We start from the raw sequence: 169065 nt of genomic DNA on the forward strand, positions 1-169065 counted from the left end.
AAGGAAGGCTCTTTCTATTTTCATTGCAGTAATCCTTTGGCTTCTGGTCGGCTTTTTATTTCTAAGACACGCTTTTAATGCACCAATGGTTAAAGAAGGATATTACATTAAGGTGGATGCTGCCTACACGTTAGAGCAAAAGTACACCAAGCTTGGGGAATACGAGACTAGGGCTACCGAAATAAAAAGCGGCGAAACATTATTTGATACGTATAAAGTATGGTATCCATCTGCACTGGAGCAAAATAATAATGAGAAATTCCCAATAGTAGTTATGGCGAATGGTACAGGTGTGCCTTTTTCGAAATTCAGTCCAATATTTGAACATTTGGCTTCTTGGGGCTTTGTCGTCATTGGAAATAATGATTCCAGTTCCTGGACGGGAGTATCGTCTTCCGATGCTCTAAAATTTATCATCGCCTTAAATGAGAATAGTAAGAGCGTTTTTTATAACAAATTAGATACGAAGAACATTGGGATATCCGGGCATTCACAAGGCGGAGTAGGTGCGATTAATGCAGTAACTCAATTCACCAATAGCAATATGTTTACCTCAATCTATACGGCTAGCGCTACATCTATGGAACTTTCTGATGCTCTGAAATGGAGTTATGATGCAACAAAAATTAAGATACCTTATTTTATGGTGGCAGGTACGGGTAAGTTTGATTCAGAAACGATTGCACCGCTTGCTTCTCTAAATGAAAACTTTGGAAATTTGAACGACGGTATACCTGCTGTTATGGCAAGAAGAAGAAATGTTGATCACGGTGAGATGTTGGCCTATGCGGATGGATACATGACGGCATGGTTCCGTTACACCCTGATGAACGATGAAGAAGCAAGTAAGGTATTTCGTGGAGATTCACCTGAAATTAAGGAGAATACAACCAATTGGCAAGATGTCCATATTAAAAATATAAAATAAGCAGGGAGGAGGGGCAGCTTGCCCCGTCCTCTCAACATACGGGTTCGCATGCGGCGCTTTCAAATGGAATGGTTAACGAAGTTCCACAACGGCTAACCCCTACGCTCATCTTGAATACAGTGCCAAGATTACAGCTGTCAATGTTATGGCAAGTGCTTGCAGTTCTAAAGCAAAAAAACGCCGTACAGGCCTTCTTTTCAAAAGAAGATGTACGGTGTTTTTGTTGAAAGGATGCCGAGGACCGGGATCGAACCGGTAGAAGTTAATACAAAAAACAAGTATAGGAACAACGAAATCTTAACAAGATCCTGACAAAACTCGTCCGTTATTTGTGATCTAACGAGAAATATCATTAATCTATCTATTAAATTCAAAGTAAAATCTTTAGAATTTGGTGTCTTACAAGTTATTTTATCTTGGTTCNTTCATCCTCAAAATATAATCATCTTCAATCGTTAATTTCAACCAAGGCTTTTATAACCTTGGCTTCTGGCTTCAGCCAGTAATCGAAATGATTAATCATTTCCTTAAATGCTGCACGATGTGTAACGTAACGGTCGATATCTACGTAACCCGCAGAGATTGCCTGCAATACGAAGTCAAAGTCATCCATCGTTGCATTACGACTGCCCATGAGCGTCATTTCGTGACTATGGAAATTTGGGTCATTAAAGGTAATATCGCTTTTTACTAGCCCTACGTATATCAGCGACCCACCATGCGCAACCAGATCAAATGCTCCAGTCATCGAAGCCACATTCCCGGTAGCATCGATAACAATCGGTGCGGATTCGCTGCCTGTGATTTGTGCAAGTTGCTCCTTTGGCTGTTGAAGCGCATGAATCGTATGCTCTACCAAGGCCCAAGATCGGCAGAAGGCAAGACGTTCTTCATTGACGTCCATGGCGATTACTTTAGCCCCGGCAAAGCGAGCAAGAGCCATAACACCAAGTCCTATGGGGCCTGCCCCGATAACCAGTACAGTATCTCCGGCAGCCACTCTGGCTCGGCGGAGCGCATGAGCTCCAATGGCCAGCGGCTCAAGCATGGCGGATTGATCCAAAGTCAGATCATTGGTCTTAATCAAATGATTAACCGGAATTGCGACGCGTTCACGCATACCGCCGTCGATATGAACTCCAAACACTTTCATATTTTCACAGCAGTTCGTCTTCCCACTGAGGCAAGCAGTACACTCTCCACAGTGCATATAAGGAATAATGCTGACCTGATCTCCTACTCGAAGCCCGGCTTCGTGGTCTCCAATAGCCTCAATCACTCCTGCCAGCTCGTGGCCCAATACACGTGGATAGACAAAATAAGGTTGGTTTCCTTGATAGGCATGCAGATCCGTGCCGCAAATGCCAATACGACGGATACGTACCAATGCCTTTCCTTCCTCAAGGGCCGGCTCTGGTAGATCCTCTCGCCATTCAAATTTACCGATTTCCTTGCAGACAATCCCCTTCATTATGCAATGTCGCTCCCTTCACGCTGTGCCAGACGTTCATTATATTCTGGACGACCACTGACCCAAGATTCATTATGGATTGGCATAAGAATCTCCTGAACTTTCATAAGCAGTTCTCTGTCTATTGGCTCATCAGTCCAGCCTGCATTCTTGAGAATATTACCAGGGCTGGCCGTACTGACAAGTGTCGTTGGAATCTGTTCGTTATCGGTTGAATACTGCACAGCGAGCTTAGCAATATCAGCGCCTTCGGAAGCGCAAAACTCAGCAGCTTGTCTGCAAATCTTCTTGAGTTCAGAGCTTGCCGGATGCCAATCCGCTGTTTCACGAGTGCTCAAGAGACCCATTGCGAGCGGCGAAGCGTTAACTAACCCAACTCCTCTCTCTTGTAACAACGGCAACACTTTCAGCAAGGAAGTATCATTCAGCGAATAATGGCAATATGAAAGAATGGCATCCACATCGATCTGCGGCAGTAAAGTTTCAAAAAGCTGCAAAGGGAGACCACTGATGCCAGAAAAACGAATTTTACCTTGCTCCTTTAGCTTCTGCATAGCCGGAACCGCTTCTTCCAGAATGATGTCTGCCGGTACGAATTCGATATCATGCAGGAATAAAATATCAAGATAATCGGTATGAAGCCGATCTAAGCTTTCTTCTACACTGCTGAGGATGCGTTTTGCTGTAAAATCGAATGTGGATTCACCGTAACGGCCTGCTTTTGAAGACAACAGAAACTTGTCGCGTGGCAATTGTTGAATAGCTTTGCCAAGAACGCTCTCCGCTTTGGTCAAGCCGTAATATGGAGATACGTCGATATAGTTAATACCTGTTTCAATGGCGGTATGAACCGTTCGTATACTCTCACTGTCATCCGTCTGGCGAAAAACAGAGCCAAGTGAGGAAGCTCCAAAGCTAAGCACAGATACATCCAATCCGGTATTACCGAGTTTACGAAATTTCATTACAAAATCACCCCGTCCTTAAATATGGCTATTTCTTTGAAGCCGTTGGTTTCATTTAATGTTCTGATATCGCCTGAAGCGAGCACAATCAATTTCTCCCATAGCTCATCGGTCAGTTCTAACATTGATTTGCCTTCAAGCAGTTGTCCGGCATTGAAATCAATCCAGTTTCGCTTGCGCTCTGCAAGCTCGCTGTTAGAAGATATCTTGACTGTAGGCACTGGCCCTCCGAATGGAGTGCCTCGCCCAGTTGTAAACAAGACCATATGTGCACCCGAGGCTGCCAAAGCTGTTACCGACACCAGATCATTCCCCGGGGCCTGCACCAGGTTTAGGCCAGGCTTCGAGACATGATTACCGTACAATAACACATCACTTACGATGGCATGACCGCCCTTTTGCGTGCAGCCCAGCGATTTCTCTTCCAGCGTGCTAATCCCACCCGCTTTATTTCCAGGTGAAGGATTCTCATAAATGACTTGATTGTGCCTTACAAAATACTCCTTGAAGTCATTGATGAGTGAAACAATCTGCCCAAATACCTCTACATTTTCAGCGCGGTTCATCAGAATCGTCTCCGCGCCAAACATTTCCGGCACTTCGGTCAGAATAGCCGTTCCTCCGAAGGAGGTCACACGGTCAGCAATCGTCCCCACAAGCGGATTGGCTGTGATGCCGGATAAACCATCCGAACCACCACATTTCAAACCAATTTTGAGTCTGTTAACGGATACAGGCTCACGTTCGAACGTTGCCGCATAATCGGCAAGTTCCTCAAGAAGTAGCATACCTTTTTCTAGTTCATCTGCTTCATCTTGTGTACGCATAAACCGAACCTTCTGCGAATCGACTTCACCTACAGCTTTGCGAATAGAATCCAGTTGATTATTTTCGCAGCCGAGGCCGATTACCAACACCCCTGCAGCATTTGGATGATTTACAAGTGAAGCCAGGAGTTTTTCTGTATACTCTAGATCATCACCGAGTTGCGAACAACCGTATGGATGAGCAAAATGGTACACTCCCTCGACTATTCCAGCGAATTGTTCGGCACCTTTACGTGCCAGAATTTCGCAGGTTTTATTAATACAGCCTACCGTGTTAATGATCCAAATTTCATTACGGATACCTACATCACCATTTGGACGGATATAGCCCTGAAAAGTTGGAGAACCAACTGGTTCCGCTTTAGCAAATGATGCTAATTGCGGATTATAGTCATAACACAGTTTTGCACCGAGGCCTGTCCTAAGGTTATGAGTATGTACCCAGATACCAGGCACCAACTCTTCTTTAGCTTTGCCAATTGAATATCCAAATTTAAGTACATCCATTCCTTCATCAACTGGTGAGGTCAATATTTTATGACTTTTAGGAATATCCTCTTTGAGTGCAAGCGACACCCCATTCTCCAATGTTATCGTTTCACCTGCCGAGAATGGTCTCAATGCAATGACCACGTGATCTTTTTCTGACAACCGTACCCAATCGTTCATTGTTGTCTCCCCCTCTCCCAGCGGTCTATGCAGGCTGCAACCGCACTTGTTAGTCCGGTCCATTCAGCAAGCGATTGACCCCAGAGCAATTCTTCGGACAATAATCGATAAATAATTTGCTCTGTCGATTCACCTGCAGTTTTCCCAGAAGACCAGATCCCTGCAATGATGTTTAGCATTTCAATGTTATCTCTTACTGTATAAATTTCTCCTGAGAGTTTAGCTCCTGTATACAAACCGTCTTCTGTTTTCTCTACGTGATAATAGCGCAAGAGGCCAGCCAAGCCATGCACCAGTTGCTCAGGAAGAGCCTTGCCTTGTTTGCCATAGTAAGCCAGAGTCGGTAGCAATCGCACGCAGAATTTACTCAAGCTGTTCATAGCGATGTCCTCAAGACGGTGGCGGATATACGGATTCGCAAATCTTTCAAAAACATTGGCGGCATACGCCTTGATCTCATCCTCCGAATAAGGAAGTGTTGGTAAAATCTCATGCATGACCACCTCACGAACACGTTGGCCAAGCATGGGATGTTCTAATAATTCACGGACATGCTCAATGCCGTGTATAAGCCCGAGCGGAGCCATCCAAGTATGCACTCCGTTAAGAATGCGGACTTTACGTTCCTGAAAAGGCTTCAGATCACTTGTAAAATGTACATTTAAGCCAGCTTGGCGGAATGGCAGCAGCTTATCAAGCTCCGGTCCCGTTTCGATAGCCCATAAATGATAAGGCTCTGCTGTACAGAGCATTGTATCTTTCGTCCCCCATCCACGAAACCAATCCTCTGCTTCTTCTGTTGAAGGATAACCCGTCACAATACGATCTACCAACGAATTCAGAAATTTGTTATGCTCCCGTACCCATAATTTAAAATCAGATGGCAAATCCCAGTCTTCGGCGTACTTTAGCACAACATCCCGCAGTTTATCTCCGTTATGCTCCAGCAGCTCACAGGGGAGAAATGTTAGTCCGTGATCATGAGACCCTTCAAAAGCCTGAAAACGCAGAAACAATAAATAGGTTATTTTTCCCGGAAAGGATTGAATGGAACCACTACCAAGGGGTTCTGGTTGATAAGCAAGCCCCGCTTCTGTCGTGTTGGAAACGACCAACGAGAGATGCGGGTTAACGGCCAAGGCAGCAAATTTTCCCCATTCCGTGTATGGATCAAACACTTCAGAAAACACTGAAATGATTTCATTTCGGCTCATAGGCACGCCATTCTCTACGCCACGAATCACCAAAGTATATAGTCCATCCTGGGCAGCTAACCTTTGTATGTTCTTTTGTCCTGAGAGACGCGGTTGCACCACTGCGATGCTTCCAGTAAACAGCTCCTGTTTGCGGCATTCGTGAATCATCCAGTCGAAAAATCCTCGCAGGAAATTACCTTCACCAATTTGCAACACTGTTACAGGTGCTTCTTTCAGATTTTCATACCTGCGCTTGGCTTCTCCCACTAAAAGTGAACTTGTCAGTAAATTCATAGTCTGTAAAACTCCTTTGCATTGGCCCCGAATAAACGTTCACGTTCCCGCTCATTCCAAGTTTCCGGAAGGGCACTTTCCAGAATATCTACAACCTCTTCATATTCTGCCGCCAGTAAGCATACTGGCCAATCACTGCCATAAATCACTCGTTCTGGGCCGAAGAGCTCCAAAACATTCCGGATATATGGTTTGAATTCTTCCTTAGTCCACCCATGATGATCAGCTTCGGTAACCATTCCGGATATTTTGCAATAAATTCCGGGATACTTCGCAAACTCACCCATATAACTCAGCCACGGTTCTAAAGACTTATCCTTGATCAGTGGTTTAGCAATATGATCAATTACCCCACGCAGATTCGAAACCTTCTTCAGCAGCTCTAATACATGCTCCATTTGATGCGACACCAGTAATAGATCTACAGGCACCTCCTCGTCCGCGTAGCCTTGGAGCGCCTCGATAAACGATGGTTCCAGAATGCTGGAAGCATCTGGCATATCCTGAATCATAATCCGAAAACCTTTAAACTTGGGGTTCAGCTGAAACTCTTCATAATTCTTCCGGTGATTAGGGTCGAATAGATCAAGCCAACCAACAACACCGAGAGTTGACGAGGCTTGGTCTGCAAGCGAAAGAATGTATTTCGTCTCTTCGATAGTTGGGGCAGCTTGAACAATAACGCTCCCTGCAAAATTCTGCTTGTTCAACAATGGCTCCAGATCCACCGGCGTAAAGTCACGGTACAAAACCGGCAGTTCCGGTGTGATCCAACCATAATCTCCACGTTCGATTTTCCAGTAATGCTGATGAGCGTCGATACGCATCTTGCTGCACACCTCATTTTACTTTCATAATGTCATGCCCCTGCTCACTGAACATTGTATATCAAGTAAATCAGTTAAATAATCTCTCCAGCTTGCATTTTTATAACATATTTTGATATCTTGAAAGCATATCCCAAACATATTTAAAAGGAATGATATCGTTGAAACCAATCCGAAAACCCTTCTTCGGGGACCCGCTGTTTCCATTCGAATTCGCTTACAAAACAATAAAAAAACAGAGTAATGAGCTTCCAGACCATCTTCATGATCGCTATGAACTCGTTTATATCCATCAGGGTAAAGGCGTTTTTTTTATTGATAATACATGGTACGAGAAAAAAGAAGGGGACTTATTTATCATCCCAGGGAACACAATTCATCACTCATTACCTCATAACGAAAATCCTATTGTATCCTCTGCGCTCTATTTCGCACCTACGCTGCTATCCTTAGAATCAATCGATGATTCCTACAACAGCCTACTCTGCTTTGATTTTGCACGAAAAAAGAAGATATACCGGATTGAGTTACCAGAGGCTCTTCTTTCCGTCACAGAGTCATCACTGGAGCAAATTCAACAAGAACTTGCAGAGCAAAAGTCAGGTTACCATGATGCGGTAAGATTAATTTCTTGCCAGTTGCTGCTGGGAATCAACCGGCATATTCAGTCAATACGCGGACGAAATGCTATAGGTGAGCCTGGCGTCGGCCCATCCTGGATGAAAGAAATGCTGCACGAAATCGACCAACATCCCGAAGGGGAGGTCACCCTCGCACGGCTTGCAGAAAAAGCCAATGTATCTGCTCCCCACTTTTCACGTGTTTTCCGGCAACTGACAACGATGAACGTTACGCAATATGTAAATGCCAAGCGAATTATCCGTGCCAAGGAACTTTTAATCCGAACGAATAAAAACATTACTGAAATTGCTGAGTTATGCGGTTATGAAACGCCAACGCATTTCTATCGAGTATTTAAAGCTTTAACAGGTTTCACACCAAACAAATATCGACAAAACCAATCAAGCCAATAGTAAATCCGGGGAGCGTGAAAGCGGAAAGCTGTTCTTACATTTACCGCATGCCGTTCCAGTGGTTACAATTAGTGTAAGCGCTTAATGATTTTCACTTCCGAAAGATCGCATCATCCGAATGGCCAAATTGAGGGGAGACTAAAACATGAGTAAAAAAGAGCGGCAACCACATTGGCAGCCCTCATGCTGCTAGCTGGACTGGTTTCAGGCAATGGCGGAAACACAGGAATCAAGGTTGATGTTCAAATTATTCCTACAGATCAGGATATTTCGGCAAGGCTGCACTCTCTAATACGTATGACAAGCATATGGTGGCAATGGAAAGTGGCAAGTATGTTATGACGATGGTACCAGCTTATGAAGACGTCCAATCGAAAGCTAAACCCTCGCAGTATATGATGGCAGTTTGACCCAAGTAATCAATAAGAACAGAAAAAATATCGCAGCGGCCAAGGAATATCTCAGCTATATTTCCAGATCTGACGTACTCAAGAAATTTTAAATAAGCTTCCCGAACTTGCACCTCTTCACTTAATTCTTTAATAATCCCACTTAACAGCCGTAAAAGCAGTCTGTCCCCCGTGTGCAAAAAAACGAATGATATTGCTATCAATACTCGGAAAAACTCTGGATGTAAATACCACTTCCCCATCATTCACGAATACTTCAACAGAGGAATGATCTACAAATATATGGAACTTTATGTTTTCGTCGATTAACACACAAGCTCTTTCAGACCCGTATTCGGAAGCTATTGCTTCACCCGAGTGAGAACGGTCCAGAGTAACTTTCTTTAGAGTTGAATTGTATTTAATCACGGTTTTTTCTGTTGAACTCGCAAGAATTTCAATACCAAATTCATCAGAAGTTGAAGTGTTAAACTCGCAAGTCAGTTCGTATGATCTACCCTGAAACCCATTATATGTCTTCACCTCATTATTCAAGGTATCCGATACTGTATACTCTTTCTTCCGGAGGCTTTGGAGTTCTGGAACAGGCTGTTGAATTAACTTCCCGCCTCTAACGCTTAATTCTCTGGGAAGGGTGAGGCAGTGTGCCCAACCATTACGGTCTGTCGGAGTTTCGATATCAGGCAAGCCCATCCAACCAACTATTATACGTCTGCCATCAGGTGTGACCATCGTTTGAGGTGCATAGAAATCAAACCCCCGATCCAACTCAATAAATCCCCCATGGGTCATTGATCTTTGTTCGAGATTCAACTGTTCACCTAATACATACCCGGACTGATATATATTCCGATAATTCTCCCCTTCTGGTTCTATGCCTTGAGGACAGAATAACATGATCCCTTGGTTATCTAATTCAAAGTAATCAGGACATTCCCACATATAACCGAAAGAGTTCAGATCTATATTAAGCTCACCCTCAAATGTCCAATCGATCAAATTAGAGGAACTGTACAATACACTACAGCCTGTCAAATCCACCCTTTGAGCTCCAATCACAGAGTAGAAACGCTCATCTTTCTTCCAAACTTTCGGATCTCGGAAATGCTCCGTATATCCTTCTGGAACAGTATCAATCACAGGCCTCTTAAGCTTGGTTATTTTCCCGTTGTTGTCCATAATGGCCATACATTGATAGGGGTGTCTTACCTTTTGACTATCCCGAGTGTTCCCTGTATAAAACAAATATAATTGTTGATCGTGCTCTATAGCACTACCTGAGTAAGCCCCAAGATAGTCATAAAAACAATCCGGAGATAAACCAATTCCCATGTTGCCCCAATTTACCAAGTCATGGGATTTAATATGATACCAATACTTTAAACCATGAACTGGTCCTAAAGGATGCCATTGATAAAATAAGTGGTATTCGCCATTAAAATAGGAAAATCCATTGGGATCATTGAGAAGTCCCGTAATCGGCTGAACATGAAAGCTCTGCCTCCAAGGACAAGCTTTAACTTTATTTCGAAGATGATCCATTTCTTCCTGGCTTGTTTCTTCAATTCGCTTGTACTTATTTTCGTTGGAAATATCCATTTGGGTTGCTCCTTTTAGAACTGAAGTGAGTAAAATCATCCCTCAACGAATAGGAACCGGTTCCATTTCGAAATAAAAAAAGAAAACCGATGAATAGAACCGGTTCCACGGTTAGTATTTTATCTTTCAATTGTTTTACTGTCAACGCTTTCTCTTTCAATTAACTCATGTTCGGAAGAAGTAATCATTGGGAACATCTCACCATTTACCAATTTGATAATTCCATTTGCCGCATCACGTCCAGCGTTTGTATAATTGAACTTTATTGTGGTTAAAGCAGGATGAATAATTTCAGTAACTTCATACCCGCCGAAACCAGTAATGGATAAATCAGTGGGAATGTTTAAGCCTCTGACGTGGGCAGCTTTTAATGCTCCAAGGGCTATATTATCAGTTGCACATGCCAAAATGCTTGGATGAAAGCTATCTATAATTTCACCTGCTCTAATAACCGCCTCACTGATTGCGAATTGAGTTTCATAATACCTGACCTCACATCCATCCTTCTCATTTAGAGCCCTTCTGAAACCTTCTTTTCTCTTTACTCCAACCGCAATATCAGCTTCAGAAACACCAAGATAAGCAACTTTCCTATGACCTTTTTTCAGGATATATTCCCCAATTTCAAAGCCAGCTAATTCATTGTCATGGACTACACTATACACGTTGTCATGTTGTTGTCCCACTAATATGACGGGGATTTTTATAGTTTCAAATGCCTCTAAATGGATGTCCGTAANAGACGTGGAACAATGGTTCCAATGATATTGGTCTTTTTAGCTTTGAGGCTTTGTGCAAAGGTATTGGGCACATACCCTGTATTGTTTACGACACGTTCTATTTTCATTTTGGTTGATTCACTAATCGATCCGCCATTTAAATACCTCGAAACTGTACTTTTGGCTACGCCCGCCAAATTAGCAATATCAGCTATCGTCTTCATATTTACAACTCCATAATCAATCTTTTTCTCATAGCTTTGTTTTTTCATTATAGCGGGAATAATTAAAAAAAATCCAGCAACTGAGAATGGAATATGACAGAATTCTCGAATGCAGAGTCTGAACAAGAATCGCTCATCTTGAAGTCAGCACAACATCATTATGAGCGTACCCGAAAGCCTCGAATCTACACGAAAAAGAAGCGGCGTTAGCAAAATGTTAGCAAACTGCTCCATGAACGAACAAAGGGTTCCAGCTCAAATGAGCTGAAACCCTTGTTGTTCTAGTGCCGAGGACCGGGATCGAACCGGTACGGTAGTCACCTACCGCAGGATTTTAAGTCATGCCGGAGCGACCGAACACATTTATGTACATTATAAAACTCGTTGATATACAAGGGTGAACTATATAGTAACACGGGTCAATTTTAGCGAATATATGGGGATGATGAAGGATTCCGCCCCCAATTCGTCCCCGGAAATAAGGGGATATTATAATGAACCTGAAAGACATCACTCCGGGCCTTCGCGTCCGGATCGCTACTGACCACCCCAGCGGCCACGGCAGCCGCACCGGCAGAGTCGTCGCTGTCGGTACCTTCGAAGGCAGCTACACGATCGGCGCCCTGATCGATATCGGAGAGCCGTTATTGACCATCATCGAGCCGGAAGCTTTGGAGCCAGCACCGGACGAGCCGTTACCGCCAGGCTGGGAAGAGTTTGATATCTGAATCGCAAAGAGCCGCCCAGGTTATTCCTGTGGCGGCTCTCCCTTTTCGCGCTGAATCTTTTCTTTAATTGCCTCCATGATGTACGCGTTTCGGCTCATACCCGCGCTGTCCGCGGCAGCATCTATTTCCTCCCGGTACCCTTTAGGTGTCCAGAATTTCACCTGATCATAATTCGCTGCGTTGTACTTGTCTTTTGCCCGTGTCGAAGCCTTTCCTTTTGTCTCCATCTCGCGTACCTCCTTTCCTACAGAATACCACAACAAATATACTGTTACCAGTATAAAAAGACTTGCAAATATAGTGGTACCAGTATATAATAGAGATAAGAAAGGGGGTGAACACAGTGGATAAAACGAGAAAAGAAAGGCGACAAGAGCACCGGGTCGAAACAATCAAGATGGTGACTGCAATCATCGTCCTGATAAACTCGGTACTCACCCTCATCCTCCTGCTGACCAAGTAGGAAAACCCGAAACCTCGGCCCCGAAAGGGGCCGAGGCTAGGGGATGAAATACAAGGGTCGCCTTTCATCTCGATTATATCATAAGGAGCGATGAAGCATGAACCTGAAGGAGAGAACCACTATTTGGGCCACTTACGCCGCCTTGATAATCAGCATCGCCAATACGATTATCCTGCTGGCAAAGTGGTGATGTCCTTGTAGAGAAAGAACCGATTGTACAATCACAGAGCCTCGCTGGCGTCCTGCCGGCAGGGCTCTTGCCTTATGACGTCGCCGCAATAATTTCGTCCATCGCAATCCAATCCCAATCGTCCTCGCTCCAGCGCAATTTGATACGCTTGAGCCTCCGATCCACCTGCATGACAATTCCCTTTGCTTTCCGATCCACGAACGGGTCGTACAATGTCAAGGTAACTGGCGCGTGGTCTTCCATCGAATGATAAAGCGCTATGTCAATCAGCTCCCACTCCTGGGCGTCTAAGGTCGGCTTTTCTCTCCGTAGCTCCTCGTGATTGTCGTTCATGATACGCCGTTTATGTTCAGGCAGCACCATACGGCTGCTTTCCCATAAACCGTTACCTTCGAGTTTCTTACGTTCCACATAGGTCGCCTCCAACTAAATAAGAACATTTGTTTGTATTATATGCGAACGAATATTCCTTATGCAAACTGTAGTTTATTTCTCAGTTGGGATTTTAAAGTATATTTTNNNTCTTATTTCTGCAAATACATTTTAAAGGAGAATACATATGAAAAAAATTATATTGCCTGTCTTGATGTCATTGTTATTATTATTGAACTTTGCCCCAAACACATTTGCTGCGACAATGGGTGAGCCTTTGCTTACTCAAGAAGAAGGGTGGCAACGAATAGACGATAACGCTGATAACATTCAATATATTGGGACTGGATGGGGCATCCTTACAAGATCAGGGAACTATTATCAGGGGACCAGACACAACTCTTCCAGTTCAAAACTGGATGATAAAATAAGAATCGTCTTTAAGGGAACAAAATTAAGAATCATTAGCTCGGCATACCCTGAATACTCAAACGATCTTCGAATTTCTATCGATGGAGTTGAGGAACATTACTCACAGACTGCTCCCTCAGATAGAAACATAACACTTACTTACGAAAAAACAGGGCTAGAAAATAAAATTCATATCGTTGAAATAAGAAAAGTCACACAAGGTACCTATCAGGTTGATTTAACATTAGATGCAATTGANNNNAGATGCAATTGATATTGATTCAGATGGAGAACTTCTTGATCCTGGTTACACTGAACCTTCCCCAGAACCAACAATTGAACCAACAGAATCGCCATCAATAACTTCATCACCAACTACTACACCTGAACCAACTGCGACACCGACCACAACTCCATCCCCTACACCAGAACAGCCGACTGGTGATCGTGCGATCCTTGTCGTGACCATGAATACTGGGCTTGAAAAGGAATTCGATCTTCCTATGTCTGAGATCAATGCATTCCTCAACTGGTACGACTCTGCTTCTGGATCGTCCCGTTATGGAATTGATAAGCACGATAACAATAAAGGACCTTTCAGCAAACGAACTGATTATGTAATCTTCGATAAGATACTCACCTTTGAAGTGAGCGAATATACAGCAGATTAAATAACTAAACCCCGCTGGGCACAATGCCTGACGGGGTTTAGTTATTTATTGATCTGGGCCCGGAACTCAAAGCGTTCCCGAAAGTATCTCGATCCGGCAATCTTAATACTAACCGGGCTGTATGCTTCTATGCGGCCACCGTTGTCCATGAGGTGGCCGATTGGATCGGAGTCGAGACGGAACCAGACGGAAACGCGAGCGCCAGTTAAGGAGGCGGCTAGAAAGTCTGTGTCTGTGGTGAGGACTTTGTATGCAGTGCTCAAATAATCACCACCTATGTAAATACCCCGCCAGTGTTGGCAGGGCATGGTACTTCTTTTATGCAATCGGAGGATCGCACTAAATGAATAGTGGGGCAAGGGCATTAGCAAGCGTCGCACCAGCTGCAGATATTTGAATTCCTTTACCCAATCTACCAAAAAACTTAGTAACCCGTTCCTTATTCTTATTAGCAACTGCTTCTTTAAGCTTTTTGGCATCGTCAAGATTATCTTCACGTTCACTAGGATCAGCAATATTATTAATCTCTTCAAATAGCTTTTCAAACAACCCTTCCAGTTCACTATCTAGTTTTGTTTGATGGTAAGTCTGCTCATTATCATCGCCTTGGAAGATGGTATTACCAGAAAAGGAAGCACCAGAAAAATTGATTCCTTCCATTTTTCTCGATTTATCATTAATCTCCATAGAAAGGCCTCCATTGAATGACAAATTATTTATTGTAATTCCCATTTTCAAAACATCTGCAAGTGATGTTCCCATGACCGGAATATCTTTTAGTTCGGAAAAGTAATTGCCCTTATGGACTTTTTTTTTACATGTTCTAAATATGGCGGTAGAAAATCGAAAGCAACCCAAACTCTATCTGGGTCAGGAATGTAGTGAGTTCCACAAATACTGCAAATTCTCCAATCATTAGGAACTAAATCTGGAGACACAACTGCAAAATCACTATCTCCTTCAGGACACTCNAGATATTCAGTAACTGCCTTAAGATCAGCCACGCCACTTTGTGCACAAACAAAATGAGGGGAGAAGTGCTTCTTATTGTTTTGAGCCATGATTTCTAGAGTGTCATCCAGCAAAAATTCATGCTCCAACATTTCTCCCCCTCCCATTTTATAATTATAAATTAACCGAAGGTGGATCTAATTCCTCTTCCAGGCCAATTTCTTCATCAGTGGACTCAACTGTAGCAAATTTAATTTTTAAAATCAAATCAAAAACGTGTTGAATAACTTCTTCACCGACATTCGATCTAAACCAAAGTCCTTCATCGGTTATTACATATGAAATTTCATCTTCAAAACCAAAAGAGTAGGTATAATTAAATGACAGCGTTTTTTTCTTCATTGNTGGTACTGTTCCTCAACTTCTAAATCTACTACTTGAGTACTCGCAGTAACTTCTTTTGTAGCATATGCACCTTCAATCATTTTATGCTTAGCAGCCCTTAATTTTGCCTTAAGCTGAATCGCAAGCTCTCGCGCTTGTATTTCTGTAAGCTTTGTTATCTTATCCCAAACCGGCGTATCCTTTATCTCCATGATATCCAACAACGCTGATTTAAAAACCCGATTTTGCGACTGGCTCGCTCTTACTTCAATAGCGAATGGAGAAAAATGAATCACAACATAATCCACAACTTGTGCATTTCGTATTACAATTTCATAATTTTCAAGATACCGTCTAGGTGAACCCAGATACGAAAAAGCAAGAATAATTCTGTCTCCTACCTCGGTAGCTTTTATCAGTTTAGGTTCTGAATCCAATTCAGGGCGAAGTCCCCTCCCAAAAAGAGCTCCACTATATTTCTTTATAAGAAAATCCTTGAAAAACTCTTTGTTTTGCCAATCTGGTGACAAGTCGCTCATAATCATGTGGACGTTCACTGCTGTAGCACCAGCATATTGGAACTGATCCGCTATTTCCTGTCCAACAACAGGTTTCTTTTCGGCTATTGTTTTAGCCATCTCTTCGATAACTGATAATTTTGTTTCCTTATCTAGGTTTTCATTTTTCAAAATCTGTTTAAGCACACCGGATGGAACCTGCATTGCTAAAACATCGTTTAGTGCCATCTTAATCTCTCCTCTGTTCCGAAGAGATATGAGCAAGTCCAAAAAAGCCTCGAAATACTGGACAAAAAAGCATTATTTCGATAATATTATAATGATATCTGAAATTGAGTGTCGCACACACTCACGCCTTTATGGACATGTTAGCTCATATCGCTTCATGTCTATTTTTCTGTATTCTAACCTATATTCTGGAATATTGATAGTCTTATCTTGTGACTATTTTACTAAGAGCAATGGGAGATACTTCCAGTAAACATAATCCAAATGCTTGGGAATTTTACTTTGAAGTCGTATTGAACAGCCCCAAATTATAGAGCATCTGAATCACGTTCAGTTCCGGCTTCGACTTGTCCGTGCTCGTCTTGATCGCTCCGGCCGCCTTCGCTGCCTGAATTGCTTCCGTGTAGTAACTGGCATAGGTCTGTTTGCCATCAATGTTCAGGCGGGCTTCAAGGGCCGTTGTTCGATTAGTCAAATCAAGAATCAATCCCGCCTGTGCCTTAATAAGCTGCTTCGCCGCTTCAAACTCCTTCTTCTCATCAGCCGTCATGGCTTCATCCTCCTCTAATTGTGCAATTTTTTCCGTCACAGCATTGAGCTGCGCCTGCGTCGGACGCTTGCCGGCGCGGTAGTCAGCGGTACTCAGACCGAAATCCATTTGAAAATGAGGCAGGTCCTTAAAACTCGTCCAATCCCCGCCCCACTCCCAGCCGATCCGTTTGGCGTCCGCTACAACCTCCGACCAGTCTGCTACACCGTCTCCGTCTCCGTCGCGCTTCGTATCCCAGGACACTGATCCGTCCGGAAGCAACAGCGCGAAGTCGATGGCCACGCCAAAATTATGATAGCTGTATCCGCCTTTAGCGTTGGTCACGATCTGCCCGGGCTTTGTCCGGCCCTGCGCATATAAAGCATCCTGTTCTGCGATGGTCCGGAGTCCCTGCGTAATTACGATCGGCACGCCGTGGGCATAGGCAAATTCAATTAGCGCCGTAGCGGCATCTTTATTAACCGGCTGCAGCCCGGACAGACGAGCTGCAGACTTTGCCTTTACTTGCTCCAACGTCAACATTACTCCTCAGCTCCTTGTCTGCCTGCAGCCCGCTTAATCTTTTTGTCCAGTTCGCTGCCTACCCACTTAAGCACAACCTCCATTACAGATAAGGGTAACCAATCACCCCATCCAGCCCGGATTGAATTGGCCGTCATACTTTGTAAAACATGATATAAGGTGCCAACTGCCAGCGCACCGAAGATTGCCCCTGGAAACCCGAATACCGTATCTAGCAAATGTCCACCTGCTGGCAGAAGGAGCATGAAGAACGTTCGGAAAATTCCGTCAATTCCGTATTTGCTGGCATAGGTGTTATCTTTCTTCGCCGCCCGAATGCCGGACAGCCAGTCCATTACAATGAAAAATACAAGAGCGGCCATTACTGCAGAAACAGCATCCGTCTCCCCATACAAGAAATCGAATACTGGTACAGCTACCGCTCCAACTGCAGATGCTGCGATCTGTGATTTAGTCACAAGGTTCCCTCCCTCAAATAAATAGCCCCCAGGAATCCTCCCGAGGGCAACTTAAAAATCTGATGAACAGCACCGATCTAATGAGATTGCGTGCTTTAAAGTCAACCAGTAATGATAGGTGAAGACATTGCTCCAGAAGCATCTTTTCGAATATTCATTAATGAGCTAATGGTGCGATTTTGTTAATGAAATCCAAGCAATTCATATTACACCTCCTGTTAGGTTAACAAAATAGAGCGGAAGTAATATGTTCCGGCTACTAAGGATGTGAATGTTTTGTAATTGATGTCAAAGGCCGTGATACGGCTCATCTTTTCGAAAATAACAGATAAATATAGTGTACCGGAAGAGTCTTTACCAATACCATATATACAAACATCCCCCGCGTTTGTATCGGTAGACAATTTGAATATCACATAACCGAAGGAATTATTAGGCATATTTCCAAACCAATTATAAAGAACGGTTGGTGATGCTATTGTAACTCCGCCGGAAGTGGAAAAAGAACCCGATGAGGTAACCGGAACAACTAAAGTACCTGTCCGCTTAACCCCATTTACATAAGCTGTTTTACCAGATGCTATATCCGTAGCGGAGGCGTTAGAGTCTGATGTAGCTGAACCAGATATTTGCATAATAGATTTTCCCGCCATAATATTCGCAGGGTTAATATAAGAATTCATATCCGTTATTAATCCACTAGCCGCATTAACAACCTGAGAACCGATAGCAATATCAGGAGCCACTAGCATAACTCCGGGAGCAGTATTAACCGCAGCATATCCCGGAAAGTTTGTGGCTCGGTAGTCGGTGATTGTGCCCGTAAGTTTCGCACCATTTTTGTAAGCTGTCTTATTAGCCACAATGTCATCGGCTGTCGCCGTTGCGTTTGCAGTTAACAACGCTAGATCAGTATCCCACCATCCTCCATATTTTTTCACCATTTCATCTACTTCACTCAAGGAAGGCTCATTACCCGCACCATAAGCATCGGTCAGATCAATGAGCATAAATCCATCGTAATAAATGGTTGTGTTTGGAGTGTTATTATCTAATCTAGGGTAACTGGTTGACGAAGATGCAAAAGATAATATGCCGCTGATAAACGTCCAAGTGTTAGCCGTATCTAAAGTGGCTGTCACACTCGGTTCTGCCATACGTGCGTATGCCTGAACGGAGACCCCAGCTGTTGCGCTATACGCCCATACGCTGATGTAGTATTGATGTGCCGCCGTTATGGTAACAAGATCACCCATAGTTACAGTGGATTCTAACTGACCTGTCGGGCATGCTATAGCCAGAGAGTAACTTCCAAATTTCGCTTGCTCATTAGAATAAACTGCACCTGAAGCGGCTCCGGTATTTTCAAAGCTTCCATACTTTATTAAATTAGGGAGTTTAGGAACTACACCACCTCCTTCACCCTGTAATATAAAAGCCGATCCATTATATCTAATTGTATAAATAACCCCAGCTTTCAATTTACCAGGCGATAACGCCGAACCTTTGGAATCGAGAAGTTGGACGTTCCCAACTCCGCTAACATTGACTGTCACCGCGCCAGTATTTTCAACTGCATTTACAAAAACAAATCCCATTCCACCAACATAGGACGTTATGGCAGGCGTTAGAGTTAGTGTCTTAGCATTTGCCGTGCCAGAATCAATGCCAAATCCAGGTGAGCGCACATAATCGATCAGTGGGACCGAAGCCGCTGCTGCCGCATTGGCCTTTGCCTGCGCGCCGGCTGTAGTCTCCTTGTCGTTCCAAGTGGTACGCTCGGCAGCTGTAACGTGCTTGACAGTATCTCCTGCGTGCTGGTCAACCCTGTCCCAGTTCGCGTTCAGCATGGTATCGATGTTAAATGTATCGTTACCGTCTGTTGCCGGATTAACCTTGTACAAATTCAGATTTGGGGTATTCTCGGGCATAGTATCCCTCCTTTACAGGTTGTCCAGGAATGGAGCAAAATTCGACATCTTAGTAGCCTGCAGATCGCTGATCTTCATCACATTGACCTCGCGTACGAGCAGATAGCGGTACGTATAAGATAGGGTCATGTGGGCCGGCTTAATCTCTTCCAGTGATGATTTCAGATCATCCAAGTTCGGCGGGATACCGAGGTTGTCGATAAATTTAATGTTGATGCGGTATTCTCCTGGCACAACCGACACATCAATTGTTCCACCGGCATAGGCCTGCGCCACATTCCTCAACATCGATCCGGATACTTTCCCATAACCCCGCCGCTTTGAAATGACAACGGATCGGCGCTGACTGATCGGCTTGCTCAGATCGATTGTGATATTCAATTCCTTCTCGTAGCGTCCCAGCGCCCAGGTTGCCGACTCTGGATAAGCCTGATCCAGAAGCAGCCCCACCCGCGAAGCCAGCAGATCAAACTCGTCGCCCTCTGTCTCCAAGAGCTCATTCATATCTCGAACATCCCGGTAATATCCCGGCAGATATTCCTTCAGCCGATCACTCATGAGACGGTCACCGTCCCGACCACCGGCACAGCATCTTCAGCTGTCTCGATATTGGCCGCTCCTCCGTTGACTAACAGATTGGCATAATCGATCACCGGCGGAATGCCAAGAATGATGCCTTGGATTCGCGTATACCGGATAATCGTATCCGTAAAGGCCAAATCAGCCAGGTAATCCTTCAACCCTGTTATGATCTGTTCCTGCACCTGCGCCGTCGTCGCGCCGCTGGCCAGCGTCACGTCAACGGAGATATTAATCGGCAGCTCTGTCGCTCCGACTACAGTCACAACCGCGCCGATCGGCGCCACTCCCTCACCCATACCGTCCTGTGTCGGATCGATGTACGCCTGGACCGCTGCCACAACGGCTGGCTCTGGTGGCGTCATATCTTCGTCCAGTAGGACGACCTTTACCGTTCCTGCGCCATTCCAGAGTGGGAATGCCTTGACCCGACCAACTCCGCTTATCTCGCGAGCCCAGGCTTCATACTGATTCCGATTCCCGCTCGTGATCGGCTTCGTCACCAGCTCCTGGTATCGCTCATAAAGCGCGGCGTCCGTCTCTACATCCGTGCCCGGCGATAGCAGACTGGTGATAGAGGCGCTGGCCAAGCCATTAATAAAGGTGATCGGCAACAGTGTTCCAAAGGACTGGCCGCCCGCTGCGCCCGCCGTCTCTGCTTGCAGTCGATAGTTGCCGGTAGAAAGCTTGGCTATCACTATATAGTTCTGATCGCCGAGCGAGAAGCGGCTACCCAACGGGATATCCAGCAAGCCTCCGGCTGAGTCGCGGAATACTCCAAGCGTGACTGCCCGCGTCGCGGTCTTGCGCGTTACACCTGACCAGGCAACCGCTTTGTCCAGATAGTCTCCGCTTGCCGTGCTGGCGAACATCAGATTCGCATTCAGGTTCAACTCGACATACATCTGCGCCAGCTCGAGTGCAGCAGGTGCCGTGGCGTCATAAATGATGCTCCCTTCCCTTTTATCCAGATCATCCGGCACACGGTCCAGCATGCGCTGCAGAATTGCCTCAAAGGTTTGATCCTCATATGCCACCGCCACTCACCTCCAGCTCATTTGTATAGTTACCGTAGTCGCTCTCCACCAGGAAAGTAACTAAGGCGTTGTCTTGATCATACGAAAAGGCAAACTGCGTAACGGATACGATTCGATCATCCTGCATGAGCGCCTCTTTTACCCATCGTTCAAGCTCACTCTCAAATACCGCTCTTCCACGGACAGCTCCAACATCGGCCTCGCTGCCATAAGCATCGCTATAGATCAGATACTCAAAACGAGACGTGGACAGAATTTTAATCACAGATTGCTTGACCGCCTCCAGCCCATCCACTGTCGCCGCACCGATACGTCCCTTGACCAGATCGAGCTTATAGGTTCGACTGGGTTGTGGAGTTTCTTCCATATCCTCGTTCAGCAGCAACTCATCAGTTTGTGGAATCATGGCGACACCAGCCTATCGATTACGACGTAACGCTGACCACCTTGCATCCGGATCAAAAGCAGCTTATCGCCAGCGGACAGACCATTACGCAGGATGATCGGCTCCACCATCGCCTCTCCGGTCATCCCGCCGCCCGTTGAGTGGGCGTGGCTCAGATCCAGCTTCAACTCGGTCAGTGATTCAGGCAACAACAAAACATCCTTTGTCAGCTCCAATCGATTATCAACGATCACTTTAAGAGGATTCACGCTAGTTACTATGCCCATCTGGATGATGACCGGCCCAGCTGCAGCAACGGCTTCCTGAGCAGCTCTCTTGATGGCTTCAAGCATTATTTACACCAACCTCAATTCCAGATCCATGGTATGCACCCCTCCAGATTTATGGCTGCATTCCTCGACCAGAAAAAATTTATTGATATTCATCGCCTTAACGTATAAATTGACATAACAGCCGGCCCTCAGCCGATAGTCGCCCAGCGCTTCTACGGACAGGGTTCGCTTCTCCCGGTTTCGAAGAAGTAACAGATTGGTCAACCGCTCATTAATCTGTGCTTGGTTCAGATTCTCGTCCACCGATTCATACAGCTGCAGGAGCCCCCAGTTGGCGATGCTGGCGCTATCCCGGGTGACAAATAGATCCCGCTTACCCGTCTCTTTGTTGTCACGGTACAGGACAATCTGGTTGTACGTTTCATCGTCAATGCTTTGACTGTATGAATAGTCGGTCATCAGACTATCATCACCAATAACCAGCGGAAAACGCATAGAGGTGATATTTTGCAGGGTCAAGTAGCCGAATTTGTCATAGAACACAAAATTGGTACCATAATTGGTCAGGGTCTCATCCAATGCAGCCCAGATCATATCCAGGTACGTTTCGTTATCGCGGATCTGCGAGGGTATGACATACCCGGTATTGGCGAGTGTCCCGGTGCGTAACTGCATATCCTTGGCGATTTTCTGAACGACCTGTGTTGCGGTCATCTTCGAAAAGACGTAAGAGCCGGAGTTGGTCAGATAGCGAAGCTGATCGTAAGCCAAAATCTCAAGCTCCTCGGATTTTCCCGAATCGATCTTGAACACGAAGCCATAAAAGACCTTCTCCCCTTCATCTGTGAAACGAACTACGTCTCCGGTTTTCACTGTAAAGGTCCGGTCCTGATAGATCCCGCGGTTTACTAGCTTGAATTCAAGGGAGGATGGTTTACCGATCCGGTAAGTATGCCAGTTTACCTCGGCGACGATGCCAGACACATCCCAGACACTTCCATTTTTATTATCGATCAACAATTCCATAATCTGTCACCCCGGGAGTTTTAAGACGCTGCCGATCTTTAGAGCCTTGACCTGGGCGTCCGTGAGGCCATTCAGTTTTTGGATTTCTTTCCACCGCTCTCCGGAACCCAGATACTGCTTGGCGATCTTGTAGAGCGAGTCGCCGGATTTTACGGTCACGGTTCGCGGCTTAGCCCGGTCGTCCGCCCGTTTGGCCGGCTCCTTTTGCGTTGTCGTCTTCGTGGAACCAGTTGCGGTGGTTGTCGTTTTGAGGACGACCTTTTTTGCGCCGTAAAAGACATATTCTTGTAAACTCAGCTCGTATTCAAAGTCCCCAGGACGTCCTGCGACCTCCTTGTAATTAAACTCTTCGATGCTCGCAGCCATGTTGATCTGTAGGCCTTTAGACGTGAAAATAAAACGGATCGGCTTGCGCTTGTTCATCCAATCTTCGATGTACCGGATGTAATCGGCCGGCTGCCCCCAATTCGTGGAGGATACGTATCGCGGCACCGTTCCTCCGTGATCAATCGACGGGAAGAAACTCTGCCAACCAACGGTTTTGAGTCCCGGGGCTTTAATGACATTAATCGCCCCAAGGTCGAGGATATTATATTTCTCTCCATCGCCCTCTCCGCTGATCTCAATCTCCTCTGGGAGAACAGGCAATTCGAACCAAACCGCACGGTTGTTAAAACTGAGTTCGATGCTGTAACCACCAGCCATCAGCTATACACCCCCTTTGCAGACGCTGCAATATCTTCATTCAGTTTAGTTGTGATCTTCTTAACGATCGAATCCACATTCGCCGAGTTGGTAACCGGACCCGTCTTGACTTGAACAGTCGGCGTCAGCGTTACAAAGTTCTGGATGTTCTTGATTTCCGCAATGTCACGAAGGATTTTCAGATCCTCTTTGCTGATATCAACCGGCTTTTCGATCTCGCCCACTGCTTTTAATTTTTTGTCCTTATCCTTCTTGTCATCAGCAGCCGCTGCGGCTAAAGCTGCGGCTCGATCAGCATCAGCCTTCTTGTTCCAATCGCTGAAATCATACCCTTTGGACTGATCTTCTTCCTTTTTCTTCTTCTCCGCTTCCTTTGCTGCCTTTTCTGCCGCTTCTTGCTCCCGTTTACTCTCTCGGTCATCAAGCATTTTTTGAACCTTCGCTTCGCGTTCGGCAGCTTTGTTAGCTGCGTCAGCTTGCATAGCAGCGATTTTGGCAGCGCGGGACTGCCTGGCTGCTTCGGCTTCTGCAGCGGCTGATGCGGTAAATTCGACATGGTCGATCAAATCAAGAGAAACTCCAGGGATTTCTTTAAGTTTTTCAATCAAGCTGTTAATCCGATCGACAGCTCCATTCGCCAAGTCTTCTAGAATCTTGAGAGACTCAACCTTGGCCGTGTCGAAGGCATCGGCAATACCGTAACCGACCTTGACGAAGAAGATAGGAACCTGATCGAAGAAATTCAAAATGGTGTTCCAGACTCGCATAAGCCCGGCGGCAAATTGATCATTTGTCTGCCAAAGTTTCACTAGCCAGATGATTAATCCGATAATTAGAGAGACAACGAGTATGATAATATTGGCTTTCATCGCTGTATTGAGGGTTCCCCATGCTGCGGCTAACCCTGATGTTGCCAGCGTCTGCAAGAAGATCGCTGCGGTACTTGTACCCGTTGCTAAGGCGGCAATACCCTGCGCCGCTGCAACTGCCAGCGTCCCCAGCTCCCAAACAGCGAACGCCGTTACCAAACCGTAGATTATGGGCTCTATACTGGCCCAATTGGTGGTAAAGTAGCTATAGATACTCGTGATAGTGTCGAGCAAGTCCATTCCCTTCTGCACCACCCAATCCAATCCCGAGGAAAGCGCATCGAAAAAAGGCTCAAACGTCCCGGCTTGAAACGCCGTGTTTAGCCTGGTAATCAAAGGCGTGAGGCTCTGGACGGCTGCTCCTCCGGCATCGGCCAGCGTAGATCTGAGGTTATTCCCCAGCGTCTCCAGCTGCTTCGTTGGACTTGCCATCATCTTATCGAAGGCCGCTTGCCCCATCTTCTGCCGCTCCAGTAATTGATCGAAGGCTTTGATGAATCCGTCCATATCCCCGGACTTCCCGAGCTCATCGATCTTAAGTGCCCGGATATCTGATTTGGACATGTTGAAACGCTCAGCGAGCGATACGATATCGCCAGACATGGCCTCCTTCAATGCAAAAGCAGCACCCTCAATGCCATTTCCGGCAGAGTCGAACGCATTGAGACGTTGAGCGAAATTGTTAAGCTTGGTCAACTGGTCTGTATTCTGGGTAGTTGAAAAGAAGGACAGCGTGCTCTGTAACGACTTCGTCACGTCCTGCCCTGCCGCCAGTGCTTCTTTCTTGAATTTATCAAACATCGCTGCGCCGACTTCATCATTTCCAGTACGCGCTTTAAACATATCCTTCATCTGCAACTGCTCCATCGCACCGCCAACAGTACTTTCAAACAGCGATTTTGCGCCAGCTATGGATAGATAAGTAGCCGCGATACTCTTCAGTGAACTCAACCATCCAGCAGATCCTTTTCCTGCCTCACGTATTCGATTGTTAACGCGCCCTTGCAGATCCGCAATCTGCCGCTCAAGAGTTGCAATGCGTGCCAAGGCTTGTCTCAACTGCTGAGCATCCCCACTGCGTGTCCGCAGCTGCCTTGTAACACGGATAAGCTGGAGTACTAATCGCTGCAGGTTGGCAAACATCGTATGAAGAGACTGCGGTAATTCGATGCGTATTCGAGCAACAATGTGATTTAACTCTGAATTGATTCTTCGACGTATATCTGCCGCTTGTGCCGAAATATCTCCTGCATTCAACTGGATGCGTAATATAGCTGCCGTCGTCAGATTAGTTACCCGCTGCTGTAAGCGAGACAACTGGGCAAGGACATCAGCATCGTTCAGACTAATACGGACCTCTGTACTAGATAGGGCCTGAATCTGCTGTCTGATCCTTCCCAATTGATTCGTTACGTCCCCTGAATTGATCAAGAGTTGGATTGCGCTTGTCGTGCTGATTGTCTCAATTTGCTGACGGATGCGGTTAGCTTCTGCAGCAACGTCTGAAGCCTGTATCCTCACTTCAATAATGGAGCCTGCGAGTTCTCCGCCAAGCTGCTGCTTGATGGTTCGGATCTGCTGCAACACCTCGCCGGAATTGACACTGATCTGGATCTCACGTTTCGATCCAAGGGCGGTGATTTGCTGCTTGATCATTTCCAAATTGCTGACTGCATTAACCGTATTAATATGCAGCATCATGGACATGCGCATCTGTGCTTCAAGGCGCTCCATCAGCTCGATTGTCGCCGTCAAAGCCGAGTTGATCTGAGACAGCCGTTGGCTGAAGGCATCACTTAAGGCCAGGCTTGCGGATACCGTCGGCATATAGATCCTCCTTTCTGAAGCAATAAAAATAGCACTCCGACGCGGAGTGCCTTATGTTTATTTTATCGATTTGAAAATCTCTTTAGCTCGCTCATTGTTAGTTTCAAGAAGAAATCTACCTTTAATAGAATCTCCTTCAAAAATATCACCGTACTTATCCATAGCTTTTTTCAAATCGTCCGAAGACTTATACTCATATATTTTGACGCTACTAAGTCCTAGGTTGAACATTATTCCATCTTTCGCTTTGATTGCTGCATATTGTGGCTTTTTATTTATATCAACCCCCTCCTTCTTTTCCGAAGGAATTCCGGTGTAAACATCCTCACCGGAATTATTAAAGGCTTGTATAATCTTATCCATGGTAAGATCACTCGCCTCATTACCCGAAGATGAACATCCCGCAATAGCTAGCATCGATACGGCAATCAGACACATAATAAATTTCTTCAATCCCCACAACTCCCCCTATAGGTAATATTTACTAATATACCAAATGGAGAGTATGAGGGTCTATCCCTATTTCTTCGCGCGCTCCTTCTCCACCCGAACCATAATCATGGCATAAATTGCTGCTCTCTCCCGCTTGTCCATTGACATCAGTTCATGCGGGAGAATATGCAGTTCATGCAGGGCGTAGTATGCCAGATTGGCATCGCTATCGCCCTGCTCGATTAGTTTTTTACCTCTTCAACCAGTTCGTTGATGTCCTGATCAAAACCGTTCAGCGATTGCACCCGATCCACGAGCGCGGCGAATTCGCCAGGCAGCAGCATCTTCCGAAGCAATACCTCTGCACCCAACACGCCATAAGACTTCTGAAGCTCCGCACTCTTCAGGTCCGGGTAGACAACGCTGGCCACAACCAGCTTGGCCACGTAATCATCGGAGTCCGTTTCGGTCGTGTATTGACCGTACTTGCCCTTGTTCCGCTTCGTAGCCGACTTACGTATCGCCTTGTTATCTTCTTCGGAAATGCTCTGAAGCTTCCAAGGGATCGGCTTGCCGTCTTTGTCCTTGAAGCGTGTCGATACGACGAAATCTTCTGTTGTCGGCCCAGCGGCGTTTTGCGCAAAGAAAAAACTCAAATCGCTCATATATTCTTAATCCTCCTCGTGATTTATCCCAGTGTCGGGGCTGTGAACGCTTGACCCATGTCGACATCTTCAAACGTAAAATCGATGTCTTCTTCCAGCGCCTCGGACTCCGTATCCAACGATGCCATGACGACGCTGTCGAGATTAACGCCGAGCAGCGTGATCGTCTGAAGACCGATGCTCGTATTCGGGTCCTCATTCGTTATGGTGATGTCAAAATTCGTGTCTTTACCCGTTTTAATGTAATCCAGCATCAATTGCCGGAATCGGCTCGTCACGTAGTAAATCGTCATGCTACCCGTCCCGTTCCAGCCGGTTGTCTTATGCTGTGTTCCCCGACGGCCGAGCGTTTTAACATCGGCCTTCTCCTTCTCTACCTTAGCCTCAAGCGTTTTGATGTAGAACATCTCCTCGACCTGGCCATTAATCGTGGCGTAAGCCCGGCCCTCCTGACCCGAAATCGTATCGCTCGCTTTCAAAAACGCCATATTAACCCACCTTCACTTTCATGTAGACTTTTTCAACACTGTCCACCGGCTGGATGTTGGCTTCCACGTAGATTGCATCTGACTCCGCGCCAGGCAAGACGGTAACGTCCGTCTGGGCATCAAAGTTTTGAATGGCGTCAATCTCCTGTAGCGCAGTCATATAGACCACGATCTCCTTCCGGAACAGGGCACGTCCATCGGAATTATTGGAGACCTTTCCGATGTATGACGCTTCGAAGATTCGCTTCATGTCGTTTGCGATGCCATCCAGAACCCGGATCACCCGGTTTTTATGCAGCGCCTTGCCCTTAGCCGGCGTGTAGGAAAGGAAGGTATTGATGTCCTGCTCTACGACCGCTCGATTGTCCCCCGGTGTAAACACAAACTCACCGGCATTCAGCGCAGCCACAATCTGACTGTTGGTGTAGCGCGGAGACACGTCAACCGCACCGTCGTATGCCGAATACGTCAGCGATTCATTCATCTCGGCGCCCGCTGTCGCTCCGGCCACCCAGGCGGTCGCCTGCGCCGCGGTAAGTGTCGTCCCATCGGAGAGAACCACACCATTCCGGACACTAACCACACCCTCGTAATCAGCTGTTGGGTAGTTTTCCAGCACAACCTGAATTTTCTTCCCTTCGTCTTCGCGCAGACGCCGGATAAATGCCGCGTATACAGACTTCAGCGTGTTATCGGTTGACGGCAGAGCGACTGTCTGAAAATCGTACAGCTCCAGCACTCCCAAAAATGCCGTGTGATCGGCATTGGTTACCGTGCCGTCAGCGCCGTCGATCAGCGGAGCACCAGCCGTCGCAGTAAGCGGACCGGAACCGCTGAAAACAACCCAATCATTAGCGATCAGATCAGCGACGCCAGCTACAACCTGTGTATCTACGACATCTCCAACCAGCAGCGTCTTAACATCCCATTTGCTGCTGTCGTCAATATTGGCTTGGATAACGACGGCCAGGTCGTTCCCGCGGCTGCCGCCGTTTCTTGCAGTCACTGTAAGACTACCGGCAGTCGCTGTTGCCTTCGTGCCGGTATTGAGTCGGTACAGCAGAACCGTCTGGGCCCGCTTCAGGGCTTCGCGGACCAGCAGAAGCTCCGGCGCGCTCAGGTCATACCCCAGCGTCGTCATGGTATCTTCGCCAGCCACGATTGGAGTAATCACCTTGCTCGGTCCCCAAGGCAAAGCCAGCGCAAGGCTTGTTATCCCACGGCTTCCGGCCGCTCCCAACGCTCCGCCAGTAGTTTCAACGTTAATGTAGACACCCGGTCTGGCCTTGTTTTGCAGTGTCCATGTTCCTCCTGCCATTTATTCCGCCTCCTTGTTCTTAAAATCCTCAATCAATCGCTGCGCTTCGGTCGTTGTGTACCGCTTCTCAGGCTCCAGCAGCGCCGCCAGCACGTCCTTATCTTGGTATGAATATTTAGCGGAAGCCAAAAACTGCTCCCGCGTAAACGATCCTTCCTGTACAACAGGTTGACTCTTTACGTTCGACGTCTGTTCCGTTGACTGCTTTTCAGCCGTAATCTTCGTTTCTTCTTTCACTTCAATCCGCCCCTTTCGGTCATTCTTTGCATTTTCACTTCTGCGGTGAGCTCGCGGAACACATGGAAGTTGTACTGCACAAAGAAATGCAACACGCCATCCTGGGTCTCATGTCGCATCCCTGTTCCACGACAGCCACCGGCGGCAGAGGAGACATATTCCATCACGTCATACAGGCGTTCGGCTATCGTTTGCATCTCCTCATTCATCGCAGGGCTATCCGTCGGGAAATAGTGAATGTCGAACGAATGGACCCGTCGGTATCGCAGATTGACTTCCCGGGATTGCTCTGCTTCCAGCAGACGTACAAAGAAGCATGGGGTGATCAGATTCTGCTTAATCTCCTCGCCGCGAATGGGTATAGCCGGGAAAGCCGTATCCAGTGCGGTCGTCACCGCATTGCGGACGTCCATAAAGCTCACTTGTTCAGCCATCCCTCAACCTCCCATAAAGCGGTCCAGCAGCCGCTTCATCTTCCGGTCCAATATAGCCGGCATTTCGCGATCTAGTTCCTGCTCGCTGATCGTCATCATGAATCGACCCTCAACCCAGTCCCAGCCTTCCTTGCGCTTCAGGCGATGTCCGAACTCGACGTAAGCTGCATAGTCAGTTGGATTGTAAAGCTCGACTTCATATCCGTTACCTTCTCGCCGGATCGGCCCGATTGTCCAATTCCGTCGGAGTTGACCCGTATCCACGGGCGTCCGCTTTACTGTCTTTCGTAAGAGGATAAGGGCCAGTTCTCGGACGCACTCCTCGAAAAAGGATGGAAGGGCCTGCTCCAGCTCCTTCAGATCCTGAGCCAGCTTCTTGATTTCAGAAAAATCGAAACTGCCCATGGCAGCCATCAGGCCCACTCCTTACGCGTCAACCCGATCTCCTGGTGAGTCGGATACGACGGGAACGGTTCACCGGCAACAAAGCGCACGGGCTCGTCCGGTTGAGCTTTCCGGATCACCAGAATCAGATCGCCGGCGCGAATAGCGATGTCCGGGAAGATGAACAGCTTGGCATCATACTGGATATCATTCTGCGCTTCTGTCTGCCCATCCTTAGCCAGACCGCTCTGCGAGAGTCGGCACGCCTGCGAGTCGTATACTGCAACCGGAATCTGCTTCGTGACCTTGCTCACCGGGTCCTTGTTGTCTTGGTACCGGTAAACCGTGCAGGTGTCCTCATAAGTCAGCTCGAGCGCGGCGCGGTATCTGTTGTAGTTGATCATCCTTGCCACCCCATACGCCGGTACCGCCGAAGATCCGCTGCATACCCGGTAACGATCACGTCAGCCGTAAAGCTCGGAGACGCGCCAAGCTTAACTGACGTATCCCCGATTTTGACCTCTACAGCTTCAGCCCCCAGCAGCGCCGCTACCTCCGGCCGGTTATATTCCCGCACCTTCAGCAGATCCAGCGTCATGTTCATCCAGGTGTATTTCAGCCCGGTTGGAACTACCTGCTGCCGCGTGTAGTTGAGGATGCGCTGTCGGATTTCGTCCATGTAAGACTTAATCAGGCCGTCCAGCACAGGCTCTTGCAGCCCCATCCGCTGTTTGATCAAGTCCAGCACTTCGTCTTCAAGCGGCACGGCGATCCCTCCTTACTCGCTGGCGGCTTTGGTCTTAGATTTGCTTACTACCGACTGCGCGTCGGTCTCTTCCAGCACGGTGACATGATCCTTGATTCGCTCATATTGCGCATCGGGCAAAGAAAAGGACTCGCCTTTTTCGTAGCGAGTCCCGTCGTGCCGGATGGGGATTTCATTCACTTGTACCTTCATGGTAGAAAACCCTCCTTATAGAACCTGAGCCTGGAAGACGTTATCCGCCTCCGGGAAGCTCGGCAGTGCCGTTGCCACGGCTTTTGTCCAAGTCGATACCGGATCAGCGCCTTCTTCGTAGACCATGGCCAGGACGTTGCCGATTGTCTGCGTCTGGATGGATGGATCACGGGTCAGACGGATCTCTTCGGCCGTTGGGCCGTAGATGGTTTCGCCCAGCGCGTCCGGACCGAACAGGGTAATTTTGTTCTCCGGGAAGTACCGCTCAGTGGTGTACGAACCGTTTGCCGCCTGCTTTTTGTATTTGCCATCGTAGACAGCGATAGCCGGCAGGTCGAGCTGCTGCAGGTAGGCATTGAGCTCCGTACGGGAGGCCATACGGTTGCTGCCATTGACCCCATAGAGCGCTCCGACCACCTTCGGATGCTTAACCAACGTACCGAGCAATTTGGTCGATGCGAGTGCCCGGGTCGGTTTGACGTCAAGCGCTGCGGCCCATTCCATCAGATCAGCGATCGGGTCAGCGTCCGGATCGGACCAGAGATCGGTTCCGCTCAGTACGACCTTATGCGCTGCCGGCACACCGTAATCGATCGTGGCGGAAAGGTTGTTTTCGGCCAGCGTCACGATACCGTTAGCCAGAACCTCCATACGCATGGCTTCAGCACGGGCCCGTACACCGGCTACCAGGACATCGATGTCGTTGTAGACCTGGCTCATCAGATACTGCTGCTCCGCATCGTTACGGGGAGACTCCAGCGCGATGATCTCGCGTTCCCCCATACGCAGCTTGCGCTTAATCAACGCAAGCTCCAGCGCCATTTTGCTTGCCTCGCGGCTGCCGATCTCCGACTCTGTGTCAAAGCCGTGAACCGATGCGATGACTGGGATGCGGCTCGCACCCACAATCGCATCAAACTCCAGCGACTGCCGCTTCACTTCAGGAAACAGCGTCTCTCCAAGCAGAGCCGGATATTGACGATTGCCAAGGTAATTCAGAATCTCTTTCTGTTCAAACAGTTCCAATACAGTAGGCATTGGTTATCCTCCTTCTCGGCTGCTTACACAACCGTCTTAAATTTGATCTTGCCAGCCAGGGCTGTCTTGGCCGCAGCGACCGGAGCTACCGGCAGGCGAGCTTCCAAAACCCATGCTTCGACGAGCACCGCGCCAGGCTGCGGACCGTTCGTCACATCGACATCACTGAGCAAGATGCCGATTGCTGTGGCGTCATTGGCCGGGTACACCGTGCCGGCCGGAACGATCTTACGTCCTTTGGCGTCCGCCGTTACACCCGTATTACTGATTTGATACGTAAAGCTCACGAAGTCTGCGCTGGCCAGAAAATTCGGCTGCGAGACGCTTTCCTTTTTCACATAAACCATGATTTATTCTCCTTCCTTAACCCCAAGGATTCGGCGTGCCTGCGGCGGGCTTTCCGCTCTCATTGGCTGCCTTTGCAAAATTGGCTCCTACACTGGCCTCCCCGGCTCCTCCGCCGTTCGGATCGCCACCCTCCGGCGGTTTGGCCCCTCTGAACTGCGGCTTCTTGTCCTCTTTCGGAGCAAACAAAAAGCCCTTGCTATCCCGCAGGGCCTTTACCTGATCATCCAGACCGCCCTTCACAGAGCCGCTGTCATCCAGTTCAATCTTCGATTTGTCCAACAGCCCCGCGACGATATCCGGGTCATGGGCCTGGCCAGACAGCGCCAGCTTAATCGCCGTCGTCAGCTGCAGGTCCTTAACCTTTGCATCGTACTGCTCTTTGGTCGTCTTGTTCTCACCTTGTAGCGTTTCGATCTGCTTCTTCAGCGCCTCATTGTCGCCGGCGGACTTCTTCAGCTCCTCAAGTTGACCGGATACCTTATCCCGATCCTGCTCCGCCTGCTTCTTCGCATCGTTCACTTCGTCAAAACGCGCCTTGGGCACGAAGCTTTTCAGTTCATCCGTCGAAGCGGCTGCGGCCTTTGTAGCCAGATCATCAGTCAAACCCAATGCAACAAATTGCTCTTTATTCATTCAGGATTCCTCCATTCATCTTCGCTTTTTACCCGGTCGCGTCCGGTGATGTCCTGTTCTTTTACGCCGACAGTACCGAAACGGCGAATAGGGCTCCGGCAGTCTCAGCCGCAGCCCACGAAAAAAGCACCCTCGCCTATGCGTGAGTGCTTCAGTCTTGTTTCAATTCATTCTGTAGTCGTTCAATTTCTTCCGGCGCCAGACCGCATTGCTTCATGATGTCAGCAAGTTCAGTCTTTTTCGGATCAAAACTTATAGGCGTATCGTCATATTCGCGGATCACGTTTTGCCGCTGAGAAGTCTTCGCCATACATCCACCCCAGTTCCTGAACAAGTCGGATCAGCACCCTGTAATCAAAATATTCAGCTTGTGCTGTCTTTGACAGTGTAGCATATTTTTTGTCTTTTTGTAACAGTTCATAGACCTCTAAGCGAACAGCCTCCAAGGTTTTGAAAAACATGACATCATCAGCAGCAGTATCGGCAATTACATAGCTGATACCGCCGTTATGGCCTGCGGCAACAATGCTATGTAACGATGGATAAACGGCCAGATTCAGAGCGTCCTTTATATTCACCCGTGTTCCGCGCGGATGATTATGGGTCAAGATCACGGATTGGGGCGGGGCCTCTCTCAATTTCTGATCGAGCTCGGCTGTAAATGTTACCTTGTTGATCGATCCGGAAAGGCGATGGAGCTCGTCGCCAGTATCCTTGTTCATGAGGACCAGCGTTTCCCGAGCTTCTTTGTATCCAGTTCGAACAATCTCCCGGTTCACTCCTGCCAGTTTATCCAGAGCCTCCTCCGTAACGCCGGAGAGCTCCGAGTAATAGCTGGCGCGAGGATTGTACTTCCGGTTCACACCTGAATTCGGTTCATCTACACCCGGCTGCTCCCAGACTTCAGGCTCAATCACATCAGAAGGAGGTTCCACCGTTGTCACCTTCGGAGGATCTACAGCTTTAGGCGGCTCCGGTGAATCTATCGGCTTGGCAGCTTCCGGTGCATGCTTGGCGGCCCAATCCGGATAGGTTGTATCCTCGGGAACGGTATGGTAGCTGCCATCCTTCTTCCTGGCGGCCCGCTCACCACCTGGTTCGGCATCTTCAACTACCGGAACCGTCGTACTGCGGCAGTGTGCATGCAGCGGCGGGTAATTGACGCCTGGCTGGGCATCGCTGACCTTAATCCGCTCGCCGTCCATGTCCCGGCAGATGACGCTTGTCCGGCTATCCAGAGTAGCCACAAACTCGTACTCCTTGACGCCTGTTTCCCGGTAGGCATCCATACGAGACTGACCGGCAAAGTAAGCTGCCTCCGTCAGAATAAGCCGGCGGGCGCTGCTCTCAGCCACACCCATTCGCTCGGCAAAGTCTTTTATGACCTTATCGGAGGTTGAGCCGTTAATCAGGGACTGTGTCAGCGTCGTCTGCAGCTCGCTGTTCAGCTTGGTCCGGTCAGCCCATATCCGACTGCTAAAATTGCGGCCATCAGGTGCCCAAGGCTTTGCCAGCGTCTTATCGATCTGGCCGGCATCGAGCTTGGCAAAGCCGGTACCGAAGCCCTTGCCCTTTTCGAGCTCGTACACAGAATGGTAATAGCCGTCCTTGTACGTCTCGCCAAGCAGCCCCGTAACGCCTTTCTGCTGCCGGCCCGCTAATTGCTCGACCTCGTTCTGGACCTGCATCTGAATTTGCTCGAGCCGGGTAATATGAGCCTTGGCGCTGGCGTTCTCGAGCTGCTTGGCCCAACGCTGGTCAATCGCATTCTCTCGGCCTCGCTCGATGTATTCCTCGACAGTCCACTTAAATTCCTTCAGTTCGCCTCTTGTCAGCAACTTCTTGGCGTCGGCCAGGCTGACCTCGTTATTGGCCGCCAGCCGGCCGTACCATCGCTCCGTGTCCGCCGTGATGCGGGCGAGAGCTTTCTGATACTCCTTCTTCATGTCGGCGGCGTAGGCGTCGCCCTTGGACAGTAGCGCCTCGTTCAACTCCTCCATGCGCTTCGCCCAGTAATCAGCGGATCTCATTCGTCATCCTCCAGTTCCCTCGAATGAACGATGAAGCCGATAACCGGGCTATTGTCATCCGGCGGATCTCCCCGCGCGGCCGTGATGAGGCTGGCCAGAGCTTCGAGTGCTGCCGGATCACTGCCACCGGCCTCATAGACCTTAAGCGCTCTGTTCGCGACCGCCTGAACCAGCTTGTCCACCCGCTGCGCCGTCTCCTCGCTGAGCATCGTCTCCGCCTCCTTCCGCTGGCAGACCACCGTATTCCTCTGCCTCGGCCTTCTCCTCGTCCATCTGCTTCAGCTCTTCATCCGTATCTGTCACCCACGGGTGATTCGCAACAATGGTTCGGGTGGAAATCACGCCTACGCTGTTCTTAGCGTTGGTGACGGCTTCCGTTTCGTTGATCAGGATGTCGCGGTTGAAGATGAACTCAACATCCGTATCCGCGTAGTCGGTGCCGCCTGAGTTGGCGATATGCGTATCCACGAACCAGAGAAGCTGCTCGAGCGCCGCCTGGAACTCGGCCTCCATGTCTGACATGTCCATGTCGAGATCAGCATACAGAAATTTCAGTGCGATCCCGGAGGCGTTGCCGACCTCCTGCCGCTGCGTATCAACTCCGCGGCCGAACTCATAGATGTTCTTCCGGAGCTCCTCCATGTGGTTCGTGTAAGCCTCGGTATCGATGGTCAAGCTGATTGTCTCGACGCCACCTTCGCCGTCCACAAAGGCCACCCGGTACGTGGCGATGTTCTTCCGGAATTCGCCGCCGCTCGTACCGTTGTAGTTTTTGACCACGTAAATGCTGTTCGGCAGATCCTCCAGATTGTTCGAATTGTCCGACTTCCGGCGATCGTAATCATCCACCTGCTGCTTAATCAGATCGATGAGAGGCTGCTCCTCGTCGTTATACTTGAAGCAGATGAACGGCAGCCGTTCCCAGTTCATGGGCTTGACCGCTTCACCGTCGATATACGAGAAATGACTATTCTCCTCAATCAGCTTTAGCTGTCCGTCATCCTCGTAGAGCTTCATGCCGGCATCATCCCACCACTGGATACGCCGAACCACGCGCTTCGTTTTGGCGACATAGGTTTCGACGTCGTACATCCGGATGAACGCTGCCAGCTCCGTATGAGCAGCATTCTGCCAGATCGGCAGGCACTCTTCCGGCGGCAGGCGCATGAAGGACAGCTTCCCAGCTTCGTTGTAATAGACCTGCAGCCAGGCCTTGCCGCAGTTAATGGCATCCTTGCCGATGTTCTTCAGCATGCGACGAAAGCTCTTATCAAAATAGCTGTCCAGCAAGCCCTGATAGGTCTTGTCTTCTGTCTTGGCCACAAACGGCCGGGACAACAGATAGCCGGTCTTCTGATCGACCAGCTTCCTGACAAAGCCATGCGGAATCCGATTATCAGCCAGATTGTGTGCCTCAACAAGACGGCCATCATCACCGATTGTCCGCCGCCGGCGATCCAGCACGTCATTCTTGACCCGGTAGTACCGCTTCCCGGTCAGCATCAGCTTCCGCTCTTCAGACGTCTGCCAGGCGCTGCTCTCGATGCGGATAATCTCCGGCAGGGTCAGCGGGGCATTGGCGTCCAGATTGGCCAGAATCTCAGGCATGGTACTCATAGGCTTATCCCTCCTCTCATCATTTTTTGAACGATACGCCGCCGCGCGGCATGTCATCCTCCAGCGCGTAGCGACACTGGTCGATGCTGTGATTTTCCTTCTCCTCCAGCTTGGCCCGTGGGTTACCATCAGCATCAGTCTGATAGTCAATATCCTCGAACTCCTTGGCGGTATGCGGCGTCCTTTTCGGATCGATCACGATTTCCTCCAGATCATCCAGCCATTTCTCGCCGAACTCAACGCTACCGGGGCCTTTCTTGGCACCGCGTATCCGCACGCCTGCCGAGCGCATCTCATCAATGGACTTGGGTTCAGCGGAATCGGCTGTCGTCATCACGTCATGATACTTCCGCTCCTTGATCCATTCAGCCAGCTCTCTGTTGCTGATCTTCACGCCGTACCGCTCGTCCAAGGCATATAGCCTGCGGCGGGTCTTGTCATAATGCCAGCGCCCGAAAGACACCGGATCGACCCCGTAGCCCCAGTCAATGCCCTGCCGAATGTTATCGAAGGCCTTGACCTCGTCATCGGTGATCCGGCGGAACGTGAGATTGTCGAACGGCACGACGCCGCTGCCGATTGCCTCACCGAGATATTCCCACTTGTACCGCAGGGACAGTCCGTCCTTGTCGATCTTGCCTTTGGTCTTGGCCTCCTCAGCTTCCTGAAGGAACGCCTTGGAAAGATGCGGATTGTCCAGATAAGTCGAATGGTGGACGTAGGTATTGGCCGGCAGGAACTGAGACTCATATTTCTTGTTGGCCCAGTTCTGTTTCCGCTTCGGCGGGTTGTACGAGTAATAAAACGCATAAAAAAGACCATTCGGTAACTCCGCACGAAGGACGGAATTCTCGATGGTCGTGATTTCTTCTTCAGTTTTGAACTCGGCCAGCTCCTCGATCCACATGAACGCGATCGGGAACTTGCTGACCTTTATTGATTTGAGCTTCAGCGGATCGTCGGCCCCTCGGAAGATGATCTTGTTGCCACGGGGGAGGTAGATCAGCTGAAGCGGCGACTTCATCACTCGCCAGTAGGCCGAGACGCCGAGGAACTCGATGGCCTCCTTGAGCTGCTCAAATACCGATTCCTCCAACGTCCGGGCCACCTTGCGGATGACCAGGGCGGTGACCGGGTACTTCATCATGTCCTTGATCAGCCTCAGCCCAATGTGCGTGGACTTCGACGATCCGCGTCCACCTTTCAGGACATGCTTCAGGTACCGGTGCGAATTCGACGCCCGCCAGAAAGATTTAAAATGCGGCGTGACGATCTCGGAGAGCTTAATCTGCTGCATCCGGATCGCCCCCGATGTCGTCGATGATCTGCACGCCGACTGTACCATCAAGCTGCTGGCGGTCCACCCACATGCCGTAGCGCTTGCCGAGAAGCTCCGCAGCCTTGATCCGGTCCTTACCGTCCAGCTCCTTTTTGACCAGTTGCTGCTCACCCATGCCGAGACCCAGCGGGAACTGCTCCTTCACCTCGCCGCGGAGGATATGGGTTAGGAACTCCAGGATCTCATCCTGCTTCGCGATCCGGGCGCTGTCCTTCTCCGCTATCCGAGCATCGATGTATTCGCGGATGTGAGGTTTCGTGAGGTTCTCATAACCTGTTTCCTTGGCTGTTTTTGCACTGTACCCCGCAAGGACGGCCGCTTCCGTCGCATTGCCAGTTTCAACAAAGTGATCTGCGAATCGTTTCTGTTTCTCAGTCAGCTTCATGGCGACATCACAAGGCCTCCTTTTCAGTAAAAGAAAAAGCACCCGAAGGCGCTTTTTTAAAGTTCGTAAATTATCAATGCCGCATACAGCTTGTCTGGTTGAAATGCTTCGGGATTATTGTCCTGAGAAATACTTGCGCTAAATTTAATATCTATCAGGGAATCCCTAGAGATCTCGCTCTCTTCGAGAAATTCTTCAAGCTCTCTTTCAAACTTCTCTTTTTGAGCATTAGAAATTAACTTAGTCATAATCATTGATTTATACACCTCCAAAGAATAGATTCTACGCAAGGTGCTTTTATCCTACCGTGACATTTGGTAATTTCTGAGATAGAATAAACATAGCTCCCTGAGAAAGGAGTGAGCCCGATGAAACGGATGAGCATTGAACTCTTGTTCAAATCCCTCACCGTTCGGATCAACATTTTCAGACGTTGATCTGGATGTAGCATGCAATCAGCGCTATCATCATCCGGGCCGAAATCATAGAATAATCGGCCCAAGTAACGGGTCGCACTCCATAGTGAGTGCGTGGACATTGTTACAGGGTCGCATTCGAAAAGAGTGCGTAAGCAGAAGACAAGACCCTAGGTCCTGCGGCTGAAAGGCCGTACCCTAGGGTCTTAATATATGCATATATATAAGCATTAATATAACTATAAATATAAGCATGAATATAAACATGTTAGAAGGCTAAAACAGTAAAGCAAAAAGAGCCGCTCGAAAGCGACTCTACTCCTAGTTTCTTTCATTATAATAGCGTTTGTGCCCGTACTTATAATTTTGCCACAATATCATAATAACACGGGAATTTTATGAAAAACGATCAATAACCGATCATTTACCGATCAACTTATTTGGGTCAATTCTTGAATGGCTCGACGTTTCCTTCTTCGGTATGTCGCTTCAGAGATATGCAGCTTCGCCGCAACCTGCGTCGTAGGAAGGCCATCAATATACCGAAGTCGCAGTAGCAGCGAATGATCCGGCTTATACGCTGCGAGTGCCGCCAACAGATCATCCACCCGCTTAACCTCAGCCTGCAAGTCCTGTAGCTCTGCCAGACGCTCCAGCACTTCGTCCAGATCGTACTTGCAGCCGCCGCGCGCGTCGATCACCTTCGCTATCTTTGCCCGTAGCTCCTGCAGCAGCTTGTCGTCCTCTTCATAGGCTCCGATATCCGGGATCGCCGCGCGCTGGGCCCGGGTTCCTGCTGGGTAGAACCGAAGATATGCATGAGCTGTCGCCTCAAGCTCCTGCTCCCGCTTGGTCAGGTACAGATAACTCGGCAGCCCACGGAGTCGCCGGTGAAGCTGCTGAAGGTGATCTTCCTCGGAAAGCCTGCTGATCTGGATGCCGCCGCCGACCCGGTAAGTCCCCAGCGCCTGAATGCGGGCCTGCTTGGCCCGGTAGCTGGAAAGCTGCTCAATAGCCTGATCTTCTGTCATTCTGGTTGCCCCTCCCTTCAAGCCTCCTTCGCTACCTCCGTAGCCCCAATCAGCCGATCCAGATACCAGCGGGCTTTCTGCAGATCCTCGGCGCCGCCCTTCATCCGCCAGCGCCAAACGTACTTGATAATCTGGCCAGTGCTATAAGCCTCCTTGCCGGATAGCTGGGCCGTAGCCGCCTCGATCGCATCGATGCACTCAATGGCCCCGGCTGTGTAATGGGCCGGATGGTTGACGGGATCACTGATCAGTGTCGCGGTAACGGGTACCTGCTCAGTTTCCAGCTCAGCGATATGACTCAGAAGCTCGTCCCGCTCGGCAGTCAGCCGCTCGATCTCCGCCTGAAGGTGCTCGCTGGCCTGACCGGACAAGGCCAGCGTCTCAGTAGCATGGGCTTTCCAGTGCTCGACTTCGCCATTCAGCCGCTGTGTTTCAGCAGCCAACACGCCCCGCTCCCGCGTCAACCGTGAGACCTCTTGGCTCATCTGGTCCCGATCCTTCTGCATCCCGTCGCGCTCGGCAATCAGTCTGCTGACCTCACTCGACCGTTCAGCTTTGACCTGCTCCAGCTCCGACGTCAGCCGTTCAATCTCTCGCTCCGCTTTATCCATCAGCTCCGTCGCCGGACGCTGCTCTGTATCCTTCTCACGCAGGGGCTTCGGCTCCTCTACCTGTCTGGGAACCTTGCCCTCCTTCGCCCATTTGTCCATGTGGTTGTAAACCGTCACCTCCGAAACGCCCTGTTCCTTGGCAATCTGTGCAAGAGTCTTGCCGGTTGCTCGCTCGGCGAAGTATTCCTCTGCTGACATCTTGAATTTGGCCATTTCGTTTAGTCCCTCCTTGGGTTTGGTCTTAATCTCAATCGGCGGTTTGAACTTCTTGTCCCGTGGTGTAGCCGGGTACTTGGCCCGGATCTCCGCCAGCTCCTCCGGTGACAGTGTATATTCAACGACTTGGCTAGGACCCGTGGCTGCCTCATGTTCAAGGTCCCGCCTTGGAATCGGTGTTCGCATACGATCACCGCTTTTCATACGGGCTTCCGCGGCAGCCACTCCGCAGCCTCCGTCTCATCGATCGTTACTGTGGCCATACCGTCCCAGGTCTCGCGGATCTCCTGCGCTTTGGCGATAACCGCTTTGGCCTGCTTCGGCTGAAGAACAATGTTCATGGCTTCCTGATAGTGCTGCTCAGCCTTGGCGTAGGCACGGGAGTGCATCCAGTTCATCCATTTCCAAAATGACTCGTTTGTCATCGACTTCACGCGCTGGAAGGCCCGGCGCTTCTCCATCTCGTTCATGGTCTCACTCCCTCGATCCGCGCTTTCAGCGCCGTCAATAGTCGATCTTGCGTCGTGGCCTTGCTCTCCAGCGCCTCCATGACCTCTTCGTCCATGCCGCCCTGAACGACCAGGTGGTGCAGAATGACCTTTTGGGTCTGGCCTTGCCGGTGAAGACGGCCGTTGGCCTGCTGGTACAGCTCCAGGCTCCACGTAAGCCCGAACCATACAACATGATTCCCGCCGTCTTGAAGATTGAGCCCATAGGCTGCACTGGCTGGGTGCGCCAGAAGGATATCGACCTGACCGGCATTCCAATCCAGTTGATCCTGCGGCGTCCGCAGCTCTCGCACCCGTAGGCTCGTCTTATCCAGAACACCATGTAGCCGGGTCAGATCATGTTGGAAGCTGTAAAACACCAGTGCCCGTGCTCCGTTCAGCTGCTCGATCAGCTCACTGAAAGCTTCCAGTTTGCAGTCGTGGATCTCATGGACACCGCGATCGGCGTCGTACAGAGCCCCGTTGCAAAGCTGAAGCAATTTACCGGTTAGCGCCGCCGCGCTTGTAACGCTAATCTCCGTGTCCTCGATCTCTAGCAACAGATCCCGCTCCATCCGCTTGTACTGCTCTGCCGCCTTAGCATCCAGGGCAACCGGGATCACGTTCGTAATACAATCAGGCAGCTCCAGATAATCCTCAGCCTTCATGCTGATACAAAGATCGGCAATCTTTCGGTGAATGGCATCATCCGCTCCGGGCTTCGCCATGTAGCCGTGCCCGTTATAGTTCCGCTCGAAGTACACCGTCCGGTACCCAGTGATGTTCTTCTCCAGCCGCGCGCCCTGATCCAGCAAGAACACTTGCGCCCAAAGATCGTGCAGGCCGTTCGGCGCCGGCGTTCCGGTCAGGCCGACGATCCGCTTGACGTGCGGGCGAATCCAGGTCAAGGCTTTGAAGCGCTGAGCCTGATGCGACTTGAAGCTGCTCAGCTCGTCGATCACCACCATGTCAAACGGCCAGGCATTCCGGTAATATTCAACCAGCCACTTCACGTTTTCGCGGTTAATCACCCAGATATCACCCGGTGTATTCAGCGCCTTGATCCGCTTCTGGGTACTCCCCAGCACCGGCACGATCCGCAGATGCTGAAGGTGCTGCCACTTGGCTGCCTCCGTCGTCCAGGTCAGCTCCGCGACCTTCTTGGGCGCGATGACAAGGCAGCGCCGGACAGCAAACCGGTTGTATTTGAGATCGTTGACCGCCGTCAGCGTGATAACCGTCTTGCCAAGACCCAGTCCGAGAAATAACCCCAGCGCCTCATCAGTCAGCAACCGATTGATACAGTACCGCTGATAATCCCACGGCTTGAACTGATGCCGGGGCTTTGCCTGCGCGCTCATGACCCACTCGCTTCCAGCAGGAAGGCATCAACTTGTGCCTTACTATCGATCACCTGCACCGGGCAGCCCAGGTTTTGAAGAATGCGGTGCTGCGCCAGTTGAAGCTTGGTCGGTTTCTGGCCGGGCGCTTTCAACTCGATAAACCGAACCGTGCCACCGGGCAGAATCACAATACGGTCCGGCACTCCGTTGTTCCCGGGGCTCGTCCACTTGTAAGCTCGGCCTCCCGCCTCCCTGACACGGTCCCGCAGATAGGTCTCTATGTCTCGCTCTCTCAATCGCTCAGCCCCTTCGCGATTCGATATTCAACGATCAGCGTCAGAACTGCGTCCTTGAGCCTGCTTCGCAATTGGTCAATCCAGATACTCCGTCCGGACACTCGTTCAAAGGTGAAGCGGAACTGCACACCTTCGTAGCCTGACCAGAAATACTTAAGCGCAAGTCCTGCTGTCGAACTTAGCGGGCTCTTCGGCGAATAGACATCGTTAACGGCATTGCTACTATGGATGATTGCTACAAGCTCTGGGCTTGATTTTATAAAGGTCGCAACTTCGGATGTAGTCTTCACTTGACAACCCTCCTCATGATGTGTTACGCGTGCGCGCCTCATGTGCGCATACACTTTCTAGTAATCAGGCGTATTAGGCGTAATATGTGTGTACCTAATTTCTATAATTCTTTTATTTCTTCTTTAGATAGATTTAAGTGTCCAAAGTGTCCAATAATAATAGAAAGTATTGATTTTATGCGGTTTTTCGCTTGGACAGATACTTGGACACTGGCTTGGACAGTTTAAAATCTGTCCAACAGCCATTTTGGACACTTAGCAATCTGTCCAAGGGTCAACTGTCCAACTGTCCAAGCTACTTTTTGCGGAATCCGCGTTGCCAGTTGTAGGGGCCGAACCAGCCTTTGTACTCTTCCCATCCAGCTAAGGAAGATAAAATACCATTGATCTCCCGGGTATCCATCTGCTTCATGAACTTGATGTCGCTGCGGAAGCATTCGCACCACACCTCGGCGGCGCATATCCGGTCCCGGGCGACTGCCTGCCCTTCGTGGGGTTTCCCGAATTCGCCGCCCCAGTACATCAGCCTTGTCGGCAAATCGCGCTTCTGCCAGTCTACAGGCACCGGGCGATCCACAAATGCTCGGATAATGCCCTCCTTGGCATTCGACTCCCTGTGCGCCTCCTGCTGCTCCTTTGCCTGCTCCTCGATCTCTCCGGACAAAAACAGGGGCTCACCGAGCCGCCAGCGCATGACAGCCTCCGCATATATCTGATCCACTTCGTTCTCCAGATCGTGGAAGACGCTCTTTACCGGCGCGATCTGACCAACGTCCACCGGCCAGAACCGTCGATTCCCCGTCCGATCTCGAAGAAACTCAGAATCGTTGGTCGTCCCGAAAAAGACGCATCGGCGCGGATACGGCATCGTCCGCTTCCCGTAAGCCTCCCGGAAGATATCTTCTGTCCGGCTCAGAAACTGCTTAACTGCGTTGCTCTCCGACTTACTCATGCCTGTCAGTTCACCGACTTCATTGATCCAAACACCTTGAATCATTTCACAGGCCTCTTTCCCCTCGAAGGTCGTCAGACTGTCAGAATACCAGCGCCGGCCGAGTATTCGCAGGAAGGTGCTCTTCCCCAGCCCCTGCTTCCCGGCCAAGATCGGCATGTAATCATATTTGCACCCAGGTGTCATTGCGCGGGCTACTGCCGCCGTAATGGACTTGCGTGAAACTGCACGCGTATAAGGTGTATCCGCCGCGCCCAAGTAGTCTGTCAGCAGGGTGTCCAGCCGGCGTATTCCATCCCACTCCAGTCCCTCCAGGTATTGGCGGACATCATTAAACCGATGCCTGTGGCTGATCAGCGTCAGCGCGTGATTCATTTTAGCCTCTACAGCAATGCCGTAGACCTTCTCGGTATAGTGATAAATGCCAGCATCATCCGAGGTGCCCCATGGCCGCCGATCCTGTCGAGGGTCCCAAGGAAGCGGCCCCAGGACAAGGCCCCGATTGGCGAATTCGTCGAAAGCAATCTTCCCGCGTAGCCGTGGATCATACTCCAGCACAACGAGTAAATTGTCCACGGTCTTCATATAGATGCCGTTGCTGTTCATTTCCAACTTGGACATCCAGCTCGTGTCCTCCATTGCGGCGGCCGGCTGACCTAGCACTGACTCCACCGCGGCGAACTCGCTCACTGCCCGCTCGTATCGTTCCTGCTTCAAAAGCCCCGCCACCGGCTCCAGTTCCATGGCGAACGCCGTCATAGCCGTATAGCTCGGCAGCTTATTGGTCGGTGTCCCCGGCTTGGCTTCGTCATCCTGTGCGCCGAACCGATGCAGCCGAACTAGGTCGAAGCTATTGACCAGTCGGCCGCTGCACGGATCGGTTGCATGGTGCGAGTAAAGGAACTGGCCATCATCGTATACAACGGCACCGCCGACCGTAGAACCGCCAGCGAAGGTCAAACGGCCGCTGCCGTCTGTCGTCTCCAGGTACACACCCGGCAGAAACGTCTCGATCGCCTGGTGAATGTCATACGTCCGGCAGAACGCCCCCACGATGCCAGGCTTGGCCGTCGGGTCCCCCTGCTTGGCCGCCAGCTTGACGTGCGCCTCACTGGCTCCAGGGACCTGCGGCCACTCCTGGATATTGCGCCAGTCCGTATACATGCCAAGCAAGCCGTCAGCCGATACGAAGGGCTTGTCCCCGAACGCGAACACATACTGGCTGTCAGCCGAGCAGCTCGGCCAGTACATAAGCCGTGAAGCCTCGAAGGTTGTCGGGTCACACAGCTCCATGCCGATGATCTGCCCGAGCTTCCGCGCCATCGGCTCATATTCATCCGGAAGCAAGCTCCGGTCTACCGGCACCAGCACGCGCAGCCGCGGCTTGGCCTCATGGTGCTTCCGCGTCGAATACACCGCGTAGGCACAGCCAAGCCCCTCGAGGCGACGCAGCACATCCGCCGTACCGCCGGGAGGAATATTGTCCAGGTCGAGCGTAAGGACGTCACGACGCAGCACCGCTGCTGCCTTCCGGCGTCCGCCTTCAAGCTCACCGGCAACGAAGCCGCCGACATCCTTCAGGTCGTCCTGCTGGCTCTTGGGAAAGGCCAGATACTGCGCCAGCGTCTCGGTACCGCGCGCGGCCACATGCAGCCGCTCTACCAGCTCCGACCACATCAGCGTTTGCGCTGGCCAGTGTGTTGCCCGGCGGCTGCCGGCTGTTGATAGGATTATCTGTCTGTCAAATTTCACAGGGCATACCGCCTTTAGTGTTAATCAAAATCAAGTTCAATGACTGGTAGATCCGTAAGGTGTATCCGCTGGTAATCCGGGATCTGATACAGTTCCACTTCTCCGCGGTTCCGCTGAAAGGGTACGGAATGAACAATCGTCAGTACACCGCCGGACACCTTCATGGATGAGATATACCGACCCTTCAGTCGACGAAGCATTCCGCGCAGCAGCTCGTAATCGATCACGATCTCACCGCCGGTCCACCAGACACTGGACAGCCGAACGATAGCAGGTGATCCTTTGACATCTTTATTAATAGAAAGGAGCTGCCGGAGCAAACCATCCCGGTAAGCCTCACTGGCATTTGCCTTGAACGCAACGTCGCGCTGCTTGCGTATTTTCGCCCGCTCGGCGGAAAGCGCCTTGTTTGACCGCTTTTTCGCCGCCTGGCTAAGAGCTTTTTCTTCTGTTGTCAGAGCGCGGATCATGGGCAGACCCTCTCAAACATCTCCAGTTCGATCGGCTTACTGTACCCACTGCCACACGAAGGGCAAAGCGGCTCCGGAATCTCGTCATCATCGGGTTGTTCCAGAGCATAACGCCGGCCGCAATCGTCACATTCAAAAGCTTCCCACTTCATCTGCTTTCCTCCTTAAAAGGGCCTGCTTCCCGAGCCTGCCGCTCTCCGATCGGCTCATCGGCGGCTCTGTCGCTGCCCGCTCATAGCTCCAACCTTGTTCCCGGACCCGCTCCCGGAAGAGCACAGCGGGAATCCCGTTTCGCGCTGCTGTCTCGATCCACTCCAGAGGGTACTTGCGCCGCACCTCCCGGCCACGCCGAAGAGACTCTTCCACTGGCACCATCCGCTCCGTCGCTGCTCGCTCAGGAGACCAGCCGACGGATAATCGACGATAAAAGGCTGTAGCGGTTATTCCATTCCGGTCAGCGACAGCCCTCCACTCGCTGCGGTCCGCTTGCTGCCGCACCGGCTGCGTGCAGGCGCGCTCCGTGTCCCAACCATAGATCCTTACTCGCTGCTCAAGCGTCGCGGCACAGATCCCGTTTGCCGCTGCCCGGTCGTAGTCCCCGGGCGTGATGTAGAGCCCCATTTACGATGTCGCCTCCTTGGCGGCGAGGAAGGGAGCGTCAGATAGACCTCTCCGATCACTCGTCCGCTGTCGTCTGTGATAATGTCCCAAGGGATATCGCTAAAGAACGGATCGTCAGTCACAATACTTTCCCACCGTGCCGCAGCGGCCGCGTGGCGTTGTAGGCCATCTTCTCGGCGATCGCCCGCTCCAGGTCGATGTCATACCGCCCGCAGGCGTCCATGACTCGGATCACGATGTCTGCCAGTTCGGACGGGATGCCGACAGGCTTCCAGTAAACCGACTTCTGTCTGACATGCGTAACCAGTAACCCGTCCTCCGTCTTCTCCTCGTAGCGGAAATCTGCCGGCTGCATGCCTGACCGATAATCTTCCAGCGCCTCCGATGCTTCGCTGTGGATCAACGCGATAATCTCCCCAAAACTGCGGTCCTCGTCCCACCAGCCTTTGCTGACGGCGTTATTGTGTGCTTCCTTGACCAAATCGTTAATGGCCTGACCTCGCTTCAGAACAACCGGATTGCAGTCGTCCCAATGCCCGTTGCGCTTCATGATCTCGACAACCTCGCCGGCATACGGCTCATCCAGATTCACGATGGCGTACTGGTTAATCGACTTACCCTGCTTCTCACGTTCGGCATTGACCAGGTTGAGCAGGCCGTACATCTTCTGCATCTGCTCCTCCGGCAGCTTGTCAATATCTTCGATTTTCACAACTACATGCGTATATCTCACATCAATTCGCCTCCAATTTTCGTTTGTAGCTATTCCGGTAATATTCGAGCAGCCCCGCCTTCTTGAGCGAAGCATATTTGACTCGGCAGACATGCTCTGTCTTTCCAAGCGCAAAAGAAATAGTTCGGGCATCATCGATGCCGTAAAAGGTGCAAAGGTACTCAAGATCATCCTGGCTAAAGGGCTTCCCATGACTAAAGTGAAAGTCTGGATGATATTGCATTCGACCTCCACAGTCATAGGTTATGCCATCAATCGCGTCATCCGGATGCGGAGCCAGCGCCCCGCGTATAAATCGCTGACCCACGAAGATCACTCCTCATCACACTAACTTCGCACTTCTCCAAAAGCCTTTGTTTCCCCGATTCTCAAATTGCTTCTGGGCCATCAGGGCCCAATATTGATCGGGTCCGAACCTCTGCTTAATTCGTTCCCTTTCCCGTAGCAGGTCCCGGAACAGCGAATCCAACTCTGTCTCCGGGTAATACCAGCGCGGCCAACCTTCTCCCGTGGTGTGCCGGTTAATCTGCTTCCGCCCAATGTCTATGTTGTATCGGTACTTGTACTGCTTCTTCCCCCGGTGATCTCCTATTCGAATGCTATTGGCCACGCCATAATCCAGCTTCAAATAGACACTGCTCGTCGTGACGCTGTCATATCGCTGTACGATAAAACCCTCACGCTTTAGTCGTTCAATCAGCTCAGCAGCGATAAGGTCGGTCTGCTGCATACCTAAATCACCTCAATTTCGTTTCAGAATTTCCATCAGGTCCAATTGCATCAATCGACTTTGCGCCGCGCTTATAGTAGACAACAAGGCTGCTTTCTCCGTGCTTCTCACATCGCTCACGGAGTGGACAAGGTCCTGAGACGTCAGTGTTGCAAGGTCTTTGCGGGAAGGCTGAGTCAGCCTCGAAACGCGAACAGATTGCTTACGAATGGACCTCTCAACATGGTTTCTAACAGTGCGAGCATTGCCGAAGTTTGGCCGGCCCTTCTCGATCCACATCACGCTGGCCAAAGCATCCAAGTAATCAGGTGCCGCAACATACTCCTGCTCTTGGAGCATCTGCTGAGCGATCTGCACAAGCTCCTGCACGCTGTAGTCCGGAAAATGGATTGTCGTAGGAAACCGAGAAGCTAAGCCTGTATTGAAATTCAGAAACTTGACCATGTCCTTCGGATAACCTGCAGCGATCACCACAACCTCGTCGCGCATATCTTCCATGTACTGAACAATCGCCGCAATATTCTTCATGTCCGAGTTATGAGCGGCATGACCGATCAATGAATAGGCCTCGTCGATGAACAGCACACCGCCTTTTGCCTGTTTGAACTTATCACCGATTATCTTCTCGGATTGTCCCACATGCGGATGTGCGACGTTAGAATTGCTGATTTCAACGAAAGGAACTGTAGAGCCTGATCGTTTCAGCAGCCCAATCTCAGCGAAGGCCTCGCCGATCAGCCGCGCAGCCGTTGTCTTCCCCGTTCCTGGGTTTCCCGTGAATACCATATGATTCGACTGCGGTTGCGCCTTCAGTCGATTTTGCTTTCGGAGCGCTGCAATTCGGCTATACTGCACCATCTGCTCCACTTGATCTTTAACAGCAGCCATTCCTGGCATCGCCGCTAAACGGTTCAGGGCTTCCTGAGCTTTTTGGTTTATTGCAATATCCATTCGTATCAATCCTTCATATAAAAGTCCGTTACAAAGCCTGCACCCTTGAGCGGTAGCCCCGGCGCCCATGAAATCGGATCGGCCATAAGCGCCAGCACCTTGTCCAGTTCCTCTGGCCGATCCGACTCAATCCCCAGTTCGTCGTGTACGTGCAGGACGGTGCCGTAACCGGCCTGCTCGGCCCGTAACAGCGTTACGGCCAAGCAGTCCCGAGCGATTGCCTGCACCACGTTCTCGACAAGCTTTCCGCCATATGTGGATATCAGCGACCACTTGCCGGTCTTTTGGTCAGGACCCATGTAGTGCAGCGCCTGCTTGCCGAAGTCGTTCTGCGCCAGGCGCGGCTCTACATAATAGAGCTTCCGTCCCGAAGGGAGCTGAATGGTGAAGAAGTCCAGGCCATTGCCGTGGTGGCTTTCCCGGGCGAAGATGACGCCCCGGACACCAACCGGCATACCGGTCTCCATAACTTCAATCGCCGCCCGCTCGAAGGCAAACCACAGATCGCAGATTCGGCGATTCGCATTCCGCCACCGCAGCACGATTTCCGGAAGCTCCTCTTCCTGCAGTCCCATATCAAGAGCGCCCATAGCGATCAGCGCACCGGCTGCGCCCTGGTAGCCCAGCGCCAGCTCCGCGACCTTGCCCTTCTGCCGAAGGTCCTTGTCCACATCTTCGAGGGGCACGCCGAACATTGCAGATGCCGAGGCCTCGTAAATCTTGCCGTGTGTCGCAAACACATCCAGCCGCCACCGTTCATCCGCTAGCCAGGCGATAACCCGCGCCTCGATCGCCGAGAAGTCGGCGACAAGGAGCTTCTTGCCTGTCGGAGCTACAAATGCAGTCCGGATCAGCTGAGAGAGTGTATCGGGCACGTTCCCATAGACAAACTTGAGCATGTCCACTCGCCGATCCCGGACGAGCTGCCGGGCATATTCGAGCGTCTCCATCTTGTTCTTAGGCAAGTTATGCACCTGTACCAACCGGCCCGCCCATCGCCCGGTACGGTTCGCGCCGTAGAACTGGAGCAGCCCTCGCACCCTACCGTCCTCACAGGCGACCGTCCGCATGGCCACATACTTCTTGGTGCTTGTCTTCGATAGCTCCCGGCGAATCTCCAGAACACGCTTGGCCTTGCCTGGCTCCACAGTCTCGATCAGTCCGGATACGGTGTCCTTTCGAAGGTCCTCAACCTCTTCGCCGATCTCCTCGGCCAGCCATTTCTTGAGCTGCTGAACCGACTTCGGGTTATCAAGGCCAGAGAGCTGCACCGCCTCGGCCGTCAGCTCTGCCGTGATCTGCTCGTCCACGGCCAGCGCGCCCTCGACAAGCTGAAGGTCACAGGCAATGCCCCTGGCATTGATCCGTTGGTCAAGCTGCCAGAGCTGCCATTCTAAATCTGGTACCGAAAAAGGTGATAGCCGGCGAAGGATCTCCATTTCGGCCACAACGTCGTTTATGCAGTACTGCTTAAATGTTTGCCACTTCTCGGGCTCGTGGTGCGGCAGCGTTCGAGTCCGATAGCCATTCGCCTTAGCCGGCTTCTTGATCGGTACACAGAATGTCCGAATCAGCGAGCCGCCTACACCCATTTTCTTCTTGTCTTGCGGTAAGCCTAGCGCCTCACCCACCTTGCCGAGGCCTGAAGGGTATCCGCAGTAAAGACCATGAACCATCGTGCAGCGCCAATGCTCCAGCGGAGTGGGCCAGAACTTGCTAAGGGAGTACCATTCAAACGCCGCGTTATATGCGTGTTTGATGACGTTCGGATCGCTGAGCGCTTGGATAACTTCGCTTGGTACCTGCTCACCTTGCACCAGATCGACGATCTGCACCGGGCCGCTGTCCCACGAATAGGCAAATAGTAGAATCTGAAAATCAGGGGACTGCACATATCTGTACAGTCCCGCTTTCTTGATGTCGATGGAGCTGAATGTCTCGATGTCGATCGAGAGGTGCCAAGTCAGATCCCCCATACGCCGCCACCCAGAGGTTTGCCGGTGATCGGGTCAATCTGCTGCTGCGGAGGCTGAGCAGGAGGTTGCTGGCCATATTGAGGCGCAGGAGCTTGGCCATACCCCGGCTGCTGACCGTACTGCTGCGGGGCTTGTCCATATTGCGGAGCCGGTGCTTGGCCATAGCCCTGCTGCGGATACGCTGGCGGCGCTGTTGGCTGCTGACCGTACTGGGGTTGCTGTGGAGCTTGACCATATTGCGAAGGAGCGGCCTGTTCCCAGCCCTGCGGAGCCGGTGCAGGAGCATAGCCCACGCCACCTCCATTCCCGCCAAATGCTTGCTCTGCCGTTACGCGGCCTCCAAGCGGCTCACCCTCGCGGAGGATCTGCACCGGTCCAAGGCCAGCGCCGATACCCTTCTTACCGCTGTTGAGATAAGGGAAGAAATTGATATTGACCCGGCCATATACGCCAGAATACACACGCGTCTGGTCGATGATTGGGCTCATGTCCTGCGCGACGACAGCCTGCTGCTGCTTGCTGCTGGCCGTCAGCACCCAATGACCTCTGCATTCAGGGCCGAAGGCTTCACCGTTCGGACGCAGTCCGTCACCATCATGAATCGGATTAGCCAATTGTGGAGGACGCGCCCCGTTCCAGATGCTCGTTGTTCCCTTCTGGGCTGCTGCTTCGATGGCCGCACTGATTCGCTGCATCGTTGCAGCGTCCGATTTCGGGATCAGAATGGTTGTGCTATATTTCGGCTCCTGCCCGGGCTGATTGGCCCGCGGAGTAAACAGATTCACAAAGCTCAGTCTTACTTCCCCGGTGGTTACTGCTGTCTCAGTTGTCATTTGTCAGTTCTCCTCTTCGCAATGTAATTTATGATTGCTCCGGCGGCGTGCCGAACACGTCCTCCGGTTTAACCTGATTGGTGATGGCCGGACGCTTGTCGCTGTCCGGCGCGAGTGTCGGCGCTCCTGTCCGCTTTTCCACATGGCCGGTGTCCTCCAGCAGTTCCTTATAGACCTTCCTGGTCAGCGCATCTTCGAGTTGTGGCGGAGTCAGAGGCTCTCTATTATAGAGCACCGATTCGTCAATGCCGTTAGCCTTCAAATGAGAGAAGGCCTTGTCCAGATCAACATAATCACGTTTGCCGCGGCCCTCGACAGCTTTCCAGCCAGGAACAGTCCCTCCGCGAAGAGCTTCGGCCAAAGCTAATTTCTTCGCTTTTTCAAGCCAGGTCGCAATAGGTCCGGCGGCCTTAATGGCTTCCCCGAAATCCTCCCAGCTTGATAGCGGCGGTGGTTGTGGAGGCGGCGTTTTCGCGTTTTCGAAAATTGACGCGATTTGAGCGGAACAGCGGCCATTCGCCCGGCAGAATTTACAATGGTCGCCCATCAGAAAATCGCCCTCGCCGTTATACGCTTGCTGCGCAATCGGCTTGATTGACTCACCCCAGGCCAGTAGATCCGCTACGGGCAGCGACCATTCGGACGGCGTATCCCAGACTTTCGGCTGCACAATCGCCACATGAACCTCTGTGATAGGGAACCACATCGAAAATGCTTTGTAGGCGCCCAGCGCATATATCATCATCTGCGGGTTCTCCTCAGCAGGCACCGGCACGCCGGAACCATTCTTGTAGTCGATGATGTGCAGCCGACCAGCACCGATGATGATGCAGTCACTTGTGCCAAAGCCCTCCGGCACGTATTCGGTCAGGTCCAGCTTCCGTTCTACCGCGATATGCGGCGGGGTCGGGAAGGCATGAACGATGCTCTGAATGTAGTCCAGGTAAGCGTTCGTGTGCTCCTCGATGATCGGCTCGTACAGATCATGCTTCTGTTTCTTCTTTAGCTCGGTATTATACTTCCTGGTCGCCAGCCCGAAGAAGGCTTTCTGCAGCTTCAGCTCCGCTATCTCATGGGCGAGTGTACCGCGCTTGGCGGCCTCGCTCTCCGTGTCCGGCAAAGTCGCCTCCAGCCGGGCGCTCGGCGGGCAGTGCAGCCAGCGGTGTGCCCCGCTGGCCGAGAGCAGGGCATGTGCCCGCTCTGCATGTGCAATCTCGCCCGCTGCCATTAGATCCGCGCCCCCAGGGAACGAAGGAACGTCGCAAAGTCGCCGTAATACTGCGGGTTAAGCTGCGTCAGCGCCTGTGCGCCGCGCTGGCCAATCCACCCAAGCAGAGCGGGTCCTTGTCCTGCATCGATAAGTGGCTGAGCAGCGACACCGAGCTGATCCAGCGTATAAGCCGGAGCGGATGTCGGTACTGCACCGGTCGGCGGCTGCGGCGCCGGAGCTTGCGGCGGTTGATAGGTAGGTGCAGGAGCTTGCCCATAGGATGGAGCTGCAGGAGACTGTGGAGCAGGCTGCTGACCCGCGTAATGCGGAGTCTGTCCGATCTCAGGAGCAGGTGCTGCAGGAGTTACAGGGGTAGCGGAAACGGGTGCTTTCTCGACTTTAGCAGACATGAACGACTGCAAGGTCGTGAGCTCTTTGACGGCTTCAGCGGCGTCGCCGCCGGTAATGTTAATTTGTACTGGCATGATGGTCCTCCTCGGATAATATAGAATGAATGCATGAAACACAGACTTGATGATCGTTCCATTCTCTGATCAATCGGACGTTGACCATATGGCCGCAGACGCCGCAACGAACACGTTCAGATAGTTTAACGATGGGCATTTTTGTCATAGAGCTGCTTGATCTTTGCGATGCATTCCGGGCAAACCAGCTTCCCGAACAAATGCGCCATCCCCGGGCCCGTCTCCTCACAGAACATGCACCCCGGCGCGTATTTCTGGAGAATGATCCGCTGACCATCCACGAAGATTTCCAGCCCGTCCTTCTCCCCGATCCCAAGGGTACGGCGCAGCTCCATAGGAATGACTACCCGGCCGTTTGTGAGGCGCCACCGGAGCCGCCGGAGCTCAAGGCGCCGTGTTGTCACCTCAGCCGGCATCAGAATACTGGAACTGGCTTGCATGGCCGGCATCCTCCTTTGATATAGCGGACAGCGTCTCGACGATCTCGTACCGCGCGGCTCCGGGCTTGCCCAGGTGCTTGACCCGGTGTGCTGCCAGTTCGGCTTCGATCGCTTGGTCCAGATGCCATTTGGCGAGGGCCAGGTGGTCTTGCGTTGACAGTTCCATGGTTACGCCCCCTCTGCCATGCCCGGATCAATCCGGTTCTGAACGGCCATTTCTTTCACGATGGCGAAGTAGACTTCAGTCAGCCGAGCATCGTCGAAAATCACATCCAGCTTACTGATCTTGTCCACCTTCGACTTAGCCGTTCCCTCCAAGGAGAGGCGCTGCTTCTTATTCGTGACCCGCTTCGACAAATCGCAGCGCGCCCGCTCTTCAAGATGCTTATAGCTGTCAGAACGAACATCCTGATACGAGCTGCCACCGCCGAGAGACTGAGCAATCTTGTTCAGCAGCGCCGTGACCTTCTTCCGGCCGTCCAGTGGATTCAGGGCCAGAATCTCATTGGTCTGCTCTACTCGCTGTTCCACGGCGTCCAGGCGCTTCGCCTGTTCTGCAGTAGCCAGTTCCATTTGAGCGACAGAGTTAAATATCTGACTGAACATTTGAAGCTCCGGGGACAGCGCGGCGGTGTTGAGCTTGACGCTGTAATAATCGTCTACGAGCATTTCGTAAGCTTCCCAAGCCTTGTCCGTGTTCAATGATTTGGCGTGCATCCACGCGCCTTTTTCGGTCCAGAGGTAGAGAATAGAAGCAAATTTTAGGGTGGCATCAATTTGATGTGCGGTTTTGAAGTCCTCTAAATCCAGTCCGCGAAGCTCAAAATAGTGCTTACCTTCGGTATACCGTTCTTTGTTTCGTGAAAAGTTGTTCGTGATGATTTTTGATTCTGCGCCAAAAGACTCGGCCAGATGAGCGGTCAACAGCACACGATGACCAGCATGGTTGATGATCTGTAATTGGGTCATTCTGCATCTCCTTTCTAATGATTGGCATTAATCCAGATGGCGTAAGACGACGAGCCGTCGTCGGTTTCTGGTCGGATACCAGCGCAGAGAATGGTCTGAGCATCCGATTGGTGGAAGCAGTACATGTACGCCTCGTCCAATTCAAGACTCACTGTCCCGATCTCGAACGCGATGCAGAGGCTGCCGTCCGGAAACTTCGCCAAGTCCGGATTGCTGGCTTTCCCGCTCCAATAGGTGAATGGATCGGAACCGCGAGTGATTTCAATGGAGCATTCAGCATTAAGCTGGTGCAGTTCCCGAAGCAAATCTCGAAAGCGTTCAGGTTCACATTCGTCGAGGATTATGGAAGAATTGTTCATTTGGTCGCTCCTTTCTGTTTCGAGATAAGCATATCCGCGATTCATTACGCCTGCGCTACGGATTTACTGCGGATTTTGACGTTTCTGTCATTGGCCAGATGAGCGGTAATTCCGTGCTTCCTCTTCCCGCTTCCAGCGGTCAAGGCTCACGGTGCTGAAGAGATAACGCGGATTCTTACTGCCATCCGCACCTACTGTCCGATGCGGAATGCGTTTGGCCTTGCAAAGTTGCCGGAGAGTATAGTCGCTCATGGAGAGGTACTCACACGCTTCAGGGACCGTCAACGTCCGGTCTGATGCCACAGCCATCCGCTCCATGATCCGATTCTCCGCTTCTGCGACGTGCACGGCCACAATGTCGGCGATGGCTTTCTCAAGAGCCGTCATTTGCACACCTCGCTTTCTTCCACAGGCCTTACCAACTCATCAACGGTACAGCCCAATGCATTAGCGATTTTCAACAGCTTGTCAGCGGTAGGTCCGGACTCTTTCTCGCCTAATTGGTAAATCACCGACATCGTAACGCCACTCTCTTTGCTCAAGCGGTAACGGGTCCATCCCTTTTCTTTGAGAAGCCGGTCAACATTATTTTTTACTGCCAATCCCATGTTGCTCACCTCCTGAAAACAATACTACCGTATACGGTAAGTTTTAGCCACCCTTGTAATTTACCGTATACGGTATTAAATCGGTTATTATCTCATTTATTCTCGCCTATGCTTGACTTATCACCGAATACCGTTATATTATTACCTCATAAGGTAGTACTTTAAAAAGTAATAGGAGGTTTACTCAAGTGGAATATCAGGTGAATGAAATAGCGGATAGACTTAAATCCCTAATAGAAGAAAAGGGGCTGACTCGGTATAAACTCGCAAAGCTAACCAAGGTGCCATACACAACACTTATAAAAATTATGGACGGCACAACAAAAAACCCGCAGATTGAGACGCTGAATGCAATCGCAGATTATTTCGGCGTTTCTGTCGACTACTTGACCGGTAATTCTGTTCGCTCCTTGATCGAGTTCGAATCCGAGATGGCGGGTCTTACCCTAGATGATTTGGCGAATAAAGCTGGCGTTAGAAAAGACTTTATATTAAACATCGATGATATAATGCCTGACTCTGACGATTATGCGGCAGTTGAGCGGATTGCTAACGCTCTCAAAATGAAACCCGCTACTTTGCGATCGGCATTAGCTCGTCAAGAGCCACCTGCGTATGATGGGCCTGTCCTAACTCCAGAAGAAGCTTTCGCGGATACGGAAGAAGAATTCGAGAATGAAGACCTTGATGAGACTATTGCCGCGCACCACGACGGAGAAGATTGGACTGAGGAGGAACTAGAAGAAATCAAGCGTTTCAAGGAGTTTGTCAAAATGAAACGAGGCCATCGCACCGGGGAGTGAACGCTGCTTGAACTACGAAACCCTATTAGCCAAGGCTGACACCAGAGCCGTTGAAGTCTATGAGGTTGAGTTAAAGGGAAGCCTGAAAGGTTTGTATAAGGATGGTATTGTATGGATCAGGAAAGGCCTGCCTGCCGATGAGAAACGGTGCGTGCTAGCCGAGGAAATTGGCCACTACGAAACATCCGCTGGCAACATTCTGGATCAGAAAGACGTTCGTAATCGAAAGCAGGAGCTGCGTGCCCGACAATGGGCCTATGAGGAACTCGTCCCCCTCTCGGCGATAATACAGGCCCATAAGGCACGGCTTAAAGGACGACATGAAATCGCAAACTTTCTGAACGTGACTGAGGAATTCCTTCAGGCCGCCATCGATCGTTATCGGGATAAATACGGACTGCTGGTGCCGTATCAAGATAGATACTACATACGCCTTGATCCGCTGGGCGTCATAGAAATTTTCGAATAATATCTAACCTTCGTGCTTTCCAGCCGCAAGGCTGTTTAAATATAACTCAAAACCGAACATACATTCGCAAAAAAGGAGGGGAATCTTATGGCTAAGGGAAGCATTGAGAAGAGAGGGGAACGCACTTGGCGGCTGACCGTGGATCTTGGATTGAATGCCGACGGCAGCCGCAATCGACCACGGAAAACGGTCACCGTCGAGGATGATGCCTTACTTAAAACGACGAAACGATTGCGTGAGTATTTAGAAGATGAGTTGGCTGTGTTTAAACAAAAGGTGTTAAGCGGAGAGTACGTTGTCCCTTCAAAGATGACTTTTGAGAAATTCTACAGAGAGGAGTGGAAACCTAAATACGCCGAAGTTGAGCTTGGACCTACTACTCTTCCTTCCCACTGTTCGAAGATCGAGAACTATGTATTGCCAGCTATTGGGCATCTACAAATAGAGGCGATCACGACAATGAAACTCGTTACGCTCTTTAACGACCTCCGTAAGCCTGGTGCACGCATCGACAAACGTACGAAGAAAGATACCATCTCGTCGCGGACGATACAGTACATTTACGATGTGACAATGAGCGTGTTCAAGCGAGCGATGGAATGGCGAGTACTTGAAAAAAATCCGTTGGCCGGTGTAAAAAGGCCTCAAATCAGCAAAGCAGACTTGAAGGCAAGACGTGATCGTCAGAATTACTTTGAGGAAGATGAAGCCGAGCAGGTTATTCATACACTGCTTTCAACGAAATCTGTATGGAGGTTATATTTCCTTGCAGCCATTTTAGGAGGCTTCCGTCGTGGTGAGTTAATTGCACTTCAGATCGAGGATTGCGACTTTGAAGGTAATCGCTTGCGGATCGACGAGAATATTTCTCGGACCGAGAATGGAGAAGCGATTATCACAGATACCAAAAACTCGGCATCGAATGATTATGTTGATATGCCCGCCTGGTATATGGACGAGCTAGCCGCTCATGTAAGGGATTTAAAAAAGCTTAAAATGAAGATTCGAGATAAGTGGGAGGGCGGTGAACGTAACTTTGTATTCCATTCTGGATTTGGCAAACCATATTACCATACGACGCCGACTCAGCGCTGGAAGGAGTGGTGTGAGCGTAACGGATTCCGAGACGTATCCTTACATGGGCTGAGACACACGAATGCGACATACCTTATGGGGAGCGGAGCAACAATCAAAGAAATACAGCATCGACTTCGCCACTCAACATCACAGGTAACGAGTGACACTTATGCGCACGTTACAAAAAAACTCAGTAAGCGCACCATATCGCAGCTAGATAAATTTGATCCGAAGGTTCGCCCCCAATCCGTCCCCAATGCCAAAAAAGACGCATATTAAGCTCTTGTTTGTCGAATCAAAAATCCTCTCGGACAAAAAGAAAAATCCCTTATGGTATCAAGGGATTTCGCTTTAACATATGGATGCCGAGGACCGGGATCGAACCGGTACGGTAGTCACCTACCGCAGGATTTTAAGTCCTGTGCGTCTGCCAATTCCGCCACCCCGGCATGGGATGATGCATAGTAGCGCCGCGTAGCGCGACAAGAAATATCATAGCATGGTTCTTGGAAAGACGCAATCCATTTTTTATGGCGTTCCCGTTCCTTATACGCTTGGCGTTCCGAGTACGGAACGGAGCCAGTCTGCCGACCGTTTCATGAACAGCAGCTGATTGGAAGCGTCGAAATGCTCAATGGCATAGACGCCGTCATATCCGCTCTTGACGAGTCTGCCGACAACCTCTGCAATCGGGATGCAGCCCGAGCCCATCGGAGAAGGATACAGCGGAGTGCCGTCCGCCGCCATCTTGGGCGCGCCCGCCTCGGGATTGTCCAGCGAGCGGTCTTTGCAGTGAACATGAACGATTCGGTCTTTAAGCTTCTCGTAAGCTGCCAGCTCGTCCTCGCCACGGTATTTGAAATTACCTGTATCGAAGGTGCAGCCCAGCTCCGGAACCTGCTCCAGAAACCACAGCAGTTCATCCGAGACTGAGAATGGCGCCCTGCTGTCGTCGAAATCCTCCATCGTTAAGGTTATGCCCCGGTCCGATGCATACCGGCACATTTCGCGCAGACTTTCAGCCATCCGCAGCAGCGCCTGATTCCGTTCCTCCGCTCCGGCTGTTTCTTCGATAAATCCGGGAATGGCCAGCACCTTGATCGCTCCCAGGAATGCAGCCGTCTCAATGAAGCGGTGGGCTCGTTCGGTCTGGGGCTGCTCTCCAAATTCAAAGAAAGCGTATACACAAGCAACCGTCAAGCTCGCTTCCTCCAGTGTGCTTCGGATCGCTTCCGGATCGGCGCTTGCTTGATCGAAATCCAGCTCGACACCCTCAATCCCATACGCCTTCACCTGCTTCAGCACCTCTTGAATGGAAAGTCCCGTCTGTCCGCTTGCAGTCAGTGCATGATCGTAAAATACGGAAATCTTCATCGTCTAATGTCTCCCTTCGAAGCCGGCGCATAACCGCGAGCCTGCTATGGACACTATAGAAGATTTAGGGGAAAAAGTCACTGTCCTATTCCGCACATTCGACAAAAAATTTGGACGGCGCCCGGACACAGAATAACCCGCACCGGCGCTGCCGCCTGTACGGGCCATGTCTGTAGTATCGCGTGAGTTACCGGCGGTCGCCGCTAGGCGTCGTTCTGTCACCAGTTCTGCTGCGCATGCCGACCAGACCGAACAAGCCAAGCAGACCGAGCCAGCCCCAGTTCGAACCGCGGGTAGTGGTCGCCGTGCTGGTGGCGCGGTATGTGCCGGTGCGGGTATTGGTTGTGTTCAGCGGAGTTACCGTGTGACCGGCGCGGTTCGTTCCTGTCATCGTATGATCGTTGGTGTATGTGCCCGTCGGGTAAGATGTGGTATAGCCCCGATTCACATTGCCGGTCAAGCCATCATTGGTGTAGACGCCAGTAGTACCATCAACTGTCGCCACACTTTCAGCATAGCCAACACCAGCCAGACTCATCGACAGAACAGCGCTGCAAGCAAGAGTTGCCATTAGCTTTTTCAAAGGTAAGTCCCTCCTGTATGGGTTAGTCGCTGTTAGCTTCCCCCGGCACCTGATTCTCTATACAGGAAATTCGCATGAATCCGCGCGGCACAGAGCACACTATCCGAAGAAAGGAGGTATATCCATGGACATCCACAGCGACCGGTATCAGGTGGCAACCCTTGAAGAACGGGAAGAAGCGATCGAAATTATCCGCAGCGCCGAAGCCGACATCGCCCGGCTGACCGGAAGCCCGGTTACCCTCATCGCTTACGAGCAGAAAGAGGGACACCAGGCCTGAACAGGCAGTGGCCTGAGTTAGCTAGGCTGCACCTCCACAATATGGTCAAGACCGATCCATCTCCATTCGCCCGACCACTGAAGCTTGATTTCCCGGGTGTGGGCATGGATCGAGGTGACGAAGCCGCTCAGCGTCACATTCTCGAACGGGTCGAACAGGACAAGGTTAACCCGCACATGCTCCCGCAGCGACAGGGTCAGCAGCCTCTCCATTTCTTCCCGCTTCTGATCGTCCAGCACAGGACGCTCCCGCCGGAGCGTCTCTTTCTGTTCCTCCAGTATCCGTCTTTTATGCTCGGGCAGCATCATCCGGCTGCTCTCCCATAGTCCGTTTCCCTCGAGTTTCTTGCCCAAGGAATTCGCCTCCTTCATATTACGGGAACGTATGTTTGTATTATATCCGCATCAATGCCATTTCATCAACAAGGAAAAAATGACATAAGGATAAACGCCTGGCGGCGTCATCAGACGACGGGCGCTTACCGGAGAATATCCTTTGAGAATATTCCCGCACAGCCGGGCTTTGAGCCGAAGCGGATTCAGGCACTTGTGCATAATCCCGAAAGCCAATTTCATCTTTACATGTCAAAAAGACGCCGGCGGCATGTGCGCCGCAGCGCCCTGACAGGTTTTGATACAGATGTTAATCGGCTTTCTGATCACTCAGCAGTCCGGTCGCTTCCCTGGCCTGATTGAGCTTGGAGATGCCGTACAGCATCACGATATCGGCGTTCTTGTTCATCTGGTCGAACTGTTCAGCCGTAACGTTCGGGGAATCCGCGCTTTCGGATGCTTCTTTTTTGATCTTGTACGCTTTTTCGAAGGAGTCCTTGGCTTCAATCAGCATCTTTTCGATCTCATCGGGGAAGCGGGACGACACCTTGACCTTCTTGGCCTTGTCCGCCAGATCGGATGACGTATCCTGAAATTTCTTGATCGCCTTCTCCAGATCATCTGCCGACAAGGTTCCCGCCGAATAAGAGGACAGTGCTTTATTAAAATCATCCAGCGATGATTTAGAGCTCTCGTCAAGGGCCGAGACTTCATTATAGAAATTCTGGACGTACTCTTTCGTATCTTCCTGCGAATACTCGGGTTGTGATTTGCCGCCGCAGGCACTAAGCAACACGACCGCCGCGACCGCGCCGGCCAGTAAGGTTCTTCTCATCTCTATGATCCCTCCTGCTATAAAAGCATAGAGAAGATTGCCCGTTTGCGCAACAAAAAAAATCGGGAATTTTCTACCCTGCGCCTGCTCCGAGCGATTATAATGGAAAAGATACCTCTGCAAGAAGGAGCTGGAAAGTGCGCAAACGAAAAAAGAAACGAAACCCGAACCTGCTTCTCCTTATTTTGCTGCTGTTCGCGCTGGCTTATCTGGCCGAAAGGAACGGCTGGATCGTCCAGGAGCCGGAACCGCCGGGTACGGCGGTTGTGAAGCTGTTGTTCCCCTCGGACGAGTATCCGGAGACCGCAAATCATATTCAGAAGGCAATTAAACGCGGAGAACCCAATGTCTGTACGATCGACCGCGATGGAGCCGAGGAGAACCGCAAGGAGTCGCTCAAAGGCGTTCCCGCCAAAAAACGCTATGACCGCGACGAATGGCCTATGGCCATGTGCAAAGAAGGCGGCTCTGGTGCGGACATCGCATACATAAAGCCGGCCGACAACCGCGGAGCGGGCAGCTGGATCGGCAATCAGCTTGAGAAGTACCCGGACGGAACCCGGGTTGAATTTATTTTCCCATAACCTGCCTTTATCCGGCCATACTCCTGCTAAGGCCCTCTAAACATGCAGCAGCCCCTCCAAAATAATCTTTGGAAGGGCTGTCTGCGTTAAGTTAGACCCAGAAGGCTTTAGTGATGATAACAAGCAGGATAAAGAGCACCAGGATAGCAGCAGTCGAAGTCATTGGACAATAAGCCGGTCCTGTATTTGCTCCGCCTACTTCTCCGCCATCGCCGCAATATGAACCCATATTCAAGCCCTCCCCGATGATGAAATCTGCGAACCCCTTGTTAAAGGGAGCTTCAACCACCTATCTCCACGAATAAAGCTCAGCTAAAAAGTACTACAGACAGAAAGCTTTAGTGATGATTACCAGCAAAATGAACAGTACCAGAATGGCAGTAGTCGAAGTAAAACCACCGTAACCGCCTACACCTGCACCACAAGCTTCACCCATCGTCATTTCCTCCTTTATAGTGGATATATCACAGGATATGCGTGATCGCCTTCAGTGACTGGGTGTAGTGAAAAAACATTTGGCAAGAACGACCATACCCAGTCCACATGCTCTATTGCTTATCAGGACTTGCCATTCATTGCTTTCCAGGAAGGCCAATTTTCCTCGCACTCCACGCGACCATCAACGCAATAAGGAGCAGAATCAGCAGCGCTGCCGGAAACGACTGAACGCCCAGAACTTCCAGCGAGGCCCACCTACAATTCCTCCGCCAGCGATAGCCAGATTCCATCCGCTAGTATTAATCGGCATGACGATATCTACCCCTTTACGGAAAAGTGCCAATCACTTCGCGCATCGGGCTCGTCCAACTCAGCTGGGCATGCCACAATGAACCAGCCCCTCCCGGCCGGGAGGGGCTGGCAGTGACTTCATTTTAAACCCAGAAGGACTTTGTTATAATAACCAGAAGAATGAACAGAACCAGAATGGCATTAGTCGATGTCATTGGACAGTAAGCCGGCCCCACATTAGCTCCGCCTACTTCGCCGCCGCAGTATCCACCCATGATCGAAACCCTCCTTAATGTTAGATACACCTCAGCATATGACTATCTGTGTCTTGCTGTATGGGCATAACGGTAAAGAAATGCGGGGCAAAAGCCGGGATCAATAAAAAAACTGCCGGTGTTATACCGGCAGAGCTCCATGCACAGGCGGCGAAAATCAGTATAAGAAGGTACGGGAGACGATCACCAGAAGAATGAACAGAACCAGAATTGTCGTTGTCGAGGTCCATCCACCGTAGCCCGCACCAGCGACGTTGTTCGAGTTTTCACACATGAACAATTCCTCCTTCTTAATGTGATTCAACATAGCATATGCCAAGCACTGCGCGGCAAACTGGGTAATCAGGAAATGAAACGCAAGGAACCGATCAGCAGGGGAGTGTCTGCCAGAATGTTGAAATCCAAACCGATGCGACTTCTTGTGGGGCTGATCGCAATCGTGCTGCTAGGGCTGGCCGCTTGGTCCGAACGGGAACCGCAGCAGCAGCGAGATTACGAGATCCTGGATACCTATATCTTAAGCGATATGCCCAGCTAGGAAGCGAAGGTTGTCTCGGTTACGGACGGCGACACGTTCACTGTCAGGCTGGACGACGGCTCGAAGGAGAAGGTGCGGCTGATTCTGATCGACACGCCCGAAATGTCTCCTGAAGAGCCGTTCGGACCGGAGGCTTCAACCTTCACGAGGAAGCTTCTGCAAGGCAAGCAGGTTACGCTTGAGTTCGATCAATCCGAACGGGATCGTTACGGCCGCCTGCTCGCCTATGCCTATATCGGGGAAGAGATGGTCAATGAGCTGCTGCTGGAGAAGGGCCTGGCGCGTGTCGCCGTGTTTCCGCCTGATGTGAAGTACGAGGAACGGTTCCGGGACGTTGAACGAAAGGCGCGGGCGGCAGGCATTGGGATCTGGAGTCTGGAATAAGTTAAAAAAAGGACCCTGCCGGACAATCCGGCAGGGTCAAGTGTCATCTAGGGGGTATGAGATTACTATAATCTCCCGAGCTTAAAACAGCATGAGAACAAGTTGAAAGTTTCCTGAATACTTGCTTCCCTTGCTTCCGTGGGTTAGCCTCAGACTTGGAATGCCGACGGGAACTGACGAACAACGCCTTCAGTCATCACATCGGCCATTTCATAGGCCTGCGGCTCAATGCGGTCGTTGGTCGCGACATTCTCCGTGTAATTTCCCGAAAGCCTTGCGGCCACTTCTTCGGTAAGCAGCTTCAAATGCTCATACATCATGCGCTGCCATTCCTTCTGGGACCAGAACGGATTGATTCTGGCCAGAAAGACAGCGATGGCATCCGCGTTGGCATACCATCGCTTCTGGGCATCCGCCGCAGCCTGGGTATTGCCGGCTTTCAGCAATTGCACAAGTTCCGCCGCAATTGTGAGATGCTCCCGAAACAATCTGGCGAACTCGGAGGCGTTGGCCGTGCCATAGAAAGGTGTCAGCACAGCCGCAAAATCATCCGGGTTTCGAAGAAGGCGGTTTAACGTCGGCTGTAAATCCGGCAGGCTGCCAGCAATACTGTTGACCGCGAGACGGGTCCAGTAAATATGCTGCGCCCAGAGGGCCCGGAACTTCTGGTTCAGCTCTACCTTGGAGCGCGGCCATGGGCAACTGCGAGCCGCCACATACCCATATGAAGAATAAATCGGGGAATAACCGTACATGGGATGATCTCCTTTTTTTCATACAGTATATAGGCGGATTCCCCATTTGGTTCCGGATGCCCGCTTTCCGCCGCATCATTCACCGGATGTTCAAGCGAATCTTGTAGAGGGGCGTTGCGGTTACGCTGTGAAATACGGCCGACGCTTCCCCTTTAAACCGCTGCTTGATCGCCATTGCCGCTCCCGTATCCACGGTTGTAACGCCCCGGCGGAGAGGCGTCGTCTCCAGCACGATTTCTCCCAGTGACAGCTTATCCCTGAACCGCGAAAGCCCGATCTCCCAGGGAGTCCCGTCATAGAAATGATCATGAAACAGCCTGCCCTTCGAGAAGGCATAGCCGACATTCCCCGTATAATCGACAGACAGTATGAGATCCGTTACTCCTTCCGCTGTCTCCGGCTCCACCGTGACAAGGAGCTTGTGGTCGTGAATGCGTTCAATCGCAAGTCTGGGTTCGTAAGCCGAAAACTTGATCCCGCAAGCAACGAATCGGCCTTTCCGCATGGCGTTTACAGGGACAGCGACATCTCCGGCTTCCATCGTCCAGACCGGCAGAGAAGCGCCCTCCGGCACGTACTCGCGAAATTCGAATTCAGTCCGTCCCAGGCTATGGAATTCGAGCCCCTGCTTGGCCGCGGGGACAAGGGGCACGGAGCTGAACAATACGCGCCGGACACCGTCCTGCTCCAGCAGCCATAAACCGTCGGCTTCCTCGGGAGTCATGACATACAGACATACCTTGCCTCCATCTGTACGCTTAATCGTAATATGCGACGAGGTTCCTTGCGGAACTACCAGGCTGAAGCTGCCGTCTTCTTCCCGGAACAGGCTGCCCTTGTCCATCTCGATGCGAGCGACTCCGTCCGCTTCCAGCCGGAGCTCGGCGTCGATGCCCTCCGCCATCCGGAAGAAATACGCAGGCTGCTCTCCATGTTCCAGGACCGTTACCGGCTCGGCTGTTGCATACCGGAGCTGCAAGCCGGGCATCCGGAAGCGGAACGGCAGCATGCAGGAGACGTTCTGTCCAACGGTCATTGTGGTTCTGTGAGGGAACACAAGAGTCTCGTCATTCAGCGAGATGGAGAATGACACTTCCCGATGCTCCTTCATCTCTACATGATCCTGATAGTTGTTGATGAACAGAAAACCCGACCTTCCATCCGTACGGACCGCATAACGCAGGTCTTCCGTATTCTCCGGCCCGATCTCGTCCGCTCCCTCTGGCAGCACCGTCGCCATCGGAGCAAGACTGCTTCCGAAGGATTGCAGGAAATAGTGCAGGCTGCGGATTCCATGATTGGATTCCCGAATCTGCCCGAATTCACCGATCGGCGCCTGAAAGTCATAGGTGATCCGGGGCGTGGTGCTTTCATTGAGGTAGCCAGTCTGTGATACCGGATTCGTGCCGCCGTGAAACATGTAATAGCCGACAAAATTGCAGCCGCCGGCGATCTTCATCAGGCTCATGGCCTTCACACTTTCCGGTTCGACCCGGAAGCGTGACAAATACCAGGTCTGCATACCCCCGCCCATCTCGCAGCAGGCGAAAGGATACTTGGTCTTCGGGTACTTGGGCGTGAACTCTGGAATCACCGATTCCTCGTTATGATAATTCACGAACAGATACTCCCGGGTGGGGCGTTGATCAGGATTCTCCAGATTAACGCTCCAGGGGGTATAGGCGTATCCGCCATACAGCGGAAGCACTTCGTCCTCGGGAATCGGAGCGCCGCCCCAGCCCGTACAAGTGTAGAGCGGCGTCCGAAGCCCTGCTTCGAACGCCAGATTCTTGAGATTGCGAATATGCTCCTCTCCCCCGCTTCCGCCGCTCAAATATTCGTCGCCCTGCTTGGCAGTCAGCTCCCATAAGGCGGAAGCAGCGTTGAATTCATTCTCCAGCTGAATTCCGATGACCGGGCCGCCGTCTCCGAACATCAGGCCGGCCGTCTCCCGGCCAATCTCCGCGTACAGACGGCGGACATGCTCCAGATAGCCGTCATCGTTCGAGCGCACGTCGAAGGTTCTGCCGAACAACCAGTCCGGGAGTCCCCCGTTTCGGACCTCGCCATGGCAGAAAGGGCCGACACGCAGAATGACGTATAGGCCACAGTCGCCGCACAACTCCACGAACCGTCTGAGATTAAGGTCTCCCGTCCAGTCATAGATGCCTTCGTTCTCCTCATGATGGTTCCAGAATATATAAGTCGCCAAAATATTGACCCCGGACATTTTCATCTTGCGGATTTCGGTCTCCCACTCTTCGTTCGGATAGCGGGAATAATGAAACTCTCCACAAATTCCGAAATAGGGCGCTCCGTTCAGCTGCATGTAATAATTGGTGAATCCAATTTCATCTCCCTTCGGGCTTCGTCCCCCAAGGCGCAGAGTGGAAGGCCGGATTGCCTTCGGTTCAATATCGGCATTCAGGTAATGGATCATGGCGTGCGCTCCTTCAAATTTAGTCGTATTCGCTTATTTCCTTTTGATCATAGACTGAATCCCGCGTATAATCATAGAATAGAAGCCGCTAATAATCGTCCGATCTTAACATGGAGGTTTATCTTATGATGCCATTCCTTCTGGCCGAGTCCGCCAATCTGGAATCCGTACTTCCTCTGTACGTCTGCTGCGTCGGGAGCCATGAGCAGCGGCATCTGGACCGCTCCGACGGATATCCGGCTCATCAGCTGTTTCTGTGCCGGAGCGGAACCGGAATCTTTCGCATCGAGGGGCGGCCTGACCTGGCGCTTACGCCGGGAACGGCGCTGCTGATTCCTGCGAATGTGAAACATGCCTATTTCCCGGACAGCTCCGGCGAGATGTGGGATCTGGGGTTCGTCGCTTTCCGGGGAGGCGCCTCGGCGGCGCTGCTTGAGCAGATGAGCGGGCTGCTGTTGACCCGAATGCATGCGCCGGGCTTCGGGACGCTCTGGAAGCAGCTGGAGTCGCTCTGGCATCTGATCAGTCTGAACGGAGAACAGGCATACTGGGAAGCCTCACGTAAAATGTACGAGATGCTTCTAACCTTGCTGGAAGATCAAATGAGCGGAAAAAAGACATTCAAGGCAGCGGTCGCTGCCGGCCAGCTCAATCCCGGCCTGCAGACGGCCGTTCAGCTGATGCATGACCACTACAACGAACGCCTGCTGCTCGCCAACGTTGCCCGGGCGGCGGGTTATTCGGTTCAGCACTTCCACCGTCTCTTTATCGAAAGCTATGGCGTTACCCCGCAGCAGTATCTGCTTCAGCTCCGAATGCGCAGAGCCGTTCAACTGCTGGAGGGGTATCCCGGGATTACTGTCGGCAAAACCGCGGATATGCTGGGTATGGAGACCAGCTATTTCATCCGCATGTTCAAACGGACCTATCAGATCACGCCCAAGAAATACCTGGAGCAGCTTGCTGCCTCTCCATGAACCGCCAGCAGTAGCAGCAGGTCAAAAAAAAGGACCCCGGCTAAGATCAGCCGGGGTCAAGTGTCATCTAGGGGGGATCATGTTTATACCTCAAATTCAGTATTGCCATTTCGGCTGCCCCGTCATACAATTAGGTAAATTATTCAATTGGAGGATAATCCATGAAATGGCTGAAATGGCTGTATGCTCTGCCTCCCCTTATGTCTACAATCGTCATTTGCGGACTTTTCGGCTCCGCTATCTGGACGGTTGCCATCGGCGCCATAGCTGGCCTCACTCTTTCCTTCGCGCTGGCTGCTTATCTGCAGTCTCTCCAGCGCGAACCGGGAACCGGATATGGAGACCGGGTTCCGCAGTCCAATTTCGGATCATGGTAATGACATAGAAAGGATAGGCTCTGCGTTAGTGCAGAGCCTATCCTTTCTTTCCTTATCCTGATCAGTTCATTACTACCGGTTCGGCAATGCCGGCTCAGTTCCGGATACCGAACACGTAATAATTCCTCTATGCATGTCTACTCACTCTGCAAGATCAAACAGCTCGCTGACAGTCACGAATTTGTAGCCGTCCTCCGCCAGCTCCCGGAGCAGAATGCGAACGGCTTCGATCGTCTGGGACCGGTCATCAAATCCGTCATGGAACAGAAGGATGCTTCCGGGGCAGATATGCTTCCGGGTCTGCTCCAGGATGTGATCCACGCCGGGCATCTCCCAATCCTGTGTCCCCCGGTTGACCGCTCCGATGCAGCGGTAACCAAACTCCGCAGCCAAGGCGAGCACTTCTTCGTTGTCATCCAGATAGGGCGTCCGGAATGAACGGACGGGCTTGCCGGTTAAGGCGCGGATGCGCCGGTCCGTCTCAGCCAGCTCGGCCCGGACCGCTTCCGGGGACAGCTCGGACAAATGGGGATGAGTCTGGGAATGATTGGCCAGCTCATGGCCTTTGGCGAACACCTTCAAGGCCGTCTCCGGGCTCTCGTCAATTTGCTCGCCGATCATGAAGAAGGTGGCTTTCCCGCCGACCTCCGCGAAAATATCGAGCAGCTCAAGGGTATAAACCGGATTCGGTCCATCGTCGAATGTAAAGGCAACCGCGCGTTCCTTCACCGGAACGGAATCGACAATTGCATTAATACTCATGCACTTCATTCTCCTTGTTTATCAATTTGGAAGCCTATGTATGGAAGCAAATCTCTTCTATTATTATATCAGCGCCGCCACATGCATTGAAACCGCTTTTTCGCATGGTTAAGGCGATTCTTCACATAAGAGATTTACACTCACTCCATTTAAGTGACACGGCTTCAATTTGAGCAAGCAGATTGTGCAGGATTCCCCGCGACATATTGCTTACACGGTCAAAGCCGACTAGTTCAACCTGGCCTGCCGGAGTAATATCAACCACTGAATATCCGAATGATACCTTTGTGCTAACTGCTGTCATACGCGCCCCCACCTGTAACCTGTTTCATTTGGGATTTTGATTCTCTCCACATATGATTTGCTGGTTAAAGAGTAGCAGGTTAAATCCCGGCATTAAATATAACAATCATTTCTGTATAGTTTATTACAAAGACTGGAGCCGCTTCTCAGCGGCTCCAGTTGTTAATTCTGATATAGTATTTTTCTGACGGCATGTCCTTTTTTAACTGTCACATACAGGCAACTTCCCTGTATATATTCTTGTATCGCTATGAGCAGATACTCCGGCAATACGTGATCTGCGTTATAGTATTTCATGCAAGCTCACTCCTTGAACTGTAATCATTCAAGTTGCAAAGCCAGCATATGAAGTTAGCGACTTGTTACTTCATGCAAACGTCGCTGAAATCTGCTAGCTTTACATGAAGCTGAGCGTCTTGTTTCTTTTTCTTGTTCATGATCTCACCGCCTTGTCACGTTCCTTATTGTATCACGATGGAGTATTATGAACTTGCCAGCTCTCTGAACAAATATTTGCCAAGCAGCTTAACGATAGCCTCCCGCCGCACGGGCTTGCTGATATAGTCGTCCATGCCGGCGGCCAGGCATTTCTCGCGGTCGCCCTTGAGCGCGTTCGCCGTTACCGCGACAATTACGGGACAATTGCCTTCGCTCAAGTTCTCTTTGATCTGCTTCGAGGCATCGAGCCCGTTCAGGCCCGGCATGTTAATGTCCATGAAGATCAAATCGAACTCCCCGCTCAGGGCTGCGCGGACGGCATCCCTGCCGTTGTCGACCACGCTGACGGAGTGGCCGAGACGCTCCAGCATTTTGGTCAGCACAAGCTGGTTCACGAAATTGTCCTCGGCCAGGAGAATCCGGATGCTCCGCGGCGGCAGCTTCAGGACTTCCATTTGTCCGTCTCCATTACCCATGACTGCCGGCTTATAGCCTATTGTGAACGTGAAGGCGGAACCGGTGTTCGAGCCGCCGCTCTCGGCATGGATGCCGCCGCCCATAAGCTGAACCACCTTCCTGCTGATGGCAAGCCCGAGTCCCGTCCCTTCATGGTTCCGGTTCATGAAATTGTCGACCTGCGAGAACGGCTCGAAGATGTCGACGAGCTTGTCCGGGGGAATCCCGATCCCGGTATCCTTAACGGCGAAGACCAGCTGCGGACTCTCTCCTTCGCCGGTCACATGCTTCACCGAGACAGAGATAGAGCCGCTAGGCGTGAATTTCACAGCGTTCCCCACCAGATTGAGCAAGACCTGCTTCAGCCGCTCCGGATCGGCGCAGATCATGTCAGGCACATCAAATCCGACCTGGCAGTTCAGCTCAAGCCCTTTCTCTTCCGCCCGCGCCGAGACGATGGCAAGCACATCCTTGATGCAGTCCCTCAGCCCGAAGGCGCGCTCGTGAATCTCGCTTTTTCCCGCTTCGATCTTGGACAGATCCAGAATGTCATTGATGATGTTCAGCAGCGTATCCCCGCTCTTCCGGATCACCTCGACATAGTACTTCTGTTCGTCGTCCAGCAGGGTCGTCTCCAGCAAAAGATCCGTCATCCCGATCACTCCGTTCAAGGGCGTCCGGATTTCATGGCTCATCACGGCGAGGAACTCGCTCTTGGAACGGTTCGTGCTCTCCGCCAGCTCCTTCGCGATCATCAACTTCTTCTGCTCCGAAATATCCTTGCAGATCAAGTAGAAGCCGATGTTCTGATTATTCACAAAAATCGGCGCGATGCTCGTCAGCACCTCGATTCTCTCGCCGCTCTTTGTGAAAATGGCATCGATATTTTGATCCACCGTATTGTCGTACAGCCCCTCTCCGAGAATCCGGTCAACGTTGGCCTGACCGATCAGCCGGCTCAGATTCATCCCCATCAGCTCCGTCCGGATGCTGTAGCCGGTCAGCTTCTCAGCCATATTGTTGCCGTTGATGATATTGCCCTCAAGATCAAGGGATATCACAGCGTCATGATTATACTTCTTGAGCGAGGTATAGCGTTCGACCGATTCAATCAGCTTCTGCTCGGATTCCTTCTGCTTGGAAATATCAATAATCTGCGCCAGATAATAGAGCGGGCATCCCGCGTCGTCCCGGAACAGCCGCATCGTCATCATTACCCAGAGCAGACGCCCGCTTTTCTGCAAATACCGCTTCTCAATCTGAAGCTCCGTCTCCTCTTCCCCCAGCATCCGGTGGATGTCTTCGATACTCTGCACCTCGTCCTCGGGGTGAGACAGCCCGGTAAAGTTGAAGCTGAGGAATTCCTCCTCCGAATACCCGAACATCCGGGTCATGGCGGGATTGACGGCCAGAATCTCCCCTTTCATGCTGACCAGCGCAATGCCGAAGGATGCATATTGATAGACCTGTTCGTTGAACAATGTTTGGTTCAGATTCACTCGATGCATGGGATGCCCCCTCAAAGTTCGCAGTGTGTCCGTGCACGCAAAATGACAGCTCTTTTTTGTCGAGTTACCCTATTTCTCCAGCCTTGAAACAATGGCAATTACAGAACCGGGCCGATTCAAGTCCCGATTGCAACGTACGTTGCGGACAGCAACCATGAAATCTTCCCCCGCTTGTGCAAAAAAAAGAAAGCCGCCGTTAACCGGCAGCTCACAATGAAAGCGTAAAACTATGGGGCGTGCTTCCTTCATCAGGAAATTCTGGCGTGAAGTGACATGGCGCAGACCGGCTGACTATCTCTTCGTATGTGTATATCCGACCGCTTCCATCAATCCGATAATGTATCCGTTGCCGAACAGTCGTCCGAGTACCTCGTAGCCTGAATTAACATTCGGCTCTCCGGCCATGGTCGGAACGTGATCGGCGCGGATCGGGCCGTTATAGCCGACATTTTTATACGTCTTCATGGCTTCATACATGTCGGTCTTTCCGTTATCATGAAAGGTTTCATGGAATCGCTCCACCGTACCGGAGACATCCCGGAAATGAACGAAGAAGATCTTATTCTGCTCGCCAAATCTCCGGATAGCACCCGGAATGTCCTCTCCTGCCGCAGCAAGGGTTCCCTGACAGAGAGTGATCCCGTTGTTCGGGCTTGGCACCAGGTCTATTGCACGCTGAAGCGCATCCGCGCTGCGCAGAATCCGGGCAATCCCGCGAATGGGCGAGACGGGTGGATCGTCCGGGTGCAGGGCAAGCTTGACCCCCGCCTTCTCGGCAACGGTAACGATCTGCTCCATGAAGTATTTCAGATTGTCCCACAGCTGATCTTCCGTCACAATCCCGTACTCTGTCAGCGGAGCGTCCCGCATGTCCTCATGATCGTAACCGGAGACGAGCGCTCCTCCCCGCGTCTGCATCTCGGTCGAGGTGCGGAACCAGCCGAAGCCGGCCATGAAATTATAGCAGAGCACCGGAATGCCCAATTCACCCATATTAAGGATCAGTTCCTTGAATCCCTCAATTTCCTCATCCCGGCCCGGAAGCCCGAACTTGATGCGGTCACTGGGCGGCATGCTCTCGATGACCTTGACATTCAGTCCGTGATCCGCATACTTTTTCTGGATTTGCGCTAGAAACGCATATTCGGTGAGCCGGTAGCCGGGCTGCTCATGAAGCGATATGACCGCATCGTGAATGCCGAGCTGTAAGGCAAGCGACCAGAAGTCGCAGGGATCGTCGTGGAAAAAATAGGCTTCTGCCAATTGCATGATTATTCCTCCCGTATATGAAAAGATTGGATTTATGAGGCGTCCAGGCTGGACTCCGTTTCTTTGCCGGCCTGGTCGATAATGTCGTACGCTTTCTCCAGACTCAGCTTATTGAACATAACCTGCTCCATCGTATCCTTATAGGTTTTGACAAAATCGGCCCATCCGGGAGGCGCCGGATAGAATGGCAGCGCTTTATCAACAGCTTTATTGTAGAGTTCAACGCCTTTCTTGTCACCCTCGGATAAGGTAGGCTCGATTTGCTTGAAAATGTTGGTATTGATCGGAATGCCTCGGGTCGTGCCTAGAATGTTGCCCGCTTCCGAATCGTTGATGAACCATTTCAGGAAGGTCTTCGCCTGCTCCTTATGCTCGGATTTGCTGCTGACCGTCAAATAAATCGTCGATTGCGCCCATCCGCCTCCCGCCGGTCCCACCGGGTTGTTGACAGTATCAAGCTGGCCCGGCATCAAGCCGTCCAGAGCGCTTACGGCTCCTACCGGAACACCGCGGGTCATGATTGCTCCTGAAGTGAGGGGATCATTGGTCGGGTCATTTTCGACAAAAGAGAACATGGTCTGCGCATCGGGCACAATGCCTTCTTTGCGGAAATCGGCGTAAGTCTCGTTGAATTTGAACCACAGCTCTTTGTCCAGATTGAATTTCACCCCGTCAATGAACATGGGACCCTTGCCCATCGATGCCTGATAGCTCTGATACCAGTCCCAGATGTTGCTGTAATCGCCAATTGCGTATTTGCCCTCCGGCAGCTTCTCCCTGCCTTCTCTCGCAAAGGCGAAGAAGTCGTCCCAGGTCCAGTCCTTCACCGGAAGCTTGATGCCGGCCGCTTCAAGCGCCGGTTTGTTGAAGGCAAATCCTGTACCGTTATAGCTGATCGGCACCCCGTACAGCTTGCCGTTGATCTTGGACTTCTCCAGCACAGACGAATCGATCCATTCCTCCAGCTTCATATCGTCCAGCGGTTCAAGCGTCCCCCTCTTCACATATTCCTGGATGTAGGCGGCGTCCATCTGCATAATGTCGGGCAGGGAACCGGAGGCCGCAAGCGTAGGCAGCTTCTTCCAGTATCCATCCCAATCCGCATACTGATTGTTGAAGGTGATGTTCGGATTCTTCTCGGTATACAGCTGGGTGGCTTTCATGGTTGCGTCATGGCGGGCCTGCGATCCCCACCAGAAGAGACCGAGCTTGACGGCTGTGTCCTTCGAATTCCCCGACCCGGATTCAGAAGCGCCGGAGCCGCAGGCGGTGAGAGCCACAGATAGGGCGAGAGGCAGGGCCAGACCGGTTAACTTGCGGGTTGTACTCATGGATGACTTCCTCCTTAGTATTTGGATTATCCCTTAATGCCTGTAGTTGCGATGCCTTCCACGAAATAACGCTGGGCCACTAGGAACAGCAGCGTGGACGGAAGCACCGACAGAAGCGACATGGCGAGCAGCTGGCCCCACTGAATCTGGAATTGGTCAATGAACATCCGCAGCGCAAGACCGACGGTGTATTTGTCAATGGTGCTCAAATAAAGAACCTGGCCGAAGAAATCATCCCAGCTCCAGATAAAGGTGAAGATCGCCACGGTAACCAGTGAAGGAACGAGCAGCGGAAGAATGATGCGGAAGTAAATCCCGTATACGGATGTGCCGTCGATGGTAGCCGCCTCGTCCAGCTCGCGCGGAATCCCCCGGATAAACTGGACCAGCAGAAAGATGAAGAAGGCTCCGCCCCCGAAGAAATGCGGCAGAATTAGCGGAATGTAGCTGTTGACCATGCCCAGGTTGTTGAACATGATGTACTGGGGAATGATCGTGACCTGGTAAGGCAGCATCATCGTCAGGAGCATGATCCCGAACCAGAATTTATTCCCGGTGAAACGAATGCGCGCGAAGCCGAATGCGGCCAAAGAGCTCGTCAGCACGGCGCCCAGCACATTCCAGAATTCCATAAGAAGCGTATTTCGGAAAAAGGTGGCGAAGCTGTGATCCTGCGAGAAATTCCAGCCTTCGCTGAAGTTCGCCCATACCGGATGCTTCGGCCATAAAGTGGGCAGCGCCAGCTCCGACGCTTCCTTGAGAGAGGCCCCGATCCACCAGATTACCGGGTACAGCATCAGAACGGAGGCGATAATCAGCCCGCAGTGGATCATGAAGTGATTGCGTCGTTCTACGGCTTCCAGGTTCATCTATTTCCCTCCTTCATCGTAGAAGACCCAATGCTTCGAGACGACAAAGTTGACTGCGGTAAAGACTCCGATGATCAGCAGCAGAATCCAGGCGAGTGCCGAAGCATAGCCCATTTGGAAGTTGCTGAACGCTTTTTCATACAGAAATAACGAGTACGTATACGTGGCGTTCGCCGGACCGCCCTTGGTGATGATGAAGGCCGAGGTGAACATCTGGAACGAGCCGATAATGCCGAGGATCAGGTTGAAGAACATGACCGGGGAAATCAGCGGCAAGGTGATGCTGAAGAATTTCCGGATGGCTCCCGCTCCGTCAACGCCTGCCGACTCATACATTTCCTGCGGAATCTGCTTGAGACCGGCCAGAAATATAATCATCGTTGAACCGAATTGCCATGTATTCAGCAAAATTAACGTTCCAAGCGCCGTGTTCGGATTGGAGATCCAGGCCGGTCCATGAATCCCGATCAGTCCAAGGATCTGGTTGACGTACCCTTCCATGCCGAACATGTTTCTCCAGAGGACGGATACCGCGATGCTGCCGCCAATCAGCGACGGAAAGTAGAACGCGGTCCGATAGAAGCTGATTCCGCGAATTTTGCGGTTCAGCATGATCGCGATCAGCAGGGAGAAGGCCAGCTTCAGCGGAACCGAGACGAACACGAAGATGAACGTCACTGACAGCGATTTGCGGAATACCGTGTCGTGGAAGAAGATCCGTGTGTAGTTATCGAGCCCCACCCATTTCGGGCTTTCCAGCAAAGAGTAGTTTGTGAATGATAAATAAAGCGATTGCAAAATGGGCCATAGCGATAGCAGCAAAAAACCGATCAACCACGGAGAGATAAACAGATACCCGGCCAGGTTATTGTGATAACGCTTTCTCTTTTCCGAAGCGCTGATCCCCGCCGTGAACTTTCGAAGCTGAAGCTCGTTTACCCCAATGGAACACACCCCTTTTCTTATATGAGCAGCTGCGGCAGCGACCGTTTGGGCCGCCTTCCCGTTCAATATAGCATTAGACTTTCACGCCGAGTAGCAGAGAAACTTATGATGCATAAGAGAGAAATTTAAGCTAAATAACGGCAGGAATCCTGTCTCTTCGGACAGAACCGTGTTTCCGCAATCCTTCATCCGAATAACGGGGAGAAATCTACGATTCACTCGCCAAACTGTGTAACTATGGCGGATGGACGCTATATAGAGCGGAAGCTATCATAAATAGCGAAAGCGAATTCCAATCAGAAGGGTGAGCGAAAAATGTACAATAGAGCTGAGGATATACATGTATGGACGGAGAAATGGGAAGGTGAACGCTACGAGAACGGAAGGCCCAAAGTATCGGACGACATCCTGCGCCGGCTGCGCAAAATCACGCTTGAGGAAGCCTGGGGACCGCTTTGGAACAACGGCTACAGGTTTCAATTTGAAGGCGGTTTCAAAATTGTTCATCCAAACCGCGTGATGGTCGGAAGAGCGGTTACGGCCGTTATGGTCCCTACCCGGCCCGATCTGCATGAATCGCTCGTCGCCGTCGGTCAGGAGGAAGGCTACAGCGGATTTTACAATCAGTGGGTGATCGATTCGCTTGGGGACGGCGACGTGGTAGTCGTGGACATGTTCGACAAGGTCCATCTGGGCACCTATGTGGGAGGCAATCTCTCCACGGCAATTTCCACCAGAACCGGAACAGGCGGCGCCGTCATCTGGGGAGGAATCCGGGATAACCGGCAGGTTGAGCAAATTCCGGGCATCAATGTGTTCTACCGGGGGTCTGATCCAACCGCGATCGCCGATGTGGTCATGACCGGGATGAATGTCCCCTGCCGGATCGGTCAGGCCATATGCCTGCCGGGAGATGTAGTCTTCGGCACTCCGGACGGCGTCATCTTTATCCCGCCTCATATGGCGGAGATTACCGTCGTACAGGCGGAGAAAGCGCAGGTCAGGGACATCTTCGGCTTCTGCCGGCTGCGCGAGGGCGTATACACGACCGCACAAATTGACTCACCGTGGACCACCGAAATCTGGACCGATTTTACCGAATGGTTCAGGAATGATACAGCCGCTGCGGATTACCGGCATCTGGAGTGGAGCGAAGAACTGGAGGAAGTACGGGAACGTGAGAACCGGCGAGATCGGGGACCGGAGGTGCGGCTGTAAGCCGCATCTTTTTTTGGGCGGAAAAATCGGGGTTAAGCGATCCGTTCGCGGAGCGTCCTCCGAAGCGATTGCTTGATCGAGGGTTGCGGGCAAACAAACAAAGCTGTCTCCAAGCAGCCATTTCATTCATGGCTTGGGGACAGCTTTGTTAATTCGTCATATCAGGAAAGCCTGTTAATTTTGAACTTCAGGGGCGTAGGCGAACGCTTGACGGAATCACGGTATTCGCTCGGAGTCAGACCAACCTTCTGTTTGAACAGCTTGCCGAAATACCGGGGGTCCTGGTAGCCGACATTTTCGCAGATTTCATAGTTTTTCAGGTCCGTCTCTTCGATCATCGTCTTGGCGGCAGCGATGCGAATGTCCGTCAAGGTCTCGATAAAGGTCTTGCCTGTCTGGGTTTTGAACAGCATGCTCAGGTAATTGGGGGTGATAAACACAAGCTCGGCAAGGCCCTGCAGCGTAATGTCCCCGCAGTGCTTCTTCATATGCTCGATGGAGGTCTCCACGAGGCTGCATTCCCGTCTGCTGTGAAGATCCTTGTGCTCCAACATCTCCAAGATCAGATTTAAGGTGAACTGCTTGAGCGCCGTTAATGTATCGCACCGGGTTAATTCCAGAAGAGGCAAATCTGGCGGAACCTCATGGTTATCCTGCCGAAAGAACAGACTCTCAAGCTTGATAACAAGCCTCATCGAAGCGGAGTAGAACATTTGATGCTCGGAAGGTCGCTCAAAGGCCATCTGATTGAAGAATTGATCCAGCAGGCTGTAAAGCTGAACGCTGTCTCCGCCGGTCCGGATATGCTCGATGATGGCTTTTTCCTCAGCGCAGGGGTAGTCTGCATGGGGAACCGATGCTTGGGGCGATGTATACAGGTAAATGCCCGTACTCGCATAGAATTTCTCGCTGAGCGCGGAGACAGCCTGATCCAGGGAGGCGTGCAGGCTGCGCAAATCGGGGCGCGGGAGGCCTACGCCTACAGAGAAGGCGATATCGGCGGCTCCCTCGGCATGCTTCCGCAGTTCTTCGAGCAGAATGCGGTCGGGCCAGGAGAATAAGCAGACGATTCTGCGTTCGATCAAGGACAGGAAGGCCATGCGCTCTCCGTAATGCTGCTCCAGATACTCCAGAGCCGCATCACGCGCCCTCTCCCTCTCCTCCGGCTGCCTGGAGCAGCTGACTTCAAACACAGCGATCGCACAGTTAAGCCGGCACGGCTCGGGGAAGAGCTGAGTTTCAATGGATCTCTTGTGAGCCTCTACAATCTCCTTATCAGTCAGCAAAGAGGCCAGAAGACGGTCTCTGCGCATTTTTTGAATGACCTGACTGAATTCATTGAGTAAACCGCTGTGCATAACTAACATCCCCCCTTGCTTCTGATACGCTGTCCCGGATTAGAACGAAATGATCTTATAAGTATCGATGTGCTCAAGGAAACGCGCTTCCGTTGCGGCAATGTCCTGGCCCTTCAGCATTTCAAGCAGGATGTAATGCTCTTCCACCAGGAATTCCGTGGTATGATATTTATTCGATATGGCCATAAACCGCATCATTTTGGACTGGATTCGATTCCAGACGTCCAGGATGGCGCTGTTTCCGCTTAATTCATACAAATGGCCGTGGAACTCCAAATCACTCTCCAGAATGCCCAGCATATCGCCTTTGTCCACCAGTTCGCCCATGCGCACAAGGCTTGCCTTCATCCGGTCAAAATCGTCCTCCTTCAGTAAAGGCAGCACCTTTCGAACCGTATAGACTTCAATCATCTCCCGGAGCTCAAAAATATCACGGATTTCCTTAGGGGTAACGGATGAGACAACAGACCCCTTGTTGGGCGTACCGATGATCAGCTCCTCGAATTTCAGACGTTCCAGTGCTTCGCGCACCGGAGCCTGGCTGACCTCAAAACGCTTCGCTAAATCCAGTACCAGCAATCGTTCGCCCGGTTTGTATTCCCCTGACATAATATCGCTTTTGATATTCAGATAGATTTGATGACTGATCGAGGGGTTCAGCAGAACCGGCTTGGCTTGTTTCATATTCTCACTCCCGGACACATTATCGTTTATCGATAATGTGAGTATAGCAAATGGCAGCGATTACAGCAAGGCGCATTTTCCACATCTGCTCCGCCCCGGTGATTCACATTCCAGCATAAGTGCGGGCAGCAGACCGTTTACATATTTCTGCATCCATTTCGATATACTCGAACCCCTGCCTCCCGGTGACTTGAAACAATTGAGAATCAATGGTAAACCTGTATTATCGGAAAGACGGCCCCCGGGTCCATAAGGTTCACTGGAAAAAAATGAAATTCAGCGGCGGGACTTTTTTATTAACGGACTTTCAGAGAGGGTATACTTGGATTAGGACTTCCACTTAGGAGTGAACAGAAATGCCAGCAATCCAGAAGACCGCGTACAGGCTGAAAGCGGCCAGACTCTTCTCTTCTTTATACCGGTCAAAAATCATTCAGATTCTCATTCCAATCGCCATAGTCGGGTTGATTGTCTGGGAGGGCCAGTCCGAATTCCGCAAAATCCACTGGCCGGCGGCCCTGCATACGATCCGGCATCTGGAGCCGTCCCGGTTCCTGCTGCTTCTCGCCGTGTCGTTCGCTGCCGTAGGGACGGTCAGCGGCTATGAATTTGTGCTCCGGCGGCATTTCAAGCTTCCGCTGGGATACTGGCAGACTTTTCGCTATTCCTGGATCGCCAACACATCCAATAGTGTGATCGGCTTCGCCGGGATCGCGGGCGCGGCCATTCGGACCTATCTGTACCGCAGCCGGGGCATCCCCGTATCGACGATCACGGCTTCCATCGCCTTCCAGTCCACCATCACGATTACTGGCATTTCGCTGCTGGCCTGGGGAGATCTCACCGGATTTATCGCTGCCGGTTCCGTTATTCACGCCCACCCCTGGACGTACTATGCGCTGTGGGGAATAGCGCTGTACCTGCCCGGATATTTGATCTTCCAGCGGACCTCCTTCTATGCCAAATGGCTGAACCGCGATCTGCCGCAGATGAACGCTTCAACTATCGCGGCTTCTGTTGGCGCCTCCGTAGTGGAATGGCTGTGCGCAGGCATCGCCTTCTGGTTCGTCGCTATGACACTGCTTCCGGGCCTGCCGGTCCGGACAGGCCTCGGCCTCTATACGGTCGCGGCCACCGCCGGTCTGATCAGTCTGGCTCCAGGCGGCATTGGCGGATTTGACCTGGTGGCCCTGTACGGCCTTCAGGCGCTTGGATATCCGCCGGAGCACTGTGTCGCCGCGCTTGTGCTGTTCCGTATCCTCTACTATCTGCTGCCCTGGCTCACCGGCCTTGCGATGGGCATTCTGGAATTCGCAATCGACCGCCGGAAAGAGCCCGGCACAGTCCCGGAGCCGCTGGCGGGAGTCTTCAACGGCTGGCAAAGACTATGGACCTTTCCGGGGCAGCATCTGTGGATCTCCGAGATTGGAGCCTGGGCTCTCGGCAAGCTGGTCTTCGTCTGCGGAGCCGTCCTGCTGCTGTCGGGCGCGACCCCGGGCCTCTTGTACCGGCTCCGGTTCGCCGAAGAGCTGCTGTCCGAGCCGATCATGCGGATTTCCCATCAGCTCAGCCTGATCATCGGACTGTCGCTGATCATTCTGTCCCGGGGGATTTCTCACCGGATCAAGCGGGCCTATCAGTGGACGCTGGCACTGCTCTGCGCGGGCGCGGTCTTCACCTTCGCCAAGGCGTTCGACTACGAAGAGGCCGTTCTGCTGCTGATCGTGGCCCTGCTGCTCTTCCTGTCCCGCTCACGCTTCTACCGGGTGGCGGCTCCGGTCGGACGCAGGGCGGCGGCGGCCTGGGCGCTGATCACGCTTGTTATGGCCTATCTCTACCTCCTGATCGCGGCCGGAACCCAGCCCAGATTCCTGCGCCACCTGCCGGAGGCGCAGCTGAAGCATCTCATCCTTGACCGGAATGAGCATTCTATCGCGGTTGTGACGGCTCTGGTCGTCACCTGGCTTGCCTTTACGCTTGCCATGATTCTCCGGACCGGTCCGCTGAAGATCGCAGGGGCGTCTGTGGCCGAGCGGGACAAGCTCCACGGTTTCCTGGAGCGGAATCCGGGAAACCTGTTGACGCATCTGCTTTTTTCCGGAGACAAGAGCTTCTTCTGGGCCAGCGGCGGCCAGGTATTGATCCCTTACGCCCTTATCCGCAACCGGCTGGTCGTGCTTGGCGACCCTGTCGGAGAGTCCCGGCTGATCAGCAAGGCAGTCCAGGAAATTCAGTCGTTCGCCGACAAGTACGATCTGGACGTCGTCTTCTATCAGGTCTCTCCCGCCAATCTGCCGGTGTATCACGAGAACGGCTACCGGTTCTTCAAGCTCGGAGAAGAAGCGATGGTCCATCTGCCTTCGTTCACGCTGGCGGGCAAAGCCAACACGAATCTGCGCACAGTTAAGAATCGTTTCGAGCGGGAAGGCTACACATTTGAAGTTATGAAGCCGCCATATGACGTGCCCTTTCTGGATCGGCTCCGTGCTATCTCGGATGAATGGCTGAACGGCCGCAGGGAAAAAGGCTTCTCGCTCGGCTGGTTCGACCCGGCCTATATGCAGCAATCGGAGATCGCCGTGCTTCTTGGAACGGAGAGACAGATACTGGCCTTCGCTTCGCTTGCGCCTGCGTATGACGCACGGCAAACCTTGTCGGTCGATCTGATGCGGCATCTGCATGATACACCGAACGGAACGATGGATTACCTGTTCATTAAGCTGCTGGAATGGTCCAAAGAACAGGGCTATGCCGTCTTTAATCTGGGAATGGCGCCGCTGGCGAGCGTCGGAGAGACGCAAGCGGCCATTCGTGAGGAGAAGCTCGCGAACCGGGTGTATGAATACGGAGGATACTGGTACGGATTCAAAGGACTCCGCCGGTACAAGGATAAATTCTCGCCGGAATGGGTGCCGCGCTATCTCGCCTATCCCGCACGCGTCTCCCTGCCGGTCCTGCTTGTCGATCTGATCATTCTGATCGCCCGGCGGCCGAAAATCGGGAAGCAGCTTGACCGGCCCCGGGCGAAGGCTTAGCAGTTCTTGTCATCCCTGCATAAGAACCTGAAGACCACGGTCCGACGATCATCAGCACAGTAAACAACCCTTGGAGCTCCAAGGGTTGTTTGCGTTTACTCATATTGCTTGCGAGTTGTGGATTGCGAGATTGCAGGATTGCGAAGCTGCGGGGCAGCGGAATTACGGGTTCAGGGCGATCCCCATATCCGCCGCCGCCTTGCTCAGAGCATCCCGGTTCGCCTGAACCAGATTCAGCGTCTTCGCTTTATCCTGTCCGTGAATCGCCGCTTCGAGCGCATCGAAGTCCGGATGCATGCCTTCCGAATAAGCCGCTCCCAGCCTGTCCTTCACGATCGCAAGAATGGCGTGAAAGCCTTCATGCAGTCCTTCAAAAGCGGCGGCCGCAGCGGCAAAATCGCCCCGGTTCGCTTCCTTCTCAATCGCGGACAGCCCGTCCAGCTCCCCTCGTATGGCCTCTGCCGCCGGACTGTCCGTCGCGGCCGCCGCTCCGGCAGTCTGCACGGGCCGGGCGGTCTCCGTACTCCCGGTTCCCGGCGTCGGCTGCGCTGCCATCGTATGTCCGGCATGCGCCGCTTGACTCGCCTGGGCGGTATGCCCGGCATGCTCCTGTTCCGCCGTGCCGGTATTGTTATTGCCGCAGGCCGTCAAAGCCGAGGCCAATAATCCTGCAGATAGCAAGAGTAATGCTTGTTTGCCCTTCACAATCGGTTTCTCCTTTTCGCTCGTCTGGCAGCTGCGGCTCCCCTGAACCACATCCAGGTTCCGGTAACGCTCAGCACGATCATGCAGATCGCGGCGATATCCGTAAGCCACCTGAAGCTTGCTCCGCCGGCCGACCCGGAATGCAGGGCGAAAATGATCTTCTGCAGCTCCATATCCCGCCTGCTATTATACCCGATCCACTCCCGGTGGTTCAGCAGCAAGCCCGTTACCGCCATAAACACAATAAGCAGGGCTCCAATCAATCCTGCCAATTTGTGAATGAGTCTCAGTATTTTCAGCATGGTACTATCAACCCGGCTTTTCTGTTAGTCAGAATCAACGCTCTGTAACCAATATGTATGATCCCCTTTTCTCCCAAAAATATATTTCAAATTTAATATAACATATCGAACTCCAACATAAAAAGGATTGCTCCGTAAGTCTTCTGCATGACTCCCGGGACAATCCTTCCTATGCGCGGAACTGACGCCCGGCTCCAGATCCAGCAAATTCAGCAGGATTCCTTGCCGGTCATCCCTTTGTAATAATGGCAATGCGGTCTTGTGCCGGCTACTGTTGTGACCCCTTCGAAATGATGGATATGCCCGCCGCCGGGGATCGGAATTGCCGGGCCTGTTACCCCTTGAATCACATGTTTATGCCCTTGCTCCACTGTAGTTATGGTGCAATACCGGTGAACATGCGGAACACCGGTGGGGGCAGGCTCGGTTACACCGGCGTATTCATGTTTGTGTCCATCCGCACAAGAGGTGACGCCGCAAAAAGGATGGGTATGAACCGGCCGACCGTCCCATGAAGTAATGTACACATGATGGGAATGATCGCTGCCCTTTTCCTCGTTTTGAAGAATATACCCTTTCACAGGAATTGGTTTCAACTCAGCAGCTCCTTTTGGATTAGTCATGCGATTACTGTATGCCGGCGCTCCAAGTCCAGTCATAGGTATGCGCTGATTCTTCATGCCGATTCCCGTACGGTCACAAGCCAGCACAAAAAAGCCTGCAAACTTGATTTGCAAGCTTCAATAAGGTCAAGAACGCCTAATGGTGGATTTCGATCTCTCTTACCGGTGTGCCGGTAAGCGCCTTCTCGAACATATCAATAATGAACAGGAATCTCTCCGCCTCACGAAATACATGGTCAGCCAGCAGCGGATGGATGATGCTCTTGATCCGGCACTCGTCGATCAGATCACGGGCGGTCTTCTTGAAGTCCCGCAGCGATTTAACCGAGACCCGGTTCTGATCCAGAAACTGATCCAGCAGAGGAACGGTTTGAGATTGCGGACGCATGGATTCGATATCCTGTGCTTGAAACAACAGAGTGTCAAATTCATCGCTGAACTGCTTGGCCTGATCAACCAGCTTTCGTTCGGAAGGGTCCAGAAGATGACCGATAAATTTCGCATGGTCGGCCATAATTTTCAGGAAGAATACATTTTCATTGATGATCGCATCCGGCAGAGGGTCCAATTGTCCGGTATTCAACTGCTCCAGCCGGTTTCTGAAATAATTGGCTTCTCTGCTCACATGATCGACCAGCAGCGGGAAGTTCGTCTGACCGGGAAGCCGGCATTGCAGGATAAGCCCGAGCACCTTTCTCTTGAACGCCCAAATATGGCATGCGGCCGTATGAACTTCGACATTGAAGCGCTGGATGGTCTGCGGATCTGTGCCGGCATCAAAGGCATGTGCCTTGGCTTCGATCGCTTCAAAGGTACTGTAGAAATGATTGGCCTCATTAATCAACTGCGTATCTTCGCACCTGAAACCAAGCCTGAGAAAGAGCGAATGCTCTTTCATTATGCGTGACCAGAACCTGATTTCATCTAGAGAACGGATAACGAACTCATTGGACATAATTCTCTCCCCCCACCCTCAATATCTATATACATATATTGCGGGCAGGGGAGATTTTATGAGCGGAGCCATCGAGTTTTCAATACAAGTTCGGATTGTTATATTCAATATCGGTAATCTCGCACTGGAACCAGGTAAACTCTCCGGATTTATCGAACCATTTAACATCGGATTTGGAAGGAATACGGATTCCGTTGAATTCCCTGAATTCCTTGTTGACCCCTCCCCAGTCGCTGAGTATATATTTTCCGCCCATTTCTCTGTACCGCTTGGCGGTTATGCTGATCAAGTCTCCTTGATCATTGAAGACGAACACCCCCGAGGCGCTGATCCCATTATGGCTGATGGTGGCTCGTGCAGAGCGGTCATTGATTGGCTCCCACCGGATATAGGGACTAATTGCCGCCGCCGGAAACCAGGGCATCTCTGCCAAATATCTGACCATTGAGCTATAGTCCAATTCAGGACCTTTCGCATCCACCACAGGCAGCAGCGACAACAGCTTGATGCTCATCTGCCCTCGGCCCTCAAGGTAGCTGTCAAGTCCGGAGAGATGAATCAACGGAGCCATTTGAACGTCAGCATTCCAGACAAACCCCGGCTCATCCGCCCGGAAATACTGCTCGGCCCGGACCTTCATCCATGGGCCGTCTTCCTTCGTCCGCATTCGTCCGGCCTGCTTCAACCGAACGGAGGTTACGGTCTCTGTTCCGACGATATGTGTACTCTCCAGCCATTTCCGGACAGGAAGCGGCAGACCCGACAGGTCTTCCTCCCCGATGATTCTGGTGTTCACAGTGGAACTCCCGTTCAGGAGCTCTCTGGCCAGCTTATTCGCATTTCGCTCAAATACGGTCTTGGCGACGGCCGCGGCAAGGACAATCAAGACGATCAGAATCACCAGTACAACGATAACGGTCCATAACCATCTAGGCATAGCCATCCCTTTCCTTCTATCCATCATAGGTTTGGTTGATCCGCTCCGGCTCAAAGCGCCTTTGTCCCCGCAACCGCCCAATCGATATAATTTCGGATAAGACGCTCCCTCTGCTCTTCTCCGATATCCTTCTCTTGGATCAGCTTGATGACAAGCCCGAGCGAAGAAGCCGCGATAACCTGCGCAGTCAGTTCCGAAGCCTCGCTGCCAGGCTCTCGGCCCGTCCCCATAATTTCGTTCAAACACTGGGAGAGAAGGCTCAAAGCAGGATTGTGAAGAGAAGCACCTTTATAGAACATTGAGGTATGCCGCAGAATTTCCGGGGATGGATTGAGCTGAACCGCCATATACTCATCCGGCATGTCGAGAGCGGCTTCGATGTAGCTGCGCATGAGCTTTCTCAGTCTGATTTCCGGGTCATCCTGCCCGTCCTGTGCGGAGGAAGACAGCGAAGACATCAGCTTGCCGTAGCCCCGTGTCATCAGATGATTGAGGATATCCTCTTTATTTTCAAAATAGTGATAAATAATCGCCGGGGAATACTCAATCTTGTCCGCGATTTTACGGATAGACAGCTTCTCCAGCCCCTCTTGTGCAAAAATCTCGTCGGCGGCCTGAAGAATCAGCTCCCGCTGCTTCTCCCTCTCTCGTTCCTTCCGTTCCTTCACCCCAAGTCACTCACGCCTTTCTGAACACTGTTATATTCATTGAACATCGTTCAATACAAAAATACTCCTCCACAGACGGGTTGTCAATTAAACATCCCTTAACCAAAATGCCTTATAGTGGAATACGTCCGATGTTCACATTCTAAAGCTATTGATAAAGGAGAACACAATGCGCATACTTCCGGCCATTACGGCTCTGCTGATGTTTACTGCCAGTCTGGTGGCAGCCGATTCGAAACCTGCAAACGCCGCCCAGAGCGCGAAGCCCGCGGTCAATGAATCCTCGCTGCCGACAGTCGACCATGTGGTCATCGTCGTGGAGGAGAATCATTCCTACCGGGAGATTATCGGGAGCAAATCCGCTCCGTATATCAACCAGTTGGCCAAACAGGGGGCGAATCTGACCAATCATTACGCGGTCACGCATCCAAGCCAGCCCAATTATCTCGCGCTTTTTTCAGGGTCTGTCCAAGGCGTTGCCAATGACAAACCGATGCATACCTTCCAGACCGATAACCTGGCGCATCAGCTTATCAGCCACGGGTATACCTTTGCCGGCTACTCGGAGGGACTGCCTTACACGGGCTATACCGGCCCCTACAAGCTGAGCGCGCAATACGCCCGGAAGCATAATCCCTGGGTTAATTTCTCGAACGTACCCGGCAGCGCCAATCTGCCAATGACGGCATTTCCGAAGCAGTACGACAAGCTGCCAACCGTTTCATTCGTCATTCCGAATCTGGACCACGATATCCACGATGGTACGATCAAGCAAGCGGATGATTGGCTGAAATCGCAGCTTTCCGGTTACGTTCGGTGGGCCAAGACCCATAACAGCCTGTTAATCGTAACCTGGGACGAGGATGACATGAGCGCGAACAATAAAATTCCCACTCTTATCGTCGGCCCTATGGTCGCGCAGAAGACGATCACGCAGAAGAGCAGTCACTACTCGCTGCTCCGCACTATTGAAGACCTCTACGGATTGGACAAGCTGGGGCATTCCGGGCAGGCGCTTCCCCTGGATATTTGGAAGTAGGCTTTGTTGAATCGGCGTATAGCGGAATTCCTCATAACATACCGGCGAGGTATCCCCAATGCCGTCAACTAAGGCATGCAATCCAAGGCATACTCCGGTAAATCCACCGTTCACTTCGGGAGACAGGGTTGAGACGGGCACCGATACTGCACTTCGTGCCGCGTCTCGCCGTCTGTCGAATAGGAGAACGAGCAGGCAATACGATCGGAGCAAAGACACAGCCACACAGTTCCTCTGTCATCGGCTTCGTCATGTAATACACCCTTCCGGGAGCCATTGCGGACCGTTAGCTTCAGCACATGTTCCCCCTCCCTGCGCCCTGCGCGCCAATCCCCACAAGTCATACCCCATTTAAAAATCGGCTGGACCCGGAAAAAGCGGCACAATTTCATTCTCCTGATTCGTACACGAACATGCCCACATCTAATATCTCATAGATCAGATTCATGAATTACGGTAATCTGATAGATAATGCTGCATACAACGTTACAACACTGGGGGATATAATGAACAAGATTAGATTACCGCTGCTGATCTCGCTAAGTCTCGTGATCTTCTTAAGCTTCGCTTCGCGCAGCGGCGATGAGGGGAATAAGGAGGTCCGCAGGTCCGGACTGTCCGATGAGCTCTATGTGGCTACGGATCTTCATTATTTGAGTCCCGAGCTTCAAGACGGCGGACAGGCGTTCCAGAGCTTCGTCAAGAGTGGGGATTCGAAATTGCTCTATTATTCGGATGAGCTGGTGAACGCGTGGGTAAGTCAGATTGTACAGGCCAAGCCCGGAGCCGTTATCTTAAGCGGCGATCTGACTAACAATGGGGAGAAAATAAGCCATCAGACTCTGGCAAAGAAGCTGCGGGAAATCGAGGACTCGGGAGTTCCGGTCTATGTCATTCCCGGCAACCACGATATTTTGAACCCGTGGGCAAGAAGCTTTAAGGGCAACCGCCAGCTTAGAACGGACTACATCACCCCGAAGGAATTCGAGTCGATCTATGGGGATTTTGGATATAACGAAGCCATGTCCAGAGACCGGAACTCCCTTAGTTATACCACCAAGCTCTCGGATCATCTATGGCTGCTCATGCTGGACACGAGCAAATATAAACGGAACCTAGAGGTAGGGTTTCCCGAGACGGACGGGGAGATTTCCGGGGCCACTCTCGAATGGATCAGCGTCCAGACGGCCAAGGCTGAACAGTCGGGAGCTGAGGTCATCGCCGTCATGCATCATAATCTGATGGATCACAGCGAGTTCTCCACCCAATACTTCACATTGAATAATCACGAGGAAGTACAGAAGGTTCTCACTGGCGCCAACATCCATCTCGTGCTTTCCGGACATATTCATATCCAGGATATTCGTTACCGCAATGGAATCTATGATATTTCCACAAGCGCCTTTGAGGTGTATCCGCATCAGTTCGGGGTCGTGCGCTATGATCCGCAGCATTCAGCACTGGATTATCATACGGAACCGGTCGACGTTGAAGCATGGGCTGAACGCACCAAGAGTGTCAATCCGGATTTGCTCGACTTCCGTACATACGCCGAGAGCTTTTTCCGTGATACCTCATATCAGAAGGCCTATACCGCGCTGGAGTCGCAGGGCTATACGGACGCGGAGCGGCAGAGCATGGCTCAGGCGATGGCTGAGCTGAACCTCCACTATTTCGCCGGTACGACCAATCACATGGACCCGGCCATCCTGAATTCAAAAGGCATGCAATTGTGGAAGGACGCGAAAGACCAATTTCTCAAAAGCTATGTGCTGAGCATGACGAGGTCATCCAAGGAGAACAACCAGCTGATTCTTTCCCTTCCTGCGGACAAGCAATCAGGCGCAGAATCAAACAGGGGATCAGGTGCGGAACCAGGCGATGAGTAACGGAGACGGAGGTATCGCCGCTCCCTGCATAACCTCGCATAACCTCGTGCCCAATCCGCCCGCAAAGCCGGTCCATTTACGATTTAATCCGCTTTTTGCGGTATTGCTGCGGAGTAATGCCGTACTGCTCCTTGAAGAGCTTGATGAAATATTGAGGCTTCTTATAGCCTACCATCCGGGAAATATCCACCACATGCAGATTGGAATCGATCAGCAGCCGGGACGCACGCTCCAGCCGCTTGAGCGAGATATAGCTGGACAGGTTCTCGCCGGTCTGCTGCTTGTAGAATTTGGAGAGGTACACAGGATGAAGATGAACGATTCGCCCCAGGTCGTCCAGACTGAGCGCTTCGTCGAGATGGCCGGCGATGTACGTACGGACGGTATGGACGATATCTTCGCCAGGCATATCTTCATCCCGGCCGAGCCGAGAGAGGGTAAAGATCAGGGATTCATAGACATCCTCCGGACGGTCCATCCGGTCGAAGAGCCAGCCCTGGACCTCTTCCGCACTAACCTTGTCATTGGCCACATATAAATAATGAGCCGCTTCCACAAGAAAAATAATCTGCTGCTTCCTGCCTGCCAGCCTTGGGAACCGCTTCTGGATCTGGTGACGCGCACATTCCCATTCTCCGGACTCCAGCTTCGAGAATTCGGACCATTCCTGGAGCATGGCGACATCAGCGGAAACAGTCTCCTCCTTGTAGAAGAACCGATAGAACGAATGGCGGACTCTATCCTTATGAGTGGACTGAAACGTCTCCGACATGGCGATGGCGGGCAAGACGGCAGCAAGAGTCCCGCATTCGGATTCGGGTACGACTCCCGAGAGCGACGAGGACGTCGCCCAGATGAACGCAAGCTTCCCCTTCAAGCAATCCCGAAGCTTCATTTCCTCCCCTCCGTCCGCCGGTGACAGACGGAAGAAGCGCATCGGCTCATGCTCGAAACCCTTCATCCCGATAGGAGCCTCCTGAATCGGAAAGCCGTTCCCGCAGATGAAAGACAGCAGATAACTGAGACCATCGACGTTCTCCAAGGAAACCCCTGCCTCCGGCCGGCTCTCCCCGATCGCCTCGGTGACTTTCCGCATGGCTTTCTCCATATCGTCCTTATCGACAGGCTTCAGCAAATAATCGAACGCCCCCAGGCGGACGGCCTTTTGCGCATATTCAAATTCCGAATAGCCGGACAGAAAGATCACTTTGGTCTTCAGCTTCAGAACTCCGACATGCTCCAGCAGGTCGATCCCCGATACCTCCGGCATCCGGATGTCGGTAATCAGAATATCCGCAGGCGACTGCTCCAGCATCTGCCTCGCTTCAATGGAATTGGTTGTCGTCTCCACCTGATCCACGCCGAATTTACTCCAATCCAGCAGATGCTTCAAATATTCCACAATGTATTGTCCATCGTCCACGATCAGTACTTTCATGCTATTCCCCTTCTTCCAGTTGAAAATCGATGGACAGGCTGACCGTAAGTCCGCCCCACTCATTCGTTAAAAAGTGCAAACCGCTGCGCTCGCCGTACGAATTTTTGAGCCGCCTGTTGATGTTCCACAGCCCGATGCCTTCCGTTCCCGGCGGCGCCTGTTCCTGTCCGATATTGTCCGCAAGCTGCGACAGTTCTTCCGGGGTAAGCCCCTTCCCGTCGTTGGATACCGTGATCCTGACGCCGCCGCCCAGCTCTTCGGCTTCGATGAACACGCGGTGAGCCCCCTGATGCTGCTCAATGCCGTGCTGAATCGCATTTTCGACAATCGGCTGGATCATCAGCGGCATAATCCGCCGCGCTCCGATGTTCTCCGGCAGCTCGATCCGGTAATCGATTTGCTTGCAGAGCGCCATGATCGCCAAATAATGATCCGCAAGCTCAAGCTCGGAGGCTACGGTTACGTTCCGGGAGTCCGTCTTCGTCATATAGCGGTAGTACTCGGCCAGATGCTTGCTCATCCGCATGACGGCATCCGGCGATGCCTTGGCCATCGACATAATAAAGAACAGACTATTATATAGAAAATGCGGATTGATCTGCGCCTGAAGCTGCTTCAGCTCCGCGCTCTGGCGAAGCTCCGTCTCCGTCTCAAGCGACACGAACAGCGCCTGAATCTGCGCAACCATGTGGTTGAAGCTCTTGAACAGGCTGTCGAATTCGTTGCCGGGATTCTCTTTGATCCGCGTGCCGTATTCACCCTGCTCCACCTGATAGAACCGCTTGTGCAGCAAGTATACGTTCCGGTAGAAATTGCGGTAGAACATCGTGATGACGAACAGCCCAATGACCAGAATAACCAAAATGCTGGCAAAGAACACCTGATGATTCCGGTTAAGCGGATTCAGGAAATCGTTCATGCGCGTATAGGTAACCAGGTAGGTGTCAATCGAATCGATGTACTGGGACAAAATCACATAATTCCCGTCATTCGCCTCATAATGATATTCCAGCACCTGCGTCGGATCGGGCTCAATCATCCCCTTGGCCGCTTCTACTATATTGGAGTCCACAGTTCGGTTACCGACCAGCTGCGACTTGCCCATCAGAAAGAAGGCATCGGCATTGTCGCTGTTCAGCGCCTTGTCGAGCAGTCCCGCCAGGTATTCCGTCTTGATCTTGACACCGACGATATATTGAATATCCGAGGGACGGCTGGGCTGATGGATGTATGGGTACACGGAAAAATAGTACAAACTGCCGTTCACCGTCTTCCACCCCCGGCGCGTAACCTCCCTGAACGGTATGACGGCGCTCCGGTCGCTGACGGTGGATACAAAGGTCCCGTCTGACCTCCAGTAAATCCCGACCATTTCGACAGATTGGCTGGACACGAGCGTATTGCTGATCATAGCCCCAATCTCATTCTTCTTCATTTGCGAGTCATATACACTCAGCACCTGCTTCTGGCCCTCATAGTAACGGACGGAATTGTCCGTCGTGTATTGGATGGCGTACATTCGGGCTTCGGATAATACGCCTTCCAGCATGCTGTTCGTATAAGTCACCTGATTTTTGGAGGACTGGATCAGACTCTGCTGAAGGGTGCGCGCGCTCATAGTTTCCATCACATAGAACAGGACAAGCGTGAGCGTGAGAAAGAAGACGAAGAAGTATATAAAACGCTTCATATTTATTTTTTTTAACATCGTGCTGCCCCCCTTCACCGCGATCCTTCCCACTCCATTAATCATAGCTCAACCTTGGCGAAAGAAAAAGTAAGCGTTTTACTGAAAGATTAAGTTCATTAAGATCGTGGCTATAATGTTTAAATTGAGCCATTTCGTAATGTAAGCGCTTTTGTTAACCTTGACACATGAAACACAGAAGCAATGACAACATGTAAAGGGGGTAATCACCATCGCACAGGCACTCAACGCTCAGGCGAACAGGGCAAAGCCGGACGAAATTCGAAGAACGGCCAAGAATCCCTGGAAGAAGGAAATTAAACAGAATTGGCCGCTGTATGTACTGTGCATTCCGGCACTGGTCTTCGTCCTGATTTTCGCCTATGGTCCCATGGTCGGTCTGGTCATGGCATTCCAGAATTACAAGCCCTGGCTGGGAATCACAGGGTCGGAATGGATTGGGCTCGATAATTTCGCGAGAATCTTTCAGTACAAGGAAGCGACACAGGCCATCACGAACACGCTCATCATTGCCGTTATCAAAATCGTTGTCGGTATTATCGTGCCGATCTTAATGGCAATCCTGCTCAGCGAGATTCGAAACATGGGCCTCAAGAAGAGCATTCAGACGCTGGTCTATCTGCCGCACTTTCTGTCCTGGGTCACAATCGCGGGCATCATGATCGACATTCTGGGACTGGACGGAGGCATCAACCATTTTCTCACCAGCGTCTTCGGAACGAAGCCGATCTTCTTCCTGGGAGATCCCGCCCTGTTCCGGCCAACCGTTATCATCAGTGACCTATGGAAGAACTTCGGATTCGGCATGATCGTCTATCTCGCCACGATTACAGGCATCGACCCTTCCTACTACGAAGCGGCCGAGATCGACGGAGCCAACCGGCGACAGCAGATTCGCCATGTGACGCTGCCAAGCATGCTGCCAATGATCATCGTCATTTCGACGCTCAGCCTTGGAAGCATTCTGGATGCGGGCTTTGACCAGATTTTCAACCTGTATAACCCGCTCGTCTACAGCACCGGCGATATTATCGACACCTATGTATACCGTTCTTCCCTGCTTAACGGCCAATACGGTTTCGGTACGGCGGTCGGACTGTTCAAATCCGGAATCAGCTTCATTCTGATCGTCATCTCCTATCGGATCGCGTACAAGCTTGCGAACTACAAAATTTTCTAGAAAGGAGGGATGGGCGTGTATCACAAGTCCAAGGGATATCAGGTGTTCTCTATCTTCAACCACATCCTGCTCATATTGGTCGCGCTATCCTGCTTCCTGCCCCTGCTGCATCTGCTCGCGCAGTCGTTCAGCAGCAAGGCGGCCGTCAACGGCAATCTCGTCTCGTTCTGGCCGGTTCATTTCACAACGGACGCTTACGCCAAGACGTTCAGCAATACAAATTTTAACGGCTCCATGCTGATTTCCGTAGTACGGACCGTGCTCGGCACACTGATCGGCATGTTCGTCATCACGACCGCCGGGTACGCCATGTCCAAGGACTTCCGCGGACGCAGCGTCCTGATGTGGATCTTTGTATTCACGATGCTGTTCTCCGGCGGATTGATTCCTTCCTACATTCTGATTACGAGCCTTGGCATGAAGGATACCATTTGGGCACTGGTGCTGCCCGGCGCTTTCGGCGCCTACAATCTGATCCTGATTATGAACTTCTTCAAGACGATTCCGAAAGCGCTTGAAGAAGCGGCTTTTATCGACGGAGCGACATTCTTCGGGATTTTCCGAAAAATCTATCTTCCGCTGTCTCTCCCCGGATTGGCAACCGTCGGCCTGTTCATCATGGTGGGACACTGGAACTCCTGGTTTGACGGGATTCTGTATATGTCCAACACCTCCAACTATCCGCTGGCTTCCTTCCTGCAGACGGTTGTTGTGCAGAGCTCGGCGCAGAGCATGGCGCTCAGCCAATCGGAAGCGGAGGCGATGTCGCAGCAGAGCATCAAGGCCGCCCAGATCTTTATCAGCACGCTGCCGATTATCCTCGTGTATCCCTTCCTGCAGCGTTATTTTGTCAAAGGGATCGTCCTGGGCGCTGTAAAGGAATAGAATAGAGTCAACACCATGTTAACCAAAAAGGAGCTAAATCGATGAAGATGACCAAAACAGGTGTTATCGCTGCTTCCGCTCTATTGATGACCAGCATGCTGGCTGGCTGCATGTCGAAGGACAACGGGTCCGGCGCTGCGCAGGAAGCGACTCTGAAAGACGGCAAATATGATCCGGTAATCACTATCACCACCTCCAAGCAGCTGGATGAGAATGCCGGCAAATACATCAATGGCGAAAGTCTTAACGATAATGTCATGACCCGCTGGGGTGTGGATAATCTTGGCATCAAAATACAAACGACGCTGCTCGGCGGCGACGCCTCCAACTACAATACGAAGCTGCGCCTGGCGCTCACCGGCTCGGAGAAGCTGCCCGATGTTCTGCCGGTATACGACACATCGCTTGAGAATGACTTGATTCAATCCGGTCTGGTCAAGGATATAACCGAGGACATCAACAAGTACATGCCCGACCGGCTCAAGGAAATCTACAAGCAGTATCCGACCACCTTCAATCCCGTCATTCAAGACGGCAAAGTGTACGGCATGGCTATCTCCCCCAACCTGACGGAAGGCGAAGTGATGCTGATCCGCCAGGACTGGCTTGATAAGCTGAAACTGAAAGCGCCTACAACCATTGATGAATTTGAAAAAGTCATCGCCGCCTTTACGAACGACGACCCGGACGGCAACGGCAAGAAGGATACGTACGGCTTCGACTTCTCCGGCAAGGATTCCTACAATACCGGCTGGGTCAGCGATCCGGTCATGATCTTCAGCGCCTATACGGGCAAGAACCTTCCGGGAATGTGGTATGACGACAACGGCAAGCTCACCTACGGCTCGGTGGCGGATGGCAACAAGGAAGCACTGGCGAAGCTCCGCGACTGGTACTCCAAGGGGTATTTGAACAAGGAATTGGCCACCCAAGGCGCATGGGACGCTCTAGCCGATTTCACAGAGGGCAAAGCCGGCATTATCATCGGACGTCCATGGCTCTACGGCAGCGTGAAGGATGTCGAGAAGAATGTGAAGGGCGCCAAAATCGCCGCTTACCCGACCATCAAGGGTGTGAAGGAAGACAAAACCTATCAATCGGGACAGCTGAACGACGGGGTCTTCATGTTCAACAAGGACTTCAACAATATGGAAGCGTTCTTCCTGTATTACGACAAGCTGTATGATGCGGCATTCGGCACCGGCGACTTCAAGTACGGCTATGCTCAAGGTTACGACTATGATCTCGTGAACAACGAAGTCGTCTTCGAGCCTACCAAATTCAACAAACCGCTGGATGCCGTTCAAGGCGTGGGCAAAATGACCTTCACCAAGAATACGCCAAGCGTCGACGGACCGGGTAAATCCTATTTCGATCTGGCTAACGGCGCGAAGGCGGACAACGGCGTCCTGATGAGATCCGCTTCGATTGACCAGACGGCCAAAGACGGCTACGTGATCTCGTACGAGAACCGGGATGTGCTGCTTCCGAACGCCTTCAACGGCCCGCCAACCACAACGATGCAGTCCTCCTGGGAGCAGCTGAACACCATGGAGAAGGAGACTTTCACCAAGATCATCTACAGCAAAGAGCCGCTTGAAGCCTATGATGAATTTGTGAAGCAATGGTACGAAAAAGGCGGAACGAAGATTACCGAAGAGGTCAACGACTGGTACAAGAAAGCCAATGAAGTTGACGTCATGTCGGCAATGGGATTGAAATAACCGTTACACCAAACAACGAAAGCCGTCACCTGCTGTGCCGATTGGCATAGCGGGTGACGGCTTCTTTTCTAAAATGGGAGCATGTAATGACCGCGATTTAACGAATCGGCCCTGTTCGCTTCACATGCCGGTGCAGTACGCTCTCCTGTCCATTTTCAACCGATGAAATCTTCCTGAACCGCCATACCTGGCTTGAGAAATCTCTGCCAGTCAGTTCGGCGGGCACGCGCAGACCGACTGACATCAGCTCGTCGCCGCCGAAGATATCCCCGCTATCAAGCAGTTCATAATCGAAGCTCGCCTCCAATCCCTGCAGCCGGATCGACCGGACTCCCGAGTTGGGCTGAGCGAGAATGTGAAAGTAGAAGACTATGGCTTCTGAGCGGTCACCCGATACGAACATCCAGGAAGCCTCATTTCCCTCGAACGGGCTGAGCAGGCGGTACAGATCGCCGAACTGCACTAATCCTCGAATCTCTTTATATAAGGCAACTTGCTTCCTGGCGGTCTCCGCATCTTCTTCGCTAAGCTTGGTCAGGTCCAGCTCGTAGCCGAATGCGCCGAAGAAAGCGGCGTTCCCTCTCATTTCAAATGAAGTTACACGTCCGAGCAAATGATTGGGCACATCGGACACATGGGCTCCGATCGAGCTGACCGGGTAGACGATGCTGGTTCCGTATTGGATTTTCAACCGGCTGACCGCATCCGTATTATCGCTCGCCCAGGTCTGGGGCATATAGTACAGCATTCCGGGATCGAACCGCCCGCCTCCGCTGGAACAGCTCTCGAACAGCACATGGGGAAACGCCGTAGTCAGTTTTTCCATCACCTGATACACGCCCAGCATATAACGGTGCGCCGTCTCCCGCTGGCGCTCCGTTGGCAGCGCCGCGGAACCGATCTCGGTCATATGCCGGTTCATGTCCCATTTCACGTACACAATCGGCGTGCTTCGCAGAATATCCGATAACTGGCTGACAATCGCATCGCATACGTCCTGTCTGGAGAAATCGAGCACGAGCTGGCTTCTGCTTGTCGTTCTGCGGCGGCCTTTGACATGAATGCACCAATCGGGATGATTCCGGTACAGCTCGCTGTTCTCGGATACCATTTCCGGCTCGAACCATAATCCGAATTGCAGATCAAGCTTATTAATCCGCTCCGCCAGATTATCGAGTCCATCCGGGAGCTTCTCCCGATTGACGAACCAGTCGCCCAAAGAGCTTGTATCATCATTCCGTCTTCCGAACCACCCGTCGTCAAGAACAAGAAGCTCGATTCCAAGCTCCTTGCCCTTTGCAGCGATCTGTTCGATTTGGTCTGCGGTGAAATCAAAGTAGGTCCCTTCCCAATTATTGATGAGAACAGGCCGCTCCTTGTCCCTGTATACCCCTCTGCACAAGCGGGACCGGTACAGCCGGTGATAAATTCTGGACATACCGCCCAAGCCTTCATTCGAATATACCATGACCACTTCAGGCGTCTGAAATGCTTCTCCCGGCTCCAGAAGCCAGGAGAAGTCGAACGAATTCATTCCCATCGTCACACGGGCAGTGGCGTATTGATCCACTTCCACGCCGGCCGCGAAATTCCCGCTGTATACGAGGCTGAATCCATACACTTCGCCCTGATGCTCATTAGCATCCCCTCTGAGAAGCGCAAGGAACGGATTCTGCTGCGGGCTGCTCGCTCCCCGCTTGCTGTCGATCGACTGATTGCCCTGGAACAGAGGCCGCCGATGCATATTCCGCTCATTTGCCCAGGCTCCGGAGAGATGCAGCATTTCGTACTCCGCATCGTCGAAGTCCAGGCTCATGCTCGCCGCCTGAAGCAGCTTGACCGGCTGCCTGTCCAGGTTAACGAATTTGACTGAACGAGTAATGGCATCCAGCTCTTCAAATACGGAATACGAGAGAATTACGCTGATATTCAAAAGAACATCTTTAAGCTCGATTTCCAGCGTATCAGCTTCATCATCGCTCTCCGTATAGGTCGCAGGCAGCCCTTCGAGCTTCGGCTTGCCGCGGACGATCCGGTACGCATGATACCTCAAATCGCATGTGCTGGAGCCGTCTTCCTGCATGATTTGATAAGCGGGTGTCCGAAAATCGCCGGTGCCGAATCCCGGATACTCTTGAGGCAGCATGTCCGGCGAGAAATTCCAATCGTTGTCCGGATTCGGTGAGAGCGGCCGCCCCACAAAAGGGAGAGGCCTTGAATCCCGGAATTTGCTGATTCGTCTCCCCCAATAGCGATGCGCAACATATCCGTCGCGTACAACTTGCAGTACATAACTGGTGGTCCTGGTTGTTAAATGGAATGCTCGGGTCTCTTCATTATAATGTATGCCCATATCTCAAATCCTCTCCCACCCTTTTTCATCATCAATCAGAAACCGGTCTTCGGGATTTCCCCGGGCGCTTGCCCGAGCGGCTCCCTGCCGCCAGTCCGGATCTCATACATATTCTCATGCGCTGTCTTCATCTGTTCCACAAAAGCCCGGTAAGGCCGCTGGCATACATCGATGACGCCGATCTGGTAGTTCTCCCCGTCGAACCGTCCCAGAACCGCCTGATCATTAAGCTGAAAATAATGAACGCCGATCAGTCCCGGGATCGCGGCGGCCTGTTCCACGTAATAGCGGTAAGCAAGACCTCTGTCCTGCTGGGTTGCGACCGCCCGGATGCCGTAAGCCAGCATGCCGGAATCCGCGGCCCCGAAATGGTATTCCCCGATCATGACCGGGCGATTGAGCTTGCCGCTGATCTCTTCGATCTGCTGTCTGTCCGGCTGAAACTGATAGCAATTGATGCTGAATACATCGAACGCTTCACAGCCCTCCAGCAGATCTTCATTGGAAATCCAGGCATAGCGCATGCCCAGATTCAGATGATGGGGGTCCGCTTCCTTGCAGCATCCGGCGGGAATCTCCACATACCGTCTGATCATCATCCGGTTGAAGGCTGTGTAATCATCCCGCTGCTGTGCCGGATTTCTGCTCCCCGCCGTCTTCTCGCTGTCCAGCAAATCCCCGAAATCGTCGAATGAGGCTTCCCAGGCCGCGTTCCACCGCTCCACCGTTCCATACTTCTCACGAAGCCATTCAATCAGCCGGTGCTTGGAGACCAGCGGAGACGGATTCCGAAGCAGCTCTTCCGTCAGGTTCAGACCATCGACAAAAGCCCAATTCGGCTCGTTCCGCATGAAGTAGCCGACCATCCGCTTGTCGTCCTTCAGGGACACAAGCTGCTGCGCGAACTCTGCTGCGCCCCTCTCATATTCCGGGCTGAACACGTCCGGGAAATCGCGATATATCGTCTCCCTTGTCTCCGGGAACCCATACATCGGATACACATAAGGAAGAGAGGAGCTGCGGATAAACCCCGGATCGGACCAATTTCCGATCGTGTTGATTCCCCAGCCATGCAGACGGTGTTCGGTCAATTCCTTCCAGCATTCCCGCCAACGCTCTCCGAATACGGAGATCATGTTCGCGACGGCATGACAGTATCCATGCACACTCCATGCTTCCTTGAACGGCCCGTCCGGATCGGGAAGCTCAGGCAGCAAATGCTCCATGCCCGATACCCGCATCTCCGAATAAGGGCCGATGCAGTCAATGCCTGTGCTGAACAGGGCATAGCCGTCCGGATCGACAAACCACCAGTTCGAGCCGTCGAACTCGGTACGGAAGAACCCGGTTGCCGTGAACTGCAGGTTCTTCCAGCCTCCATATGGGCCGATAGGCGAATCAGCATCGTCCACAGCCTGCCGGGCGAGGTCAAGCTCCCCGTTCAGCGCCGTGGCCATTTCCTCGGCGGAACGGGTTTTGTCCGCCCAATCCTTCCAGGCGAGCTGCCCAAGCCCATCCACATACGGATGGGGTTCATACGTAAACTCCGGCTCCGAACGGGTCAGACGCAGCCCCGAAACCTCGAATCGCCGGGGTGCAACCGACCGGATTGTACAGATCGAGAATGCCCCGATCCGGCTCCGGTCCACGAAGGCATCTCCCCGGAGGACGGATTGCAGCACCCCGGGATAACGATCCAGAAAGAGCCGTTCGCCGTTCAGCGCCTTGAGCGGCAGACATAGCCGCGTCTTAATATATGGAAGAATACCGTAATGGACGGTAATCGAGCGGCCGTCCGTATCCTGAAACTGGAACATGACAACCAGCACATCATGGCATTCATGACAAATATCCGCAGTCAAATAATCGAAATCCGTCCACATCTCCCGGGGATACGGCGATACATCCAGCGTGACGCAGCCACCTGCCTGCGTCGTCTCCATCTGAAAGGCTTCCGTCGCAACAGATACGATTCGCGTCCCCTCAGAATCGCACCGAAAGTTGCCGGTCAAGGCCAAAGAAGAGGTCATTGTACGCTTCAGCTCCTATCGCTCTGATATAAATCTACAGCCGAACCTGCTGCATCAGCCCGTCTTCGCCGAAGGCGAGCGGGTCGATACAGACTTCGCGATGATACCCTTTTCCTTCCGCAAAACGGGATAGCGGCGTGACAAACCGGTGATAGGCAATCCAGTACCTGCCGGTATCAGGCTCATGCAGAATCGAATGATGGGCGGTGCCGAGCATATCCTTGTCCTTATTCTTGAACAGAACCGGATAGCGGTACGTTACCGGTCCGTACAGATGCTCCGCCGTGCCGTAGTTCACATGGTAATCCTCGCTTCCGGTGTCATCGCAGGACCATGTGAAGTGATACAGCCCGTCCCGCTTCAATACGGTGACCGCTTCACGGAAATCGTACAGGCCGTCAAGATTGCTCATCGTCTCCTCGATGACGCTGATCATATCCTCGCCGAGCCGCACGGTGGCAGGCTGACCGTTGCCGAACAGCAGATAGACCGCGCCGTCATCTTCAACATAGATGGAAGGATCAATGGCCTGGCTCATATCGATCCCGAGACGCTTCGTCAGCTCCATCGTAATCAGCGGCTCCGGCTGGGCGCGGAACGGTCCTGCCGGATTCTCGGCAACCGCAACGCCGATGGCGCTCTCGCCGCCTGCCATTTTACCGCAGAAATAATAGAAGTAGCGACCCTCCTTGCTCGCGATTGCCGGAGCCCAGGCGCTGCCGGTCGCCCATGGCACATCATCCGTCGCAAGATCCAAAATAACGCCTTCGTCCCGCCATTCACGCAAATCTGCCGAAGAGAACACATGGAATTGCGTGCCCGACCAGCCCGTGTAGCCATCCGTTGTGGAATACAAATAATAGCGGCCGCCGAACTTCGCCAGATCCGGATCTGCGAATTGCCCCGGCAGCGTCTGATGGCCGTCCCCGAACGCCGCTAGCAGGCGGCTGCATTCATCCGCTGTAATCGGAATGACGCCGCCGTGGCGCTTCTTGTTCGCTCCCAGATCGAATGATTCATCCGGCAGAACCCGGAAATCGCCGTTCGCAAGATCGAAGGTCAACAGGGGAAGATACCCCTTCCCTTCCGCAAAGCGGTCCACAATCAAACACCACTGCTCGCGGTCGCCCAGCTTGAAAATCTGCGGTCCTTCCACACCGGACAATTTCTCCAGCACCGGGGCGCTTACAGGGATGAAGGCATCCTTGTCCAGCGATGAGCCTTTTTCAACCCGGATATTCTTGGTCGTCTCATCTTTGGAGAACCGGTAGTAAGAGCCGCCCTGCTCAATAATCGTGGTATCGATGATATCGTTGTCCCGTTCGATATATTTTTCAGTCGTCCTAAAGCTGCGGAAATCCTTCGTCCGTGCGCTAAAGATTTTATGCTTCCGTTCCTTCTCCTGCGGCTCCTGCGTGGCGGAGGCCCAGAACACCAGGAAATCATCCGCAGCTTCATCATATATCGCCTCCGGAGCCCAGACGCACCCGGCGCCTTCTACGCCGAGCGTTACAGACCAGGGTGAAGACCAATTCACCAGATCGGGTGATTCCCAGATGATGATGTCGCGGCTGCCCTCGTTCACTGCGGCTTCCCAGCCTTTTCCGGCTGCAATCCGCAGATCCGTGGCGATCAAATAGAACTTGTTCTCCCCCGGCGAACGCACGATAAAAGGATCTCTCACGCCCTTCTCCCCCAGCTCCGAACGCAGAACCGGCAAGCCCGCATTCAGGTCCTTCCAATGCAGGCCGTCCTCGCTGTAAGAGAAATAGACCTGTTCACCATCAGGCTGCTCTCCGATAAAATGAACCAGAAGATAACCTGAGTATTGGCTGTTGTGCAGTGTCACGATAAAGTCCTCCTTGAAGCGATAGTTGTTGAAAATGGAAAAAATGAAGCCGGAATGGCCGACTGACGGTCAAGACTGTCTGATTCTGAACACCGTAATCGAATGCTTCGGGAATACATAATCAAGTCCATTCCCCTCAAGTGCCCGAACATGCATGGAAGGACTCACCTCAGCCGGGTTCTCGAATCCATTCGCATCGCTCAGCTCAAATCCCGACATATCATGCACTTCCGCCTCATACCGGCCGGGCGGCAGATCCTCAAGCCCAATTCGGACAGGTAACGATCTGTCCTGCACATTAACCGCCTTTACAAGAATTTCCCCGGTAGAGTCCTCCCGGCTTGCCGTATAGTATAGAGGCTCAATCTCCGGCAGACGATCCTCCGCCTGGTTGACCGGAACACCGTCAATCGAAACGGTAATCCGGCGTCCGGAAATATGCAGCTCCAGTGTATAATCCACGTTATCCTCCACCGTGAAGAGACTCTGGGTCAGGCAAGAGCCACGCCCGTCAATCGTGGCATTCAGCGTGCTGTCCTGGTTCTGCCATCCGCCGATTTCCCAGCTTAGCCGATTCTGCCCGTCTTTTACGCCAAAATGGATCAGGAAGCCGCGGACGCCCCCCGTTTTTCTCGCTGTCAGCCTCACGGTATAGTCTCTCCAATCCCCTTCACCCAGCGGGAATGAGCAAATCTTCTCCCCCAGATCCGGAGTGTCTTCCGCATCGTTCAGCTCAACAGGCCCTTCCTGCACGATTTGTTCACCTGTAATATGATTTGTCAGCGACAAGTTCCGGTAGGAGACTTCGGATTGCTCCGCCGCAAGAACTACGGCGCCATGTATGGGCTTCTGAACAACCCCCGGCCCGCAAGGCAGGTTCTCCGCTTCAATATGCAGAAGACGGTCCCCCTGATGGTTCATGAACAGCTTCTGGACATAGTAATTCGGCGTGCCGAACACCTGATGGTTGTTAAACCAGATCATATCCGGCTTCCAATTGACATAGTCGGCATTGCACAGCATCGGCGCATAGCAGGCCAGACCGACCGCGCGGGCATTGCGCTCCAGCCGGGTCATAAAGGCGGCTTCCACGAGCGCGTTGTAATAGGTGTTGCCCCAGGATGCGTATTCGCCCAGAAAGACCTTGGGTTCATCCGCCTTGAAATCATCGTATCGGTCCATGTTCGCGAGAAACCATTCCGGCGACTGGTAATAGTGCTCATCCACAAGGTCCGATCCGTTCTCCCGGGCGGATGCCCAGCCCCGTTCATACTCGCCGCCTGCCGCGAACGGGCCGCTGCTGTTAATGACTTTGATATCGCGATAACGCTCCTTGATCGCCCGGTGGAAATACGGGTAGCGCTCGAAGAACGGCTCTCCGACTTCCTCATTGCCGATCCCAATATACTCCAGCCCAAAAGGCTCGGGGTGGCCGAGCGAGCAGCGGATACCTCCCCACTTGGTCGAAGCGTCGCCCCGGGCGAATTCGATCAGGTCCAGTGCGTCCTGAATCCAGGGCCCCAAATCGTCAATCGGGACCATTCTCCGGTGATGCGGATCGTATCCGCCGGGCAATACGGGAATCGCCTTCGCTCCGATATCCTCGCAGAATTGGAAGTATTCATAGTAGCCCAGCCCAAGTGTCTGATTATACCCCCAATTGTTCCTTCTCGGCGGGCGTGAAGCGATATCTCCGATCGTATTCTTCCACCGGTACATCGAATCCCGATCATCCGGGTCAAGCGAGCCGTCATGAATGAGGCAGCCGCCGGGAAAACGCATGAATTTCGGCTTCAGATCGGCCAGCAGTTCCGCAATATCGCTGCGCAGCCCGTTGCGTCGCCCGAGAAAGGTCTTCTCCGGGAACAGCGACACCAAATCCAGACAGAGCCTGCCTCTTCCCCCGGTAACGATGACAAGCCGGCAGGCGGTATCGGTGCAATTTGCCGTTATGACGGCTTCGTATTTCCGCCACTCGTCGGAGTGCACCGTTAATTCCGCAGAACCGCAAACTGTTCCATTAGAGTCTTCAATGGAGACGCGTACCGGGCTGTCGAAGCTGTCGTTGCGCCGCATGTATGCGGAGAAGAGATAATTCTCCCCTTCTTTTACCGGAATTCCCGTATTGAACCCCGCGTTCGACAGGCCAACTCCTTCCCCCTGCTCTTCAATTTCAATTACCGCGTAATGGCGGTTAACCGGATGAAGCGGGGATTCGCTCTCCACCCTCAAGTCCGCGCGTCCCCCACCGCGCTCCACCTTCTCCCAGGCGGTTAAGGCATGATAGTCTTGACGGTCGATCTTGTCGAATTCGAAGGAGCGGTTCTGTACCAGCTCCGCGTATAATCCGCCGTCGGCGGCATGATTCAGGTCTTCAAAAAAGATGCCGAACAAATCCCCTAGATCAGCCTCAATCTTCTGCGTATACACATTCAGTTTAGCAGCGTTATCCATTTGATACTCCCTTCATCAAGACCGTTATTCACGGGCAGATATGAGCTTGAACATGATTTTGATTAATATTAATATTAACTAATTTATAAATTACAAAGTCATTATAGAGGGATTTTGTTTCGGAAGTCAATGCCATATATTCAACAAATAATGCGTCTTTCGCAAGGTGCATGAGGTTGTCGTCGGATTTGATTAATGATTATATTAATTATAAAAAAACAACAGCCAAGGCACACTCGCCTTGACTGTTGATTGCTCGTATAAGGTTACACGGTTAACTTACATTCACATGTTGTAAACCGTATAGATCAGAACTGCGATTTCAGCCCTTGTCGCATAACCCCGCGGATTGATGCGGCTGCCGCTTCCCTTGATGATGCCTTGATCAACAAGGTTGGCAATGCTGGATGTGGCATATGATGCAATTCTTGAAGCATCGCTGTATGCTTCGAGCACACTCGCGTCTCTCGCTACAGACAGCTTGTCTGCCGCATGAAGCGCGTTATTGACCATCACCATCATATCCTGCCTCGTAATATAAGCCTTCGGATCAAATCTGTTGCCGCCGACACCATCCGTTATACCTAGTTTTTTGGCTATACCTGCTGCTTCATAATAATAATCACTCGGGCTGATGTCATCGAAGTTGGTATCCACCGCCGCAGTAAGTCCGAGTCCGGTGACAAGCAGCTTCATAAAATCGGCTCTTGTAATATTGGCTCCCGGCGAATACGCCGTATCCGAAGTGCCGTTTATAACCCCCTTCGACGCAAGTACAGCGATCTGCTTCTCAGCCCATCCGTACTTGGCGGTGTCATTGAACGTCTTGTGTACAAATGCCGCTGTGTACAGGCTGAAATGTGTCGTCGTGAATGTGATTGTACCGGAGGCAGCGTCATATTTTCCACTCGGGACTGCTGATACCCCTCCCTTGTCATCCACATACCATACCACCAAATGCTCCGCTTCTTTCAGCTCTTGCGCCATTGGGCTATAGTTCATTGCGACAGTCACCGGAGCATCCGGATTATTCCAGGCTATCTTCTTTCCATCGGCCAGGACCGTAAGCTCAATCAATGGCCGGTCTCCGATCTGCGCCTGCAGTTCCTTGCTCAGCTTCGACTTATCAGCAAGGCTTATGCTCAATTCAATATGCGCGGCATTTCCTATGGCGCTCTGAGTCAGCATGTTGGAAGGCACGGTCAGGGACCCGACAGGTGTCTCGATGGTTATCCTTTTGTCAGCTTGAGCAGCTGTCAGTGCATCGGCAGGCAATTTCAGTACATATTTCGCAGCTCCATCTTCTTCGCCGAGCTTGATAGTTAACGTTCTGACACCGTGATCCTCATTCGCCTGGCTAAACAGCCCGGCAAGCTGACTGGATGTCAGCTCAAGAGTTGTTGCGCTGCTGTCATTCAATCCTCCTGCACCAGCACCGGCGGAGCTGCCGTTGTTGCTATTGTTTCCGTTGCTCCCATTATTGTTACCATCGTTGCCGTTGTTCCCGTTATTTCCGTTGTTGCCGTTATTCCCGTTGTCGCCTCCATTATTACCGCCGTTGTCACCGCCGTTATTGCCGCCGTTATTACCGCCGTTGTCGCCGCCATTATTGCCGTTTCCTTCACCATTATCCGTTCCGATATACTCATACGCGCCCAGATCAGGTTCATTCACTCTGCTGCGTCCAAGAATATCGACAGTCGGCGCGTCTTCACTTACTCCTTTGTCAATCGCGTCGCTGCCGGAGGCCAGATCCAGAATATTGTCGAAGATGAGCTGCGCTCTTGCATACTCATCAGCTGTACCGGCAAGAGTGCCTTTAAATTTCACGCTGCCTGTGAACATATTCGAGTACTTGTTGTTCGTTGCCGCCGCATTCTCGGCTGCCATAAATTCCTGTATCGGCATAACCGAAGCGCCGAATTGAGCGTTGGCAGGGAATGTCATATATTCATACAAGTTATTTCGGAACGTGTTGTCTTCCACCATATTCGTTGTGGACTGATCCGGATTCGTTCTTACGGTATTGTACTGATAGCCGACAATCACCGGCTTGACCATTCCGTCGACCGAGTTGTATTCCTCTGAGCGGTCATTGTAAAAAATGTTGTTCTGGAACAGGTTATCTCGCACATTCCAGTCCAGGTACAAATCATTGGCCCAGCTGTTATAGAACGTATTGTTGGTAACGGTGAATCCCTGGATTCCGACCAGGATCAGGCCGTACTTGGATTCAGAGAATACACTGTTCTTGATGACGACATCCGTTGATTGAATGCTGTAATTATCTCCGGCGTAGAACTGGATGCCGCCGCCCGGCGAATTCGATACTTTGATCCCGTCAAAAACAAGATTGGAGCTGTGTCCGACATAAGCGCCATGGTCTGCCTGGCTCTTTCTCGTCTGGCCGATATCCCATATATCGATGTCTTTGAACTGGGAGTTCGTTGTCCCGTTAATCAACAAGCCTTGAACACCGGATGTAATCTCTTCGGGCGTATCGATATCCCATATTTTCAAATTCTTCAATACGAGGTTGTCGCTGTCCAGCGTCCAGATGCCCGCCCCTCTGAAGCCTGTGATGTAGAGCCCGTCAATGGTAATGTAAGAGCTGTTCGTAATCTTCGTCATCAGCTCGTCTTTGGCTTCTTCATCACGGTCGGCATAATTGGTTTTGCTCGTAAAGACAGGGCCGGGCAGCGATGCATTGACCAAATCCAGCGGATCATTCGGGTCCGTGCTGGCTTTGATGATAATAGGAGCGTCCGCAACGCCATGCTTGTCATTAATATCATACCGGCCGGAGTATATCCCTTTATGAACAATGATCGTATCGCCGGAATCCGCTGCATTAATGGCCTGGGCAAAAGTCCGGAACGGATGCTCCGCCGAACCGTCTCCACTAAGCGACCCCGCATTGTCTCCTGCCAGGTGGATGGTCTTCATGCTGTAAGGCGAATAATAAGCGCCAATATCCTGAGCCAGGTCACTGTACGGCGTGCCTTCATAATCTGCGGCAGGAGCGAGAATATCTTGGGAAGAACCGCCTGCCGAGATATCGCTGACCGATTTCACGCCGTTTCTCGCCGCTGCGCTTCCCTTCACGAGATTGAAATCACCGTCCGCCGCATTCGTGAATTTGGGATCGCCGAGGCGTCCCTTTTGTTCACTGCCGCCTGCTGCCGTTTCCGCTAAGGTCTGATCGGCATCATTGATACGTGTGATCTTCTCTTCCGCATCCGCATCATACAGGTTGTAATCCGAGATGAACCCCGAGCTCTTGGCGATACGGCTGTATGCCCCCTGCCCTCTGGCGCTTCTCGAAAAGATATTGTTGATGATATCCAGATTGGTCTCATTGCCGGCCGCCTGGGTTACATCGAGACTGTATCCGCTGTTGTTATAAAAGGTGTTATTTAAAATGAAGAAACTGGATTGCCCTGTTCCCACAATGCCTGCTGCCGAATTGGTGATCAGACTGCTGTGCAGGGTTAGGGTGATTTGATTACTCGCTTCAATTGCAGTGCTGCTTGCATAGTCAATCTTGGATTGGGTAACCGATGCCGGACTCACCTTGTTGGCGCCGTCCAGAACAATCCCTTTTTCCACGTTATGGATTTTAACCTTGGCAATGGAGAGATCCGCACTGTCATAGGCGCTGACCCCGACCTTGGCATTTGCGATCGTCAAATGATTCAGCTGAGCCTTCGGCGAAGATGTTAGCGCAACTGCCGTGTTCCCCGCACCGGCATTTACCGTGAAGCCGTCAATGGTGACGCCGGTTGCGGCGTCCAGCGTAATCTTGCCGTTCAAAATAACGGCGCCGTCTGCCCGGATCACATAATCATCTGCTTCCTGTCCCGCCCGGTTCGCAAGTGCTATGCTTTCATTATAAGTACCTGCTTTGACAATCACGGCTTCGCCATTCCGCAGAACATCTAATGCCGCGCCTATCGTCTTGAACGGCGACGCCGCTGTTCCTGAGTTGGCATCATCGCCGGCCGCTGCATCGACATAATAGCCATTCTCGACAGCCGCCGCCGCATAGGCGCCGATATCCGGCGGATTTTTTCGCGTGATGCCGTTAATATCCTTGGCTGGAGTATTGGCATCTTTAATACCTGCACCTACTGCCGGACTCTGCTTATAGATTCGGTAGTCCTGAGCTTTGGCGTTGATGAATTCGGCAGATGCCTTCACAGCATGACTCTCCGTTACGGCAGTTAAATCCGCCGGGGAAATCACATCCGCATTGTACAGATTATAATCAAACTCGTTATTTGCGGTGCTGTCCATTTTGGTAGAGAAAATATTATTTTTAAAAGTATTGCCGGTAGAATCGGCGCTGATTTCAACATCCTTGGCATTTGCATAGAAGGTATTATTGTAGACCTTGTTGCCTGTAGATGCCGCCGTCAAGGAGACCGCATGCTGTCTCTCCGTAATGACGTTGTTGACAATGGAGCTGTTCACACTGTTGTTGACAACAATGGCATCCGCAGCTTTTGGAGCAAACACTGTATTGGCGACCACCGCTCCATCCGTCTGATCCAGGGAAAGCGTGCCTTTTATCCGGCTGCCGTCAATGGTTACTTGCTGTCCCGATACCGCAACGTTCCCGGCAAAGGATAGATTTTTCACCGTAATGGCTTTATCCGCAGAGCCTGCAATATTCACCGTACCGTTCAAAATAACGTCGCCATTATACGGTGTTACATTCACGTCTCCGTCTCCGGTCGATGCCGACATCTCAATGCTCTCGTCCGCGTCATAGCTGCCCGCCATAACCTGGATGTTCTTCGCCCCCGCATTCACCGCAGCGGTAATCGAAGGATAAGGATGCAGTGGCGACCCGTCCACAGTTCCGGTATTGTTCCCGACAAAAGCAAAGGTCTGGTCAAATGCATAGGCGCCAGCTTCATTCTGCGTTCTTGGATTCCCGTTAATATCGGTTGCCGGGGCCGAAACACCCGGAATAATGGTTGAATCCGCCGCACCGATTGCGGGGTTCGTGGCAAAAATGATTCTGGCATCATTGGTCACGTCCGCAAATGCCACATCGCCGAACTTCCCGTGGGTTTCCAGCGGTCTGCCCTGATTCGCCCATGCCGTTCCGCTCTGCAGCTGAGCCAATGTTAGAACAGGACCTTCCCCGCCCAAATTGTAAGTCACTCTCTGGGTGCCGGCAATGGAGTACACATTGTTATCGAACACCACATTCTGGGAAGCATCAATGATGGATTTCCCGCCCTCCAGCTGGGTGCGGATCGGCTTCGTGAAGATATTATTTTTGAATACGAGATCGGTTGAAATATTGATAGGCGCCGCCACAGGATCGTATGTGCCCTGCACCGGATACAGATCATATTTGCCGCTTCCGCCAACGGCATCGTACGTATCTGCAAATGTATTATTGTAGAACAGCAGATTTGCGCTTCTGCCCCACAGATTAATGCTGCGTGACGCTCCATAGATCACATTGTTGAAGATTTTCCCGTAGCTGCCCGCTTGCTCCCTGACCTCCTGGAAATACAATCCCCAGCCGCCATTCGAGAAGATGACATTGTTGGAGAACTCGAAATTGCCGAATCCGATGTTCACCAGGTCTCTGGTCGCGATTGCGGTATCCACGTTCTGGAACAGGTTGCCTTTAACCGTAATATTCGAGCTGGTCTGTCTGCCTGCCGTATGATTATCAATGCGTATAGCCGTGCCGCGCGATCCGTTCTGCGACGCATTCGGCGCAAAGGTCAGCCCTTCAATCCGGATGTTCCGGCTATGGCCTAGATAGATGATGTAGTCCGGGTTATCTGACGTTAAGACTGCCTTTTCATTCTGATAGCTCTTGAAGGTGATCGGCTTGTCCTCCGTACCCGAGTAGGTCTGCAGCACAATAACGCCGTTATACGTGCCTTCCCTGAAGTAGACCGTATCCCCTGCCTTTAATTTGGATATCAGGCTGCTCGACACCGTTCTCTTGGGGCTGTCAATCGTTCCTAAGTTAGCATCGCTGCCATTTGGAGAAATGTAATATTCATTCATAATAAAAGCTTCGGTGGTGAAGCTCCAGGAGACGTCGGCCGGAAGATAATTGCCGTTCGTGCTCATCAGATTCTTGCTGATCGTAACGGTATAGGTGGCGTCATAATTCAAGCGGTTGTCCGGTGTAAAAGTAATCATAGTTCCCGCGTCATGATCCGCCGTACTGAAGCTGCCAGGTACTTGTACCGTGCTGCCGTCAACGACTGTTGTAACCGAAATATTATTCGTGAAATTACCATTATTCGCATTTGCAGGTTCTGATAGCGTGAACTCTATCGTCGAATCCACCTGTATATCCTTGCCTTGTGGAGTCTGATTGCTTACGTAGAAAGCGGTGGAATCTCCCGAATATTCATAGGCTCCGATATCCGTTGTGCCGAGACGCCCTCTGCCATCCCGATCAAGTGCCGGGGCATTCACATCCGTGCCCGCATTGATCGCTGCGCTGCCCAATTGCAGATGATAGTCTGAAGCACTCACAAACAAAGGATCGGCATATATACTGTGGGTTTCATTCCCTGGCTTGCCTGCCAGCGAGCTGGTGCTGTCGTACAGATTATAGTCAACTGTATTGTTCGATTCGGCATCCAGGAAATACACGGCTGAACCAACTGTTGAAATAGCCGCAGGTCCCTCCGCCCGGAAAATATTGTTGGCAATGGTATTGCCCGTATTGGTTTCCGCAAGCGCAATATTGGCTCCATCGCTGCCATGGGATACAAATACATTGTTCATGATCAGGGTATCGGTAAAGCTGCCGCCCTCGTTCCGAATACCGGTCTGGTTGTCGAAGATGTTGTTGAAAATTTGATTATCCGTGGAATCCTTCAACCAGATCCCGCTTCCGTCAGGCTGACTAAAGGTATTGTTATACAATTTCGATCCCCGGGTATTTCCGGCAATTTCAATACCGTAGGTCGCGCCAGTAACCGTCGAACCGGAAATTTCGCTATGGACCGCACCGTCAGCGACAATTGCGGAGATTCCGCTGCTTGTCAGCGACAGTCCTTCAATGCTCACATTCGCAGCATGAATCAATGATATCGCCGGGCTTGAGCCGCCATCGATGCTGGCTGTGCCTTCGCCCAGCTTGCGAATCGTGATGGATTTCGTATCCAGCGCACCGGTTCCCGTAATGGATAGAGTCCCGGCGTAGCTGCCCGGTTTAACCAGCAGCGTAACGCCCGGTTCAAGCGCCGAATTCGCATCATTCAGGTTGTTAAACGCAGTTGACTCGCTTAAGCCGTCTCCACCGCCTGATGCATTGGCATCCAGGTAAAAGATTTTGCCATACGTATAAGCTCCAATGTCGGCAGGGCCGTATCTCTCATTCCCGTCACGGTCAGTCTGCGGCATCCCGGTGTAAGTGCCCGAATCAATGCTGGGGCTGCCTTCTTTTAGATGATAGTCACTGTCTGATACGAAAGTGTCCGCTGCTGTGCCCACAACATCCGTGGTGGAGGTTCTCAGGCTGTCACTCGTAACACTGTTATATCCGACTGTATTTCCGCTGCCCTGGGCGATCGATGGATTCCCAAGAAAAATATTATTGGTAATGATGCTGTTCTCATAAGTTCCACCGTAGAAATGCTCGCCTGCGCCGGCAAACACATTATTGCTGATTACATTATTTGTCGAGGTGCTGGATTCAAAATGAAAGGTCCACCATTCAGTGAAGATATTGTTGGTGATGGTCGTATTGTTAATTCCGTAGCCGTAAAAGGCATTATCCGAGCCTTCAACATAGTTGCTGTCTATCACCAGATTTTCGTTGTTCGTGTTCAGGTAAAATACGGCATAAGCGGGGCCGCTGGCGGCAAAATAACTGTTCTGGACTTTAACATTCTTCACTCCGCTTATTCCGGCGGTGTAGCTGTCACCCGACTCCGGTGTACCGCCAAATGTAAAGTTGATATTGCTGATGTTGACATATTGGCTGTTCGTAATGCTGAGGGTAAAGTTCTTCCAGAACGGAGCGTTAACATAAGCGCTTCCCGTTATATTCGTACCGGCCTCTCCGCGGATCGTAATCGGAGCGTTCGCGGTTCCGGCCAATCCATCCACCAGCAGCGCTTCCGTATACTCGCCCGCTTTAATGACTAACGTATCGCCGGGCAGCAATTGAGAGACACCCTTTGCCAGCGTTTTGAATGGTGCATCGGCGCTGCCGGTGTTCGTATCCGCTCCCTCATTGGAGACGTAATACGTCTCCCCGCCGCCTGCTGCAAGCACGCTCCCCTGCGGCGTGAATGTAAATATGGACATGACAGCCATTAGAATCGCAATAAATCCACTGAACGTTTTCCTCATCCCAGAACCTCCCCATGATCATTTACGGTTCACTCGGCAGCCTCCACGGCTCTCCACATCTTCCGAAGAGACAGCCTTCATCATTCGATAAAATTCACATTTGATATGAAGCGAACTATTACAAGTACAGTAGAGTGTTTTTTAATCCCCTCCGATCATTTTTTTGATTTTCAGTATACTGAAAATAAATTCCACTTATTAAATCTGAGGATACTATATCACCCAAAGCCAATGAACGTCAACGGATTTTCGTCAGAAAAGCTGTCATAACTCCTCGAAAAATGCTTAATTTTGTCGTAAAAAAGAGAAACTTATCCTAAACCCATCCCATTTCCGAATAATAAGCAGCTTTCTATGTCATATCACTTAACATCAAGCTCTCCCCGAACAATGTCTCCCTCCTAATCGGGAAGAGATTGATGTCCTATTTTCAGCACAGTTTGGCACTCTCAGTCCTCGTACTTTTGTTCATCCGATGGACCCAAATCCGGCGTATCCACAAAAGCTACTACCTCACGGGAGGTTCCGTGCAGCTCGAAGACTATAAGCTCATTGCTGCCTTGGCGCAAAAGAGGCGCAGGCACGTATAAATGGCGTTGAGGACCTATATTCCAGTACCGCCCCAGATTGAAGCCGTTTACGAAGACGACTCCCTTGCTCCAGCCGTCCAGCCGAAGGAAGGTATCCTTCGCCTCTTCAACCTCAAAATATCCCCGGTAGAAGGACGGGCTGTCCAATACTGATTCATCGCTAGATACATCGACAGATTCATCGACTGACACATCGCCAAATTGCAGTGTGGATAAATCCTCAAGCGGGAGGCAGTGAATCGTCCAGCCGAACAAAAACTGAAATCCATGCCGCACTCCCTCTGTAATCCCCTTCGGGTCTCTCAAATACGGTCCATAGTTGATCCGCCCCATATTTTCAACCAGAATGGTCAGCTCCGCGCCTTCCTCCGGCACTGCGAACGCTACCGACAGCTCCGGCTTCCCGCGCTCCAGCACACCCTGAAGCTTCCCGTCCAGAAAGACCAGCGCACGATCCCGAACCTCCTGGATGACAAGCTGCTGCTTCTCTCTGGGGCCGGAAATCCATGTGCTGTATGCGATAAACCCATAATCCTGGCCCAGCATCTCCATCGGCTCGGGATTCGTTCTGCGGACAGGGGCAGAGAGCCGGTCCGCCTGGGCGAACAGCGGCGCACGCTCGGTCATCGCAACCTCGCCATACGCTTTCGTGCCAATCGGTTCAGGCAGCTTCAGCTCGCCGATATCCTTGTATTTGGCGATGATGCCACGCACTGCAAAGAATTTATCCGTCGGCTCGCCACTTTCGTTCAAGAGCGAATCATAGTCATAGCTCGTAACCGTAGGCTCATACAGATCCTTCAGCTGGCAGTTCGCCCCGTTCCAGAACCCGAAATTCGTTCCGCCATGGAACATGTAGAAATTAACCGATGCCTGCTCCTCCAGCATCTCTTCGAACACCTTGGCTGCATCGGCAGCGTCCCGCGTATGATGAGACTCTCCCCAATGGTCGAACCACCCGTTCCAATACTCCATGCACATCAGAGGCTGATCAGGCTGATATTGACGCAGCTTCGCGAAGGCTTCTTTCGTACCGGACCCAAAATTCACAGTGGCCCAGGCCCCCGGCACCGAACCGCCTTGCAGCATATGGTCTGTTGGACCGTCCGAGGTGAACAGCAGGACATCCATTCCGCGCTTAATCATTCCCTGGCGGATATGCTCCAAATACCGGAGGTCATTGCCGTAGCTGCCATATTCGTTCTCGATCTGCAGCGCAATGACCGGTCCGCCATTGGTGTACAACAGCGGCTTTAACCGGGGCAGCAGCTCATCATAGTAAGCGTCCACCCGGCTCAGAAATTTCTCATCCAAGCAGCGCAGCCGGATTTCCGAATCCGCCAACAGCCATGAAGGCAGCCCGCCGAACTCCCACTCCGCGCAGATGTAAGGACTTGGGCGGACGATAACGAACAAGCCCAGCTCCCCCGCCATCCGGATGAAGCGCTCCACATCAGCCATGCCGTCAAAGCGAAACTGCCCGGGCTTCGGCTCATGGAAATTCCATGGCACGTAAGTCTCCACGGCATTGAAGCCGCAAGCCTTCAATTTGAGCAGCCGGTCACCCCAATACTCGGGCACCACCCTGAAATAATGCAGCGCTCCCGACAGGAGCTGAATCGGCTCTCCGTCCTGGATCAGTTGCGATCCTTTCCATTCAACAACCGCCATCCTTCAGTCACTCCTCACTTTGTTTCAAACCCCAAGCCCCAAACCTCAAACCTCAATAATCATGCCGTCGAACGCCGTGATGAAGCCTAATTTTTCCGCATAGGGAACGAGATCATCATGAATGGTGTAGCCGTTATGGGAAAAATGATTGATGACGAACATTGTGCTCTGATCCGCAGAGCCTTGCTTTAGCATCTGTGTTCGGATCTCGGCATTATTCGGAAGCCCCAGATGGCCGTGCTCCCACTCCCTTAAACAGAACGTGCAGTCCAGGCTCACCAAATGAAAAAAAGTCCGGGCAATATATTCAGCGGTCGGCTGCGGAAACACCCCTGTATCATGACCGTAGAGCAGCCTTTTGCCGTCTTTTTCGATGCAATAGATATAGCATTCTTCGTTGGGCATATGGTAGGCGGGCAGCGGAGTTACCGTATACGGACCAATCGCAAAAGGCACAAAAGGCTCCACATATACCGGATTGATATAATCCTCGATATCCTCAATCCCGCTGCCGTCCATGGCCTGCCGCAGCATGTCCACAATCACCTTGTTGCCATACACGCTAATGCTCTTCGCTGCTCCCAGATGGGCATAAGGCTCGGCCTTCAGAATCATATCCGCCGGATAGAAATGATCCTCATGGGAATGGGTGATCAGGATATGCCCGATAGCCGATAGATCCAGATTGTATTTCAGCGCATGATAGTAAGTATCCGGCGGCATGTCGACAAGCAAACAGTCATCAATAATGCTCTGGGACCTAGTGCGGATATTTTTCCCGCCTGCCCTTCTAGCCGCCTCGCAAGACTCGCATTTGCAAAAAAGAGCGGGCCATCCGTCCGCCGCCGCCGTGCCTAAATACTGAAGCTTCATATGAACACTCCTTCAACTTCTTCGACTTCGTATTCCTGATTATGCCTTCCTCGTAAAAGCCCGCCAGCGGCCGCTCGCGATTACGCAGACCACAGCCCCTCCCAATGCCAGCACACACCATGATAACCGGGTGAAGCCCCAGCCCAACTGCTCGGCAACAGCTCCGATTCCATAACTGGAAAGAGCGCTTCCCACATAAGTTGCCGAATTTAGCAGCCCGGAGACGGTCGATACTCTTCCGCTCTCCCGGAAGTAGACCGGCACGAAGCTCACCAGCATCGCATTCACCCCCAGCATCGCCGAAGTGACGATACCCAGCATAAGGAGCGCCAGCGGCAAGCTATTTTTCCCATACCCTATAAGAACCAGCAGAGCCAGCACGGTCAGAGCAAACAGGAACGCTGCCGTAACCAGCTCATTCCGGAATATCTTTCGATTGAACACACCCGCCAAATACACACCCGCCAGATTAATAACCGGCAGAACCATCGTTAATCGGATCGCAAGCGAAGAGCCGGTATGATATCCTTCCGCTAGATATGTGGGCATCCAGGTCATAATGCCGTCTTTCAAAATGCCGTGAAGCATGGCTCCCATGCCAATGAACAGCAGCCCGGAAGCCGCAAACAACGTATACAGGGGCGTATGATGAAGAGGAGAGGGTGTGCCGGTTGCGGCTAGAGCAGGGGAATGTTCCGTGAATCCGCCGCTGTCCGCCTTGTGCTCCAGCTTCGAGATGACGATATACCAGACTATGGCAACGGGAAGCATAAGGAAGGCCGCCATGTAAAACACTGTCCGCCAGCCCGAATAATCAATAAGCAAGGAGCACATCAAATAGGTGATTAGTGTACCGGCTGGGACAGTGGTCGTAAGGACCGCCAGCGCTCTGAAGCTCTCTTTCTTCGGCAGCCTGTCGACAATCAGCTTCGCCATCGGCGACCAGGTCAAGGACTGCGCCAGCCCGTTGAGGGACCATAGGATAACCATCATTTCATAGGTTGAGCTGATCCCCATCGCCAGATTCAATGCCGAAGAACAAGCGAGTCCAAGGAACACCAGAAGCTTGGGGGATACCCGGTCACCCAGAATGCCGCTCATGAACTGGCCGATGCCATAGGCGAAGAAAAAGGCTGCCGCCACGAGTCCAAGCTGTGACTTGCTGAAATGATCGGAGGTCATCATCTCTCCCATGCTTGCGTTGAAATTGAGCCGGCCGATGTACGTCGAGGTGTATGTGATCCAGCAGATGAAAAATACGGTCCTGATGCTCCCGGAATCTGCAAGTTTGTTCATTTCATAGGCCGCTCTCACCGGTATCTCCGTCCCGCTTCAGCCAGACTGCCGCCCGCCGCGTAAGGTTGTGTGCTCTTTCCACCGCCGTTACCTGTTCTTGAAGACATTTGCCGCGACCCCTCTGACTCCGGGTGTATATTTGAAGATGCCGCCCGCAAGCGGCTCATCTTGCAATTGCTCCTCGCTGAGGCCATCTCTCGCTGATGTGATATACAGTTCATCCAGGTTTTCCCCGCCGAAGCAGCAGGAGGTTACCTGGGACACCGGCAGACTTACAGTCTCCAGACACTTCCCGGTAACCGGATTCCAGCGGCTCACGCAGCTTCCTCCCCAATGAGCCACCCACAGCATGCCCTCGAGGTCGATGGTCATTCCATCGGGAGACCCTTGGCCGGGCGGAAGATGAAAGGCTGTCCGCCGGTTCTTGATGTTGCCGGTCAGAACGTCATAGTCGAACTGATCGACCCGGCCAGTAGGCGTGTCAATATAGTACAAAGTAGTCGCTTCGGCATCCCAAGCGAGACCATTGGAACAGCCCACTCCGACAAGCATTGTGCTGATCTTGCCGTCGCCATCCAGCCGGTACAGCGCCCCGTCCGGGCTGTCGCCTGCAAGCGGCATAGTCCCCGCCCAGAAGCGGCCGGCCGGATCGCATTTTCCGTCATTGAACCGGTTCTCCGGCTGATCTTCTTCCGGATCGGCGATTCGCTCCAGACTTTTGCTCGTTAAATCCAGGTAGGCGAATCCGCTCTGCAGCGCGCAGACCATGCGCCCGTCCGCCGCAGGAACAACAGCGCCGATCCGCTCGCCAACCGATATGACTTCCTTCACTTCCGTTCCCGGCGTATACAGATGGATGCACATTCCCTCGATATCCACCCATATGATTGTCTTGCTCTCCGGCAGCCACAGCGGCCCTTCGCCCAGCAGCGCCAGCTCGTCTACGAGTAATTCCGGCTGATTTGCCAAGTCCGTTCCTCCAAATCTGCTGTAGCGCTTATTTGACTTTGCCTCTTGCAGCAATCGTCCAGGTATCCTTAACCTGACCATCCTGTACGATGTTCAGTTCATCCAGCATATTAACGACGGCGCAGCAGTGGACAGGAATAATCTCCAGCTTGTCCCCAACTTTCAGCCCTTGCTCCGAAGGCGGCAGAGTCAACACGCCATGCTCTTCATTGAACCAGGCCACCTTAATATCCGGGTGTCCGACAACGAAGCCGCGCCCGGTTCCGATGACGGAGTCTTCCCCGTCCATGGTGAACACCTTGGTCCCGCCGTCAATGACGGCACGGTCGGGAGCGGGACGGCTGATAACCGTAGCCAGCACCGTCAATGCGCATTGCCCGAGATCAAGCGCTCCGGCTTTGACCTGCGTCAAATCCCCGAATACATAAGTGCCGGGGCGAATCTCCGTGACTCCTTCCATCAGCGAGGCGAAGCGGCTCACAGGCGTTGAGCCTCCGCTGACCGTCTCAACGGGGAAGCCGCAGCCCCGCAGAACATCCGCCGCACTCTCAGCGGCCTCCGCCTCCCGGACCGCAACTTCCTTCCGCTGATCGTCAGTCTCTGCATCATAGGAATGCCCGGCGAATTCCAGCACGCCGGTTACCCGGATTCCCTGCAGCGGAGCAAGCGACTCGGCCAGCCGCAGCAGATTCTCCCCAGGCTGCACGCCCACCCGGCCATAGCCGGGATCGATCTCGACCCACATTTTAATAACGATGCCCGCTTTGATCGCCGCTTCCGAGATTCCCGCAGCTACCTCATAGCTGTCGCAGGCGACCGCAAGCTCCACGCGCTTCGCCAGCCGGATCAGACGCTCCAGCTTCGCTTCGCCGACAATGGGATAGGCGATCACTATATTGCGAATGCCCGCGTCCGCCATAACCTCGGCTTCTCCGAGCTTGGCAACGGTAATGCCTACAGCCCCGGCCTCAACCTGCAGATGGGCAATTTGCGGTGTTTTATGGGTTTTGACATGCGGCCGTAGAGCAACCCCGGCATCGTCCGCAATTTGCTGGTAACGGTGAATGTTAGCCAGCAGCTTACTGTAATCGACGAGAATACAGGGAGTATCCAGTTCGTATTGATTCACGGCAATCCCCTCCTTTTGTCCTTAAAATGCCAGCTGTCCGCCGTCTACGACGATGCATTCGCCGTTGATAAAGGCCGCATCCGCCGAAGCGAGAAAAGCGAACACGCCGGAAATGTCCTTCGGTTCGCCAACACGGCCCAGCGGGATGTGGTTCTGAATATACCGGCTGACGAACTCGGGTTCATCGATCGCCTCCGACATCGGGGTCTGAATATAGCCCGGACAGACCGCATTTACGCGAATCCCCGAAGCGCCTAATTCCACCGCCATGGTCTTCGTCAGCATTATGACCCCGCCTTTGGAGGCATTGTAGTGCGCGTATTTCGCTTCCCCCGCGAGTCCATTGGTGGAGGACATATTGATAATCGCCCCCCTGCCCTGCTCCTTCATCTGCCGGGCGACCCGCTGCGCCACATAGAACATGCCGTTCAAATTCACATCCATCATTCTTCGCCAGTTGTCATCCTTGATGTCAAGGAATGACTCCTCCCAGGCCACACCGGCATTGTTCGCCAGAATATCGATACTTCTCCCGTCCCGGACAATGCGCTCAACCATTCTGTCCACCTGGTCGGAACGGGACACATCCAGCGCCTGGTACGACACCGAATAACCCAGCGCCTTGAAGCGTTCCTCTGCTTGAAGCAGCAGTGCTTCCTGGATATCCGCAAGAATGACATGCGCGCCTTCCTCCGCGAAGCGCTCCGCAATCGCAAGGCCAATTCCCTGTCCCGCACCCGTTACAAGTGCTGTTGAATTAACAAAACGCCGCATTTGGCACTCTCTCCCTTCCGTTATTCCGGCTTGTATGCAATGGCGTCGATCTCCACCTTAATCCCGTCCAATCCGGCCTCCACGCAGGTTCTCGCCGGAAACGGGCTCTCGAAGTAAGATTGATAGACCGCGTTAAAGCGGTCGAAGTCGGCAAGGCTGGCCAGGAAGACATTCACCTTCACGATATGGTCCATCGTACATCCGCCTGCCTCCACGATCGCCTTGATGTTGTCCATGGTCAGCCTGGTTTCCGCTTCAATATCTCCGCTTACGATGCTTCCATCCCCGGCAAGGGGTCCCTGTCCGGAAATGAACAGCATATTTCCAGCGGCAATCCCCTGGGAATAAGGTCCGCTTCCGACAGAGGCATTACTGGTGCAAATGGCTTGTCTCATCGTCATCTCTCCTATCTGCTGGTATATACACAACATTTACATGATTTACACGATTCACAGAATCACTCACCGGCTGATGATCCGCACCAGCGAAGCATCGCGCCTGCATAGATTTCGATCAGGACAGACAAGCTGTCCAGATCGACATATTCATCCGGCGCATGGGCGTTGCCGCCTGCCGGTCCCAGAATCAGCGCCGGAGAATCGCTGTATTCATTGAAGACGAATGCGTCGCAGGCGAACGGGGAGCCGGTCACTTCGGCCGCTCTTCCCGTTGCCGATTCAATCTCCCCGGCCAGCAGCGGAATCAACGGAAAATCCGCCGCCACCTGACTACCCGGCAGGAAGCGGATCATCCGCGTAAACTCCGGCAGTGCGGTATCTTCACCGGACCGCTTTCCGCAGAATTCCCGGTAGCCGGTCAGCAGCTCCTCGCGAAGCTGATCTTCATCCACTCCCGGGTAACATTCCACCCAGATGTCCACATGACACTCAACGGGTCCGACATCGCAGAGCGGCGACTTCAGATCCCCGGCCTCCAGCCGCGTAACGATGATCGGAAGCTGTTCCTTCCGGCCGGAATACCACGGAGCAGGGCCTTCCGCTTCGGCGCGCAGCACCTCATGCTGCTCCAGGAACAGAATGAATCTCGCCGCATCGACCGCCGGGTTGCGAATCTCCTCGCCGTTGAAGGACAGTCCCGTAGTCCCTCTGAAAGTCACACGCCACAAGGCTCCTCCTCGGGTCGCCGGGTAAAGTGCCAGATTGGTTGGCTCGGGAATGATAACCGCATCGGCGGTGATCCCGTGCGCCCGGCCTGCCACCGTTCCGTTGGCGCCGCCGAATTCTTCATCCACGACCGATTCGATCCTCACATCCCCCTTCAGCCGCAGCCCCAGATCCATCAGGCATTTCACCGCCAGAATTGAAGCGACCAGCCCGCCTTTCATATCATAGGCGCCCAGCCCATACAGCTTGCTGCCCGAGATGACCGGCTGGAACGGGGAACCCTGCCATCCAGGCGCAACCGCCGCCGTGTCGATATGGCCGGAGAACAGCAGGGATTTGCCCCCGCCTGTTCCTCTCCACACCGCGCTGACATTAGGCCGACCGCTATAATCCTTCCCCGGATAATAGGCCGGATGCTCGTGAAACCCGGCAACCTGCTCCGGCTCGTACAGCTCGGCTTCAAGACCAAGCTCTGCCATCATCACGCATAATGCTTCCTGGCACTCCTTCTCCGTACCGCTGATCACCTTATTGACCGTATCATGCCGGATCAGCTCGGACAGCATCTCGATCACCCGCTCACGATTCAGCTGCACCCATTCCCTGATCCTGATCTTTTCACCCTGAAGCTTGTCCTCCATCGGTTCGCCTCCTCCCTCTAGCCTTCCATTCGTCCAACTTCCGTTCGTCCGCCTTCTGTTCGTCCGCTTTCTGTTCGCCCAACTTCCGTTCGTCCGCCTTCTGTTCGCCCAGCTCCGTTCGTCCGCCTTCCGTTCACCAGTCTCGCGCTCCTCTGGCATACGTTCGTCTACTGTGAAATCCGGCTCGGTGTCGGCATATGCTTGTACAGATAACAATCAACCATACCCTCCTGGCCCTGATAGGGAATCCGCTGCTCCTCCAGTTCTTCCAGCCGGTCCACGCTGCCCGCAAGATAAGCGGAAATTCGCGCAGCCGCCGTATCCAGACTCGCCAGCAGCCCGCCATAACGCAGGTCGATAATATCCCAGCCGAACGGCTTGTTCACAACATGCCAGCGCTCCAGATGATAGGAACGGAGCTTCTCCACCCGCAATCGGATTTCCGGAAGCAGCTCGCGCGCTATATTCGAAAGAGCCTGCTTGTCTCCGCCGAGATAGGCATCCGTGATTGCAAGGCCCGCGTCCGCCTTCAGGGCAAGCACAGCACAGAGCCGCTCGAGCACCTCGAACACGAAGCCGTACGCGCCATTCCGCGTTGCGAAGAGAGCCATTTGCTCCTGGAGAGCTTCATAATGTCCGGCCACATCAAGCCCGCGTATATTATCATCGAACAGGCCCATCATGACATTCTGCCAGAGCATATAGCGGGACGGATTATACGTCTCCAGATTGCCCGGCTGAATTCCCGGCGGCTCGTCCACATTCTTGATCGCCATGAAGTCATCCATTCGGGCTCCCGTACAATAATGGAAGCGACGGCTCAGCTTGTCTTCGTCCAGCTCCGCCGCATAGCCATGCTCGGCGAACAGCTGGAGGCCCAGCAGCGCGGAGAACCAGTCGCATTCCGTGCCGTCATCGCCCCACAGCGTTGCAATCACTTCCGTTACCCCTTCGCGCTTACACACATTCAGCGCCGCATTGGTCGAAGCAAAGGTGGCTCCGTAGTTCAGCACATACCCCTTCCAGTTCCAGATGCCTCCGGCGAAGACCGGCGTCGATCCGAACCGTTTATGCTGGCGAATCCAGTCTGTGTAAAAGGCCTCGTCATAGTGGTAGTAGTCCCAATACACGAACTGGATATGATCCGGCATGCCTGCGATGACCTCATCCGAAATCACACAATCCTTGTCATAATAGTCTCCCTTGGGCGAGCCGGCGCGGAAGTACATGTCACTCCACATCATCGGCAAAAGTCCCAGGCGATCCACGATCTCCATGACTCTCTTGAGATGCGCATTCATAATATCGAATTTGGAATGCAGGCCATTTTGAACCAGATACTCGCCAAGGCCCAGCTTCCAGGCTTCATCCATGCCGATATGTATGCGCCGCGAGCGGACCGGGGCCGAAGCGGCAATGAGCATCTGCTCAATGAACTCATACGTGCGCTCATGGCCGACGAGCAGCGTCTCCAGATCATCCCGGATATCGGCATAGGCATTCCATTTCAGCACATCCGCCAAATGGCCGAGCGTCTGGATGCAGGGAATCATCTCAATGCCGAATTGATCGGCATAGTCATCCATTTCCTTGATCTCCGCCTGCGAATAACGTCCTCTCATATAGCCGAAGTAGGGATGATCTTTCAAATCGAAGCTGTCCTCGGCATACAGCATGATCATATCTAGGCCCATCAAGGCCATGCGGCGCAGGAAGGCTTTTACCGATTCCGCGCGAATCACGGCGCCGCCCTGGGACACGTCGAACATCGGACCGTTCATCTCGAATTGCGGCACTTCTTCAATCCTGAACTCGCTTCGGCTCTGGAGCGCTTCGATCAGCAATCCGGCCGCCCGGAAGAAGTGGATTTTTCGCTGATATTGAATAGACAGACCTCCCTCATTGGCCTGCACGATAATCCGCGGCTCCGGATGGCGAACTACCCTTACTTCCCTGCCGTCTGCTGAGAGCTCCATCCCTGCCTCGGATGCCAATTCCTTGAGCCCTTCGGTTAATCCGTCCACATCTCCGGTAAAGAATAACTTCAATGGAAGCCCTCCTTTTCAATATAAAAAACGATATTTCACCATGCAGAAACCCGTAAAATATACGAATCCTGCTAATATTCCTTGTAAAATGGAGCATATCAAGCGTTGCTACCATCTGGATAATATGTTTTAATTAAGTCTGCAGTTCGTATTTTCAGTATACGGAAAAGGTGTGATCCAATCTTTTTATGAAGAAACAGTATAGTGTACCTGCCCTGGCCAAAGGAATGGCTATTCTGGAAATGCTGGCCTCCTCCAAGGAAGCCCTGGGTGTTACCGATATCTACGAACGGAACGGAATGCCTAAATCCTCAATCTTCACAATTCTTGGCGAGTTCGAGAACCTCGGATATGTGATGAAGACGCATGAGGGTAAATATCAGCTTACGCTGAAGCTGTACAACGTCGGCATGGAGAGATTAGCCAAGCTCGATATCCGCCAGGCAGCCAGACCGGAGATGGAATGGGTCGCAGCGAATATGAAATTCACCGTGCATCTGGCCATTCTGGAGAATGACAAAGCACTCTATATTGATAAAGTGAACGGACCGGGATTTGTTCAGTTCTCCACACAGACCGGACAGAGCCAATATCTGCATAACTCGGCTGTCGGAAAGGCGCTGGCGGCTTATTTGACGGACGAGCAGCTGGACCAGACGATCCGGAAGCACGGAATGCCCAAGACTACGGAGCATACCCTTCAGACACCGGAAGCCTTCAAGTCCTTTCTGGCCAGTGTCCGGGAGAAGGGGTATGCCATCGAGGACGAGGAAGGCGAAGCGGGAATCCGCTGCATTGCCGTTCCGATCTTCGACAATACCGGCGCGACAGCCGGCTCCCTCGGAATTACCGCCCTCAGGAGCGAGCTGCCCAGCATTTCCTTCGATAAGTTCGGCCAGCAGCTGCGCGATCAGGCAATGGCGATATCCCGCAAGCTGGGATTCGGAGCCTGACGGATTCAGGGCTGATACAGAACGGCCCGGCAAGGAGCGGCACAGACACCCGGAATATGCAGCGGGAGTGCCACAAGGGTCCACGGCCCTTGCCCCGCTTCCCGCAGTGACACAAGTGGAGCCATCATCAGCCGGTCCTTGGCGTAATAGCGCTGGAGTAGTGTCATTTCGGCAGCCGGTTTGCGCGGGTCTTCGATAGAAGTGATGTCCAGTCCGAGCAGGCCCACGTCATGCTCGATAATCCAGTCCATCGCTTCCGGCAGCAAGTACGGACTTGCCTCGATATAGCCCGGCTTGTTCCAATACGCATCCCAGCCCGTTGCGATCAACAGAGCGTCGCCCGGTGCAGGAACACTCCCCGCCGCTCCTGCTGCCTCTTCAAGCTCATCCGCTGTAATCGGCTCCAAGGGCTGCTTGTCCGGAAGCTGCGCCACCCAGGCTCTGAGCATCAGCCGATCCAGGGAAATGTCGCCGATAGTCTCACGGCCTTCGAACAAATGATTGGCCGTCTCCAGATAAGTCCCCGCAAGAGAATGCAATTGAAAAGCATGCCCCTCGTAGCCATCGGCTTCAAGCGACGCAATCCGCTGCACCGCAATGTCGGGAAACGGCTTCCCGTAATTCCACATGCCGTTCTCCAGTTTCCCCGTGAGATCAAGCCATTTCTTCATTCGGCTCCTCCGTTCGTTCCTGCATGCCTTAGGGTATGGCCGGGATTGCCCGTCCTGCTATCCCTTCCGCCCATACTGATAGCCCAGCAGCGTCTCGCTCACGCGCTGCTCGTCTGAAGGAAGCAGCGGCAGCCGGGTTTCGGCGCTTTTGAACAAGCCCAGATGATGATACAGAGCTTTGGTGGTCGGGATTTCATCCCCGGGACCGAACATATGAATGAAGGGGAGAATGGTTCTGGAGAATACGGCGAAGCTCTCCTCCCGTCTTCCCGCTTGGTACAAATCCCAGCCTTCCTTGAATTCCTTGGGGAAAACAATCGGGGCAATGATCATGTTCCCGTCCACTCCCGCCTCGATTGCGCGGTAGCAAATAATATCGTCTCCGCCGAATACCGCCAGTCCGCTATCCTGCTTCAGCGCGCGAATCTTGCCCATGTTGTGATCGGTCATCTTGATCGCCTTGATCGCCGGGACGGCTGCCGCCAGTTCGATCAGCTGCTGGGCGGTGTAGAAGGTGTTGGTCGTTACCGGGTTGTCGTAGAAAATAATCTGCAAGCCGGTCTGTTCCGCCAGGCTTCCCACATACTCCTTCACCATCTCCAGCGAGTTCGGGAAATAATAGGGACTGGGCACAAGCGCCGAGCGGATTCCCGCATCCGCCGCCGCCTTGCCGATGCCGGCCGCTTCCTGCAAGTTGGTATGCCCGAGGCCGATCACGACATGCTTGTCCGGGACAGCTTTGGCGAAATACTGAGCAATTTCAATCCGTTCGGCGGCAGACAATGCCGGCGATTCGCCTGTGCTTCCTCCAATCACATATCCATCCAAATACTCGGATGTGTAGTTGATTAAATTCTCAAAGCCGGAATAATCAATCTTGCCCTCTACAAACGGTGTTGGTATAACCGGTATATTCCCTTTCATGACAGGCCTCCATTTTTTCTTTATACTGAAAATTTGTTTTACAGATTGAATTAGAAAATAATATAGCACCCCAAACTTCAAAGTGTCAACGAAAATGGGACAAATTTGTCCTAAACCTGTACCATTATTTTTCCCAGCATATTATAATGGTTTTCTAGAATTGATTTTGGATGACCTAATTGGAGGGGTATGGTTGAATAACAAGGAATTCCGATATATTGAAATGGCAGGAATTTTAAGGATGGAGATTTTGTCCGGCTTTCTGAAGCCCGGCCAGTTTCTGCTTCCCGAGAAAGAACTGTGCCAGCTGTACAACATCAGCAGAAACTCCTTGCGCCAGGCCTTGGAGCTGCTTACGAATGAAGGTCTTCTGATCAAGATGGTCGGCAGAGGGACTATGGTTGCGAAGGATCTGGACATTACCAAGCATGAAGCCAATGTCATCAACATCATTTGTCCCAACGATTCCTCCTATGTCAGAAAGGCGCTTCCCATATTGATCGAAATGTTCAAGGAGCAGTATCCGCATGTGGAGTTCAGAGAGTTCAAGACCGAACTGCGCAACGGACAGCTGCTAAAGGATCTGTCGGGCTTCGGCATCCGGGCGGATCTGGTGATTATCAGCGACCATGATATGCAGCATCTTCCGCTGGAAGAGTTCCTTGCGCTTGAGGACATCATACCGGAGCAGGAAGTGAACAACGATCAGCTCGTTAATGTGTTCCGCCATGAAGGCCGACAGTACGCGATCCCGCTTACTTACTCCCCGGTATTTATGGCCTGTAATCCCCGGCTGTTCGCCGAGAACGGTCTGGAACTGCCGACGAAGGATTGGAGCTGGGAGCAGTTCACGGAAGCGGCCCGAATCATAACGAGGGATGCCAACGGGGATGGACAAAGCGATATCTATGGTCTGGGGCTGTCCTCCTCCCTGTACCGCTGGCCGGTACTCGCCAGAAAATACAGCTGTTCGCTTGAGCAGGAGCCTTCGGGCACACTGAATATAGACGGACTCGATGAATTTCTCCGTTATATCCAGGCCATGATCTATAAAGACGGGATTTGCCCGGCCGCAGCGATCAATGATTGGGAGCTGTTGGCCCAGCTGTTCGACGAGGGCCATCTCGGCATGTTTCTGACCACAACCCTGACTACCGGCATGCACAACGGCCGATTCCCCGTTACGGTCATTCCGATTCCCATGAATCCGCATGCCCATAAAGGGAATCTCACGATCGCGAACGGGATGATGATTCCACAGACGAGCGGCAATCCGAATTTGGCCAAGCTGTTCGCTGAATTCTCGATGCGGATGGATTTTCAGATGCGAATGGCGGGCGAAGCCAAATTTCTGTCTATCTACCCGCAGGTCAACAATGAGGTGTGGACAGAGCTTGAACTTGGAGCCCTCGGGTTATCCCAGGACAATCCGGAGCATCTGTACTTCATGCATGAATTTCTTCCGAACTCGGCAGCCGAGATTCTGCATAGTGAAATGATTAAATTCTGGGCCGGTTTTGATGCCCCCGATGAACTCGCCCATAGACTGCAAGGTTTGTTCGCCTCCTCCGAACCCCCTCATATCGAAGCCGCTGAGTAAGCTCAGCGGCTTTTTTCAATTTCAATGTCATTATCCTTAACATTGGTGGTTGACTTCTCTTCATATCCTCATGCTATAATGGAATCGGTACTAAACCTATACCATTTTTAATTTGTTACATATGTTACGTTATCTTCCATGTAATTCGCGGTTGCTGCACACAAAAAAAGGAGTGACATCAGATGGGCCTTGCAAAATTGGCAGTAGTAAATGAGCAATCCGTTCAATTGCGAAGATGGCGATACGGCGTCAATGCATTTGAAGGATTTATAGAGGAGCTTCTGGAGCAGCACCGAATCCCCTATCGCAGCTTCAAGACTCTGGATGAGGCATTAAGCGACCAGCCGGATCTTCTCATCGTCGCTCTTTGCGAAGAGAACCGGGAGAATGGAAGCAAGCTGAGAGCTTACGCGGAGAACGGCGGCACGGTAATCTCGTATGCCGGACTGAACATGATAGCCGAGGAGCTCGGATATTACGAGGACCGGCCGACGGGTTCGGGATACGCGGCGCTCCCGGAGTTCAATGATTCTCCGCTGCGGTTCCTGGCAGCGAAGCCATGGAGCCTCCATAGCGACAAGAACCCCGCTGCCAGGGTGTTCGACAAGAACTCCGCTGCCAGGGTGTCCGGTATGCTGCACCAGGGCAGACCGCAAGGCGCAGAAGCCGGACCGGCGCTGTTGTCCATCCCGGTCGGACAAGGATCGATCGAGCGCTGGTCGGTGGACATCCCCTTCACCATCGTTGCCCTGCAGCAGGGAACAGGACCTGTCTTCGATGACGGTTCTGCCTCCCCGGACGGTACCATTCCGATCAGGGAGGACATCTTGAAGGCGGATGACCGCTGCGCGATGGATTGGGAATATGACCGGCTGCAGACGCCGACCGGCATGAGCTATTATGCTTATCCCTACGCGGACTGGTGGCGGGAAATTTTCATCAGTCATCTGATCAAGGCCGCCGCCGCCAAGAATCTCCCCCTTCCCTTTCTGAATTATTGGCCTGAAGGAATTCCGGCGGTATTATCCATCTCGCATGACAGCGATCTTAATGAAGATCGGCACGCCGAAACCGCGCTGAGCTTTCTCCGGCAAATCGGCATCCGGACAACCTGGTGTATGCTCGAGCCCGGTTATTCCGCCCGTTACTACGACGAAGCGAAGGCCGATGGCCATGAACTCTCGCTTCATTACAACGCACTCGAAATGGACGGAGGAAGCTGGGGTGAAGAGGCCTTCCGCAATCAGAGTCAATGGCTGAAGCGGTCCGCCCGGCTCACGAAAATTCCTTCCAATAAGAATCACTACACCCGCTTCGAGGGCTGGGGTGAATTATTCCTCTGGTGCGAACGCAATGGAATCGAAGCCGACCAGTCCAGAGGGCCAAGCAAAGCGGGCAATATCGGCCTGATCTTCGGCACCTGCCATCCCTACTTTCCAATCAGCGATTTTACCGAGGGCAACCGATTCTATGATGTGCTTGAGATCGGTTTTCTCAGCCAGGATTTGAACCACCCCGAGCTATACGATTCCAGTGTCGTCGATCCGTTCCTCGATACCATCGAGAAGGCGGAAGGCGTTGCCCATTTTCTGTTTCACCAGGCACACATCCACCGTTTCGAATCGGTCAGACAAGCCATACGCGAAGTCGTAGACGGCGCCAGAAGACGCGGCTTCGCGCTCTGGACCATCGCCGAGGTCAATGACTGGGAGAGAGCGCGGCGGAATGTGTGGATTGCAGGCATCGACGATACCGGCGCCCCCATTCTGGAAGGATCGGCATTGCCGCAGCAGACCGCTGTCTATGTTCCGGTTACCGGCCGTGAACCCGCCGCCGGGGAGAGCTTCGAGCGCAAGTTCGGAGTGATGTGCAGAAAGTATATCGCGGGCAAGGAGGAGATTGAATTTGTCAAAGGTACTGACCGGATCCAAACCGTATGAAGAATCGAGTTATGTTCCCCGGACATGGCGCAGCAAGCTTTGGAGAGAGCGGTATATTTTCCTGCTGCTCCTCCCCGGCCTTATCTACTTTCTAATCTTCAAGATCATCCCCGTCTTCGGAAATGTGATCGCGTTCCAGGAATTCAACCCCTTTAAGGGAATATGGGCCAGCGATTGGGTAGGCCTCGACAATTTCAAACGCATATTTGAAGATACCGAAGTGCTGAAAGTGCTGCGCAATACGCTATACATTTCGTTTACACAGATCCTGTTCGTCTTTCCCGCTCCAATTTTCCTGGCCATCATGCTCAATGAGGTTGCCAACAGCAAAGTCAAACGCATTATTCAGTCCGTTGTGTATCTGCCCCACTTCTTCTCCTGGGTCGTCATCATCAGCATCGCCACTATCTTTCTGAAGCCGGAAGGCATAATCAATCAGATCCTGGAAAGCCTCGGCTATAATTGGGTTTCGTTCATGACTAACCCGCATATGTTCGTGCCCATCGTCATTATTGAGCTGATCTGGAAGGAGACCGGCTGGTCCACTATCATCTTCCTGGCAGCTCTGGCTTCCCTGAATAATGAGCTTCTGGAAGCGGCGATTGTCGATGGAGCCGGACGCTGGAAACGAATCTGGAGCATCATCCTGCCTTCCATCAGCGGCACCATTGTTATTCTGCTGATCCTGCGGCTCGGCTCCGTGCTGGATTCAGGCTTCGAGCAAATCTTCCTCATGCTGAACCCGTTCAATAAGGAAATAGGCAACGTACTGGACACCTTCGTCTATGAAAAAGGGATCAAGCAAAGCGATTTCAGCTTTAGCACGGCGGTAGGCCTGTTCAAAGGGGTTGTCGGCCTCGTGCTGGTCCTGGGCGCTAATAAAATCGCCAAACGATTCGGCAATGACGGATTGTTCTAACCTCATTTGAATAGAAAGGAGAGCCTTGCCATGCATTTTAAATCCAGAGCCGACAAATGGTTCAACGCCTTCAACTATCTCCTGCTCAGTATCGTATGCCTGTGTATGATCTTTCCGCTGCTGTACATTTTCTCGGTATCCTTCTCGACAATGCAGGACTTTGTGCAAAAGGATATTATTCTGTGGCCCTCCAAATGGGATCTTGGCGCATACCGCTACATCTTCAGCACCGAAACATTCGGACGGGCCATGCTCGTCAGCGCCTGTCTCACTGTTGTCATCACCTGTGTCAATCTGCTCATGACGAGCACAATGGCTTTTGCCACAACGTTCCGGTTCACCGGCTCCAAGCTGATTCTCCGTATGATTGTGTTCACGCTATTGTTCTCTCCCGGCTTGATTCCCAGCTATTTGATGGTACGCAATCTCGGGTTAATCAATTCCTACTGGTCACTAATTCTTCCCGGTATGATCAGCACCTTCAACCTCATCGTCATCCGGCAATTTTTCCAGGGGCTGCCCAAGGAAATTTTCGAAGCGGCGAATATTGACGGAGCCAATGAATTGCAAATTTTCCGCAGAATTGCTCTGCCGCTATCCAAACCGGCCCTTGCCGCCTTCGCCCTGTTCTATGCGGTGGATGCCTGGAACGCCTACTTCAACGTCATCCTGTATATGAATGACACCACTAAATGGACCATCCAGGTCGTCCTTCGCCAGATCGTCATCGTCGCTCCACCGGACAACAATTTGTTATCCAGCTTGCTGCGGGAACCGCCTCCAGCGCAGACCGTTCAAATGGCAGCTGTTCTGATAGCTACACTTCCGATTCTCATCATCTATCCGTTTCTGCAAAAGCATTTTGCCAAAGGGGTGATGCTCGGCTCAGTGAAAGGCTAAGCGGTTGAAGCTCGCAGACAATCCAGACTCAACATTTATTACGGAGGGGATCTATTACTATGGAAAAGCTTAATAAAACGGTTCTGAGTTCACTTACCCTGATTGCATTACTGACAACAGCGGCATGTTCATCCTCAAATAATGGAAATACCTCCCCTGCCGGCAATAATTCCGCCTCTTCGGCAGCACCTTCTGACGGATCTGACAAGAAGTACACGATCTCGATGATGGATATGACCTATGGCAAAATCCCCCCGAGTGACGGAGCCGGCGTCAAGATGATCAATGAGAAATTCAATGTCGATTACAAGACGACCATCGTGCCTTATGACGGCTACCTGGAGAAGATGTCCGCCACTATTGCCGGAGGCGATATGCCGGATATTCTCGGAATCGAGGAATACGTGGCAGCCGGTTCCCTCCAGAAGTGGGCTGACCAGGGCGCCTTCCTGAAGCTGAATGATTACATCGACAAATATCCGACCCTCAAAATGGTACCCGCCGAAGTCTGGGGGGCTGTGACGAACAAGGATGGCTCGATCTGGGGGATTCCGCGCTACTATCCGAATACGGCTGCCCAGAACTTTGCTATCCGCCAGGACTGGCTCGATAAGCTCGGACTCAAGATGCCGACGAGCTACGACGAATTGGCAAAAGTTGCGCTGGCCTTCACCAAAGATGATCCCGACGGCAACGGCAAAGACGATACTTACGGCCTCGTGATGAGCGGCGGAGGCTATCCGAACTATGCAATGGGTGCTTATTGGGACCTGAACTCCTGGTACCATAAGGATGCGGACGGCAACTTTATCCCGGGTTATATCGGTGAAGGACGCAAGGAAGCCGTCAAAGTGTTCGCGGATTTGTACAAGCAAGGGGCGATTACGAAGGGCTTCGGCGCTAATGCGACTCTGGATCAGGGACAAGCCGACTTCTACAACGGCAAGGCCGGCATCTATATTACCGGCATCCGCGGTCTGGATGAGAATCTGGCGAACTCTCTGCTGTCGGTCAACCCGAATGCCAAGCTCTCCGCTATTCCGCCGTTCGTTGCACCAGACGGCTCCCAGGGCTTTATGGCACAGAAGGGATACTACCGGATCACTGTTCTTAACGCCAAGCTGGCCGGTGACGAAGGCAAGATCGACCGCATTCTCTCCATGATCGACTACGGACGCACCTTTGTTCCGGTTGATCAGCAGACACCGGATAATGAGAATTTTGATTTCCGCAACGGCAAGAACGGCGTAGGCTACACCTACGAGAACGGAGTTGTCACCCTCTCCCAGCCGGATCAAGGGCTGATGCCTGCCAGCTATCTTCCCGATGCTGTGATGTGGGCTCCAAGCGTACTTGACAACAAGTACTCCGAGCTCCAGACTAATCCGCTCTACAAACCGCTTGTCAAAGAGCTTGAACAGCAATACCAGGATTTCGAGCAATATGCTGACCCTAGCAATTCCGGCTTCTCCGCTACGATGAACAGCGGTAAAGGCACGGATGCGATGAATAAAGTGACCGATACGCAAGTGAAAATGATCATGGGCGATACCCCTCTCTCCGACTGGGACAAGATGGTGGATGAGTACATGAAGAGCGGTGGGGCCGATATCATCAAAGAAATGAATGACAGCCTGAAAGGCAAGGAATTGATCGGATATAAGAACATGAGCAAGTAATCCGGGCGAAACTTATTTTCAACCGCTGCAATGGACCGCAACCCAAGGCCCCATACGGCCTTGGGTTGTTCTTATTTCTTGATGAAAGGCGGGCTTGATGTGAGTCAGCAGCTGTACAGCCATGCAGGGAAGCCCTGCCGTAATTTTAATATCCTCGCGACGGAAGTGCTGTTCGATCCTGTCGATGGCAGAGAGAAGCTCGTTCTCTCCAACTATGCGATGGGAGAGACCGGAAGCCTCATCCTGATCGACACCTTGACGGGTCAGGGAGAGAATCTCCAGCTTCCTGCCGGACCGGGAGCCTGGGGACTGGTCAACTGGCATAACGACAAGCTGGTTGTCGGGACCTGTGTCGATCAGGCCTATCTGCATGTTCTGGATTTGCGCACCCGGCAATGGGCGCCGGTTCTCGAATCCGAAGGGGAGTCTTACTTCTGGGGGATGACGCTCGGTTCGGACGGAAAGGTGTATGGAGGAACCTATCCGGGATGCTCGCTGATGCAGTACGATCCGCAGACCCACTCCCTACTTAATCTAGGCAAGGTGTCCGAGAACGGAAGCAATCAATACAGCCGGCCGGTCTGGGGGGAGGCGGCCGGTTATATTTTGATGAATTACGGCTTTGACACGAATGGAATGAAGGCGTATCGGATTAACGACGGTCGATTCATCGAGTTCGGCAAGCCGGGAGAGCAGATCAAATGGGTTACCGACCATATTGTCTGTACAGAGCATGGGAATGAGCTTGCCTATTACGATGCAGCTACCTTGCTACCCGTAGACGGCGGCGCTGTCCATGAACAGGACATTCCCCTGCTGAACCTCACCTTAGCCAACGGGCAGACTGTTCCCATCAGGCATTTAAGCGGCAATCGCGCAGCCGGGGTTAGAGGACAGGAGTATTTCATCACAGAGTTACCGGCAGATTCTTCGGCATGCGCGGAGCCTATGGAGGTGGAGTTGAAGCGTATCCCCGTCGAGGCGCCTGCTACAGCCATCTTCACGCTGCAATCGGACGGCAAGGAGCTGCTGTGGGGTGCAAGCGGATTCGGCCAGACCGTATTCAGCTTCAATCCCTCCACCGGCGCCTTCTGGAATTCACCTTCCGTATGCAATGCCGGAGGCGAGGTGTACGGAATGCAGTTCATGGATAGCCGTTTGTTCCTGAGCGCCTATGTTGGAGGGGATCATGTGCTGTATGATCCTTCCAGACCCTGGGAGCAGTTGAACAACCTGAATCCCCGTACTCTCCGATCCGTCGCCCCGGAGCTGATCCGTCCCGAAGGAAGAAGTGTATGTGGACCCGATGGAGCGTTCTGGACCGGCTGGTCTGCGCAGTACGGCGTATATGGCGGCGGCCTTTCACGGGTCGATCCGGCCACGCTCGAAGTCGAGCACTGGTATGACCCTGTGCCGGGACAGCAGGTATCCGGTCTGGCGGCGGATGAGGAATACCTGTATTTCACAACGAATGGCGGCGCAAGCGGCCTTCCTCCCCAGCAGGTGCAGAGCCGATTCGTCGTCTGGGAGCCTGGGAAGGGCAAAATGCAGGAATGGCAATTTGAAAAAGATCAGGTAGCCGGCAATGCCATCGCCGCCCTGGGTGGCAGGGTCGCCTGCTGCGCCGGCGAAGAAATCCATATTTTTGACCGCAGCCAGAGAGAGTTCGTCACTTCTGTTCGGGTTGGACAGAGCTGCCAATGGCTTGTGGCCCTGGATGAGCATACAGCCGGCGCCTTTTGTGGTGAAGAGTATTGGGAATTGGATGTGAAGACAGGCAGAGGACATTGGATAACCCGTGTTCCGGGTTATGCAAGAGCCGCAGCCCTGCATGACGGCAAGCTTTATTTTGCGGTAAGTTCCGACTTATATGTATTGAATCGAACATCCTTGGAGGGATAAATACAGTGAATAATCTAGCGATCCATGGCGGACCCAAGACCAAGACAACCCCTTTCGGAAGCGGCAACCGTTTCGGAGAGGCTGAGCTAAAAGAACTTAAGGAAGCACTGGAGCAAGGAACCCTGTTCTATCATTACGGCGAGAAGGTCAAGCAATTTCTCCACAAGTTCAATGAAATGTACGACGTGAAGTACAGTGTCGCCACTTCGTCAGGAACTGCTGCCATTCATGTCGCTCTAGGCGCGGCAGGCGTTACTGCCGGAGATGAGGTGATCACAAGCCCCATCACCGATCAGGGCACCGTTATCGGCATTCTGTATCAGAACGCGATTCCCGTATTTGCGGATGTTCTGCCTCATACGTACAATCTCGACCCGGCATCGCTAGAAGCGTGCATCACCGAACGGACAAAGGCTATTGTCGTCGTCCATCTGGCTGGCAATCCCTGCGACATGGACGCCATTATGGCGATCGCCCGCAAGCATGAGCTGAAGGTGATCGAGGATTGTGCGCAAAGCTATATGTGCTATTACAAAGGAAAGCTGACCGGTACTATTGGAGATTACGGCTGCTTCAGCACGAATGATTTCAAACATATCTCCACCGGAGACGGCGGGATGGTGACCGTTAATTCAGGGCGGGAGGATGATTATGCCGTCACCCACGCTTTTGCCGACAAAAACTATCAGCGCTTCGATCATGTCGTAAGCCGGGACATCCATCATATCGCGCCCAACTACCGGATGACCGAGCTTCAGGGAGCCGTAGGCATTGCCCAGCTGGACAAGCTGACCTGGATTTGCGATATGCGGGGCAAGTACGGGACGATGCTGATTGAGGGCCTTTCCGGAATTGCCGGTGTTTATCCTCCGAAAATTACGGAAGGCGGAACAAGCTCCTTCTGGTTCTTTCTGTTTCGTCTGGATACGGAGAGATTGATAGGCTCTGTGGATGATTTTGTGGCCGCGCTGAATGCGGAAGGCATCTCCTGTGTGCGCGGGTATATTCCCCAGCCCGTGTACCTCCAGCCTCTGTTTCAGACGAAGGAAGCCTATCCCGGCACGCATTACCCCTTCACGCTGTCCGAGGTTTCTTACGAGAAAGGCATTTGCCCACACGCCGAGGAAGTGCTGCAGACCTCTGTCCGCATAGGAATCAGCGAGTTCTATACTCCGGGCGATATCGAGGAAATCATTGAAGCCATCACCAAGGTTGCGGCTCATATGATTAAAGGCGGGTTGAGCTAAATGAGAGCAAAGCCGCTGAAGCTCGGTATCATCGGTCTGGATACGTCTCATGTGACCGCATTTGCCGAAATTTTGAATGATCCGGGTCATCCGCATCATATCCCCGGCGCAACCATTCAGGTCGCCTATCCCGGCAAACCCTCCTCCGATTTCGCTCTCAGCCGTGACAGAATTGAAGGCTATACCGAGGAGTTAGTGCGTGATTATGATGTCCAGCTCGCAGACTCCGAGGAAGCCGTTGCCGAGGCATGCGACGCAATCCTGCTGGAATCGGTGGATGGTAGAATTCATCCGGAGCAGTTCATGCGGATTGTTCCATATGGCAAGCCGGTCTTCATCGACAAGCCCTTCGCCTTAAGCTCGCGGGAAGCCCGGGAGATGCTGGAAGCGGCAGAGCGGTTCCGCGTTCCGTGGATGAGCTGCTCCTCCCTTCGTTACGGAGAGGCGTTATCCGAACAGCTTCGCAGCATGGAATCCGAGTCGATAATCGGCGCCGATTGTCACGGGCCTATGGCGATTGAGCCTACACAGCCGGGGCTGTTCTGGTACGGAATCCATGCTGTAGAAATGCTGTACAAGGTGCTGGGACGAGGCTGCGTGAGCGTCAGCGCGGTCATGAACGAGGATTATGATCAGATCACAGCGATCTGGGGTGACGGACGAATGGGCACAATTCGCGGCAACCGCAAAGGCAATAATAAATTCGGCGTCCTGCTGCACGGCGATCAGACTACCCGCTATGCCAATATGAGCGATCATCACAAGCCCTTCTACGCTTCGATGCTGGAACAGATTATCCGGATGTTCCATACCGGCATCGTCGATATCAATCCCGAAGAAACATTGGAAATCATCCGTTTTATCGAATCCGCCAACCTCAGCCGTGAAACCGGAAGAACTATTCGGCTGCAGGCTCCACATGAATAGTGAACATTCATCACATCACCTATGGAGGTTAAGCTCATCATGACGACCAATAACAAGTCGCAGCTGGCATTGCTCGGAGGGCCCAAAGCCGTAACCGGGCATCCCGGCGACTTATTTACGTGGCCCATCATCACGAAGGAAGATGAAGAAGCGGCGCTGGAGGTATTGCGGAGAGGCGCTATGTCCGGAACCGATGTAACGAAGCAATTCGAGGCGGATTTCAGAGAGTGGCTGCAGGTTGACTATGCGCTCGGATTCAATAACGGTACGGCTTCGCTGCAAGCGGCCATGTACGGCTGCGGTCTCGGGATCGGCGATGAAGTGATCTGCCCGAGCATCACATACTGGGCTTCCGGCGTCCCGGCTTATTCGCTAGGTGCGACCCTTGTCTTCGCCGATATCGATCACGTCACCCTATGTCTTGACCCGAAAGACATCGAGCACCGGATCAGCGAACGAACCAAAGCGATTGTCGTCGTCCACTATTTCGGCTATCCCGCCGATATGGACCCGATCATGGAGATTGCACGGAAATACAATCTGAAAGTCATTGAAGATGTCTCCCATGCCCATGGCGGCATCTATAAAGGCCGTCCGCTCGGCACGATCGGACATGCAGGTGCTATGTCCATGATGGCGGGCAAATCACTCGCCGTCGGTGAAGCGGGCATGCTGGTCACCAGTGACCGGAACATCTATGAAAGAGCCATAGCCTTCGGACATTATGAGCGTTTTAATGAAGAAATCCGTTCGGACGCGCTGCGGCCTTTCATGGGCCTGCCCCTCGGCGGCCAGAAATACAGGATGCACCAGCTCAGCTCGGCGGTAGGCCGCGTACAGCTGCGGCATTACGAAGCCCGATTGACCGAAATCCGCCGGGCCATGAACTACTTCTGGGATCTGCTCGAAGGGGTTCCAGGGATCAAAGCCCACCGGACAGAGAAGGAATCTGACAGCTTGATGGGCGGCTGGTATGCAGCGCATGGCCACTATGTTCCGGAGGAGCTTGGCGGGCTGTCGGTGTACCGGTTCTGCGAAGCGGTAAGGGCCGAAGGCGTCGAGGCTTGCTCCCCGGGCTGCAATCTTCCGCTGCATACGCACCGCCTGTTTCAGGATGCCGATGTGTTTGGACATGGACGGCCAACACGAATCGCCAATTCCTTCCGCGACGTCCGGGAGAAGGATACCGGCCTGAGTGTCAGCGAAGGAATTGCCGCCAGAGTATACAGCATCCCCTGGTTCAAGCATTATCGCCCGGAGAGTATCGAAGAGTATGCGCTGGCTTTCCGTAAGGTAGCAGCGAATTATACCGATCTGCTCGAAGATGATCCCGGCAATCCGCCCACCATGGGCGGCTGGAACATGTTCAAGGCGCATTCATGAAGCAATGGGGATTTGGCATTATCGGCTGCGGAAGCATCGCTGGCTTTCATCGCACGGCCATTCAGTCAATGGACAACACCCGTTTGGTCGGTGTGTCCAGCCGTTCGGAAGCGCGGGCCAAGGCTTTTGCCCTGGAATCCGGGCACTGTGAATGCTGGAGCGATTCCCGACAGCTTCTCGAACATCCCGGGATCGATATTGTCTGTGTTACTACGGAGAGCGGGTCGCATTTCCAGGTCGGCCAGCAAGTGCTTCTCGCAGGCAAGCATGCCATCATCGAGAAGCCGCTCGCCATGAAGGCCGAGGAAGCCCGGCAGCTCACCGAGCTTGCGGCGGATCGCGGATTAAGTCTGTCCGTCGTCTCGCAGCGCAGGTTCGAGCCGCAAGTGGCTGCGATTAAGCGGGCGGTCGATGCCGGAAAATTAGGCAGGCTGCTGTATATTGAAGCCGGAACGCCGTACTATCGGACACAGGAATATTACGATCAGTCGGACTGGAGAGGAACCCTCGCCATGGATGGCGGGGCACTGATGAATCAAGGAATCCATCAGATTGATCTGATGCTCTGGATGGCGGGCCCCGTCAGCAGCGTATATGGGCAAGTCGCCACCCTTTCCCACCGGATGGAAGCGGAGGATACGGGCACAGCCATCGTCCGGTTTGTCAACGGAGCGATTGGAACGATTATGGCTTCCACGAGCATGAAGCCCGGATTTCCTCCCTATCTTCATCTCTACGGGGAGAAAGGGAGCGTGAAACTGTCGGGATCGTCCATCGTGCAGTGGTCGGTCGAAGGCGAACCGAGTCCGAGTCCAGTATTCGGAGGCAGCTTAGAGACAGACGGCTCCTCCAATCCGCTGGACATCTCGCCAATGTACCATAAGCGGCAGTTCGAAGCTCTGCTGCAAGCCCTGGATCAAGGAATTGATCCTCCGGTTAGCGGCGGTGAAGGAGCATTGGCTGTTGAGCTCATCGAAGCCATTTACGCTTCCTCCGCTTCCGGTAAGGAAATTGCCCTGTTATCAACCCATTAACTTGCGAGGTGATATTCATGCAGGCGAAGCTGCTGCTGGACCGGCTCGGTATTTTGACAGATGAGGTTTCTCCATATTTAATAGAAGCTTTGGATTGGATTACCGCAAATGAACTACGTCATGTCGAGCTTCGCTCTGTGCAGGGGATGAACATCCTGAACTTCAACAGGGCGGAAATGACAAACATGCGGCAGGAAATCGAGTCCCGGGGTCTGTTCGTGTCCGCCCTGGCCTCGCCGGTCTTTAAATGTCCATTGAGTCCGGACAGGACCACGATACAAGGCGATCAGTTCGGTCAGCTGGAGCAGCATGATGTAGCCGGACACTTCCGGCTGCTGCACAGAGCCTTGGATGCAGCGGAGCTTCTCCGCACCAGGTATATCCGGATCTTCTCCTTCTGGAGAGAAGATGACCCGGAATCATACACCGAAGAAATTGCCGGACATTTGTACGCAGCGGCTGAAATCGCACACTCACGGGGAGCCGTTCTGTTGCTGGAGAATGAGCCCAGCTGCAACGGCGGCTCCGCGGAGGAGACCGGACGGCTGGCGGCATTGGCCGATCATCCAGCGCTGAAGCTGCTGTGGGACCCGGGCAACGAGGCATTCCTCGGCCGCCCGGCTTACCCCGAAGGCTACAACAGCATGAAGCCTGGCATCGCCCATGTTCATTTGAAGGATGCCGTCTATCATCCGGATACCGGAGGGAAATGCGTGCCGATCGGCCGTGGGGCCGTCGATTACGCGCAGCAATTGGCCGCTCTTATGAAGGGTGGGTATGCAGGACTGTTCACCATCGAGACGCATTACCGTCCGCCGAGCGGAAGCGCAATGGACGGCAGCGCCTTGTCATTGAAGGGGCTGCGGCAGCTGTTGCCGCAGTAATAAACTCCATTCATTCCGGCGCATGCCGCAAAGAAGCTGTCTCCAAGCAGATTCCTGCTGAGAGACAGCTTCTTCTTTCTACAAATTATAACCGGGCGGGGTCCATATATCCGCATATCCGCTGCCTTTCTTCGCTTGCCCTGTATGACCGATTCAGAATCCGGACCTATTTCTACTCCAGCCACTCCTCAAGATGCGCCGCAACGAAATCATCATCGTGAAGATGCGGATACTGGCGATAGACCCGATCGATTTCCTCCGTCTGCCCCTCTGACAGCTGTTCATCAGGATTCAGACACCATGTCCCTTTTAACAGGCCCTGCCTTCTCAGCACCTCATGAATGCCCGGGATGCAGCCTTCGAAATGATGCGCCGGATCAAAAAAGGCTGCGTTGGAATCCGTCACCTGAATGCTGCGCGTCAACCATTCCCTGGAGATCGATTCCCCGCCCCGTATCCCCTTGATTTCTTCCAGCAGCTCCACAGCTTTGCTCGTCCAGACCGCCCAATGACCGAGCAGCCCGCCGACAACGGATTTCTCAACAAGCTTGCCGTCCACCTCAAACCGGTAAGTCGTCAGCAGATCCGCAATGATGTTGTCATCATTCCCCGTATAGAGCGCAATTTCATCGCACCGGCTGGAATGGCATACGGCCCGCGCCACGTCCAGCGTCTGATAGCGGTTGAATGGAGCCATCTTGATAGCAATAACCCCGGGAATCTCCGCGAAGCTGCGCCAGAACTCATAGCTGAAGATCCGGCCCCCGACTGAAGGCTGCAGATAAAAGCCGATCACCGGCATTCTCTCCGCTACTAGCTCCGTCCGCTTGAGAATTTCCTGCTCGCTCCAGCCTGACAGTCCTCCCATGCTGAGCAGGGCCGCGTCATAACCAAGCTTGCTAGCAATCTCGGTCTCATTTAGCGCTTGTTCGGTAGGTCCACAAATACCGGCGACTTTGATAAATGGACGTGCAAGACCGGCCCGCTCCACCTCCTCGGATGCCAGCCGCAGCACCGTTTCGTAGAGGTTATGCTCTTTGTCGCGGATTTCAAATTGGGTGGAATGGACACCGACCGCAACCCCCCCGGCGCCGGAGGCGATATAGTAGCGGGTCAGCGCCCTTTGATGCCGTTCATCCAGCTTGCGGTGCTCGTCAAGGGCCAGCGGATGAGCCGGAATAACAAGCCCTTGATGCAGGGCATTCAGCAGTTCGGCGGATAATGCCTTGTAGGCCTTCATCAGAATTTCCCCTTCCGTTCCTGAAAATGTGTCGGCTTGTTCAGAACTTCCCCGCCGCTCTTGACCCATTCTGCGGTCCAGTCGATCATTTCCAGCAATGATACGCTTGGATACCCGAACCGCTGATTACACTTGGCCGCATTATTCAACAATGCAGTCTCTGACTCCGTGCCTTCGAATAACGCGGCTTTATCAAAGCGCTTGGCAAATTCGGAAGCCGCCCACCGGATGGACACCGTCTCGGGTCCGGTGACATTCATCAGGCTCGGCGGACTCGTACACTCTGCTAAGCAGCGCAGCGCAATGGCATTCGCATCCCCTTGCCAGATGACATTGACAAAGCCCATAGTCAAGTCTATTGGTCGTCCCTCATAGACGGCTCGGGCTAGCTCCAACAGAACCCCGTAACGCATGTCAATCGCATAGTTCAACCGGTATATAGTCATCGGCGTTCCATTCTTATGGGAATGATATTCGAAAATCCGCTCCCGCCCCAGACAAGATTGAGCGTACTCGCCGATCGGCTCGGGTGTCACAGATTCATCCGCTCCTCCGCTGGAAACCGGTGTAAACGGATAGACATTACCGGACGAAAAGACCACAATTCGGGAGTCCTTATACTTCTCCGCGACTCTGCCCGGCAAATACGTATTCATCGCCCAGGTAAAATGCTCTCTTCCCGTCGTTCCGAATTTATTGCCCGCCATGTAGATCACATTCTCCACATCCGGCAAGCTCATCAATTCCTGATCATTCAGCAGATCGCAGGAAATCGTCTCAATTCCGGCAGCTTCCAGCTCGGCACGGGCCTTCTCATTCGAGAATCGGGAAATCCCGATAATCCGCTTCGACAGTCCGCCTTTGAGGACCGCATTTCGCGCCAGCTTGGCCAAACTCGGCCCCATCTTGCCCCCAACGCCCAATATGGCGATATCTCCCGGCACCTTGGCCAGCTCATGCACCAATTCATCCGACGGCTCCGCAAGCTTGTCTTCCAATTCCTCCACAGTAATCAAACAGGTCACCCTCCCTAATGTCTTCCTGTATCTATCATACTGAAAGTCATTATATAAAGACAGGTCTTTATATCGTCCTTAAACAGAGAATAAATAAACGGGGCTTCCCCCGTTCTAAGAATTCATTCGATTCCAATGAGCCTAGCCTATTCCAGAGTCTATTCCAAAAAGAGTCCGATCTATCGCAAGAGTCCGATCGACCACAAGAGTCCGATCCAGCTCAAAGTGTTCGATCGACCAAAAAAGAGAACCGGAAAATTTGCCGGGGTCTGCCTTTCGGGACTTTTTCCATGCCGGATATTTCGACAAGGCCGTTGTCTATCCAATGCAGGAGCAGCCGGTGCGCGCTTCTGACCGTTATTTCGAGCAGGGCAGCCAGATCGTGAACGGTATACTCATATTTTCCGTAGCGGGCCATTTGAGTGATCAGTCTGCTGAGATAGGCGCTTGTCATCCCGGCCGCTTCCGCTTCTCTCATGAGTTCGGCTTCCACAGGCGGCAACACCTTCTCCATGGAATCCGCCATTTCGAGCGGTCCAATCAGCGTCCGGTCTTCTCTGACGATGAAGCAGGTATTGCCGCCGGCCTCTTTGGACTTGCGAAGCGCGGCTCTGGCATGCGTTCCGGCTTCATTCGCGGAAATTCCGAATCCGATCCCGATGCTCAGGGATATGCCGTAGGATTTATTCGCTTCTTTTCCCAGAGGAATCATCTTGTATCCCCCGGTCTCCCGCTCAAATATCCCCCGTGTCGTGAAGAAGAGGTACTCATCCCCGCCGGTAGATGTTAAATATCCATCCAGCGACTCCACATACCCGAGGACCATTCGATGGATATCCAGCTTCAGCTTCTGCACCTCATGCTCACTGTTCCATTTCATGACCAGCCTGCCGAAATCATCGACATTGATGATGCCAACGACAATCTGCAATTCCTTTCCCCGCCGCGATTCAGTAGACAGCAGGGCTCGTTCCAGGGAGACGATAATATCCTGATCGGACGGCATCATCCATTCATTGGGAATCTGAAGCTCCGTCAGCTGCTGGGCCACCCGCTCCACTCCGGTCAGAGCCATGGCGAAATCCGACTTCTCCGACTGCTCGCGATGAAAGGCAATCAGCTCCTCGGGCGAAGAATAGGCAGGCCCGTTATATACAACCACCTGAATATGCTCCAGTTCCAGATCACGCAAGGTACGGGCAGCTATCGTTTGGGTTAACGTATCAACAGACAGCGTACCGCTTAGCTTCCCCAATGCCACCAGATGCAGAAGCGCCTTGAACAGTCCTGCACCGGTAAGCGGAACATAATGGACGGGGATCGAGGCCGGCAGCACTTCCTTCACTTTCCAATGCGCCAATGGCCCCGATAGCAGAATGACCTCAACTTCCTTGCTCAGCTCCACAGCGCAGGCTGCGGCCTCCTCCTCATGGCTGACAATCCGCACAACGGGATCGAAGGTGGGAAAGGTTTGAACCATTTTTATTATTTTTTCCGTTACCGCCCGCGTTCCAATGATTCCGATCTTGATCTGCATGTAAAGGTCTCATTCCTCCGGCCATCCGGCTTGAACTTCAGTATTGATTATATCGAGCCGTACCGGATGAATACAACCCGAAGTCCAATCTTCTTAAGGGTCAGCCGAACGGGATCAGCCCGCCCCAATCGCTTTATTGGGCACTTCGGTTTATACTCAAATGGAAGGATGCCCCTGCATATTACGCATTGATTACGCATTGAGGAGTGAATGTCTTGCATAAGCCACTTGCCTTAAAAGAACCGATGCCGATGCCCGATCCTTCATTTCCGGTGAAGCTTCATAAAGTCTTCAATTATGAGTGCGGCGAGACGCTCTTCCCCCATCATTGGCATGAGCATCTCGAATTTATATATGTGGAGACAGGCAGCGCCGTAATCGAATGCAGCACCTTACAGCTGCACGTACAAGCCGGAGATCTTGTTGTCGTGAACAGCAATGAGCTGCATTACGGAATCAGCACCGCCGATGATTTGTATTACTACTGTCTTATTGCTGATCTCTCCTTGCTCCAAAGCCACTTCGTCGACGCCGTTGAGAAGAAATTTATAACTCCCATTGCCCGCAACCTGATCCTGTTCGAGAACCTGATTTCCCGCGATGCCGATATTGCCGATTGCATGATTGCTCTGGTTCGTGAGCTGAATGAACGCCTGCTTGGCTATGAGCTGTCGATCAAATCGCATCTGTATCGGCTGCTGTCTCTGCTGGTGCGCAAATATGTAGCTCCTGCCGCCAAAGCGGATGCATACCGCCACCGGCAGCAGGATCTGGAGAGATTTCATTCCGTCTTTCAATATGTGGATGATCATTATCATGAGAAAATTACGGTTGATCAGCTCGCTGCTCTGGTCCGGGTTAGCCGTGTCCACTTCAGCAGGCTGTTCAAACAGCTGACGAATAAGACGATCACCGAATACATCAATCTTGTCCGGATTAACCGGTCGGAGGACTTGCTCCGCAGCACCGGAATGAACGTATCCGAAATCGCCATTGCGGCAGGCTTCAGCGATGTCTACTACTTCAGCCGCATGTTCAAGCGATTGAAAAAAGTATCCCCCAAGGAATGGCGGAACCTCGGGTGTTAATGCCGATCAGACCGGGTTGAACAGACAGTTAGCGCTGACGATCCGGTGATAAACCCCTCTTCCCAATGTTCCGTTATTGTATCCCCACTCCGAATCGAAGGGAAGCCGCCGTTCATCCAGCTCGGGCAGCGAAGCCACGCTGCCGTCGAGATATTGATGCAGCCGGTCGGCGGCTGTCTGCAATCTGATCATAAGCGCTCCGTACCGCATGTCGATAACCTCCCAGCCGAACGGCTTGAAAGCCTCGAACCATACCTTCTGATGCAGCCGGCGCAGGCTGTCTATTCGGGGAATCAACCCCAGCAATTCCTGCTCCAGGCGCATGAGTCCCGGCTTATCGCCCGAATCATACCCTTGCTTCAGCCGGTTACCCAGGTCGCATTTTGAGATGAGAACGTCCGCCAGCATGCCGTACCATTCGAACATACTCCGGTACGCCGGATTTCGCTCAGCCGCATGATCCAAATCTTCTGCGAGCTGCCTATAGTGGTTCGCCAGCGGAAGCCCCTTAACATTGGCGTCATAGAGGCCGATCAGTACGTCCTGCCAGAGCAGAAACTTGGAAGGGTTGGATTCCTGGCCGTTGCCGGGCTCGATCCCCGGCGTCTCATCGAACCGGCCCAGTGACAGGAAGTCCGCCGATTCGCCCTGCACGCAGAAGCGGAATCTCTCCTCCAGGCGGCGTTCATCCACCTGCTTGGCATAAGCGTGCTCCGCATACAGCTGCAGCCCGTACCATGCGGACATCCAGGGGGTTTCCGCCCCGTTGTCCCCCCACATCGTTGCGACTACCTCGCTCACCCCGAGCTTTTTGCATGCGAGCAGCGCGGGGCCTGTGACGGAGCGCATTTTTCCGGTATTGGGGGCAATCCCGTTCCAGGTCCAGATTCCGCCGGCGAACGTAACCGGCCGCCCGAGTTCCAGATGCTTGCGGATGAAAGTCTCATAGAAGCTCTGCTCCTTATGATAGTAATCCCAATAGACGAGGCCGATTCCCTCCGGTATGCTCTCGATGACCTCTTTCGGAATGACAGCGTCCGGATCATAATAGTCCCCGCTGCGCGAACCCAGCCGAAAGTACATATCGCTCCAGATCATCGGCGACAGACCGAAGCTCTCCGCGATCCCCACCACACGGCGTAAATGCTCGTTCATCAGTTCGAACCGGTTCCGGTAACCGTGGTCCTTCAAATATTGTCCCAGCCCGAGCTGATGTGCTTCGTCCATGCCGATGTGGATGCGGCGGCTGCGAAAGGGGGCCGAGGCGGCCCGGATCATGCTCCCGATAAAAGCGTAGGTTTCCTCTTGACCTGCCAGCAAAATATCCGAAGTATCCCGCATTCCTGCGGCATAATGCCATTTCAAAGCTTCGGTGAGATGCGCCAGCGTCTGGATGCAGGGAACCACCTCGATGCCAAGCGTGAACGCCCAGTCGTCAATCTGGCGAAGCTCCTGCTGCGTATATCGCCCCCGCATGTAGCCGAAGTAAGGATAGCCCTCAACCTCATACGTATCTTCCGTATACAGCATAAGCTGGTTCAACCCCATCAATGCCATCGTGATCATCGCTTCCTGAAGGGAGGCGACGGTCGGCACAGCGTTGCGGGAAGCGTCCATCATCAGACCTGCCGAATCGAAACAGGGCGTCTCCCGGATCAAAAAGGAAAGCTGGGACAGCTCCCGACCGACTCCCCCGCTGCGCATTCTCTCCACCCATAATCCGAATGCGCGGAAGCCGTGATGGGGCTGCTCATACCGGATCATTCCCCTGCTGCCATCCCACTCTGCCTCAAGGGGTCCTTCTCGCTTCTCCCATACCAGAGGGATTGCTCCCTCTTCTGTTTCAACGAGCACGATTCCGTCAAGCCGGCCGGCCAGACGGGGAAGCCCCGCCGCCAGCGGGGAGAAATCGCCCTGCAAGAAAATCCGCATCTTAGGACTCGCCTCCCTGTGCAATCATGTCTGCATCCTGGCAGCTGAACCTGTTGTCTACCCCTTCTACCCCTTCTTGATAACAGAACGGACGATATCCGAAGCGTCCCGGAAGCTCCGTCTCTGTCCTATCGGGACCTATAAACGGTGTGCGCATATGCAATACATCCTCTCAGCTCTGAATGATGGTCATGGCGTTTCAAGCCAGATCATCTTTATTCTATAGCTGTCCCTTCCGGGTGGTCGATGGAGGCATGATTCCTCTTTTTGTACAATTGCAACCTTTATAGGCCCGTAACCGGCACCGGCCGAACCGTCTACTTGCCGTCTCTCAGCGGCTTGAGCCTCAGATCGGAGGTGAAGAAGAGCCGGTAAATGAGCATGCTTAGCAGAATGCTCGTAATCGCGGCGGAAGAGGTGAAGGAGAAGACGATGAGAATCTGATACCGCACAGCGATAACCGGATTCGCTCCGGCGATAATCATCCCGGTCATCATACCCGGAAGCTGCACCAGGCCCACCGTCTTCATTCCGTCAATCGTTGGAATCATGCTGAATTTCACCGCTCTTGTCCGGACGTCCTGCATCGCCTGCCGGGGCGTCGCGCCCAGCGACAGCAGCGTTTCGATCACTCCTGCGCTCCGCGCTATCTCATGCTTGACATGATTGATGAACAGCCCGGACACCACCATGGCGCTCCCGATGGTCATCCCGCTGATCGGAATAATATATTGGGGAGTCGGCTTGATGATATGCAGCCCCAACATGACACCCATCATCAGCAGCTCGGAGGCGGCGATCGAGACCGCGATTCTCCAGACCAGCCCCTTGAGTCCCCGTCCTCTCTTGGCCGCATTCCATGAGGCGACGGCAATCATTATGAAGATCACGATCAGGATATAGACGACATGCTCGGCATGAAAAATAAACTGCAGCACATATCCAACGGCCAGAAGCTGAATCGCCGCTCGGATCGTCCCGACCATAATATCCTTCTCCAGACCAAGCTTCTGCCAAATGGAAACCAGCATGGTTCCGAACACAAACAGCAGCGTAAAGCTGAGCGCGGTTATCGTCATTGCGGCAGACTTCCTTCCGTGGACTGTATATACTGCTTCGCCAGCATGTCTATCGGCACGCTAAAGAAGGATTCGCTCGGATATTCCTGAAGCGCGCCCCCGCTCATGACCCAGACTTTATCGCTGATTCTTTGGGCCTGCTCCAGATCATGAGTAACCCATATGTACGACCCGCCCTCTTCGAGATGCCATTTCATCAGCACTTCCTCAACCTTGCGGGCGCTGTTTATATCGAGGGAGGCCGTGATTTCATCCAGCAGCAGGATGCGGGGCTGAAGCAGCATCGTCCGGATGAGCGATATCCGCTGCTTCTCGCCTCCCGAGCAATCGGACGCCTGCTTGCCGGGGTCCAGATAATCCAGACCGAGCTGTTCAATCAGCCGCTTGGCAAGCTCCGAGTTATATGGAGTTCCGTGAAGAACGCTGACCGTCTTCAGATTATCCTCAATGCTTCCAGGCAGCATCACCGCTTGCTGAGCGACATAAGCCGCCTCCATTCTCCAATGCCGGGGGTCCATCTCGCGGGACGCTTTTCCATTCAGCTTCAGCTCGCCGTCATCCGGCACATCCAGCAAAGCCATCAGCCGCAGCAAGGTGCTCTTGCCTTGTCCCGACGCCCCGATTAGGGCGATCCGTTCCGGACGCCCGATTTCGATCGTGATATTGGAGAACAAGCGCTTTGACGGCTGTCCCTCCTGCTCCATGACCGATTTGGACACATTCCTTAATTCGAAAATGGCGTTCACTTCCACTCCTCCTGTTTCTCTAATTCGGATACTCGACACTGGTTTATATTTTATACTAATTCGCCCTTTGCCGGGATATCAAAGACAATAAACCGAGAGGAAACTCCCCTCGGTTTGTTCAGTTATTGGCATTATATCGCTTTGCTGTTTCGAAGCCGCTTATTGACTCAGCAGATAGACCAGGAATACCGCAGCCAGCACAAAGCGGTAATAGGCGAAAGGAGCAAGCTTAAGCCGTTCGAGCAGCTTCAAGAACGTGATGACGGCCAGGAACGCCACGATAAAGGCGACAACAAATCCGGTAAGGAAGAAACCGGCATCGGACGCGTTCAGCGTATGAATGCTCTTCAGCAGCTCAAAGCCGCTTGCGGCGATCATCATCGGAATGGCGATGAGGAAGGAGAAGTTGGTCGCTGCGCTATAGCTCGCGCCTGCCAGCAGTCCGCCGGCAATGGTCGCTCCGGAACGCGAGAAGCCCGGCCATAACGACAGGCATTGGAACAGGCCAATCGCCACAGCCTGCTTATACGACAGCTGGTCGATCGTCGCCGCCTGCACAGCGGTCTGTTTCTTTTGACCAAGCAGCATGAATACCCCACCCAGCACCAACCCTACAAGTACGGTATAAGGAGAGAATAAATACGTCTTGATTACGGAATGAAGGGCAAGCCCGAGCACCATCGCCGGTAGGCAGGCAAGAATGACGTGAAGCAGATTCAGCTTCTGTTGACCGCTCTGAAGCGCCTCACCGGATTCCACGGTCTTCAGCCCCAGCAGGCCAAGTATCCGCCTCCAGTAAATGATCGCTACAGCCAGAATGGCGCCCAGCTGAATGATGATTTCGAAGGTGTCTGCCTTATCTCCCGTGAATCCAAGGAGCTGTCCGCTTAAGATCAGGTGACCGGTCGAGGATACAGGCAGAAATTCGGTCAGCCCCTCCACGATGCCTTGAATGATGGCAATAACAGTATTATGCATATTTTATCTAAGCTCCTTTCTGCTTGGTTGCAATACGGGTTGTGCAGGTCTTGAGTCGAGGGAAGGAGACATTAGATAGACAAGCCCGATCACTGCGAACAGGAACGCGCTGACCTTGAAAGGGAGCAGGCCGTCTCCATAGCTTGCCAGCCATCCTCCAATAACCGGACCGATCACGACGCCGAGTCCTTCTACGGAAGACAACAGGCCCCAGCTGACTCCGACCGCTTCTTCAGGAATATAACGTGCCATCAAGGCATTCCATGCCGGCAGAAGCGCCGCATAGGCGCTGCCCAGCAGCAGGGATAAGGCAGCAGCTCCCGTGAAGGTGCTGACGGAGGTCAGCGCGAACAAGGCCGCCGCGAACACTCCGAATCCTGACACCAGGAACCATCTTCCTCCGGTGTGGTCGAACCATTTGCCCATCGGAACGAGCAGGAGGACCGCACCGCCGCCGCCGATCAGAAGCACGATTGACAGCTCGGAGTGGGACAGACCGACATGCTGGACGGCAAAGCTTGTCAGGAGAGGCACCAGCATGCCGCCCGCCGTCGTCTGCAGGAGCATCCCGGGAAGCAGGAAGCCGCCTTTTTTCACTTTGCTCCACAAGGCGCCTAACTGCTCCGCTGCGGAGACCTTTACCCGCGCTATCTGGCAGTGATCGATCTTCACGAGGAGCGCCGTAATCCATCCCGCCGCAAGTACGCCGGCAATGACGGTGAGCGACAGCGGAATGCTTCGACCGACGATCAGATTCATTGTAACCGGACCCAGACCGAGACCGGCCATCCAGAACATATAGAGCGTGCCCATTTGCTGCGCCCGGTTATCTTCCTTCACCTGACTCATGCAAAGTATCCAGATTGGGGAGAAGCCTGCTCCCATTAGCGCAGCGGCAGCTATTAACAGCCAAGGGCTATGCGCTGTCAGCAGCAGGGCAAGTCCGGTAAATCCGACGATAAATCCGCCGTGCAGCACGAGCCGCGCCGGGAACCGGTCCAACAAATAACCGGCCAGCCCTTTGATGAGGCTGTCCGTCAAATAGTGGACGGAAACCGCGATCCCCAAGGCAGAAGTGGAAAGCCCCAAGCCCGTCATCGCATAAGCCGGCAAATAAGAGACCAATACGGCCCCTCTGATCCATTCGGTCAGGAACAGAATAACGGCCAGTCCGGTAAATGCCCGCGATTGTCCTTCATTCGTTCTGTTAATATCCATGAGCGGTCTTCGCCTGCCCTTCCATATATTCAGGTGACGATTGGCGAACAGGCTGCCGCAGCTCCAGAGCCCGCAGCGCTTCGTCAACGATAAGCTCCGAGGAGCAATTGCCGGCATACTCTCTCATCACGCGCTTTCGCTCCTCCCGGAATACGGGCTGCTCCAGCCGGCGAATCGCTGCAATGAGCTCTTCCTCGTTCTTCGCCACATCGATCAGATTCCGGCCTGCCAGCCACCTGGCATTGCCCGCCTCCTGGCCCGGAAGCGGACGATAGACAATAACGGGAAGAGACTTGGCCATCGCCTCCGTCAGTGTGATCCCGCCCGCCTTCGTGAGCAGGCCATCGGAGAAGCTCATCAGCTCAGGCATCCTGTCGGTATACCCCAGAACATGCACCCGGTGATCGCCGTTAAATTTCGCTTCCATCGCCGCGCGCAGCTTATGATTATTTCCACAGACCGCAATCAGGTCGTAATCGGAATTGTCCAGGATAGACCGGATCAATCCTCCGATATTGGACAGAACGCCGTAAGCGCCTGCCGCAAGAAGAAAATAGCGCCGGCTGCTGTCAAGCCCGTGCTCACGCAGCGTTTCTTCACGGTTAAGAAGCTGTGTGAACCGCTGCCGGATGGGAATCCCGCTGACCACAATGTTCTCGCCCGGTACCCCGACTGCTTGCAGGTCCTGCTTCATTGCCGAACTAGCGGTAAAATATTTGGTCGTATAGGGATGAACCCATCTCCCATGCACGACATAATCCGTCAGGACCGTGAATACCGGCACCTGGCTCCCTGCTTCACCGCTGATCTGGGCGGCGGCCAAATATGGAAACGTATGAATAATGAGATCGGGACGGAGCTGGTCGAGCAGCCTCCGGACTTTCATTTTTCCCAGAGAATGCAGCAGCTTCCCCAAGGTCCGATCCGGCTTCATCTTGCTCGTCGTCTCATAAATGAACCCGTACAGTTCTTGCGCAAAGGACGAGTTGTTCAGGTAGAATCTTCGGGACAGCTCGTTCAGCCGCGGAAAAACCTCGGCGAACAGATCAACAATATGAACCTGGTCGATACCTTGGGCTTCAAAAGCCTGTTTGATCGCCTCCGCCGCTTTGACATGTCCATCCCCAAATTTGGAGGTCACGATAAGCACTGCTGGTGTCCTATTCAAAGAAAGATCCCTTCTTTCTAACCGGCCTTTCTTGACTGTAACTTATAATCGTAAAGGGATGGTTAACTAAGTCTAAAGCACGAGTTGATCTTTCTTCGTCTTCGTTAAATAAACAACAAGCCCGCAAATGAGGATTACAAAAATGACGCTGGTGCCGGTTGCACCCAGTTCAAGACCGCCTTCACTGCGTGGCTGGGATAAATAGTCCCCAAGAGATGCTCCCAAAGGACGGGTCAGAATATAGGCCAGCCAAAACGCGGTTACCGCATTCAGCTTAAAGCGATAGTGCGCAAGCGCAATTACTCCGATTACCGCCGCAAATATCAATGCCGAGACGAGATACCCAAGACCCAAGCTCTCCGCTACAAGGTCTCCCGCAGAAGTACCCAGGGCGAATGTGAACAAAATGGTCAGCCAGTAGAACGCCTCGCGTCTTCGTGTGGTAATGGAATGGATCGACAAGGTCCGCTCGCTTCTGTACCACACCACAAGAGTCACCAGCAGGGCCAGAGCAAAGAGTACGGTCGACAGCTCAAGCGGGACTCCGAGATTATCCGCCAGATTGTCGGATATCAGCGTACCGACGACACTGATTAACACAACCGCGAGCCAGTAAAGGGCGGGCACGTATTTTTTGGCAGACATCTGAACATACAGGGAAATCAGCAGCAGAACACTCATAGCGAGGGTTGTGTTGGTCAGTCCCCAATTCAGATTGAAATTTAAAAAGTCGGCGGCCGTCTCCCCTACTGTGGTGGACATCATTTTGATTAACCAGAAGAAAAGTGTGACTTGCGGAACCTTGTTCCTTAATGCATGTTCATCCGAAATTAGAGAGCCTGTTTGCTTCAACGTCAATCCCCTCCTGCTTTTGTTCGCGCAATACAAGCCTAACGGGTAAATCTAAAGTGCCTGTGAACAGACGCTTAAATAATTCTTAATTCCTTCCGCCATACCAAAAAAAACAAAGCCCATCCGGGGATGGGCCTTGGCTCGTTGCTTGTTCATTCTACATGCGGTATTCGTTCTGCATGCTATATTCATTCTAAGTGCAATAGTTCAGGAGCGGAACCGGTATCCGGCTCCCCAAAGCGTCTCAATATAGACAGGATTGGCCGAATCCTCCTCAATTTTCTCCCTCAGCTTGCGGATATGCACGGTAACCGTCTGGGTATCCCCCAAAGCGCTGACGCCCCATAGCCGCTCAAAGAGCTGATCCTTGCTGAAGACATGATTCGGGTGCAGCACGAGAAAATGGAGCAAATCGAATTCCTTGGTGGTCAGGACAATCTCCTCGTCCCTGATAAAAGCGCGGCGGGAATCGGGATCGAGCCGCAAATCTCTGATCTCAAGCTCGGCTGACGAAGCTCCGCTTCCCTTCAGGCGGTCGTAGCGAGACAAGTGGGCTTTGACTCTGGCCACAAGCTCGGAAGGCTTGAACGGCTTGGTGATGTAATCATCAGCTCCAAGCCCGAGTCCGCGCACAATGTCGATATCTTCCCGTCTGGCGGTCACCATAAGGATTGGAATATCCAGCTCCGCGCGTATTTTTTTGCATACCTCAAAGCCGTTAAGCTTGGGCAGCATGACATCCAGAATGATCATATCGAATTTGCCGCCCAGAGCCAGATGCAGTCCTTGTTCTCCGTCGACGGCGATTTCGGTCTGAAATCCGCTCATCTCCAGATAATCCCGCTCAAGCTCCGCAATGGCAGATTCATCCTCCACAACCAGAACGGTTCGCTTCATTGTAAATCCACTCCTTTCTGGGCCGGGAGAGTGATAGAGATGGTTGTGCCCTCTCCTTCCTTACTCTCTGCACAGATGGCTCCTCCATGACCCGTGATAATCTGCTTGGCAATGGCAAGACCGAGGCCGCTGCCTCCGGTATTCGTATTTCTCGACTCCTCCGCCCGGTAAAATCGCTCGAACACATGCTCCACCGCCTCCGCCGGAATTCCGGAGCCGTTATCTTCAATGGAGAGAACAAAGCCGGTCTGATCCAGGCGGGTGCGGACCGTTATTTGCTTGGCCGGCTTGTTCATATATTTCAGGCTGTTCTGAATAATGTTGCCCAGAACGCGCTTGAACGAATCCCGGTCAATCGAGACCCGGATCTCTTCTCCGCCGCCCAGCTCAATGTCCAGATCAACCCCGCGTTTGTCCAGGTCCACCTTCAGCTCCTCCGACCAATCCTTTAAATAAGGCAGGATGGGAACGGATTCGAACGAGAACGGCAGCTTCTGCATATCGAGCTTGGAGTACAAGAACAATTCATCGATCAGATGATCCATCTCCCCCGCTTTGGCGGCAATGGTGCGCATATATTTGTCATGCTTCTCCGGGGAATCCGCCACTCCTTCCAGAATACCGTCCACATATCCCTTGATGGCCGTTAGGGGAGTCTTCAAATCATGGGAGATGTTCGTAATCAGTTCTTTGCGGTTCGATTCATACTGCTGCTGGATGACGAGGGACTCCTGAAGCCGGGATCGCATCTCCTCAAAGACTCTTCCCAGCTGTCCCAATTCGTCGTTGCCGCCGATCCTCACCTGAAAATTGAGATCTCCGTCGGCAACACGCTTGGCCGCATTTCTAAGCTCCAGCAGCGGGCGGATAAATCTCCTGGACATATAAGTGGTCAGCAGGATATGCGTTAACAGGAACACAATAATCGTCAAGAGAAACAGAATCGGGAAGAAGGTTCGGACAAAATGGACCAGCGGATCGATCTTGGTGAGCAGAAACAGGCTGACCGGCTTGGCGTCCTTGGACAGCATGTCGAACTGCGATATCTGATACCATTCGTTCCTATATTTGATACCGAACGGCTCAAGACGGGAACCGGCTTCCGTGAAGGTGGGCAGTTCCCCGATTAATCCGGCCTTGGATTTCAAATCATCCGACATATAAATATCCTGATTGCCGGAACGGATATATACCTCTGTGTTCTTGCTCCGCATATCCGCCGAGAATTCTGCAAGAAATGCAGGATCGGTCAGCAGCCCGGCATTTTGCTGAAAAGTGTGCTTGATCAGATTATGCGTATCTCTTTCTTCCATTCCCTCGAACTTGCTCTCATAAGCATTCTTGAGACTTTGCACATCCCCATGGTAGACAACCGTAAGCAGCAGGCTTGTGATGCCAAGCAGAAGCAGAGGAACGAGCAGCATCGCCGCGTAAGACAGTAAAAATTTAATTCGAATGGACATGGATCGGGTTGGTCTCCTTGTCTACAGATTGAATTTCACCCTGGATTCATCATACGACATTTCATCTTGTCCTCCAATGCACACAAGGATAAACGGGTCATGCAGCGGATAAAAAACGGACAGGACCTCCCTGTTAGGAGTAGTATCCTGTCCGGTGCAAATCGGATTCCTTCAACGGCTGTGCCTTCTCGGCATTCTCTGCCAGAAACTAGGCGGCATTAAGATGGTCTAGTCGCGGTGTCTGCCTTCGTGCTCTCCCTTAACCTGAACGACATGCTTCCCTGTCAGGTCAATAGAGTCCGGAGATGTTCCGTTGATGCCTGTCAGCTGAACATTCAGGCTGCCGGTAAGTGTATGTGCGACTCCCTGGGCATCTTTGCCTGTAAATGCAATGTCTAATTGCTGCTGCGAAATCTCGTTGTCCGGACTGATCACCGCTTTGAGGCTGACGCTCTGAATCTGGATGCCATCAGTGAGGTTCACATCCTTCAGATTGATCAGATTTTGCCGCAGCAGTTTCTCCGGATCGGATGAATCCGAAGTCGAATTCCCGTCGCCGCGATTCCATTCCGATTGATCCGACAAATGCTTGAACGCAAGCGGGGCCATCGCCTGGACGACAGCCGGAATTTGCGCGCCGCCGAGCTGCAGTGAAATCGTCTTGGTTCCGTCGGCTCCGGCCGTGGAGGTGATTTCATCCTTTAAATTCCCGATCAGCGCATCAATAACCGTCTCTTCCTGGCTGCTGAACCAGAGAGAGTCTCTGCTCTTCTCGTCCTTCTCCTTGCCACCCGGCTCTTCCTGGTCCTTCTTCACATAGTAAATATTCGAAGTACCAGTCTTCCAGACCTCTTCTCCGGCCTGTTTGTACAGGTCCAGGTTAACGGCTCCAGCTGTGCCGGTGACATAAATGGAGCCGCTTACGGTTTCCCGTTTCACGTCTGCCTTCAACCGGCTCTGCGTCTGGACGAGCAGCGTATTGTCGTCCTTAAGCTCGGCATTGGCGCTGACCGTGACGCTGTTCAGATTCTGCACCGTAGCTTTAAGCGCAGATTTGTAATCATCATAGCCCGATGTCCCCGCAAACGCCGTAAGACCGGTAACCAGCATGATCGTGCCGCTGATTCCAACCGCGCTTCCGGTTAACAACCACTTCTTCTTCATCCTTCCATTCTCCCTTTCCACTTAATTGTCCTGCAACCCAAGCCTAATGGATAATCCTAAACTCGCTGTGAAGAGATTCTTAAATCATTCTTAATTACGTCCTATACCTCTCTGCGGTCGAACAGAAGAAATCCTACAGCCAGAAACAGAACCATGCCGGAGAGCAGGAATACGAAGCCGGTTGCGAGCCGGGCGGCCGATGCGCTATGACTGAGCCACAACACATACCAATCCGTATACGAGGCGATGGAGAAATAAGAGAAGCCTTTGACAAAGTAAGGAGCCGCCTTGACTCCGGCGTAGATCAGTATGGAGAATACCAGAAAGCCCGCTGCACTGCGGAAAAATTGAGCGACACATACAAACAAAGCCGCAAGCGCCCCCATGGACAGAAATGCTGCGAAATAAGCTTTTATTAAATTGAAGAAAGGCAAGCCGCCCGTATCCGCCATCCCGAGTCCCAGATTGCACAGGGCGCTCACCGTCCCCAGAAGAAGCAGCAAAACCCCGATTGATATGCCTAGCGCCAGGAATTTAGCCATATATGCGCCAAACCTTGTGATTGGCCGAAGCAGTGCCAACTTCAGGGTGCGCGACGAGATTTCCTGCGGAAACAAATCGGCAATCTCCAGCAGCATGAATAAGGGAATCAAGAACAGCGTATAAATCTCCAGCATTTGCACCGGATAGGAGGAACTGATGGCGGCCAGTCCAAGAACAGGGTGAAGCGCCCGGAACAATGCCGCCAGCAGCAGCGGAATCAGTAAGGTGACAGCGAAGAACACCATGGTCTTCTTTCGGTAAAACATGAGCTGAAGTTCGTTTCTAAGTCCCGCTGACAGGCCGTCCATATTCCATCAGCTCCTTTCCTCTCTGCAATTCACTTATGTAAAACTGCTCCAGCGAGCTGTTGTCACTCAGCAAATCGGCCACCCTGCCTTCCCGGATCAGCACGCCCCGATTAATAATTCCCACCCGGTTGCAGAGCTGCTCCAGCTCGTGAATCATATGGCTGGATATCAGAAAGGTAATACCCTGATCTTCCGATAAACGTTTGACCAAAGCGCGGAATTGTACAACCCCTTCGATATCGAGCCCATTCGTGGGCTCATCCCAAATGACGAACTCCGGGCTGTGCAGGATCGAAGAGGCCATGGCAAGCCGCTGCTTCATACCGGTGGAGAAATGCCCGATTTTCTCTTTGGCATATGAGTCCAGACCGACCATTTCAAGCACTTCCGCAATTCGTTCCCGGCCCACCTCCGGATAAAAATTCGCATTCAGCTTCAGGTATTGGCCTGCCGTAACATATTCGTGGAAGTCGGCCGACTCGATCATGCAGCCGACCTTTCTCATGACCGGGGCGAAGGATGAATCCTGTTCCTGCCCGAACCATGTTATGCTCCCAAAGCTCGGGGAAATCAGCCCGGTCAGCATTTTCAGAAGCGTGGTTTTCCCCGCGCCGTTCGGTCCGAGCAATCCGTAGATATCCCCTTGCTCCAGCGTCAAATCCACTCCATTTATGCCTCTGCCGTTCCGGAATTCCTTGCTGACTCCCGTTAACTTCACTATCGGGTTCATAGCTGTCCTCCTTTCTCGCTCGGGTCAGGCTCTTGTCCGGGAATTGGCCCGATCCTTGTTGCGGCGCAACAGCCACCATGCCAGCATAATGACGACCAGTCCGCAAATTGCATAGCTGATCGGACGCATATATTGCTCCACAACACCCCAGTTATCGCCCAAACGGTATCCCAAATAGACAAGGGCCGCATTCCACGGAATACAGCCGAGCAGGGTAAAGATGATAAATCTTCCCGGCTTCATCCCGGCAATCCCCGCCGGCAGCGAAATAAAGGTCCGGATGAAAGGCAGCATCCGGGTAAACAGCACCGTCCCTTCCCCAAACCGGGCAAACCAGCGCTCGGCCTGTTCCAGATGATGCGTGTTAAGGAGAACATATCTCCCGTATTTATCGAGCAACCGCCGTCCTCCTGCCCTCCCAACGTAAAAAGCGATTAACGAGCCGAGCAGATTCCCGATACTGCCCGCGATCAGTACTTCAACCCAGGACAGAGAGCCCTGAGCGGCCAACCACCCGCCGCTGAGCATGATCACTTCGCTGGGTATCGGGATACATGCGCTCTCCAGTATCATGCCGATCCAGATCCCCCATATTCCCATGGTATTGACCAGATTCAGCGCCGCTTCGGATATCCAAGACAACAGTTGATGCATGAATTTCCCTCCTCTTAGGCTATCCCCTTATAGTTAAATGTAACGCCCGGATATAAACAGGATATGAAACGAATCTTAACGATTCCTTAAATTTGCATGGGATCATCTGCCCGGAACGAGAAAAAGAGCCTTCAGGGCGGTATTAACCTCCTGCAGGCTCCTATTGTTGTTCTATATCGGTGGATAATCCCGTTAGAATTCATATTCGTCATCCAGAACGAGAGTCCTCTTATCGTTCCAAATCGGCATCACATATTCCTTAATGAGCACCGCAACCTCAGGGACCGAATGGGCACCGGTATCAATGGTGTACAGCGGCGGATCAAAGTGAGTATCACTACACTGAAGCAGCAATTCGGCAAACTCGTGATGCTCCTGGAATCGTTCAGCGGTCCATGTAAAGTTATCGAACCGGTTCATCAGTCTTTTCTCCCGAACCAATCTATCACAATGCAGGTTGATATAGCACATCTGGCTGAATTTCGCGTAATCCTCGCAGAAAGCGGCGTCCCATGGTGTAAAATTGCCGCAAATGATCGTCCCTCTGCCAGAACGCGCAATAGAATAGGCAAACCGAAGCGTAATGTTCATCCGGGTTCTTTCATCCAGTGTAGGCGTCATCCAGTGAAGCATATCCGTGCTGAAAATATCGAATTCCGGCATCATCTTTCGGAGCATTTTCGAAACCGCTGTCTTCCCGGAGCCGCTGGCGCCAATGACGAAAAAAATGGGTAGTTTATAATCCATCATAGAGTCCCCCTTAACGTCTCTCCCTGCAAAGCTGAGTTCGAGATGAGATCGCACCTGCTGCGCATGGAATGAATTATGCTGAGTCATGAACGGCTCCGGGTTGAGGATTTTCTACTACCATTTATATTCGTTCCGCAGGTAAAATGTTGACAGGTTAAATGCCGGGTTCGCCATCATACCATTTCTCTTATTCTGAATCAGCTTTGTGAGCCAGGAGCACCGTTTTTCTAAACCGGTAAAGGAGAAACATCGCCCGGATCGCCAAGTCGATCGCTATGGACAACCAGATTCCGGCTATCCCGAGCCCCATTTGAATCCCCAGCACATAAACGCCGATAACCCGGATCAGCCACATGCCGATGGCCGTGCTGTACATCGGGCTTTTCGTGTCACCCGCACCCTGCAGCGCCCCGGCCAACACCAGACCAACAGCCAGGAACGGTTGAGCAAAGGCATCGATCCGCAGCGCCGTAGTGACCATATGGATGACGCTCGAGTCTTGGGTGAACCAAGCCGCAGCGATGGGGGCAAATACAAATAACAGAACACCGGCTGCTCCCATGAAACAAACCGCAACAGCAGAGGTATACAACCCGAACAGATAAGCATCTCGCGGCCGATTAGCACCCAGATATTGTCCCACCAGCGTGGTTGCGGCAATCGCCAGCCCATACCCCGGCATATAAGAGAAGATTTCAATGTTGCCTGCAATTGTATGCGACGCATATACCTCGGTTCCAATTCTGACGATGAGGCCCATATATAACACTTGCCCCAAGCGCATGATTAACCGCTCCGCTGCAGCCGGCCCGGCCAGTCTCAACAAAGGCTTTGATAAATACTGTCCATCTTTTTTGACAAGTGAAAAAGCAAGCGGCGATTTTCGAATATAGCGATAAAGCGCGATGCTCCCGATAACCCGGACCAGCACCGTCGCCCAAGCGGCGCCGGCAATCCCAAGTCCCGGAATGCCCGCTGCTCCGAATATCAGGACATAATCAAGTACGATATGGATGAGGTTGACCCCTATTCCCACCTTCATCGGCGTCTTTGTATCACCAGCTGAACGTAAGATACTGCCAAAGACCGACATTAGCGAGATAAAAATCGACGGGACCGCGACAATCCGAAAATAGGTAAGCCCACTGCTGATAACTGCTGGATCGGCACCCATTAACCGGAGCAGCGGTTCCGCGAACAAGAGGGTGATCACTCCAAAGATCATCCCGGCGATAGCGGACAGCTTGGCCGATTGCCGGGCGATTTGCCGGGCTTCGTCCATATTACCGGCTCCAACACGCTTGGCAATCATAGAGGAGGTTCCCACGCCGATCGCCAAAAAGATCGCGAGGTATACACTTAACAAGGTATTGGAAATGCCAACGGCCGTGACCTCGTTAAGGCCGAGTTTGGATACAAATAAAGTATCCACAAATCCGACAACGGTTTGAAGCAAATTTTCAACCATTGCAGGAACAGCTAGAGCAAGTATAATTTTCACTTTTTCTTTTGGAGTCGTATCTCTGATTTCAAGCGCCTTAGTCAACTTCATCGGTCCTTTCCGCACCATCATTGCATAGTAGAAACACCTTGACATTAACCCCCCCGGGGGGTTAATGTCAAGGTGTTTTGGTCCAGCACGATTGGCGGGTTTAGCTGGTGTCCTGCTTCCGATGAAACTGTAGATGATTACTTGGAGGACGCCATCGCATCCGCCTTTGTTACATGTACCGTACCATGCGGATGATGCGGAGGTGCATAAATGACATACACTTTGAGCGGTTTGTTCCCTTTATTCGTAACGTTATGCCATTTGCCGGCCGGAACCATGACCGCATATCCCTCATAGGCCATTGTCTCAAAATCCAATTGATCTTTGCGGTCCCCCATTTGAACGAGTCCCTGGCCTTCTTCGATCCGGATAAATTGATCCGTATCCGGATGTACCTCCAGGCCGATATCATCTCCCACATTGATGCACATTACGGTCACCTGGAAGTGCTCCCCTGTCCACACAGTAGTACGGTAGTTGGTGTTTTGTTCGGAGACCTTTTCAATATTAACGACATAGGGATTCGGTCCATAGTCTTTGACAGCTTCTGCAAATCGTGCAGATGCATACCCGGCCACAGAAGCATGGAGAGGCATTGGCGGAATTGCAGAATAATATCCTGCACCCGGATAATAACACGGGATTACATTCGGGTAATAGGAATACGGGTATACCGGATAAGAGTAACGTCTGGAATCATACAGCATATGTTTCATTCCCTCCATCATTTATACATCAGCATATGCCCATAGGTTTGAAAGGTAACTGTACGATGAAATCCGGACAGATTATCCGGTATGATTTCACAACTCTGGTTAAAATAAACGCCGCAATCCCGTAGTTAAGGCGCGGCGTTTATGTCATGCAGTTCATCCGGGTATATCTGAAACGTTATTGTACCAACGGGAGACTGGAAGAAAAAATCTCCTCCAGTTTACGGCGCATAACCGACACATCCGGTTCAATGCCAGTCCAATGGTGAATGCTTATAACACCCTGATTAACAAGCATGCCCAGGCCGTCAAGAGTCGTGCATCCCCGAGCCTCGCCGTCAATGATAAGCCGGGTTCGCGGCGGATTGGGGATGACATCGGCAACGACCATGTGGGGCTGCAGACTGTTCGGATCGAAATTCAACCTTTCACCGACATTCGGGTATAGTCCAACCGAGGTCGAGTTGACGACAATTTCCGTACTTTCAGGAACACTATAGGAGTTGTCCCAACGAACGAACTGCGCCTTGGCTCCGGTTCTCTCGGAAATGAGCTTGACCAGTTCCATACCTCGCTGCGGATTCCGGTTCACCACGGTTATGGAAGCCGCTCCGGCCAGAGCCGTTTCAACCGCGATGGCCCGAGCGGCTCCTCCTGCGCCGAACAGGACCATATCTTTCCCGGAAGGATCGGTGACGGTTCTGAGAGATTGCAGGAATCCCTTGCCATCGGTGTTCTCACCGATAATCCGGCTATCACGGAATACAACGCAATTCACAGCCCCTATAATCGCTGCCGAATCAGCCAGCTCGTCCAGAAATTCGATTACCGACACTTTATGCGGAATTGAGCAGTTGAAGCCGGCCCATCCCATAGCTTGTGCGCCGCGTACAGCATCGCCTAGCATCTCCGGACGCACTTCGCAATTGATGTAGCGGGCATTGATTCGATGCTGCCGGTAAGCTTCCTCGATCATGGCGATCGTTGGATTCTCTGATGCCGGAATTGCGAATGAACCGGTAAGCATGCTTAGAAAATTTATTTGTTGTGACATGATGTCCTCCTGAAACTCTTTCAGTGAACTTGCTTTGCTATTGATTATTTTCTCGGCACCCATCTGGTCAGTCTCTCTTCCGCTTTCTTCAGAATCCAGTTCACGATCATCGAGAAGACCGTAATCAGAATAACGCCGACAAGCAGCAGATCGGTCTGCACATATCTCCTGCCTTCCATGATCAAGTATCCGAATCCTGCCTTGGTCCCCATAAACTCCGCTGCGACGCACATGCCGAATGAGCCGGCAGCTGCAACGCGGATGCCTCCCATAATGACCGGAAGTATTGCCGGAATGAGAATCGTGCGAATTAACCCAAATCCTTTGGCTCCAAGCATGCGCGCGGAATCGATATAAAGAGGGTCAATGTTGCGTACCGCTTCGATTGTTGTGACAACCATAATAACCCAGGCTCCGAATGCGATGACCGTAATCTTGGCGCTGTTTCCGATGCCGAAATATAAAATAAAGAGCGGAAGCAGGGCAACAGGAGGCATTGGTCTGATGAACTCAACTACAGGTTCACAAATTTTCCCAAGCGTTTTATTCCAGCCGATGGGAAGTCCGGTAGCCACCCCAATAGCGGAACCCACTATGAAACCAATGAGAATTCTGTACATGCTGTCTATAATGTGATGGGGCATGTCCTGCCGCAAAGAAATAAAGCTTTTAATTACCGCTTGAGGAGAAGGCATATACAAAGGCGGTACCCATCCCGAGTTCGAGAAACCGAACCAAAGCAGAAATATCAACACGAGTCCGACAATATTTAGCAGCCGATCCCGGAGTTTATCTCCAAGTCTCATTTTCCGATTTCCCCCATCAGGTATTTTTTCATATTGGCAAACTCTGGTGTGATCCTAAGTTCTGCCGAACGAGGACGGGGAAACGGGACTTCCACTATGGAATGCTTCGAGCTGCTCCCGTTATCGGAACGTTTCATGATCAGGATTCGGTCAGCCAGAAAGAGGGCCTCTTCAAGATCATGTGTAACGAATACGACCGTTTTTTTCTCGGAAGCCCATATCTTCAATAACTCGATTTGCATCTGTTTCTTGGTCAGATCGTCCAGAGCGGCGAACGGCTCGTCCATCAGCAGGATACTGGGCGAATTGGCGTATGCCCTCGCAATATCGACACGTTTGCTCATGCCGCCGGACAGTTCTTTCGGATAAAGATGCTCATATCCTTTGAGACCAACCATCTCGATATAACGATTCGTTACTTCCTTCACTTCACTTCGAGACATCTTGTTCATCCGGGGTCCATAGCTGACATTCTTCTCGACGGTCATCCAGGGGAAAGCCGAATATTTCTGGAAGACCATACCGATCTCTTGCGACGTTCCCTTGACTTCTTTCCCTTTCAATCTGATTCTGCCGGAGGTGGGGGAATTGATCCCGCTAATGGTGTATATCAAAGTGCTCTTACCGCACCCTGACGGCCCGACTACACATACGAATTCCGAATTTTGAATATCAAAACTCAGATCCTTGATTGCATCAATGACGCCCCGTCTTGTTTTATAAGCTTGGCCTATATTTTCAATGGAAAGGAGCGGTTCGCTTAACTGTTTCATATCTTCCGGCATGTCGCATCTCCTTTGCCTATGGATATTAAGTTATTACTGCTCTTGATCAAAAATTTGTTTGGCAGTAACGAATTTATCTACATCGACAGTGCCGCTTTCCACTTGCTTTTTGACATTAACCCAATAGTCCAGTGAAGCAGTGAATACGTTGTGAGCATTCATTTTCGCGTTGTCCGCAAAGAAGTAATCGTTCACTTCGTTCTTCGAAGGCCAATAATTCACTTTCATCAGAGCCTCCATCTCGTCAACCGTTAAGGAAGTGCCTTGCCATTCATTAACAACTTCCGTCAGCTTCGCCAATACATCGGGTTTTGTCTTGATATCGTCAATGACCTTGTACCAAACCTGACGCATTTTTTGTACGGTGTCCATGTTTTGTTCAACCCACGAAGACTTCGCAATTTCACCAGAGAGCACAACGGCACTGGTCAGTTCATTTGCCGTTATCAGTTTAATCGCGCCCAGCTTGGTCAAGCTGGTAACTTGCGGATATCCGCCCAGTTCAAAGTCTCCTGTACCTTTCCAGAAGGCCAACGCACCCTCGATATCGGCAATGTCTTCAAATTCCACCTGGTTCTCATTCAGACCAGCTGCTTTGAGGGCGGCCTGAAGCGGGATGTTAGATCCTGTCGATCTGTCCATTACAATCGTCTTGCCTTCAAGCTGCTTGGTTGTATCAACAATGGCGGCATTTGCAGCATCAGCTTCGGAGCTTCCTTTGGCCTTTTCTTCCTCGAGGAATTGTTCGTATGTTTTGATCTTGCCTTTAGGATAAACATCGTCGGGGCGTACCATAATGGCAAAACCGGCGAAGCTGTTGTTGATCGAAAATTGAGTCTGTTCGGGAAACCGGCTTGCAATAAGGGGGGCCGTCCCGCTGTTGCCGCTACCAACATCGATATCACCGCTTTGAATCGCCTGTGCAACGGCAACGTCATCTGTGAATTTGGTGAAGTTCATTTCCAGTCCTGCTTCCTTGAAATAACCCAACTCCTGTGCGACAACCCAGGGCATCCAGTCTTGATACGGCAAGAGGCCATATTCGACTTTGGTCAATTTGGCGGAATCGCCTGTCGCATTGCTGGCGCTGCTATTCGTACTGGCGCCGCTGTCCGTCGGTGCACTGGATGTTGAATTGCTGCCTGTCGAGCAGCCAGCCGCCAATACGGCTAATGCAGTAATTCCTGCGAACAAACTCGTTTTCTTCATGAGCTTCATCCCTAAATCCCCCCATTTATCAGTTAAATTAACTCAACGAAATCAGACAGAACAGCTATTCATCCGGTTTATGACTTAAATTCGTGGCCTTCCTTAAAGGCGAAAGGCTCACCGGGTGCGAGCACTCTTGACCGTGCTGCGCCTTGAGCGGTATTGTCGAACACATCCTGTGGATCGCCATTGTATGCTACATGGCCGGGGACATCATAAGTGCCATAATGATAAGGGATGAGCAGCGCATCCTTCAGACAGTTCGCCAGGACGGTCGCCCCCAAATGGTTCAAATGATAGGAACATACGGAAACATCCAATGCCAGGACATCAATATCCTTAATAAGCAAATGCTCTTCCATTAACCGGGTGTCACCAGGGAAATAGAATCTACCATCAGGGGTATTCAGAATGAAACCGCAGCAATCGTCTTTCCGGAATGGCTTCTCGTGATGGGGTGCATCCAGAAGCTGATGCGGGTGATCTGCCGGCGTAACCTCCACGGTGACTGGACCGATTGTGAATTGGTCTCCCGTACGGCACATTTCAATTAAATCCCGATCCACCCCGATTTGGACCAGCTTCTGATAGACAGGAGCAGGACCGACGATCTCCGGTTTGAGTAAGGCGAGGTCCAGCGCGGTTCCGACAGCAAGATGATCTTCGTCCGAATGCGTATATAGCAGCGCATTAAGTTTGGGAACATCAACAGCGTCAATCGGAAATTTCACTTTAAGTTTCAAATCAATCTCGCTAATCTGGGAATCATTAGGTTTGGTTTTGAGAACCGGATCAATCATGATCAGCGTTCCTCGGGAATTGATTAGGAAAGCAGCGCCAGCCAGCCAATAGATGGTTGTCTTCTCGCTGGGGCCAAAGGCTTCTGAAGTCAAAGGCAACGTCATTGCAGCAGTAACGGGCTTCGGTTCATTCATTAACGACAACTCCCTTTCACGATTGAGAAATATGTTGCATCGTCCGAAAAGACACAAAACGCTATCTAATAATCCCCTCCCCCTCATTCCCTATATGTGATATTTTTCATTGACAATATCAAATATAGATTTCATGTGATGGAT

160 protein-coding genes, 1 tRNA gene and 4 pseudogenes are annotated in these 169065 nt (G+C 52.2%); 33 read left to right on the forward strand and 132 right to left on the reverse strand.

The window, feature by feature from the left end; genetic code table 11:
* Nucleotides 1-928, forward strand: a 928-nt coding sequence (locus tag KIH86_RS17605; RefSeq protein WP_223110581.1) for a poly(ethylene terephthalate) hydrolase family protein, incomplete at its 5' end; no start/stop codon positions are given.
* 448 nt (nucleotides 929-1376) lie between these two features.
* On the opposite strand, the gene KIH86_RS17610 is transcribed toward KIH86_RS17605, so the two are convergent.
* Genes KIH86_RS17610 through KIH86_RS17630 form a run of 5 tightly spaced genes read right to left on the reverse strand, consistent with a single transcriptional unit; the run spans nucleotide 1377 to nucleotide 7177 of the window.
* Nucleotides 1377-2399, reverse strand: coding sequence for a zinc-binding alcohol dehydrogenase family protein (locus KIH86_RS17610; protein WP_223082380.1), 1023 nt, complete (start codon nucleotides 2397-2399; stop codon nucleotides 1377-1379).
* On the reverse strand, nucleotides 2399-3364 hold the full coding sequence (locus tag KIH86_RS17615) for an aldo/keto reductase (RefSeq protein ID WP_223082379.1): 966 nt from the start codon (nucleotides 3362-3364) through the stop codon (nucleotides 2399-2401). Before KIH86_RS17615 ends, KIH86_RS17610 begins: the two co-directional genes overlap by 1 nt.
* The gene (locus KIH86_RS17620; RefSeq protein WP_223082378.1) at nucleotides 3364-4860 is read right to left on the reverse strand and encodes a UxaA family hydrolase; all 1497 of its coding nucleotides are present in this window, start codon (nucleotides 4858-4860) and stop codon (nucleotides 3364-3366) included. Before KIH86_RS17620 ends, KIH86_RS17615 begins: the two co-directional genes overlap by 1 nt.
* Complete coding sequence (locus KIH86_RS17625) at nucleotides 4857-6350, reverse strand: tagaturonate reductase (RefSeq protein ID WP_223082377.1); 1494 nt, start codon at nucleotides 6348-6350, stop codon at nucleotides 4857-4859. The genes KIH86_RS17620 and KIH86_RS17625 overlap by 4 nt, the downstream gene beginning before the upstream one ends.
* On the reverse strand, nucleotides 6347-7177 hold the full coding sequence (locus tag KIH86_RS17630; RefSeq protein WP_223082376.1) for an amidohydrolase family protein: 831 nt from the start codon (nucleotides 7175-7177) through the stop codon (nucleotides 6347-6349). Before KIH86_RS17630 ends, KIH86_RS17625 begins: the two co-directional genes overlap by 4 nt.
* Before the next feature lie 161 nt (nucleotides 7178-7338).
* Here KIH86_RS17630 and KIH86_RS17635 point away from each other — a divergent pair, with 161 nt between their 5' ends.
* Complete coding sequence (locus KIH86_RS17635; RefSeq protein WP_223082374.1) at nucleotides 7339-8211, forward strand: helix-turn-helix domain-containing protein; 873 nt, start codon at nucleotides 7339-7341, stop codon at nucleotides 8209-8211.
* Between the two features lie 539 nt (nucleotides 8212-8750).
* Here the strand turns inward: KIH86_RS17635 and KIH86_RS17640 are convergent.
* Nucleotides 8751-10220 carry a glycoside hydrolase family 32 protein gene (locus KIH86_RS17640; protein WP_223082371.1) on the reverse strand — a complete coding sequence of 490 codons (1470 nt, stop codon included), beginning with the start codon at nucleotides 10218-10220 and terminating at the stop codon, nucleotides 8751-8753.
* A gap of 119 nt (nucleotides 10221-10339) precedes the next feature.
* Nucleotides 10340-11163: pseudogene (locus KIH86_RS17645) on the reverse strand (LacI family DNA-binding transcriptional regulator).
* 494 nt (nucleotides 11164-11657) lie between these two features.
* Between KIH86_RS17645 and KIH86_RS17650 the strand changes: the two are divergent.
* Complete coding sequence (locus KIH86_RS17650; RefSeq protein WP_223082366.1) at nucleotides 11658-11891, forward strand: hypothetical protein; 234 nt, start codon at nucleotides 11658-11660, stop codon at nucleotides 11889-11891.
* Between the two features lie 20 nt (nucleotides 11892-11911).
* On the opposite strand, the gene KIH86_RS17655 is transcribed toward KIH86_RS17650, so the two are convergent.
* The 56 genes from KIH86_RS17655 to KIH86_RS17930 all read right to left on the reverse strand — a co-directional run bounded on the left by KIH86_RS17655 (nucleotide 11912) and on the right by KIH86_RS17930 (nucleotide 56347).
* The gene (locus tag KIH86_RS17655) at nucleotides 11912-12118 is read right to left on the reverse strand and encodes a transcriptional regulator (RefSeq protein WP_223082364.1); all 207 of its coding nucleotides are present in this window, start codon (nucleotides 12116-12118) and stop codon (nucleotides 11912-11914) included.
* A gap of 498 nt (nucleotides 12119-12616) precedes the next feature.
* On the reverse strand, nucleotides 12617-12955 hold the full coding sequence (locus tag KIH86_RS17660) for a YolD-like family protein (protein ID WP_235775463.1): 339 nt from the start codon (nucleotides 12953-12955) through the stop codon (nucleotides 12617-12619).
* Nucleotides 12956-14337: 1382 nt separating this feature from the next.
* Nucleotides 14338-14760 carry a hypothetical protein gene (locus tag KIH86_RS17665; protein WP_223110583.1) on the reverse strand — a complete coding sequence of 141 codons (423 nt, stop codon included), beginning with the start codon at nucleotides 14758-14760 and terminating at the stop codon, nucleotides 14338-14340.
* A gap of 363 nt (nucleotides 14761-15123) precedes the next feature.
* Entirely contained in the window at nucleotides 15124-15351 is a 228-nt protein-coding gene (locus KIH86_RS17670; RefSeq protein ID WP_223110585.1) for a hypothetical protein, read from the reverse strand.
* 1005 nt (nucleotides 15352-16356) lie between these two features.
* Complete coding sequence (locus KIH86_RS17675) at nucleotides 16357-17151, reverse strand: M15 family metallopeptidase (RefSeq protein WP_223082298.1); 795 nt, start codon at nucleotides 17149-17151, stop codon at nucleotides 16357-16359.
* On the reverse strand, nucleotides 17151-17609 hold the full coding sequence (locus KIH86_RS17680) for a phage holin family protein (RefSeq protein ID WP_235775464.1): 459 nt from the start codon (nucleotides 17607-17609) through the stop codon (nucleotides 17151-17153). The genes KIH86_RS17675 and KIH86_RS17680 overlap by 1 nt, the downstream gene beginning before the upstream one ends.
* 218 nt (nucleotides 17610-17827) lie before the next feature.
* Nucleotides 17828-19540 carry a hypothetical protein gene (locus tag KIH86_RS17685; RefSeq protein WP_223082295.1) on the reverse strand — a complete coding sequence of 571 codons (1713 nt, stop codon included), beginning with the start codon at nucleotides 19538-19540 and terminating at the stop codon, nucleotides 17828-17830.
* 12 nt (nucleotides 19541-19552) lie between these two features.
* Complete coding sequence (locus tag KIH86_RS17690) at nucleotides 19553-20098, reverse strand: YmfQ family protein (protein ID WP_223082292.1); 546 nt, start codon at nucleotides 20096-20098, stop codon at nucleotides 19553-19555.
* Nucleotides 20095-21156 (reverse strand): baseplate J/gp47 family protein, encoded by a 1062-nt coding sequence (locus KIH86_RS17695; RefSeq protein WP_235775465.1) that lies wholly within the window; start codon nucleotides 21154-21156, stop codon nucleotides 20095-20097. The genes KIH86_RS17690 and KIH86_RS17695 overlap by 4 nt, the downstream gene beginning before the upstream one ends.
* Nucleotides 21146-21562: a DUF2634 domain-containing protein gene (locus tag KIH86_RS17700; protein ID WP_223082288.1), complete on the reverse strand. Its 417-nt coding sequence runs from the start codon at nucleotides 21560-21562 to the stop codon at nucleotides 21146-21148. The genes KIH86_RS17695 and KIH86_RS17700 overlap by 11 nt, the downstream gene beginning before the upstream one ends.
* Nucleotides 21559-21894, reverse strand: coding sequence for a DUF2577 domain-containing protein (locus KIH86_RS17705; RefSeq protein WP_223082286.1), 336 nt, complete (start codon nucleotides 21892-21894; stop codon nucleotides 21559-21561). Before KIH86_RS17705 ends, KIH86_RS17700 begins: the two co-directional genes overlap by 4 nt.
* Nucleotides 21895-21897: 3 nt before the next feature.
* Nucleotides 21898-22860, reverse strand: a complete 963-nt coding sequence (locus KIH86_RS17710) for an XkdQ/YqbQ family protein (protein ID WP_223082284.1) — start codon at nucleotides 22858-22860, stop codon at nucleotides 21898-21900.
* Nucleotides 22861-22866: 6 nt separating this feature from the next.
* Complete coding sequence (locus KIH86_RS17715) at nucleotides 22867-23565, reverse strand: LysM peptidoglycan-binding domain-containing protein (RefSeq protein WP_223082281.1); 699 nt, start codon at nucleotides 23563-23565, stop codon at nucleotides 22867-22869.
* Nucleotides 23565-26261, reverse strand: coding sequence for a coiled-coil domain-containing protein (locus tag KIH86_RS17720; RefSeq protein ID WP_223082279.1), 2697 nt, complete (start codon nucleotides 26259-26261; stop codon nucleotides 23565-23567). Before KIH86_RS17720 ends, KIH86_RS17715 begins: the two co-directional genes overlap by 1 nt.
* Nucleotides 26262-26318: 57 nt before the next feature.
* Nucleotides 26319-26714 carry a hypothetical protein gene (locus tag KIH86_RS17725; RefSeq protein ID WP_223082277.1) on the reverse strand — a complete coding sequence of 132 codons (396 nt, stop codon included), beginning with the start codon at nucleotides 26712-26714 and terminating at the stop codon, nucleotides 26319-26321.
* A 221-nt stretch (nucleotides 26715-26935) separates the two neighbouring features.
* Nucleotides 26936-27358: a phage tail assembly chaperone gene (locus tag KIH86_RS17730; protein WP_223082275.1), complete on the reverse strand. Its 423-nt coding sequence runs from the start codon at nucleotides 27356-27358 to the stop codon at nucleotides 26936-26938.
* Between the two features lie 23 nt (nucleotides 27359-27381).
* A complete protein-coding gene (locus KIH86_RS17735) occupies nucleotides 27382-27846 on the reverse strand; it encodes a phage tail tube protein (RefSeq protein WP_223082274.1) in 465 nt (154 codons plus the stop codon).
* 1 nt (nucleotide 27847) lies between these two features.
* A complete protein-coding gene (locus KIH86_RS17740) occupies nucleotides 27848-29164 on the reverse strand; it encodes a phage tail sheath family protein (protein WP_223082271.1) in 1317 nt (438 codons plus the stop codon).
* A complete protein-coding gene (locus KIH86_RS17745) occupies nucleotides 29165-29401 on the reverse strand; it encodes a hypothetical protein (RefSeq protein WP_223082269.1) in 237 nt (78 codons plus the stop codon).
* Nucleotides 29398-29835, reverse strand: a complete 438-nt coding sequence (locus tag KIH86_RS17750; protein WP_223082267.1) for a phage tail terminator family protein — start codon at nucleotides 29833-29835, stop codon at nucleotides 29398-29400. The genes KIH86_RS17745 and KIH86_RS17750 overlap by 4 nt, the downstream gene beginning before the upstream one ends.
* Nucleotides 29836-29838: 3 nt before the next feature.
* The gene (locus KIH86_RS17755; RefSeq protein WP_223082263.1) at nucleotides 29839-30249 is read right to left on the reverse strand and encodes an HK97 gp10 family phage protein; all 411 of its coding nucleotides are present in this window, start codon (nucleotides 30247-30249) and stop codon (nucleotides 29839-29841) included.
* Nucleotides 30249-30623: an ABC transporter ATP-binding protein gene (locus KIH86_RS17760; protein WP_223082260.1), complete on the reverse strand. Its 375-nt coding sequence runs from the start codon at nucleotides 30621-30623 to the stop codon at nucleotides 30249-30251. The genes KIH86_RS17755 and KIH86_RS17760 overlap by 1 nt, the downstream gene beginning before the upstream one ends.
* Complete coding sequence (locus KIH86_RS17765) at nucleotides 30620-30985, reverse strand: DNA-packaging protein (protein WP_223082257.1); 366 nt, start codon at nucleotides 30983-30985, stop codon at nucleotides 30620-30622. Before KIH86_RS17765 ends, KIH86_RS17760 begins: the two co-directional genes overlap by 4 nt.
* Nucleotides 30986-30997: 12 nt before the next feature.
* Nucleotides 30998-31177, reverse strand: a complete 180-nt coding sequence (locus KIH86_RS17770) for a DUF7210 family protein (protein WP_223082255.1) — start codon at nucleotides 31175-31177, stop codon at nucleotides 30998-31000.
* A 15-nt stretch (nucleotides 31178-31192) separates the two neighbouring features.
* Nucleotides 31193-32215 carry a major capsid protein gene (locus KIH86_RS17775; protein WP_223082254.1) on the reverse strand — a complete coding sequence of 341 codons (1023 nt, stop codon included), beginning with the start codon at nucleotides 32213-32215 and terminating at the stop codon, nucleotides 31193-31195.
* 23 nt (nucleotides 32216-32238) lie between these two features.
* Nucleotides 32239-32562: a hypothetical protein gene (locus KIH86_RS17780; protein ID WP_223082251.1), complete on the reverse strand. Its 324-nt coding sequence runs from the start codon at nucleotides 32560-32562 to the stop codon at nucleotides 32239-32241.
* A gap of 16 nt (nucleotides 32563-32578) precedes the next feature.
* Nucleotides 32579-33196: a phage scaffolding protein gene (locus KIH86_RS17785; RefSeq protein WP_223082249.1), complete on the reverse strand. Its 618-nt coding sequence runs from the start codon at nucleotides 33194-33196 to the stop codon at nucleotides 32579-32581.
* 266 nt (nucleotides 33197-33462) lie between these two features.
* Nucleotides 33463-35226, reverse strand: coding sequence for a minor capsid protein (locus KIH86_RS17790; protein ID WP_223082246.1), 1764 nt, complete (start codon nucleotides 35224-35226; stop codon nucleotides 33463-33465).
* Nucleotides 35223-35435, reverse strand: a complete 213-nt coding sequence (locus KIH86_RS17795; protein WP_223082244.1) for a hypothetical protein — start codon at nucleotides 35433-35435, stop codon at nucleotides 35223-35225. Before KIH86_RS17795 ends, KIH86_RS17790 begins: the two co-directional genes overlap by 4 nt.
* A complete protein-coding gene (locus KIH86_RS17800) occupies nucleotides 35368-36843 on the reverse strand; it encodes a phage portal protein (RefSeq protein ID WP_223082241.1) in 1476 nt (491 codons plus the stop codon). The genes KIH86_RS17795 and KIH86_RS17800 overlap by 68 nt, the downstream gene beginning before the upstream one ends.
* Nucleotides 36844-36862: 19 nt before the next feature.
* On the reverse strand, nucleotides 36863-38140 hold the full coding sequence (locus KIH86_RS17805) for a PBSX family phage terminase large subunit (protein WP_223082237.1): 1278 nt from the start codon (nucleotides 38138-38140) through the stop codon (nucleotides 36863-36865).
* A complete protein-coding gene (locus KIH86_RS17810) occupies nucleotides 38127-38567 on the reverse strand; it encodes a terminase small subunit (RefSeq protein ID WP_223082234.1) in 441 nt (146 codons plus the stop codon). Before KIH86_RS17810 ends, KIH86_RS17805 begins: the two co-directional genes overlap by 14 nt.
* Nucleotides 38568-38623: 56 nt before the next feature.
* Nucleotides 38624-38821 carry a sporulation protein Cse60 gene (locus KIH86_RS17815; protein WP_223082231.1) on the reverse strand — a complete coding sequence of 66 codons (198 nt, stop codon included), beginning with the start codon at nucleotides 38819-38821 and terminating at the stop codon, nucleotides 38624-38626.
* A gap of 593 nt (nucleotides 38822-39414) precedes the next feature.
* Nucleotides 39415-40014: a sigma factor-like helix-turn-helix DNA-binding protein gene (locus tag KIH86_RS17820; protein WP_223082229.1), complete on the reverse strand. Its 600-nt coding sequence runs from the start codon at nucleotides 40012-40014 to the stop codon at nucleotides 39415-39417.
* 17 nt (nucleotides 40015-40031) lie between these two features.
* Nucleotides 40032-41027, reverse strand: coding sequence for a DUF3310 domain-containing protein (locus tag KIH86_RS29590; protein WP_235775466.1), 996 nt, complete (start codon nucleotides 41025-41027; stop codon nucleotides 40032-40034).
* Between the two features lie 14 nt (nucleotides 41028-41041).
* On the reverse strand, nucleotides 41042-41311 hold the full coding sequence (locus KIH86_RS17830) for a hypothetical protein (RefSeq protein ID WP_223082227.1): 270 nt from the start codon (nucleotides 41309-41311) through the stop codon (nucleotides 41042-41044).
* A complete protein-coding gene (locus KIH86_RS17835; RefSeq protein WP_223082224.1) occupies nucleotides 41308-42690 on the reverse strand; it encodes a DEAD/DEAH box helicase in 1383 nt (460 codons plus the stop codon). The genes KIH86_RS17830 and KIH86_RS17835 overlap by 4 nt, the downstream gene beginning before the upstream one ends.
* Entirely contained in the window at nucleotides 42687-42968 is a 282-nt protein-coding gene (locus KIH86_RS17840; protein ID WP_223082222.1) for a PDDEXK family nuclease, read from the reverse strand. The genes KIH86_RS17835 and KIH86_RS17840 overlap by 4 nt, the downstream gene beginning before the upstream one ends.
* Nucleotides 42965-43258, reverse strand: a complete 294-nt coding sequence (locus KIH86_RS17845; protein WP_223082220.1) for a hypothetical protein — start codon at nucleotides 43256-43258, stop codon at nucleotides 42965-42967. The genes KIH86_RS17840 and KIH86_RS17845 overlap by 4 nt, the downstream gene beginning before the upstream one ends.
* 295 nt (nucleotides 43259-43553) lie before the next feature.
* Nucleotides 43554-45962 carry a virulence-associated E family protein gene (locus KIH86_RS17850; protein WP_223082218.1) on the reverse strand — a complete coding sequence of 803 codons (2409 nt, stop codon included), beginning with the start codon at nucleotides 45960-45962 and terminating at the stop codon, nucleotides 43554-43556.
* Nucleotides 45963-45982: 20 nt separating this feature from the next.
* Nucleotides 45983-46432: a hypothetical protein gene (locus tag KIH86_RS17855; RefSeq protein ID WP_223082217.1), complete on the reverse strand. Its 450-nt coding sequence runs from the start codon at nucleotides 46430-46432 to the stop codon at nucleotides 45983-45985.
* Nucleotides 46433-46564: 132 nt separating this feature from the next.
* The gene (locus KIH86_RS17860; RefSeq protein ID WP_223082214.1) at nucleotides 46565-47053 is read right to left on the reverse strand and encodes a hypothetical protein; all 489 of its coding nucleotides are present in this window, start codon (nucleotides 47051-47053) and stop codon (nucleotides 46565-46567) included.
* 118 nt (nucleotides 47054-47171) lie between these two features.
* A complete protein-coding gene (locus tag KIH86_RS17865) occupies nucleotides 47172-47603 on the reverse strand; it encodes a nucleoside triphosphate pyrophosphohydrolase family protein (RefSeq protein ID WP_223082502.1) in 432 nt (143 codons plus the stop codon).
* A 184-nt stretch (nucleotides 47604-47787) separates the two neighbouring features.
* Nucleotides 47788-48093 (reverse strand): DNA-entry nuclease, encoded by a 306-nt coding sequence (locus tag KIH86_RS17870; protein WP_223082212.1) that lies wholly within the window; start codon nucleotides 48091-48093, stop codon nucleotides 47788-47790.
* Between the two features lie 15 nt (nucleotides 48094-48108).
* A complete protein-coding gene (locus KIH86_RS17875) occupies nucleotides 48109-48516 on the reverse strand; it encodes a hypothetical protein (RefSeq protein WP_223082210.1) in 408 nt (135 codons plus the stop codon).
* Between the two features lie 12 nt (nucleotides 48517-48528).
* Nucleotides 48529-49467, reverse strand: coding sequence for an AAA family ATPase (locus KIH86_RS17880; RefSeq protein WP_223082207.1), 939 nt, complete (start codon nucleotides 49465-49467; stop codon nucleotides 48529-48531).
* A gap of 5 nt (nucleotides 49468-49472) precedes the next feature.
* Entirely contained in the window at nucleotides 49473-51443 is a 1971-nt protein-coding gene (locus KIH86_RS17885) for a DNA polymerase (RefSeq protein WP_223082204.1), read from the reverse strand.
* A complete protein-coding gene (locus KIH86_RS17890; RefSeq protein WP_223082201.1) occupies nucleotides 51431-52276 on the reverse strand; it encodes a DUF2815 family protein in 846 nt (281 codons plus the stop codon). The genes KIH86_RS17885 and KIH86_RS17890 overlap by 13 nt, the downstream gene beginning before the upstream one ends.
* 28 nt (nucleotides 52277-52304) lie before the next feature.
* Nucleotides 52305-53504, reverse strand: a complete 1200-nt coding sequence (locus tag KIH86_RS17895) for a DUF2800 domain-containing protein (protein ID WP_223082199.1) — start codon at nucleotides 53502-53504, stop codon at nucleotides 52305-52307.
* Entirely contained in the window at nucleotides 53504-53971 is a 468-nt protein-coding gene (locus KIH86_RS17900) for a hypothetical protein (protein WP_223082196.1), read from the reverse strand. Before KIH86_RS17900 ends, KIH86_RS17895 begins: the two co-directional genes overlap by 1 nt.
* 125 nt (nucleotides 53972-54096) lie before the next feature.
* The gene (locus KIH86_RS17905; RefSeq protein ID WP_235775468.1) at nucleotides 54097-54411 is read right to left on the reverse strand and encodes an AbrB/MazE/SpoVT family DNA-binding domain-containing protein; all 315 of its coding nucleotides are present in this window, start codon (nucleotides 54409-54411) and stop codon (nucleotides 54097-54099) included.
* Entirely contained in the window at nucleotides 54377-54577 is a 201-nt protein-coding gene (locus tag KIH86_RS17910) for a hypothetical protein (RefSeq protein WP_223082194.1), read from the reverse strand. The genes KIH86_RS17905 and KIH86_RS17910 overlap by 35 nt, the downstream gene beginning before the upstream one ends.
* Before the next feature lie 2 nt (nucleotides 54578-54579).
* Nucleotides 54580-55380, reverse strand: coding sequence for an ORF6N domain-containing protein (locus KIH86_RS17915; RefSeq protein ID WP_223082193.1), 801 nt, complete (start codon nucleotides 55378-55380; stop codon nucleotides 54580-54582).
* A gap of 14 nt (nucleotides 55381-55394) precedes the next feature.
* On the reverse strand, nucleotides 55395-55739 hold the full coding sequence (locus KIH86_RS17920; RefSeq protein WP_223082190.1) for a hypothetical protein: 345 nt from the start codon (nucleotides 55737-55739) through the stop codon (nucleotides 55395-55397).
* A gap of 87 nt (nucleotides 55740-55826) precedes the next feature.
* Nucleotides 55827-56126, reverse strand: a complete 300-nt coding sequence (locus KIH86_RS17925; RefSeq protein ID WP_223082187.1) for a helix-turn-helix domain-containing protein — start codon at nucleotides 56124-56126, stop codon at nucleotides 55827-55829.
* Nucleotides 56123-56347 (reverse strand): helix-turn-helix domain-containing protein, encoded by a 225-nt coding sequence (locus tag KIH86_RS17930; protein ID WP_223082185.1) that lies wholly within the window; start codon nucleotides 56345-56347, stop codon nucleotides 56123-56125. Before KIH86_RS17930 ends, KIH86_RS17925 begins: the two co-directional genes overlap by 4 nt.
* 200 nt (nucleotides 56348-56547) lie before the next feature.
* On the opposite strand from KIH86_RS17930, the pseudogene KIH86_RS30155 reads away from it, so the two are divergent.
* The 4 genes and pseudogenes from KIH86_RS30155 to KIH86_RS17945 all read left to right on the forward strand — a co-directional run.
* Nucleotides 56548-56724: pseudogene (locus KIH86_RS30155) on the forward strand (helix-turn-helix domain-containing protein); the annotation flags it as partial.
* A 312-nt stretch (nucleotides 56725-57036) separates the two neighbouring features.
* Nucleotides 57037-57150, forward strand: a pseudogene (locus KIH86_RS30160) (helix-turn-helix domain-containing protein); the annotation flags it as partial.
* A 7-nt stretch (nucleotides 57151-57157) separates the two neighbouring features.
* Entirely contained in the window at nucleotides 57158-57619 is a 462-nt protein-coding gene (locus KIH86_RS17940) for an ImmA/IrrE family metallo-endopeptidase (RefSeq protein WP_223082181.1), read from the forward strand.
* 87 nt (nucleotides 57620-57706) lie between these two features.
* Entirely contained in the window at nucleotides 57707-58975 is a 1269-nt protein-coding gene (locus tag KIH86_RS17945; protein ID WP_223082179.1) for a tyrosine-type recombinase/integrase, read from the forward strand.
* A gap of 84 nt (nucleotides 58976-59059) precedes the next feature.
* On the opposite strand, the gene KIH86_RS17950 is transcribed toward KIH86_RS17945, so the two are convergent.
* The 3 genes from KIH86_RS17950 to KIH86_RS17960 form a co-directional block, all read right to left on the reverse strand.
* Nucleotides 59060-59145 (reverse strand) — tRNA-Leu (locus tag KIH86_RS17950).
* Nucleotides 59146-59242: 97 nt separating this feature from the next.
* Nucleotides 59243-60070 carry a sugar phosphate isomerase/epimerase family protein gene (locus tag KIH86_RS17955; RefSeq protein ID WP_223082175.1) on the reverse strand — a complete coding sequence of 276 codons (828 nt, stop codon included), beginning with the start codon at nucleotides 60068-60070 and terminating at the stop codon, nucleotides 59243-59245.
* A gap of 187 nt (nucleotides 60071-60257) precedes the next feature.
* Nucleotides 60258-60653 (reverse strand): WGxxGxxG family protein, encoded by a 396-nt coding sequence (locus KIH86_RS17960; protein ID WP_223082173.1) that lies wholly within the window; start codon nucleotides 60651-60653, stop codon nucleotides 60258-60260.
* Nucleotides 60654-60777: 124 nt separating this feature from the next.
* Between KIH86_RS17960 and KIH86_RS17965 the strand changes: the two genes are divergently transcribed.
* Nucleotides 60778-60933: a hypothetical protein gene (locus KIH86_RS17965; RefSeq protein WP_223082171.1), complete on the forward strand. Its 156-nt coding sequence runs from the start codon at nucleotides 60778-60780 to the stop codon at nucleotides 60931-60933.
* A 17-nt stretch (nucleotides 60934-60950) separates the two neighbouring features.
* Here KIH86_RS17965 and KIH86_RS17970 read toward each other — a convergent pair whose 3' ends face one another.
* Both KIH86_RS17970 and KIH86_RS17975 read right to left on the reverse strand, forming a co-directional pair.
* Nucleotides 60951-61286 carry a YolD-like family protein gene (locus KIH86_RS17970; RefSeq protein WP_235775469.1) on the reverse strand — a complete coding sequence of 112 codons (336 nt, stop codon included), beginning with the start codon at nucleotides 61284-61286 and terminating at the stop codon, nucleotides 60951-60953.
* Nucleotides 61287-61575: 289 nt separating this feature from the next.
* A complete protein-coding gene (locus KIH86_RS17975) occupies nucleotides 61576-62100 on the reverse strand; it encodes a hypothetical protein (RefSeq protein WP_223082166.1) in 525 nt (174 codons plus the stop codon).
* 137 nt (nucleotides 62101-62237) lie between these two features.
* On the opposite strand from KIH86_RS17975, the gene KIH86_RS17980 reads away from it, so the two are divergent.
* Nucleotides 62238-62684, forward strand: coding sequence for a NucA/NucB deoxyribonuclease domain-containing protein (locus KIH86_RS17980; RefSeq protein WP_316503132.1), 447 nt, complete (start codon nucleotides 62238-62240; stop codon nucleotides 62682-62684).
* Between the two features lie 91 nt (nucleotides 62685-62775).
* On the opposite strand, the gene KIH86_RS17985 is transcribed toward KIH86_RS17980, so the two are convergent.
* The 4 genes from KIH86_RS17985 to KIH86_RS17995 all read right to left on the reverse strand — a co-directional run bounded on the left by KIH86_RS17985 (nucleotide 62776) and on the right by KIH86_RS17995 (nucleotide 63962).
* Entirely contained in the window at nucleotides 62776-62913 is a 138-nt protein-coding gene (locus KIH86_RS17985; RefSeq protein ID WP_223082163.1) for a YjcZ family sporulation protein, read from the reverse strand.
* Between the two features lie 93 nt (nucleotides 62914-63006).
* Nucleotides 63007-63120: a YjcZ family sporulation protein gene (locus KIH86_RS17990; protein WP_223082161.1), complete on the reverse strand. Its 114-nt coding sequence runs from the start codon at nucleotides 63118-63120 to the stop codon at nucleotides 63007-63009.
* 436 nt (nucleotides 63121-63556) lie between these two features.
* Nucleotides 63557-63688, reverse strand: coding sequence for a hypothetical protein (locus tag KIH86_RS29860; protein ID WP_262416363.1), 132 nt, complete (start codon nucleotides 63686-63688; stop codon nucleotides 63557-63559).
* Between the two features lie 157 nt (nucleotides 63689-63845).
* Complete coding sequence (locus tag KIH86_RS17995; RefSeq protein ID WP_223082159.1) at nucleotides 63846-63962, reverse strand: YjcZ family sporulation protein; 117 nt, start codon at nucleotides 63960-63962, stop codon at nucleotides 63846-63848.
* A gap of 135 nt (nucleotides 63963-64097) precedes the next feature.
* Between KIH86_RS17995 and KIH86_RS29865 the strand changes: the two genes are divergently transcribed.
* Both KIH86_RS29865 and KIH86_RS18000 read left to right on the forward strand, forming a co-directional pair.
* Nucleotides 64098-64226 carry a hypothetical protein gene (locus KIH86_RS29865; protein WP_268964198.1) on the forward strand — a complete coding sequence of 43 codons (129 nt, stop codon included), beginning with the start codon at nucleotides 64098-64100 and terminating at the stop codon, nucleotides 64224-64226.
* A 102-nt stretch (nucleotides 64227-64328) separates the two neighbouring features.
* The gene (locus tag KIH86_RS18000) at nucleotides 64329-64610 is read left to right on the forward strand and encodes a thermonuclease family protein (RefSeq protein ID WP_235775470.1); all 282 of its coding nucleotides are present in this window, start codon (nucleotides 64329-64331) and stop codon (nucleotides 64608-64610) included.
* A gap of 149 nt (nucleotides 64611-64759) precedes the next feature.
* Here KIH86_RS18000 and KIH86_RS18005 read toward each other — a convergent pair whose 3' ends face one another.
* Together KIH86_RS18005 and KIH86_RS18010 are read right to left on the reverse strand one after the other, a co-directional pair.
* The gene (locus tag KIH86_RS18005; protein ID WP_223082154.1) at nucleotides 64760-65365 is read right to left on the reverse strand and encodes an acetylglutamate kinase; all 606 of its coding nucleotides are present in this window, start codon (nucleotides 65363-65365) and stop codon (nucleotides 64760-64762) included.
* A 79-nt stretch (nucleotides 65366-65444) separates the two neighbouring features.
* Nucleotides 65445-67805, reverse strand: a complete 2361-nt coding sequence (locus KIH86_RS18010) for a beta-galactosidase (protein WP_223082152.1) — start codon at nucleotides 67803-67805, stop codon at nucleotides 65445-65447.
* Between the two features lie 125 nt (nucleotides 67806-67930).
* Here KIH86_RS18010 and KIH86_RS18015 point away from each other — a divergent pair, with 125 nt between their 5' ends.
* Both KIH86_RS18015 and KIH86_RS18020 read left to right on the forward strand, forming a co-directional pair.
* Entirely contained in the window at nucleotides 67931-68782 is an 852-nt protein-coding gene (locus tag KIH86_RS18015) for an AraC family transcriptional regulator (protein ID WP_223082150.1), read from the forward strand.
* 161 nt (nucleotides 68783-68943) lie between these two features.
* The gene (locus tag KIH86_RS18020) at nucleotides 68944-69159 is read left to right on the forward strand and encodes a hypothetical protein (protein WP_223082148.1); all 216 of its coding nucleotides are present in this window, start codon (nucleotides 68944-68946) and stop codon (nucleotides 69157-69159) included.
* A 141-nt stretch (nucleotides 69160-69300) separates the two neighbouring features.
* Here the strand turns inward: KIH86_RS18020 and KIH86_RS18025 are convergent, their stop codons facing one another.
* The 7 genes from KIH86_RS18025 to KIH86_RS18055 form a co-directional block, all read right to left on the reverse strand.
* Nucleotides 69301-69921 (reverse strand): polysaccharide deacetylase family protein, encoded by a 621-nt coding sequence (locus KIH86_RS18025; RefSeq protein ID WP_223082146.1) that lies wholly within the window; start codon nucleotides 69919-69921, stop codon nucleotides 69301-69303.
* 121 nt (nucleotides 69922-70042) lie between these two features.
* Nucleotides 70043-70225, reverse strand: coding sequence for a hypothetical protein (locus tag KIH86_RS18030; RefSeq protein ID WP_223082144.1), 183 nt, complete (start codon nucleotides 70223-70225; stop codon nucleotides 70043-70045).
* Nucleotides 70226-70706: 481 nt separating this feature from the next.
* The gene (locus tag KIH86_RS18035) at nucleotides 70707-72626 is read right to left on the reverse strand and encodes a PAS domain S-box protein (protein ID WP_223082140.1); all 1920 of its coding nucleotides are present in this window, start codon (nucleotides 72624-72626) and stop codon (nucleotides 70707-70709) included.
* A gap of 291 nt (nucleotides 72627-72917) precedes the next feature.
* Complete coding sequence (locus KIH86_RS18040; protein ID WP_223082138.1) at nucleotides 72918-73895, reverse strand: mannonate dehydratase; 978 nt, start codon at nucleotides 73893-73895, stop codon at nucleotides 72918-72920.
* A gap of 32 nt (nucleotides 73896-73927) precedes the next feature.
* Nucleotides 73928-75226 carry an ABC transporter substrate-binding protein gene (locus tag KIH86_RS18045; protein ID WP_223082136.1) on the reverse strand — a complete coding sequence of 433 codons (1299 nt, stop codon included), beginning with the start codon at nucleotides 75224-75226 and terminating at the stop codon, nucleotides 73928-73930.
* 26 nt (nucleotides 75227-75252) lie between these two features.
* Complete coding sequence (locus KIH86_RS18050; RefSeq protein WP_235775471.1) at nucleotides 75253-76095, reverse strand: carbohydrate ABC transporter permease; 843 nt, start codon at nucleotides 76093-76095, stop codon at nucleotides 75253-75255.
* The gene (locus KIH86_RS18055) at nucleotides 76096-76998 is read right to left on the reverse strand and encodes a carbohydrate ABC transporter permease (RefSeq protein ID WP_235775480.1); all 903 of its coding nucleotides are present in this window, start codon (nucleotides 76996-76998) and stop codon (nucleotides 76096-76098) included.
* Nucleotides 76999-77355: 357 nt separating this feature from the next.
* On the opposite strand from KIH86_RS18055, the gene KIH86_RS18060 reads away from it, so the two are divergent.
* On the forward strand, nucleotides 77356-78258 hold the full coding sequence (locus KIH86_RS18060) for an RraA family protein (RefSeq protein ID WP_223082134.1): 903 nt from the start codon (nucleotides 77356-77358) through the stop codon (nucleotides 78256-78258).
* A 161-nt stretch (nucleotides 78259-78419) separates the two neighbouring features.
* Here KIH86_RS18060 and KIH86_RS18065 read toward each other — a convergent pair whose 3' ends face one another.
* The gene (locus KIH86_RS18065) at nucleotides 78420-79616 is read right to left on the reverse strand and encodes a helix-turn-helix domain-containing protein (protein WP_223082133.1); all 1197 of its coding nucleotides are present in this window, start codon (nucleotides 79614-79616) and stop codon (nucleotides 78420-78422) included.
* Between the two features lie 39 nt (nucleotides 79617-79655).
* A complete protein-coding gene (locus KIH86_RS18070) occupies nucleotides 79656-80300 on the reverse strand; it encodes a GntR family transcriptional regulator (RefSeq protein ID WP_235775472.1) in 645 nt (214 codons plus the stop codon).
* Between the two features lie 356 nt (nucleotides 80301-80656).
* Here KIH86_RS18070 and mprF point away from each other — a divergent pair, with 356 nt between their 5' ends.
* The gene (gene mprF, locus KIH86_RS18075) at nucleotides 80657-83335 is read left to right on the forward strand and encodes a bifunctional lysylphosphatidylglycerol flippase/synthetase MprF (protein WP_223082129.1); all 2679 of its coding nucleotides are present in this window, start codon (nucleotides 80657-80659) and stop codon (nucleotides 83333-83335) included.
* Between the two features lie 162 nt (nucleotides 83336-83497).
* On the opposite strand, the gene KIH86_RS18080 is transcribed toward mprF, so the two are convergent.
* The 6 genes from KIH86_RS18080 to KIH86_RS18105 form a co-directional block, all read right to left on the reverse strand.
* The gene (locus tag KIH86_RS18080; RefSeq protein WP_223082127.1) at nucleotides 83498-84040 is read right to left on the reverse strand and encodes a hypothetical protein; all 543 of its coding nucleotides are present in this window, start codon (nucleotides 84038-84040) and stop codon (nucleotides 83498-83500) included.
* On the reverse strand, nucleotides 84037-84312 hold the full coding sequence (locus KIH86_RS18085) for a PepSY domain-containing protein (RefSeq protein ID WP_223110588.1): 276 nt from the start codon (nucleotides 84310-84312) through the stop codon (nucleotides 84037-84039). The genes KIH86_RS18080 and KIH86_RS18085 overlap by 4 nt, the downstream gene beginning before the upstream one ends.
* A gap of 239 nt (nucleotides 84313-84551) precedes the next feature.
* Complete coding sequence (locus KIH86_RS18090; RefSeq protein ID WP_235775473.1) at nucleotides 84552-84938, reverse strand: YmaF family protein; 387 nt, start codon at nucleotides 84936-84938, stop codon at nucleotides 84552-84554.
* Nucleotides 84939-85101: 163 nt separating this feature from the next.
* Complete coding sequence (locus KIH86_RS18095; protein WP_223082122.1) at nucleotides 85102-85920, reverse strand: DUF2935 domain-containing protein; 819 nt, start codon at nucleotides 85918-85920, stop codon at nucleotides 85102-85104.
* A 79-nt stretch (nucleotides 85921-85999) separates the two neighbouring features.
* Nucleotides 86000-86857, reverse strand: coding sequence for a DUF6544 family protein (locus tag KIH86_RS18100; protein WP_223082120.1), 858 nt, complete (start codon nucleotides 86855-86857; stop codon nucleotides 86000-86002).
* A gap of 50 nt (nucleotides 86858-86907) precedes the next feature.
* Nucleotides 86908-87525, reverse strand: a complete 618-nt coding sequence (locus KIH86_RS18105) for a TetR/AcrR family transcriptional regulator (protein ID WP_223082117.1) — start codon at nucleotides 87523-87525, stop codon at nucleotides 86908-86910.
* Nucleotides 87526-87694: 169 nt separating this feature from the next.
* On the opposite strand from KIH86_RS18105, the gene KIH86_RS18110 reads away from it, so the two are divergent.
* Complete coding sequence (locus KIH86_RS18110; protein ID WP_223082114.1) at nucleotides 87695-88564, forward strand: alkaline phosphatase family protein; 870 nt, start codon at nucleotides 87695-87697, stop codon at nucleotides 88562-88564.
* A 27-nt stretch (nucleotides 88565-88591) separates the two neighbouring features.
* Here the strand turns inward: KIH86_RS18110 and KIH86_RS30165 are convergent.
* A pseudogene (locus KIH86_RS30165) lies at nucleotides 88592-88789 on the reverse strand (hypothetical protein); the annotation flags it as partial.
* 281 nt (nucleotides 88790-89070) lie between these two features.
* Between KIH86_RS30165 and KIH86_RS18115 the strand changes: the two are divergent.
* Nucleotides 89071-90453, forward strand: coding sequence for a metallophosphoesterase (locus KIH86_RS18115; RefSeq protein WP_223082113.1), 1383 nt, complete (start codon nucleotides 89071-89073; stop codon nucleotides 90451-90453).
* Between the two features lie 76 nt (nucleotides 90454-90529).
* On the opposite strand, the gene KIH86_RS18120 is transcribed toward KIH86_RS18115, so the two are convergent.
* Together KIH86_RS18120 and KIH86_RS18125 are read right to left on the reverse strand one after the other, a co-directional pair.
* Nucleotides 90530-91891, reverse strand: coding sequence for a response regulator transcription factor (locus KIH86_RS18120; RefSeq protein ID WP_223082111.1), 1362 nt, complete (start codon nucleotides 91889-91891; stop codon nucleotides 90530-90532).
* A 1-nt stretch (nucleotide 91892) separates the two neighbouring features.
* Nucleotides 91893-93599: a sensor histidine kinase gene (locus KIH86_RS18125; protein ID WP_223082107.1), complete on the reverse strand. Its 1707-nt coding sequence runs from the start codon at nucleotides 93597-93599 to the stop codon at nucleotides 91893-91895.
* 295 nt (nucleotides 93600-93894) lie between these two features.
* On the opposite strand from KIH86_RS18125, the gene KIH86_RS18130 reads away from it, so the two are divergent.
* Genes KIH86_RS18130 through KIH86_RS18140 form a run of 3 tightly spaced genes read left to right on the forward strand, consistent with a single transcriptional unit; the run spans nucleotide 93895 to nucleotide 97388 of the window.
* On the forward strand, nucleotides 93895-94779 hold the full coding sequence (locus KIH86_RS18130; protein ID WP_223082483.1) for an ABC transporter permease: 885 nt from the start codon (nucleotides 93895-93897) through the stop codon (nucleotides 94777-94779).
* A 15-nt stretch (nucleotides 94780-94794) separates the two neighbouring features.
* The gene (locus KIH86_RS18135) at nucleotides 94795-95664 is read left to right on the forward strand and encodes a carbohydrate ABC transporter permease (RefSeq protein ID WP_223082105.1); all 870 of its coding nucleotides are present in this window, start codon (nucleotides 94795-94797) and stop codon (nucleotides 95662-95664) included.
* 41 nt (nucleotides 95665-95705) lie between these two features.
* A complete protein-coding gene (locus tag KIH86_RS18140; RefSeq protein WP_235775474.1) occupies nucleotides 95706-97388 on the forward strand; it encodes a type 2 periplasmic-binding domain-containing protein in 1683 nt (560 codons plus the stop codon).
* 97 nt (nucleotides 97389-97485) lie between these two features.
* Here the strand turns inward: KIH86_RS18140 and KIH86_RS18145 are convergent, their stop codons facing one another.
* The 14 genes from KIH86_RS18145 to KIH86_RS18210 all read right to left on the reverse strand — a co-directional run bounded on the left by KIH86_RS18145 (nucleotide 97486) and on the right by KIH86_RS18210 (nucleotide 125541).
* A complete protein-coding gene (locus tag KIH86_RS18145; RefSeq protein WP_223082103.1) occupies nucleotides 97486-99741 on the reverse strand; it encodes an alpha-galactosidase in 2256 nt (751 codons plus the stop codon).
* 35 nt (nucleotides 99742-99776) lie between these two features.
* Nucleotides 99777-101771, reverse strand: a complete 1995-nt coding sequence (locus tag KIH86_RS18150) for a beta-galactosidase (RefSeq protein WP_223082100.1) — start codon at nucleotides 101769-101771, stop codon at nucleotides 99777-99779.
* 34 nt (nucleotides 101772-101805) lie between these two features.
* Nucleotides 101806-103620: a family 43 glycosylhydrolase gene (locus KIH86_RS18155; RefSeq protein ID WP_223082098.1), complete on the reverse strand. Its 1815-nt coding sequence runs from the start codon at nucleotides 103618-103620 to the stop codon at nucleotides 101806-101808.
* A gap of 69 nt (nucleotides 103621-103689) precedes the next feature.
* Nucleotides 103690-106074, reverse strand: coding sequence for an alpha-L-arabinofuranosidase C-terminal domain-containing protein (locus KIH86_RS18160; RefSeq protein ID WP_223082096.1), 2385 nt, complete (start codon nucleotides 106072-106074; stop codon nucleotides 103690-103692).
* 285 nt (nucleotides 106075-106359) lie between these two features.
* Nucleotides 106360-114426, reverse strand: a complete 8067-nt coding sequence (locus tag KIH86_RS18165; RefSeq protein WP_223082093.1) for a right-handed parallel beta-helix repeat-containing protein — start codon at nucleotides 114424-114426, stop codon at nucleotides 106360-106362.
* A gap of 449 nt (nucleotides 114427-114875) precedes the next feature.
* Complete coding sequence (locus KIH86_RS18170) at nucleotides 114876-116687, reverse strand: glycoside hydrolase family 35 protein (protein WP_223082091.1); 1812 nt, start codon at nucleotides 116685-116687, stop codon at nucleotides 114876-114878.
* Between the two features lie 45 nt (nucleotides 116688-116732).
* Entirely contained in the window at nucleotides 116733-117560 is an 828-nt protein-coding gene (locus KIH86_RS18175) for an MBL fold metallo-hydrolase (RefSeq protein ID WP_223082088.1), read from the reverse strand.
* A 39-nt stretch (nucleotides 117561-117599) separates the two neighbouring features.
* Nucleotides 117600-118856, reverse strand: a complete 1257-nt coding sequence (locus KIH86_RS18180) for an MFS transporter (protein ID WP_223082086.1) — start codon at nucleotides 118854-118856, stop codon at nucleotides 117600-117602.
* An 87-nt stretch (nucleotides 118857-118943) separates the two neighbouring features.
* The gene (locus KIH86_RS18185) at nucleotides 118944-119825 is read right to left on the reverse strand and encodes an SMP-30/gluconolactonase/LRE family protein (protein ID WP_235775475.1); all 882 of its coding nucleotides are present in this window, start codon (nucleotides 119823-119825) and stop codon (nucleotides 118944-118946) included.
* Between the two features lie 28 nt (nucleotides 119826-119853).
* Complete coding sequence (locus KIH86_RS18190) at nucleotides 119854-120954, reverse strand: alanine racemase (protein ID WP_223082081.1); 1101 nt, start codon at nucleotides 120952-120954, stop codon at nucleotides 119854-119856.
* Between the two features lie 21 nt (nucleotides 120955-120975).
* On the reverse strand, nucleotides 120976-121728 hold the full coding sequence (locus KIH86_RS18195) for an SDR family NAD(P)-dependent oxidoreductase (protein ID WP_223082079.1): 753 nt from the start codon (nucleotides 121726-121728) through the stop codon (nucleotides 120976-120978).
* Between the two features lie 20 nt (nucleotides 121729-121748).
* Nucleotides 121749-122123, reverse strand: coding sequence for a RidA family protein (locus KIH86_RS18200; RefSeq protein WP_223082075.1), 375 nt, complete (start codon nucleotides 122121-122123; stop codon nucleotides 121749-121751).
* 62 nt (nucleotides 122124-122185) lie between these two features.
* Nucleotides 122186-123709, reverse strand: coding sequence for a M20 family metallopeptidase (locus KIH86_RS18205; protein WP_223082073.1), 1524 nt, complete (start codon nucleotides 123707-123709; stop codon nucleotides 122186-122188).
* Nucleotides 123661-125541: a beta-N-acetylhexosaminidase gene (locus tag KIH86_RS18210; protein WP_223082070.1), complete on the reverse strand. Its 1881-nt coding sequence runs from the start codon at nucleotides 125539-125541 to the stop codon at nucleotides 123661-123663. The genes KIH86_RS18205 and KIH86_RS18210 overlap by 49 nt, the downstream gene beginning before the upstream one ends.
* A 188-nt stretch (nucleotides 125542-125729) precedes the next feature.
* On the opposite strand from KIH86_RS18210, the gene KIH86_RS18215 reads away from it, so the two are divergent.
* Nucleotides 125730-126494 carry an IclR family transcriptional regulator gene (locus KIH86_RS18215; protein ID WP_223082068.1) on the forward strand — a complete coding sequence of 255 codons (765 nt, stop codon included), beginning with the start codon at nucleotides 125730-125732 and terminating at the stop codon, nucleotides 126492-126494.
* A 5-nt stretch (nucleotides 126495-126499) separates the two neighbouring features.
* Here the strand turns inward: KIH86_RS18215 and KIH86_RS18220 are convergent, their stop codons facing one another.
* Nucleotides 126500-127165, reverse strand: coding sequence for a cyclase family protein (locus tag KIH86_RS18220; protein ID WP_223082066.1), 666 nt, complete (start codon nucleotides 127163-127165; stop codon nucleotides 126500-126502).
* Nucleotides 127166-127222: 57 nt separating this feature from the next.
* Nucleotides 127223-128089, reverse strand: coding sequence for a dihydrodipicolinate synthase family protein (locus KIH86_RS18225; protein ID WP_223082064.1), 867 nt, complete (start codon nucleotides 128087-128089; stop codon nucleotides 127223-127225).
* A gap of 223 nt (nucleotides 128090-128312) precedes the next feature.
* On the opposite strand from KIH86_RS18225, the gene KIH86_RS18230 reads away from it, so the two are divergent.
* The 11 genes from KIH86_RS18230 to KIH86_RS18280 all read left to right on the forward strand — a co-directional run bounded on the left by KIH86_RS18230 (nucleotide 128313) and on the right by KIH86_RS18280 (nucleotide 142504).
* Nucleotides 128313-129689 (forward strand): extracellular solute-binding protein, encoded by a 1377-nt coding sequence (locus KIH86_RS18230; protein WP_223110591.1) that lies wholly within the window; start codon nucleotides 128313-128315, stop codon nucleotides 129687-129689.
* Nucleotides 129690-129871: 182 nt separating this feature from the next.
* A complete protein-coding gene (locus tag KIH86_RS18235) occupies nucleotides 129872-131629 on the forward strand; it encodes a polysaccharide deacetylase family protein (RefSeq protein ID WP_223082059.1) in 1758 nt (585 codons plus the stop codon).
* Nucleotides 131607-132548, forward strand: coding sequence for an ABC transporter permease (locus KIH86_RS18240; RefSeq protein WP_407672302.1), 942 nt, complete (start codon nucleotides 131607-131609; stop codon nucleotides 132546-132548). The genes KIH86_RS18235 and KIH86_RS18240 overlap by 23 nt, the downstream gene beginning before the upstream one ends.
* A 30-nt stretch (nucleotides 132549-132578) precedes the next feature.
* The gene (locus KIH86_RS18245) at nucleotides 132579-133448 is read left to right on the forward strand and encodes a carbohydrate ABC transporter permease (RefSeq protein ID WP_223082055.1); all 870 of its coding nucleotides are present in this window, start codon (nucleotides 132579-132581) and stop codon (nucleotides 133446-133448) included.
* 59 nt (nucleotides 133449-133507) lie between these two features.
* A complete protein-coding gene (locus KIH86_RS18250; RefSeq protein WP_223082052.1) occupies nucleotides 133508-135127 on the forward strand; it encodes a type 2 periplasmic-binding domain-containing protein in 1620 nt (539 codons plus the stop codon).
* A 99-nt stretch (nucleotides 135128-135226) separates the two neighbouring features.
* The gene (locus KIH86_RS18255) at nucleotides 135227-137029 is read left to right on the forward strand and encodes a hypothetical protein (protein WP_223082049.1); all 1803 of its coding nucleotides are present in this window, start codon (nucleotides 135227-135229) and stop codon (nucleotides 137027-137029) included.
* Nucleotides 137030-137034: 5 nt separating this feature from the next.
* Nucleotides 137035-138276: a DegT/DnrJ/EryC1/StrS family aminotransferase gene (locus tag KIH86_RS18260; RefSeq protein ID WP_223082047.1), complete on the forward strand. Its 1242-nt coding sequence runs from the start codon at nucleotides 137035-137037 to the stop codon at nucleotides 138274-138276.
* Nucleotides 138277-139203, forward strand: a complete 927-nt coding sequence (locus KIH86_RS18265; RefSeq protein WP_223082045.1) for a Gfo/Idh/MocA family protein — start codon at nucleotides 138277-138279, stop codon at nucleotides 139201-139203.
* A gap of 39 nt (nucleotides 139204-139242) precedes the next feature.
* Complete coding sequence (locus KIH86_RS18270; RefSeq protein WP_223082043.1) at nucleotides 139243-140586, forward strand: DegT/DnrJ/EryC1/StrS family aminotransferase; 1344 nt, start codon at nucleotides 139243-139245, stop codon at nucleotides 140584-140586.
* Entirely contained in the window at nucleotides 140583-141620 is a 1038-nt protein-coding gene (locus KIH86_RS18275; RefSeq protein WP_223082040.1) for a Gfo/Idh/MocA family protein, read from the forward strand. The genes KIH86_RS18270 and KIH86_RS18275 overlap by 4 nt, the downstream gene beginning before the upstream one ends.
* Before the next feature lie 17 nt (nucleotides 141621-141637).
* Nucleotides 141638-142504, forward strand: a complete 867-nt coding sequence (locus tag KIH86_RS18280; protein WP_235775476.1) for a sugar phosphate isomerase/epimerase family protein — start codon at nucleotides 141638-141640, stop codon at nucleotides 142502-142504.
* Nucleotides 142505-142676: 172 nt separating this feature from the next.
* Here the strand turns inward: KIH86_RS18280 and KIH86_RS18285 are convergent, their stop codons facing one another.
* The 3 genes from KIH86_RS18285 to KIH86_RS18295 form a co-directional block, all read right to left on the reverse strand.
* Nucleotides 142677-143744: a dihydrodipicolinate synthase family protein gene (locus tag KIH86_RS18285; protein ID WP_223082038.1), complete on the reverse strand. Its 1068-nt coding sequence runs from the start codon at nucleotides 143742-143744 to the stop codon at nucleotides 142677-142679.
* On the reverse strand, nucleotides 143744-144760 hold the full coding sequence (locus tag KIH86_RS18290; RefSeq protein WP_223082036.1) for an NAD-dependent epimerase/dehydratase family protein: 1017 nt from the start codon (nucleotides 144758-144760) through the stop codon (nucleotides 143744-143746). The genes KIH86_RS18285 and KIH86_RS18290 overlap by 1 nt, the downstream gene beginning before the upstream one ends.
* Nucleotides 144761-144980: 220 nt before the next feature.
* Nucleotides 144981-146297: a GGDEF domain-containing protein gene (locus KIH86_RS18295; RefSeq protein WP_223082033.1), complete on the reverse strand. Its 1317-nt coding sequence runs from the start codon at nucleotides 146295-146297 to the stop codon at nucleotides 144981-144983.
* A gap of 272 nt (nucleotides 146298-146569) precedes the next feature.
* On the opposite strand from KIH86_RS18295, the gene KIH86_RS18300 reads away from it, so the two are divergent.
* Nucleotides 146570-147385 (forward strand): helix-turn-helix domain-containing protein, encoded by an 816-nt coding sequence (locus KIH86_RS18300; RefSeq protein ID WP_235775477.1) that lies wholly within the window; start codon nucleotides 146570-146572, stop codon nucleotides 147383-147385.
* 6 nt (nucleotides 147386-147391) lie between these two features.
* Here the strand turns inward: KIH86_RS18300 and KIH86_RS18305 are convergent, their stop codons facing one another.
* From KIH86_RS18305 to KIH86_RS18405, 21 genes are all read right to left on the reverse strand, one after another.
* Nucleotides 147392-149317: a beta-N-acetylhexosaminidase gene (locus KIH86_RS18305; RefSeq protein WP_223082030.1), complete on the reverse strand. Its 1926-nt coding sequence runs from the start codon at nucleotides 149315-149317 to the stop codon at nucleotides 147392-147394.
* A gap of 317 nt (nucleotides 149318-149634) precedes the next feature.
* Nucleotides 149635-150396 carry an ABC transporter permease gene (locus KIH86_RS18310; RefSeq protein WP_223082028.1) on the reverse strand — a complete coding sequence of 254 codons (762 nt, stop codon included), beginning with the start codon at nucleotides 150394-150396 and terminating at the stop codon, nucleotides 149635-149637.
* Nucleotides 150393-151142, reverse strand: coding sequence for an ABC transporter ATP-binding protein (locus tag KIH86_RS18315; RefSeq protein WP_223082026.1), 750 nt, complete (start codon nucleotides 151140-151142; stop codon nucleotides 150393-150395). Before KIH86_RS18315 ends, KIH86_RS18310 begins: the two co-directional genes overlap by 4 nt.
* A 159-nt stretch (nucleotides 151143-151301) precedes the next feature.
* Complete coding sequence (gene bacA, locus KIH86_RS18320; RefSeq protein WP_223082025.1) at nucleotides 151302-152120, reverse strand: undecaprenyl-diphosphate phosphatase; 819 nt, start codon at nucleotides 152118-152120, stop codon at nucleotides 151302-151304.
* A gap of 3 nt (nucleotides 152121-152123) precedes the next feature.
* A complete protein-coding gene (locus KIH86_RS18325; protein ID WP_223082023.1) occupies nucleotides 152124-153338 on the reverse strand; it encodes an MFS transporter in 1215 nt (404 codons plus the stop codon).
* Nucleotides 153328-154506, reverse strand: a complete 1179-nt coding sequence (locus KIH86_RS18330; protein ID WP_223082022.1) for an MGDG synthase family glycosyltransferase — start codon at nucleotides 154504-154506, stop codon at nucleotides 153328-153330. Before KIH86_RS18330 ends, KIH86_RS18325 begins: the two co-directional genes overlap by 11 nt.
* Nucleotides 154507-154578: 72 nt before the next feature.
* The gene (locus tag KIH86_RS18335) at nucleotides 154579-155358 is read right to left on the reverse strand and encodes a COG4705 family protein (protein ID WP_235775478.1); all 780 of its coding nucleotides are present in this window, start codon (nucleotides 155356-155358) and stop codon (nucleotides 154579-154581) included.
* A 207-nt stretch (nucleotides 155359-155565) separates the two neighbouring features.
* Nucleotides 155566-156255 (reverse strand): response regulator transcription factor, encoded by a 690-nt coding sequence (locus KIH86_RS18340; RefSeq protein ID WP_223082018.1) that lies wholly within the window; start codon nucleotides 156253-156255, stop codon nucleotides 155566-155568.
* The gene (locus tag KIH86_RS18345; RefSeq protein ID WP_223082016.1) at nucleotides 156252-157718 is read right to left on the reverse strand and encodes a sensor histidine kinase; all 1467 of its coding nucleotides are present in this window, start codon (nucleotides 157716-157718) and stop codon (nucleotides 156252-156254) included. The genes KIH86_RS18340 and KIH86_RS18345 overlap by 4 nt, the downstream gene beginning before the upstream one ends.
* Nucleotides 157719-157946: 228 nt before the next feature.
* Nucleotides 157947-158882: a hypothetical protein gene (locus KIH86_RS18350; protein ID WP_223082014.1), complete on the reverse strand. Its 936-nt coding sequence runs from the start codon at nucleotides 158880-158882 to the stop codon at nucleotides 157947-157949.
* Nucleotides 158883-158983: 101 nt separating this feature from the next.
* A complete protein-coding gene (locus KIH86_RS18355) occupies nucleotides 158984-159733 on the reverse strand; it encodes an ABC transporter permease (protein ID WP_223082012.1) in 750 nt (249 codons plus the stop codon).
* Complete coding sequence (locus tag KIH86_RS18360) at nucleotides 159708-160463, reverse strand: ABC transporter ATP-binding protein (RefSeq protein ID WP_223082010.1); 756 nt, start codon at nucleotides 160461-160463, stop codon at nucleotides 159708-159710. Before KIH86_RS18360 ends, KIH86_RS18355 begins: the two co-directional genes overlap by 26 nt.
* Before the next feature lie 24 nt (nucleotides 160464-160487).
* Nucleotides 160488-161117 carry a DedA family protein gene (locus KIH86_RS18365; protein WP_223082007.1) on the reverse strand — a complete coding sequence of 210 codons (630 nt, stop codon included), beginning with the start codon at nucleotides 161115-161117 and terminating at the stop codon, nucleotides 160488-160490.
* Between the two features lie 192 nt (nucleotides 161118-161309).
* Entirely contained in the window at nucleotides 161310-161864 is a 555-nt protein-coding gene (locus KIH86_RS18370; protein WP_223082005.1) for a hypothetical protein, read from the reverse strand.
* 190 nt (nucleotides 161865-162054) lie between these two features.
* Complete coding sequence (locus tag KIH86_RS18375) at nucleotides 162055-163419, reverse strand: MATE family efflux transporter (protein ID WP_262416360.1); 1365 nt, start codon at nucleotides 163417-163419, stop codon at nucleotides 162055-162057.
* Between the two features lie 137 nt (nucleotides 163420-163556).
* The gene (locus tag KIH86_RS18380; RefSeq protein WP_235775479.1) at nucleotides 163557-164135 is read right to left on the reverse strand and encodes a cupin domain-containing protein; all 579 of its coding nucleotides are present in this window, start codon (nucleotides 164133-164135) and stop codon (nucleotides 163557-163559) included.
* A 175-nt stretch (nucleotides 164136-164310) separates the two neighbouring features.
* Entirely contained in the window at nucleotides 164311-165186 is an 876-nt protein-coding gene (aroE, locus tag KIH86_RS18385) for a shikimate dehydrogenase (RefSeq protein ID WP_223082003.1), read from the reverse strand.
* Nucleotides 165187-165230: 44 nt separating this feature from the next.
* Nucleotides 165231-165806, reverse strand: a complete 576-nt coding sequence (locus KIH86_RS18390) for an ABC transporter permease (RefSeq protein WP_223110593.1) — start codon at nucleotides 165804-165806, stop codon at nucleotides 165231-165233.
* A gap of 182 nt (nucleotides 165807-165988) precedes the next feature.
* Nucleotides 165989-166765, reverse strand: a complete 777-nt coding sequence (locus tag KIH86_RS18395) for an ABC transporter ATP-binding protein (protein ID WP_223110595.1) — start codon at nucleotides 166763-166765, stop codon at nucleotides 165989-165991.
* Nucleotides 166766-166810: 45 nt separating this feature from the next.
* Nucleotides 166811-167995 (reverse strand): ABC transporter substrate-binding protein, encoded by a 1185-nt coding sequence (locus tag KIH86_RS18400; protein WP_223081996.1) that lies wholly within the window; start codon nucleotides 167993-167995, stop codon nucleotides 166811-166813.
* 68 nt (nucleotides 167996-168063) lie between these two features.
* Entirely contained in the window at nucleotides 168064-168921 is an 858-nt protein-coding gene (locus tag KIH86_RS18405) for an MBL fold metallo-hydrolase (protein WP_223081994.1), read from the reverse strand.
* Nucleotides 168922-169065: the final 144 nt, after the last annotated feature.

Origin of the sequence: Paenibacillus sinensis (genome assembly GCF_019904155.1) — a bacterium.
Lineage (GTDB): Bacteria > Bacillota > Bacilli > Paenibacillales > Paenibacillaceae > Paenibacillus_AQ > Paenibacillus_AQ sinensis.

Bases quoted from the DNA above. Each gene is read 5' to 3' on its own strand.
- KIH86_RS18005 (WP_223082154.1), bottom strand. From the start codon at position 65,365: ATGTACGGTTATTCCCCGATTTATTCTTCATATGGGTATGTGGCGGCT.
- KIH86_RS18355 (WP_223082012.1), bottom strand. From the start codon at position 159,733: ATGGACGGCCTGTCAGCGGGACTTAGAAACGAACTTCAGCTCATGTTT.
- KIH86_RS18340 (WP_223082018.1), bottom strand. From the start codon at position 156,255: ATGAAGCGAACCGTTCTGGTTGTGGAGGATGAATCTGCCATTGCGGAG.
- KIH86_RS17665 (WP_223110583.1), bottom strand. From the start codon at position 14,760: ATGGGAACATCACTTGCAGATGTTTTGAAAATGGGAATTACAATAAAT.
- KIH86_RS17810 (WP_223082234.1), bottom strand. From the start codon at position 38,567: ATGAAGCTGACTGAGAAACAGAAACGATTCGCAGATCACTTTGTTGAA.
- KIH86_RS17775 (WP_223082254.1), bottom strand. From the start codon at position 32,215: ATGCCTACTGTATTGGAACTGTTTGAACAGAAAGAGATTCTGAATTAC.
- KIH86_RS18170 (WP_223082091.1), bottom strand. From the start codon at position 116,687: ATGGCGGTTGTTGAATGGAAAGGATCGCAACTGATCCAGGACGGAGAG.
- KIH86_RS18235 (WP_223082059.1), top strand. From the start codon at position 129,872: ATGGGCCTTGCAAAATTGGCAGTAGTAAATGAGCAATCCGTTCAATTG.
- KIH86_RS18145 (WP_223082103.1), bottom strand. From the start codon at position 99,741: ATGGGCATACATTATAATGAAGAGACCCGAGCATTCCATTTAACAACC.
- KIH86_RS18280 (WP_235775476.1), top strand. From the start codon at position 141,638: ATGCAGGCGAAGCTGCTGCTGGACCGGCTCGGTATTTTGACAGATGAG.
- KIH86_RS17965 (WP_223082171.1), top strand. From the start codon at position 60,778: ATGGACATCCACAGCGACCGGTATCAGGTGGCAACCCTTGAAGAACGG.
- KIH86_RS18310 (WP_223082028.1), bottom strand. From the start codon at position 150,396: ATGACGATAACCGCGCTCAGCTTTACGCTGCTGTTTGTGTTCGGAACC.
- KIH86_RS17800 (WP_223082241.1), bottom strand. From the start codon at position 36,843: ATGAGTACCATGCCTGAGATTCTGGCCAATCTGGACGCCAATGCCCCG.
- KIH86_RS18250 (WP_223082052.1), top strand. From the start codon at position 133,508: ATGGAAAAGCTTAATAAAACGGTTCTGAGTTCACTTACCCTGATTGCA.
- KIH86_RS18345 (WP_223082016.1), bottom strand. From the start codon at position 157,718: ATGTCCATTCGAATTAAATTTTTACTGTCTTACGCGGCGATGCTGCTC.
- KIH86_RS17675 (WP_223082298.1), bottom strand. From the start codon at position 17,151: ATGTTGACGTTGGAGCAAGTAAAGGCAAAGTCTGCAGCTCGTCTGTCC.
- KIH86_RS18295 (WP_223082033.1), bottom strand. From the start codon at position 146,297: ATGCAGATCAAGATCGGAATCATTGGAACGCGGGCGGTAACGGAAAAA.
- KIH86_RS18120 (WP_223082111.1), bottom strand. From the start codon at position 91,891: ATGAAAGTACTGATCGTGGACGATGGACAATACATTGTGGAATATTTG.
- KIH86_RS18350 (WP_223082014.1), bottom strand. From the start codon at position 158,882: ATGAAGAAGAAGTGGTTGTTAACCGGAAGCGCGGTTGGAATCAGCGGC.
- KIH86_RS29860 (WP_262416363.1), bottom strand. From the start codon at position 63,688: ATGGGTGGATACTGCGGCGGCGAAGTAGGCGGAGCTAATGTGGGGCCG.
- KIH86_RS18200 (WP_223082075.1), bottom strand. From the start codon at position 122,123: ATGAGACAAGCCATTTGCACCAGTAATGCCTCTGTCGGAAGCGGACCT.
- KIH86_RS18180 (WP_223082086.1), bottom strand. From the start codon at position 118,856: ATGAACAAACTTGCAGATTCCGGGAGCATCAGGACCGTATTTTTCATC.
- KIH86_RS17835 (WP_223082224.1), bottom strand. From the start codon at position 42,690: ATGAGCGCGCAGGCAAAGCCCCGGCATCAGTTCAAGCCGTGGGATTAT.
- KIH86_RS17880 (WP_223082207.1), bottom strand. From the start codon at position 49,467: ATGGATATTGCAATAAACCAAAAAGCTCAGGAAGCCCTGAACCGTTTA.
- KIH86_RS17860 (WP_223082214.1), bottom strand. From the start codon at position 47,053: ATGGGGCTCTACATCACGCCCGGGGACTACGACCGGGCAGCGGCAAAC.
- KIH86_RS17990 (WP_223082161.1), bottom strand. From the start codon at position 63,120: ATGGGTGAAGCTTGTGGTGCAGGTGTAGGCGGTTACGGTGGTTTTACT.
- KIH86_RS17670 (WP_223110585.1), bottom strand. From the start codon at position 15,351: ATGAAGAAAAAAACGCTGTCATTTAATTATACCTACTCTTTTGGTTTT.
- KIH86_RS17655 (WP_223082364.1), bottom strand. From the start codon at position 12,118: ATGGAGACAAAAGGAAAGGCTTCGACACGGGCAAAAGACAAGTACAAC.
- KIH86_RS18015 (WP_223082150.1), top strand. From the start codon at position 67,931: ATGATGCCATTCCTTCTGGCCGAGTCCGCCAATCTGGAATCCGTACTT.
- KIH86_RS17700 (WP_223082288.1), bottom strand. From the start codon at position 21,562: ATGATTCCACAAACTGATGAGTTGCTGCTGAACGAGGATATGGAAGAA.
- KIH86_RS17895 (WP_223082199.1), bottom strand. From the start codon at position 53,504: ATGGCAGCGGGCGAGATTGCACATGCAGAGCGGGCACATGCCCTGCTC.
- KIH86_RS18405 (WP_223081994.1), bottom strand. From the start codon at position 168,921: ATGAATGAACCGAAGCCCGTTACTGCTGCAATGACGTTGCCTTTGACT.
- KIH86_RS17995 (WP_223082159.1), bottom strand. From the start codon at position 63,962: ATGTGTGAAAACTCGAACAACGTCGCTGGTGCGGGCTACGGTGGATGG.
- KIH86_RS17930 (WP_223082185.1), bottom strand. From the start codon at position 56,347: ATGGGATTGGCAGTAAAAAATAATGTTGACCGGCTTCTCAAAGAAAAG.
- KIH86_RS18115 (WP_223082113.1), top strand. From the start codon at position 89,071: ATGAACAAGATTAGATTACCGCTGCTGATCTCGCTAAGTCTCGTGATC.
- KIH86_RS18305 (WP_223082030.1), bottom strand. From the start codon at position 149,317: ATGCGGATTTTCTTGCAGGGCGATTTCTCCCCGCTGGCGGCGGGGCTT.
- KIH86_RS17865 (WP_223082502.1), bottom strand. From the start codon at position 47,603: ATGAAGCGCAACGGGCATTGGGACGACTGCAATCCGGTTGTTCTGAAG.
- KIH86_RS18100 (WP_223082120.1), bottom strand. From the start codon at position 86,857: ATGCCTAGATGGTTATGGACCGTTATCGTTGTACTGGTGATTCTGATC.
- bacA (WP_223082025.1), bottom strand. From the start codon at position 152,120: ATGCATAATACTGTTATTGCCATCATTCAAGGCATCGTGGAGGGGCTG.
- KIH86_RS29865 (WP_268964198.1), top strand. From the start codon at position 64,098: ATGCGACTTCTTGTGGGGCTGATCGCAATCGTGCTGCTAGGGCTGGCC.
- KIH86_RS18365 (WP_223082007.1), bottom strand. From the start codon at position 161,117: ATGCATCAACTGTTGTCTTGGATATCCGAAGCGGCGCTGAATCTGGTC.
- KIH86_RS18270 (WP_223082043.1), top strand. From the start codon at position 139,243: ATGACGACCAATAACAAGTCGCAGCTGGCATTGCTCGGAGGGCCCAAA.
- KIH86_RS18160 (WP_223082096.1), bottom strand. From the start codon at position 106,074: ATGGATAACGCTGCTAAACTGAATGTGTATACGCAGAAGATTGAGGCT.
- KIH86_RS17920 (WP_223082190.1), bottom strand. From the start codon at position 55,739: ATGAACAATTCTTCCATAATCCTCGACGAATGTGAACCTGAACGCTTT.
- KIH86_RS18215 (WP_223082068.1), top strand. From the start codon at position 125,730: ATGAAGAAACAGTATAGTGTACCTGCCCTGGCCAAAGGAATGGCTATT.
- KIH86_RS18070 (WP_235775472.1), bottom strand. From the start codon at position 80,300: ATGAAACAAGCCAAGCCGGTTCTGCTGAACCCCTCGATCAGTCATCAA.
- KIH86_RS18370 (WP_223082005.1), bottom strand. From the start codon at position 161,864: ATGGATTATAAACTACCCATTTTTTTCGTCATTGGCGCCAGCGGCTCC.
- KIH86_RS17975 (WP_223082166.1), bottom strand. From the start codon at position 62,100: ATGAGAAGAACCTTACTGGCCGGCGCGGTCGCGGCGGTCGTGTTGCTT.
- KIH86_RS17875 (WP_223082210.1), bottom strand. From the start codon at position 48,516: ATGCAGCAGACCGACCTTATCGCTGCTGAGCTGATTGAACGACTAAAG.
- KIH86_RS17780 (WP_223082251.1), bottom strand. From the start codon at position 32,562: ATGGTTTATGTGAAAAAGGAAAGCGTCTCGCAGCCGAATTTTCTGGCC.
- KIH86_RS18395 (WP_223110595.1), bottom strand. From the start codon at position 166,765: ATGAAACAGTTAAGCGAACCGCTCCTTTCCATTGAAAATATAGGCCAA.
- KIH86_RS29590 (WP_235775466.1), bottom strand. From the start codon at position 41,027: ATGCGAACACCGATTCCAAGGCGGGACCTTGAACATGAGGCAGCCACG.
- KIH86_RS17795 (WP_223082244.1), bottom strand. From the start codon at position 35,435: ATGCTCAGCGAGGAGACGGCGCAGCGGGTGGACAAGCTGGTTCAGGCG.
- KIH86_RS17790 (WP_223082246.1), bottom strand. From the start codon at position 35,226: ATGAGATCCGCTGATTACTGGGCGAAGCGCATGGAGGAGTTGAACGAG.
- KIH86_RS17805 (WP_223082237.1), bottom strand. From the start codon at position 38,140: ATGCAGCAGATTAAGCTCTCCGAGATCGTCACGCCGCATTTTAAATCT.
- KIH86_RS17905 (WP_235775468.1), bottom strand. From the start codon at position 54,411: ATGCAAGCCAGTTCCAGTATTCTGATGCCGGCTGAGGTGACAACACGG.
- KIH86_RS18125 (WP_223082107.1), bottom strand. From the start codon at position 93,599: ATGTTAAAAAAAATAAATATGAAGCGTTTTATATACTTCTTCGTCTTC.
- KIH86_RS18225 (WP_223082064.1), bottom strand. From the start codon at position 128,089: ATGAAAGGGAATATACCGGTTATACCAACACCGTTTGTAGAGGGCAAG.
- KIH86_RS18165 (WP_223082093.1), bottom strand. From the start codon at position 114,426: ATGAGGAAAACGTTCAGTGGATTTATTGCGATTCTAATGGCTGTCATG.
- KIH86_RS18285 (WP_223082038.1), bottom strand. From the start codon at position 143,744: ATGAAGGCCTACAAGGCATTATCCGCCGAACTGCTGAATGCCCTGCAT.
- KIH86_RS18220 (WP_223082066.1), bottom strand. From the start codon at position 127,165: ATGAAGAAATGGCTTGATCTCACGGGGAAACTGGAGAACGGCATGTGG.
- KIH86_RS18140 (WP_235775474.1), top strand. From the start codon at position 95,706: ATGAAGATGACCAAAACAGGTGTTATCGCTGCTTCCGCTCTATTGATG.
- KIH86_RS18000 (WP_235775470.1), top strand. From the start codon at position 64,329: ATGTCTCCTGAAGAGCCGTTCGGACCGGAGGCTTCAACCTTCACGAGG.
- KIH86_RS17650 (WP_223082366.1), top strand. From the start codon at position 11,658: ATGAACCTGAAAGACATCACTCCGGGCCTTCGCGTCCGGATCGCTACT.
- KIH86_RS17770 (WP_223082255.1), bottom strand. From the start codon at position 31,177: ATGAAGGTACAAGTGAATGAAATCCCCATCCGGCACGACGGGACTCGC.
- KIH86_RS17705 (WP_223082286.1), bottom strand. From the start codon at position 21,894: ATGCTTGAAGCCATCAAGAGAGCTGCTCAGGAAGCCGTTGCTGCAGCT.
- KIH86_RS17740 (WP_223082271.1), bottom strand. From the start codon at position 29,164: ATGGCAGGAGGAACATGGACACTGCAAAACAAGGCCAGACCGGGTGTC.
- KIH86_RS18380 (WP_235775479.1), bottom strand. From the start codon at position 164,135: ATGAAACATATGCTGTATGATTCCAGACGTTACTCTTATCCGGTATAC.
- KIH86_RS18035 (WP_223082140.1), bottom strand. From the start codon at position 72,626: ATGCATCGAGTGAATCTGAACCAAACATTGTTCAACGAACAGGTCTAT.
- KIH86_RS18325 (WP_223082023.1), bottom strand. From the start codon at position 153,338: ATGGATATTAACAGAACGAATGAAGGACAATCGCGGGCATTTACCGGA.
- KIH86_RS17945 (WP_223082179.1), top strand. From the start codon at position 57,707: ATGGCTAAGGGAAGCATTGAGAAGAGAGGGGAACGCACTTGGCGGCTG.
- KIH86_RS17855 (WP_223082217.1), bottom strand. From the start codon at position 46,432: ATGATCCGCGCTCTGACAACAGAAGAAAAAGCTCTTAGCCAGGCGGCG.
- KIH86_RS17720 (WP_223082279.1), bottom strand. From the start codon at position 26,261: ATGCCGACGGTATCCGCAAGCCTGGCCTTAAGTGATGCCTTCAGCCAA.
- KIH86_RS17730 (WP_223082275.1), bottom strand. From the start codon at position 27,358: ATGAGCGATTTGAGTTTTTTCTTTGCGCAAAACGCCGCTGGGCCGACA.
- KIH86_RS17620 (WP_223082378.1), bottom strand. From the start codon at position 4,860: ATGAACGATTGGGTACGGTTGTCAGAAAAAGATCACGTGGTCATTGCA.
- KIH86_RS17630 (WP_223082376.1), bottom strand. From the start codon at position 7,177: ATGCGTATCGACGCTCATCAGCATTACTGGAAAATCGAACGTGGAGAT.
- KIH86_RS18175 (WP_223082088.1), bottom strand. From the start codon at position 117,560: ATGAAGCTTCAGTATTTAGGCACGGCGGCGGCGGACGGATGGCCCGCT.
- KIH86_RS17985 (WP_223082163.1), bottom strand. From the start codon at position 62,913: ATGGGTTCATATTGCGGCGATGGCGGAGAAGTAGGCGGAGCAAATACA.
- KIH86_RS18375 (WP_262416360.1), bottom strand. From the start codon at position 163,419: ATGAAGTTGACTAAGGCGCTTGAAATCAGAGATACGACTCCAAAAGAA.
- KIH86_RS17755 (WP_223082263.1), bottom strand. From the start codon at position 30,249: ATGGCTGCCATGGGCAGTTTCGATTTTTCTGAAATCAAGAAGCTGGCT.
- KIH86_RS17735 (WP_223082274.1), bottom strand. From the start codon at position 27,846: ATGGCGTTTTTGAAAGCGAGCGATACGATTTCGGGTCAGGAGGGCCGG.
- KIH86_RS17900 (WP_223082196.1), bottom strand. From the start codon at position 53,971: ATGCCAGTACAAATTAACATTACCGGCGGCGACGCCGCTGAAGCCGTC.
- KIH86_RS18095 (WP_223082122.1), bottom strand. From the start codon at position 85,920: ATGTCCAATGAGTTCGTTATCCGTTCTCTAGATGAAATCAGGTTCTGG.
- KIH86_RS17785 (WP_223082249.1), bottom strand. From the start codon at position 33,196: ATGAATAAAGAGCAATTTGTTGCATTGGGTTTGACTGATGATCTGGCT.
- KIH86_RS18245 (WP_223082055.1), top strand. From the start codon at position 132,579: ATGCATTTTAAATCCAGAGCCGACAAATGGTTCAACGCCTTCAACTAT.
- KIH86_RS17955 (WP_223082175.1), bottom strand. From the start codon at position 60,070: ATGAAGATTTCCGTATTTTACGATCATGCACTGACTGCAAGCGGACAG.
- KIH86_RS17925 (WP_223082187.1), bottom strand. From the start codon at position 56,126: ATGACGGCTCTTGAGAAAGCCATCGCCGACATTGTGGCCGTGCACGTC.
- KIH86_RS18045 (WP_223082136.1), bottom strand. From the start codon at position 75,226: ATGAGTACAACCCGCAAGTTAACCGGTCTGGCCCTGCCTCTCGCCCTA.
- KIH86_RS18030 (WP_223082144.1), bottom strand. From the start codon at position 70,225: ATGACAGCAGTTAGCACAAAGGTATCATTCGGATATTCAGTGGTTGAT.
- KIH86_RS17610 (WP_223082380.1), bottom strand. From the start codon at position 2,399: ATGAAGGGGATTGTCTGCAAGGAAATCGGTAAATTTGAATGGCGAGAG.
- KIH86_RS17615 (WP_223082379.1), bottom strand. From the start codon at position 3,364: ATGAAATTTCGTAAACTCGGTAATACCGGATTGGATGTATCTGTGCTT.
- aroE (WP_223082003.1), bottom strand. From the start codon at position 165,186: ATGTCACAACAAATAAATTTTCTAAGCATGCTTACCGGTTCATTCGCA.
- KIH86_RS17830 (WP_223082227.1), bottom strand. From the start codon at position 41,311: ATGAACGAGATGGAGAAGCGCCGGGCCTTCCAGCGCGTGAAGTCGATG.
- KIH86_RS17820 (WP_223082229.1), bottom strand. From the start codon at position 40,014: ATGACAGAAGATCAGGCTATTGAGCAGCTTTCCAGCTACCGGGCCAAG.
- KIH86_RS18010 (WP_223082152.1), bottom strand. From the start codon at position 67,805: ATGATCCATTACCTGAATGCCGATATTGAACCGAAGGCAATCCGGCCT.
- KIH86_RS18360 (WP_223082010.1), bottom strand. From the start codon at position 160,463: ATGAACCCGATAGTGAAGTTAACGGGAGTCAGCAAGGAATTCCGGAAC.
- KIH86_RS17710 (WP_223082284.1), bottom strand. From the start codon at position 22,860: ATGGAATTGTTGATCGATAATAAAAATGGAAGTGTCTGGGATGTGTCT.
- KIH86_RS18390 (WP_223110593.1), bottom strand. From the start codon at position 165,806: ATGTACAGAATTCTCATTGGTTTCATAGTGGGTTCCGCTATTGGGGTG.
- KIH86_RS18230 (WP_223110591.1), top strand. From the start codon at position 128,313: ATGGCAGGAATTTTAAGGATGGAGATTTTGTCCGGCTTTCTGAAGCCC.
- KIH86_RS17890 (WP_223082201.1), bottom strand. From the start codon at position 52,276: ATGACAACTGAGACAGCAGTAACCACCGGGGAAGTAAGACTGAGCTTT.
- KIH86_RS18195 (WP_223082079.1), bottom strand. From the start codon at position 121,728: ATGCGGCGTTTTGTTAATTCAACAGCACTTGTAACGGGTGCGGGACAG.
- KIH86_RS18265 (WP_223082045.1), top strand. From the start codon at position 138,277: ATGAGAGCAAAGCCGCTGAAGCTCGGTATCATCGGTCTGGATACGTCT.
- KIH86_RS18025 (WP_223082146.1), bottom strand. From the start codon at position 69,921: ATGAGTATTAATGCAATTGTCGATTCCGTTCCGGTGAAGGAACGCGCG.
- KIH86_RS17910 (WP_223082194.1), bottom strand. From the start codon at position 54,577: ATGGAACTGTCAACGCAAGACCACCTGGCCCTCGCCAAATGGCATCTG.
- KIH86_RS18065 (WP_223082133.1), bottom strand. From the start codon at position 79,616: ATGCACAGCGGTTTACTCAATGAATTCAGTCAGGTCATTCAAAAAATG.
- KIH86_RS18400 (WP_223081996.1), bottom strand. From the start codon at position 167,995: ATGAAGCTCATGAAGAAAACGAGTTTGTTCGCAGGAATTACTGCATTA.
- KIH86_RS17685 (WP_223082295.1), bottom strand. From the start codon at position 19,540: ATGCCCGAGAATACCCCAAATCTGAATTTGTACAAGGTTAATCCGGCA.
- KIH86_RS18020 (WP_223082148.1), top strand. From the start codon at position 68,944: ATGAAATGGCTGAAATGGCTGTATGCTCTGCCTCCCCTTATGTCTACA.
- KIH86_RS17750 (WP_223082267.1), bottom strand. From the start codon at position 29,835: ATGGCTGAACAAGTGAGCTTTATGGACGTCCGCAATGCGGTGACGACC.
- KIH86_RS18040 (WP_223082138.1), bottom strand. From the start codon at position 73,895: ATGCAATTGGCAGAAGCCTATTTTTTCCACGACGATCCCTGCGACTTC.
- KIH86_RS18050 (WP_235775471.1), bottom strand. From the start codon at position 76,095: ATGAACCTGGAAGCCGTAGAACGACGCAATCACTTCATGATCCACTGC.
- KIH86_RS17815 (WP_223082231.1), bottom strand. From the start codon at position 38,821: ATGATTATGACTAAGTTAATTTCTAATGCTCAAAAAGAGAAGTTTGAA.
- KIH86_RS18150 (WP_223082100.1), bottom strand. From the start codon at position 101,771: ATGACCTCTTCTTTGGCCTTGACCGGCAACTTTCGGTGCGATTCTGAG.
- KIH86_RS17625 (WP_223082377.1), bottom strand. From the start codon at position 6,350: ATGAATTTACTGACAAGTTCACTTTTAGTGGGAGAAGCCAAGCGCAGG.
- KIH86_RS17760 (WP_223082260.1), bottom strand. From the start codon at position 30,623: ATGATCAACTACAACAGATACCGCGCCGCGCTCGAGCTGACTTATGAG.
- KIH86_RS17690 (WP_223082292.1), bottom strand. From the start codon at position 20,098: ATGAGTGATCGGCTGAAGGAATATCTGCCGGGATATTACCGGGATGTT.
- KIH86_RS17915 (WP_223082193.1), bottom strand. From the start codon at position 55,380: ATGACCCAATTACAGATCATCAACCATGCTGGTCATCGTGTGCTGTTG.
- KIH86_RS17640 (WP_223082371.1), bottom strand. From the start codon at position 10,220: ATGGATATTTCCAACGAAAATAAGTACAAGCGAATTGAAGAAACAAGC.
- KIH86_RS18110 (WP_223082114.1), top strand. From the start codon at position 87,695: ATGCGCATACTTCCGGCCATTACGGCTCTGCTGATGTTTACTGCCAGT.
- KIH86_RS17885 (WP_223082204.1), bottom strand. From the start codon at position 51,443: ATGGGGGATCTGACTTGGCACCTCTCGATCGACATCGAGACATTCAGC.
- KIH86_RS18275 (WP_223082040.1), top strand. From the start codon at position 140,583: ATGAAGCAATGGGGATTTGGCATTATCGGCTGCGGAAGCATCGCTGGC.
- KIH86_RS17715 (WP_223082281.1), bottom strand. From the start codon at position 23,565: ATGGCTGGTGGTTACAGCATCGAACTCAGTTTTAACAACCGTGCGGTT.
- mprF (WP_223082129.1), top strand. From the start codon at position 80,657: ATGCCAGCAATCCAGAAGACCGCGTACAGGCTGAAAGCGGCCAGACTC.
- KIH86_RS18060 (WP_223082134.1), top strand. From the start codon at position 77,356: ATGTACAATAGAGCTGAGGATATACATGTATGGACGGAGAAATGGGAA.